This window comes from Stutzerimonas stutzeri (genome assembly GCF_019090095.1).
GTDB lineage: Bacteria > Pseudomonadota > Gammaproteobacteria > Pseudomonadales > Pseudomonadaceae > Stutzerimonas > Stutzerimonas stutzeri_AN.
The window spans coordinates 1-178860 of the sequence record NZ_JAGQFP010000004.1; the positions used below are offsets into that span (position 1 = coordinate 1).

Consider the following 178860-nt stretch of genomic DNA (forward strand, 5'->3'; position numbering starts at 1 on the left):
CCTGCGCACCGCCGCGCTTCCGACACCGCACACCGCCTCGCTTTTGTAGGAGCTGGCTCTGCCTGCGACCCGCCCCATCGAACGACATCGTCAGCACCTGGCTCGCCCATACGCCAATGCGCCGCACCAACCTGATCGACACCTGTTCCTGCGACAGCTCCGCGAAAGCTTCACGAACTAGGCTGTCGCGGTTTTCGCTGAGTGCGCTCGCGAAACCCGCGCAGGGTCACAAGCCGTGCGTCTGGCCTTCAATACGATGCGGAACAGCGGCCGGCCACAAGCCGGTGCGGCGGTTCCGCTTTTTTATTCCGATGCAAAGACCGCGCGCAGGGAAGGAAGAGGGGTAAAGGTCGCTGCAGGATGGTTGCGATTGTCGCCTCGTGCGGCCCATCCTCCCGTCGGGATCGAACCTCGGGGGCACTCTACCGGCCCAACCGTTGAGATCAACGACGGAACCGCCTATGCCTACCACCTCTGCCGCGCTAGAAGCGCTCCATACCGACGGCTTCGTGCTGCTGCCGGGCGTGCTGGATGCCGCTCAGGTCGACGCCGTACGCGCCGCGATCGACGCGATCGAGCCGATCCATTGGGATTACCAGGGTCTGGTGGATGATCATTACAAGTGCGTTTTCAATCGCGATCCCTTCTGGCTGCCCTACCTCGACCTGCCAGGCGTGATCGAGCTGGCTGAGGCCTGCCTGGGCGCCGATTGTCATGTGATCGGACAAACCGCCTGGCGCAGCCATCCGGGTTTCGTCGGTGGCGAGCTGCATGCCGATTATCTGGCCATGGAGCTGCCGGAGCGCTGGCTGGCCGAGCCCGGCTTCGAGCTGCCCATGCAGATCTGCACGGCGCATCTGTATCTCGACCGGATCGATGCGGACCTGTGCCCGACGCAGGTGATCCCCGGCAGCCACCGCGCCGGACGTAAACCGCGCCCCGGCGAAACCCACTGGCACGGTTGCGAGCCGGAGCCGGTGCTCTGCGAAGCCGGCGACGTACTGCTGTTTCGCAGCGATCTCTGGCACGCCGGCAGCCGCAACCGGACGTCTGACCGTAGCCGCTACCTGCTGCAGGTGCACTATGGGCGTCGGATGATTGCGCAGAAGTTCTCGCCATACCTGCAATGGCGCTTCAACCCGCACGTGCTTGCGGCCGCGACGGCCCGCCAGCGACGCCTGCTCGGCGACCACGAACCCTCCGAATACGATTGATTCCGAAACCGCGGTGCTGGCACAGCCCCTGCAGAGAGCTAGCCAACCAGCCTACCGCTGGCTGGCTCAGACTATCTCGACGAGGATCCGCCATGATTTCCTGCCGCAGCCAAGTGACCCAGATGATCGTTTCAACCAAGGTGCGTAAAGGCCTGACCTGGCGCCAGGTTGCCGAATCCATCGGCATGTCCAAGGAGTGGACGACCGCCGGCTGTCTCGGGCAGATGGCATTCGACAAGCCCCAGGCGGAAACCCTCGGCAAGCTGTTCGAACTGCCCGACGAAGCGGTCGCCTGGCTGCAGATCGTGCCCTATAAAGGGTCACTGCCGACGGCGGTGCCCACCGACCCGCTGGTCTATCGTTGGTACGAGCTGATCAACGTCTATGGCAGCACCATCAAGGAGCTGATCCACGAGGAGTTCGGGGACGGCATCATGAGCGCCATCGATTTTTCCATGGACATCCAGCGCCAGCCGGACCCGAAGGGTGACCGGGTCAATGTGGTGATGTCCGGCAAGTTCCTGCCCTATAAAAGCTACTGAGCGGAGCTCAATGCCGGTTTGGTTCCGAGCAATTGCGCGCTGGCCTGTAGTTCCTGCTGCTCGCTCAGGTGTAGCTGGGTCAGGTAGGCGACGACCGATTCGATATCTGCCTCGGACAGCTTGTCGGCGATCCCCATCATCACCGAGCCGGCGCGGCTGGGGTCGTGGGTACGAAACCGGTTCAACGCCTTGCTCAGGTATTCACTTGGCTGGCCGGCCAGGCGCGGCATGTTCTCCTTGCCCTGCGCGTGGCTACCATGGCAGCCGGTGCAGGTGTGCTGGAACAGCGTCTCGCCACGCTGGACCAGAGCCGCGTCACTGGCGACCGCCTTCGGCTCGACTTTCTGCTGGCTGAAGTACACGGCGATGTTCACCCGGTCCTCGAGCGTCAGGCTCTTGGCCAGCTTCGACATGACGAAGTCGATGCGCTCGCCCTTGGCGAACTTCTCGAACGAATGAAACAGATAGATGGGGTTCTGCGACGCCAGGTTGGGGATGTGCGGGCGTTTGCTGTTGCCATTTTCGCCATGACAGTAGCCACAGAACAGGGCGCGCTCCTGGCCTGCCGTGTAGGCCTGCGCGCGCCGCTCGGCATCGCCCATCAGGTAATGAAAGCGTTCGATCGCCTCCTCGCCCGCATGGGCGAATGGGACGAGGCAACTGAGCAGTACGAGGGTCATGAGGCGCATGGGCGAGTCCGGTACGGGCTGTTGTGAGTCTGAAAGCAGCCCTGGACTATAGGGAGAAAAACAGCCGGGACACTGGCGCAAGTCAATAAAGCCTCATCCCCGCGCCCGGTTTTTTGCCGGCTGCGCATCGATTCGCATAATGCCAACGCCAGTTCGGCCCAGAGCGACATGGAGCCGATGCCATCACCGGGCATACCGAACGGAGCGCACCGGCTATGCTGCACATAAGCCTGCGCGCTAATGCCACATTGACCCTCGAAAAATAAACTGAAGGCAGAGCGCGCCGAGCGCACACAGCCGCTTCGTATTCGACTAAAGTAGCGGCCCCTTTTTGCCAGCACGAGCCGCGCACCATGCTAGATGGACATGCCGAACTGACCATGACCGTACTGATGACCCCGGACAAGGCCAACTTTTCCGGCAACGTTCACGGCGGCACGCTGCTCAAATACCTCGACGAAGTCGCCTATGCCTGCGCCAGCCGCTACGCCGGCCAGTATGTGGTGACCCTGTCGGTGGACCAGGTCAACTTCCGCCAGCCGGTACACGTTGGTGAGCTGGTGACCTTTCTCGCCTCGGTCAACTACACCGGCAACACCTCGATGGAGATCGGCATCAAGGTGGTGACCGAGGACATCCGCCAGAAGACCGTCCGCCACACCAACAGTTGCTTCTTCACCATGGTGGCAGTTGGCGAGGATGGGCGTCCCACCACTGTCCCGACACTCCAGCCGCAGACGCCGGATCAGAAACGTCGCTTCGCCCAGGCCCAGCAGCGCCGGCAGATTCGCCGCGAACTGGAAGAGCGCTACCGGGCGATCAAGGACGATTATTGAGTCGAGGGCTGTCACCCGTTCGCGCAGCACCCTGACAGTCCGGCAGCCTGTATGAGGGGCGGGTCGGCACGCCGATCGCCCTTGGCCCGCTAAAACCCTATATAATTCGCGGCTTTTCTTTCGCCAACCGAGGATTTGCCGTGAGCGCTTTGCCAGCCTGCCCCCAATGCCACTCCGAATACACCTACGAGGACGGCCAGATGCTGGTCTGCCCCGAGTGCGCCCACGAGTGGTCTGCCACTGCAACCGTGACGGACGGCGACGATGAAAAGACGATCAAGGATTCGGTCGGCAATACGCTGCAAGACGGCGACACGGTCACGGTGATCAAGGACCTGAAGGTCAAGGGATCATCGCTGGTAGTCAAGGTCGGCACCAAGGTGAAGAACATCCGCTTGGTCGATGGCGACCACGACATCGATTGCAAGATCGACGGCATCGGCGCGATGAAGTTGAAGTCCGAGTTCGTCCGCAAGGTCTGAGCACGGCTCTGCGCTCGATGGATCGCTTCTACCGGTCCGCTGAGTCAAGTCACAGGAATGACAAAAGCCTATCGGTTCCGCGACCGGAGGGTGTGCCGGTGTGGTGGGCTGAAGCATCCCGGTGGGGTTCTGCCCGCCTTACACCTGCGCGGCGTAAAGCAGCTCGTGGGAGCGGTCTCGACCGCGAACAGCTCTGGCGCAGATCGAGTCGCGGTCAAGACGGCTCCCACACGCACCTCGTCTCTGGTTGAAGGGTCCGCCTCCAGCCGCGAATCACAGCCGGCGGAAAAGCGGTATCCACAAGCTCATCCTGTGAGAACTGGCTGGCTGACGATCAGATGCCAACGACTGGCACCTGATCGACGCGCCGCCCCGCTCAAGGCGTGAGATACGACGAACGAGTCAGCCCCAGCCGCAACGCATCGATATATTGCGTGCGTTCCTTGGCACTCAGGCGCGCGCTCGATACCTTGTCGCGGTAGTAGGTCATCAGCTCTTCAGGGGACAGGTGCACATAGCGCAGCATGTCCTCGATGGTGTCGTGGGTCTCGATGCCCGCGTGGTAGAAGCTGCCATCCTCGCGCTGATAGACGTTCACCGAATCGGTATCGCCGAACAGGTTGTGCATGTCACCAAGGATTTCCTGGTAGGCACCCACCAGGAACACACCGAGGAAGTATTCCTCGCCCGCCTGGATCTCATGCACCGGCATGCTGTTCTCGATGCTCTGCTCATCGACGTAATGCTTGATCTTGCCGTCGGAGTCGCAGGTCAGGTCCTGCAGTACGGCGCGCCGCACGGGCTCTTCGTTCAGCCGTTGCAGCGGCACGATCGGCAGGATCTGGTCGATGGCCCAGGTGTCCGGCAGGCTCTGGAACACCGAGAAGTTGCAGATGTATTTGTCAGCCAGCTTGTCGTTGAGCTCGTCCAGTACCGCCCGATGTGAGCGCTGACGCGCCTTGAGCTGGTTGTACAGGCGGCGGCAGATGGCGAAGTAGCTCTGCTCGGCGAGCGCTTTCTGCGCCAGCGACAACTTGCCCGAGGCATATTGAGCGGCCGCCTCGCTCATGTAGTGGGTGGCGCGCCAGTAGGTTTCGGTGACCATCTCCGGGTCGGTCGGGCCGAGCAGGTCGGCCAAGGCCTGGACGATCTCTGGCAGCTCATCGTAGTTCTCGATCACGGGCGCTTCGTCGTTGTGACGCTCGAAGTCGGTGACCTGCATGACCAGCACCGCATGGTGCGCAGTCATGGCCCGCCCGCTCTCGGAAAAGATGTGCGGGTGCGGCAGCTCCTGCCGATCGCAGAATTCCTTCAGCATGCCGACCACAGTGCCGGCATATTCGTCGATGTCGTAGTTTATCGAGCTGGCGTTGCGTGAATGCGTGCCGTCGTAGTCGACCCCGAGACCACCGCCCACGTCGATGTGGTCGACCGGCAGCCCCAGGGCGCGCAGCTCGGCGTAGTAGCGGATCGCTTCACGGAACCCGTCGCGGTAGTCAGCCAGGTTGGCGATCTGCGAGCCCATGTGAAAGTGCAGCAAACGTACGCCCTGCTCCACACCTGCCGCGCGGAAGCGCTCGATGACGGTAAGCAGCTGCGCGGCGGACAGGCCAAATTTAGACTTCTCGCCGCCAGTGTCCGCCCATTTGCTGGATGCCAGCGATGACAGGCGCACCCGCAAGCCAACCTGCGGCACGATCTTGAGCTCCGCCGCTTCCTCGATCACCAGCCCGACTTCGGACATCTTCTCGATGACGATGAACACGTTATGACCGAGCTTCTGGCCCATCAGCGCCAAGCGGATGAATTCGCGGTCCTTGTAACCATTGCAGACGATGGTGCCGCCTTTGGGCGCCAGGGCCAGAACGGCCATCAACTCAGGCTTGGAACCGGCCTCCAGACCAATCGCGACGTTCTGCGTAGCGATAATGTTCTCGACCACAGCTTCCTGCTGATTGACCTTGATCGGGTACAGCGCGGTGTACTTGCTCTGGTATTCGAGGCGCTCGATATTGGCATCGAATGCGCCCGTCAGGCGGCGCACCCGGTCCTGCAGGATCCCGGGGAAACGGACCAGCAGCGGCAGCGTCAGGCCGGCGTCGCGCAGCTGCTCGATCAATCCGGTGAATTCGACGGCTTCGCCAGTCGGTCCTTGGGGGCGGACTTCGACATGACCATCATCGTTGATCGAAAAGTAGCCAGCTCCCCAGTGGCGAATGCCGTAGACGCTACGGCTGTCCGCTGCGGTCCACTGGCTGCCGTCATCTTTACGTGTACGTCGTACGGGCATCTAAGCCTCCTGAGCGTGGGTGGGCCTGCCGAGCATAGCGCGACGACAGAAGGGCGACTCCGGTTGGACAGCCGGTACGCAGATAAATAAGCGCAAGCGCGCCATGGAATGGAACACGACCTCAGCCACCCGACTTCTTCGCCTTGAAACCGCGCTTGGTCAATTCCTCGAGCAGGAGCTGAACATGATCGCCTTGAATCTCGATCACACCGTCCTTGAGCGCGCCGCCGGTCCCGCAACGACGCTTGAGCGCACTGGCAAGCTCCTTGAGCTCGGCTTCGGCCAGCGGTACGCCGGTGATGGTCGTCACGGTCTTGCCACCGCGCCCCTTGCTCTCCCGGCGAACCCGGGCGATGCCGTCGCCTTCCGGGATAATCGACTGCTTGCAGACACAGGCGTCCAGGGGCTGGCTGCAATCGGGGCAGTGCCGCCCGGCATCGGTGGAAAACACCAGCCCGCCAAGGCCAGACAAGGAAGTGGTTTTCTTGGCCACACGAACCTCTTGAGCGAAGAAATCGGCGCCGCCAGAGCGAGCGCCACAAAGCCGGGCAATTTAACAGCAATTAGGCGCCGTACGTAGACCCGGGGATCGTCCAGGCCAGTAATAGAGCAATCGGTAGCCGGTGCGACCCGGCCATGGTGAGCGGCTTGCTGAGAACCTGTGCTTTGCACCGCGGGCGAAGCTGGTCTTGAGGCTGCACGCCCTGCACCTGTCATATCCCCGGCATACAGTCGCGAAACGAGGCCAGGCGGATGCGATCGCGCCTCGACAAGGTCGAGAACGAATCAGATCGACTCAGTTGCGGGCTCCGCGGCGGTCTACGTCAAAGCCGTCCGGCCGGCGCGTAAGGCTCGGGATCGATGCAAGGCGCCTGTCCAGTCATCAGATCGGCAAGCACCTGGCACGAAGCAGGCGCAAGCACCAGACCGTTACGGAAATGGCCGCAGTTGAGCCAAAGCCCTTCATGCCCGGGCACCGGTCCGATATAAGGCACGCCCTCGGGAGAAGCGGGACGCAAACCGGCCCAATGCTTGGCGACCTCGGCATCGGCCAACGCCGGCAGCAGCTCGATGGCAGTCGCCCTGAGGCTCTCCAGCGCATCTTCGGTCGGCGTCTTGTCGAACCCAACGTCCTCCAGCGTGCTGCCCACGAGGACATGCCCATCGCGTCGTGGAATGGCGTAGCGCCGCTTGGCCAGCACCATACTCGGCAGGAAATCCTCGGCGCATTTGAAGAGAATCATCTGCCCTTTCATGGGTTTGACCGGAAGCGTTAGCCCCAGCGTTGCAAGCAACTGTCCACTCCAGGCGCCCGCCGCTACTACAACCTGATCGGCACGCATCTCGCCTTTGGCCGTTTGCACGCCAACGATACGCGCCCCTTCATGGACGAAACCGCTCACGGGGCAGTGCTCGATGATCGTTACATTGGGCAACTTGGCTAAAGCGGCACGCAGCGCCTGTAGCAAGCGTGGGTTACGGACATTGGCTACACCCGGCATGTATATCGCCTTGGCGAAGCCCGCGCCAAGCGCAGGTACAGCCAGATGCACCTGGTCCATGCCGACCCGGCGCAGCGGGCGCCCTTCGCGCTCAGCCCAGGCCAACGCCTCATCCTCGTCATCCAGGTCCAGCCAATACAACCCCGTCTCGTGCACCTCGGGATCGATGCCGGCCTGCTGAAAAAGCGCGTCACCCAGCTGCGGATAATAGTCCTGCGACCAGTGCGCCAATGCCGTAACTGCGGGGCTGTAACGCCACGGATAGAGCGGCGAGACTATTCCGCCGCCAGCCCAGGAGGCTTCGGTGCCGGTTGCTTGCTGGTCGAGCAGCGTTACTGAAGCCCCCCGCTGCGCCAGTTGCAATGCCGAAAGCAGCCCTATGACACCCGCGCCCACTACACAAATCTTCACCCAAAATCTCCGGGGCCGAGAACGAACCGCTGGATCTTACCAGCAGCGTGCAGTGGAGTCCGCAGACGCTGACGTCGCAGCCGTACGTGCCCCCGTATTGGATAGCGTAAAGGTATTACAACCGGTATCGCCTACCTGGGTGCCAGCGGCGGTCGCAGTGAGAACGAAGGTGGTGGCGTTTATGACGCCAGTAAGCGCGTAATAGCCTTCCGGCGATGCGTAGGCGGCATCATATAAAGCCGCCTCGGCACAATCGTCGTGGTCGTATCGATTGAAACTGGTGAAGCAACGTGTCAGCTCCTGTGCGGAGCGGGTCAGCGCTGCCTTCGCATCGCTCCTGTTGCCCTTCATGACATATTCTCGATAGTTGGGGTAAGCGATAGCGGCCAGTACGCCGATCACCGCGACAACGATCATCAGTTCGATAAGCGTAAAGCCCGTGCTGCGTCCCGCATTTTTGAATTTCGTATAACGGGCCATTAGCGTAGTTGCCTCCAGGAAAGCCGTCCTTCGTTTGCACCGCCTTTCTCAACGGTCACATCGATCCCACCCGCGGTACCGCTGGCGAACTTGTATTCAATGTCACCCGCCGAAATAATTGCAGGGGTCTTGATGATGCCTTGTCTAGACTTCTTGCCGCTCATCGGATCGCCATTAACGAGATCGAGCTCATTGATCACACCATCACCGTTCACGTCGAACACAGGATACGCGAGACGGCCACCGCTCCAGGCATCAAGCTCCATCAACCAGCTTTCTCCTCCTGCAGAACAAACACTCTGGGATGGAATGACCGTCGGGAAAATAATTCGCCCGTTGCGCAATATCGGCGTGCTGACCACCCGTTCACCTTGTCGTCCCGAAGTACCGGTCATGTTTGGCTTTACCAAATCCAGATACCATCCTGACTTATTGCTGTAGTTAACCGTGGTGTTGGATATCTTGCGTAGCGATAGCGAACCGACGTCTGTTTCGGACAAAATGGTTTGGGCTACCAACGAACTCCTGGCATTGCTGCTAGTTTGGGGAACCGCTCCCCCGTCGTCGACGAGACCATAAAACGTCTCCACGCGCGATGTCGCCGGCGGAGTCGGGACGACAACATCGTCAGGCATGAAGTAGCTTCCGGTGCCAAAGAACACCATTAGCCGATTGCCATCCGGGTTATAACCCAACTCAGGCAACGAGGTAATCGGCTGTGTTTGCCCGGCCTCGTTCTTCGCTGCAAAGAGCGGCACGGGCGTATTGCCACTCTTATAAGCCACTTGCCAATTGGCTCGCGTTGTCGAGTTATTTCCGGTAAAAGCAAACTTCCACATATTCCCAGCTAAGTCGCCGGCATAAGCCTGAATTAGAGTGCGCTGCCCGTTAGCCAGCAGCGCCGGCCCGGACAGGCCGTTAGCCGTAGCGCTTGTCGCTGTTGAGATAGCTACCCGGTCAGCCACCGAAGCGAGATTGACCACTAGCAATTTCGCCTGCTCGTTTTGGCTGTTGTACCCATTGCCGAATACAGCGCCCCATGTGCCATCAGGAAGACGGCCGACCACACCGGGGCTCATGACGTGGCCTATATCCGACCAATTGACATCATCTAGCTCGAACAAGACGTCAGCGGGCCGAAATCCGGTCGCGCTACCTGCGTTGGTCAAGTCCAAGGCGAACACTCCACGGTAGCCTGCGCCGTAGCTCCCTATTGCAACCGTACGCCAAGATCCGTTGATATAGGCATCACCAATAAAAATCGGTCCATCGACAAAGTAGCGATGCGGGTTCGACAACTTTCCATAGTCAGGCGCGGTAATCCTACGAATATCTGCAAAGACTTTGCTCGGCATATACGCAAAGGCTTCCACGCCGGTCGAGGCGTTAAATGCATGCAGCATTCCATCATTCGCACCTACCAGCAGCAAAGGACTTTTGCTCGCCTTAGTTGCGACATAAGCTGCGTATGTATCGGCTCCTGGAGTGCCAGCGGGCAACCTGCCATAACCGTAATCCTGAGCACCGACGAACACCGGGTCAGAGTTAACGACATCACCCAGTAGATAATCCCTTTTACGAAGTTCTCCAGCTGGCTGCTCCTGATCGCGAGCGCCTTTTAGCCAGGCTAGCCGTCTCTGACCGAGCGTCGTCTGTTCCGTAGTCAAAGTTTGACTCGAGGCACCCGCCAGTGCCGCCTTCTGCGCCGCGGTCAGCGACGACCAGTCCAAACTAACGCCGGAACTGCCGGTCCAGGTCACGATATTCCGGCTGCCCGGAGAGGGAATCTTGCCCGATTGGTTGGTGTCCCACGCGACGACACTAATATCGCCTCCAGCCGCTACTTTGTATGCGAGAAGCTGACCGCTCCAGTCATTGCTATTGAACCGAGCTTGGTAGATCAGCGTTTCGGTGTCCAACCGGGTCGAGTTGGTTGCAACCGACGCAGACGAGGACGCACTCGCCGCAACCTGCTCGAACGCTTTCGCAAGCGAGGCCTCTAGCTGCGCGGGGTTGCTTGCAAAGAAATAGGTGTCGGGGATGCCGTCTCCGTCTGCATCCCACTCCTCTCGCGTGTTGGGCTTGCCATCGTTGTTGATGTCTTCAAAACCGCCCCATTTGGCTGCGTAATAAAGCGGCTGCTCGAGCGATTTGGCTGAGGTGCTACCGATAACATAGGTACGCGTGGTTGTGGTGGTACCGGCTAGGTTGCACGGCCCTTCCGTACCACTGCTGCGACATGAGCCAGCCTCACCGGTACCTGCACCCGGGTTGGGATCGGTCGGGAACGGGAAACCATTGATGCCGGAATGAACGTGGAAACCGTCCGACTCAGTACCGCCTATGACGTAGCCGAACCCCATTTTGTCGCCAGTCGACTGGGCCATGACCTGGCTAGTCACGCTGATGGTCGACCCTGAAATGGCGTAATCGATCACGCCCCACATATCTTGGTCGTAGTCGCCGCCCTGTTCGCTATCTTCCCAGTTGACGTAAAGCTTCCCTGCGGAGCTGGACGCATTGACGACCTTGAAGTCGACGATCGCGCAGTTGCCGCCGATAGAACTGTTCTTACAAGCTGGAAGGATGCTTATCTTCTTCCCGTTTGCGAGCGGGATCTCGACTTTAGGCACGGCGGGAGACAAGGCCACGCCATAGGTCTTGACTTTCTGGTTCCCCGAAAGCGCCGGGAGGAGGTCGTGGGTCCGGGCGTAATTGGCAAGCCCCGCGATCTTGTACGTTCCTTCCAGCCGGGGAGCGTCGGGGCAGGTTCCGGATGCATCGGACAGGTTAGCAATGGTCTTGGGCGTGCACAGGCCATCGGCGGAAGTGCCAGATTTCCCAATGAAGAACGACCCTCCGTTGATTGACTCTCCGGCTCCCACCGCATTCGTGCTGGAAGTAGGCGAACCTAACGAGGAGAGGTTGTCGCCGTCGTACGAGGTCGTACTAGCATTGAATTGAATGACGTTAAGCGGCGCACAAGAGTTCGCACTGGTGATCGGGGTACTCCAAGCGGGCGAGATCAAACCACTGATCTTGTCAGGGTTCGACACAGCAAAAGCAGGGGAGCCGCCAGATAGATAACTGAGCGATTCTTGAAAAATCTCAGCTTGCGGATTACCCCAATTGGTGCATTGCCCGTTATTGAAAGAAGATTTCCCCCAGCTACAGTTATCGCCACTGCTGTTATTGTACGTACCATCAGCAAAGTCGTAACCATAAATGGTCAGTTTATTGAGTGCACTGATGATCCCCCCCGTGGCAGGTGCAGACTGAAACACCCCCGTATCGGCAGCGATCTCATCATTCATGCTCGAGACGTTCTTGCGCAACACACCACCTGACTTGTTCTTGCTGTACGACCCTGTCATCAGACCGAACTTAATCAGATTGCTATCACCATATGTCTGCAACAAGCCAATTGGCTTGAGGGATGTGCCAGTTTCCGAGTTGTAGGCCTTGCACTTTTCGCCTCCAATCATGGACGCGGTAGTACATACCTTTACTCTAACGTTGAAGTCGCCGCCGCTTGACGAACTGCTGGGCTTCGAAGGGCTGTTTGAATACGCCTTGATTCCAGTCTTGCTCGCATCGTTGCCGTTGCTTTTATTTTGCTCGCCCGACCACCTACATTGCCAACGCTCATTCGCAGCCCAAAGCGAGTAATTGCCTTTTACCACTCGCATGAGGGGGGCACTGGTGGAGTTATGCGAAAAGCCGCTCGACTCGACCGTCGTATTGCAAATAGTCAAACCAGCAGTGGGCGAGTCGGTAAAATCCGTAACGGAAACGCCCGCCAGCTTAGGCAGATCGGAACCACGATAATACTTTGCAAAACTATGCGCGTCGTTGGGCAAAAAGGCGCGTTGTAGAACCGTTTCAGTTGCAGTATCGGTAGAGCGCAACCCGCCATAAAGTATCTTGCGGACAGCGTCGATGCGGGTCATGGTGGCCCAGTTCAAGAAATTTCCGGCCCACTGCCCTGTCGTGGTTCCACTGTTGCAATATTTATCTGTCGTCAAGCTGGCCGGCTCATAGCGCCCATTAGTGTATAAATAACACTTCTGGGAATCGAAATAGCCGTAGTAATCAATCTGATGATTATAAGTCGTATCAAGGAGGCCATCCTTGTTCACGTCCGAATAATCGTCGTACGCCTTGTAGAAGAGTTGATGATCCTTCGACATATTAAGCATGACGATAGGAGCGACCGGCGCATTCAGGAACAATGGCACGTTGCTGAGCGTGACGGCATTTGCGGACATTGCAACGGAGCCCACCAGTAACGCACTGAGGCATGCCTTGAGCGCAGACTTAAAAATCCAGTTTTTCATGCTTGTTCCTTGAGTCAGCGCTTGAAGGTCGACTGCAGCACAACGATGGAATTCCCAGAGCCGCCACCGGCACGGCTGGTCACGCGATAGACGCGGGATAACGTGTCCTCGCCAAACTTGGCGCTGTTTCCGGTTGTTGCCGCCGGCAACGCAGGGAGCAACTCGATAACGTATTGCGGGTTGGGAACGCCGTAGTTAAGGCTTGCCGTGACGGCCGGGCTTGCGCCCCAATTGAACACAGCTGCCGAGCCCCCGCATGACCACCAGAAGCAGGGATCGCCAGGGCGCGCCACGGGGGCAGAAACCGGTGCGGTGATAGTGGCTTTGCGAAGCTCGTTCTCCCCAGCCCTCAATCCCGCCTCGGCCACCTGAAAGGCAATGTTGCGGTCACGCATATTGCCCGCCATCGACTCCTGCAGATTCGCGTCCTGCATGCCAGCCAAACCGATAACGGTCAGCAGCAGCAACATGACCAACGCAACGATCAGCACGGCGCCGCGCTCTCTCCCGCCCATATCTTCCATTGAAAAAGCTCCTTAATCCAGGCGGCTGCGAACGCCGATGGTTGAAACGAAGACCTGCCGCAACCGACGATCCTGCGTGCCACCTGAAGGATTGACTGTACTGCCGTTGAACGTGATCTGCTGTGGCGTCTCGACGATATTGTCGTCATTGCTCTGCAACAGCATCCCGACTCGAACACTGGTTACTTTCGCCCAGTTAGCGACATGGGTAACGCGGTCTGCGTTGGAAATCGCGTTTGCTGCCACGTAGGAGTCAGGCGCGCCGTCGCCAGAGGTGTCGTAGCCATAGGTGATCTGCATGTCTTGAATGCCCTCGACCAACTCTACGGGCGCAGCCGATCCCACACGCTGATATAGAGCGCGTCGACCTGCCGGATTTACGCCGATGAAGTACGCCAAGCTGCTGATTCGAAGAAGTTCTGACTCAACGCCAAATACTTCTTCTGGTGGTGCCGACGATCCTCCCCAACTCGCCGGAGATGCGTTGCCCGGCGATCCAGATGCGGCGTGAACCACCAACGCCGCCGATGTTCCGTCAGCGTTTAGATTGGTCACCTGAAACACACGACTCTTCGAGCAGTCGGAAATCATGACGATGTCGTTTTCACAGAGAGAGCCATTGGCTGAGCACGCAGGTCCACCATCGGCTCCTGCAACGACTGGAGAATTGGTTTCGGCTCGGAGGTTGCCGCTGCTGTTGTTGGCCTTGATACCTACATCCCCAGCGAATGCACCGCGGATAAACATGACGTCTGTCCCAGCGACAGGCGCGACGCCCGAACCCCAACCGGGCACTGCCCCAACGTTATCCAGCCCTTCGATCGGCATTTCAAAGTCAAACAGCAGCTTGTCCCCGGCATTGCTCGGGGAGACGTTCAAGCCGTTGTGCAAATTGCTGTTAGCGCCGCTGGCGCAACCTGCGTAACCCGCCATGCGCGTATCGCGGCTGATGAAATCGATCGCCAGACGCCCGTTTTCCTGAATTCTGGAAAGTGCGTCCTGGGTCGTGTAGACGTGTTTGCTGCCGAGAAATATCTGCACGACACCGGTCATGAGAATCAGCCCGATGACCATCGCGATCATCAACTCGACCAGAGAAAGCCCTGCTTGGCCTCGTTTCATTAGCTAGATCCGTGTTTGGTAGTTGAACTCGTATGTAGCCCCGTCAGCTTCCTGCCAGGTCACTCGAACGCTGCAAAGCGTGACATCGCAGCTGACCTCGCCGTCTCCGGCGGGCAGAGTGTCGGCCAGCAAGCCAAGCCAGCCCGCGAGGTCCTGTGCCGCGAGGGTGCTTCCCGTCGGCGCAGAAGCAGAGAGCGAAAGGTCATAGTTGCCGGCCTGAGCCTTGTCCCGGTTGATACGCATGCGGTCGATCATGTCGTAAGCCAGAATATTGGCCTGTGAACGCAAATAAGAGCCCTGGTTGTATTGCAGTCCCCTGGCCTGCAACGCAGCAAGCCCTATCAAACCGACCGAGATGATCACCAGCGCGATCAATACTTCGATCAGGCTGAAACCGGCATCGTGCCTCTTGAATTTCATTCGCATACAGTTCCCTTGCATATGCTGGTACGACCCGCCAAACCAATCTGAACGGTTCGTGCCCGCTCGGTCGAAGCGTTCGACAGATCGACATCCCAACTGAAGACGTCGCTACTGGAGGATGCCCTGGCGAGGGTACCAATGCTCGAATAGCGTACCCACCCCCTCCCTGTGGCACCGTTACGCCCGGTGATCGTGCTGCCCGACGGTGGTACGTCGGAGATCCGAAGCAAATTGGCTGCGTTGTATACCGGCGTCGCCGTATCGGACTCTGCAGAATCAACGAAGATAAGCCAGCCTGCGGACCAGTTCCCGCTAGCGTAATCACAGTTATCGCGCGCAGCATTTGCTCGACAGATAACGACCCTGCGGCTTCGCTTGACCGCCTCCGAACGAGCGTATGTCACCGAAGTCGTCAGGTCGTTGATCAGCGAAGTGAGCCTGGTATTTCGGACGGACTGAGACAGCGCGGGGACAGCCGCGGCCAATAAAATCGCAAGTATCCCGATGGTGACCATCAGTTCGATGAGCGTGAAAGCTTGTTGAGGGCGTCGCATTTATGGATTCATCCCGCGCTTTTGATTTGCATCCTAGGAAGAGGCGAACTTAAAGTCTGCCCGGCACGGATGTGCGGCCAATCTAGGATGATGGTCGGTTGTATTAGGAAAATCACGCAAGGATGCATGCCATGAAACCCAGTGGATTCACATTATTCGAGCTTCTGATCACGCTTTCTGTCTTGTCTGTCACGTTATCAATCGCAGTGCCTCAGCTACGCGACTCGCTTGTTCAGGCAGAGGTAGACAGCACGACGCGTCTGCTCCTGGCGTCGATCAGCCAAGCCCGTCATGAGGCGATCAAACGAAATGCGTTTGTCGTCATGCGAGCCAACGGGCAATGGGAGGAAGGCTGGGCGATTTTTGTAGATAGCAACCAAAACGCTGAGCAGGATCCCGGCGAAGTCGTACTGTTCACCCATGCAGAGCAATCGAAGCTCCGGATACAGGGCAACAGCACACTGTCCGACTATATCGGTTACAGCGGCACGGGACGAAGCAGGCAGGCATCCGGCGCATTCCAGGCCGGCAGCCTGTTTATCTGCAGTGAGCAACGCACCAACAAGCTGATCGTTAGCGCGGGAGGCCGAACCCGCTCAGAAAGGATTGCCGGGAACAGCTGCCCAGGCTAATCACACCGCTTTGAGCCGCAGCTCCTTCGGCATCGAAAACGTGACATTCTCCGGCCGGCCATCCAGCTCGTCCATGCCCGTTGCGCCCCACTCGCGTAGCCGGTCGATCACACCGCGCACCAGCACTTCGGGTGCCGAGGCGCCGGCTGTAATACCGATTCGGTCGATTTTTTCGAACCATTCACGCTTGAGGTCTTGCGCACCATCGATCAGGTACGCCGGCGTAGCCATGCGCTCGGCCAGTTCGCGCAAGCGGTTGGAGTTCGAGCTATTCGGACTGCCGACCACCAGCACCACGTCGCACTCGCCGGCCAACTGTTTGACCGCATCCTGTCGATTCTGTGTGGCGTAGCAGATGTCGTCCTTGCGTGGCCCGCCGATGCTTGGAAAACGCGTACGCAGCGCATCGATCACGCGGCTGGTGTCATCCATGGACAGCGTCGTCTGGGTGACGAACGCCAGCGCTTCGGGGTGGCGGACCTGAAGGTTGGCGACATCTTTTTCGTCCTCGACGAGGTAGATCGAGCCGCCATTGGCAGTGTCGTACTGCCCCATGGTGCCCTCGACCTCCGGATGTCCCGCATGACCGATGAGGATGCATTCACGCCCCTCACGGCTGTACTTGGTCACTTCGAGATGGACCTTGGTCACCAGCGGGCAGGTCGCATCGAACACTTTAAGACCACGTTTTTCGGCCTCCATCCGCACCGCTTGGGAGACGCCGTGAGCGCTGAAGATGACGATAAAGTCATCTGGCACCTGATCCAGCTCGTCAACGAAGATGGCACCCCGCTCACGGAGGTCCTCGACCACGAACTTGTTATGCACGACCTCATGACGCACATAGATCGGCGGCCCGAAAACCTCGAGTGCGCGGTTGACGATTTCGATGGCGCGGTCGACACCGGCACAAAAGCCACGCGGATTGGCGAGTTTGATTTGCATAGGGGCTCTCGACGCTCTGGGCGGGTGAGTTGCGAAGTGTATGACTGTTCTTTCGTGCTGCTGGGCCAGAAGGCCGGTAGTGATGCGACACAATTGCCGACGAGCCATCAGCGCTTTCGTGCCTGAGCGGCCAGCCGACAAGCGGACTCAGACGGGTTTGACCTCGAATATTTCCACTTCGAAGTTCAACGCCTTGCCCGCCAGCGGATGGTTGAAGTCGACCGTGACCTGACGGTCGTCAAACTGTTTGACGATACCTGGCAGCTCGGTCTTGGCTGCATCATTGAATATCACCAGCAAGCCCTCGGACAACTCCATATCCTCGAACTGGCTCCGCGGCATGGTTTGCACGTTTTGCGGGTTGTGCTGGCCAAAGCCCTGTTCCGGCGCAATATGGAAGGTCCGCTTGTCCCCGGACTTGAGCCCGAACAGTTGCTGCTCGAATCCGGGCAACAGATTTCCATCTCCGACCTTGAACGTTGCCGGCTGCTTGTCGAAGGTTGTGTCGACCTGCTCGCCGTTTTCCAGGCTGAGCGCGAAATGCAGGGTAACCTGCGTGTCCGGACCGATACGCTGTTCAGTCATTTGCCATTTCTCTCGTTTTACTGCTACGGAACATGTCCAGTGCCAGCATCACCGCGCCAACGGTGATGGCGCTGTCGGCAATGTTGAAGGCAGGGAAATACCAGCGGTTCTGCCAGTGGACCAGAATGAAGTCGACCACGTGCCCAAGCACGACCCGGTCATACAGGTTGCCGAGCGCGCCACCCAACACCAAGGCTAGCGCGACGGCGAGCCAGCTCTCGCCTGGCTTGAGGCGCTTCAGCCAGACCACCAGAACTGCGCTGACGCCAATGGCAATCACTGCGAACAGCCATCGCTGCCAGCCGGAGTGATCGGCAAGGAAGCTGAACGCCGCTCCGGTGTTATAGGCCAGTGTCCAGGCGAAGTAGTCCGGGATCACCTCTACCTTCTGGTACAGGTGGAAGTTGGCCTCGACGTAGTGCTTGCTCGCCTGGTCCAACACGATGACCAGAACGCTCAACCAGAGCCACGCCAGCTTGCCGAAACGGGCGCTCATGCGAGTCGCCCTGTCGCTGAAATACCGCGGCCATCATGCATAGTGACGGACCTCTCCAGCACCTTCGATGTTCTCCACGCAGCGGCCACAGATTTCCGGGTGCTCAGCATGGGTTCCCACGTCTGGCAGGTGGTGCCAGCAACGTCCACACTTGGGGTTCTCGGTCTTACCGACCGACAATTTCAGGCCAGCCATTTCGCTCTCGACCGCATCGCCCGGCGCCTCGGCAAGCGGAGCGACTCGAACCGCCGACGTGATCAGAACGAAGCGCAACTCGTCGCCCAGCCTGGCCAGATCGGCGGCCAACGCCTCCTCGGCGTAGAGCACGACCTCGGCTTGCAGGTTGCCGCCGAGGGTCTTGGCCGCACGACGCGCCTCGAGCTCCTTGTTGACCGCCGCCTTGACGGCCATGACCTTCTCCCAGAACTCACGCCCCAACTCGACGTCGCCCGGCAACTCTGCAAGCCCTTCATACCAGGTGTTGAGCATCACCGACTCGTTGCGCTCGCCCGGCAGGTACTGCCAGATTTCGTCGGCGGTGAACGACAGGATCGGCGCGATCCAGCGCACCAGCGCTTCAGCGATGTGATACAGGGCCGTCTGGCAGGAGCGCCGCGGCAGGCTGTCGGCGCCGGTGGTGTACTGACGGTCCTTGATGATGTCCAGGTAGAAGCCGCCCAGCTCCTGCACACAGAAGTTGTGCACCTTCTGGTACACGTTCCAGAACTTGTAGGTGCCGTAGGCTTCCTCGATTTCCCGCTGCAACAGCAGGGTGCGGTCGATGGCCCAGCGGTCGAGCGCGATCAGGCGATCGGCCGGAACCAGATGCTGTGCCGGGTCGAACCCGTCGAGGTTGGAGAGCAGGAAGCGCGCAGTGTTGCGAATGCGGCGATAGGAATCGGCGCTGCGCTGCAGGATGACCTTGGAGACCGCCATCTCACCCGAATAGTCGGTAGAGGCCACCCACAGGCGCAGGATATCGGCGCCCAGGCTGTCGGTGACTTCCTGCGGCGCGACGACGTTACCCAGCGACTTGGACATCTTGCGTCCGTTCTCGTCGACGACGAAGCCGTGCGTCAGCAACCCCTTGTAGGGCGCATGGCCGTCGATCGCAGAGCCGGTCAACAGTGACGAATGGAACCATCCACGGTGCTGGTCGGATCCTTCCAGGTACAGGTCCGCACGGGGGCCATCTTCATGCCCCATCGGGTGCGAGCCGCGCATGACATGCCAGTGAGTGGTACCGGAATCGAACCAGACATCCAGGGTGTCGCTGATCTTCTCGTACTGCGCCGCTTCGTCACCGAGCAACTCGGCGGCATCCAGCTTCGACCACGCTTCAATGCCGCCCTGCTCCACACGCCGCGCGACCGCCTCCATCAACTCAACGGTGCGCGGATGCAGGTCGCCGCTTTCCTTGTGCAGGAAGAACGGGATCGGCACGCCCCAGGTGCGCTGACGCGAGATACACCAGTCCGGGCGCCCGGCGATCATGCCATGCAACCGCGCCTGGCCCCACGCCGGAACGAACTCGGTCTGCTCGATGGCGTCGAGCGCACGGCGACGCAGCGAGCTGCCATCGTGCGCAACCTTGTCCATGCCGACGAACCACTGTGCCGTGGCGCGGTAGATCAGCGGCGTCTTGTGTCGCCAGCAGTGCATGTAGCTGTGCTGGATCGACTCATGCTTGAGCAACGCCCCGACTTCTCGCAGCTTCTCGACAATCGCGGGATTGGCCTTCCAGATGAACTGGCCGCCGAAGAACGGCAGATCCGAGACGTAGACGCCATGGCTCTGCACCGGGCTGAGAATGTCGTCATTCTCCATGCCGTAGTGCTTGCAGGAGCGGAAGTCGTCTTCACCATAGGCCGGTGCGGAATGGACGATACCAGTGCCCGCGCCGGTTTCTACGTAATCGGCCAGATAGACCGGGGCAAACCGCTCGTAGAAGGGATGACGGAAACGAATGAGCTCCAGCGCCCTGCCCTCGCAGCGGGCGATGATTTCACCCTGCAGACCGTAGCGCTGCAGGCAGGATTCGACCAGCTCCTCGGCCAGCACCAGCAGCCTGTCGCCGGCATCGACCAGGGCATAGACAAAGTCGGGATGGACGTTCAGCGCCTGGTTGGCCGGAATGGTCCAGGGTGTAGTGGTCCAGATGACGATGCTGGCCGGTTTGACCAAAGACGCAACGCCGAAGGCCTCGGCCAGCTTGTCCGCATCCTCGACCTGAAAGGCCACATCGATCGCATCGGATTTCTTGTCCTGGTACTCGACTTCAGCCTCGGCCAACGCCGAGCCGCAATCGAAACACCAGTTCACCGGCTTCAGACCCTTGAAAACGAAACCGCCTTCGACCATTTTCGCCAGCGCGCGGATTTCGCCGGCTTCGTTGGCGAAGTCCATGGTGCGGTAGGGGTTGTCCCACTCACCGAGCACGCCGAGGCGGATGAAGTCGGCCTTCTGCCCTTCGATCTGCTCGGCGGCATAGGCGCGGCAGCGCTCGCGCGTCAGGTCGGCAGGCTGATTCTTGCCGTAAGTGATCTCGACCTTGTGCTCGATCGGCAGGCCATGGCAGTCCCAACCTGGGACATAAGGCGCATCGAAGCCGGCCAGGGTCTTGGAACGGACGATGAAGTCCTTGATGACCTTGTTCACCGCATGACCGATGTGAATGCTGCCGTTGGCATACGGCGGACCGTCGTGCAGGACGAACTTCGGACGACCTTCGCCGATCTGCCGCAGCTTCCCGTACAGGTCGATGCTGTTCCAGCGCTGCAGAATCTCCGGCTCGCGCTGTGGCAGACCGGCCTTCATCGGAAATGCCGTGGACGGCAGATTGAGGGTCGCTTTGTAATCGGTCATTTCAGTCCTGACTCGTGATAAAGGGTGAAGCCCGCCAGTATTCGCGAGCTGCGGCGATATCCGCTTCGATCGCCGCCTTGAGCGCCTCTAGCGAGGCAAAGCGCTGCTCATCCCGCAGCTTGTGGTGAAAGGTCACACGCAGCCGACGCCCATACAGGTCGCCCTGGAAGTCCAGCAAATGAACCTCCAGATGTGGATGCCCATCGCTTTGCACCGACGGGCGCACCCCGATATTGGCCACGCCCGGCTGCAGTTGTCCGTCGAGCTCCGTGCTGACCATAAACACACCGGTTAGCGGTGTGCTCCTGCGTTTGAGCTGGATATTCGCCGTGGGAGCACCAAGTTGGCGCCCCAGCGCCTGCCCGTGGAGGACCCTGCCGGTTATGCTGAACGGCCGGCCAAGCAGCTTCTGCGCCAGCGCCAAATCGCCATCGGCGAGCACCTGACGCAACCGAGTGCTGCTGACGCGCTCCCCGTCGACCTCGATGGTGGTGGCGGCCTCGACGGTAAAACCTTCGGCAGCGCCAGCCTGCAACAAAAAATTGAAGTCGCCAGCGCGGTCGCAGCCGAACCGGAAGTCATCGCCCACCTCAAGGTGCCGGACACCGAGGCCTTCGACCAGCGTTGCATGGACGAACTCGGCGGCGCTCAGCTCGCGCAAGCGGCGATTGAACGCCAGGCATAGCACCAGATCGACGCCCTGCTCGTCCAGCAACAGCAGCTTTTCACGAAGACGAGTCAGCCGCGCAGGCGCCTTGTCCGGAGCGAAATATTCACGCGGCTGCGGCTCGAAAATCACCACGCAACTGGGCACACCGAGGTCGGCGGCTCGCTCGCGCAGACGCGCCAGGATGGCTTGATGCCCCCGGTGAACGCCGTCGAAATTGCCGATGGTGGCGACGCAACCCCGATGTCGGGGCCGCAGGTTGTGTAGACCTCGAACCAGCTGCATACCGCACTTCTTGATTGAAAAGTCGTCGATTATACGCATGACCCGGCAATCACGGACAGGTTTGCCGCCTGCCCCAGCGCTGATCAGTGTCGAAGATGCCGCGGTCGCAAGCCAAGCGCTACCAGCCCTACCGCGAACGCCGCCAGCCCCGCCAGAATCAACAGGCTCAACTGCAGCGCCCGGGTCTGCCAGCTCCAGGCGAACCATTCGGCGGAAGGCACGTTGAGCCACCAGACCGCTCCCACCATGGCCGCACAACCGCCCGCCAGGCGCAGCAGGAACACACCCCAGCCCGGCGCGAACTGAAACACACCGATCCGGTACAGCCCCCAGAACAGCAGCCCCGCATTGAGCATCGACGACAACGATGTCGCCAGCGCCAGCCCGACATGCTGGAGCGGCCAAATCAGTATCAGGTTCATCACCATGTTGGCGATCATGCAGATGATCGCGACCCGCACGGGCGTCTTCAGGTCCTGACGCGCAAAGAAGCCGGGAGCCAGGACCTTGATCAGCATGAATGCCAACACGCCTAGCGAATACGCCTCGAGCGCGTTGGCCGACTGCACCACGGCCTCCTCGGTCATCGCGCCGTAGAAGAACAGACTGGCAATCAGCGGCTCGGCAAGGATGCCCAAAGCGAGCGCCGCGGGAACGCCGACCAGCAAGACCATGCGCAGCGCCCAGTTGAGCGTGCTGGAAAATGCCTGGGGATCATCGCCGGCATGCTGCCGCGACAGGCTTGGCAAGATCACCGTACCGATGGCGATACCGAAGGCGCCCAGGGGCAGCTCCGAGAGGCGATCAGCGTAGTAAAGCCAGGATACGCTACCGGTCTGCAGAAACGAGGCAAGCACAGTATCGAGCAGAAGGTTGATCTGACTCACCGAGACACCGAACAGCGCGGGGACCATCAGCAGCATGATCCGACGCACACCCTCGTCACCGAACCTCACGCGAGGTCGCGGCAAGAGCCCCAGCTTCGCCACATAAGGAAGCTGAAAGGCCAGCTGGGCGAATCCGGCGATGAACACCCCCCAGGCCAGCGCCATGATCGGCTGATCGAAATAAGGCGTCAGGAAGACGGCCGAGGTGATCATGCAGACATTCAACAACACCGGGGTGAAGCCCGGCACTGCAAAATGCCCATAGGTGTTGAGCACGCCCGAGGTGAAGGCCGTAAGCGAGATCAACAACAAATAAGGAAAGGTAATACGCAGCAGCTCGCCGGCCAGCTGCATCTTGGCCGGGTCATCATGGAAACCCGGCGCGAACAGCATCACCACATAAGGCGAGGCCAGCACCCCAAGGGCCGTGATCCCGGTCAGAATCAGCCCGAGCATCCCGGCCGTGCGGTCGACCAGCAACTTGACTTCGGCGAGCGTCCGCTTAGCCCGATATTCCGACAGCACCGGGACGAACGCCTGCGCGAAGGCCCCTTCGGCAAATAGGCGCCGCAGAAAGTTCGGGATCTTGAACGCGATGAAGAAGGCATCGGCCGAAGCACCCGAACCGAAGTAGCTGGCCACCACCATATCGCGTACCATGCCCAGCACCCGGGACAGCAGCGTCATCACGCTGACTACCGCACTGGACCGCAGCAAGCCGCCTTTGCCGGATGTATCGGACATTTGTCTTCCTAGAGTTGCAGCGGGATGATTCCGGCCAGGCACTGGCCGGCGAATTGACGGCCAGTTACGACAGTGAAAGAGGTCGCGAGTTTAGCGACACCCCATCTGTCCGACCAGTGCTTTGAGCCCATCACTCGGGCTTGACAAGACCTCGCCGCATCGGCATGATTCGCGGCCTTATTTGCTTTGTAATCCCACGTTTTCGAGGAGTTCGACGGTGGCCAACAGCCCTTCCGCCAAAAAACGCGCAATTCAGGCTGAGAAGCGTCGCAGCCACAACGCCAGCTTGCGCTCCATGGTTCGCACCTACATCAAGAATGTGGTCAAAGCCATCGACGCAAAAGATCTGGAAAAAGCTCGTACTGCTTACACTGCAGCCGTGCCTGTTATCGACCGCATGGCCGACAAAGGCATCATCCACAAGAACAAAGCCGCTCGTCACAAGAGCCGCCTGAACGGCCACATCAAGGCCCTTGGCGCTGCTGCTGCCTAAGCTGCTCGTTCTTGAAAAAAACCGGCCTTGAGCCGGTTTTTTTTATACCCCCACTCCGCCCGCCACGGTCACGCAAGATCACGCAAGATCACGCACGCAGCGCGCGACCTTATCGCGTCGCAGACCAGGGCAAGATCGGGATGGCAGTCACTGCGTTCTGCGGACTGCCTTCGATAACGCGGTCGCTGTAAACGAGATAGACCAGCGTATTGCGCGCCTCATCAAAGAAGCGCACCACCTGCATGGTCTTGAACACCAGCGAAGTCCGCTCCTTGAACACCACCTCGCCATCCTTGAGCTTGTCGCTCATACGGATCGGACCGACCTGGCGGCAGGCAATCGACGCCTCGGCTCGATCCTCCGCCAACCCAAGCCCACCCTTGATGCCGCCCGTCTTCGCCCTGGATAGGTAGCAGGTAACCCCCTCGACTTTGGGGTCATCGAAAGCCTCCACCACAATCTTGTGGTTCGGCCCCAACCACTTGAAGACCGTATCGACCTCACCCACCTCACGCGCCATGCCAGTCATCGGCACGGCCAGCAGAAGCATCAGCGCCTTAGCCAGTCGCATCGAACCCCTCATACCAGAATCATGTTGTCGCGATGAATGAGCTCAGGCTCGTCGACGTAACCAAGCAGTTTCTCGATCTCGTCAGACGGGTGCCCCAGGATCCGCTGGGTTTCAGCTGCGCTGTAATTCGCCAGGCCACGGGCCACCTCCTGCCCCTCAGGCCCCACACAGACAACCATCTCACCCCGACGGAAACCACCCTGCACGGCCTTGACACCCACCGGCAACAGGCTGCGGTTACCCTGCCTGAGCGCATACACCGCACCCGCATCCAGCGTAACCGAGCCACGGGTCTGCAAATGCCCAGCGAGCCATTGCTTACGCGCCGCATGACGACTGCGCTCGGGCGCCAGCAAGGTACCCAGCTGCTCACCCGTTTTCAGCCGCGCCAGCACCTGCTCGATACGCCCACCAGCAATGACCGTATGCGCACCCGAACGCGCCGCCAGGCGCGCCGCGCGCAACTTGGTTTGCATGCCGCCACGCCCCAGCGCACCACCCGTTGCGCCCGCCACCGCATCCAGCGCAGGATCGTCAGCACGCGCCTCGCTGATCAGGTTGGCACCGGGATTGTTCCGCGGATCCGCATCGAACATACCGTCGCGATCCGTGAGGATCACCAACAGGTCAGCCTCAACCAAGTTTGCGACCAGCGCCGCCAGGGTGTCGTTGTCACCGAAGCGGATCTCATCAGTGACGACGGTGTCGTTCTCATTGATAACCGGCACCACACCCAGATCGATCAATGTTCGCAGCGTACTCCGCGCATTGAGATAGCGCTTGCGATCAGACAGGTCGTCATGGGTCACCAGCACCTGCGCGGTCTGCTGATCGCAGCGGCCGAAACTGGCCTCCCAGGCACGGATGAGCCCCATCTGCCCCACCGCAGCGGCAGCCTGCAGCTCATGCACAGCCTTGGGGCGCACCGTCCAGCCGAGCCGACTCATACCCGCGGCCACCGCACCGGAAGATACCAACACCAGCTCAACGCCAGCCTGACGCAACGCCACCATCTGATCGACCCAGACAGCCATTGCCGCCTGATCGAGACCACGCCCATCAGCGGTCAGCAGCGCACTACCAATCTTCACCACCCAGCGCCGCGCGCCGCTTACCTTGTCCCGCATCGATCCCGCCTTCTATCCAATATCCGGCCAAACCATTCGATGAACTGCGGACGAAGCAGCCCAACGACCTGCCACCCATAGGCACCACTTATGCGAACAAACCTTTAGCGCACGTAGAAGATTTCTGCGCCACCCTCATCGTCATCATCATCATCGTCGAAGTCGTCGTCATCATCCGCATCGACCGCCGCCTTGACGCCAGCACGGCGCAACGCCCTCTGGTCGTCAAGCTCCTGCAGACGCGCACGCGCTTCATCTTCGATCTGCTGATCCAGCTCGGCAAGCGCCTCGGCATAGGCCGGCTCCTCGCTGATGCGCAACGTGCGCTCATCGAGGTAACGCATGATCGCCTGGCTGAGCTCCTCGGTACCCTCGCGCTCCAAGGCAGAAATGACGAAGACCGGCCCGTTCCAATCGAGACGTTCAACTACCCGACGCACGCGCTCGTCGCGATCTTCCTCGAGCAACTGGTCAGCCTTGTTCAGCACCAGCCAACGGTCACGCTGAGCTAGCGCCGGACTGAATTTCTCGAGCTCGTTGAGAATCACCTCTGCCGCATCGGCAGGGTCGCTCTCGTCGAGCGGCGCCATGTCCACCAGGTGCAACAACAAACGTGTACGCGCCAAATGCTTGAGGAAGCGAATCCCCAGACCAGCGCCTTCGGAGGCACCCTCGATCAAGCCGGGGATGTCGGCGATCACGAAGCTCTTGTAGCGCCCAACACTAACCACGCCAAGGTTTGGCACCAGCGTAGTGAACGGGTAATCGGCGACCTTCGGCTTCGCAGCCGACACCGAGCGGATAAAGGTGCTCTTGCCCGCATTGGGCAAGCCCAGCAGACCGACGTCCGCCAACACCTTCAGCTCAAGCTTCAGATCCCGCGCATCGCCTGGCTTGCCCGGCGTCGTCTGCCGCGGCGCGCGATTGGTGCTCGACTTGAAGCGGGTGTTGCCAAGACCGTGCCAGCCACCCTGAGCAACCAGCAGGCGCTGCCCCGCCTTGGTCAGATCCCCGATGACATCCTGGGTGGCGGCATCGATGACCGTGGTACCGACCGGCACCGGCAGGATCAGGTCCTCACCCTTGGCACCGGTGCACTCGGTGCTCCCACCCTTCTGGCCATTCGGCGCATTGAAACGGCGGGTGTAGCGGTAGTCGACCAACGTGTTGAGGTTCTCGTCGGCCTCCAGATAAACGGAGCCTCCATCACCACCATCACCCCCGTTAGGGCCGCCCTTCTCGATGAACTTCTCGCGACGAAAGCTCATCATGCCGTTACCGCCGTCGCCGGCCTTTACAAAAATCGATACTTCATCGACGAATTTCATGGGAACGCCTCCCGCCGCAGGGACGGGCTAGAAAACAGGAACATAAGGGTCTTGCGAAACCCGGCGAAAACTAGAGCAAAGCAGCGTTTTGCAAGAGCCCTATAGAGCATACAGAAACAAAAAAGCCCCGTCGCATGACAGGGCTTTTCCAGCAACGCCGCGATCAGGCCGCGACGACGCTCACGTAGCGACGGCCAAAAGCGCCCTTCACTTCGAACTTGATCACGCCTTCCACTTTCGCGAACAGGGTGTGATCCTTGCCCATGCCAACGCCGTAGCCGGCATGGAACTGGGTGCCGCGCTGACGCACGATGATGTTACCGGCCTTGATGGCCTGGCCGCCGTACATCTTCACGCCAAGACGTTTGGCTTCTGAGTCGCGACCGTTGCGGGTAGAACCGCCAGCTTTTTTGTGTGCCATGAGTTCAATACTCCTGTTAGGGGATTCAGGCCCGATTAGCCCTGAATACCGGTGATTTTGACCTCAGTGAACCACTGACGGTGGCCCTGACGCTTCATGTGGTGCTTACGACGGCGGAATTTGATGATGCTGACCTTGTCATGACGACCTTGGGCGATCACTTCAGCAGTGACCATGGCACCATCGACCACCGGAGCGCCGATCTTGACATCGTCGCCGTTGCCGATCAGCAGAACGCGGTCGAAAGTGACTGCTTCGCCAGTGGCAACTTCGAGTTTTTCAATCTTGAGGAATTCGCCTTCGGCGACCTTGTATTGCTTGCCGCCGGTAACGATAACTGCGTACATCTGTGTATCTCCGTTGATCCTGCTCACCCAGCGCTTAAGTGAAATAGTTGGTGGCTGGCATGGCTGCTTGGGGCCGGAAGGGACGCCCTTGCAATTGCGTAAGGCAGGGAAATGCCCAGGGGGAAAGTTCAGGGTCCGCGATTGTACGCATCCACCCATGCCGGCGCAATAGCCGCCTGGCCTTGCCTTGACAGTGTCTGACCCGCCCCATAGCATGCCGCGCAATCTCCGAGGAGTACTCGTCCCCGATGCAACCCCAGGCCTTTTACCAAGTAGTGGCTGACGATTTTGCCGCCGTTGACGGCATCATTCGCGACCAGCTGACGTCTCGCGTACCGCTGGTGGAAAAGATCGGGGATTACATCACCTCGGCCGGTGGCAAACGCCTGCGCCCCCTTCTTGTGTTGCTCAGCGGCAACGCCCTCGGTCTGCAGGGCGACCAACTACGGCTACTGGCGACCGTCATCGAGTTTCTGCATACCTCGACCCTGCTGCATGACGACGTCGTCGATATGTCGGGCATGCGCCGCGGCCGCTCTACTGCCAACGCCCTCTGGGGTAATGCACCCAGCGTTCTGGTCGGCGACTTTCTATATGCCCGCTCGTTCGAAATGATGGTCGAGCTGGGTTCGATGCCTGTCATGCGCATCATCTCCCAGGCCACCCGCGTCATTGCCGAGGGCGAGGTGTTGCAGCTTTCCAAGGTTCGCGATGCCAGCACTACCGAAGAGGTCTATATGGAGGTCATCCGCGGCAAGACCGCCATGCTCTTCGAGGCCTCCACGCACAGCGCCGCCACCCTGGCAGGCGCCAGCGAGCAGCAACGTGAGGCGCTGCGGACCTTCGGCGACAACCTGGGCACGGCCTTCCAACTAGTCGACGATCTGCTCGACTACCAGGGCGACGCCGAAACGCTGGGCAAAAATGTCGGCGACGACCTGGCCGAAGGCAAGCCGACGCTGCCACTGATCTACACCATGCGTGAAGGCACACCGGAACAAGCGGCACTGGTCCGCAAGGCTATCCAGAAAGGCGGCATCGAAGACCTGGAGAGCATCCGCAGTGCCGTCGAGGCCTCCGGCGCACTGGATTACACCGCCCGCCTGGCACGCGACTATGCCGATCGCGCGATCGCCTGCCTGGAGCTCATTCCGAGCAACCGCTATCGCGACGCCCTGGTGGAACTCAGCCGTTTCGCCGTTGCCCGCACGCACTGAGCCAACCCTTACCGAGGGATGCAGCTGCGCATCCTTCATCCCCCTTGCATCGAACCCTGGAGTAGCCACTCGCCCACCATTGATCGGCGTTGAGAATATTTGCGCTTGTATATTTGCAAATAACAATTATTCTCATTAACGAAATCAACTGGAGGCGAACATGACCTATCTTATCGATGCTTGGCTGGACCGCCCGCAGCCCTACCTGCGAATACTCGATCGTCATACCGGCGCGGTATGCATATCGCTGGAGGGAGCCGCCCTGGATGAACTTCGCGACCAGGGCGACCTGGACCTGCAGGAACTGAGCACCAGCGAACCCTGCGTGCTCAAGGAGCTGGTGCGCAACCTGTTCCTGTACTCCTACGCGCGGGCATTGCGCCCTTAGCAGTGGTTACAGAACGGCCAGCAGCTCGACGTCGAATACCAGCACGCTGTGCGGCGGAATGCTGCCGACGCCCTGGGCACCGTACGCCAGTTCGCTCGGCACGTAGAGCCGCCACTTACTGCCTACGCCCATCAATTGCAGCGCTTCGGTCCAGCCAGCGATGACACCACCGACCGGGAACTCGGCGGGCTGGCCGCGCTGATAGGAGCTGTCGAAGACGGTGCCATCGATCAGGGTGCCGTGATAATGGGTCCGCACCTGGTCGTCGACGCTCGGCTTGGCGCCCTCGCCGGCCGTCAATACTTCGTACTGCAGGCCCGACGCCAGCGTGGTCACGCCATCGCGCTTGGCATTCTCAGCCAGAAACGCCTTGCCCTCGCCTGCTGCAGCTTCCGCCTTGCGCTGCGCCTCAGCCTGCATGCGCTGGCGAATGACCGCAAAGCTGGCGTTCAGATCTTCCGGACTGACCTGGCTGGCCGCTCCGCCAAAGGCGTCACGAATCCCGGCAATCACGGCGTCAAGGCTGATGCCCGGCGGCGGATTCTCGCGCAGTTGATCGCCCAGCTGACGGCCGATGCCATAGCTCACGCGCGTTTCGTCGGTGGATAGGTTGGGATCGGTCATGTCTGGGCTCCGCTGAAAAAAGGGCGCACAGCCTAGCACAGCGATAAACGCTTCGATAAAGCGAGACCGACATGGAGCGATGCAGCCTGACGCCCTGCTACCAAGCGGACCGTAGGCTGATCGGAACCCGCAATGGCTGAAACGCCGCCGGCCAACCTGCACATCTCCTACCGGGCGGCTTCGGTGTGGCGCGACCGGTGTTGGGGCCCCGTAGGCTCGGTCGAGCGGACTGCTTGTGTAGGAGTGGCCTCTGGCCGCGACCTAGGCTTTCCGCGCGGCGGCGGGTCGCAAGCAGAGCTTGCTCCTACAAGGGAGGCTTCGGTGGGGCGCGACCGGTGTTGGGCCCCGCAGGCTCGGTCGAGCGGACCGCTTGTGCAGGAGTGGCCTCTGGCCGCGACCGAGCTTCCGCGCGCGGCGGCGGGTCGCAAGCAGAGCTTGCTCCTACAGAAAGCTTCGGCGTGGCGCGAGCTAAAGCGAACTGGTCACCGCGTAGGCTCGATCGAGCGAACTGCTTGTGTAGGAGTGACGCCTGGCCGCGACCGAGCTTCCGCGCGGCGGCGGGTCGCAAGCAGAGCTTGCTCCTACAGGGGCTTCGGCGTGGCGCGAGCTAAAGCGAACTGGTCACCGCGTAGGCTCGATCGAGCGAACTGCTTGTGTAGGAGTGGCCTCTGGCCGCGATCGAGCTTCCGCGCGCGCGGCGGCGGGTCGCAAGCAGAGCTTGCTCCTACAGGGGAGGCTTCGGTGTGGCGCGACCTGTGTTGGGCCCCGTAGGCTCGGTCGAGCGGACTGCTCGTGTAGGAGTGGCCTCTGGCCGCGACCGAGGCTTTCCGCGCGGCGGCGGGTCGCAAGCAGAGCTTGCGCCTACTGGGGGCTGCCGGTCAAAAGGTGCTGATCACGCAGCGCCCGAACCGCTGGCGCGTCAATGCTTGGTGAGCTTGTCCAGATAGCCCATCGCGAACGCGGAGAACACGAACGTCAGGTGAATGATCACGTACCACATCAGCTGCTCGCTCTCGAGCTGCTGGGCATCCATGAACATGCGCAACAGGTGAATGGACGAAATAGCGACGATCGAGGCCGCGACCTTCATCTTCAGCGAGCCGGAATCCATCTTGCCCAGCCAATCGAGCTTTTCCTTGCCTTCGTCGACGTTGAGTTGCGACACGAAGTTCTCGTAGCCGGACAACATCACCATGACCAGAAGGCCGCCCACCAGCGCCATGTCGATGAGAGAAAGCAATTTGAGGATCAGGTCGCCCTCGCTCAGCGAAAGCACCACAGGAAGAATGTGCCAGATTTCCTGGAAGAACTTGATCGCCAGCGCCAACAGCGCGAACGCCAAGCCAAAGTAGATAGGCGCCAGCAACCAGCGGGCGGCGTACATGCTGTTCTCGATGAAGCGTTCCATCTGTTCTCACTGCGTGGTGGGACTCGGCTGGCGAGTATACGCAGCGCAACAGCGTCTTCAACAACCGCTTGTTGCAATGTATTTAAGGCTGTGGATAAGAATTTCGCGACAAGGCTGGCCGAAACTGCACGCCAGCCTGCGTGCAGCCGCCGAAGCCCTCGATCAGGGCCTGGACTCCCAGCCGCCGAGGTAGCGGGCCTGATTGGCATTGACCTTGCGCAGCTCCGCCTGCATGTGCAGCTGCCAGATCGAAGGAGAATCGGATTCGCCGTAGCCCTGGCCGCAGAGATTGGTGGCAATGGCCTGCAACACCGACTCGGCCTCACGAGGCCCGTGGAATGGCCCCTGCGCCTTGATTGCGGTGGGCTGCCCAGCCTCGAGGCCCGCCGCACAAAGCAAGGTCCAAAGGCCATTACCGCCGGCCAGCGGACGGATCATGCATTCGATACGGGTAACCAGCCCCAAGCATTGACGATTCAGACACAGCGTGTGAGACATGACGGCGATCCTCGCGCTAGGTTGCGCACCGTCATTCGATGCGAATGCGGGGCAGCCTGTTTATCCACAAAACTTGTGGATAACCATGTGGACAGAGAGTGGGAACTCTCCTCCACTGCAGACCCGCCGCCGCTCACATCGTTCCGTCCGTTTATTGCTCGCTCGAGAGGGGCTAGTGTTGCTCGGCGCCCTTCGCGGGTACGGCTGCGGCCTCCGGCGTGGCCGTATCGCCTTTGCCATCATCTTCGAGCTCGATCTCAGCGATGTCACGCAAGCGCTCCACCACTCGCGCGTTGACGCTGCCCTTGGGGAACTGCCCATCCTGGTCTGCTGCGCCTACGGGTTCACCTACCAACAAGGATAGCGCTTCATCCACATGGCGCACGGCATAAATGTGGAAGCGCTCCTGACGCACCGCCTCCAGCACACGCTCATCGAGCATCAGTGTCGTAACGTTGGCGAAGGGAATGATCGCACCCTGCTCGCCCGTCAGACCGCGCGCTTCGCAGAGGCGGAAAAAGCCTTCGATCTTTTCGTTCACACCGCCGACCGCCTGAACCTCACCGAACTGGTTGATCGACCCGGTAATGGCGAAGCACTGCTTGAGCGGGGTTCGCGAGATGGCGGAGATCAGCGCGCAACACTCGCCCAGCGAAGCACTGTCGCCATCGACGTAACCGTAGGATTGTTCCAGCGCGATACTGGCAGAGATTTCCAGCGGGAATTCCTGCGCATAGCGGCTGCCCAGGAAGCCCGTCAGAATCATCACGCCCTTGGAGTGAATCGGCTGGCCGAGATTGACCTCGCGCTCGATATCGACGATCCCCGAGCCGCCCGGGTAAACGGTGGCAGAGATCCGCGCTGGCATGCCGAATGCCGAATCACCGACTTCCAGCACGGTAAGGCCGTTGCACTTGCCGATCGCAGCGCCTTCGCTGTCGATCAGGATGACGCCTGCAAGGATGTCCTCAAGGATGCGTGCCGAGACACGGCCGGTGCGGGTCGCCTTGGCTTTAAGGGCGCGCTCGATATGACCGACGTCGGTGACGTCATCCTTGGCCAGCTGGCGAATGAAGTCCGCCTCGCTGACCAACTGAAACAGATCGCCGATACGCGCCGACAGCCGCCCCTGGTGCTCGGCGAGCCGCGCGCTATAGGTCGCCAGGCGCGCCACCGCAGCCGCGGTCAGCGGCGCCATGCCTTCTTCCGACGTCCGCGTCTTCATCAGCTGCGCGAACTGCTCGAGGCTGTCCTCGGCCAGGGGGATCTCCTCATCGAAATCCACCAGAACCCGAAACATTTCCTGGAAGTCCGGATCGAGGTCCTGCAGCGTGTAGTACAGCTGGCGCGAGCCGATGATTACCACCTTGACGTTGAGCGGGATGACCTCCGGGTTCAGCGTCACCGTCGCCAGACGGCCCAGTTCGGCCAGCGGCGACTCCATTTTCAGGCGCCGCGACTGCAAGGCCCGCTTGAGCGCTTCCCAGACGAAAGGCTCGCTGAGCATCTTTTCGGCTTCGAGCATCAGGAAGCCGCCATTGGCGCGGTGCAGCGCGCCGGGGCGCAGTTGGCGATAACTGGTGTAGAGCGCGCCCTGATCGGTGCTGTATTCGATACGACCGAACAGGTTGTCATAGGTCGGATGCGGTTCGAACACCACCGGTGCCCCGCCATCCAGCGCATGCCCGACCACCAGGCTCGGGCTGTACTGCTCCTCGAGCAGCTGACGGGTCTGGGCGTCCGGACGGTTTTCATCCACCAGCTGCTCGACCACTGTCTTCAGCAGGTTGACCTGAACCGCCTGCAGATAGGCCTCGACCCCGGCGTTCTCGGCGTACTTGTCCGAGAGCGGTGCCAGCAGCGGCTGCAACGCCTGGCTGATGGTTTCGTCGTTGAGCTGTCGCAGCTGATTGCTCGACTCACGCTTCCACAGCGGCAGGCTGGCCAGCCCTTCGTTGAGGCTTACCTCCAGCGCCGAGATATCCTCGTGGTAGCGCTCGCGCTCGGCTTCCGGCAGTTGGGCGAACTCCGCTTCGTCCATCGACTTGCCGTCTTTCATCGGCGTGAAGGCGATGTTGCTGCTGTCGCGGTACAACGCAATGTCCTTTTCCAGCGCCAGCTTCTCGATGACGTCCAGCGCCTTGTCGTAGCGCTGGTTGAACGCACGGTCGATGGCACTTTTCTTCTGCTGGAAGCTGGGGTGTTCGAACACGGCCGGGAAGGTCGCCATCAGATTGTCGATCAGCTGACCGATGTCCGCGATGAATTCCGCGGCGCCGCCCTGCGGCAGCTCCACCACGCGCGGTTCGCGCGGCTCGTCGAAGTTGTTCACATAAACCCAATCCGACGGCGTAGCCAGGCGCTTGCCTTCGGCTTTCAGGTAACGCCGCACAAACGAGAAGCGCCCGGTACCCGGCTCGCCCATCACATAAACGTTATAACCGGGGCGTGGCATCGCCACACCGAATTGCAGCGCCTCTACGGCGCGCTCCTGGCCGAGCACACCGAGAAAAGGCTCCAGTTCGTCAGTGGTCTTGAAATCGAATTGACTGGGTTCGAAGGGACGGGTCAGCGCTTCGGGCGCCAGGCGCAAGCCGGCAGCGACGGTTTCGGGCATTGGGGATCCTTGCTGAGGTGGCCACGGGGCCACGAGTGATGCCGCCATTCTGGCGTTGCCCATGCCAGCCTGCAAGATTCAGGACGCGCCCCCGACGGCCATCGCCTTGCCCCGAGCCTGAAACGACCGCGCTGCAGGAGCGCCCTGCCCTTCGCCATGTTCAGGCACGCCGCGCGCCGATAGGCGCCGCTCGGCACCGGCGCGCCCAGCCGAGCACCGGCACCTCTCGCGCCACGCCCGATCAAACCTGAGACGGGAAAGCCCTCAAACGTCGTTGCGCGCGCGAAGCGCGTCGCGGATTTCGGTCAACAGCACTTCCTCCTTGCTGGGAGCCGGTGGCGCTGAGGGCGCTTCGGCTTCCTTGCGCTTGAGATGATTGATGCCTTTGACGGCGAGGAAGATGGCGAACGCCACGATGGTGAAATCGAACACCGTCTGGATGAAGCGCCCATAGCTGAGGGTGACCGCCGGCGTATCGCCGACCGCCTGCTTGAGCACGATAGCCAGGTCGGAGAAGTCGACGCCACCGATCAGCAAACCCAGTGGCGGTGTCACCACGTCGGCGACGAACGACGAGACGATTTTAGTGAAGGCGGCGCCGATGATGATACCGACGGCCATATCGATGACGTTGCCTCGAACGGCGAACGCCTTGAACTCATTGAGCATACCCATCTGTATGTTCCCTTTGGTCAGTGGAGGAATTCGGAGTCGGAAATTCGCCGTAGCGCTTCAACCCTGTGCAGCATAGGCGGGGTTCAAGCGGCGAGCCAGAGAGGTTGGTCGACGAGCGGGACGCACCAATGGCGCCGGCTTGATCGCCGTCAAAAGAGATCATGGGCGGCAGCGCTAACGTACGGCTCCCTATACTCATCTGGAGCGCCATCATGCACGTCGAACACCACCCTCTGACCAAGGATTTCCCTGAAAAGCGCGAACAGCTCCAGTTGCTGCGCCAGCAGGACCCCGCTTTCGCGCGCAAGGCCGAGCAATACGAAGCCCTGGACAAGCAGATCTGCCGCGTGGAAGACGGTGTCGAAACCCTCGATGACGATGCGTTGAGCGCCCTCAAGCTCGAGCGCGTCACACTCAAGGACGCCATCGCGCGTGATCTCAAGCGCGCCAGCGGTAGCTGCTGTGGCGGTTGCTGCGGCTAAGCGGCATCGCGCCGACATGACGGGCATCTGCAACAGGTGCCCATCGAGCGATCACCCCTTGTAGGCCAGGCTCGGCCAATGACATCACACCGACGAGCGATCGGACCTGGCCGCGCTCAAACCAGCCCACCAAAGCGGAAACCGGCGCCCACCCAGACAAAGGCCACCGCCGTCAGGGTGATCAATACGATATGCACACCGAGTTGCGTGAGTCGCTGCGCATCGAGCTTCGGGATGATCGCCAGCCGCGCATGCACGCCCAACACCGCGGTGAAGGCCAGCAGTACCAGCTTGGCCTGGACCAGGTGAGCGACGGGCGAGCCGCCGAACCATTGCGCATGCGGCAACCACTGCCCCGCCAGCCAGATGCCTGTCACGATCTGCAACAGTAACGCCGGGATCCCGACTCGCTCATAAAGCGCTTCGAATGCGCGCACCGGCTGCACGTCGCGGCGACGTAACGCGCCGGGCAATACGCTTAGCAGCAATACCAGATGGCCGCCGACCCAGACGCTGGCGCCGAGAAGGTGCAGAAACAACATGTAGCGCATGGGGCGACTCCTGTTCGATTTGTTTACAGTCTGGCGGCTCTGAAAGCGCTTGTGGCTGATGGCGATCAAGTCAGCCGCTATCATGCGACTCCACCTATCCGACGCGGAGTTCCCCATGGCCAAGGCCAAGCGTATGTATGGCTGCACCGAATGTGGCTCGACCTTTCCGAAATGGGCCGGTCAGTGCGGTGACTGCGGCGCCTGGAACACGCTGGTGGAAACCGTGATCGACGGCGCCGCGCCCCCGTCAGGGCGAGCCGGCTGGGCAGGCGATAAGGCCAACATCAAGACCCTGGCCGAAGTCAGCGTCGAAGAAGTGCCTCGCTTCTCCACCGCCTCCGGCGAGCTGGATCGCGTCCTCGGCGGCGGCCTGGTCGATGGCTCGGTCGTGCTGATAGGCGGCGATCCCGGCATCGGCAAATCGACCATCCTGCTGCAGACCCTTTGCAATGTGGCTCGCCAGTTTCCGGCACTCTACGTCACCGGCGAAGAATCGCAGCAACAGGTCGCCATGCGCGCACGACGCCTGGACCTGCCGCAGGACCGGCTCAAGGTCATGACCGAAACCTGCATCGAATCGATCATCGCCACGGCCCGCCTGGAAAAGCCCAAGGTGATGGTCATCGACTCGATACAAACGATCTTCACCGAACAATTGCAGTCGGCACCGGGCGGTGTCGCTCAGGTGCGCGAAAGCGCCGCATTACTGGTTCGTTTCGCCAAGCAGAGCGGCACGGCGATCTTCCTGGTCGGCCACGTCACCAAGGAAGGTGCACTGGCCGGACCGCGCGTGCTCGAACATATGGTCGATACGGTGCTCTACTTCGAGGGCGAATCGGATGGGCGCCTGCGTCTGCTGCGCGCCGTGAAGAATCGCTTCGGCGCGATCAACGAGCTGGGTGTATTCGGCATGACCGACAAAGGGCTCAAGGAGGTCACCAACCCCTCGGCGATCTTCCTGACCCGCGCGCAGGAAGCGGTGCCTGGCAGCGTGGTCATGGCCACGTGGGAAGGTACCCGGCCAATGCTGGTGGAAGTGCAGGCGCTGGTCGACACCAGCCACATGGCCAATCCGCGGCGCGTCACCCTGGGGCTCGATCAGAATCGCCTGGCCATGCTGCTGGCCGTGCTGCACCGCCACGGCGGCATCCCGACCTACGATCAGGACGTGTTCATCAACGTGGTCGGCGGCGTGAAGGTGCTGGAGACGGCCTCGGACCTGGCGCTGATGGCGGCGGTGATCTCCAGCCTGCGCAACCGACCGCTGGACACCGATCTGCTGGTCTTCGGAGAAGTCGGTCTGTCGGGGGAGATCCGCCCGGTGCCGAGCGGCCAGGAGCGGCTGAAGGAAGCCGCCAAACATGGCTTCAAGCGAGCCATCGTGCCCAAGGGCAATGCACCGAAGGAAGCACCCGCCGGGTTGCAGGTCATCGCCGTGACGCGCCTCGAGCAGGCGCTGGACGCGCTGTTCGAATAACGCGCTGCGCTCAGGGCTCGCCGAGCGCAGCCAGTTCGCGCTCGAGCAACGCCTCGTCACCGAGGTTGAGCTCGACCAGCCGCCGCAGGTGGCTGATGGAAACCACATCGATATGCCGGCACACCAGGCCGATCAACTCCCCTTCGCTATGGGACATCTCGACCTGCATGCGCACCTCGGCATCATCGGCCAGCCGTATGCGTGCCTCGAATGGCTGATTCGGATCGGCGTCCCAGTCGGTCGGGCGATGCACCAACAGCCCCTTCAGGGAAACATCGTGCAACTCGACCGGCCAGCGGCGCGCGCCCTGCTCCAGCTCGGTTTGCGCATCGAAGGCGATGCGCTGAAACCGTCGACGATCGCTGTTTGTTTCGCTCATCAAGATCACTCCGGGAGAATTTCCGTTAACTATAGGCCACCCAGGCGTGCGGCAGGCTCACAGCCAGCGCCGTACCCGCCGCCGGTAGGTCCGGTATTCATCGTCGAACAATCGCGTCAGCAGCTGTTCTTCATGCACGATCACGGTGCGCTGCATGCAGTAGATCAGCAGCGGTAGCAGCAACCAGGGCCAAAGGCTGTCCATCAGCACGCCTACGCCGCAGTAGATCAGCGTATCGGCCAGGTAGATCGGGTTGCGCGAGAAAGCGAACGGACCCGTCTGCAGCAGACTGCTCGGCTTTCCGTAAGGGTTGATGGTGGTGCGATGGCGAAACATCTCCCAAGCCGCCCAGACCATCAGCAGACCGCCAAGGGCGATCGCGCTCCAGCCGGTGTACGCCACGAGTTCATGGGGAGGCAGATCGAGCGGCACCCATCGGGCCAAGGCCCAGGCGCAGCCAATGAAAACCAGGTAGACCAGCGGCGGTGGCGGAATCGCTCCGACAGACTTAACAGGCATGACGCATCCAAAATGAAGAGATGAACAGCGCGCCCCGCGGCAGCGCGACGCTGCCCTCGGTGATCGACGTATCGAATCGCAGCCTGGTTCGAACCTAAAAGTCGGCGTTAGTGCTGGCCCGGCAGCCAGCCATGCACCATTGCGTGCTTCATCAGGTCCGCCGGTCGGTCGATGTCGAGCTTGCGGCGGATACTAAGCCGGTGGGTTTCCACGGTCCGCACGCTGATCTGCAGGGCGCGCGCCATGGTCTTGTTGTTGTGCCCCTGCGCGAGCATCAGCAGCACTTCCCGTTCACGGGGGGTCAGCTCGCGCTCTTCGGCGTTACGGCTGGCCAGCTTCTCGGCGACGCCCTCGCTGTAGTACGTGTCCCCGGCGGCGATGGCTTCGATGGCCACGATGATCTCGCGTGACGGTGCGTCCTTGAGTACGTAACCGCGGGCGCCAACCTTCACCGAGGTGTTCACGTACTCCTGGTTGTCATACATGCTCAGGATCAGCACGCGAATGTCCGGAAAGTCGCGGCGCAACGCCTGGGTCAGCTCGAGGCCGTTGATGTCCTTGAGCCCGATGTCCATCAGCACGACATCGACCGCTACGCGATTGAGCAGCTCCAGGGCTTCGGCGCCGCTGCTGGCCTCGCCGACCACATCCAGTTCGGGCACGGCCATCAACAATGCGCGGATACCGTCCCGAACCATGACATGGTCGTCGATCAATACCACCTTGATACGTGCTTGCGGGTTCATTGTGCGAGCCTCTTGTTGTTGTCGACGGAAGTCAGCCGGGGTGCGCCGGCAAGGTTACGTCCAGCTCGGTGCCACCGGCTTCGGAGGTCAGGCTGAAGCGCCCTCCAAAGTGCTCCACCCGCTCACGGATGTTGCGCAAACCGATGCCGCCGCCCTTGATGCTGTCGAGCTTGCGGGGATTGAAGCCGATCCCGTCGTCCCTGACCCTCAGGCGCACTGAAACGCCATCACCGTCCAGACTGATACGGACCTGCCGCGCGCCCGCGTGACGCTCGATGTTGGTCAGGGCCTCCTGCAGCACGCGAAACAGTGCGACCGCCACCGAGTCGTCAGGTGCTCCGTGGCCGAGGTTATTGGTATACCGCAGGGTCAGGCCACTGCGCTGCTCGAACTCGGCGACAAGCTGGCCAATGGCCGCCGACAGCCCAAGGGTATCAAGCAGCGAGGGATGCAGGTCATGGGAAATTCGTCGCACTTCCCCGATAGCCCCGGCCAGTCGTTCGACGCCGGTATCGAGGGTGGTCAAGGCTTTGGGACTGCCGCTGGCCAGTTCGTGACTGGCCAGCTCGAACTGAAACTTGATCGACACCAGCAATTGGCTGATGCCATCGTGCAGCTCTCTGGACACGCGAGAGCGCTCCTCCTCCTGCAGGCTGACGATACGCTGGGTCAGCAACTGCAACTTGCGGTCAGCCAAGCGCCGCTCGCTGACGTTCAGCGTCAGGCCGCTGGCGAACACCAGCAGCACCGCGACCAGCGCCACCCCGGCGATCGCCAGCATGGTGGTATGGATACCGCTGGACACCTCGTTGCGCACGTTCAGAATCGCCTGATCCACGTCCTCGAGATAGAGTCCGGTGCCAAGCATCCAGCCCCAGCGTTCAAGCATCACCACGTAGGCAAGCTTGGCCGCGAACTGCCCGGTAGAAGGCTTTTGCCAGGTATAGCGCTGGAAGCCGTCGCCGCGCTGCGCGCTGCGCATCAGTGCCTGGATCACCGGCAGGCCGTTCGGATCCGTCATGTTCCAGAGATCCTGCCCGACCAGTTCGCTCTGGCGCGGATGCATCAAGCTGCGCCCGCTACGGTCGTAGACGAAAAAATAGCCATCGCTGCCGAAGCTGAATCGGCTCAGCGCGGCCAGCACCTTCTGCTTGGTTTCGTCGTCATCCAAACCGCTGTCGTAGAGCGGTGCGATGATGCTGGTGGCCATTTCCACATAGTTCTTCAGCTCCGCCTGCTTGCTCGCCAGGATGCTGGCCTCGATCAGTTGTGCCTGCTGCTCGCCGAGCCGCTGGTTCTGCACGATCACCAGGGCACACACGACCGCCACGGCCAGCAGCAATGGCAGGATGCTGAGTGCGGCGATCTTGTGCTTGAGCTGCATCGAGCCTCTCCGAATCAGGCAAGCCTCAGGCGGCGCAACGGCAATGGTGCCTCGGACGGCGACCGCGTCCCGTCGCGCCCGCGCCTGGACAAACAAAAAAGCCCGGCAATGGCCGGGCTTTCGCTACTGCTGGTCGTGCTTAGTTACCGTAGACCGGGAACTTGGCGCAGATGGCCTCGACCTTGCCACGCACCGCCTCGATCACCGACTCGTCGCCCATGTTGTCGAGAATGTCGCAGATCCAGCCAGCCAGGTCGCGGCACTCGGTCTCACCGAAGCCACGCGTGGTGACCGCCGGCGTACCGATGCGCAGGCCGGAGGTGACGAACGGAGAACGCGGGTCGTTCGGCACGCTGTTTTTGTTCACGGTGATGTGAGCATTGCCCAGCGCCGCGTCGGCATCCTTCCCGGTGATGTCCTGCTTGATCAGGCTGAGCAGGAACAGATGGTTCTGCGTGCCGCCGGAGACGACATCGAAGCCGCGCTGGATGAACACGTCGGCCATGGCCTGGGCGTTCTTCACGACCTGCTGCTGGTAGGCCTTGAATTCAGGCTGCAGCGCTTCCTTGAAGCACACGGCCTTGGCCGCGATGACGTGCTCCAGCGGGCCGCCCTGGGCGCCGGGGAAGACCGCGGAGTTGAGCTTCTTCTCGATCTCCTCGTTCTTCCTGGCCAGGATCAGGCCGCCACGCGGGCCGCGCAGGGTCTTGTGGGTGGTGGTGGTGACGACGTCAGCGAACGGCACCGGGTTCGGGTAGACACCCGCGGCAACCAGACCGGCCACGTGCGCCATGTCGACGAACAGGTAGGCACCGACCTTGTCGGCAATGGCGCGGAAGCGCGGGAAGTCCAGTTGCTGCGAGTAGGCCGAGAAACCGGCGACGATCATCTTCGGCTTGTGCTCGACGGCCAGGCGCTCGACTTCGTCGTAATCGATCAGGCCCTGGTCGTTGATGCCGTACTGCACGGCGTTGTACAGCTTGCCCGAGGACGACACGCTGGCGCCGTGGGTCAGGTGGCCGCCGTGGGCCAGGCTCATGCCGAGGATGGTGTCACCGGCGTTGAGCAGCGCCAGGTAGACAGCGCTGTTGGCTTGCGAGCCGGCATGCGGCTGGACGTTGGCGTAGTCGGCGCCGAACAGCTCCTTGGCGCGATCGATGGCCAGCTGCTCGACCACGTCGACATACTCGCAACCACCGTAGTAACGCTTGCCCGGGTAGCCTTCGGCGTACTTGTTGGTGAGCACCGAACCCTGGGCTTCCATTACCGCCGGGCTGGTGTAGTTTTCCGAGGCGATCAGCTCGATGTGGTCTTCCTGGCGCTTGGCTTCCTGCTGCATGGCAGCGAAGAGATCGGCGTCGAAACGGGCGAGGGTCAAATCACGGCTGAACATGGCGGTCCTCAGAGTCAGCTGGCGGTAAAAAGCGAGCCGCAGAGTCTACCTCATCCGCAAAAATGCGGGTATGAGGACTGGTCATCTGCAACATGAGCGCCGCGCTAGGCGCCTGCGTGCAGCAGCCTGTCGCCGTTCCGCTCCGGTTGCACAGATCAGCTCGGCGCTCAGGCCCCGTAGCCAGCAACGACCTCGCCCAAGCATGCTGCCGGCATCGGGCGGCCAAGATAGAACCCCTGCACTTCATCGCAGCCATGCGCCTGGAGGAAATCCAGCTGCAACTGGTTTTCCACCCCTTCGGCAATCACCGCCAGCCCCAGGCTATGCGCCATGGCGATGATGGCACGGGCAATCTGGCCGTCCTGCTCGCCGGCGGGCAGCCCATCGACAAAACTGCGGTCGATCTTCAGCACGTCGATGGGAAACTGCTTGAGGTAATTGAGCGAGGAATAGCCGGTGCCGAAATCATCGATCGCAATTGATGGCCCGAGCCGCTTGAGCGACTCGAGCGTACGCAGCGCCTCCCCCACGTCCTGCATTAGGATGCTTTCGGTCAGCTCCAGCTCGAGGCGAGCCGGTTCGATGCCGCTCGAGGCGAGAATCTTAGCGATACGCTGACCGAGCTGGCCGTCGGCGAACTGCCGGGCCGACAGATTCACCGCAACCTTCGGCACCCTGAGCCCCGCTCGTTCCCACGCCAGGAGCTGCCGGCAGGCCTCGGCCAGCACCCAGTCACCGACCTCGACCACCAGCCCCAACTCCTCGAGCACCGGAATGAACGCCGCCGGCGACACCAGGCCACGGTCCGGATGCTGCCAGCGCAGCAATGCCTCGACGCCGGTCAGGGTCCGACCGTCGGCCAGCAGCTGCGGCTGATAATGCAGCACGAACTGCTGTTGCTCGAGGGCATGCCGCAGGTCGCTTTCGAGCTCCAGTCGCTCCAGTGCGCTGGCGTTCATCTCAGCCTGATAGAACTGGAAATTGTTCTTGCCGCGTTCCTTGGCGTGGTACATCGCCGTATCGGCATTCTTCATCAGCTGGCTGAGGTCGTCGCCATCCTGCGGGCTGAGGGCGATGCCGATGCTGGCGGTGACGAAGAATTCACGCCCGGACAGCACGAACGGCTCGCTCAGGCTGGCCAGGATGCGCTCGCCGACGTGAATGGCGCGCTTGAGCGCCTCCTCGCGATCATTGCCTGGATGCAACAGGAAGGTGAATTCGTCGCCGCCCATGCGCGCCACCGTATCGTCCGCATCGACACAGGAGGCCAGTCGCATCGCGACCTCCTTGAGCATCCGGTCGCCGGCGGCATGACCGAGCGAGTCGTTGATCGGCTTGAAGCGATCCAGGTCGAGGAACATCAACACCACCCAGCCCCCGCGTCGCGCCGCCAGCTGCAGACTGCTGTGCAGACGGTCCTGAAACAGCGTGCGATTGGGCAGTTGGGTCAGGCTGTCGTAGTAGGCCAGACGATGGATGCGCTTCTCGCTGGCCTTGCGCTCGCTCATGTCGCTGAAGAAGCAGACATAGCTGACCAGTTCATGCTCGGCGTCGCGCACCGCGGTAATGCCGACCCAGCACGGGTAGGTATCGCCGTCCTTGCGCTTGAGCCAGAACTCGCCCTCCCAGGTCCCGGCCTGCAGAATCTGGTCGCGAACGAAGGTCATGTGGTTGGCTTGCTGGCGATCGGCGCTCAGCGCCATCGGCAGCTTGCCCAGCATCTCCTCGCTGCCATAGCCGGTAATACGCTGGAATGCCGCGTTGACCTGGACGATCCGCCCGTCCGGGTCGGTGACGACGATGGCCGCCGTGGAATGGTCGAATACGGTCGCGGCGCGGCGCAGCTCCGTTTCGGCCTGGCGCTGCTGACTGACGTCACGACCGATGCACAGGGTTCCGTCGAACCGGTTGTGCTCGTCCCAGATCAAAGTGATGCGCAATTCGATAGCGACCGGGCGACCGTCCGCGGCGCGACAATCGAAATAGAGGGTCTCGCCTTGCAGGCTCTGGCCGAGTTCGGCCAGGGCAAGCGGGTTGGTCGAAGCCCTGCGCACGCGGCGCATCAGCTCGTAAAAACGCGCGGCCTGGCGGGGTTTCGTCACCACCCGGTCAAGGCCGTGACGCAGCGCCCAGTCCGGGCTGTAACCCAGCACAGCCTGGATGGACGGGCCGACGTAGTCGATCCGCACCGAGCTATCGGTGGTGAAGATGACATCTTGCAGGCTGTCAGCGAGCATGCGATAGCGGCGCTCGCTGTCGCGCAGCGAGTGGCTGTGCTCGATGTCCGCGGTGACATCGCGGGCGACGCCAATCAGCCGCCAGATCCGCCCTCGTGAATCGCGAGACAAGACCCGCTCGCAGAGGCTGAACCAGCGCCAACTGCCATCGCGGTGCCGCCAGCGCAGCAACGCCTCCTGCCCGACGCCTTCGCGCATCGAGCCGCGCAGCGCCAGCAGACGCCAGATGTATTCCTGATCGTCGGGGTGACTGATGCGCTGCCAGAAGGCATTGCCATCCTCGCCGCGCTCGGCCTCGCTGTAGCCCAGCCGCGAGGCCAGATTGCTGTTGCTGTAGACCAGCTTGCCGCTCTGCAGATCCTGCACATAGAGGGTGTCGGGCACCGCCCGGAGCACCTCGGACCAGAAGCGTTCGCGCTCGACCAGCGCCGTTTGCGCCTGCCGCTCACGGGTGATGTCGCGCATGACCCAGACGAAGCAGGAGGGCTGCGAATCGCGCCCCAGGCAAAGCGCACCGCGGGCGATGGAAAACAGGCGGAACTCGCCGCCCTGCAGCAAACGTACGGGCGGGAGGCAGACATCGCTTGCCTGATCGACATCGAAGGCCTGCGGATCGAGCGCCGGTAGCAGGTCCTGCAGCCGATAACGCGATACCTGCTGGCTGCCCAGGCCGAACATCTTCTCCGCCTGACGATTGAGGTGCTGCAGCCGGCCGGAGAAATCGCTGATCAGCACCCGCTCGTCAATGGCGTCCAGCGCGGCAAGCGAATAACGCAGCGCCTGCCAGCGAGCGTCGAAGCGTCTGGGCAACAGCCGAGCGCCTAGCCGAGCCACAAGCCGGACCAGCGGCGCGAAGCCTACGGAACGGGACGCCTGCAGTGGAGATGTGTTGTCGTCAGTCAAACTGTCGAACCTGTGCAAGAGGGCGACAATAGCCCTGCGGCGTATGCGTGAATGGCGCTAAGCATGCCCTGCACCAAGGCAAAACGCCACCATCGAATGCGGAGCGCCTGGTTTGCCCTGCCTGACGCATTCCGGTAGCTTTGCCGGATTGTCCCGATCGTCCGCCACGACGGGTTTTTCATCCTCTTTTTTCTTCGTCACGGGCATTCGTCTCCATGGCTCAATACGTCTATACCATGCACCGGCTGAGCAAAGTCGTTCCGCCGAAGCGTGAAATCCTCAAGAACATTTCCCTGTCCTTTTTTCCGGGTGCCAAGATCGGCGTGCTCGGCCTCAACGGCGCGGGCAAATCCACGCTGCTGAGGATCATGGCTGGTGTCGACAAGGAGTTCGACGGTGAAGCCCGCGCCATGCCCGACCTGAACGTCGGCTATCTGCCGCAGGAACCCGAGCTCGATCCGAGCAAGACCGTTCGCGACGTCGTCGAAGAAGCCGTCAGCAGCATCAAGGATGCCCAGGCGCGCCTGGACGAAGTCTATGCCGCCTACGCCGAACCCGACGCCGATTTCGACAAGCTGGCCGCCGAACAGGCCAAGCTCGAGGCCATCCTGCAGGCCAGCGATGGCCACAACCTCGAACGCCAGCTCGAAGTGGCCGCCGACGCCCTGCGTCTGCCGCCGTGGGAGGCCAAGGTCGAACATCTGTCCGGTGGCGAGAAGCGCCGGGTCGCGCTATGCCGTCTGCTGCTTTCGGCACCAGACATGCTGCTGCTGGACGAACCAACCAACCACCTGGACGCCGACTCGGTGGCCTGGCTGGAGCACTTCCTTCACGACTTCCCCGGCACCGTCGTGGCGATCACCCACGACCGCTACTTCCTCGACAACGTCGCCGGCTGGATTCTCGAACTCGACCGCGGCGCGGGCATCCCTTACGAGGGCAACTATTCGGGCTGGCTGGAAGCCAAGTCCGCGCGCCTGGCGCAGGAATCCAAACAGCAATCGGCCCATGAAAAGGCGATGAAGGAAGAGCTGGAGTGGGTGCGCAAGGGCGCCAAGGCCCGCCAGGCGAAATCCAAGGCACGCCTGCAGCGCTTCGAAGAGCTGCAATCGCAGGAATTCCAGAAGCGCAGCGAGACCAACGAAATCTACATCCCGGCCGGTCCGCGCCTGGGCGACAAGGTCATCGACTTCAAAAACGTGACCAAAGGCTACGGGGATCGCGTCCTCATCGACAACCTGTCGTTCAGCATGCCCAAAGGCGCCATCGTCGGTGTGATCGGCGGTAACGGTGCGGGCAAATCCACGCTGTTCCGCATGATCATGGGCAAGGAGCAACCGGATTCGGGCAGCATCGAGATCGGCGAAACCGTGCAGGTGGCCTGCGTCGACCAGAGCCGTGAAGACCTGGACGGCAGCAAGACCGTATGGGAAGCGGTGTCCGACGGCTCCGACATGATCCGTATCGGCAATTATGAAGTCCCTTCGCGCACCTACGTCGGACGCTTCAACTTCAAGGGCGGCGACCAGCAGAAGTTCGTCAAGGACCTGTCCGGTGGTGAGCGCGGTCGTCTGCACCTGGCGCTGACCTTGAAGGAAGGCGCCAACGTGCTGTTGCTCGACGAACCCTCGAACGACCTGGACGTGGAGACCCTGCGCTCGCTGGAAGAAGCGCTGCTGGACTTCCCCGGCGCCGCCATCGTGATCTCCCACGATCGCTGGTTCCTCGACCGCGTGGCCACGCACATCCTCTCCTACGAGGACAACGGCGACATCGTGTTCTTCGAGGGCAACTACACCGAGTACGAGGCCGATCGCAAGAAACGGCTGGGCGATGCGGCCTCTCAACCGCATCGGGTCAAGTACAAGAAGCTCGCCCAGTAGCTTCGATCTTCAACGGAGCCGCAAGGCTCCGTTTTTGCGTGACGAATCGCCTCTGGTGGCCAATTGCTAGATGCCGGATAATTGCGCGCCTCGAGAGCAGATTCACCCATGCGGAACGCCCGCAAGGCGTCGCGACAGGAAGGGATAGACACCGACATGGCAGCACTGGGCTTACGCGGGAAATCGTTGCTGGTGCTAATGCTGACCTTCCTGCTGGCCATCGGCGTGACGGTGCTGGTCGGGCAACAAGCCCTGCAAGGCGTACAACACCGTTTCGGTGAGGCCTACGCGCGCAACGTGGTGCAGCTCAACCGTGAGCGGCTGTTCGCACCGGTGACTCGCGAACTGGCCCTGGCCCAGCGACTGGCGGAATCGCAGATCACCCGCGCCTGGCTCCTCGACGAAGACGACGCCGCCCGCCGCGAGTTGTTCTTCCGCGAGGCCGCCGGCTACCAGCGGGCACTCGGTGACCATTCCTACTTCGCCGCGTCGGCCGCGACCCATCGCTACTACTCCAACGGCGATCAGCAGGCACCCAGCGAACAGCCTCGTTACGTAATGAAGCCCGACAACCCCGATGACGAGTGGTTCTATGTCACGCTGCGCTCGGATGCGCCCTACCACCTGAACGTGGACCGCTCGGTCGTCACCGGCGATCTGAAGATCTGGTTCAACATCGTCACCCGTGATGGCGACCGCCCCCTCGGTATCGTCGGTTCGGGCATCAGCCTGAAAGCCTTCGTTACCCAGTTCATCGAAGAGAACAAGACCGGCGTCGAGTCCATGGTGCTGGACAGCTTCGGCTCGATCCTGGTCCACCCCAACCCGAACCTGGTCACGCTCAACGCCGATACCTCGCAAGGGCGCTCGCTGTCCACCAACCTGCTGGGCCTGCTCGATGACATCGATCAGGCCCAGGCGCTGCGTCAGGCGATGGCTTACAGCCGGGAGCATCCCGCCGAGACGGTCACTCTGGAGACGAGCCTCGATGGCGAGCCACGTCTGCTGGCTCTGACCTGGATTCCGGAGCTGCAATGGTTCGTCGCCAGTGCCGTCGACCTGCGGACCGCCCAGGTAATCGAGCTCAAGCCATTGCTGCCCGCGCTCGGTGCCGTCCTGCTGCTGTTGGCGGTACTGATTCTGTTGGGTGCCTGGTTGGTCGACAAGCGCCTGCTGAGGCCCCTGCGGCAGTTGCGCAAAAGCGCTCAGGCGATCGCTGCCGGGCAGTACGAAACGCCGCTGCCGCTTCACCGCGACGATGAAATCGGCGAGCTGAGCGCCGCGTTCAGCAGCATGGCGCAGCAGGTGCGCAGCCACACCCACGAGCTGGAGAGCCGGGTTCAGGAGCGCACCCGCGCGCTGGAGCAGGCCAACCGGGAAATGGCCGCGGCGCACAAGAAGATCGACGACTCGATCGACTACGCCAGCCTCATCCAGCACGCCATCCTGCCCAAGCGGCAACTGGTCGCCGACCTCGATGATCGCCATGCCGTGCTCTGGCATCCGCGCGATGTGGTCGGCGGCGATTTCTACGTCTATCGCGCCACAGCCCAGGGCTGCCTGCTCGGTGTGGTCGACTGCGCTGGCCATGGCGTACCCGGCGCGCTGATGACCATGCTCGCCCATGCCGCCATCGAGCAGGCGATTTCAGATGCCGGCCTTGGCGACCCGGCCGCGATCCTTGCACGCACCGATGGCATCGTGCGCAGGATGCTGCGCGACGACAGCACCCAGCATGCCCTGGCCACCAACATGGACGTGGGCCTTGCCTATGTCGACGTCGAACGCCGTCGGGTGATCTATGCCGGCGCTAAGATCGCGCTGTATTACAGCGACGGCGAGCATCTCGATGAACTGCCAGCCGGGCGCCGCGCGGTGGGAGATCGCCGTGTCGGCGAATACCACAACGCCGAGGTCGAACTGAAGCCGGGGCGTACCTTCTATCTCGCCACCGACGGCTTCCTCGATCAGGCTGGCGGCGAGCTAGGCTATGGCTTCGGCAACAGCCGCTTCGCCGAGATGATCCTGCGTCACGCCCGCCTGCCGCTGGCCGAACAAGGCGCCGCGTTCAGCGCGACCCTGGCCGAATACCAGGGCGATTATCCCCAGCGTGACGACATCACCATGTTGTGTTTCCGTTTCGATTGAGCGCCATCCACCGGAGTCGAGTCGCCCCATGGAAAATCTTGACCTCTTCGCCATGCGCGAAAGCTACAACAGGCAGCAGATCATGCTGTGCTTCAACGGGCCGATCTCGCGCAGCCTGATCGAGGAAATCGGCAACGCCCTGCGCAACTACCTGGCCGCCGACCACGCCAATCCGTCGTCGGCCATGGACGTGTTCGCCGTCTATATCGAAATGACCCAGAACATCCGCCACTACGCGAAGGTCCGAAACTGGGCCGACCAGGAAGCCGGCGCCACCGTCGTGGTCGCCCGCAATGACAGCGACGGCCGTTATGTCGTCTCGGCCGGCAACCTGATCGAGACCGCAGATGGCGAAGCGTTGATCGCTGCCATCGAGGAGCTGGCGAGCCTGGACAAAGCCCAGCTCAAGGCCAGGTACAAAGAACAATTGCGCAAGCCGCGCGAAGACAACACCGTGAGCGGCGCCGGGCTGGGCCTGATCGACATCGCCCGTAAATCCAGCGAGCCACTCAAGGCCTCGTTGCAAAGCGTTGCCAACGGCCGCTCGTTCATCAGCCTGAGCGCGGTCATCTGACTTACAAGAGCCAAATGCACATGAATGATTTCTCCATTGCCGGCAGCCAGTCATCGCCTGCCATTCAATCCGATTGGGCCAACGGCGTGCTCTCCATGCAGGGCGATTCCTACCCGGAAAACTCCTACGAGCTGTTCCACCAGGTCATCGAGTGGATCGAGCGTTACCTGGCCGAAGCGGACCGCCCGCTGCGCCTGGAGTTGCACCTGCTGTACCTCAACACCAGCAGCATCAAGGCGGTGATGGACATCTTCGACCTGCTCGAAGCGGCGCACCAGCAAGGCAAGTCGGTGGCCGTCAACTGGCATTACGATCGGCGCAACGAGCGCGTGGTGGAACTGGCCGAGGAATTCAAGGAAGACTGCACCTTTCCATTCATGATCCTCAGCGACGAATAGAAGGTCTGTATGCGCGGCCAAAAGCCTCTGGAAAGCCAGGTCCTGGAGTCCTTGTCCGACCCCCGGAATCAGGACCATCCGCTGCACGAAGCGCTGAGCCAGCTGTGGGAAGCGCATCACGCCCTGCTCAACCGGATCGAGCGGATCGCCCGTGTCTCCGACGGCTATCAGAGCATCGTCCGGGACCGCGAGATGACGCTTTCGGCGCGCTTTGAGAAACAGCTGCGGCAGCTGGAAAAGGTCGCGCGCATCTCTGATCGCTACCAGATGATGATGCGCGACCTGAATATCGCGCTGAAAGAGGCCTCCACCCACGACGCGCTGACCGGGATCGCCAATCGCCGCCTGCTCACCGAGCGCCTGCGCGACGAAACCGAGCGGGCCAAGCGTTATTCGCGCCCGCTGTGCATCGTCATGATCGATATCGACCGCTTCAAGGTCATCAACGACCAATATGGCCATGAAGTCGGTGACCACGTGCTGATGGACGTGGTACGCGTGATGGAAGCGGAAATCCGCGAGCACGATCTGTGCGGCCGCTGGGGCGGCGAAGAATTCCTCGTCGTGATGCCGGAGACCACCAGCGCACAGGCCGTGACGGTCATGGAGCGGCTGCGTCATGCCGTTGCCAAGCTACGCATTCGGATCAACGACGATTCGCTGTCCGTCACGGTGAGCCTGGGCATGGCGGAACTGCGCGCTGGCGAGAACTACTCCACCGCCATCAACCGTGCCGACGTGGCCTTGCTACGCGCCAAGCGCAACGGCCGCGATCGCTACGAAATGGCGGACTGACCCTTCAGCGATTCGCCCCATCCAACGGCAGGCGCTCGACAATCGCCTCGACGATCTGCTCGGGCGCGGGCCGAATGTCCACCCGCATGGCCTCGCGCTCGTCGGGGCGTTCCAGCGTCTGCAGCTGGCTGCGCAGCAGGCGGGGGTCGAAGAAATGCCCGCCACGCCGGGACAGCCGCTCCAGCAGCAGCTGCTCCGAGCCGTCCAGATAGATCCAACACAGGTCCTCGTGATCAGCGCCGAGCAGCTGGCGGTAGCGGCGCTTGAGCGCCGAACAGGTGAAAACCCAGTCATGACCCTGCTCCCGTCGCGCCTCGATCGCCTCGTGCATCGCCTGGAGCCAGGGCTGGCGGTCTTCGTCATCGAGCGGGACGCCCTCGGCCATCTTCTGCTTGTTGGCGTCGCTGTGAAATTCATCGGCATCGGAGAAGCCCCACCCCAGGCGGGCGGCCAGCTTCTTGCCTATGGTGGTTTTGCCGCTGCCGGCAACACCCATGATGATCACGATCACTGACTGGCACCTTCTTTCGCGGTGGCGATTGGGCTGCGATCCCCGGCACCCACGCCGTCGAGGCGGGAGCACGACACTTCCAGCCTTCGGTCACGCAGGCGGTGCGAAGTTCCTCTTTGTAAGGGCTGGCAAACAGCGCGCCAGGCACCGGTTCAGGTGCAGGAGCAGGAGCAGGAGCAGCTTGTCGCCGCCATAAAAAAAAGCGGCGCACCTTCGCAGGTGCGCCGCCTGGCGTCGAACGACGAGCGATTAGTCGTTGATCTGCTTCAGGTAGCTTGCAGGCTCAGCGCCCAGGTTGTTCAGCATGCGCTCGCTGTACCAGTCGATGAAGTTCACCACACCGAACTCGTAGGTCTTCGAGTACGGGCCCGGCTGATAGGCCGTCGAGTTGATTCCGCGCTGGTTCTCTTCAGCCAGACGACGGTCCTGATCGTTGGTGGCGTCCCACACCTGGCGCAGACGCGCCACGTCGTAGTCGACCCCTTCGACGGCGTCCTTGTGGACGATCCACTTGGTGGTGACCATGGTCTCCTGAGCACTGATCGGCCACACGGTAAAGACGATGATGTGATCGCCCATGCAGTGGTTCCAGGAGTGCGGCAGGTGGAGGATACGCATCGAGCCGAGGTCCGGGTTCTGGATGCGGCCCATGAGCTTCTTGCAGCCTTGCTTGCCATCCATGGTCATGGAGACCGTGCCCTTGAGCAGCGGCATGCGCACGATACGGTTACGCAGGCCGAAGCTGGCGTGAGCGTAAGGAATCTTCTCGGCGTCCCACTTGGCGGCCGATTCGGCGACGTGATCCTTGAACGCCTGGCTGGCGCGGGGATCGGTGACGTCGTCCCACTCCAGCAGGGTGTTGAGCAATTCCGGGTGCGAGCCGTTGCAGTGGTAGCACTCGCGGTTGTTTTCCAACACCAGCTTCCAGTTGGCCTTTTCCACCAAGGTGCTCTGCACGGCCACCTTGGCGTTCTCCATGTCGTAGGGTTCCATGTAGTGCGACAGGGTAGCCAGGAAGTCATCGATCGCTGGCGGGTTTTCGGCCAGGGAGATGAAGATATAGCCGCCAGCCGTCTTGCAGTTCACCGGCTTGAGCCCGTAGTCATTCAAGTCGAAGTCGGCGCCCATTTCGGTGCCGGCGAATAGCAGACGACCGTCCAGTTCGTAGGTCCACTGGTGGTAAGGGCACACCAGCTTGGCCACCTTGCCCTTGTCACTGGTGCACAGCCGCGAGCCGCGATGGCGGCAGACGTTGTGGAAGGCATGTACCGCACCTTCCGCACCACGGATGACCAGGATCGGGTTGTCGCCGATCTGCAGGGTGAGGAAGTTGCCCTTCGCGGGGATTTCGCAGGTCATGCCGGCGATCAACCATTCCTTGTGGAAGATCTCCTGCATGTCGATCTGGAACAGACGTTCATCGCTATAGAACGGCTGTGCGAGGGAAAAATTCGGCTGGCGCGTCTGCAGCATCTCTGCCGTGGCCTTACGTGCGGCTTCGAGCGGATCGCCCAGGCTCAGGTTGGAAGTGACATCCATCGGTTGCTCCTCAAGCCGGCCGCGCCTTGCAGGCGTCTATGGCTGGCGACAATAAAGTGGCTATTCGGTTACTACGCAAGGCGGCGAGCCGGACGGCATTGGTGCCATCAACAAGAATGCGACCCCGGCGAGACCGCCTTCCCTTGCTCGGCTGCGACCGAGTGTGTCGCGGCCCAGCCGGGAAACCTTATCCATGGACGACAGGCACGCATCCGTTTCCGACGCGCGAATGCCCATGACATCTGGCTGGTCGCGATAAGCATGCCGATGTCGCGAACAGGTAAGTGACGCGGTATTGCGTTGCGCACAATTCTGAGCCATAGGGGCCATGCGTCGTGCAGTCGCAGCCCTGGAAAAGGTCTTAAACAAGGGCCGTCGTAGCCAGCGCGCAATCGAGGTGAGCATGTCCAGTAACTTCCTCAATCCGGTCAATACCCAGACATGGACCAACGGCCGCCATCTGGTGCGCTGCGTGAAGGTCATCCAGGAAACCTGGGACGTACGCACCTTTTGCTTCATGGCCGACCAGCCGATCATGTTCTTCTTCAAGCCGGGCCAGTTCGTCACCCTGGAATTGGAGATAGATGGGCAACAGGTGATGCGCTCGTACACCATCGCCAGCTCACCTTCGGTGCCCTACAGCTTCTCGCTGACGATCAAGCGCATCCCCGGCGGCAAGGTGTCCAACTGGTTGCACGACAACCTCAGCGAGGGTGATCAGATTCCGGTGCACGGCCCGGTCGGCCTGTTCAACGCCATCGATTTCCCCACCGAGCGAGCCCTGTTCCTGTCCGGCGGTGTCGGCATCACGCCGGTCATGTCGATGGCCCGCTGGTTCTTCGACACCAACGCCAACGTCGACATGGTGTTCGTCCACAGCGCTCGCTCGCCGAAGGACATCATCTTCCACCGTGAGCTGGAGCACATGGCCTCGCGGGTCAATAACTTCAGCCTGCACATAATTTGCGAAAAGCACGGCATGGGCGAGGCCTGGGCCGGCTATCGCGGCTACCTCGACCAGCGCATGCTGGAGCTGATTGCACCGGACTTCGCCGACCGGGAAATCTTCTGCTGCGGACCGACCCCGTACATGAACGCGGTCAAGCGGCTGCTGCAGACCAACGGCTTCGACATGCAGCACTATCACGAGGAGTCCTTCGGCGCGACCCCGGCAGACATTCGCGAGGAGGCCCAGGAGCTGGCCGAGCAGGCAGCCGAGGCACCCGACGTGCCGCTCGCCGACCTCCGGCAGGTGGAGTTCACCGCCACCGGCAAGAGCATCCGTGTCGGCCCGAACGACACCGTCCACTCGGCCGCCGCGCAGCTCGGCCTGCACATTCCCAAGGCCTGCGGCATGGGCATCTGCGGTACCTGCAAGGTCATGAAGACCTCTGGCGAGGTGGTCATGGAGCACAACGGCGGGATCACCGACGAAGATGTCGCAGAAGGCTACATCCTGTCCTGCTGCAGCGTCCCCAAGGGCGACGTGGTCATCGACTACTAAGCCACCCTTCCTCCTCCACTCGACACAGATCCGGCCGCGCGGCCGGGCCTGTGTCGAGCACCCTCGCACAGCCCTCCCCCGGCACCGCCTGAGCCCTGCGAGACAGCTTGCGCTCCCGCGCCGGACGCCATGGCACCGAGCCACCGCCCAGGCTCGAACACCCGACCCGACCGACCTCTCTGCTCACCTTTTCGGCGCTCTCCAAGCCACCGCTGGGCGGCTAACGGCGCGCCATTGAGCGCCTGCGTGACCGGCCGGTCGAGCGGAGACAGACGAGCCCCCATGAGAGTTTTCCGAGACCGCCCGGCTATGTCGCAAACGAACTCACACAAGACGCAGGCAGGCATCTTCCCACCAAGGCCCAGCCATACCATCGCATCCAGACAGACAAGGCCTTCACCGAGGCGAATGGCGCCGTTGCGCCTTTAGGAGATCCGCGATGTTCACCAAACAAGACAAAATCCAAGGCTACGATGACGAACTTTTGGCGGCGATGGATGCCGAGGAAGCGCGCCAGGAACATCACATCGAGCTGATCGCCTCGGAAAACTACACCAGCAAGCGGGTGATGCAGGCCCAGGGCAGCGGCCTGACCAACAAGTACGCCGAAGGCTATCCGGGCAAGCGCTACTACGGTGGCTGCGAGCACGTCGACAAGGTCGAGCAACTGGCCATCGACCGCGCCAAGCAGCTGTTCGGTGCCGACTACGCCAACGTCCAGCCGCATTCCGGCTCCTCGGCCAACAGCGCCGTCTACCTGGCCCTGCTCAACGCCGGCGACACCATCCTCGGCATGAGCCTGGCCCATGGCGGCCACCTGACCCACGGCGCCAAGGTCAGCAGCTCCGGCAAGCTGTACAACGCCGTTCAGTACGGGATCGACACCAACACCGGCCTGATCGATTACGACGAAGTCGAGCGCCTGGCGGTCGAGAACAAGCCGAAGATGATCGTTGCCGGCTTCTCCGCCTACTCGAAGACGCTGGACTTCCCGCGCTTCCGCGCCATCGCCGACAAGGTCGGTGCGCTGCTGTTCGTCGACATGGCCCACGTGGCTGGCCTGGTCGCAGCCGGCCTGTACCCCAACCCGATTCCGTTCGCCGACGTGGTCACCACCACCACACACAAGACCCTGCGCGGTCCGCGTGGCGGCCTGATCCTGGCCAAGAGCAACCCCGAGATCGAGAAGAAGCTCAATGCCGCGGTCTTCCCGGGCGCTCAAGGCGGTCCGCTGATGCACGTCATCGCCGCCAAGGCCGTCTGCTTCAAGGAAGCGCTGGAGCCTGGCTTCAAGGAATACCAGCAGCAGGTGATCACCAACGCCAAGGCCATGGCCAAGGTCTTCATCGACCGCGGCTTCGATGTGGTCTCCGGCGGCACCGATAACCACCTGTTCCTGGTCAGCCTGATCAAGCAGGGAATCACCGGCAAGGATGCGGACGCGGCCCTGGGTCGCGCCGGCATCACTGTCAACAAGAACGCTGTACCCAACGATCCCCAGTCGCCCTTCGTCACCTCCGGCCTGCGTATCGGCACGCCGGCCATCACGACGCGCGGTTTCAAGGTGGATCAGAGCGTCGAACTCGCGGGTTGGATCTGCGACATCCTCGATCACCTCGGTGATGACGATGTCGAGGCGCAGGTTGCCCGACAAGTCGCTGGGCTGTGCGCTGACTATCCGGTGTACCGCTGATTCGTAGGGTGCCAGGCGCTACTCACGTCACCGTCCGCCGGTGGATCACTGAGCAGCGCCACACCACGAGTCGCATCACCGCATTTGAGGCGGTCGTTTTTCAGGAGCATTCGAGATGCAACGTTATTCCGGCTTCGGCCTGCTCAAGCATTCCTTCAGCCACCACGAAAACTGGCAGCGCATGTGGCGCAACCCCAAGCCGAAGCCGGTTTACGACGTGGTTATCGTCGGCGGTGGTGGCCACGGCCTGGCCACTGCTTATTACCTGGCGAAAGAGTTCGGCGTGAAGAACGTCGCGGTGATCGAAAAAGGTTGGCTGGGCGGCGGTAACACCGCGCGCAACACCACCATCGTGCGTTCCAACTATCTGTGGGATGAGTCGGCGCGCCTCTACGAACACGCGATGAAGTTGTGGGAAGGCCTGTCTCAGGACATCAACTACAACGTGATGTTCTCCCAGCGCGGCGTGTTCAACCTCGGCCACACCCTGCAGGACATGCGCGACATCGAGCGCCGCGTCAGCGCCAACCGTCTCAACGGCATCGATGGCGAAGTGGTGGATGCCAAGCAGGTGGCGGAGATGATCCCCTACCTGGACTGCTCCAAGAACACCCGCTACCCGATTCTCGGCGCCTCGCTGCAGCGTCGCGGCGGCGTTGCTCGCCACGATGCGGTGGCCTGGGGTTATGCCCGCGCCGCCGATGCCCTGGGCGTGGACCTGATTCAACAGACCGAAGTGATCGGCTTCCGCAAGGAAAACGGCGTGTGCATCGGCGTGGAGACCACCAAGGGCTTCATCGGCGGCAAGCGTGTTGGCGTGGTCACCGCCGGTAACTCCGGACACATGGCCAAGCTGGCCGGCTTCCGTCTGCCGCTCGAATCCCACCCGCTGCAGGCGCTGGTCTCCGAGCCGATCAAGCCGATCATCGACACGGTGATCATGTCCAACGCCGTGCACGGCTACATCAGCCAGTCGGACAAGGGCGACCTGGTCATCGGCGCGGGCATCGACAGCTACGTCGGTTACGGTCAGCGCGGCTCCTATCCCACTATCGAACACACCCTGCAGGCGATCGTCGAGATGTTCCCGATCCTCTCGCGGGTGCGCATGAACCGCCAATGGGGCGGCATCGTCGATACCACCCCGGACGCCTGCCCGATCATTGCCAAAACCCCGGTGAAGAACCTGTTCTTCAACTGCGGTTGGGGCACCGGCGGCTTCAAGGCCACACCGGGTTCGGGCCACGTGTTCGCGGCCAGCCTGGCCAAGGGTGAGATGCACCCGCTGGCCAAGGCGTTCTCGATCGAACGTTTCCACAACGGCGCCTTGATCGACGAACACGGCGCGGCTGGGGTCGCACACTGATTTAGTGCCCCTCCGCCGACGGCGGAGGGGGAAGGTTTTCTGGAGGTACCGACCATGCTGCATATCTTCTGCCCTCACTGTGGCGAATTGCGCTCCGAAGAAGAGTTCCACGCGGGCGGCCAGGCGCACATCCCACGCCCGCTGGACCCGAACGCCTGCACCGACGAGGAATGGGGGGAGTACCTGTTTTTCCGTGACAACCCGCGTGGCATCCACCACGAGCTGTGGATTCACGCTGCAGGTTGCCGCCAGTACTTCAACGTCACCCGTCACACGGTGAGCTACGAAATTCTCGAGACCTACAAGATCGGCGAGCGCCCCAGCGTGACTGAGAAGGCCGTCGACCAAGGAGCTAAGGCATGAGCCAGGTCAATCGTCTTTCCCAGGGCGGCCGCATCGACCGCAGCCGGCCCTTGACCTTCACCTTCAACGGCGAAACCTATCAGGGCTACGCCGGTGACACCCTGGCCGCCGCGTTGCTGGCCAACGGCGTCGATGTGGTCGGTCGCAGCTTCAAGTACTCGCGTCCGCGCGGCATCGTTGGCGTCGGCGCCGAAGAGCCCAACGCCGTGCTGCAGATCGGCGGCACCGAAGCGAGCCAGATCCCCAACGTGCGCGCCACTCAACAAGCGCTGTACGCCGGCCTGACCGCCAACAGCGTGAACGGCTGGCCGAGCGTCAACACCGATCTGATGGGGATTCTCGGCAAGGTCGGCGGCGGCATGATGCCGCCCGGCTTCTACTACAAGACCTTCATGTATCCGCAGAATCTGTGGCTGACCTACGAGAAGTACATTCGTAAGGCCGCAGGTCTCGGTCGCGCGCCGACCGAAAACGATCCGGACAGCTACGACCACGTCAACCAGCATTGCGACGTGCTTGTGGTCGGTGCGGGCCCCGCGGGTCTGGCTGCCGCCCTGGCCGCCGGCCGCAGCGGCGCCCGGGTGATCCTGGCAGACGAACAGGAAGAGTTCGGCGGCAGCCTGCTCGGCACCCGCGAGAAGCTCGACGGCAAACCGGCCGCTGACTGGGCGGCGCGCGCCATCGCCGAGCTCGAGAAAATGCCGGAAGTGACGCTGCTGCCACGGGCTACCGTGAACGGCTATCACGACCACAATTTCCTCACCATCCACCAGCGCCTGGCCGACCACCTCGGCGAGGTAGCGCCCACGGGCGCGCTGGGACTGCGCATCGTACGTCAGCGCATGCACCGCGTGCGGGCCAAGCGCGTGGTCCTGGCCACCGGTGCCCACGAGCGCCCGCTGGTTTATTCGAACAACGACGTGCCCGGCAACATGCTGGCCGATGCGGTCTCCACCTACGTGCGCCGCTACGGCGTGGTACCTGGCCGTCAGCTGGTGTTGTCGACCAACAACGATTACGCCTACCGCGCCGTGCTCGATTGGCTGGACGCTGGCCATCAAGTGGTTGCAGTGGCCGATGCGCGTAGCAATCCGCGTGGGGCCTGGGTCGAAGAAGCACGCCGCCGTGGCGTTCGGATTCTGGCCGGCAGCGCGGTGATCGAAGCGCGCGGCAGCAAGCGCGTCACTGGCGCACGCATCTGCACCATCGACATCGCCAACCACAAGATCACCAACTCCGGTGAAGTGGTCGACTGCGACCTGATCGCCAGCTCCGGCGGTTACAGCCCGGTGGTTCACCTGGCCTCGCACCTCGGTGGCCGTCCGATCTGGCGTGAAGACCTGCTGGCCTTCGTGCCTGGCGAAGGCTTCCAGCAGCGCAGCTGTGCCGGTGCGGTCAATGGCGTGTTCGCCCTTGGCGACGCCCTGGCCGATGGCTTCGAAGCTGGCGCCAAAGCCGCCGCCGAGACGGGCTACAAGATCGTCAGCGGCAGCGTGCCGAAGGCCGAACAGCGCACTGAGGAAGCCAGCGTCGCACTGTTCCTCGTGCCGCACGACAAGCCCACCGAGCGTGCGCCCAAGCAGTTCGTCGACCAGCAGAACGACGTCACCGCGGCCGGCATCAAGCTGGCCACTCGCGAAGGCTTCGAGTCGGTCGAGCACGTCAAGCGTTACACCGCGCTGGGCTTCGGTACCGACCAGGGCAAGCTGGGCAACATCAACGGCCTGGCGATCGCCGCGCAATCGATGGGCATCAGCATTGCCGAAATGGGCACCACGATGTTCCGCCCGAACTACACGCCGGTCACCTTCGGCGCCATCGCCGGCCGTCACTGCGGCGAGCTGTTCGAGCCCAAGCGCTACACCGCCATGCAGGCCTGGCACGTCAAGAATGGCGCGGAGTTCGAGGACGTCGGCCAGTGGAAGCGTCCCTGGTACTTCCCCAAGAAGGGCGAGGATCTGCACGCCGCCGTGGCCCGTGAATGTCTGGCCGTGCGTAACGCGGTGGGCATCCTCGACGCCTCGACCCTCGGCAAGATCGACATCCAGGGCCCGGATGCGCGCGAGTTCCTCAACCGCGTCTACACCAACGCCTGGACCAAGCTGGACGTGGGCAAGGCCCGTTACGGCCTGATGTGCAAGGAAGACGGCATGGTCTTCGACGACGGTGTGACCGCCTGTCTGGCCGACAACCACTTCCTGATGACCACCACCACCGGCGGCGCCGCACGGGTGATGGAATGGCTGGAGATCTACCACCAGACCGAGTGGCCGGAGCTGAAGGTGTACTTCACCTCGGTAACCGATCACTGGGCCACCATGACGCTGTCGGGCCCCAACAGCCGCAAGCTGCTGGCCGAAGTCACCGACATCGACCTGGACAAGGACGCCTTCCCGTTCATGACCTGGAAGGAAGGCAAGGTTGGCGGCGTGCCCGCGCGGGTGTTCCGCATCTCCTTCACCGGTGAGCTTTCTTACGAAGTCAACGTCCAGGCCGACTACGCGCTGGGTGTGTGGGAGAAGATCATCGAGGCGGGCAAGAAGCACGGCCTGACCCCGTACGGTACCGAGACCATGCACGTACTGCGTGCCGAGAAGGGCTTCATCATCGTCGGTCAGGACACCGACGGTTCCGTGACGCCGGACGACCTGAACATGGGCTGGTGCGTGGGCCGGACCAAGCCCTTCTCCTGGATCGGCTGGCGTGGGATGAACCGTGAGGATTGCCTCAAGGAGAACCGCAAGCAGCTGGTCGGCCTCAAGCCGCTGGATCCGAAGAAGGTGCTGCCGGAGGGCGCGCAGCTGGTATTCGATCCCAAGCAGCCGATTCCGATGACCATGGTGGGTCACGTCACGTCCAGCTACATGAGCGCGGCCATGGGCTATTCGTTCGCCATGGCACTGGTCAAGGGCGGCCTCAAGCGTATCGGTGAGCGGGTCTATGCGCCGCTGGTCGATGGCAGCGTGATCGAGGCCGAGATTGTCAGCTCGGTGTTCTACGACCCGAAAGGCGAACGGCAGAACGTGTGAGGTGAGTGTGAGGCGGGCATGCCCGCCTCATCCTCGGTACACCCGGAATTCAACGGCGCCTAACGGCGCCAGGCAGGTAAAACCATGACCGCAGTGAACGTTTACAAACAACGCCCGGACAACCTCGACGCACAATCGCCGCTGCACCACGCCGGTCTCACCGAGCTGGTCGGCAAGGGCCGCCCCGGCGCCGGGATCACCCTGCGTGAAAAGAAGCTGCGCGGTCACCTGACCCTGCGTGGCGATGCCCACGACCCAGCCTTTGCCAGGGGCGTACAGGATGTGCTCGGCCTACCGTTGCCGGTGGCGCTGACGCTGGTGGCCAACGGCGAGACCTCCCTGCAGTGGATGGGCCCGGACGAGTGGCTCCTGATCGTGCCGCAGGGCGAGGAATTCGCCACCGAACAACGGTTGCGCGAGGCCCTGGCCGGGCAGCACATCCAGATCGTCAACGTCAGCGGCGGCCAGACCCTGCTGGAGCTCTCCGGCGAAAAGGTCCGCGAGCTGCTGATGAAGTCGACGCCCTATGACGTGCACCCGAGCAATTTCCCGGTGGGCAAGGCGGTGGGCACCCATTTCGCCAAGAGCCAGCTGATCATCCGTCACACCGCGGAAGATGTCTGGGAGCTGGTGGTACGCCGCAGCTTCGCCGACTACATCTGGCTCTGGCTGCAGGATGCCAGCGCCGAGTATGGGCTGGCGGTCAAGGCGTGAAGCCGTTGCGGTGGACGTGCCTCGCTCGCCCACCGCAACACACCAGAGACGGTTGCAAGCAGCGTGAGCGACGGGCCCGAGCCTACGCCCACACACCTGGGAGACGAACATGAGCCGCACGCCCGATACCTGGATTCTCACCGCCCACAGCCCGAGCCTGCTTGGCACGGTCGACGTGGTGACCCGCTATCTGTTCGAACAGGGCTGCTATGTCACCGAGCACCACAGCTTCGATGATCGCCTGGTCAACCGCTTCTTCATTCGGGTCGAGTTTCGCGCGCCGGACGGCTTCGACGAGGCCGACTTTCGCAGCGGACTGAACGAGCGTGTCACGCCCTTCCAGATGCACACCGAACTGACGCCACCGGGCTATCGGGCCAAGGTGGTGATCATGGTGTCCAAGTCCGATCACTGCCTGAACGACCTGCTGTACCGTCAGCGCATCGGCCAGCTGCCGATGGACATCGCCGCGGTGGTCTCCAACCATCCGGATCTGGAACCGCTGGCGCGCTGGCACGGCATTCCCTATCACCATTTCCCGCTCGATCCACGCGACAAGCCGGCGCAGGAGCGTCGGGTGTTGCAGGTGATCGAGGACAGCGGCGCGGAGCTGGTCGTCCTTGCGCGCTACATGCAGGTGCTCTCCCCCGAGCTCTGCCGCACGCTCGATGGCCGCGCCATCAACATTCACCACTCGCTGCTACCCGGTTTCAAGGGCGCCAAGCCCTACCACCAGGCGTACCAGAAAGGCGTCAAGCTGGTCGGCGCCACCGCGCACTTCATCAATAACGACCTCGACGAAGGGCCGATCATCGCCCAGGGCGTCGAGCCGGTGGACCACACCCACTACCCCGAAGACCTGATCGCCAAAGGCCGCGACATCGAATGCCTGACCCTGGCCAAGGCGGTCGGTTACTTCCTCGAACGACGCGTGTTCCTGCACGCCAACCGCACGGTCGTGCTGTAGGCCCAGGACACCGAGGGCTGCTGTCGCCAGGTGGCGCGCAGGCCCGTACTAGACAAACTGCCGGCTGACCCAGACGGCAACTGATGGCTCCACTACAAGACCGCGCGGCCTTCCGTCGCGCCTTGTATTCACAAAAACAAAGGAGAAAGGCAGATGGCTGAGAATCGTGGCGTCGTTTACCTCGGCGCAGGTAAGGTCGAAGTCCAGAAAATCGACTATCCGAAGATGCAGGACCCACGCGGACGCAAGATCGAGCACGGTGTGATCCTGCGCGTCGTTTCCACCAACATCTGCGGCTCGGACCAGCACATGGTGCGCGGCCGCACCACCGCTCAGGTCGGCCTGGTGCTCGGGCACGAGATCACCGGTGAAGTCATCGAGAAAGGCAGCGATGTCGAGCACCTGCAGATCGGCGATCTGGTCTCGGTACCCTTCAACGTCGCCTGCGGCCGTTGCCGTTCTTGTAAAGAACAACACACCGGCGTCTGCCTGACCGTCAACCCGGCGCGTGCCGGCGGTGCCTACGGCTACGTCGACATGGGCGACTGGACCGGCGGCCAGGCCGAATACGTGCTGGTGCCCTACGCCGACTTCAACCTGCTCAAGTTGCCGAACCGCGACAAGGCGATGGAGAAGATCCGCGACCTGACCTGCCTGTCGGACATTCTGCCCACCGGCTACCACGGTGCCGTCACCGCGGGCGTCGGCCCGGGCAGCTCGGTGTATATCGCTGGTGCCGGCCCGGTCGGTCTGGCGGCTGCTGCCTCGGCGCGCCTGTTGGGCGCTGCGGTGGTCATCGTCGGTGACCTTAACCCGGCCCGTTTGGCTCATGCCAAGGCCCAGGGTTTCGAGATCGCCGACCTGTCGCTGGACACCCCGCTGCACGAGCAGATCGCTGCCCTGCTGGGCGAGCCGGAAGTCGACTGTGCGGTTGACTGCGTGGGCTTCGAAGCGCGCGGTCATGGCCATGAAGGCGCCAAGCACGAGGCCCCGGCTACCGTGCTCAACTCGCTGATGGGCATCACCCGCGTGGCCGGCAAGATCGGCATCCCCGGCCTGTACGTGACCGAAGATCCGGGCGCAGTGGACGCGGCGGCGAAGATGGGCAGCCTGAGCATTCGCTTCGGTCTGGGCTGGGCCAAGTCGCACAGCTTCCACACCGGTCAGACGCCGGTCATGAAGTACAACCGCGCCCTGATGCAGGCCATCATGTGGGACCGCATCAACATTGCCGAAGTGGTGGGTGTGCAGGTGATCACCCTGGACCAAGCGCCTCAGGGCTACGGCGAGTTCGATGCCGGCGTGCCGAAGAAATTCGTCATCGACCCGCATGGGATGTTCAGCGCCGCCTGATCCGTCGCAAGGCGTTATGCCGTCCTGCGGATCCGTGCCCGTAGGACGCTGAAATCAAGCACTTTGGGGAGCCCTTGGGCTCCCCCTTTTTTTGCCGAGCCTTTATCGATTGGTGGCCGCACAGCCGCCCTTCACCGCCACCGGCCACGCCGCCGAAACCCAGGGGCAACGGCGCGCCCGATGCGAACGCCGCTCAGCCTGGCAGGCCAATGACCCGTCCGACGTGAATCGGCCTGGGCAAGTCCCGCTGCGCCTCATGCAACGCCTGCACCTGCGCCAGCACCGCCTCGTCGAACGGCGCCGAACGCCCGACACGGCGGTCGATGTTGCTCAGCATCTGCTCGTTGGCCGCCAGCAGGCGCTCGTCACTGCACCGATACAGCGCGTGGTAGACCTGCAGCCGTTTGTGGTCGTGGGCCAGCAGCTGCGTGCGCACCTCCACCTCGGCGCCAAGCTTGACCTCGGCCAGGTAGTTCAGGTGGCACTCGAGGGTGTACAGCGTATGTCCGCTGCGCTCGCGCCCGGCTTGATCGAGGCCTATTTGCGACATCAGCGCATCGGTGGCGTAGCTGAAGATCAGCAGGTAGAAGGCGTCACGCAGGTGGTCGTTGTAGTCGACCCACTCGGGGCTGATTGCGGTGCGATAGGTCGTGAGCATCGGGTGGTCGTCCTTTTTGGGTGCAGATGTCGTACGCGCCGTGCCTCGTCGCGCGCCAGCAGTATCGGCGGTTGTCGGCTATCGCGGCGAATGTCGCGTTACGGACTATGGCCGCCCGAAGCATCTGGTTATCCCGCCTTGACGTTTTGAGCAATACCCCAGTCGTTTTTACATCGGGACGACATCCCCCCCAGGGATAAGCTGCCGCAAAGCGTCGATGAACGTGTCGATGCGCCGCACCGGGAGTTACCTGATGAACCCAACCGAACTGCACGCTGACAGCATCGTCATTGACGGTCTGATCATCGCCAAATGGAACCGCGAACTGTTCGAGGACATGCGCAAAGGCGGCCTGACGGCTGCCAACTGCACCGTCTCGGTATGGGAAGGGTTCCAGGCCACTGTCAACAACATCGCGGCCAGCCAGAAGCTGATCCGCGAAAACAGCGACCTGGTGATGCCCGTGCGCACCACCGCTGACATCCGCAAAGCCAAGGAGCTGGGCAAGACCGGCATCCTGTTCGGCTTCCAGAACGCCCATGCCTTCGAAGACCAGATCGGCTACGTCGAGGTCTTCAAGCAGCTCGGCGTGGGCATCGTGCAGATGTGCTACAACACCCAGAACCTGGTCGGCACCGGCTGCTACGAGCGCGACGGCGGCCTGTCCGGCTTCGGTCGCGAGATCGTCGCCGAGATGAACCGCGTCGGCGTCATGTGCGACCTGTCCCACGTCGGCTCCAAGACCAGCGAGGAAGTCATCCTCGAGTCGAAGAAGCCGGTCTGCTACTCGCACTGCCTGCCGTCGGGCCTGAAAGAGCATCCGCGCAACAAGTCCGACGAAGAACTGAAGTTCATCGCCGATCACGGCGGCTTCGTCGGCGTGACCATGTTCGCGCCCTTCCTGGCCAAAGGCATCGACTCGACCATCGACGACTACGCCGAGGCCATCGAGTACGTGATGAACCTGGTCGGTGAAGACGCCATCGGCATCGGTACCGACTTCACCCAGGGCCATGGCCAGGACTTCTTCGAGTACCTGACCCATGACAAGGGCTACGCCCGACGCCTGACCAACTTCGGCAAGATCGTCAACCCGCTGGGCATCCGCACCGTGGGCGAGTTCCCCAACCTCACCGAGACCCTGCTCAAGCGCGGCATGCCCGAGCGCGTGGTGCGCAAGGTCATGGGCGAGAACTGGGTACGGGTCCTGAAGGACGTCTGGGGCGAATGATGAATACCTTCGGAGCCTACCGCGCACACCGATAGCCGCGTCGCGTCCTCGCGACGCGCTCGCTACGGCTCCACAGGCATCCATCCGTATTTTCTCAACCACGCAAGACAACGAATTCTGGAGCTACACACATGTCCACCCACGCCCCCGAAATGCCCATCCAGGTCGACGACGAAACCGGCGTCTGGACCACTGACGCCCTGCCGATGCTGTATGTGCCGCGTCACTTCTTCGTCAATAACCACATCGGTATCGAGGAAGTGCTCGGCGCCGAGAAGTACGCCGAGATCCTCTACAAGGCCGGGTACAAATCGGCCTGGCACTGGTGCGAGAAGGAAGCCGAGTGCCACGGTCTGGTTGGCGTGGAGGTCTTCGAGCACTACATGAAGCGCCTGTCGCAGCGCGGCTGGGGCCTGTTCAAGATCGAGTCGATCGACCTGGACGCCGGCACCTGCGAGGTCCGTCTGGACCACTCGGCCTTCGTCTACGTCTACGGCAAATGCGGACGCCCGGTGGATTACATGTTCACCGGCTGGTTCGCCGGTGCAATGGATCAGATTCTCCAGGCGCAGGGCAGCAACATCCGCACCGTCGCTGAACAGGTCTATGGCGCGTCCGAGGAAGGCCACGACCACGGTCTGTTCCGCGTCAAACCACTCTAAAAAAGGTATGTGAGAGAGGTTGGCGGCGAGCGCATCGCCGCCAAACCCTCCGCAAAGAAAAAACGCTAGGCTGCTTTTCCGTGAGGGTGCCGCAATGGCTTTCGAAGCAATGTTCCAGCCGATTCAGATCGGCAAACTGACCATCCGCAACCGCGTGATCAGCACCGCCCACGCTGAGGTCTACGCCACCGATGGCGGTATGACCACCGAGCGCTACGTGAAGTATTACGAAGAGAAGGCCAAGGGCGGCATCGGCCTGGCGATCTGCGGCGGCTCTTCGGTAGTCGCCATCGACAGCCCGCAGGAATGGTGGTCTTCGGTGAACCTGTCCACCGACCGGATCATTCCGCACTTCCAGAATCTGGCCGACGCCATGCACAAGCATGGCGCCAAGATCATGATTCAGATTACCCACATGGGTCGTCGCTCGCGCTGGGACGGTTTCAACTGGCCGACGCTGATGTCGCCGTCGGGTATTCGCGAACCCGTACACCGCGCCACCTGCAAGACCATCGAGCCGGAAGAGATCTGGCGCGTCATCGGCAACTACGCCCAGGCAGCACGCCGCGCCAAGGAAGGTGGCCTGGATGGCGTCGAGCTGTCCGCCGTGCACCAGCACCTGATCGACCAGTTCTGGTCGCCGCGGGTGAACAAGCGTACCGACGAATGGGGCGGCACCTTTGAGGGGCGCATGAAGTTCGGCCTGGAAGTGCTCAAGGCCGTGCGCGCCGAGGTCGGTGACGACTTCTGCGTCGGCATGCGCATCACCGGCGACGAGTTCCATCCAGACGGCCTCACCCACGAGGACATGAAAGAGATCGCCAAGTACTACGATGCCACCGGCATGGTCGACTTCTTCGGCGTGATCGGCTCGGGTTGCGATACCCACAACACCCTGGCCAACGTTATTCCGAACATGAGCTACCCGCCGGAGCCGTTCCTGCACCTGGCCGCCGGCATCAAGGAAGTGGTCAACGTCCCGGTTCTGCACGCGCAGAACATCAAGGACCCGAACCAGGCTCAGCGTATTCTCGAAGGCGGCTACGTGGACATGGTCGGCATGACCCGCGCCCACATCGCCGACCCGCACCTGATCGCCAAGATCAAGATGGGCCAGGTCGACCAGATCAAGCAGTGCGTCGGCGCCAACTACTGCATCGACCGCCAGTATCAAGGCCTGGACGTGCTCTGCATCCAGAACGCGGCCACCAGCCGCGAATACATGGGCCTGCCGCACATCATCGAAAAATCCACCGGGCCCAAGCGCAAGGTGGTGATCGTCGGCGGCGGACCGGCCGGTATGGAAGCGGCGCGCGTCGCGGCCGAGCGTGGCCATGACGTGACCCTGTTCGAGAAGAAGGACAGCCTCGGCGGGCAGATCAACCTGGCCGCCAAGGCGCCGCAGCGCGACCAGATGGCCGGCATCACCCGCTGGTTCCAGCTGGAGCTTGCGCGCCTGAACGTCGACCTTCGCCTGGGTACCGGTGCGGATCCGGAAACCATCCTCGACCTGCGTCCGGACATCGTGGTGCTGGCCAACGGCGGCCATCCGTTCATCGAGCAGAACGAGCACTGGGGCGCCGAAGAAGGCCTGGTGGTCAGCAGTTGGGATGTACTGGACGGCAAGGTGGCGCCCGGCAACAACGTGCTGGTCTACGACACCATCTGCGAGTTCACCGGCATGTCGGTGGCTGACTTCATGGCCGAGAAAGGCGCCAAGGTCGAGATCGTCACCGACGACATCAAGCCGGGCGTGGCCATCGGCGGCACCAGCTTCCCGACCTACTACCGCAGCCTGTACCCGAAGGAAGTGATCATGACCGGCGACCTGATGCTGGAAAAGGTCTACCGCGAGGGCGACAAGGTGGTGGCGGTCCTGGAGAACGAATACACCGGCGCGAAGGAAGAGCGGGTGGTCGACCAGGTGGTGGTGGAAAACGGCGTGCGTCCTGACGAGTCCCTCTACTACGCGCTCAAGGAAGGTTCGCGCAACAAGGGCCAGATCGACGTCGAGGCGCTGTTCGCCATCCAGCCGCAGCCTTGTCTCTCGCAGAACGGTGACGGCTATCTGCTGTTCCGCATCGGCGATTGCGTGGCCCAGCGCAATACCCACGCAGCGATCTACGACGCGCTGCGGCTGTGCAAAGACTTCTAAGAAAAGCGTGAAGCTGGAAGCCAGAAGCGAGAAGTAAAAAAGCGGCTCTAACCGTTTCCAGCTTCTTGCTTCTGCTTCCAGCTCCCCCACAGGGTGAGCTGCAATGCTGAATACACTTCTTCCCATCCTGCTGTTCGCCGCCCTCGGGCTTGCCGTACTCGGCGCAGGCAGGCGCTTCGCCATGTGGCGCCGCGGTCGCCCTTCCAAGGTCAACTGGCTCGGTGGTCTCATGGCCATGCCGCGACGCTACCTGGTGGATCTGCACCATGTGGTCGAGCGCGACAAATACATGTCCAAGACCCACGTCGCGACAGCGGGCGGCTTCGTCCTGGCGGCGTTGCTGGCCATCGTCGTGCATGGCTTCGGTCTGCAGAACCGGATTCTCGGCTTCGCCCTGCTGGCGGCCTGCGTGCTGATGTTCGTCGGTGCGTTGTTCGTCGCCAAGCGCCGCCGCAATCCGCCGGCACGGCTGTCGAAAGGCCCGTGGATGCGCCTTCCGAAAAGCCTGCTGATGTTCTCGTTCAGCTTCTTCATCGCCACTCTGCCGGTCGCAGGCATTCTACCGGAGAACTTCGGCGGCTGGATCCTGGCCGTCGTCCTGGCACTCGGTGTGGCTTGGGGCGTGTCTGAAATGTTCTTCGGCATGACCTGGGGCGGGCCGATGAAGCATGCCTTCGCCGGTGCCCTGCACCTGGCCTGGCACCGTCGTCCGGAGCGCTTCCGCACGCCGCACAACGCCAGTGCCGCTCGTTCCAGCGGCCTCAAGGCACTGGATCTGAGCGACCCGAACGCACCGCTGGGCGTGGAAAAACCCAAGGACTTCACCTGGAACCAGCTGCTCGGCTTCGACGCCTGCGTGCAGTGCGGTCGTTGCGAAGCAGCCTGCCCGGCCTTCGCCGCCGGCCAGCCGCTGAACCCGAAGAAGCTGATCCAGGACATGGTCGTCGGCCTCGCCGGTGGCAGTGACAAAGGCTACTTCGGCAGCCCCTACCCCGGCATTCCGGTCGGTGAGCATGGCGGCAACCCGCACCAGCCCATCGTCTTCGCCGAAGGCAAGGGCCTGGTCGAAGCGGAAACGCTGTGGTCCTGCACCACCTGCCGCGCCTGCGTCGAGGAGTGCCCGATGATGATCGAGCACGTCGATGCCATCGTCGACATGCGCCGCCACCTCACGCTGGAAAAGGGTGCGACGCCGAACAAGGGCGCCGAGGTGCTGGACAACCTGATCGCCACCGACAACCCGGGCGGCTTCGCCCCCGGTGGTCGCCTCAACTGGGCGGCCGACCTGAACCTGCCGCTGATGAGCGAGAAGAAACAGGCCGACGTACTGTTCTGGGTGGGTGACGGTGCCTTCGACATGCGTAACCAGCGCACCCTGCGCGCCTTCGTCAAGGTGCTCAAGGCCGCCGACGTCGACTTCGCCGTACTCGGCCTGGAAGAGCGTGACAGTGGTGACGTGGCACGCCGCCTCGGTGACGAAGCGACCTTCCAGGCTTTGGCCAAACGCAACATCGAGACCCTGGCCAAGTACCGCTTCAACAAGATCGTCAGCTGCGATCCGCACAGCTTCCACGTGCTGAAGAACGAATACGGCGCGCTGGGTGGCGAATACCTGGTGCTGCACCACAGCACCTACATGGAAGAGCTGATCAGCGGGCAGAAGCTCAGCCTGGGTCAGCACAAAGGTGGCAGTGTGACCTATCACGACCCTTGCTACCTGGGCCGCTACAACGGCGAGTACGAAGCCCCGCGCAGCGTGCTCAAGGCCATCGGCATCGAGGTCAAGGAAATGGAGCGTTCCGGCTTCCGTTCGCGCTGCTGCGGCGGTGGTGGCGGTGCCCCGATCACCGATATTCCCGGCAAGCAGCGGATCCCCGACATGCGCATGGGCGATATCAAGGAGACGGGTGCCGAACTGGTGGCCGTGGGCTGCCCACAGTGCACCGCGATGCTCGAAGGCGTGGTCGAACCGCGGCCGCAGATCAAGGACATCGCCGAGCTGGTCGCCGACGTATTGCTGGAGACACCCGCCCCGGCAAAAAGGGCCGCGGCCAAGCCTGAAGCCCTGGAGGTGCACTGATGAGCGACATTATCCGCCGCGACCCACGCGCCGAGTGGATCGCCCGCAACCGCTTGCATCCGTTGCACGCCGCCATGCAGAAGGCCGAAACCAGCTGGATGGGACCCAACGGCATCATCCGCAAGAACCCGCACGCGGTCGGCTTCATCGGCCCCAACGGTATCAAGCGCATCGACCGCAGCGGCGCCCAGCAAGGCGGCAGCGCCAAGCGCAGCGCCGCCAGCGTTGAGGTTCAACTACCGTTGCATGTGGTCGAGCAACCGGCCTTCTACATTGCCGTGGTGCCGGACATGGTCGGTGGCCGCCTGAGCAGCCACGACAAGGACCTGCTCGGCCTGGCCAACAAGCTGGCCGGTGACGCGGGCGCCGTGGTTGCCGTGGTCTTTGGCGAATACAAGGAAACCGCCTTCGACACCGCCGGTGTCGACCGCCTGGTGCATATCGAGGGCGAGGCCTTCGACGGCTACGCGCCGGAAGCGCGAGTGCTGGCCCTCAGCGCGGTGGAAAGCCAGCTGGCGCCACGTCACTGGTTGCTGCCGGACAGCCGCACCGGTGGTGGCGAGCTCGGCCGACGCCTCGGTGCCAAACTCGGCGAGCGCCCGGCTACCCGCGTCTGGCAGGTTGCCGACGGCCAGTGCATTGGCCGTGCCGGTGCCGGCCAGCAGGACCTGGTACGCAAGGCGCCGCGCCTGATTCTGGCTGCCGTCGAATGTGCCGATCCGGTCAGCGATACCCGCCACGAAGTACGCCCGCTGGCGCTCGACAACCCGATCACCCGCTGCCTGCCCCGTATCGAAGACCTCGGCGCGGTGGCGGTCGACCCGGCGCTTATCCCCATGGCCGAAGCCGAGTTCATTCTCTCCGGCGGTAACGGGGTCAAGGACTGGGCGCTGTTCCACCAGGCCGCCGAAGCACTCGGCGCGACCGAAGGCGCTTCGCGGGTAGCGGTGGACGACGGCTTCATGCCGCGCGATCGCCAGGTCGGTGCCACCGGCACCTGGGTCACTGCACGGGTATATCTGGCCGTCGGGATCTCCGGCGCCATCCAGCACCTGCAGGGCATCGGTGCCTGCGACAAGGTCGTGGCGGTGAACATGGATCCGGGCTGCGACATGATCAAGCGCGCCGACCTGGCGGTGATCGGCAACTCCACCGAGATCCTCGCTGCGCTGATCGAGCTGGCCAACCAATACCGCCAAGGAGGCGCGCGTGATGCGGCATGAACAGCGGGCTCACGACAAACCCGTAGGGTGGATGAAGTGTCATTCATCCACCGGGAAAGACTGCACATTGATGGCGGAAGAAAAGAGCGTCTTCCACCTTACGGAGTCGCGCCATGACTGACCTGAATATCATTGCCCTGGTCTCGGTCGGCGCCCACCCGACCTCGGGCCGTCCCCGTCGCGCCGAGCAGGATGCCCGCGCCGTCGAGCTCGGCTTGCGCCTGGCGGGCGACCGCTTGCAGCTGCTGCACGCCGGCGACCCGCAGGAAGAGGCCCTGCGCGGCTATCTGGGCATGGGCCTGAGCGAGATGACGGTGCTCGAGCAACCCAGCCACTGCGATGCGCTACCGCTGCTGAACAACTACCTGCACGATGCCGGCGCCCATCTGGTGCTGACCGGCAGCCAGGCGGAAACCGGTGAGGGATCCGGGCTGCTGCCCTACCTGTTGGCCGAGCGCCTGGGCTGGCCCCTGGTGGTCGGGCTGGCCGAGGTGGAGAAGGTCGAGAACGGCGTGGCCCAGGTACTGCAAGCCCTGCCCCGCGGCCAGCGTCGCCGGCTGAAGGTTCGGCTGCCGTTCGTCGCCAGTGTGGACAATGCGGCGCCGACGGCACGCCAAAGCGCCTTTGGCCCTGCCCGCCGTGGCGAGCTGCGCGCCGAGGATGTCGCCGTCATCGAGGATGTACTGCTGGATGAAGCACAACTGCAGCCGGCGCGACCACGTCCCAAGCGGCTCAAGGTGATCAAGGCCAAGACCGGTGCCGAACGGATGAAGGCGGCGACCGCCAAGGCCTCTGGCGGCGGTGGGCAAGTGCTTCAAGACGTCTCGCCGCAAGCCGGCGCCGAGGCTATCTTCAAACTACTGCGGGACGAAGGCGTGCTGCGCTGAGCGTAGCGCCGCCTCGTTCATCGAAGCCAAAGGGAGCTAACACGATGATGCATGCCGATCTGATCGACCAGGACGATTTCCGTGATCGCCTCGTCGCACTGGGCTTTGAGATCCCCATTGGCGCCACCGCCGAACAAGCCTGTGAACGCGCCGTCGTTGGCCTGTCGCAGGAACGCGCCCAGGCGCTACGCCGCCTGGTCGAGGAATTGCTCGGTGGCTCCGCTACCCTGCTGCCCGCCGTGCGCGAGGCCATCAGCCGGAACCTGCTTCCAGCCCTGGTACGCGCCAACTAAACCCCGCCGCTGCCTGTGATACCGCCCGGCGAGATCACAGGCAGCGTGCCCCCAGTCGAACCCACGCAACCCGAGTGGCTGTCGCAAACGCCGCAAAGCGCAAAAAAAAAAGGTGGATGACACCGTCATCCACCTTTTTCGAGCAGGCTGTGAGCGACGTCAGACGCGCACGCTGGCAAAGGTCGACTCACCCTGGGCACGCTGCAACGCCGCAACGGTGGCCGGATTCCTGCTGGCATCATCGGGACGCGGTATCAACGCAACCACCTGCGCCGATTGCTGGCCCGAGCGCTCATCACGCGGCGGGATACCGAAGAACTCGCGGTAGCACTTGGAGAAATGCGGAGTCGAAACGAAGCCGCAGACCGAAGCCACCTCGATGATCGACATTGGCGTCTGCTTGAGCAGCTGACGCGCACGGATCAACCGCAACTTGAGGTAATAGCGCGACGGCGAGCAATGCAGGTATTTCTGGAACAGCCGCTCGAGCTGGCGCCGGGACACGTTGACGTAGCAGGCCAGTTCGTCGAGGTCGATCAGCTCTTCGAGGTTGGCCTCCATCAGGGCGACGATTTCCAGCAGCTTCGGCTGGTTGGTGCCCAGCATGTGCTTGAGTGGCACGCGCTGCAGATCCTGCTCGCTGCGGATGCGCTCGTACATGAACATGTCGGAGATGGCCGCGGCCAGTTCACGCCCGTGTCGGGCGCCGATCAGCTGCAGCATCAGGTCCATGGGCGCAGTACCGCCGGACGCCGTGTGGCGATTGCGATCGATGGAGAACAACCGGGGGGTGACGGAGGTGCGCGGGAAGGCTTCCTGCATCGCGGCCAGGCACTCCCAATGCACGCTGCAGTCATAGCCGTCGAGCAGACCGGCCTTGGCCAGCGCCCAGCTGCCAGTGCATACCGCACCCAGCTGGCGCCCATGACGGGCTTGAACCTGCAACCAGTGCAGATGTTCGCGGGTGACGCTGCGCTGAATGTCCACGCCACCGCAAACGATCACGCTGTCCAGGCTGGGCGCATTGTCGAAGCCGGCATCCGGCGTGATCTGCAAGCCGTCGCTGGCGGTCACTGGCTGCCCCGTCTGGGTCACGGTGAACCAGCGGTAGAGCTCTTTGCCTGACAGCTGATTGGCCATCCGCAGTGGCTCCACGGCGGAGGCCAGGGAGATCAGGGTGAAATTATCCAACAGCAGAAAGCCGATGGTCTGTGGGAGCCGATTTGGGGGCTGCGACCCGGGATTGATCTGTGACAAAGGCGGACCCTCACGCTAGGCATTTCTCGTGAGCCTTCGACGAGGCTCTTTTTCTTGTGTATCCGACGCTCGGGGGCGCCGGCTCATGCGTATATCAAGGCAAACAACATGCCTATTTTGAATGCTCGTTCAATAAAACCTCCGTACAGACTGAAACGCCCGCAACATAAGGCTTTCAAGCAGCGGAACGAGCATTTGAACGCCGGGGAGTTACCCTGCGGTGGGCAGTTTCGTAGCAGTGTCAGCACTGCCTATCGGTGTAAACCACGCACTGTCACGCGAGGGTAACAAGGCTGGGTAACAGCCTGGGTAACGAACACCCAACAGGACCGCTTGCGTTCGGTGAAAACGCACCACGGACAAGCACCGTAACGGTCCTGCTGCACGACTTCGGCTCAGCACTCGATCGCGCTGACCGCCAGGCCACCGCGAGAGGTTTCCTTGTACTTGTCGTGCATATCGGCGCCGGTATCGCGCATCGTGCGGATGACCCTATCCAGCGAGATGAAATGCTCGCCGTCGCCACGCAGCGCCATCTGCGCCGCGTTGATCGCCTTCATGGCGGCAATGGCGTTACGTTCGATGCAGGGCACTTGCACCAGGCCGCCTACCGGGTCACAGGTCAGACCCAGGTTATGCTCCAGCCCGATTTCCGCCGCGTTTTCGACCTGTTCGGGGGTAGCACCGAGCAACTCCGCGAGCCCGGCGGCAGCCATGGCACAGGCGGAACCGACCTCGCCCTGGCAACCCACCTCGGCACCCGAGATCGAGGCGTTCTTCTTGCACAGGATGCCGATCGACGCGGCGGCGAGCAGGTAGTCGACTACGTCGTTGTCTGACGCTTCCGGGTGGAATTTCATGTAGTAGTGCAGCACCGCCGGGATGATCCCCGCCGCGCCATTGGTGGGCGCCGTGACCATGCGCCCGCCCGCTGCGTTTTCCTCGTTGACCGCCAGGGCGAACAGGTTCACCCACTCCATGGCGCTCATGGTCGAACCGATGACGTTCGGCTTGCCCATCTCCAGCAGGTTCTGATGCAGTTTGGCGGCGCGCCGCCGGACTTTCAGCCCACCGGGCAATATGCCTTCGTGGCGCAGTCCGTTTGCGACGCACAGCTTCATCGCCTCCCACAGGCGCAGCAGCCCCTGACGGATCTCCGCCTCGCTGCGCCAGGCCTTCTCATTGGCCATCATCAACTCGCTGACGCGCATACCGTGGCGCTTGCACAGCTCCAGCAGTTCGACGGCGTTGGAGAAGTCGTATGGCAGCTCCGTGTGATCCTGGTCCAACTGACCGGCCGCGGCCTGCTCGGCATTAACCACGAACCCACCCCCGACGGAGTAATAGGTATCTTGGTACAGCTCCTCCGAGTGCCCATAGGCAATGAAGGTGACGGCGTTGGGGTGATACGGCAGGCTCTCCTCGAGCAGCAGCAGGTCCCGCGTCCAATCGAACTCGACCGGCCAGTGGCCGTCGAGTCGAAGCTGTCCGCTGGCGCGAAGCGCCGCGATGCGCGGGGCGATCTGCTCAGGGTCGATCAGGTCCGGGCGCTCGCCCATCAGCCCCATGATCACGGCGTTGTCGGTGCCATGCCCGACGCCGGTGGCCGACAGTGAGCCATACAGGCGCACCTCGACACGCCAGACCCGCTCGAGCAGCTTGCGCTCGCGCAAGGCCTCGACGAATAGCACCCCGGCGAGCATGGGGCCAACCGTATGCGAGCTGGACGGCCCAATGCCGATTTTGAAAAGGTCGAATACGCTGATCGCCACGCTGAACACTCCACTGGATGCCCTGGAAACAGGCGCCATCATGGTGGTTTTGCGGAGCCATAGAAGTCTGGCACCGACGTAGCCATGCCCAAATCCGTCAGATTGCCCAACAAATGACCAATGAGTCGGCGGCCACCGCCAGCGCTCGAAACGGCTGCGCTCAGGGCGTTTGACCCGTCCAAAGATTGCCCGACGAGCTGGCAGTACCGGTATAGAGCCTGCCAAGGCCGAGACGCTCAGTCAGCACCCGGCAGATACCCGTAACTGGCGCGCGGCCAAAGCAGCTCACAGAACCTCGCCACAGCCGTCTTTCCATCACCTGCCTTCGTGTTCTTTCCGGCCAACGCCAGCGCGGCCGGCCGGACGCGACGAATAGATGCAGGCACGCGCCTGAACGCCACCCTGCATTCAGGGCGCGCCGCACACCCGTTGAATTTTTTTCATGAAGCGGTTAATGGCCACTCGCCATATTACTTAGCCAGCTCAGTAAAAACGCCAGGTCGTGGCCGAACAGCAAAAATGCACAGCGTGCAGATGATGAATTTTTTTCCGTCATGGCTTTTTAACGGCCCCATGTCGCCGTTCAGCATGTCAGCGTCGTAACTCGACAATTGCTGCCGACGCAGGGGGATATCGTTAATCCATCTTCCTCAGCCGCCAGGCAACGACGCTGGCCACTGGGAGCCTTGCGAGACTTAGCTGCAGCCGTCCCAAAACGACTGTACAAATAACAAGAACAGGTACCGGTTCCGCTCCGAAGAGAGCGACGACCACGATGAGCTTACTAGCACTGCCAAAGGATAGAAGCGGTTACGACGCTACGGTGATCAGCCTCGATGCCGAGCCGGCAAACGTGTGAGACGGGTATCGCTCTCGCTTGCACGCCTGCGGCCCGTCGAGCCACCGCGAAACCGCTTCCAGCCAAGAACATGCCAACCCCAAGCCATAACCGTTGGCATAAGCCGGCGAGCGTTGCGAGACGCTGGCGGCCTCCGTTTAGCTGATCTGGATGTCTACCGAGGGTAATAGTCCCATGCAGTCTGGAAAAATCGTCGTCGAGAACCTGTACAAGGTGTTCGGCCCGCAGGAACAAGAAGCCATCGCCTTGCTCAAGCAGGGCTGGAGCAAGGACAAGATTCTCGCCGAGCGCGGCGCGGTCATCGGCGTGAGTGATGTTTCGTTCAGTGTCGAAGAGGGTGAGATCTTCGTACTGATGGGCCTGTCCGGCTCCGGCAAATCCACCCTGATCCGCCTGATCAATCGCCTGATCGAGCCCAGCGCCGGAAACGTCTTCATCGACGGGCAGAACGTCGCGAAACTGCCCCAGTCACAGCTCATCGACCTGCGCCGTCGCGACATGAGCATGGTCTTCCAGTCGTTCGCCCTGATGCCGTCGCGCACAGTGCTCGACAACGCCGCCTTCGGCCTCGAAGTCGCCGGCGTCGGCCGCAAGGAGCGCGAGGAGCGCGCCATGGCGGTGCTCAAGCAGGTCGGGCTCGACACCTTCTCGCAAAAATTCCCACACGAACTGTCCGGCGGCATGCAACAGCGTGTCGGCCTCGCTCGCGCCCTGGCCGTGAACCCCTCGATGATCATCATGGACGAGGCCTTTTCCGCCCTCGACCCGCTCAAGCGCCGCGAAATGCAGGACGTCCTGCTGGAACTGCAGAAGACGCATCGACGCACCATCATCTTCGTCTCCCACGACATCGAGGAGGCCATGCGCATCGGCAACCGCATCGGCATCATGGAAGGCGGCAAACTGGTGCAGGTCGGCACACCGCAGGAGCTGATCGACAACCCCGCCAACAGCTACGTGCGCAACTTCTTCGAAACCGTCAACACCAGCCGCTACCTCACCGCCGGCCAGCTCAAGTCCGACAGCGTTCCGCTCTACGTGCACAACGGCAAGGCGCCGGACGCGCTGCAGGTCTGCCAGGAATTGCAGGCGATGGACAAGCACTACGCCTTCGTCATCGACGAGCAGCGGAAATTCCGCGGGTCGATCAGCCTGGAGCGCATCGCCCTGCTGGTGGAAAACGGCAAGACCTGCCCGCTCGAAGCGAATGTGTTGAAACAGATCGAGCCCCTCACCGAAGACCAGCCACTCGATCAGGTCATCGAGCGGCTGGTGGACAACGAGGGACCGATGCCCGTGGTGGACAGCCAGGGGTTCTATGCGGGCGCCATCAGTAAAGGCCGCCTTCTGACGCGCCTGCAGGAGGATTGATCATGAGCAAAGATCTCGATCTGGGGAGCTGGGTCAACGACGTCGTCCAGCACCTGCTGGAAAATTACAGCGGCGCCTTCGACAGCCTCGGCAGCCTGGTCAGCGGATTCTCCGAGGGCGTCGAAGCGCTGCTGATGCTGCCGCCGGCCTGGCTGCTCATCGCCATCTTCGTCGGCCTCGGCTTGTGGCGCATTGGCGCCCGGTTCGCCGCCTTCACCGCCGTGTCCTTCATTCTCATCGTGCTCACCGGTTTCTGGGAGCAGACGGTCGTTACCCTGGGCCTGACCTTCTCCGCCACGCTGATCAGTCTGCTGCTGGGCGTTCCGCTGGGTATCTGGTCGGCACGCAGCGAGCGCGTGGCGTTGATCACCCGCCCGATCCTGGACTTCATGCAGACCATGCCGGCGTTCGTCTACCTGATCCCGGCGGCGATGCTGTTCGGCCTCGGCCGCGTCCCCGGCATCATCGCCACGGTGATCTTCGCCATGCCGCCGGCGGTACGCCTGACCAACCTCGGCATCCGCCAGGTCAACAAGGAGATCGTCGAGGCCGGGCAATCGTTCGGCTGCAACGGGCGTCAGCTGCTGTTCAAGGTCCAGCTGCCCAACGCCATGCCGTCGATCATGGCGGGGGTCAACCAGACCATCATGATGGCGCTGTCGATGGTGATCATCGCCTCGATGGTCGGTGCCGGCGGCCTGGGCAACGACGTGCTGGCCAGTATCCAGCGGCTGGACATCGGCCTCGGCTTCGAAAGCGGCATGGCCGTGGTGCTGCTGGCGATCATCCTCGACCGCATCACCGAGAGCTTCGGCACCGCCAAACGCGCCACGCAGAAAGCCACCTGGTACACCTGGGTGACGACCAAGCTCAGGCCGCAGGGCCAGTAACCGCAACGATCCCATTCGGAAGAAGGAAATCAGAATGACCACGTTCAAGACGATAACGGGTATCGGCCTGCTTGCCTGCGCACTGCTGCAAAACGCCTGGGCGCAGGAACCCGCAAGTTGCCAGAAGGTACGTTTCGCCGAGATCGGTTGGGCCGACATCGCCGCGACCACGGGTGTTGCGATGGTCCTGACCGAAGGCCTGGGCTATGACCCGAGCAAGGTGATGGCCTCGGTACCGATCGCCTTCACTGGCGTGAAAAACAAGCAGATCGATGCCTTTCTCGGCTACTGGTCGCCGTCGATGGACCCGGTGATCGAACCCTTCACCAAGGACAATGGGGTCAAGGTGCTCGAGTCACCCAACCTCGAGGGCGCCAAGTACACCCTGGCGGTACCGACCTACGCGGCCGAAGCGGGACTGAAGAGTTTTCAGGACATCGCCAAGTTCAAGGATCAGCTGGGCGGCCGGATCTATGCGATCGAGCCAGGCAATGACGGCAACCTGCTGATCGAGAAGATGATCAAGAACGACCAGTTCGGCCTCGGCGGTTTCCGCATGGTCGAGTCCAGCGAGGCCGGCATGCTGGTCCAGGTGCAACGGGCCATTCGGAAGAAGGAGCCGGTGGTCTTTCTCGGCTGGGCACCGCACCCGATGAACACCCAGTACGACCTGACCTACCTGGCCGGGGGTGACGATGTGTTCGGGCCGGATTTCGGTGCCGCCAAGGTCTTCACCGTGGTGCCGCCGGACTACCTGGAGCGTTGCTCGAACGTCGGGAAGCTGCTGCAGAACCTGCAGTTCAGCGTCGCCATGGAAAGCGAGCTGATGCAGATGGCGCAGGATCGGGACGACCCGCAGACTGTCGCCAAGCAGTGGATCAAGGCGCACCCGGACGTCCTCGACAAATGGCTGGCAGGCGTGACCACGCAAGACGGCCAGGACGGCGTCGCTGCGGTCAAGAAGTTCGTCGGCCTCTGACCGCCGTCGCACGGGGCAGGCCCAGATGTAGATAACCAGCAGGCCGCCTCGGCCACGTGCCGAGACGCGCCGGCCCTGCAACCCCGACATCACACTCACTTTATCTCGCCGGTGCGCAAGCAGAACCAGCGCGCCGAACCGTGCACGGGATTTCGCCCAACGGCGGGAGCCCTGCGACAAACCGCAGTCCCCGCAGAACGGGACCACGGCTGGCATCACTGCCATTTCCTACATGGAGCTCACACGCATGAATCTGTTCAAGCACCTTCTTTGTGGCCTCGGCGCCGCCAGCATGGCCCTCGGCATGGCTAGCAGCATGGCGGCGGACAAGCCCGAGCTGAAGATCGGCTACGTCAACGGCTGGGACGACAGCGTCGCGGCCACGTACGTAGCCGGCGAAATCCTCGAAAGCAAACTGGGCTACCCAGTCAAACTGCAACCGGTCGAACCGGCCATCATGTGGCAGGGCGTCGCGCGCGGCGACCTCGATGCCACGCTCTCCGCCTGGCTGCCCGCCACCCACGGTGAATACTTCGCCAAGCTCAAGGACAAGGTCGTGGTGCTCGGCACCAACTACGAAGGCGCGAAGATCGGCTTGATCGTGCCGGATTACGTCGAGGCCAAGAGCATCGAGGACCTGAACCAGTACAGCAAGGCGTTCGACGGCAAGATCACCGGCATCGATGCCGGCGCCGGCGTCATGCGCCGGACCGAAGACGCCATCAAGCAATACAACCTGGACGTCCGCCTGATGCCCAGCTCGGGACCGGCAATGACCACCGCGCTGACCCGCGCCGAAAAAGCGCAGAAGCCGATTGTCGTCACCGGCTGGATCCCGCACTGGATGTTCGCCAAGTGGAAGCTGCGCTTCCTGGAAGATCCGAAGAAGGTGTTCGGTGACGACGAGCACGTCGACACGGTCGCCAACCCGGCACTGGCCAGCAAGGCACCCGAAGCCGAGGCGTTCCTGAAGAAATTCAGTTGGGGCGCCGAAGAAGTCGGCGAAGTCATGCTGGCGATCCGCGACGGCGCCAAGCCTGACGATGCCGCACGTGACTGGGTGAAGAACCACCCGGACCGCGTCGCCGGCTGGCTCGAATAACCGCACCACGCAATCCCCCTCTCCCCTGATCATCAACCCCGACCGGCGCCCTCAACGGGCGCCGCTCGTAGCAATGGAGTCGTGTGCATGCACGCAATCAAATGGAGCACCCTCGCGGTGGCCGTCACCGCCGCAGTCAGCCAGCTGGCCGTCGCCAGCGAACAGTCGGAAGCCACCGGTTTCGTCGAAGGCGGTAACCTGACGCTGCTGAACAAAAACTACTACTTCGCCCGCGACAACCACGCGCCAGGCGCAGCCCAGAGCCGCCGCGAAGAATGGGCGCACGGCCTGCTGCTCGCCTATCAATCCGGCTTCACCCAGGGCACCGTCGGCTTCGGCGTCGACCTGCATGCCGGTGGTGCGGTCAAGCTCGACAGCGGCCGCGGCACCAGCGGCACCGGCCTGCTGCCCGTCGACAGCGACGGCCGTGCCGCCGACAACTTCGGTTTCGCCGGTGGCGCGGTCAAGGTGCGCGTCTCCAACACGACGCTGAAGTACGGCGACCTGACGCCCACCGCACCGGTTTTCTCCCCGGGAACCGGGCGCATCTTCGCCAGCACCGCCACCGGCTTCCAGCTGACCTCCAACGAGATCGATCAGCTGACCGTCGATGCGGGCTACTTCACCTCGATTCGCGACCGCAACCGCTCGCTCAACCACGACGGCGAAATCACCCTGGTCTATGGCGGCGCCATCGATTCGGAAACCGTGAGCTACCTGGGCGGCACCTACCAGCTCGCCGACGGCCTCAGCGCCACCCTCTACGGGTCCAAGTACGAGGATGTCTGGACTCAGTACTACGGCAACCTGAACTATGCACTGCCGCTGTCGGAGGAGCAGGCACTGGCCTTCGACTTCAACGTCTACGACACCCGTGACGAAGGCTCCGCGCTGGCTGGCGACATCAATACCACCGCCTGGTCGCTGGCGGCCGGCTACACAATCGGCGCCCACACCTTCACCCTCGCCCACCAGCAGGTGAACGGCAACGCGCCGATGGACTACATCAGCATGGACGGCACCAACGCCGGCGACTCCATCTACCTGGCGAACTCGTCGCAGTGGTCGGACTTCAACGCGCCCGGCGAGAAGTCCGTGCAAGCCCGCTACGACCTGAACATGGAGGCCTACGGCGTGCCGGGTCTGAAACTGATGGCCCGTTACATCAAGGGCGATATCGACGGCGCCAGCGTCGACGCCGGCGGCGCCTACGCCTACTACGCAGGAGATGCCGGCAAGGGCAAGGAGTGGGAACGCGACCTCGAAGCCAAGTACGTGGTGCAGGAAGGCGACCTCAAAGACCTTTCCCTGCGGGTGCGTTACGCCACCGCGCGCGGCTTCGCCGGCGACATCGACGAAGTCCGCGTGATCACCGAGTACCCATTGGACATTCTGTAAACCTCACCACTGTGCGGGCGCCCGCCCGCACAGTCAGAACATTGCCGCGGCAGTGCCCGGCGGCCGTTGACGGGGTGCCGCGCGCCCCGGCATCGGCAAGGATCGGCGCCGTTTCAGCGCGCACGTACCTGGCCCCGACGGGCTCACGACCAGATCTTATCCATTCCCGACAAGCACTTTTTTATTGATTGATCGTTCAATCAATAAAATTTAGGGTGTGCAGCATTCACTTCTTTCGGAGCCTCCCATGCCCAAGGTTGGAATGCAGCCTATCCGGCGCAAACAGCTGATCCACGCCACCCTGGCGGCCGTGGACCAGGTCGGCATGAGCGATGCCAGCATCTCCATGATTGCCCGCCTGGCGGGCGTCTCGAACGGCATCATCGCCCATTACTTCCAGGACAAGAACGGCCTGCTCGAGGCCACGATGCGGCACCTGATGAAGGCATTGAATCAGGCCGTGCGCATACGCCGCGAGGCGCTGACCGACGACAGCCCGCGCGCGCACCTGAAGGCCATCATCGAAGGCAACTTCGACGACAGTCAGGTCAACGGACCCGCGATGAAAACCTGGCTGGCGTTCTGGGCCTTCAGCATGCACCAGCCGTCCCTGCACCGGCTGCAGCGGATCAACGACCACCGCCTGTACTCCAATCTTTGCTGTGAATTCCGCCGCGTCCTGCCGAAGGAACAGGCTCGCTCCGCCGCGCGCGGCATGTCGGCGCTGATCGACGGCCTGTGGCTGCGCGGCGCACTGGCCAGCAATGAATTCGATATCGAGCAGGCGCTGCAACTGGCCTACGACTACCTGGATCAGCTGCTCGCCCAGCAGGTTCACTGACCCTTTCACCCATACGCACCGCACGAGGATGACCATGCCCCGTTTCGAGCAACAGAAACTCTACATCGACGGCCGCTACGTCGACGCGACCAGCGGCGATACCTTCGAAACCGTCAATCCGGCGAACGGCGAAGTCCTTGCCGAACTGCAGCGCGCCTCGCGCGAAGACGTCGACGCGGCCGTGGCCAGCGCCGCCGCCGGGCAGAAAATCTGGGCCGCCATGACGGCCATGCAGCGCTCGCGCATCCTGCGTCGGGCGGTGGATATCCTGCGCGAGCGCAACGGCGAACTGGCCGAGCTGGAAACCCTCGACACCGGCAAGCCCTTGGCCGAAACCCGCGCCGTGGACATCGTCACCGGAGCCGATGTGCTCGAGTACTACGCCGGCCTGATCCCCGCCATCGAAGGCGAGCAGATCCCGCTGCGCGAGACCAGCTTCGTCTATACCCGCCGCGAGCCGCTGGGCGTGGTGGCGGGCATCGGTGCCTGGAACTACCCGATCCAGATCGCCCTGTGGAAATCCGCACCGGCCCTGGCGGCGGGCAACGCCATGATCTTCAAGCCCAGCGAGATGACTTCGCTGAGCGCGCTGAAGCTGGCCGAGATCTATACCGAGGCAGGCCTGCCGAACGGGGTGTTCAACGTGCTCACCGGCAGCGGCCGGGAAGTCGGCACCTGGCTCACCGAGCATCCGGGCATCGAGAAGATTTCTTTCACCGGCGGCACCAGCACCGGCAAGAAGGTCATGGCCAGCGCCTCCAGCTCCTCGCTCAAGGACGTGACCATGGAGCTGGGCGGCAAGTCGCCGCTGATCATCTTCGAGGACGCCAACCTCAACCGTGCCGCGGACATCGCGGTCATGGCCAACTTCTTCAGTTCCGGCCAGGTCTGCACCAACGGCACCCGCGTGTTCATCCACCGCTCGCTGCAGGCACGGTTCGAAGCCAAGGTGCTCGAGCGGGTCAAGCGCATCCGTCTGGGCGACCCGCTGAACGAGCAGACCAACTTCGGCCCGCTGGTGGGCTACGCGCACATGGACAGCGTGCTCGACTACATCGAGTCGGGTCGAGCCGAAGGCGCGCGCCTGCTCTGCGGTGGGGCGCGGGTCACCGAGGGCGCGTACGCCGAGGGCGCCTATGTCGCGCCGACGGTGTTCAGCGACTGCCGTGACGACATGCGCATCGTGCGCGAGGAAATCTTCGGCCCGGTGATGAGCATCCTGGTCTTCGACGACGAGGCAGAGGTGATCCGCCGCGCCAACGACACCGACTACGGCCTCGCCGCCGGCCTGGTGACCAACGACCTGGCCCGCGCCCACCGCGTGATTCACAGCCTGGAAGCGGGCATCTGCTGGATCAATACCTGGGGCGAATCGCCCGCCGAAATGCCGGTCGGCGGCTACAAGCAATCCGGCGTGGGCCGCGAGAACGGCCTGATGACCCTGACCCATTACACCCGCACCAAATCGATCCAGGTCGAACTGGGTGATTTCGCCTCGGTGTTCTGAACCGCTGCCAGCCACCCGCTTCGGGCCATACCGGACAGCGCGCGCAGCCGCCTGCGCCGTCCCGGCCTGAAGCGCCCATCCCAAAGGATGCTGCCATGGAATACGACTACATCATCATCGGCGCCGGCTCGGCCGGTAACGTGCTGGCGACTCGCCTGACCGAAGACGCGGACGTCAACGTGCTGCTGCTCGAAGCCGGTGGTCCCGACTACCGGATGGACTTCCGTACCCAGATGCCCGCCGCGCTCGCCTTCCCGCTGCAGGGCCGGCGCTACAACTGGGCCTACGAGACCGACCCCGAGCCGCACATGAACAACCGCCGCATGGAATGTGGCCGCGGCAAGGGCCTGGGTGGCTCCTCGCTGATCAACGGCATGTGCTACATCCGTGGCAACGCCATGGACTACGACGGCTGGGCCAAGGCGCCGGGCCTGGAGGACTGGACCTATCTCGACTGCCTGCCCTACTTCCGCAAGGCCGAGACCCGCGACATCGGGCCCAACGACTACCATGGCGGTGAGGGCCCGGTGAGCGTGACCACGCCCAAGCCCGGCAACAACCCGCTGTTCCGCGCCATGATCGAGGCCGGTGTGCAGGCCGGCTATCCGGAAACCGACGACCTCAACGGCTATCGCCAGGAAGGCTTCGGCCCGATGGATCGCACGGTCACCCCCAACGGCCGTCGCGCCAGTACCGCGCGCGGCTACCTGGACATGGCCCGTGGCCGGCCGAACCTGACCATCGTGACCCATGCGCTGACCGACCGCATCCTGTTCAGCGGCAAGCGGGCCATCGGCGTGGCCTACCTGCACGGCAACAGCGACACACCAGTGATCGTCAACGCCCGCCGCGAAGTGCTGCTGTGCAGCGGCGCCATCGCCTCGCCGCAGATCCTGCAACGCTCGGGCGTCGGCCCGCGTGCGCTGCTGCGCGAACTCGGCATCCCGATCGTCCACGATCTTCCGGGCGTCGGCGCCAATTTGCAGGATCACCTGGAGATGTACCTGCAATACGCCTGCAAGCAGCCGGTCTCGCTCTACCCCGCGCTGCAATTACACAACCAGCCGCTGATCGGCGCAGAGTGGCTGTTCCTCGGCAAGGGTATCGGCGCCAGCAACCAGTTCGAGGCCGGCGGTTTCATTCGCTCGCGTGCCGAGTTCGAATGGCCGAACATCCAGTACCACTTCCTGCCGGTAGCGATTAACTACAACGGCAGCAACGCGGTGAAGGAGCATGGCTTCCAGGCCCACGTCGGCTCCATGCGCTCGCCCAGTCGCGGCCGCGTGCATGCCCGTTCGCGGGACCCGCGCCAGCACCCGAGCATCCTGTTCAACTACATGTCCTGTGAGCAGGACTGGCAGGAGTTCCGCGACGGTATCCGGATCACCCGGGAAATCATGGCGCAATCGGCCCTCGACCCCTATCGCGGTCGCGAGCTGAGCCCCGGCGCTGACGTGCAGACCGATGCCGAACTGGATGAGTTTGTCCGCCAGCACGCCGAAACCGCGTTCCACCCCTCCTGCTCCTGCAAGATGGGTGAGGACGATATGGCAGTCGTCGATGGCCAGGGCCGCGTTCATGGAATGGAGGGGCTGCGGGTGATCGATGCCTCGATCATGCCGCTGATCACCACCGGCAACCTCAACGCACCGACCATCATGATGGCCGAGAAGCTCGCCGATCGGATTCGCGGCCGCACGCCATTGCCGCGCAGCACCGCGCCCTACTACGTCGCCGGAGACGCCCCGCCGCGCAATGTGGCACAGGCGCAGTCAGCGCCCACGAAGCAGGCTGAACGCGCTCAGGTCTAGGGCGCTGTGAGAGGGTGGATGACGTTCTTTTCATCCACCGTTGCCACCGCTCGGTGGTTCGTCACCCGATGGATCGCCCCCCGGTGGACCGCCACCCGGTGGATCGATAAAGCGTGATCCACCCTACGAGATGCCGGTGCGCACGCGCAGGATCAGGCAACGCACAAGCAAACGTCCGAGGTAGGGTGGATGACGCTTTTTTCATCCACCATTGCCACCGCTCGGTGATCGCCACCCGGAGAATCGCCCCCGGTGGATCGATAAAGCGTGATCCACCCTACGAGACGCCGGTGCGCACGCGCAGGATCAGGCGGCGCACAAGCAAGCGTCCGACGTAGGGTGGATGACGCTCTTTTCATCCACCATTGCCATCGCTCGGTGATCACCACCCGGAGAATCGCCCCGGTGGATCGCCACCCGGTGGATCGATAAAGCGTGATCTACCCTACGAAATGCCGGTGCATACGCACAGGATCAGGCGGCGCACAAGCAAACGTCCGACGTAGGGTGGATGACGCTCTTCTCATCCACCATTGCCGCCGCTCGGTGTTCACCAACCCCGGAGAGTCGCCCCCAGGTGGCTCGATAACACGTGATCCACCCGACCAAGCGGCCAGTGCCGCACACCTCAGAGCGAGGCTTTTACCGCGGCCAATCCGTCTTCGCCCTCTCGGGTCTTGACGCCTTGCAGCCAGCCCTCGAGCACCTCGGGGTGAGCCTTCACCCAGGCCTTGACCGCTGCGTCGTTGCTGGCGTTTCGGGCCAGCACCTCGTCCATGATGGCGTTCTCCATGTCCTGGGTGAATTTGAGGTTGCTCAGCAGCTTGCCGACGTTCGGGCATTGCGCGGCATAGCCCTTGCGCACCAGCGTGTTGACCGTCCCGCTCTCGCCGAAATAGGCCTCGCCACCCTTGAGGTACTTGATGTCGTACTGCACGTTCATCGGGTGCGGCGTCCAGCCGAGGAAGACCACGCCCTTGTCACGCTTCACCGCACGGCCGACCTGCACCAGCATCGCTTGCTCGCTGGACTCCACCAGCCGCCAGTCGCCCAGCCCGAACTCGTCCTGATCGATCATCTTCTGAATCGACAGATTCGCCGGCGCACCGGCGGCGATTCCGTAGATGGTCTTGTTGAACAGCTCGCCATGCGTGTCGAGGTCCTCGAAACGCTTCACGCCGGCATTCCACACCGAGGTGGGCACCGCCAGGGTGTATTCGGTACCCGTCAGGTTGACGCTGAGCTCATCGATCTCACCGGTCGCCACGAACTTGTCGTAGTTGTCCTGTTGCGCCGGCATCCAGTTGCCGAGGAAGACGTCCAGCTGATCCTTGGTCAGCCCGGCGAAGATGATCGGCACGCCAAGGGTCATGACCTGTGGCTTGTAGCCGAGCCCCTGCAGCAGCAGGCTGGCGATTCCGTTGGTAACCGCGATGTCGCTCCAGCCCGGATCACCCAGGCGCACCGTCGCGCACTGGCTGCTCTCGCTCTCGGCATGGAGCTGGGTGGCGGCCAGCAACACGCCGCTGGCCAGGATTGCACTCACTGTCTGTTTTTTCATGTCCGTCTGCCTTCGCTCTTGTTCGAATGATTTCCCTGTGCACGGTTTGGCCGGCCGCCATCGCTAGTCGGGTCTAGGGTAGCGGGCCTTGCGCTCCAGATCGTCGAGGTCGATGTGGTTGCGCATGTACTGCTGGCTGGCATCGACCCAGGGCTGGTGGTCCCAGCTGGTCAGTTTGCCCAGGCTCAGCGCTTCGCTGACCAGGCGCCGCCGGCGCTGGCTGGCGAGCACCTGGTTGTGAATGGTCGGGATGTCCCAGCGCTGCCGCGCCTCGGCCAGGAAGGCCGCGGCGAGTGCCTGGTGATCGGCGGAGTCCATCAGGTTCTCGCGCTCCTGCGGGTCGTTGACCAGGTCGAACAACAGGCAAGGATCCTGCTCCGAGTAGATGAATTTGTAAGCGCCACGCCGGATCATCATCAGCGGGCTGGTGGTGCCTTCGGCCATGTATTCGCCGATCACCTCGTCATGGCCTTCGCGACCGGTCAGGTGCGGCAGCAACGAGCGGCCATCGAGCGGCAGGTTGGCCTCCAGCGTGCCGCCGGCCAGTTCGACCAGGGTCGGCAACAGGTCGGCAGTGGACACCGACGCGCTGATCCGTGCGGCATCGATACCCGGCCCCTGGATGATCAGCGGCACGCGCGCCGCCATCTCGAACCAATGCATCTTGTACCAGAGGCCACGCTCACCCAGCTGGTCGCCATGGTCACCGGAGAACACCACGATGGTGTCCTCCGCCAGGCCGCACGCCTCGAGCGTCTTCAGCAGTTTGCCGACGTTATCGTCGATGTAACTGCAGGCACCGAAATAGGCGCGACGGGCATCGCGGATCTTCTCTTCGGGCAATGATTTGCCCCACAGGTCGATGACTTTGAGCAGGCGCTGCGAATGCGGATCCTGCTGGTCCTGGGCGATGTCCTGGCGCGGCAGCGGGATGTCCTCGTCGCGGTAGCGGTTCCAGTACTCCTCGGGAATCGTGTAGGGGTCGTGCGGGTGCGTCATCGAGACCGTCAGGCAGAACGGCTGGCCGTCATCTGCGCGAACGAAATCGTAGAGGTACTGCTGCGCCTTGAAGACCACCTCCTCGTCGAAATCCATCTGGTTGGTACGCACGCTGGGGCCGGCCTGCAGCACCGAAGACATGTTGTGGTACCAGCTCAGGCGCACCTCGGGCTCATCCCAGTTCACCGCCCAGCCATAGTCGGCCGGATAGATATCGCTGGTCAGCCGTTCCTCGTAACCATGCAGCTGATCGGGGCCGCAGAAATGCATCTTGCCGGAGAGCGCCGTGCGGTAGCCGAGCCGCCGCAGGTAGTGCGCGTAGGTCGGTACGTCGGCAGGAAAGTCGGCGGCATTGTCGTAAGCGCCGATCTTGCTGGGCAGCTGGCCGCTGACCAGGGTGAAGCGCGACGGCGCGCAGAGCGGACTGTTGCAATACGCCGACTCGAATACCGCACCCTGTGCAGCCAGGCGCGAGAGGTTCGGCAGTTTGATGGGCGACGCCGGGTCATGCATCGGCAGCAGCGGAGCGGCCATCTGGTCGGCCATGATGAACAGGATGTTGGGGCGTTTCATGATGCGATGGTCCATGCCTGGTTTTTATGCGAGATTGCCTGCAACACAGTCTGAACCCTGTGTTGCTGCGGTAAACCCGGCTGCGCCATATGCCTAGGATAAGAAAAACTAATGCCAAACCGACCCGATCAGATTCCCCTCGATGCGCTGCGGGTGTTCGAATCCGCGGCGCGTCAGCAGAGCTTCACCGCCGCTGCGCTGGAGCTGGGCAGCACACAGCCGGCGATCAGCCAGCAGATCAAGCGCCTGGAACAGCAGTTGGCGGTCCGCCTGTTCGATCGGGTCTATCGCGGCATCGTCCTCACCGAGGCCGGTGAGCTGCTCCTGGGTTACGTGCAACAAGGCCTGGGCACGCTGGACGCAGGCCTTGCCGCGGTCACCGCACAGCAGCAGCACGAGGTGCTCCAGGTCGCCACCGATTTCGCCTTCGCGGCCTACTGGCTGATGCCGCGCCTGGAGCGCTTTCACCAACGGCATCCCGAGGTGGATGTCAGTCTGGTGACCAGCGAGCGCGGGCTGGGCGTGCTGCCATCGGAAACTGACGTGGCCATTGTGTTCGGCGACGGCCGCTCCAAGCATGGCGAGACGCACCTGCTGTTTCACGAGGAGGTCTATCCGGTCTGCAGTCCGTCGCTGCTCCGAGGGCAGACCACGCCCTTGGCTCCGGCAGCGCTGGCGCGGCTGCCGCTGCTGCATCTGCGACCGGAAAGCCGGTCCCGCTGGCTCGACTGGGGCAGCCTGTTCCGCGCACTCGGCATCACGGAAGCGCCCAGCTCGGGGATGCTGCGTTTCGACAACTACACCCTGCTGATCCAGGCGGCGATTGCCGGCCAGGGCGTCGCCATCGGCTGGCGTCATCTGGTCGATGAGCTCCTGGCCCAAGGCCTGCTCTGCCGGGTCTGCAGTGAAAGCGTACAGACCCGGTTCGGCTATCACGTGGTGCTGCCCGAGCGTAAACGGCGCCAGCGCCTGGTCGGCAGTTTCGTGGCCTGGTTACAGCTCGAGCTGACCGAGGATGGCACCCGCGCCTGAACAGCATCACGGCCCACCGGACGGATCGGGCGCGGACGGCCACCGCACCAAGGATGTGCAAAGACCTCTGGAATGCCCTATCGCGGGGCAAAGCCGCTTTGCTAGAGTCGACGGCCTTATTTCTTTTTCGTGACCGTTAAACGCGGTCTTCCGAGGCCATTCGAATGACTGAGAGCGTCCACGGGTTTCTTGCCCGCCTGCAGCAGCGCGACCCGCACCAACCCGAATTCCATCAAGCCGTCGAAGAGGTGCTCGGCAGCCTCTGGCCCTTCCTGGAAGCGAACCCCAAGTATCGGCAGGCCGGCATCCTCGAGCGTATGGTCGAGCCAGAGCGGACCATCATTTTCCGCGTACCCTGGGTCGATGATCAGGGGCAGGTTCAGGTCAACCGTGGCTTTCGCGTTCAGATGAACAGCGCCATCGGGCCCTATAAAGGCGGCCTGCGCTTCCACCCGTCGGTCAACCTCGGTGTGCTGAAGTTTCTCGCCTTCGAGCAGGTGTTCAAGAACTCCCTCACCTCGTTGCCCATGGGCGGCGGCAAAGGCGGTTCGGACTTCAACCCCAAGGGCAAGAGCGACGGTGAAGTGATGCGCTTCTGCCAGTCGTTCATGAGCGAACTGTTCCGTCATGTCGGCGCGGACCTGGATGTCCCGGCCGGCGACATCGGTGTCGGCGCGCGTGAGATCGGCTACCTGTTCGGGCAGTACAAGCGCCTGTCCAACCAGTTCACCTCGGTGCTCACCGGCAAGAGCCTGTCCTACGGCGGCAGCCTGATCCGCCCGGAAGCCACCGGCTACGGCTGCGTCTATTTCGCCGAGGAAATGCTCAAGACCACCCACTCCAGTTTCGACGGCAAGCGCGTGGCGATTTCCGGATCGGGCAACGTCGCGCAGTTCGCCGCGCAGAAGGTCATGGAGCTGGGCGGCAAAGTGATTTCGTTGTCGGATTCAGGCGGCACCTTGCACTTCCCGGACGGGTTGACCGACGAGCAGTGGGAATACCTGATGGACCTGAAGAACGTCCGTCGCGGGCGGCTCGAGGAAATGGGCCGGCAGTTCACCGTCACCCACCTGCCCAACCAGCGTCCCTGGGGCCTGCCCTGCGAGATCGCCCTGCCATGCGCCACGCAGAACGAACTCGACGGTGAGGATGCGCGCAGCCTGCTGAACAACGGCTGCCTCTGCGTCGCCGAAGGCGCCAACATGCCCTCGACGCTCGAAGCGGTGGACCTGTTCCTCGAGGCGGGCATCCTGTTCGCGCCGGGCAAGGCGTCCAACGCCGGCGGGGTGGCCTGTAGCGGTCTGGAGATGAGCCAGAACGCCATGCGCCTGCACTGGACCGCCGGCGAGGTGGATACCAAGCTGCACGGCATCATGCAGTCGATCCATCACGCGTGCGTGGGCTATGGCGAGGAAAACGGCCGTACCAACTACGTCAAGGGCGCCAACATCGCCGGCTTCGTCAAGGTCGCTGATGCCATGCTGGCGCAGGGGGTGGTCTAGCGCCGCGCCGGTCGGCAAGCCGCGCCAGGGCAACGAATGCCGCCGGATCGTCCGGCGGTTTTCGTCCGGCCTGCACCTACCAGTAGTTTTCCACCGCCACCTGTCCCGGGCGCCGGGTCAGGCTGAGGTTCAGATCGCGGGCCTTGAGCATGGCACGGGTGTCCTCGATCATCTGCGGGTTGCCGCAGAGCATGATCCGCGAGTGCTCCGGCTCCAGCTTCAGATTGGCGGCTTGCTCCAGCTCGCCATTCTCGATCAGCGTGGTGATACGCCCATGCAAGGCGCCGGGCGCGTCTTCGCGGGTGATCACGGGCAGATACGTCAGCTTGCTGCCCAGCCCTTCCAGATAGTCGCGCTGTGGCAGCTCGCGAATCAGTTCCTGGTAGGCCAGCTCGGATACCGTACGGGCGCTATAGACGAGAATGATCCGTTCGAACCGCTGCCAGACCTCGAAGTCCTGAAGAATCGACAGAAACGGCGCGATACCGGTGCCGGTGCCCAGCAGCCAGAGGTCGCGGCCGTCGATGAAGCGATCCAGGGTGAGAAAGCCGAACGCCTGTTTGTCCACCAGTAACTCGTCGCCAACCTTCAGACGGCTCAGTTCGCTGGTAAATTCGCCGTCCGGCACCACGATGGAAAAGAAGTCGAGAAATTCGTCATGGGGCGCCGACACCATCGAATAAGCGCGCCAGACGATGCTGCCGCTGGGCTTGCGCACGCCCAGGCGAGCGAATTGCCCGGCGTTGAAACGAAAGCCGGGGTCGCGGGTGGTACGCAGCGTGAACAGACTGGGCGTCAGCGTCTGCACCTCGAGCAGACGCTGGCGGGTGAACTTCTCTTCGCTGACGGTCATACTTCACTCCCTTCGCGGACATCTGCGGATGAGGGCCTTCAAGCACCGAAAGCCGTGCCGAAACCAGCACATCGTCGCCCCGGCACCTGCCGCACCGCCCGGGCTGTAGTGGCTGGTTGTTGCACGCAGATCATTGCAACGCTTGTCCTCTTGATACTCCATTCCGACGCCGACAAACACCGCCAGTTCTTATGCCTATTCTCGAATCGCCCTACGCCCGCCTCGATCTGATCCGCCAGCCCGAGCAGCCCAACGAGCCGCTACAGGCCTTCGATGCGGCCGACGAATACCTGCTGACGCAGCTGCACGCGCAGCAACTGCCGGCCGGCAGCCGGGTGCTGGTCCTCAATGACAGCTTCGGTGCCCTGGCCTGTTCGCTGGCGCAGCAGGCCAGCGTCACCAGCAGCGGCGATTCGCACCTGGCGCACCTCGCCCTGGAGAAAAACCTTCAGCGCAACGGGCTAGCCGCCGACAGCGTGACCTTCGTCCCCGCCAGCGAAGTCGCCCAAGGCCCATTCGACTGCGTATTGATCCGCATACCCAAGACGCTGGCGCTGCTGGAAGAACAATTGATCCGCCTGCACGGCCAGCTGGCGCCGGGCGCGCAGGTGATCGCTGGGGCGATGATCAAGCATCTGCCGCGTGCGGCCGGCGACTTGCTGGAGAAATACATCGGCCCGGTACAGGCCTCGCTGGCGGTCAAGAAGGCGCGCCTGCTGACCGCAACGCCAATCGAAAAAGCGGCGCCCCAGTCGCCCTACCCGACGCGCTACCGCCTCGATCAGCCGCCCATCGAGCTGCTCAATCACGCCAACCTGTTCTGCCGCGACGGTCTGGACATCGGTACCCGTGCCTTTCTGCCGCATCTACCCAAGGCGCTCGGTAATCTGCGCGTCGCGGATCTCGGCTGCGGCAATGGCGTGCTCGGCATCGTCTACGCACTGGGCAATCCGCAGGCACAGCTGACGCTGGTCGACGAGAGCTACATGGCGGTGCAGTCGGCGCGGGAAAACTGGCAGGCGATCCTCGGCGAACGGCCCGCCGATATCCGTGCCGGTGATGGCCTGGCCGAGCAGCCGATGGATTCGCTGGACCTGGTGCTGTGCAACCCGCCGTTCCATCAGCAGCAGGTGGTCGGCGATTTCCTCGCCTGGCGCATGTTCACCCAGGCCAAGACGGCGCTGTGCAAAGGCGGCGAGCTGTGGATCGTCGGCAACCGCCACCTCGGTTATCACCTCAAGCTCAAGCGGCTGTTCGGCAAGGTCGAGCAGGTCGCGGCGACGCCCAAGTTCGTCATCCTCAGGGCGATCAAGCCGTGAGCGAGACGCCCGTTCGGCTGAGCATCCAGCAGTTCGCCGCACGCACCGGCCTGTCCGCCGACACGCTGCGCTATTACGAGAAGATCGGCCTGCTGCGCCACGTGGCCCGGGACGCCAGTGGCTTTCGCGTCTATGGCCCGCGTGATCTGGAGTGGGTGGCGTTCATCCTGCGCCTGAAGGACACCGGCATGGCGCTGGACGACATCACCCGTTACGCCGACCTGCGCGAACAGGGCGAGACGACGCTCGCGGCGCGCCAGGCCCTGCTCGAAGCCCATGCCGCCAAGCTGCAGGCGCGCCTGCAACGGGATCAGGAACACCTCGACGCGCTACGGGCGAAGATCGAGCTGTATCGCCAGCAAACAATCGCTTGACCTGGAGTCGACTCCAACCCGCAGGCTTTCCTCTCCCCCATCAGAGGAAGCCCTCATGCCTGCAACGACCCGCTACACCGAAGGCCTGGCCAAACTCGAGGAAATCGATGGCGAGGCCGGCCGCAAGGTCATCGACAACCTGCAAGCCATCGCCCCGGACCTGGCGCGCTACGTCATTGAGTTTCCTTTCGGCGATATCTACCAGCGGCCCGGCCTCGACCTGCCGCAACGCGAGCTGGCCACCGTCGCCGCGCTGACTGCGCTGGGTCACTGCCAGCCGCAGCTGGCGGTGCACATCCACGGCGCCCTGAATGTCGGCTGCACGCCGGAGCAGGTGGTCGAGGTGATCATCCAGATGGCTGTCTACGCCGGCTTTCCCGCCGCGCTGAACGGCATGACGACGGCCAAGGCGGTGTTTACCGAGCGCGGTGTATTGCCCGGTTTGGCAGCGGACGGCTGAGTGATCTGGGTAGGGCCGCCTTCCGCAGGGCAAATTCATTTACCTGAGCCACCAATAGCTCAGGACCCGTGTGTTGGCTGCAATAGCCGGATAATGCTCCGCTTTAGGTCGCGAGAACACAGCTCGCCGACGCTCTTCGGAAACAGCGTGCACTCCGCACGTCCTTGGGCTGAATCGGAGCGCCGCCCGCCCCCCCTTGTCTCTCGACTACCGCTGAAGCTGCTTTCGTAGGATGGGTGCAACCCATCTTGAGTCGGCGCAAGCACCCTGGCTGAACGGGCAGAAGCGACCAAATGAACGCAGTCGTTCGCTAGGGACTTGCAGATTCCCGTCCGCTCGGGTTGATGGGTTGCACCCATCCTACAGATGGAGCGGGGCGTTGCCCGAAGCAGGGCGCCTCCAGCATCGCAGGGTGGGCCTGGTGGTGTTCCGCTTCCGCCCACACACATACACCGCAACACTCAATCTTCGCCGGGCTACTCCGCTGCCCCCTACCCAGCCTACCCGGCCCGACATTAACGGTTCGAACAGCGAACACAGCCGTCGGGCGCAACCCGGCCAGCGCCAACGCCGCATGCTAATCTGGCGGACCCTGTTGTTTTGCGCCTGCCTGATGTCCACCCACGCCAAGCTGTTGTTACGTCACCAACGTCCCTTCATCAAGTTCTGGTTTGCCCGCGTCTTTACCGCGAGCGGCTTTCAGATGCTGGCCGTGGCCATTGGCTGGCATATGTACGCACTGACCGGCAGCGTGCTGGATCTTGGCCTGGTGGGCCTGGCCGAGTTCTTTCCGCGCCTGTTGTTCGTGCTCTGGACCGGGCAGGTCGCCGACCGCTTCGACCGACGTCGGGTCGCAGCCCTCTGTCAGGGGCTGCAGGGGCTGATCGCCCTGGCGTTGGTGCTGGGGGCCGGTGGGCTCGGGGTAACGCGCGAGATGATCTTCGTGCTGGCATTTCTGCTCGGCACCGCCCGCGCCTTCGAAGGGCCGGCCACTCAGGCACTGCTGCCGAGTCTGGTGCCTACACAGCTGTTTCCCGCCGCGGTCGCCGCCTCGTCATCGGCCATGCAGACGGCGACCATCGTCGCGCCGGCACTCGGTGGCCTGCTCTTCGCCATCGGCCCGCTGTGGGTCTATGGCCCGGTGGCGCTGCTATTCGCTCTGGCCTGCAGCTTGATGCTGAGCCTGCCGAAACGCCCCGCTCCGCCGAAGCAGACCGGTCCGGCGATGGACAATCTGCTGGCCGGCATGCGCTTCATTCGCAGCCGCCCGGATATCTTCGGCGCCATCTCGCTGGACATGTTCGCCGTGCTGCTCGGCGGTGCCACGGCCTTGTTACCGGTATTCGCCAAGGACATCCTGCTCACCGGCCCCTGGGGCCTCGGGCTGCTGCGCTCGGCGCCGGCGGTGGGCGCGCTGCTGATGTCGCTTTGGCTGGCGCGCTTTCCAATCAACAAGCGCGTCGGCCGGGTCATGTTCGCCGCGGTCGGTGTGTTCGGCCTGGCGACCATCGCCTTTGGCCTGTCCACCTCGTTCTGGCTGTCGCTGGGGGTACTGGCGGTACTGGGCGCGGCAGACATGATCAGCATGGTCATCCGCGGCGCCTTCGTGCAGCTGGAAACGCCCGATGCCATGCGCGGGCGGGTCAGCGCGGTCAATGGGCTGTTCATCGGCGCCTCGAACCAGCTCGGCGAATTCGAATCCGGCCTTACCGCGCATTGGTTCGGTACCGTACCGGCCGTGGTCCTCGGCGGCGTCGGCACGCTGCTCGTCACCGGCGTCTGGATGAAACTGTTCCCGACGCTGCGGGACCGCGACCAGCTGCACCGGGATCTGGATTAGCGGTTTCGGTGGAAGACGCTTCGCGGTCGTCCACCCTACGCCCGCACACGACAGTCGCGCGCCCGTAGGGTGGAAAACGGCAACGCCTTTTCCACGCGTTGTGCCGTTACAGCACCTTGTCCATGGTGATCGGCAAATCCCTCACCCGTTTGCCCGTCGCATGGAAGATCGCATTGGCCACCGCGGCTCCGACCCCGACGATGCCGATCTCGCCAACCCCCTTGGAGCCCAGCGCGTTGACGATCTCGTCATGCTCCTCGACGAAGAACACCTCGATGTCCTGGATATCGGCATTCACCGGCACGTGGTACTCGGACAGGTTGTGGTTCATGTAACGACCCAGGTTGTGGTCGATCATGGTTTCCTCCTGCAACGCCTGGCCGATGCCCCACACCACGCCGCCAGCGATCTGGTTGCCGGCGGTCTTCGGGTTGACCACCCGCCCGGCCGCCACCGCGCTGACCACGCGGCTGACCTTGACGGTGCCCAGCGATTCGTCCACCCGCACTTCCACGAAGATGGCCGAATGCGTGGCGGTGGCGTACTGGTCGCGCTTCTCGCCGGGTTTGAGGCTTACCTCCGCCTCCAGCACACCGCTCACGGCCACGATCTGATCGAGCGCAACGGCCGTATCGGGCGACGCTTTCAGCCGCATCTGACCGTCGGCGAACTCGACATCCTCGAGCTTCGCCCCGGTAAAGGGCGAAACCGGCGATTGCTGGGCCGCGTCGAGCAGCTTCTGGCAGAGGCCTTCACAGGCGTGTTGCACGGCGCTGCCGACGGACGAGACCGTGGCCGAGCCACCTTCGAGCGGCGCCTGGGACAGGCTGGAATCGCCCAGGCGAAACTCGACGCGATCCATCGGCATACCGGTGGCGGCCGCCGCGATCTGGGTCATGACCGTGTAGGTGCCAGTACCGATGTCGGACGTGGCGCTACTGACCACCAGCCGCCCGTCCGGACCCAAGCAGGCCTTGGCGCTGGCCGGCATCTGCATGGCCTCCCAGACGCCAGTCGCCATGCCCCAGCCGATCAGCTGATTGCCCTCGCGCATGGAACGCGGCTCCGTGGAACGGCGCGACCAGCCGAAACGTTCGGCACCCTGCTCGTAGCACTGGCGCAGCTCCTTGCTCGAGTAAGGCTTGTCCTGGTTGGCATTGCGTTCGGAGTAGTTGGTCAGGCGCAGCGTCAGCGGGTCGACGCCCGCGGCGTAGGCCAGTTCGTCCATGGCGCATTCCAGCGCGAAGACGCCGATGGTTGCGCCCGGTGCGCGCATATCCAGCGGTGTGTAGACGTCCAGCGGCACCAGCTGATAGTCCAGCTTCACGTTCGGGCATTTGTAGAGCATGCCCGACCACTCCACCTCGTGCTCGGTGAAGTCCTCGAACGAGGAGGTCTGGCCGATCGCCTGATGGTTGATGGCCTGCAGCTGACCGTTCGCCGCCGCGCCCAGCGAGAGGCGCTGGACGGTACGCGGCCGGTAGCCGAAGGTGAACATCTGCTGACGCTTGAGTGCGACCCGCACCGAGCGCTTGAGTTTGAGCGCCGCCATCACCGCCAGCGGCAGCTGGTACTGCGGGCGCAGGCCGGAACCGAAGGCACCGCCGACGAACGGCGAGAGGATCCGGATCCGGTCCTTCATGCCGAATACGCCCTCCAGGTAGCGCATGCAGTTCTGCACCCCCTGGGTCTTCTCATAGATTTCCAGCGTGCCGTCGGGCAGGTAGTGCACGGTCGAGGCGTGCGGCTCCATCGGGTTGTGGTGCTCGACCGGCGTTGAGTATTCCACCTCGACCTTCACCGCAGCGTCGCGCAGCGCCTGGTCGACATCGCCACGGGGTGGCGGCAGCTCGGCGGGCGCCTGGTGCATGCTGTCCAGCTCACGGAGCAGATCGGTGCGGTGGGGCTCGGTTTCATACTCGACCTTCACCAGGCTGCCGGCGTAGCGCGCCAACTCCAGATTCTCGGCCACCACCAGGGCGATAGGCTGGCCACTGTAGAGAATCCGGTCGTTGTAGAGCGGGCGGAACGGCGAGCCGTCGGCGGCATCGGCGTCTTCGTAGGGTTTGTCGTAGCTGGCCACGGGCGGGCGGTTCTGGTGGGTCAGCACCAGCGTGACGCCGGGAACGGCCTCGGCGGCGCTGGCATCGATCGACAGGATGCGCCCACGTGCGATGCTGCTGTTGACCACGCTGCCGTAGAGCAGACCGGGCATGTCGAATTCGGCGGCGTATCGGGCCTGGCCGGTGACCTTGAGCGGACCGTCGACGCGGTCGAGGGGCTGGCCGAACGGGGAAGTGGCTGGTTTCATCGGGCGGCTCCTTTGGCAGCGTCGGTCAGGGCGCGAACAACGGCGCGCCGGCCCAGTTCGATCTTGAAGGCGTTGTGCTCGAAGCCGCTGGCGCCGTCGAGCAGGATGTCCGCGGCGGCCTCGAACGCGTCTGCGTCGGGCGCCTTGCCGACCAGCGCCGCCTCCGCTTCGGCTCTGCGCCAGGGTTTGTGCGCGACCCCGCCCATGGCGATGCGGGCGCTGCGGATACCCGCTCCGTCCACATCCAGTGCGGCGGCGACCGAAACCAGGGCAAACGCATAGGAGGCGCGGTCGCGAACCTTGAGGTAGCTGCTGTGTGCGGAGAAGTCCTGCGGCGGCAGCTCGACAGCGGTGATCAGCTCGCCGTCGACCAGGGTGTTGTCCTGCTCGGGCGTTTGGCCCGGCAAGCGGTGGAAGTCAGCCATGGGGATGCGTCGCTCACCCCGCTGCCCTTGCACATGCACCACGGCGTCCAGCGCCGCCAGTGCGACGCACATGTCGGACGGATGCACGGCGATGCAGGCCTCGCTGTGACCGAGGATCGCGTGAATGCGGTTGAGCCCGTCACGCGCCGGGCAGCCGCTGCCGGGCTCGCGCTTGTTGCACGGCGTGGTGGCGTCGTAGAAGTAATAGCAACGGGTGCGCTGCAGCAGGTTGCCACCGGTGGTGGCCATGTTGCGCAACTGCGGCGAGGCGCCCGCCAGGATCGCCTGGGCTAGCAGTGGGTAGCGCGCCTCCACCAGCGGGTGCCAGGCCAGCTCCGCATTGCTGACCAGCGCGCCGATGCGCAGACCGCCATCGGGCGTCTCCTCGATATCCGCCAGGGGTAGTTGGGTGATGTCGATCAGTTGCGACGGACGGGTAACGTTTTCCTTCATCAGGTCGAGCAGGTTGGTGCCGCCGGCGATGTAGCGGCTGTCGGGCCGGAATCGCCCGATCGCTTCCTCAACGCTACTGGGACGGGCGTAGCTGAAGGGGTTCATGGCGTCACCTCCCGCGCACCGGCGAGGCGCTCGCGGGTTTCGTCCGCGGCGTCTTCGATGGCGGCGACGATGTTCGGATAGGCGCCGCAGCGACAGACATTGCCGCTCATCTGTTCGCGCAGGTCGTCGCGGGTGTGGGCGCGACCCTCGGCGAGCATGCCCACCGCCGAACAGATCTGCCCGGGTGTGCAGTAACCACACTGGAAGGCGTCGTGTTTGACGAAGGCGGCCTGCATCGGGTGCAGCGCCTCGCCCTGCGCCAGCCCTTCGATGGTGGTCAGCGCGGCGCCGTCGTGCATCACCGCCAGGGTCAGGCAGCTGTTGATCCGCTTGCCGTTGAGCAGCACCGTGCAGGCGCCGCACTGGCCGTGGTCACAGCCCTTCTTGGTGCCGGTCAGGTGCAGCTGTTCGCGCAGCAGATCGAGCAGTGTGGTCCAGGGATAGACCTCGACTTCGCGGCGCTGGCCATTCAGTTCGAGGGTGATGGAACAGGCGGCAATCCCACCTGCGGCGGTAGACGTTTCGCTCATGGCAGCCTCACGGTTGGGGGGCTCCGGCTGCCTGTTCTGTGCAGGTTCGCCGAAAACCTCAGGCATTCGATGCGCTTTCCGTGCGCCTACGGGGTACGACTGCCCAGGCGGAAAAATCGTTCAGCGGGATGTCGGTAGCCCGCCGGCCGCCGGGAGCTCAACCCGGCCGGCGATCATCCGGGCGGTCGATGTCCTGCAGCACGGCCGGATCGTCCACCTCGATCTCGAGCACCGCCGGGCCATCGAACAGCGCCTGCGCGCCCCGTTCGCCGGTCAGCACCCGCAGTAACGCACCGAAATCGGCACCAATGCCGCGCGGATGGCCGCGCTGGCCGCGGTACACCGGCACCACCAGCCGCTGCGGCTGAATGGCGGCGGCGATGCGCTCGAGGGTGTCACGTTGCAGGTACGGCATGTCACCCAGCGCCACCAGCCAGCCACGCCGGGTCGGGCAGCGCGACACCGCCTGCGCCAGGCTGTGGCCCAAGCCGTTGCTGTGCACTACCAGCGTCTGCGCGCCGAAGGCCTGGGCCTCGCGCTCGAGCCAGGCGACCAGGCTGGCGTTGTCCTGACGCGTGACCACCAGCAGGCGATCGCCGACACCGGCCAGCGCGCGCAGCGTCTCAGCCAGGATCGGCGGCGCATCGGGCGCCGGCGTGCAGCCTGCCAGCAGTTTGTCCTCGTCGCTGTATTGGCGATAACGGCTGCCCTGTCCCGCGGCGAGGACGATGGTGCACACGTGGTCAGGCACAGCGTCGCTCCGCCGCGACCTGCGCGCCGGCTGCCCCGTTCTTGAGCGCTACCACCTGGGCCATCAGCGACAGAGCGATCTCCGCCGGCGTGCGACTGCCGATCGGCAGGCCAATCGGCCCGTGCAGCCGGCTCACGTCGCGTTCACTGAGCCCCAGCGAGAGCAACCGCGACTTGCGCTTCTCGCTGTTGACCCGCGAGCCGAGCGCGCCGACGTAGAAGGCATCGGACTGCAGCGCGGTGAGCAGCGCCATGTCGTCCAGCCGCGGGTCGTGGGTCAGCGCGACGATGGCGGTGTGCGCGTCTGGCTCGATGGCCAGCACAGCGTCGTCCGGCATGCCCGCCACGAAGCGGACGGCGGTGCCGTCCCAGTCGTGCCCGTAGCCTTCTCGCGGGTCGCAGACCAGCACCTCGAAGCCGAGGCTGCTTGCCAACTCGGCGGTGTAGCGCGACAGCTGCCCGGCCCCGATCATCAACAGGCGCCAGGTCGGACCGAAGGGCGCGCGCAGGGTCGCACCATCGAACCACAGCCCCTCGTTGCGCCCCGCCGCGGCCAGGGTTACCGCGCCGGTGGCCAGGTCCAGACAACGCAACAGACGTTCGTGCGCGGCGCAGCGCTGCAGCAAATCGTCCAGCCAGCGCGCGTCGCTCAGGGGTTCTTCGAGCAGGCGCAAGGTACCGCCACAGGGCAGACCGAATCGCGCGGACTCCTCTTTGCTCACGCCATAGGTGATCAGCTCGCACGCCGTCCCGCGGTCTTTTACAGCCTGTCGGCGCGCCAGCAGATCATCCTCGACGCAGCCTCCGGAGACCGAACCTTCGACGCGCCCGTCATCACGCAGCGCCAGTAGCGCGCCCACCGGTCGCGGTGCACTGCCCCAGGTTTCCAGCACCGTGTAGAGCACCACCGCATGCCCCTCGCGCAGCCAGTCGCGGGCACGTCGCAGCACCCCCAGATCGACACTGTCCATCGTTATCCCCGTGAATTACAGACGATGCGCCGGCCATACCGACATACCTTCAATGACTGGCCGCACGCGGGGTTAGTTCGCCCGCACGCCAGCGGTCAGGAACCACCGCCCCCTTCAGGCATGTGCGCCCCGCAGGCGAAACCGGACGGTCACCGAATGAAATTCAACCCGCTGCAGGCTCGGTGTAAGATGCGCGGCTTTTGCGAGCAACGCCCGGATGGGCTTTGCTATAGCAACCAACTGCCCTGAGAGGCAGCCACTACGCCAACTGCCCGCCCTGACCGGCACTCACGAGGATTGACCATGCTGGAGAAGCTGTTCCAACTCAAGGCGCACCACACCACGCTGCGCACCGAGATCCTCGCCGGTCTCACCACCTTCCTGACGATGGCCTACATCCTCTTCGTCAACCCGAGCATACTCGCCGAGACCGGCATGGATCACGGCGCCGTGTTCGTCGCGACCTGCCTGGCCGCGGCGATCGGCTCGGCGGTCATGGGCCTGGTCGCCAACTACCCGATCGCCCTGGCGCCGGGCATGGGCCTCAATGCCTTCTTCACCTACACCGTGGTGCTGACCATGGGCTACACCTGGCAGACGGCGCTGGGCGCGGTATTCCTCTCGGGCGCGATCTTCTTCCTGCTGTCGATCTTCAAGATCCGCGAGTGGATCATTCACAGCATTCCGCTGGCGCTGCGTTCAGGTATCGCCGCGGGCATTGGCCTGTTCCTGGCGATCATCGCGCTGAAGAACGCCGGCATCGTCGTCGATAACCCGGCCACCCTGGTCGGTCTCGGCGACCTGACCGCCGGCGGCCCGCTGCTGGCCTGCCTGGGCTTCTTCCTGATCGCCGCGCTGGCCTATCGCAAGGTCACCGGAGCGGTAATGATCGGCATCCTGGCGGTCACCGTGCTGTCGATCATCCTCGGCCTGTCCGAGCTCAACAGCGTGGTGTCGATGCCGCCGTCGCTGATGCCCACCCTGCTGCAGCTGGACATCGCCGGCGCGCTGGACATCGGCCTGCTCTCCGTTATCTTCGCCTTCCTCTTCGTCGACCTGTTCGACACCTCCGGTACCCTGATCGGCGTCGCGCAAAAAGCCGATCTGCTGGACAAGGACGGCCGCATGCCGCGCCTAGGCCGCGCATTGCTGGCCGACAGCACCGCGACCATGGCTGGCGCCGCGTTGGGCACCTCGACCACCACCAGCTACATCGAGTCGGCCGCCGGCATCAGCGCCGGCGGCCGCACCGGCCTGACCGCCTGCGTGGTCGCCCTGCTGTTCCTGCTCAGCCTGTTCTTCGCGCCGTTGGCGGGCGCCGTCCCGGCCTATGCCACGGCGCCGGCGCTGCTGTTCGTCGCGGTATTGATGATGAGCAGCCTGGCCAACATCGACTGGGACGACCTGACCGTCGCCGCGCCGGTGGCCATCGCCGCGCTGGCCATGCCGCTGACCTTCTCCATCGCCAACGGCATCGCCTTCGGTTTTATCGCCTGGACCGCCATCAAGCTGCTCGCCGGCCGCTGGCGCGACCTGAGCCCGGCGATGTGGGTCCTGTCGATCCTGTTCGTGATCAAACTGGGCTTTTTCAACGGCTGACGGACCGCGACATCGGTGGGCTGAAGCCCACCCTACGGTCGAAGTAGGGTGGGCTTCAGCCCACCAACCCCCATGCAGCCTGACCGGCCGGGCCTGACAACAATTGCTGACGACCTTACAATCCGCGCCCTCCTGTTGCGTGGGGAGGATGACGCTTTTCGTCCACCTTTCCCGGTCTCTGCAAACGGTGGAGGGATGAAGCCTCAGTTACGCATCCCGGTCCACCCTGTGATTTCACTACCATTCCAAGAGTCTTCATGAGCGCACCGCACTTCGACCCCGCCACTTACGACGCCCAGCTCGCCGAGAAAGCCGCGCGGCTGGTCGAGCTGCTGGCGCCCTTCGACGCCCCTGCGCCAGAAATCTTCGACTCGCCGCGCGAGCACTACCGCCTGCGCACCGAGTTCCGCCTGTGGCGTGAGAATGGCCAGCGCCACTACGCCATGTTCGAGCAGGGCGACAAGCACACACCGATCCTGATCGACGATTTCCCCATTGCCAGCCGGCGCATCAACGAACTGATGCCGCAATTGGAAGCCGCTTGGCAGGCCAGCGAGACCTTGAGTTTCAAGCTGTTCCAGGTGGAATTCCTGACCACGCTGTCCGGCGATGCACTGATCACCCTCGCCTATCACTGTCCGCTGAACGAGGCCTGGCAGCAGGAGGCCGAAAAACTCGCCGAGACGCTGGGCGTCAGCGTCGTTGGTCGCTCGAAGGGCAAGCGCATCGTCATTGGCCGCGACTACGTCACCGAGCAGCTGACCGTCGCGGGGCGGACCTTCAGCTACCGTCAACCCGAGGGCGCCTTCACCCAGCCCAACGGCGAGGTCTGCCAGAAGATGCTGAGCTGGGCCTACGACGTGCTGGGCGAGCGCAGTGACGATCTGCTCGAGCTCTATTGCGGCAACGGCAACTTCACCCTGCCGCTGGCAACCCGGGTGCCCAAGGTGCTGGCCACCGAGATCAGCAAGTCATCGGTCAATGCGGCCCTGGCCAACCTCGATGACAACGGCATCGACAACGTCAGCCTGGTGCGCCTGTCGGCCGAAGAGCTGACCCAGGCGCTGAACGAGGTGCGGCCGTTTCGCCGGTTGGCCGCCATCGACCTCAAGAGTTACACCTTCGGCAGCGTGTTCGTCGATCCGCCACGCGCCGGCATGGACCCGGACACCTGCGAACTGACCCGCCGCTTCGAGCGCATCCTCTACATCTCCTGCAACCCGGACACCCTCGCCGCCAACATCGCCCAGCTGCACGACACCCACCGCATCGAGCGCTGCGCGCTGTTCGACCAGTTCCCCTACACCCACCACATGGAGTCGGGCGTGCTGCTGGTGCGCCGCTGAACGAACCGATCCATGACACTGCCCAGCGCCTGAGCGCTGCCGTGCCGCTAGCCGACTGCGGAGCGCGCCGCCGGCCAGCCCGCGTCAACCGTCGCTGACGAAGCGCTGGCCTCCGTCGGCCTTTGCCAGCCGGCGCGTCGCGCCAGGCGAGCGTTAGTTGGCGGAGTCGGCAACCGGTTCGTCCTTCACTGGATCCGTCCGCTCGCGATCACCGCTGGTGTTATCCAGCAGGCTGGCGGTCGCGGTCTGCAGGAAGGCCTGCAGTTGCTCGGCCATCAGCGGGTCGATCTGGTCCAGGTTGAGGCGTTGCGCCTGCGGCTGCGCACCGAGCTGGTAACGGTACAGCCGGGCGGTCTGGTCCTTGGGCTGAACCAGAATCTGGTCGCCCCGGATCATCGCGACAGTCTGTTCACCACCCGAGGGCTTGATGATGCCGAAGCCCGTATCATTCGGATCGAGCGCCAGCAGGTCTCGGCCCCAGCACTGGTGCCGGACCTCGCCACCCAGGCGACCCATGATGGTCGGCACCATGTCCACCTGCGTGCCGACCACGTCGCGCCGGCTGCCGAAGCGCTCGGTCACGCCCGGTCCGATCAGTAGCAACGGCACGTTGAAGCGATACAGGTCCATCTCGGTCAGCTGTTCGGTGGCGCCGAAACCGTGGTCGCCGACGATCACGAACAGGGTCTGGTCGAACCAGGGGGCCTGGCGCGCCTTGTCGAAGAATTGCCCGAGCGCCCAATCCGAATAGCGCATCGCCGTCAGGTGCTGATCCAGCGAGCCGTGACCGGTTACCGGCTCGACCGGCAGCGGGTCCGGAAGCGCGTAGGGCGTGTGGTTGGAGAGCGTCTGCAGCAGCGCATAGAAGGGTTCGCCGGTGTCCAGCTTGTCCAGCTCCTCGATGGCGCGGCCGAACATGTCCTGGTCGGACACGCCCCAGGTCGGGTCTTGCACCACCGGGTCGACGAATTCGTTGCGGCCGACGAAGCGGGTCATACCCTGGTTGCCGAAGAAGCCGGACTGGTTGTCCCAGGCAAAATCGCCGTTGTAGACATAAACGTCACTGAAGCCACGGCCGCCGAGCAGCTGCGGCAGCCCGGAGAAGCGGTGCCCACCCTCAGGCGTCTGCATCAGGTATTCGAAGCCCGGCAGGTTGGGGAAACAGGCCATGCTGGCGAACATGCCCTGGTGGGTATGGGTGCCGTTGGAGAAGAAACGGTCGAACAACAACCCAGCCTTGGCAAGCCGGTCGAAGTACGGCGTGATGCCGTCCTGGCTGCCCAGCGCGCCGACGAAATGACCGGCAAAGCTCTCCATCAGGATCACCACCACGTTCTTGATCGGCAGCTTGCCGTCCGCCGGTGGCAGGTAGTCACGGCGCACCGGGGCCAGGTCGGCGTCGACCAGCTGGTCGTGGTCGGTCAACAGCAGGTCACGGGTGACCGCCTCGGCCTGCTCGACCGGCAGGGTGGCCTTCCAGGCGTTGTCGCGGTGGCCCGAATAGCGGTTCTTCGCTGCATCGTAGAGCGACAGCGTCGCATTGAGGCCCAGATGGTTGGCGAACATCGAGTCGGTGGTATAGGCATCGCCCCAGCGCAGCGGCGACCCCTGGCGCAAGGTGCCCCGCGCGGCGACCACGCAGACCAGTACCACCAGGGTGAACACCGCGGTGCGGGTGTACCACGCCGAAGCATGGCGGCGCGGACCCGCCGAGCGCAGCGCCGGTGTACCGCGGGTGCGGCGCTCCAGCCAGCCGAACAGGGCGAACATGGCAAGGCTCGCCAGGCCCCACACCGCGAGCAGCTGCAGGACCGGGAAGCCGTTCCAGAGCATGCTCAGCACGGTGGCCGGGTCTTCCTGCAAGTACTGGAAGACCAGCCCGTTCAGCCGCTGGTGAAACTCCTGATAGAAGTTCAGCTCGATCAGCCCGAGCAGAATCGCCAAGCTGGCACAGAGGGTCAACCACACCCGGAACAGGCGCCGTGCGGCCATGGCGCGCAGGCTCAGGGTGCTCAGCAGCAGCGGCAGCAGCACGTAGACCACCACCCGCAGGTCGAAACGCAGGCCATTGCCGAAGGCCTCGACGAAGGTGGACGCCGGCGTGCTGCCGATCAGCTCGCGGTTGAACAGCAGCAGGCCCAGGCGCAACAGGGCGAACATGAGCAACAGCGCCAGCGTGCTGGCGAGGATGAAGCGCAGGTGCGCCGCCAGGCCGATGCTGCCGGGCACAAGGTGGTCTCGGCTGGACCGCCGCGGGGTGGAACGCATGAGAGGTTTCCTTTGTTCAGAAGGCAGGCGTTGAAAAGCAGGCTCAGGGGTCGGTCAGAGCAGGATCACCGCCCAGACCAGGCCAACCAGACACAGCGCCAGCAGTTGCGCGGCACTGCCCATGTCCTTGGCCTGTTTGGACAGCGGATGGATGTCGAAGGATATCCGGTCGACCGTCGCCTCGATCGCAGAGTTCAGCAACTCGATGATCAGTCCGAGAAAGACCACGCCGATCAGGATCGCGCGCTCTGCACGGCTGACGTCGAGCATCAGCGCGACCGGAATCAGCACCAGGTTGAGCAGCACCAGCTGGCGAAACGCCGCTTCGCCTCGATAGGCGGCCTTCAGGCCGGCAAACGAATAACCGGAGGCGTGCCAGATGCGGGCCAGGCCGCGACGTCCCTTCATGGCGGCACCATCGCTGATCAAAGGTGTGGATTCGGGTGCCGTCACCGCGCGTCTCCGTGCTGAGCAAAAGACGCTGCATGCGCGCCTTGTAACAATGTCCAATCCTGATCGGGCATCGCATCGCGATGACGCGCAAGCTGGCGCAAGTCATGTTTAGCGGCCGCACCGGGGTGCAGACGCCGGCGGCTCTTTTCCAGATCCAGCAGAGCGATCTCGATCAGGGTGCTATCCGCCTTGCCAGTGACCTTGACGAAAATGTGCTTGGGATAACAGCAGCCATGTTGCCAGCGAGCACGATGGTAGCGGCTCAGCGTAAGGCCGATGGTCTCAAGCATTCGCACGTGCACGCTGGACCCGTAGCGCTGGTCCAGCCTGTCCGCGTACCACTGTTCGAGACTCACGAAATCCTCCAGCTCTTCAGTGATCAGCAACGCCTGCCACTGGCCCGCTTGCCGTTGAGTACCGCAGTAAGCGATGGTCGGCACCCGCACGCCGAGCCGCGAGAACGCCTGCAGCGCATCGCGCTCACGCAACACCGTAGGGCGCCCGAATGGATGCCACACGGAGCGATACAGATGTCCGATCTGCCGCTTGCAGTAGAGCAAGCCGCCTTGGCGGTTCGGTAAGCGCTGCACTCCGCTCTCCCCATCGCGGCGACGGTTAGGGGGTTCGACCCACTCGCCCTGCCTGCTCCACCATTGTTCGAAATCATCGGCGGCCTCAACCGCACGCGGGAAAACAACAGCAGCAGCCATGCTCAGCTCCTTTTGCGCAACACGTAGACACGCCACATCGCGTATCCGGGGAGAAAATCCCGGTGGCCGACGATATCGAATCCGGCCTCGCCGAACTCCGCTTCGATCTTCGAGCGCGAAACCACAAACCTGTTTTTATTTTCTGGGTCCGAACGCCGACGCTCCAGGCGCTTGCGCTTCCAGGCCTTGTAATTGCCATCGACCCACAGCGAGAGGATAACCGTATCGCGGGTGACTCGGTGAAACTCGCGCAGCATCGCCAGCCGATGTGCCGGGTCGGCGATATGGTGCAGCAAGCGCATGCTGAAGATGCAGTCGACTGCGTTGGCGCCCATGTCGATGGCGAACGCCGAAGTTTGAAAGGTTTCGACCCGCTTGACCACCTCCGGCGGCTGAGCGGCCTCGGCGGTCGCCAGCATGTCCGGCGAATTGTCTGCTGCGAGGATCATCCGGCTGGGGTGCTCGGCCAGCATCGGCCAGAAACGCCCGGCGCCGCACGGCAGGTCGAGAACCAGATCCGGGTCGCCGGCCTGCTTCAGCGCATGGCGAGCCAGCTGCACGTCCCGCCAGTGCGACAGGCGTCTAGCCAGGCCGTCTTGGTGCTTGTGCAAATACTCGCGGGCGTGGTCGCGGTCGTACTTGCGCGAGAACTCGAGCTCGATCGGGCTGGATTTGGTCATGGCGGGCATCCGGTGATGTGTCAGACCCGCACGCTAACGAGACGGGTATCAAGTCACCGTCAACAGAATGTGAAAAAAACGTCAACCGACCGCCGGTTTGAAGCGCACCTGGAAGCAGCTGCCGGACGGTTGGTGCGGGTGCAGGCTGATCGACCAGCCCTGATGGGTGCAGATCCGCCGCACCAGCGACAGCCCCAGGCCAAGCCCTTCGCCGCGGCTCCCCTCACCGCGCACGAACGGCTGGAACATGCGCTCCTGCTGGTCCACCGGGATGCCGACTCCGGTATCTTCTACGCGAAAGCCCCCCGCCTCGAGCACCAGCCGCACCGACCCGGCGTCGGTGTAGTGCAGGGCGTTGCGCAGCAGGTTCGACATGACCGAGCCCAGCAACGTGGGGTTGTATTCGCCGCTGTCCTCGTCCTCCCGCTGGATGCTGAAGGCCAGGCCTTTTTCTTCGAACAACGGCTGCCAGCGCTCGGCCTGGTCACGGGCGATGCTCGCCAGGCTGGCCGTACCGAGGAAGGCGCTCTGCTCGGGGCGCGCCCGGGCCAGCATCAGGAAGGTCTCCACCAGTTCGTGCATCTCCTGCGCGGCGCGCTCGATGCGCTGGGCCTGGGTATGCGACTTGGCCGGCAGGTCGGCCTGGGTGAGCAGCTCGCAGGCGCCGAGGATGACCATCAGCGGCGTCCGCAACTCGTGGCTGACGTCGCTGGTGAACAGCCGCTCACGCTCCAGACTCTGGCGCAGCTGGCCGAGGGTACTGTCGAAGGCGGCGGCCAGATGGCCCACCTCGTCGTCCGGATACTGCAACGCCAGCGGCGGCGCCAGCGCATGCAGCTGATCGCGATGGCGCACCTGCTGGGCCAGCCGCGAGACCGGCGCCATCACCTTGTCGGCCATCAGCCGGCCCAGCACCCAGGCCCCCAAGATGCTCAGCAGGAAACCGGCCAGCACCACGCCGAACAGCGCCGTTTCGCGCGCCTCGAATTCTTGCTGCTCCTCGACCAGCATGTACTGCTCGCCGTCGATTTCACGCAGGTAGACGTAGTAGGCGTCGTCATGGCTGACCACCTCGGTGAACCCCGGCTCCACCCCGCGAAACGCCTCGGGGATCTCGTAGCCGGGCAGGTCCGAGGCGAACAGTCGGGTGGTGGCGTCCAGCCGCGGCCTGGCATTGAGCACCAGCACGTCGTTGAGCACGGTGTCGAGCTCGCCACTGAGTTCCTGGCTGACCAGTTGCTCCTCGATGAAGTGCACCACCGCAACGATGCCCAGGGAGAACACGCCACTGACGACCAGCGTCATCAGCGTGAAGGCAATGGCGATGCGGCGCGCGAACGGCTGCTTAGCCAGCATGATCGAGCTCCGCCAGGCGGAAGCCGACGCCATGCACCGTGTGCAGCAGCGGTTTATCGAAGGGCTTGTCCAGCACCTGGCGCAGCTGATGGATATGGCTGCGCAGGCTGTCGCTGTCGGGGATATCGTCGCCCCAGAGGGCTTCTTCCAGCTGCTCGCGGCGCACCACCGCCGGACTCTTCTGCATGAGGATGGCCAGCAGCTTGTGACCAATCGGGTTCAGCCGCAGCGGCTGCCCGGCCCGGATCGCCTGCAGGGTATCGAGGTCGTACTGCAGATCGCCGACCTGCAGCTTCTGCTTGCGCGTGCCCTGGCTGCGCCGCAGGACCGCCTCGATGCGCGCCACCAGCTCGGACAGCGCGAACGGCTTGACCAGATAATCGTCCGCGCCTGCGCCCAGCCCCTCGATACGGTCATTCAGCGCATCGCGCGCGGTGAGCATGATGATGGGCGTGTCGCGCCCCGCGTCGTCGCGCAAACGCTTGCACACCTGATACCCGTCGATTCCGGGCAGCATGATGTCCAGCACGATCAGATCGTAGTGTCCGGTCGCGGCCAGGTGCAGACCAGTGAGGCCGTCCTGGGCGCAATCGACCACGAAGCCCTTGAGCTCGAGGTAGTCCAGAACGTTGGCCAGGATGTCGCGATTGTCTTCGATCACCAGAATGCGCATATCGGCTCGCTAGCAATAACGGAATTTTCACGCCCCCTTTACGGGCAACTCACAGGCGGGTGCGCAGACTGCTGCACGTTCGGCCCTGCCCGTGGATCATACGATGTCCCTCCTGCGCCATGCTCAACTTCGTTACCTGTCGCTGCTGCTCGGGCTGTGGCTGGCGGTCTTCGTGTTGACCCGCAGCGCGTTGCTCGTCGGGCACTGGCAGGAAGCAGGCATCGGTTTCGGCGCATTGCCCAGGGTGTTCGGCCTGGGTCTGATCTACGACCTGGCCTACCTGGCTTTGGCCGGCGTGCCGCTGGCGACCTACCTGCTACTGTGCCCGCAACGCCTCTGGGCCAGCCGCTGGCACCGGCGCTGGCTGACACCGCTGCTTGGCCTGAGCCTCTACGCCATGCTGCTCACCGCCGTCGCCGAGTGGCTGTTCTGGGACGAATTCGCGGTGCGCTTCAACTTTATCGCGGTCGATAATCTGGTGTACTCGGACGAGGTGCTGAACAACGTCCTCGAGTCCTACCCGGTCTGCCGCCTGCTGGCGTTGCTGGCCGTGCTGGCGCTGGGCATCACCGCTGCGCTGCGGGCGCCGCTACGCCGCGCACTGGCGGCGCCGAGCCTGTCCTGGCGCGGCCGGGCGACCAGCCTGGCCGGCATGACGGTGGCGGCGTTGGCCATCGGGCTGATCGTCGACCAGGACTTCCCCCGCGGCACCGGTGGCAACCCCTACCCACGCGAACTGGCCAGCAACGGGCCGTTCCAGTTCTTCGCCGCGTTTCGCAACAACGAGCTGGACTACCCACAGTTCTACGCGACCCTGCCCGAGCGCGAGGTCGGTACTCGGCTGCGCACCGAAGTCAGCGAACCCAACGCGCGCTTTCTCGGCGACGACCCACAGGACATCCGCCGGCTGGTCGACAACCCGGGCACGCTGCGCAAGCTCAACATCGTGTTGATCACCGTGGAAAGCCTCAGCGCCAACTACCTCGGCAGCTTTGGCGACGCCCGTGGCCTGACCCCGAACCTCGACCGGCTGCGCCAGCAGAGCCTGGCGTTCAGCCGGTTCTACGCCACCGGCACCCGCACCGACCGCGGGCTGGAAGCGATCACCCTGTCGGTACCCCCGACGCCCGGCCGCTCGATCGTCAAGCGCATCGGCCGCGAAAGCGGCTTCGCCAGCCTCGGCCAGCAGCTGCGCGGGCACGGCTACGACAGCGTCTTCCTGTATGGCGGCCGCGGTTATTTCGACAACCTGAGCGCCTTCTTCAGCGGCAACGGCTACCGGGTAGTCGACCAGAGCAGCACGGACGAGGCGGACATCCATTTCAAGAACGCCTGGGGCATGGCCGACGAAGACCTCTATCGGTTGGCGCTTCGCGAAGCCGACGCCGACCACGCCTTAGGCAAGCCTTTCCTGCTGCAGCTGATGACCACTTCCAACCACCGGCCCTACACCTACCCCGCCGGGCACATCGACATCCCCTCCGGCGAGAGCCGCGACGGCGCGGTGAAGTACACCGACCTGGCCATCGGCCAGTTTCTCGAGCAGGCCCGCACCCGGCCCTGGTTCGCCCAGACGCTGTTCGTCATCGTTGCCGACCACGCCGCCGGCAGTGCCGGGGCCCAGGACCTGCCGGTGGCCAACTACCACATTCCGCTGCTCATCTACGGGCCGGGGCTGGTCGAGCCGCGCGAAATGAACACCGTTGCCAGTCAGATCGACATCGCGCCGACCCTGCTCGGCCTGCTGAACCTGGACTACGTGTCGACGTTCTTCGGCCGCAACCTGCTGCGCGACGATGCCCATCCGGGCCGGGCGTTGATCGGCAACTACCAGCATCTGGGCCTGTTCGACGGCAACGATCTGGCGATCCTCAGCCCGCGGCGTGAAGTGCGTCGGCACGACAACGCCTTGCGAACCAGCCAGGAGACCCCGGCTCGCCTGGACGACGCGCTGATCGACCGTGCCATCGCCTACTCCCAGGGCGCGAGCTACGACTACCGCCACGGGCTCTTGCGCTGGAACCGCCCGACTCCGAACGCCACCCAACTCGGCCACCGCTGAGCCCGACCACCCGGCGCCGCTGCGCCTCTGGAGCCTTCATGCCTGCAACCACCCACCCGGCCAACCATGAGAGCCGTCCCTTCAACTTCACCCTGGCCTTCGGCCTGCCGCTGTTGGTGATGCTGGTGTTGCTGATCGGTGACCCGAGCCAGCTCGACTTCGCCCTATCGCGGCTGTTCTACGAGCCGGGCGTGGGCTTTATCGGTCGCCACAGCTGGTTGCTCGAAGATGTCCTGCACGACCGCGTCAAGCAACTGGTCATTGTCCTCGCGGTGCTGGCCCTGGTCGGCTTCGTGCTCAGCCTGCTGCCGACCCGGCTGGCGTCCTGGCGACGCCCGCTGGGCTGCCTGGTGTTGTCGCTGGCGCTGTCGACCAGCATCGTCACGCCGCTCAAGGCGCTGACCGGCGTGCACTGCCCCTGGAGTCTCAGCGACTTCGGCGGCGGCGAGACCTACACGCCGCTGCTCAGCGAACGCGCACCGACGCTCAAGCCAGGGCGCTGCTGGCCGGGTGGCCATGCCTCGGCGGGCTTTTCCCTGCTGGCGCTGTTCTTCGTCCTGCGTGACCGGCGCCCGCGCGCGGCGCGCTACGCATTGGCCTTCGCCTTGGCGCTGGGCACCGTGCTGTCGGTCGGACGGGTGATGCAAGGTGCGCACTTCATGTCGCACAACCTCTGGACGCTGCTGTTCGACTGGCTGATCGGCGTGGCCTGCTACCGGCTGGTGCTGTACCGACGCACCCCAGCGCCGGCCCTGGCACCGGTCGCTGAAGTGGCTCGCTGAGGCGCGAAGCCACGCGCGCCGATCCACATTCTTCAGCAGTCGAACCGAACGCCGGGCCTCACCCGGCGTTGTGCTTTGCAGGTCAAGCCAGGCAACCGAACAGCGGCTACGGGGCGCCAACTGCAGCGCCCCGGCCATTCGCGTCAGAGGGGAGACATGGACTCAGGGGCGGTGGTACGCCTGTGCCTTGGCCTGATCGACGTGGTGGCGCCATTCGCGATCGCGCTCACGCTGCAGCGAGTCGTCGCGCCAGGCCGAGCCGCCGGCAGGCGCGGTCAGCATGGCCTGGCATTGGGCGTAGCCGTCCTCCCAACCATCGGCATACAGCGGCTGCGCACGAAAACGCGTCGGGTCCTTGCGATAGGACGCCAACATGCCCGCGGCCTGGCGACCGCTGCTGCACCCCGCATCGAAGCCCGCGGCGTAATCGGGTGGCGAACCGGCAGCGAGCAGGCCCTGGGCCGTGCTCTGGCAGCCAGCCAGTGTGGCCCCGACCAGCAGCCAGGCGAGTAACGCAGAAGGTGCGCGCGGACGCTGAAGAGGCCGGGCGGCGAAAGGGGCGAAACGCGGGAACTGCATGGCCATCGGGGAACCTCACCTGGGTGCTGGAGCATCAGCATCGCGGGCCAACAGGGTTGCCGCGATCATGACCGAAGTCTGCGCGGCAGCCCGTCAGTGTTCCGTCAAACCCGCGTGAAGGTCCCGTGAAAACCGCCCTCCGCCTACGGACGGCGGAAGCGGTAGAACAGGTTCGGCTCGCTGACCACGTAGAGGGCGCCGTCATTGTCCAGGGTCACGCCTTCGGGGTGCGGGGCGGTGTGCTGGAGATCGCTGGTGAACCGGTTGAAGCTGCGGTAGCTGAGCATCTCACCGCGGTCGCTGAGCTCCATGAGCAGGTGCGATTCATCGCTGAGCAGCAGCAGGTGGCCCGTGTCGGCATCGAAATGGATGTCCGACAGGTCGGTGGCGAAGACCTGATCGTCGATCCAGTCGGTGTGATCGATGATCTTCAGCTGCAGCGGGCCATCGAGGCTAGCCGCCACGCCCCGCACCTCGTAGAGCTGGCGCGGGTCGCGTTCCTTGACGATGAACAGGCGATCCCCGGCGGCATCGTAGCTCAGGCCCTCGAAGCCCTTGTTGCCGTTCAGGTGGATGCCCAGGGACAAGAACTGCGCCTCGGACACATCGATGCTGCGCGGCGCCGCCGGCAGGCTGAAGATGCTCACCTGCTGTGCACGTTCATCGGACACCGCCACGCGTCCGTTGCCCATGTAGGTCACCCCTTCGATATCGCCGAAGCCGGTCAACGGATAGTGCTCGAGCAGCTCGCCGGTCTTGCTCAGCACCAGCAATTCGGTAGGGCCGCCGTTGACCACTGCCAACAGCCGGTCGAGGTCGCGGTCATAGGTAATGGCCGACAGGTTGCGCTCGATGCCGGCGATGGGCTTGCCGTCGATATCGACCTGGTAGCCGGGCAGCCAACGGTCGGCCGAGACGTCGCGGGTAACGTCCATCTGCCGGGTCAGGTAGAAGTACAGCCGCTCGTTCCAGTGCAGCGCCAGCTCCGTCGCGAGAAAGACCGCCAGCGCGACGAGCAGTCCGACCGCCCGATACCGGCGCTTGAACAGCGCGCCCAGGCGTTGCGACGGGTGAGAGGCTGTGTGCAGCATCGTGGTTTCTTCCTTCTTATCGCCGGCACGCCGGCCTGGTCTGCTCGAGGAGCACTGGATGTTCGGCCTGTCTCGCTTCATCACACGCCTGCAAGGCTGGGCTCGCCAGCTCAAACGTGACGTCATGACCCTCTGGCTCTGTGCCCGCCACCCGGATACGCCCTGGTGGCTGCGTGCCCTGCTGGTCTGCGTCGTCGCCTATGCGCTCAGTCCGATCGACCTGATCCCGGATTTCATCCCGGTGCTCGGCTATCTCGACGATCTGCTGCTGTTGCCCCTGGGCATCTGGCTGGCGATACGTCTGATGCCGCCGGCCATCCTCAACGAGTGCCGCGCCCAGGCCCTCGCCTGGGAGCACACGCCGCGCCCGGTCAGCCGCGCCGGTGCGGTAGCGGTGGTGCTGATCTGGACGCTGGGCGTCGCTGCCCTGGCCTACTGGCTGATGCGGCGGTGAGCGACAGGGCCGACCATAAACAAGCGCATGTGAAAAAAATGTCGCGAGCGCAGCGGCCATGCAGCCCCCAGCTGGCCGTTGCGTGAGGCTTAAGACTGACTTAAGGCTGGCCCCCAACAATCGCCCCAGGCATCTAACCGAGGTTCCCCGATGGAACTGCCCTGGGTTGAAAACACTGACGTACTGGCACGCATTGGCCGCGAGTCGCCGCTGACCCTGCAACTGGCGCAACCGGGCCAAGGCACGCGCCGCGAGGCGCTGGAAGCATTCATCAGCCAGCGCTTTGCCGAGCACTACCAGGCGCGGGTGCGCCACTTCATGCCCTGCCTGCTGGGCCTGCATAGTGAGGACGGCCAGGTGCAGGGCGCGGTCGGCTTGCGCAGCGCGCAACGCCGGCCCCTGTTTCTCGAACGCTACCTGGACGATCCCATCGAAGCGGCCGTGAGCCGCTGCAGCGGTGCGCCGGTCCCGCGCGCCGAGATCGTCGAGGTCGGCAACCTGGCCGCCTTCGGCAACGCTTCGGCGCGGCTGCTGATCGTCGCACTGACCGATCTGCTGGTCGCCCAGGGCTTTCGCTGGGTGGTCTTCACCGGCACGCCCGGCTGCTCAACAGCTTCCAGCGCCTGGCGCTCGACCCGCTGCCGCTGGGCCTGGCCGATCCGGCACGAATGGGCGAGGAACTGGCCGACTGGGGCAGCTACTACGCCAGCCGGCCGCAGGTCATGGCCGGCGAGATCCTGCCCGGCCACCAGCGCCTGCAGCAGCTGGGCGTCTATCCGCGGCTGGGCTACGAGCCACTGTTCAATGCCGGAGAGGTGCCTTATGCAGCCTGCAGCTGAACGCTTCTGGACGATACTTGAGCGCCACGAGGGCGTCGCCCTGCGCGAAAGTGCGACTCAACTGAGCTACGCGCAACTGCGCGAGGAAGTGGCAAGGCGCGCCGAGCAGCTGGTTCGGCTGGACGTGCAGCGGGTCGCCCTAGCCCTGGACAACGGCCTGGAATGGGCGCTGTGGGATCTTGCGCTGCTGTGCGCCGAGCGCGTCTGCGTGCCGCTGCCGGGCTTCTTCTCGCCGGCGCAGCATGCCCATGTGCTGCAGCATGCCGGCATCGATTGCCTGATCGGACCGGCGAACGCGCTGACCGATGCAGCCGGCTTCACGGCGACCGCGCCCGGCCTTCTGCAGCGTTCCCTGCATGCGGTGACCGCCGTGCCTGCCGGCACGCTGAAAATCACCTACACCTCCGGCACCACCGGTCAGCCCAAGGGCGTCTGCCTGGATGCGGGCGCCCAGCTCGCCGTGGCCGAGAGCCTGTGGCAGGCCAGCCTGCCCTGCGCCGTGCAGCAGCACCTGTGCGTGTTGCCGCTGGCCACCCTGCTGGAAAACATCGCCGGGCTCTACGCACCGCTGCTGGCCGGTGCCTGCATCGAACTGCGGCCCTTGGCCGAGATCGGCTTCAGCGGCAGCACCGGCTTCGACCTGCCGCGCTTTCTCACCACCCTCAACGAGAGCCGCCCGCATAGCCTGATCTTGCTGCCGCAACTCCTGCTGGCGATGGTCAGCGCCGCGGAACAGGGTGTGCCGCTGCCCGATTCGCTGCGTTTCGTCGCCGTTGGCGGCGGCCGGGTCGCTCCGCAGCTGCTCGAGCGCGCCGACCGCCTCGGGCTGCCGGTATTCGAGGGCTACGGGCTGTCCGAGTGCGCCTCGGTGGTCTGCCTCAACACGCCCGCGGCGCGGCGCATCGGCACGGTCGGCCGGCCATTGCCACACGTCGAGGTGCGCCTGGCCGACGATGGCGAGGTGCAGGTCAAGGGCCCGCATATGCTCGGTTACCTTGGTGAGCCGGTGCAGCCGACTGACTGGCTGGCCACCGGCGACCTCGGCCACTTCGACGACGGTTTCCTGGTCCTGCATGGGCGCAAGAAGCACCAGTTCGTCACCGCCTACGGGCGCAACGTGAATCCCGAATGGGTGGAAGCCGAACTGGTCCAGCAGGCGCCCATCGCCCAGGCCTGGCTGCATGGCGAGGCGCTGCCGCAAAACGTCGCCGTGCTGGTACCGCGTCGCGGCGATTGCAGCGACGCCGAGCTGCAGGCCGCGGTGGACCGGGTCAACGCCGGCCTGCCTGACTACGCCCGCGCGCACCACTGGTTGCGCGCCACGGCGCCCTTCAACGCCGCTAACGACCTGGCGACGAGCAACGGCCGCCTGCGCCGCGCCGCCCTGCTGGACGCCTATGGCGCCCGCATCGACTCCCTTTTGCCCTCTGCCTGATGAGGTTTTCCATGGCGTTCTACGACGAACTGCAACAACAGACCAGCGAAGCCCGCGAGTCCCTGCTGGCCGCACCAATCATTCATGCCGCGCTGACTGGCGCCGCCACCCGCGAGCAATACATCGCCTTCCTGACCCAGGCCTACCATCACGTCAAGCACACCGTGCCGCTGCTGATGGCCTGCGGTGCACGGCTGCCGGAACGGCTGGAATGGCTGCGCGAGGCGATCGCCGAATACATCGAGGAAGAGACCGGCCATCAGGAATGGATCCTCAACGACATCCGCGCCTGCGGCGGCGATGCCGAAGCGGTGCGCCACGGCCAGCCGGCCTTGGCCACCGAACTGATGGTCGCCTATGTCTACGACCGCATCGCGCGGCATAACCCGGTGAGTTTCTTCGGCATGGTCAACGTGCTTGAAGGTACCAGCATCGCCCTGGCGACCCAGGCCGCCGGCGTGCTGCAAGACAGCCTGCAGCTGCCGGCCAAGGCCTTCAGCTACCTGACGTCCCACGGCAGCCTGGACATGGAGCACATCGAGTTCTTCAAGCGACTGATGAATCGCCTCGACGACGAGGACGACAAGGCAGCCGTGGTCCACACCGCTCGCGTGGTGTTCCGCCTCTACGGCGACATCTTCCGTGGCCTGAGCGCCTGAGGGATCCGCCATGCGACTGGAACAATGCCGTGCCCTGCTGACCGGGGCCAGTGGCGGAATCGGCCAGGCCCTGGTCGAACGACTCTGCGCCGGTGGCGCCCACCTGCTGCTGGTCGGCCGTGACGGCCTGGCGCTCGACAGCCTGGCGCGTCGCTACCCCGGCCAGGTCAACGTGATCTGTGCCGACCTGGCGCTACGCACCGGGCGGCAGACCGTGCTCGAAGCCGCCCGCCGTTTCGGCGGTCTCAATTGCGTGATCAACGCCGCCGGTGTCAACCAGTTCAGCCTACTCGAACACCAGGACGAGGACGCCATCGCGCGGCTGATCGGCGTCAACGTCACGGCCACGCTGCAGCTGACCCACCTGCTGCTGCCCTTGCTGCACACCCAGCCGCAGGCACTGCTGGTCAACCTCGGCTCGACCTTCGGTTCCATCGGCTACCCCGGCTTCGCCGCCTACTGCGCCAGCAAATTCGCCGTACGCGGGTTCTCCGAAGCACTGCGCCGCGAGCTCGCCGACAGCCACATCAAGGTGCTCTACATCGCGCCGCGTGCCACCCGCACGGCAATGAACAGCGCCGACGTGGTGGCGATGAACGACGCGCTCAAGGTCGGCCTGGACGATCCCCAGGCCGTGGCCCGACAGATCGTCCAGGCGATCAGCGTCGAACGCGAAGAGCTCTACCTCGGCTGGCCGGAAAAACTCTTCGTGCGCCTCAACGGCCTGCTGCCGCGCCTGGTCGACCAGTCCCTGCGCAAGCAGCTGCCGGTGATCAAGCGCTTCGCCCGGGCCGAACCGCCCGCACCGGCCACCCAACCCTCGACATCTTCCGGAGAACAGCATCCATGAAAAGCCTGATCGGCCTCTGCCTCGCCCTGCTGGCAATAGTCAGCACACCCTCCTTCGCCCTGACGCCAGCCGGCGATGCGGCCCTGCACCAATTGCAGACGCGCTGGGCCGAGATCAACTACCAGCTGCCCAAGGCGCAGCGCGAAACCGCCTTCGAACGACTCGCCGGCCGCGCCGAGCAAGCCGTGGCAAGCGAGCCCGACGCCGCCGAACTGCGTATCTGGCACGGCATCGTGCTCAGCACCTGGGCCGGCGCCAAAGGCGGGCTCGGCGCGCTCGGGCTGGTCAAGCAGGCCAAGGCCGAGCTGGAAAAAGCCATCGAAATCGACCCCAAGGCACTGGACGGCTCGGCCTACACCAGCCTCGCGACGCTCTATTACCAGGTGCCCGGCTGGCCGATCGGCTTCGGTGACGACGACAAGGCCCAGGCGCTGTTCCAGCAGGCCTTGAGCCTGAACCCGAACGGCATCGATCCCAACTATTTCCATGGTGATTTCCTGCAGCGCCAGAAGCGTTATGCCGAGGCCCGGACCGCCCTGCAGAAAGCCCTAGCCGCGCCTGCCCGCCCCGGTCGCGAGGTCGCCGACGCCGGCCGCCGAGAGGAAGCCCGGGCCCTGCTTACCCAGGTCGAGGAAAAGCTGGAATAAGCGCCCGCGACGGAGTTGAATGAACCGCACCGCCGCCCTGAGGAACCACATGCGCATTCTGCTGGTAGAAGACGATCACGCGCTGGGCGAAGGCATTCGCACGGCGCTCAAGCCGGAGCGCTACACCGTCGATTGGTTGCTCGACGGCGCCAGCGCGCTGCATGCACTGACCCACGAAAGCTTCGACCTGGCGATACTCGACCTCGGCCTGCCGCGCCTGGACGGCCTGGAGCTGCTCAAGCGCCTGCGCGCGGCGGGCAACCCGGTCCCGGTGCTGGTACTGACCGCGCGCGATGCCACCAGCGACCGGATCGCCGGGCTCGATGCCGGCGCCGACGATTACCTGGTCAAGCCCTTCGATGTCGCCGAGCTCAAGGCCCGCCTGCGCGCCTTGCTGCGCCGCAGCTTCAACCGCCCGGAGCCCACCCTGGAGTACCGCGGCATCCTCCTCGATCCGGTCAATCAACAGGTCAGCTACCAGGGCGCGCCGGTCAGCCTGCCGCGCAAGGAGTTCGTCCTGCTCCATGAACTGCTCTCCCAGCCCGGCCGCGTGCTGACGCGCGATCGCCTGCAGCAGGTGCTCTACGGCTGGGACGAGGACGTCGAAAGCAACGCGCTGGAGGTGCACATCCACCACCTGCGCAAGAAATTCTTCCCCGAGCTGATCCGCACCGTGCGCGGGGTCGGCTACCTGGTGGACAAATGCTGAAGCGCTCGATCCGCAACCGTACCCTGGCGCTGGTTCTGGGCACGCTGCTGCTATCGCTGAGCCTGATCTCCTGGCGCAGCTACCGCGATGCCCACCACGAAATCGAAGAACTGTTCGACGCGCAGCTGGCGCAAAGCGCGCGACTGGTTCAAGGCCTGGTGATGCGCGAGATGGATGCGCCAGCTCGCCAGGCGTTGCAGCAGGCGCTGGATGCCGCGGTGAACGCACAGCGCGGCGGGGGCGCACCGGGGCATGCCTATGAGACCAAGCTGGGCTTCCAGGTGTATGCGGCCGATGGCAGCATCGTGCTGCAATCGGCCGGCGCACCGAAAGGCGCCTTGCAGCAACTGACCAAGACCGGCGAGCCGTCGGCGGCAGCCTTCAGCCAGTTGCCGGTGGGCTTTCATGATGTGGCCCTCGACGGCCGCGACTGGCGGCTGTTTCTGTTGCGCGATCGCGAGGACGACTTGTGGGTGCTGGTCAGCGAACGCGGCGATGTACGCGGCGAGCTGGTCGGCAAGATCGCCCGCCGCAGCCTGATGCCCGACCTGATCGGCTTGCCGCTGCTGGCGCTGCTGATCTGGCTGGCGGTGGGCTGGGGCTTGCGGCCATTGGCAGACATGGCGCAATTGCTCAAGCGTCGCGATCCGGACAACCTCGCGCCGCTGTTGCTGGCACCACTGCCGCACGAGCTGGAACCGGTTGCGGCGTCACTGAACCGCCTGCTGCAACAGCTCAATCAGCTGGTAGAGCGGGAGAAACGCTTTATCGCCGACGCCGCGCACGAGTTGCGAACGCCCTTGGCCGTGCTGCGTATCCATGCCCAGAACGCCCAGCTGGCCGACAGCGAAGCCGACCGCGACGAAGCGCTGCGCCAGTTGCTCGCCGGGGTTGACCGCACCACGCGGGTGGTGACGCAACTGCTGACCCTGGCGCGGCTCGAGCCCAACGCGCAACAGCTGCGTCTGGCGCCGCTGGATCTGCGCGCCGTGGCGCGAGAGACGCTCGCCGAGCTGACCCCGCTGGCCCTGGCGCGCCAGCAGGACCTGGCGCTGGAAGCCGACGAGCAGGCCGACTTCAACCTCATCGGTGACGCGGCGAGCCTGGCCACCCTGCTGCAAAACCTGGTGAGCAATGCGCTGCAATACACGCCGCCCGGCGGGCGCATCGATGTCCAGCTGCAGGCCATGCCGGACCATCTGATTCTCGAGGTCGCTGACAGCGGGCCGGGGATCGCCAGCCAATTGCGTGGCCAGTTATTCCAGCGCTTCGTCCGCCTGGCGGATGGCCAGGGCGCCGGGCTTGGCCTGTCGATCGTCGCGCGTATTGCCGAGCTGCACCACGCCGACATTGAGCTGCTCGACTCGGCGCTCGGTGGCTTGCGCGTGGTCGTGCGCCTACCGCGCCACGAGCGGGGCATGGCGGCAGTGGCCAGCGCGGCGCAATCCCGCGAGATCGAGCCGTCGCCGCGGTAGATCGTCGCGGTGAGCAAGCGAATAAGCTTGGCTTAAGTTTCAGCGCTTAAACTTGCCGGCAATTATCCACACGCGGAGTAGGTGAAATGGACGACAAGCTGATGCCGGCGCGCTACGGACGGTTGTCCATCGCGTTGCACTGGTTGATGGTGCTGCTGATCGCGGCGGTCTACGCGACGATCGAACTGAAGGGCAACTTCCCCAAGGGCAGCGAGACACGGGAGCTGCTCAAGCAGTGGCACTTCATGCTGGGCCTGTCGGTATTCGCCCTGGTATGGCTGCGCTTGATCGCCCGCTGGCTGCGCCCGGCCCCCTTGGCCATCGCCAGCGTCGCCTGGGAGAAATGGCTGGCCAAGCTGGCGCACCTGGCGTTGTACGGGCTGATGATCGGCCTGCCGCTGCTGGGCTGGTTGACCTTGAGCGCAGCGGGCAAACCGATTCCCTTCTTCGGCCTGGAGCTGCCCGCGCTGCTGGCGCCGAACAAGGGCTTGGCCGGCGACATCAAGGAGGTTCATGAAACCATGGCCGTGCTCGGCTACTGGCTGATCGGCCTGCACGCGGCGGCCGCGCTGTTCCACCACTACATTCGGCGGGACGACGTACTGCGCCGGATGCTGCCGCAACGCCGTCAGGCGTGATGTCCCCGGCCATGCGCAAGCCAGGCGTCGTGGTCGGCTAGTGGCTCGGCGGATCGGTGCGCGTGGTCGTCGGTTCGACCGGCTCGCCCCGGCGGAACGGTTGCAGCTCGGGCTCGGGCTCGGCCTGCTCCACCGGCGCCGGGCCGTCACCCAGGCGAAACGGCTGCGGCGGGCCCTGATCCACTCGGCGCTGAGGGCGCTCGGGCTCGGCGACAGGCTCTTCGGTCTGTGGCTCTTTCAGTAACCAGAGCGCAGCCGCAGCGAGCATCGCGGCGCAGACCCGGTAGATCAACGAGGCCAGATCGAAGCCGATCAATTCGCCGCCATCGAGCCACAACGAGCCAAGCCGACCGGCGACCAACGCCAGCATGGTGATGACCAGCATAACCAGTGCGGCGCGGGCACGCTCCGGAACCTGCATCGCCCAGAGCAGAAACAGCGCCAGCCCCAGTTGCAGGCCTCCGTAATAAACACGCATATGGCTGACGGAGGCGGTCTCCATCAACAGCATCCCGTTCAGATTGGCCATTTCGTAAGGCCGCAGCCAGTAGGCAAGGCTGAAGCCGATCATGATCACTGCTTGAACAATCAGCACGAAACGGGCAAAACGCATCGAAAGCTCTCCTGATAGCGGCTGCGCAGCACGATAGACCTCTGACCGAAGCGGCGCCGGTTGGTTCGCGCGGCCACCCGCCGCCAGCGCTTTGCAAAACGCGATCGCGACGAGACCGAGGGGGAGCAGCCGGCGGCCACCGAGCATCAGGCAGCAAGGATGCCGACGAAACCCTCTCGCCGACTGAATTTGCGCGCCCAGGCACGGGTCTGAGCAGAGACCAAGAACAAGCGGAGGGATGCGGGCATGCGCTGGAAGAAGGCTCGTCGCAGCGACAACGTGGTGGATGCCCGCGGGCGTAGCGGCGGTATCGGTGGCGGACGCCTGAGCCTGGCCGGCGTGGCCATCGTCGTGGTGATCGGCCTGCTCTCCGGCCAGGATCCGCTGCAGATTCTCGGCCAGTTGGCCGATCAGGGCGGCTCGGCCCCCACCCAGCAAAGCACCACCCCGGCGCGCGGCGACGATCCGCAAGTGGCGTTCGTCCAGGCCATTCTGGGCGACACCGAAGATACCTGGCGCGCACTGTTCCAGCAGTCCGGCGAGCAGTACCGCGACCCGAAACTGGTGCTGTTTCGCGGCGGGGTCAATTCGGCGTGCGGTTTCGCCCGGTCGGCGGTCGGGCCCTTCTACTGTCCAGGTGATCAGCAGGTGTATCTCGACCTGCAATTCTTCGATGAAATGGCCTCGCGCTTTTCCGTCGCCGGCGATTTTGCCCAGGCCTATGTCATTGCGCACGAGGTCGGTCATCACGTTCAGACGCTGCTAGGGGTCTCGCAGCAGATGCAGGCGGCACGCCAGCGTGGCGCCAGGATGGAAGGCGATAACGGCTTGCTGGTCCGTCAGGAATTGCAGGCCGATTGCCTGGCCGGCGTCTGGGCCTACCACGCGCAACAGCGTCATGACTGGCTCGAGGAGGGCGACCTGGAAGAAGCACTGAACGCGGCCAACGCCATCGGCGATGATCGCCTGCAAAAGCAGAGTCAGGGCCGCGTGGTGCCCGATGCCTTCACCCATGGCACCTCGGCGCAGCGGGTGAAATGGTTTCGTACCGGCTTCGACAGCGGTGAACCGACACGCTGCGATACCTTTCAGGCGCAGCGTCTCTGATCCCGCTCAGCGCACCTAGCCGACCCAGCAATACACCGGCGCATCCGCCCCGCTGTCGACCTTGACCTGGGCGCTGTGGCGCAAGCGCACCAGCAAACGCTTGCCCGCCTGGGCACTGCCCGTCAGCGCCTCCAGCTCCGCCAACAGCTGCGGTCCTTCCATGCGTCCCGCCTGACGCAACAACTGCTGCGCCCCCTGCCAGTGAGGGTCGGCGCTCGCCTGGTCTGCGGCTTGCGCCGGCGGCTGAGCCGCCTGGACGGCCGGCAGCTGACGCACCAGCTGCGCCCAGTCGTGATCGTCCATTTCAATGCTGAGGTCGACTGGCAAATCGCCCACATGGCCACGAATTCGAATCATCGTCTCTCTCCCGCTGTCCGGACGACATGCTCCCATGCTCCGTTCAGGCTGGCCAGCTGCCGTCAATTTTTGTTATAACGTAACCATATCAGCCAACCCCTCTGGAGTTCGTTATGCGTCGTCTGCTGCTTGCCCTGCCCTTCGCCCTGCTGCCCGGTTTCGCTCTGGCCGCCGAACATCACGATCATGAGCACGACCACCATGACAGCCTAGGTGCTCATGAGCACGGCGCCGCCGAGCTGGACGCCGCGCTGGATGGATCGATGCTGGAGATCGAACTCCGTAGCCCGGCGATGAATCTGGTGGGTTTCGAACACGCACCGAGTAGCGAAGCGGACAAACGCCAGATCGCCGATGCCCGCCAGCAGCTGGAACAACCGGGCACTCTGTTTGGCCTGCCAGCAGCGGCAGGCTGCAAACTGGCCGAAACCGAGCTGGAGAGCCCATTGTTCGAAGGTGCTGATCATGACGATGAGCACGAACACAAGCACGACGGTGAGCACGACGGCCAGCACAGCGAGATCCACGCGCACTACCACTTCGACTGCGCCACCCCCCAAGCGCTTCAGGCGCTCGATCTGCAGGCGCTGTTCAAGGCATTCCCCGGCACTAAAAAAATCCAGGCACAGCTGATCGGCCCGAATGGTCAACGCGGTGCGCAACTCGATGCCGGGCAGCCGCGGGCCACCTTCTGATCCCGGCGCCTGCCGCCACTGGGCCCGACGCAGTAAACTCACCGGCTTGTCTGAAACGGATCATCTCGATGACCGCACCCCTGCTCAACCTCCACCAACTGGGGTTCGCCTGGCCCGGCCAGGCCGACCTGCTCGACATTCCCGCGTTCACGCTGGAACGCAACCAGAGCCTGTTTCTGAAGGGGCCGTCCGGTAGCGGCAAGACCACCTTGCTCGGCCTGATCGGCGGGGTGCAGAAAGCGCAGCGCGGAACCGTCCAGTTGCTCGGCACCGACCTCGCCGCGCTATCCGCTGGCGCGCGGGACCGTTTTCGCGTCGACCACACCGGCTACATCTTCCAGCAATTCAACCTGCTGCCCTTTCTCTCGGTGGCCGAGAATGTGGCGTTGCCCTGCCACTTCTCGACGGCACGCGCCGAGCGCGCCCGGCAGCGGCATGGCAGCGTGACGCAAGCAGCTGCAAGCCTGCTGCAGCATCTCGGGCTTTCCAGAAACCTGCTCGAGCGACGTGCCGAAGCCTTGTCGATCGGCCAGCAACAGCGCGTCGCCGCGGCACGTGCGCTGATCGGCCAACCAGAACTGGTGATTGCCGACGAGCCCACCTCAGCGCTCGACGCCGACAGCCGGGAGGCCTTCCTGCAATTGCTCTTCGCCGAATGCCGCGAAGCCGGCTCAAGCCTGCTGTTCGTCAGCCATGACCAGAGCCTGGCGCCGCTGTTCGACCGTAGTCTGTCCTTGGCGGACCTCAACCGCGCCGCTCGCGCCCCGGAGATATAGGCCATGTACCTGCTGCGCCTGGCCTTGGCGAGCCTGAACAATCGCCGCTTCACCGCCCTGCTCACCGTCTTCGCCATTGCCCTCTCGGTGTGCCTGTTGTTGGCCGTCGAGCGTGTGCGCACCGAAGCCCGCGCCAGTTTCGCCAGCACCATCAGCGGTACGGACCTCATCGTCGGCGCCCGTTCCGGCTCGGTGAATCTGTTGCTGTATTCGGTGTTCCGCATCGGCAACGCCACCAACAACATTCGCTGGGACAGCTTCGAGCACTTCGCCGCGCATCCTCGCGTCAGCTGGGCCATCCCGATCTCGCTGGGCGACTCCCATCGCGGCTATCGGGTCATGGGCACCAGCCGCGCCTATTTCGATCATTACCGTTACGGTCGCAAGCAGCCGCTGCAACTGGCACAAGGTCGCCCCTTTGCCGAAGACCCGTTCGAGGTGGTGCTGGGCGCCGAAGTGGCCGACGCGCTGCACTACAAGCTGGACGACCAGCTGGTGCTGGCGCACGGCGTGTCGACGGTCAGCCTGGTCAAGCATGACGACAAGCCCTTTCGCGTCGTCGGCATCCTCAAGCGTACCGGCACGCCGGTGGATCGCACCCTGCACATCAATCTGGCCGGCATGGAAGCCCTGCACATCGACTGGCAGAACGGCATGCCGGCCCGCGGCGCGGCGCGCATCGACGCCGAGCAGGCACGTCAGATGGATTTGCAGCCCAAGCAGATCACCGCCTTCATGCTCGGCCTCAACAGCAAGATCGCCACCTTCGCGCTGCAGCGCGAAATCAACCAGTATCGCGGCGAACCGCTGCTGGCCATTCTCCCGGGTGTGGCCTTGCAGGAGCTCTGGAGCCTGATGGGCACGGCGGAAAAGGCCCTGTTCGTGGTATCGCTGTTCGTCGTGCTGACCGGCTTGATCGGCATGCTGACGGCGATCCTGACCAGCCTCAACGAACGGCGTCGGGAGATGGCGATCCTGCGCTCGGTGGGTGCGCGGCCCTGGCATATCGCCAGCCTGTTGATACTCGAGGCGTTCAGCCTGGCGCTGGCCGGGGTCCTGTTCGGCCTGCTGTTGCTGTACGTCGCGATTGCGGCGGCGCAAGGACCGTTGCAGAGCCAGTACGGACTCGACCTGCCGTTGGCCTTGCCCAGCACCTATGAGTGGTCATTGCTTGCCGGCATACTGCTTGCCGGGCTGCTCATGGGTGGCGTGCCGGCCTGGCGCGCCTACCGGCAGTCCCTGGCCGACGGCCTGTCGATCAGACTATGAGGAACGCCATGTCTCGCCTGTTGCTCGCAACGCTGCTAGTTCTCGCGGCGCCCTTCACCATTGCCGATGTCCGAGAGCTGCAGTGGTCGGACCTGATACCCGCGGACGCTCCACCGCCTCCACCACCGGTGGCGATGCACGACCTGTCGCAGCTGGCCGACGCACTGGCCGCCGAAACGGGACCGGCAGCGGCGCAGCAATCGCCCGCCGAGCCGGTCGTCAAAGCGCTCGATGGCGTTCAAATCAAACTACCAGGCTATATCGTGCCGCTGGACATGAGCGAGGACGGCCGGGTAACCGAATTCCTCCTGGTGCCCTACTTCGGCGCCTGCATCCACGTGCCACCACCGCCATCCAACCAGATCGTGCATGCCACCAGCGAGCTGGGCGTCAAGGTCGACGAGCTGTATCAGCCGTTCTGGATCGAAGGGCCGTTGAAGGTCGAACACGCGACCAGCGAGCTGGCCGATGCGGGTTATCGCATGGAAGCGCAGAAAATCTATCTCTACGAGCTCGAATAAAGGCAGTCTTGTCGCGGCCTGAGCGGCTTGATCAGCGGGACGATCATCGCCGAAGTCCGCTTGCACAAGCTGATCGCCACGCCAGTAGCCGCGCGCCGAATCGCTCGCCGCGGCCAGCAACTGGCATCCAGACGCCTGGCAACCAGAGCGCATAGACGCGAAACCCCGCATCCTTGGCGGGGTTCCGTGCAAATCTGCTGGCAGGTGTAAAGTCGCCCAAAAGCCAGGCGCGGTGTCAGTTGCCGAGTCGCTCCGCCAACCTGTCAGCGAGTGCTGGCGACCTGACGCTGGCGCTCGAAGCTCAACTCGCCTTGGGCCCACTCGCGCCAGGAACGAACCTTGCGCCGCTCGGCACCCGCGCGCTCGGCCTGCTTCAGCGCTTCGAGGCCGGCCTGCCAGCGGGCCTGCTCCAACTCCAGCTGAGCGACATTCATCCAGAGCTTGGCGCTTCCGGACGTCTGGGCCAGATCACGGTAGATCCGTGCCGCTTCCGCGCGCTCGCGTGCCTGCCACCAGAGCATGCCCAAGCGCTCACGCCGCTGGGCATCGCCGGGCAGAAGGCGCGACTCCAGCATGCCTTGCAACAGCTTCGCGCCTTGCCAGGGCTGGCCGGCCGCGCCTGCCAGGAGCACCAGGTTGTCCAGCTCCGCCTCGCTGAAGCGCAGCCCTTTGGCATGCGCTGCACGGAGGGTCGCGAGCGCCTTGTCCTCGTCACCGCCCATCTGCTGCAAACTCGCCAACTGGCGCCAGCGTTTTACCTGATCAGGATGACGGGCTAGCAACTGTCTTTGCCAACGCTCGGCAGTCTCGTAGCGCTTCAGCTCGGCGTTGCCCGCGACCAGAAACTGCAACCAGGTGTCGGCCGCGTTGGGATTGGCCTGAACATAGCGCTCAGCCAATGGCAGCGCCTTCGCGTGTTGCCCGAGCCCCTGGTAAGCCTGCACCAGCATCTGCAGCACGTCCTCGCTGGCCTGGGCTGGCGAGCCCAGCAGGCTGACAACCTTGGCGTAGCGCCGCTCGATCAGATTGAGTTTCGCCAGGTTGAGCCGCTCTGTCGGCAACATCGCCTCGTCCAGCTTGCCGCTGGCGATCGCCTTGTCGAGCAAGTCGAGCGCTTGCCGACTGTTACCCTCGGCCCAGGCCAGATAGGCCTCACTGCGCCATAGCAAAGCCTGTTCTGCGCTACCTGGCTTGGCCTCGACCTGCTTCAAAGCACGATGTGCAGCAGCGTAGTCGCCTTTTTCCTGCGCACTCTGCGCACGCTCCAGTGCCTTGAAAATCGACGGGTCGATGCTTTGGGCAGCATGAGCCGATACAGCGAACAACAACGAGATCAGTAACAGCAAACGGGGCATGTCAGCGTTCTCCTTGCAGGCGGAAATGCAGGGTTTTAACGGCTTCGCGCGACACTGCCGAGCCGTTTTCGGTACGCGGCGCAAAGCGCCAGCGAGCAGCGGCACGGCGTGCTTCACGGTCGAAGACATTCGGCGGCGAGGCATCCAGTACGCGAATGTTTTCGACCTTGCCTGCAGCCGTGATGGTGAAGGCGAGCTTGATGTGGCCCTCGATGCCGCGCTGACGTGCGCGATAGGGATACTCCGGGCGCACATCGTTGAGCGGCATGACTTCCTGCTCGGGGCCGGACTGACCCGCCGTTTCGGCCGCCGACGGGGCCGCTGGCGCAGGCGGTGCTGCCGGGGCGGACGCTGCCGTCAGCCCGGCGAGACTAGGCGCGGGCGCGCTGGCCACTGAGACACCGATATCGAGTTTCGGCAGAGGCAGGTCGAGCTTGGGCAGGTTGGCAGTCGGGCTGGCCATGCTCGGTGTCGGCGGCGTGGGCGGCTGCGGTGTCTTCGGCTGAGGCGGTTGCGGTGCCTGCTGCCGCGAGCGTGTCGCGGCACTTTCGTCACGGCTATCCATCCGCACGAAATTGGCGATGGCCACCGGATCGTCCGTTACCTCGCTACGCGGCGGGTTGACCATGCTCAACATCAGCGCGAACAACAGCAACGCCACCACACAGGCGGCGACGAAGGACAACCCGACCCGGGCCAGTCCGCGCGCCATCATGGCGCTCCCGACGTGGCAGCAAGGGCTACGTCCTGAACCCCGGCCATTCGCGCCTGATCCATGACCTGAACCACCAGGCCGGTTCGGGCGTCCTGATCGGCCTGCACCACCACGGCGCCGTCGGGCTGGTCGACGCGCATGCGCTCGACATGTGCGCGTACGCTGCGCACATCCACGGCCTGCTTGTCGATCCAGACCTGGCCGTCGGCAGTCACCGCGATCAGGATATTGCCCTTGTCCTGGGCGCTGGCCGTGTCGGCCTGGGGCCGCTGAACCTCGACACCCGACTCCTTGATAAAGGAGCTGGTGACGATAAAGAAGATCAGCATGATGAAGACCACATCGAGCATCGGTGTCAGGTCGATGCCGGTGTCTTCTTCCTGCTGGTAGTGGTGACGACGCATGCGCATCCGGTAATCCTCAATCGTGACGCAGCTGGTCGGCCAGCCGGTCGAGAGCCTGGCGCGAAATACGTTCGAGACGCGCCAGGCTGAACAGTCCAGTGATGGCCAGCACCATGCCGGCCATGGTCGGCAGGGTCGCCTGCCAGACGCCAGCGGCCATGCCGCGGGGATTGCCGGTGCCGTTGAGCGCCAGCACATCGAAGACCGCGATCATGCCGCTGACCGTGCCCAGCAGGCCGAGCAACGGATACATGGCCACCAGGGTCTTGCTCATCCGCAAGGGGCCGGCGAGCTGCTGCTGGGCCTGGGCCAGCCAGGCGCTTCGCACGGCGCGCTGCCAGTTCCCAGACTGGTGACCCAGCTGAGCCCAGGCTCGGCGCCGGCTTTCAACCCAGCGTGGAAACACCCTGCGCATGAACCACAGGCGCTCGAACACCAGCGTCCAATAGAGCACGCACAAGGCTGCCAGCGCCCACATCACCGCGCCGCCTGCCGCCATGAAGTCGAGCAGCGAGTAAGCACTGTCGACCAGGCGCAGCCATTGGCCATGCAGATCAGTCACGGCGTGGAGTTCCCGACAGGTGCAGCGCGATCAACCCGGCGCTCTGCTGTTCGAGCAGCTGGATCAGTGCCTTGCTGCGGCTGGCCAGCAGGCTGTGCAGGAACAGCAGCGGGATCGCCACCACCAGCCCCAGCACGGTAGTCACCAGCGCCTGGGAGATACCATCGGCCATCAGCCGCGAATCGCCGCCGCCACTTTGGGTGATGGCCTGGAAGGTCACGATCATGCCGGTCACGGTACCCAGCAGGCCGAGCAGCGGGGCGACGGCGCTGAGCAATTTGAGCAGCGGCTGACCGCGTTCGAGAGGCGGCGTCTCTTGCAGAATGGCCTCGTCGAGCTTGAGCTCCAGGGTTTCCAGGTCGGACAGCTGTGGTTTGGGGCCCAGCACGCCGATGATCCGCCCCAGCGGGTTGTCATCACGCGGCTGGCTGAGCTCACGGGTCTGCCGGCTCACCGCGCGCCCGACACGGGCCAGGTAGACCATGCGCCAGATGGCCAGGCACAGGCCAATGGCACCCAGAACCAGAATCACCCAGCCCACCAGCCCTCCCTGTTGGACGCGGTCCCACAGCTGTGGTTGACGCTGCAGCTGGGCCAACAGCGAACCGCGCGTGGGATCGATCGGCAAGGTAGCCAGGGCCTGGTCACTGCTCAGGTAGTCATCCACCGTGCCCATACCGTCAGGTTGGCGGCTGGGGGTCAGCAGCTCGCGGGCGTCGCTGTCATAGCGCAGGAAGCTGTCTTCGGTGAACGCCGCGAAGTTACCGACGCGCAGAACCGATCGTTCGCTGCGCTGGCCGTCAGCATCGACCACCGGCAATGCGACACGCTCGACCTGGCCGCTGGCCGTGAGGTCTTCGAGCAGGGTCATCCAGAAGCCATCCAGATCGTCCGCCGACGGCAGCGTCCGGCTTTCGGCCAACGCCTTGAGCCGCTTGAGCCGCTCCGGGTATTGGGCGTTAAGCAAGCTGTCCTGCCACTGTCCGGCAATGTCGCCGGCACTCTGGCGAACCACGCCGAAGAGTTCGCCAAGATGGCCGACCCGCTGCGCCAGCAATTTTTCCTGCTCGGCCAGCTCCGCCTCCTGGCGATCGAACTCGGCCTTCAAGCGCTCGGCTTCGGCCTTCTGCTGTTCAAGTGCTGCATTGGCCCGCGCCAGCAGCTGCGCCTGCTCGCTGCGGTTCTGGATGAACGCCTGCTCACGCGCCTGCATGGCATCCACTTCCGCGGCGCGCTCACTGCGAATCCGTTGCAGCAACTGTTCCGGCGACAGTGGCTCAGCGGCCTGGACCATCGCAGGCAGCAGCCCCATGAGCAACAGGGTCAACAAACGATTCATTGCGCAGCCTCCGTGGCCAAGGTCTTCACTGGCAGCTCCAGCCAGGCCGGGGCCTGTTGCTGACGAGCGATGGCGATGGCTTTGGTGATTGGCCGACGGGCACTGCCATCCAGCACTTCCCAAGCACGAGTTTTCGGGTTCCACCAGCCGCTCTCGTGGGCATCCAGGGTCTGGTAATAGAGCATGGTGCGACCCAGGCGCAGGAATTCGACACTGCGACTGCCGCCCTCGACGGGCAGCTCGCCGCGCCAGGCCTCCAGCGTGCGGCCGTAGTCACTCTCGATCTGGTAGGCCTCGAGGATTCGGCGGTATTTCTCGGCAAGGCTGACGTCCGCCCGGGCCTGCATGTCCTGCAGGCCGGCCAGGCGATCAGCCCTTTCATCGGCCAGGAACGGCAGGTCAGCCGCGATGAATTCTTCGAGCACCTCGATCATCCGCCCCATCTGCGGCGCAACGGCTTGCTGGGTGCGCTCGATGCTGTCCAACTGGCGCTGGAAACCGGCAAGTTCCTTGCGCTGGCCAGCGGTCAGTTCGGTCAGCTGTTCGTTATAGGCCTTCAGCGCCTCTGCCTGCTGCACCGCACTGCGGTAGTCGTTGAGCATCTGCCGGCTGGCGTCGTCGAGCTGCTCGACACGCGCTTGCGAGGCTTTCGCCTCAGCCGCCAATCGCTGGCTTTCGTCCAGCGCGGCGTCCAGCGGAGCTGCGTGGAGCTGCACACAGCATGGCAACACGACGGCCGCCAGTAGGCGGGGAATAAAGGCTTGCATTCATGGATCCTTGCAGACGAAGGTCAAACTCGAAAGAGAAACATTATCATCTACATCCGCAAGCAAAGGCAACCCGGGCAATACGTCGCAGCCCAGGCGGCGCGGGGCGTTTCGTTGAGCTGGATCAAAATCGAGGCATCGCTGCGCCCTAACATGGCGCCAACCGCAACACACCTGTCTCGATGGAGTTCCATTATGCGCAAGACCCTGTTTACCGCTTCCGTGCTGGCCGTGGCCCTCGCCGCTCCCTTCGCCCAGGCCCATCAGGCGGGTGATGTCATCGTTCGCGCTGGTGCGATCACGGTTGATCCGCGCGAAGACAGCGGCGACATCTACGTGGGCGCGCTGGCAACAAGCGTTGCCGGAACCAAGGCCACCCTCGACAGCGACACACAACTGGGCCTTAACTTCGCTTATATGGTGACCGACAAGATCGGCATCGAACTGCTCGCCGCCAGCCCTTTCACTCACAACGTAGGCGTAGCGGGAATGCCTGGCGCTTTCGCAGGTTTAAACGGCAAGCTGGGCGAGCTCAAACACCTGCCTCCGACCCTTAGCGTTGTGTACTACCCGCTCGACAGCAAGTCAGCTTTTCAACCTTATGTCGGTGCGGGTATCAACTACACGTGGTTCTTCGATGACAAACTCAGTAGTGAAGCAGAGGGTAAAGGCTTCAGTGGTCTGGACATGAAAGACTCTTGGGGACTGGCTGCGCAAGTTGGCATGGATTACATGCTGACCGACAACGTGATGGTCAACGCCCAGGTCCGCTATATCGATATCGACACCACGGGCACTACAAACTTTGCCGGAGCCAAGGTGAAAGTCGACGTCGACGTCGACCCCTTCGTCTACATGGTCGGCCTCGGCTACAAGTTCTGACATCCTAGGCACAGCCGCGTCGCAGACAAACAAAAGGCGCCAATGGCGCCTTTTGTATTCACAGCACCGCTAGAGCCCCAGCAGCTTCGCCAGCCCGTCGCGCATGCTGGTCGGTGGCTCGGGCAAGCGATAACGCTCCAATAGCCGCCCGTTGTTGGCACGCGAGTGGCGAATATCGCCCGGTCGCGGGGCTTGATGACGTACCTCTGGCAATCCGCCAAGCACTTCGCCAACCGCCTCGAGCAGTTGATTCAGCGACGTGGCGCGATTGAGCCCCACGTTCACCGCGCCCTCCCGAACGTCCGTTGCGTCCAACGCCTGGACTAGCACGTCGACCAGATCGCCTACATACAGAAAGTCACGAGTCTGCTCGCCATCGCCAAAAACGGTGATCGGCAGGCCTTTGCGTGCGCACTCGGTAAAAATGCTGATAACGCCGGAATACGGAGAGGACGGATCCTGCCGCGGCCCGAAGATATTGAAAAACCGAAAGATCACCGGCTCCAGCCCATGCTGGCGCCGATAGAAGTCCAGGTAGTGCTCGCTGGCCAGCTTGTCCACCGCATAGGGCGTCAGCGGTGACTTGGGTGTGTCCTCGTCGATCGCCTGGCCTTCACCATTGTTGCCGTAGATCGCCGCACTGGAGGCGAACACCACCCGACGCACGCCTTCGGCGCGCATCGCCTCGCAAAGGTTGAGCGTGCCGATCAGGTTGCTTTGATGTGTCCCGACCGGGTCGTCGACCGACGCCTGCACCGAGGCCACGGCCGCCAAGTGCACCACGGCCCGACAGCCCTGAACCGCCCGCCGCACGGCGGCCGCATCGGCCACATCGCCGTCCAGCACCTCCAGGCGATCACCGCCCGCCAAATTGCTGCGCTTGCCGCTGGAAAAGTTATCGAGCACCCGCACCGCATAGCCTTTTGCCAGCAACGCATCGGCCAGGTTCGAGCCGATGAAACCCGCGCCGCCGGTAATCAGGATTGGGGAATCAGCCATGACGGTAATAGCGCTCCAGCAGACTCGGCAACCCGGCGCGCCAAGCGCGCGGCTTGATGCCGAAGGTATTGAATATCTTCTTGCAGGCCAGCACGCCATGCTGAGGCTCGTCCGCCGCGTCCGAACAGGCCGCATGCGCAACAGGTGTCAGGCGCTCTACCCGCAACGAGCGATACTGCGCTGCCTCGGCCTGCAGCGCCTGCCCCACCACCAGCGGCGTGGACGCCTCGTGACCACCATAATGGTAGGTCCCCCACAGCGGCGCCTGGCAATCCAGCTGTTTGAGCACAGCCAGAATGACCCGTGCGGCGTCTTCGACCGGTGTAGGGTTGCCCCGTCGGTCATCGGCGAGACACAGCTCCTCGTCCTGTTCGAGACGTTGCAAAAAGCGCCCGAGTAGCCCGTCCGCACTGTCGTCCAACAGCCAACCGAAACGCAGCAGGACATGGCGTGGGCAAAGCGCGCGAACGCTTTGCTCGAAGCGCCATAGCGCGTGGCTGCGGGCATCGAGCGGCGCTACGTCGTCCTTTTCGCTGTACGCGGTGGTACGAGCACCGTCGAAGACGCGATAGCTCGACGGCTGCAGCAAGATGAGTTGATGATGCTGGCACAACTCGGCCAGGCGCTCGACCGCTCGCGCCTGCTGGACCAACACGGTCTCGTCGACCTGGCTACTCTGGAACCAGTCGAAATAGTAGGCGAGGTTGATCACCAGATCCGGACGGTTTTCATCGAGCAAGTCGGTCAGGCTGGGAGCGTCCCAGCCCTGCTCGGGCGGGCGCGGCGCAATGAAGCCGATATCGTCTTCGGCTCCGAGGCGGATCAGCGCCTGACCCAGGGCATTGCCGCCGCCCAACAGCATCAGGCGCATTCGCATTGAGTGAACTCTAGAACGGAATGTCGTCGTCGAAGCTGTCGTAGTCCGGCGCGGGCTGCTGCGCTGGCTGCGGCTGGGACTGCGGACGAGACTGCTGCGGCTCGCGCTGGGGACGCGGCTGCGACTGACGTGGGGCGTCGTCCGAGCTGCCACCACGGCCGCCCAACAACTGCATGGTACCGCCCATGTCCACAACCACCTCGGTGGTGTAGCGCTTGACGCCGTCCTTTTCCCACTCGCGGGTCTGCAGACGCCCTTCGATGTAGCACTGCGAACCCTTGCGCAGGTACTCGCCAGCGATCTCGGCGACCTTGCCGAACAACACGACACGGTGCCACTCGGTGCGCTCCTGCTGCTGTCCGGTCTGCTTGTCCTTCCAGCTGTCGGTAGTGGCCAGGGTGATGTTGGTCACCGCATTGCCATTGGGCATGTAGCGGGTTTCCGGGTCGCCGCCGACATTGCCGATCAAGATGACTTTATTCACCCCTCTGGCCATGGGTAACTCCTTCGTAAAAGCATGAATGGGTTGGCTCACTGGAGAGAATTTCCCGCTCGGGGAAAAGCCAATGACCGCTAATCTTACCTTACCGCCCCTGGTCGGCCAACCGGCGCAACCTCACACAATGGAGCGGTAAAGGGTATCGCCAGCCCGTTACCGGGGCTCAGGCGACCAGACGATCGAGCGCGCCGCGATCGAGCACCTGCATGTCGACCTTGACGTAGGCTGCCGATTCCTCGGCGATCACCACGGCATCCGACACCCCCGGAACCGCCAGCATGCGCTCGACCAGCGCGGGGTTACGCGCGGCGTCGGCCGACAATGGCAGCCTCAGACCGGTCACGTAGGGCGGCTCGCGCATGCCCCAGGTCAGCAACAGCCATAGCCCGCACAGCACCGCACAACCGGCGAACACCAGCCCCAGCCCACCGACCTGATAGAACCAACCGCCGATCACGCCCCCCAGGCCGGAGCCGAGGAACTGACAAGTCGAATAGATGCCCATCGCCGTGCCTTTGCCGCCGGCCGGTGCCACCTTGCTGATCAACGACGGCAGCGACGCCTCCAGCAGATTGAACGCCACGAAGAACACGATCATGCCGCCCACCAGCGACCAGAGCCGGTTACCGAACAGCCAGAAGAACAGCTCGGCCGCTATCAATACGCCGACGGCACCGAGCACCACGCGCTTCATCTGGCGTTTCTTCTCGCCGTAGATGATGAAAGGCACCATGCCGAAGAAGCCCACGACCAAGGCCGTCAGGTAGACCCACCAGTGCTCGTCCTTCGGCAACCCGGCTTCATCGACCAGCGCCAGCGGCAACGCGACGAAGCTCGCCATCAGAATCGCATGCAGCGCGAAGATGCTGAAATCGAGCCGCAGCAGATCCGGGTGCCGCACCGTGGCGCCCAGCGCCTGTCTCGCCACGCCGGACTCACGATGCCGCAGATGCCGATGCGCACGAGGCAATAGCGCGATGATTACCATGCCCAGCAGCGCCATGCCGGCGGTGACCCAGAACAGGCCGGACAACCCGAATGCGCGCGTCAGCAGCGGCCCGACGACCATCGCCACAGCGAACGACACGCCGATGCTCATGCCGATCATCGCCATCGCCTTGGTGCGATGCTGCTCGCGAGTGAGGTCCGAAAGCAGGGCCATCACGGCCGCCGAGATGGCACCGCCGCCCTGCAGCACCCGCCCGGCAATGACGCCCCATATTGAATCGGCTGATGCCGCCAGCGCCGCACCCGCCGCAAAGATCAGCAAGCCGAAGTAGATCACCGGCAACCGGCCGATACGATCAGAGAGTATGCCGAACGGAATTTGTAGCACGGCCTGGGTCAAACCATAGGCACCGATAGCGAGACCAATCAGTGCCGGTGTCGCCCCTTTCAGCTCCAGGCCGTAGGTCGCCAGGACCGGCAGGACCATGAACATACCGAGCATGCGAAACGCGAAAACCAGCGCCAGTCCGGAGGCAGCACGGGTTTCTGCGGCGCTCATGCGCTCGCTGTAGGGATCATGCATGTGAGGTCTCGCTTGAATGAACCGGCGGCGATTCTACCAGTCATCCCCTGCTCGGCACAGGTTAGCCACTTTGCCGCAGTGACGCCCCTGGCCGTATAATTTCGGGTTTCCGCCCGCCACGCGAGGCTGCTTTGGACAAGATTCTTATTCGTGGAGCTCGTACCCACAACCTGAAGAACATCGACCTCACCCTGCCGCGCGACAAGCTGATCGTGATTACCGGTCTGTCGGGCTCGGGCAAATCCTCCTTGGCCTTCGACACGCTCTACGCCGAAGGTCAGCGCCGCTACGTCGAGTCCTTGTCAGCCTATGCGCGACAGTTTCTGTCGATGATGGAAAAGCCTGACGTCGACACCATCGAAGGTCTGTCCCCGGCCATTTCCATCGAGCAGAAGTCGACATCGCATAACCCCCGTTCGACGGTCGGCACCATTACCGAAATCTACGATTACCTGCGCCTTCTCTACGCACGGGTCGGGACGCCACGCTGCCCTGATCACGACGCGCCACTGGAAGCCCAGACGGTCAGCCAGATGGTCGATCAGGTGCTGGCGCTGCCGGAAGGCCGGAAACTGATGCTGCTGGCACCGGTTATCCGTGAGCGCAAGGGTGAACACCTGGCGGTGTTCGACGAACTGCGCGCCCAGGGCTTCGTCCGCGCACGCGTCAACGGGCGGCTTTACGAACTCGATGAGCTGCCGAAGCTGGACAAGCAAAAGAAGCACTCGATCGATGTGGTGGTGGATCGCTTCAAGGTGCGCAGCGACCTGCAACAGCGCCTGGCCGAATCGTTCGAAACAGCGCTCAAGCTCGCCGACGGCATCGCCCTGGTCGCCTCGATGGAAGAGGACGACGACAGCGACGAAATGATCTTCTCGGCGCGTTTCGCCTGTCCGATCTGCGGGCATTCGATCAGCGAGCTCGAGCCCAAGCTGTTTTCGTTCAACAACCCGGCAGGCGCCTGCCCGACCTGCGATGGCCTGGGGGTCAAACAGTTTTTCGATGCCAAGCGCCTGGTCAATGGTGAGCTGACGCTTGCCGAAGGCGCGATCCGCGGCTGGGATCGGCGCAACGTCTATTACTTTCAAATGCTCGGCTCGCTTGCCTCGCACTACGGCTTCAGCCTGGATGTGCCATTCGATGCTTTGCCCGCCGAACAGCAGAAGGTTGTACTGCGCGGCAGCGGCAAGGAAAACGTCGACTTCCGTTACTTGAACGACCGCGGCGACATCGTCAAGCGCTCGCACCCTTTCGAAGGCATCATCCCCAATCTCGAGCGCCGCTACCGTGAAACCGAATCGAACTCGGTACGCGAAGAGCTGGCCAAGTATTTGAGCACCCAACCCTGCCCGGAATGCCGAGGCACCCGACTGCGCCGTGAGGCCCGCCATGTCTGGGTCGGCGACAAGACCCTGCCGGCCGTCACCGGCCTGCCCATCGGCGACGCCACCGATTACTTCGGCGCGCTGACACTTACCGGGCGTCGCGGTGAGATTGCCGACAAGATCCTCAAGGAAATCTGCGAACGCCTGCAGTTCCTGGTCAACGTAGGCCTCGACTATCTGACGCTGGATCGCAGCGCCGACACCTTGTCCGGCGGTGAGGCGCAGCGCATTCGCCTCGCCAGCCAGATTGGCGCGGGCCTGGTCGGCGTCATGTACATCCTCGACGAGCCTTCGATCGGCCTCCACCAGCGCGATAACGAACGCCTGCTCGGCACCCTGCGCCACCTGCGTGACATCGGCAATACCGTGATCGTGGTCGAGCACGACGAAGACGCGATTCGCCTGGCCGATTACGTCGTCGACATCGGCCCTGGTGCTGGCGTACACGGCGGCCAGATCGTCGCGGAAGGTACGCCGGACGAGGTCATGAATAACCCCGCCTCCGTGACCGGCGGCTATCTCTCCGGGCGAGTGAAGATCCTCTATCCCGAACAGCGCACGCCGCGTGACGCGACCAAACTGCTCAAACTCAAGGGTGCGCGGGGCAACAACCTGCGTAACGTCGACCTAGAGATTCCCGTCGGACTGCTGACCTGCATCACCGGTGTGTCAGGCTCCGGCAAGTCGACCTTGATCAACAATACGCTGTTCCCGATCACCGCCACCGCCCTGAACGGCGCGACGACCCTGGAAGTGGCCGCCCACGACTCGTTCGACGGCTTGCAGCACCTGGACAAGGTCGTGGACATCGACCAGAGCCCGATCGGACGCACGCCCCGCTCCAATCCTGCCACCTACACCGGCCTGTTCACGCCGATCCGCGAGCTCTTCGCCGGCGTTCCGGAAGCGCGCTCGCGCGGCTACGGCCCGGGACGCTTTTCCTTCAACGTTAAGGGCGGGCGCTGCGAGGCCTGCCAGGGCGACGGCGTGATCAAGGTGGAGATGCATTTCCTGCCGGACATCTACGTGCCTTGCGACGTCTGCAAGGGCAAGCGCTACAACCGCGAAACGCTGGAAGTGAAGTACAAGGGCAAGAGCATTACCGAAGTGCTGGACATGACCATCGAGGAGGCACGTGACTTCTTCGACCCGGTACCGGCGGTGGCGCGCAAGCTGCAGACCCTGATGGACGTCGGACTGTCCTACATCAAGCTCGGCCAGAGCGCGACGACACTCTCGGGCGGCGAGGCCCAGCGGGTCAAGCTGTCGCGAGAGCTGTCCAAGCGTGATACCGGCAAAACCTTGTATATCCTCGACGAGCCGACCACCGGCCTGCACTTCGCGGATATACAGCAACTGCTCGATGTACTGCATCGGCTGCGCGACCATGGCAATACCGTGGTGGTCATTGAGCACAACCTCGATGTTATCAAGACCGCCGACTGGATCGTCGATCTTGGTCCAGAGGGCGGTTCCAAGGGCGGCCAGATCATCGCAACCGGCACACCTGAGCAAGTAGCAGCCGTGAAGCAATCGCACACCGGCCACTTCCTCAAGCCTTTATTGGAACGAGACCGCTCGGCGGTTTAGTCGCCGCTCCAGCAACGATCGCAAGCGCAGCGGGGTCAATAGCACATCCGCCGGGCAGTTGGGCGGAACGCCTAACCCCATAAGGAGAGATCCCGATGCGCATCGTGCTTGCTGCTTGCCTGACTGGTGTCGGCCTGCTGCCCGGCCTCGCCACCGCGGCACAACCCAACGGCCCATGGATCACCGACGAGCAAAACGTCTCCCTCGAAGCATTCATGAGCAACCAACACCTATACGACCAGCTCAGCAGCCTCTGGCGACGATTTCCAGACAAACTGCAGCTGGAACAAGCCGGCAGCAGCAACGAGGGCCGTCCGATCTGGCTAGCGCGATTGGGCAATGCTGAAAAACCCGCAGTAATGATCATCACCCAGCAGCACGGCAATGAGCCCCACGGCACCGAAGCGGCGGTCAACCTGATACAACGACTCGCATCAGGTGGAGCCCTGTCGCGTCAGGTGCTGGACAACCTGCAGGTCCTGATCGTACCGAGAGTCAACCCGGACGGAGCGGAGCGATTCAGCCGCGGCAACATGGACTTCACCGCGCCACAAACCAGCGCTGACTGCCTGCGCGCCGACGGAACACTGGATCCCGCCAAGCTCGATCAGCGTCTGGGCGCCAACGTGACCGCCTATACCGGCGCCGACGGGCAGCGCCAGTGGAGCTATGACATCAACCGCTATCACTGGACCGACTGGAGCCAGAGCACCCAGATACGCTGCAACCCTGGCCTGGCGGCTGAGCGCCACTTCAACCCAGGACAGAACCCGGTCCCCGAAGCCGTGGCGGTACGGGGTATCTACGACCGTTACCAACCGATCTGGATGGTGGACGTGCACAACCAAAACCCCGCAGTCGTGCTCGACGACGTCGACCCCGAGGTTAACCGCCCAGGACGCCAGGTCACCGGCTCAATCACCTGGCCGACTCACCCGGATGTAGCACCGGAAGCCGTCGCGCTTTCCAAGCAAATGGCCATCGTGATGAAACAGCGCTCACAACAGCTCGGTTTCATGGAGATCACCAACTACTATTACGAACGCCCCAACGGCGATATCCGCCGCGGCGGCGGTGATCCGGGAATCGCACGCAACGCCTACGGTCTGCTCGGAAGCGAGCGATTGGCTGCCGGCGAGGCAGGTCCTCTGGGAGGCAGCATCCTGGTAGAAATCACCGGTCTGAACAGTCGCGGCCAGAAATCAGTCGGCATGCTACGCAACAATGTCCGCGAAATGCTGGAGGCCGTGCTGCTGGCGACCGCTGACGGCAGCCTGACGACCATTGATCCCGCTGAGGCAGACCGTCTGCTGCCGCCTGGAAACGAAAGCGACGAGCCGCTGAACAATCCGCACGAGTAGCCCTGCTGCGAGGGAACTGCAGCGTCCGCAAGCAAAATCGCGGCGCAGGGTAAAGAGAGACGACAACTGGGGCAGATCGCCCCAGGGTGGCCGCGGCTGGGCGCCTGCCCCGGTGCGCCAGACGCGCCTTCAACGTCAATGGTGAACGCCGCACATATCACAAGCGACTTTGCAGACATAAAAAAACCGAGTCCTGAGACTCGGTTTTTTTCTACAGCTGCCGAAGTTACTCGGCGGCTTCCACTTCGCCAGTAACCGGACGGTCAACCAGCTCGACGTAAGCCATAGGGGCGTTGTCTCCAGCGCGGAAGCCGCACTTGAGAATGCGCAGGTAACCACCTTGACGAGTGGCATAGCGCGGGCCCAGATCATTGAACAGCTTGCCGACGATCGCCTTGGAGCGAGTGCGGTCAAAAGCCAGACGACGGTTAGCGACGCTGTCTTCCTTGGCCAGGGTGATCAGCGGCTCGGCAACGCGACGCAGTTCTTTGGCTTTCGGCAGGGTTGTCTTGATCAGTTCGTGCTCGAACAGCGACACCGCCATGTTCTGAAACATCGCCTTACGGTGAGCGCTTGTGCGGCTGAGATGACGGCCACTTTTACGATGACGCATGATTGAAATTCCTTACCAAACGATCAGTTCGGTGACTGTAGGCGATCAGGCCGTAGCCTTATCGTCCTTCTTGAGACTAGCCGGCGGCCAATTATCGAGGCGCATGCCAAGGGACAGACCACGGGAGGCAAGAACGTCTTTGATTTCAGTCAGAGACTTCTTACCCAGGTTCGGCGTTTTCAACAGCTCGACTTCGGTACGCTGAATCAGGTCACCGATGTAGTAGATGTTTTCTGCCTTGAGGCAGTTGGCCGAACGCACGGTCAGCTCCAGGTCATCAACCGGACGCAGCAGGATCGGATCGATCTCGTCTTCCTGCTCAACCACGACCGGCTCACTGTCACCCTTGAGGTCGACGAACGCGGCCAGCTGCTGCTGCAGAATGGTCGCGGCACGACGGATCGCCTCTTCAGGGTCCAGGGTTCCGTTGGTTTCCAGGTCGATGACCAGCTTGTCCAAGTTGGTACGCTGCTCAACACGAGCGTTTTCGACAACATAAGCGACGCGACGAACCGGGCTGAAGGTAGCGTCGAGCTGAAGACGGCCGATGCTACGGCTTTCATCTTCATCGCTCTGACGCGCGTCAGCCGGCTCGTAGCCACGGCCGCGAGCGACCTTCAGCTTCATGTTGATCGAGCCATTAGCCGCCAGATTGGCGATCAGGTGATCGCCATTGACGATTTCGACATCGTGATCCAGCTGGATATCGGCAGCGGTAACAGCGCCCGCGCCCTTCTTCACCAGGCTCAAGGTCACTTCATCACGGCCGTGCAGCTTGATGGCGATACCTTTGAGGTTCAGCAGGATTTCGATGACATCTTCCTGCACGCCCTCGATAGCGCTGTACTCGTGGAGCACACCGTCGATCTCAGCCTCGACCACAGCGCAGCCGGGCATGGAGGACAACAGAATACGACGCAGCGCGTTGCCCAGGGTATGACCGAAACCACGCTCGAGAGGCTCGAGGGTGATCTTGGCACGGGTCGGACTGACCACCTGCACATCGATATGGCGGGGGGTCAGGAACTCATTTACCGAAATCTGCATGGATACACCTATTTTCTAGCCCTTACTTGGAGTAGAGCTCGACAATCAGGTTTTCGTTGATGTCGGCGGACAGATCACTGCGAGCCGGAACACTCTTGAAAACACCGGATTTCTTGTCGGCATCTACTTCGACCCATTCAACGCGACCGCGCTGTGCGCACAGTTCCAGGGCTTGGGCGATACGCAGCTGGTTACGGCATTTTTCACGAACGGCAACGACGTCACCGGCCTTCACTTGGTAGGAAGGCACGTTCACGGTCTTGCCATTGACGCTGATTGCCTTGTGGGACACCAGCTGACGCGACTCGGCACGAGTAGAGCCGAAGCCCATGCGGTAAACCACGTTATCCAGACGGCATTCCAGCAGTTGCAGCAGGTTTTCGCCGGTAGCGCCCTTACGGCTGGCAGCTTCCTTGTAGTAACCGCTGAACTGGCGCTCAAGCACACCATAGATACGACGGACCTTCTGCTTTTCACGCAGTTGAGTACCGTAATCGGACAGACGTCCACGACGCTGACCATGCACACCTGGGGGGGTTTCGATGTTGCACTTCGATTCGAGCGCGCGTACACCACTCTTCAGAAAGAGATCGGTGCCTTCACGACGAGACAGTTTGCACTTGGGACCAATATAACGAGCCATTTCTCACTGTCTCCTGATTACACGCGGCGCTTCTTCGGCGGACGGCACCCGTTGTGCGGGATTGGCGTCACGTCGGTGATGCTGGCGATTTTATAACCACAGCCGTTCAAAGCACGAACAGCAGATTCACGACCCGGGCCTGGTCCCTTGACGTTGACGTCGAGGTTCTTCAGACCGTATTCCAGCGCAGCCTGGCCAGCGCGCTCGGCAGCGACCTGGGCAGCGAACGGCGTGCTCTTACGCGAGCCGCGGAAGCCGGAACCACCGGAAGTAGCCCAGGACAACGCGTTGCCCTGACGGTCGGTGATGGTGATGATGGTGTTGTTGAAAGACGCGTGGATGTGGGCGATGCCATCAACCACCGTCTTTTTGATTTTCTTACGAGGACGAGCAGCAGGTTTTGCCATGATTAGATTCCTGTCGATGCGCTAACGCGATTACTTGCGGATCGGCTTACGCGGACCCTTACGGGTGCGAGCGTTGGTCTTGGTGCGCTGACCGCGTACCGGCAGACCACGACGATGACGCAGGCCGCGGTAGCAACCCAGGTCCATCAAGCGCTTGATCTTCATGTTGACTTCGCGACGCAGGTCACCTTCAACGATGAACTTGGCCACTTCGCCACGCAGCAGTTCGACCTGCTCGTCGGAAAGATCCTTGATTTTTGCTGCCGGGTTTACACCGGTAGCTGCACAGATGGTCTGTGCACGAGTGCGACCGACACCATAGATGTAGGTCAGCGAGATAACAGTGTGCTTGTTATCCGGAATGTTTACGCCTGCAATACGGGCCATTCAGTGAAACTCCAATTGACAGCTACCCAACGCCCCGGAAGCCAAGAAAAGGGCGCGAGATACTAACGCTGTAATAACAAATAATCAACCCGGCAGCGCACTAGCTGCCGGGCCCGAGCCTTAGCCCAACAATCAGCCTTGGCGCTGTTTGTGACGCGGTTCTGCGCTGCAGATCACCCGAATAACGCCTTCGCGACGGACGATTTTGCAGTTGCGGCACAGTTTTTTGACCGATGCACGAACTTTCATGACCAACTCCTGGAACCTTATGGGCTGACTAGCGGAGCATTCCGCTGCCATAGCCCTTCAGATTGGCTTTTTTCATCAGGGAATCGTACTGATGAGACATGAGGTGCGATTGAACCTGGGACATGAAGTCCATAACAACCACAACCACGATCAGCAACGACGTCCCGCCAAGGTAGAACGGCACGTTTGCAGCCACCACAAGAAACTGCGGCAGCAAACATACAGCCGTCATGTACAGGGCGCCGAACATGGTCAAGCGAGTCAGCACACCATCGATGTAGCGCGCGGACTGCTCACCAGGACGAATCCCCGGGATAAACGCACCGGACTTCTTCAGGTTTTCCGCGACATCCTTCGGATTGAACATCAATGCCGTGTAGAAGAAGCAGAAGAAGATGATACCGGCGCTGAACAACAAGATATTCAGCGGCTGGCCAGGAGCGATGGCCTGAGAGATGTCAGCCAACCAGCTCATTTTCTCGGACTGCCCAAACCACTGCCCCAGCGATGCCGGAAACAGCAGAATGCTGCTAGCAAAAATCGCAGGGATGACCCCCGCCATATTCACTTTCAGCGGCAGGTGGCTCGTCTGCGCAGCAAAGACCTTCCGACCCTGCTGACGCTTCGCATAATGAACGGCTATTCGCCGCTGACCACGCTCGATGAATACCACGAACCCGATAATAGCGACCGCCAGCAGCCCGACAGCCAGCAGCGCGATGATATTGACATCGCCCTGCCGCGCAGACTCGAAGGATTGCCCCAGCGCACGCGGGATTCCTGCCACGATGCCGGCGAAGATCAACATGGAAATGCCGTTACCGACACCTCGCTCAGTGATCTGCTCACCCAACCACATCATGAACATGGCACCCGCCACGAACGTCGTGACCGCTACAAAGTAGAAGCCGAAGTCCGCACTGAACGCGACACCCTGACCAGCGAGCCCTACCGACATACCGATCGCCTGAACAAGCGCCAGCACCAGCGCACCGTAGCGCGTGTACTGGCTGATCTTGCGACGCCCGGCCTCGCCTTCCTTCTTCAACTGCTCCAGCTGGGGACTGACCGCAGTCATGAGCTGCATGATGATCGATGCCGAGATGTACGGCATGATCCCCAACGCAAAGATGCTCATGCGCTCCAGCGCACCACCGGAAAACATGTTGAACAGGCTAAGGATGGTCCCTTCGTTCTGACGGAACAGCTCGGCCAACCTGTCGGGATTGATACCCGGCACCGGGATGTGCGCGCCAACACGATAGACGATGATCGCCATCAGCAGAAAACGCAGACGAGCCCAGAGTTCAGACAGCCCGCCATTACTCAGAGCGGAGAGAGCACCTTGCTTAGCCATTTATTCCTCGAACTTGCCGCCAGCTGCTTCGATAGCCGCACGCGCACCTTTGGTGGCGGCGATGCCTTTCAGTGTTACAGCGCGACCAACCTCGCCCGACAGCATGATCTTCACCCGCTGAACGTTCTGGTTGATGACGTTGGCATCCTTGAGGCTCTGCACAGAAACGACGTCGCCTTCTACCTTGGCCAGCTCGGACGTACGCACTTCGGCGCGATCCATGGCTTTCAGCGAAACGAAGCCGAACTTTGGCAGACGGCGATGCAAGGGCTGCTGACCGCCTTCAAATCCGGGCGCGATCTTGCCGCCGGAGCGGGAAGTTTGACCCTTGTGACCACGACCACCGGTCTTGCCGAGGCCGCTACCGATGCCACGGCCCGGACGCAGCTTTTCGCGACGGGCGCCTGGCGCAGAACGCAAATCGTTCAGTTGCATGGCTTAGCCCTCCACACGGAGCATGTAATAAGCCTTGTTGATCATGCCGCGATTTTCAGGAGTGTCCTGAACTTCGACGGTGTGACCGATGCGACGCAGGCCGAGACCCTTGACGCACAGCTTGTGATTGGGGATACGACCGCTGACGCTTTTGATCAGCGTGACCTTGACGGTGTTAGCCATGATCAGGAAATCTCCTCAACGCTCTTGCCACGCTTGGCAGCGATCGACTCAGGCGACTGCATGGCCTTCAAGCCCTTGAAGGTGGCATGAACCACGTTCACAGGATTGGTAGAGCCGTAGCATTTCGCCAGGACGTTCTGCACGCCGGCCACTTCCAGGATGGCGCGCATCGCACCACCGGCGATGACACCGGTACCCTCGGAAGCAGGCTGCATGTACACCTTGGAAGCGCCATGCGCGGCCTTGGTGGCGTATTGCAGAGTGGTACCGTTCAGATCGACCTGAATCATGTTGCGGCGAGCCGCCTCCATGGCCTTCTGAATAGCAGCCGGCACTTCGCGGGACTTGCCACGACCGAAACCGACACGACCCTTACCATCACCCACCACGGTCAACGCGGTGAAAGTGAAGATACGGCCGCCTTTTACTGTTTTGGCGACGCGGTTAACTTGAACCAGCTTCTCAATGTAGCCTTCGTCGCGCTTTTGCTCGTTATATGCCATAACTTAGAACTCCAGCCCGCCTTCACGAGCAGCATCAGCCAGTGCCTTGACACGACCGTGGTACTTGAAGCCAGAACGGTCGAACGCCACCTGGGTGACACCTGCGGCCTTAGCACGCTCAGCGACCAGCTGACCAACTTTCTTGGCAGCGTCGACGTTGCCGGTGGCTCCGCCGCGCAGTTCTTTGTCGAGAGTCGAGGCGCAGGCCAGGACCTTGCCGCCGTCGGCCGAAAGGACCTGGGCGTAGATGTGCTGGGAAGAGCGGTACACACAAAGGCGTACGGTTTCCAGCTCGCGCATCTTCAGGCGTGCCTTGCGAGCGCGACGCAGACGAGTAACTTTCTTTACGCTCATTTGCTATGCCCTACTTCTTCTTAGCTTCTTTACGACGGACCACTTCGTCCGAGTAACGCACGCCTTTGCCTTTGTAAGGCTCAGGACGGCGGAAATCACGGATTTCAGCAGCCACCTGACCAACCAGTTGCTTGTCGACACCCTTGATCAGGATATCGGTCTGGCTGGGGGTCTCAGCGGTAACGCCTTGCGGCAGTTCATATTCCACCGGATGCGAGAAGCCGAGAGCCAGGGACAGCACTTGACCTTTGGCTTGCGCCTTGTAACCAACACCAACCAGCTGGAGCTTGCGCTCGAAGCCCTGGCTAACGCCGATCACCATGTTGTTAACCAGCGCACGGGTGGTACCGGCCATGGCACGGTTCTGCTGATCGCCATTACGCGCAGCAAAACGAAGCTCACCAGCCTCGTGAATAACTTCCACGGACGAGTGCACATTCAGCTCGAGAGTACCCTTGGCACCCTTTACCGAAAGCCGCTGACCAGACATGTTGAATTCAACACCGGCGGGCAGCTTGACGGGGTTCTTAGCAACGCGAGACATGCTTATCCCCCCTTAGAACACTGTGCAGAGCACTTCGCCGCCGACGCCAGCAGCGCGAGCAGCCCGATCAGTCATCACACCCTTGTTGGTGGACACGATCGAAACACCCAGACCGCCGCGAACCTTCGGCAACTGATCAACGGATTTGTACTGGCGAAGGCCAGGACGGCTTACGCGCTTGAGCTCCTCGATGACCGGACGGCCTTCGAAGTACTTAAGCTCGATAGACAGCTGCGGCTTGGCGTCGCTGCTGACGTTGTATCCTGCGATATAGCCTTCACCTTGAAGAACGTTGGCTACAGCCACCTTCAGGGTGGAAGACGGCATGCTTACGACGGACTTTTCGGCCATCTGGGCATTACGGATACGAGTTAGCATGTCCGCTAACGGGTCCTGCATACTCATGGGCTCTTGGCTCCTAAAACAAAAAAATAAGCCCGCTAGGGCTCGTGTCGCCAGACAGAACAGTCGACGCCTCGGGGCGTGACTCGGGCGAGCCGGACATTCTAGAGATAGTCCAGAAACGAATCAAGCCCCATAAGGGGCTTGATTGAAAACAGCGGGCCCGGCACATGGCCGGACCGCCATCTTACCAGCTGGCCTTGACCAGACCTGGTACATCACCGCGCATAGCGGCCTGACGCAGCATGTTACGTGCAAGACCGAACTTGCGATAAACACCATGCGGACGACCGGTCAATCGGCAGCGGTTACGCAGACGGGATGCGCTCGCATCACGCGGCTGCTTCTGCAGCGCAACCTGAGCTTCCCAACGCGCTTCCGGAGTGGACTCCGGGCTGGCGATGATCGCTTTGAGCGCGGCACGCTTCTGAGCGTACTTGGCAACCGTTTGCTGACGCTTCAGCTCGCGGTTCTTCATGCTTTGCTTAGCCATGCACCTACTCCAATCAGTTACGGAACGGGAAGTTGAAGGCACGTAGCAGCGCACGACCCTCATCATCCGTCCGAGCAGTAGTGGTCAGAGTGATATCCAGACCACGCAGGGCATCGATCTTGTCGTAATCGATTTCCGGGAAGATGATCTGCTCCTTCACGCCCATGCTGTAGTTGCCACGGCCGTCGAACGACTTGGCATTCAGGCCGCGGAAGTCGCGAACCCGAGGCAGGGAGATGGACAGCAGACGATCCAGGAATTCGTACATACGATCGCTGCGCAGGGTCACCTTGACGCCGATCGGCCAACCTTCGCGGACCTTGAAGCCAGCGATGGATTTGCGAGCGTGAGTCACGACGACCTTCTGGCCGGTGATCTTTTCAAGGTCAGCGACGGCGTTATCGATGATCTTTTTGTCACCGATCGCCTCGCCGAGCCCCATGTTAAGGGTGATCTTGGTGATGCGCGGAACTTCCATCACGTTGCCAAGCTGGAGCTCTTCCTTCAGCTTGGGAGCGATTTGCTTCCGATAAACTTCTTTTAGTCGTGCCATGGTTATCTACCTAGCAGTCTCAAGCTTCAACCGGCTTTTGGGTCGACTTGAAGACACGAATTTTCTTGCCGTCTTCAACCTTGAACCCAACGCGGTCAGCCTTGTTGGTTTCACCGTTGAAGATAGCGACGTTAGAGGCGTGCAATGGGGCCTCCTTCTCGACGATACCGCCCTGAACGCCCGACATCGGGTTCGGCTTGGTATGACGCTTGACCAGGTTGATACCACCGACGACCAGACGGTCGTCAGCGAGAACCCGAAGCACCTTACCGCGCTTGCCCTTGTCTTTGCCGGCGATGACGATGATCTCGTCGTTGCGACGAATCTTTTGCATGCGGCTTCTCCTTACAGCACTTCAGGCGCGAGCGAGACGATCTTCATGAACTTCTCGGAACGAAGTTCACGCGTCACCGGCCCGAAAATACGGGTGCCAATAGGCTCCTGCTTGTTGTTCAACAGAACAGCAGCATTGCCATCGAAGCGGATGATCGAGCCGTCCGGACGACGAACACCGTGACGGGTACGGACTACAACAGCAGTCATTACCTGGCCTTTCTTGACCTTGCCACGCGGAATCGCTTCCTTGACGGTAACCTTGATGATGTCGCCGATGCCGGCGTAACGGCGGTGCGAACCACCGAGCACCTTGATACACATGACGCGACGAGCGCCACTGTTATCCGCCACATCGAGCATTGATTGAGTCTGAATCATATAATTTCTCCGACCCCTAGCCCTTAGACTTCGACGGCACGTTCAACGACATCAACCAGCATCCAGCACTTGGTCTTCGCCAGCGGACGAGTCTCGCGGATAGTGACCTTGTCGCCAATACGGCACTGGTTGGTTTCGTCGTGGGCGTGCAGTTTGGTCGAACGCTTCACGTATTTACCGTAGATCGGGTGCTTGACGCGACGCTCGATCAGTACGGTGATGCTTTTGTCCATCTTGTCGCTGACGACGCGGCCAGTCAGCGTGCGGACAGTCTTTTCAACTTCAGCCATGATCACTTACCTGCCTGCTGGTTGAGCACAGTCTTGACACGAGCAATGTCGCGCTTGACCTGCGAGAGCAGGTGAGACTGCCCCAACTGGCCAGTTGCTTTCTGCATGCGCAGATTGAACTGGTCGCGCAGCAGCTCGAGCAGTTGCTCGTTCAGCTGCTGAGCGGATTTTTCACGAAGCTCATTCGCTTTCATCACATCACCGTCCGCTTAACAAAGGAGGTGGCGAGCGGCAGCTTTGCAGCAGCCAGGGCGAAAGCCTCACGCGCCAGCTCTTCGGAAACACCCTCGATCTCGTAGAGCACCTTGCCCGGTTGAATCTGGGCTACCCAGTACTCGACGTTACCCTTACCTTTACCCATCCGGACTTCCAGGGGCTTCTTGGTGACAGGCTTGTCGGGGAAGACGCGGATCCAGATCTTGCCGCCACGCTTCACGTGACGGGTCAACGCACGACGTGCGGACTCGATCTGACGCGCGGTGAGACGACCACGAGCGACAGACTTCAGAGCGAACTCGCCGAAGCTGACTTTGCTACCGCGCTGTGCCAGGCCACGGTTGTGACCGGTCATCTGCTTGCGGAATTTTGTACGCTTTGGTTGCAACATTTGGCGTACTCCTTACTTGGCAGCTTTTTTACGAGGCGCAGGCGCTTGCGGCTTGAGCTCTTCATGGCGACCACCAATTACTTCGCCTTTGAAGATCCAGACCTTAACGCCGATCACACCGTAGGTGGTGTGCGCTTCGTAGGTGTTGTAGTCGATATCGGCACGCAGGGTGTGCAGCGGCACACGACCTTCCCGATACCATTCTGTACGGGCGATTTCAGCCCCACCCAGACGACCGCTCACCTGGATCTTGATGCCCTTGGCACCAATGCGGATCGCGTTCTGTACGGCGCGCTTCATGGCGCGACGGAACATCACGCGACGCTCCAGCTGCTGAGCGACGTTCTGTGCTACCAACATTGCATCGAGTTCCGGCTTGCGGATTTCTTCGATGTTGATGTGCACCGGCACACCCATTTTCTTGGTCAGGTCCTGACGCAGCTTCTCGACATCCTCACCCTTCTTGCCGATCACGATGCCGGGACGAGCGGTGTGGATGGTGATGCGTGCTGTCTGAGCCGGACGATGGATATCGATACGGCTTACGGACGCGCTTTTTAGTTTGTCTTGGAGGTACTCACGTACGTTCAGATCTGCAAGCAGATAATCGGCGTACGTACGACCGTCTGCGTACCAGACGGAAGTGTGCTCCTTGACGATTCCCAGGCGAATGCCAGTGGGATGTACTTTCTGACCCATCTGATCGACTCCGTTACTTGTCCGCAACCTTGACAGTGATATGGCAAGACCGCTTGACGATGCGATCAGCGCGGCCTTTGGCACGCGGCATGATGCGCTTAAGCGAACGCCCTTCGTTGACGAAGACCGTGGAAACCTTCAGGTCGTCCACGTCAGCGCCTTCGTTGTGCTCGGCGTTGGCAACGGCCGACTCCAGCACTTTCTTCATGATCTCGGCGGCTTTCTTGCTGCTGAAAGCCAGCAGGTTGAGCGCTTCGCCCACCTTCTTCCCGCGGATCTGGTCGGCGACCAGGCGGGCTTTCTGGGCGGAGATGCGAGCGCCCGACAACTTAGCGGCTACTTCCATCTTTCCTTACCCCTTAGCGCTTGCCTTTCTTGTCCGCTACGTGCCCGCGATAAGTGCGGGTACCAGCGAACTCGCCGAGTTTGTGACCGACCATGTCTTCGCTCACGAGAACGGGAACATGTTGACGGCCGTTATGCACAGCGATGGTCAAACCGACCATTTGCGGCAGGATCATCGAACGACGCGACCAGGTCTTAACTGGCTTGCGATCATTCTTCTCCATCGCCACTTCGACCTTCTTCAATAGGTGAAGATCGATAAAAGGACCTTTTTTCAGAGAACGCGGCACTGTCGTATCCCTCTAGTTACTTGCGACGACGGACGATCATGTTATCGGTGCGCTTGTTAGAGCGAGTTTTCGCGCCCTTGGTTGGGAAGCCCCATGGCGACACCGGATGACGACCACCGGAGGTACGACCCTCACCACCACCGTGGGGGTGATCGACCGGGTTCATTGCCACACCGCGAACGGTCGGGCGAACGCCACGCCAGCGCTTGGCACCGGCCTTACCCAGCGAACGCAGGCTGTGCTCGGCATTCGAGACTTCGCCCAGGGTCGCACGGCATTCAGCCAGCACTTTACGCATCTCGCCGGAGCGAAGACGCAGGGTCACATAGGCACCTTCACGCGCAACCAGCTGAGCCGAAGCACCAGCGGAACGAGCGATCTGAGCACCCTTGCCCGGCTTGAGCTCGACACCGTGAACGGTGGAACCCAGCGGAATGTTGCGCAGCGGCAGGCTGTTGCCAGCCTTGATCGGCGCGTTGACGCCGGAAAGAAGCTGATCGCCAGCCGCCACGCCTTTCGGCGCGATGATATAGCGACGCTCACCGTCCGCGTACTTCAGCAGCGCGATATGAGCAGTACGGTTTGGATCGTATTCGACGCGCTCGACGATGGCAGGAATGCCATCCTTGTTGCGGCGAAAATCGACCAGACGGTAATGCTGCTTATGACCACCACCGATGTGGCGAGTGGTGATACGACCGTTGTTGTTACGACCGCCAGACTTCGACTTCTTCTCAAGCAGCGGAGCATAAGGAGCGCCTTTGTGCAGCTCCTGACCGACCACTTTGACCACAAAACGGCGGCCCGCGGAAGTCGGTTTGCATTTAACGATTGCCATGATGCACCCCTTCCTTACTCTGCGTTGCCGGAGAAATCGAGATCCTGGCCTGGCTGAAGCGCAATGTACGCTTTCTTCCAGTCGTTACGCTTGCCCAGCCCGCGAGCGGTGCGCTTGGTCTTGCCCTGAACATTCAGGGTGCTGACCTTGGCAACTTTCACGTTGAACAGGCTTTCGACGGCCTTCTTGATTTCCAGCTTGGTTGCATCAGTCGCAACCTTGAAAACGAACTGGCTCTTGCTGTCGGCCAGCATGGTTGCCTTCTCGGAGACGTGCGGACCAAGCAGGACTTTGAATACGCGTTCCTGGTTCATCCCAGCAGCTCCTCGAATTTCTTCACAGCCGACACGGTGATCAACACCTTGTCATAGGCGATCAGGCTGACAGGATCCGAACCCTGCACATCGCGTACATCGACGTGCGGCAGGTTGCGAGCTGCCAGATACAGGTTCTGGTCGACGGCGTCGGAAACGATCAGTACGTCGTTCAGACCCATGCCGGTCAGCTTGTTGGCCAGCAGTTTGGTCTTCGGGCTGTCGACAGCGAAGTCTTCAACCACGACCAGACGCTCGGAGCGAACCAGCTCGGAGAGGATGGAGCGCAGGGCTGCGCGATACATCTTCTTGTTGAGCTTCTGCTCGTGATTCTGAGGACGAGCTGCGAAGGTCACGCCACCGCCACGCCAGATCGGGCCACGCGAAGTACCAGCACGTGCACGGCCTGTGCCCTTCTGACGCCAGGGGCGCTTACCGCCACCGGATACATCGGAGCGAGTCTTCTGCTGCTTGCTACCCTGACGACCGCCAGCCATGTAGGCGACGACTGCCTGGTGCACCAGCGTCTCATTGAACTCACCACCAAAGGTTTGCTCGGAGACTTCGATGGCTTGTGCGCCATTAACATTCAATTGCATGTGAACTCCCCCTTACCCGCGAGCCTTGGCAGCCGGACGCACGACAACGTCACCGCCAGTGGCACCGGGCACTGCACCCTTGACCAACAGCAGATTACGCTCGGCATCGACACGCACGATTTCCAGGGACTGCACGGTTACGCGCTCGGCGCCCATGTGCCCGGACATCTTCTTGCCCTTGAAAACACGGCCTGGAGTCTGGCATTGGCCAATCGAACCCGGGACGCGGTGGGATACGGAGTTACCGTGGGTATTGTCCTGACCACGGAAGTTCCAGCGCTTGATGGTACCGGCAAAGCCTTTACCTTTGGACTGACCGGTGACATCCACCATTTGTCCAGCCTGGAAGATTTCAGCGCTGATCTGGTCACCAACCTGGAACTCCTCGCCTTCAAGGCGGAATTCCCAGACGCCACGACCAGCAGCAACGTTCGCCTTGGCGAAGTGACCAGCCTGAGCCTTGGTAACACGGGACGCGCGACGCTCACCCACTGTCACTTGAACAGCACGGTAGCCATCGCTTTCTTCATTCTTGAACTGAGTGACGCGATTCGGCTCGATCTCAATGACCGTAACCGGAATAGAGACACCATCTTCGGTGAAAACGCGGGTCATGCCGCATTTACGACCGACTACACCAATAGTCATGTTGTAACCTCTTGAGTGTACGGGGCTTTCACCCGCTATGGCCGCCCATTTCAGAGCGTTACACGACTAAAACTCGAAGTTTTAGCCGAGGCTGATCTGCACTTCCACGCCAGCCGCAAGATCAAGCTTCATCAGCGCATCGACAGTCTTGTCGGTCGGCTGGACGATATCCAGCACACGCTTATGAGTGCGGATCTCGTACTGGTCGCGCGCATCCTTGTTGACATGCGGAGAAACCAGAACAGTGAACCGCTCTTTGCGGGTCGGCAGTGGAATCGGACCACGCACCTGAGCACCAGTACGTTTCGCGGTTTCCACGATTTCCTGGGTTGATTGATCGATCAGGCGATGGTCAAAAGCCTTCAACCGAATACGGATTTGTTGGTTTTGCATTTTGACCTCAGACTCCAATTAGCCATCCCTACCAAACGCAATACGCCCGGTAAAAGGAGGCGCAATTGTACGGATGCGTCCAGGGGGTGTCAATAAATGATCAACAATAGAAAAAGGGCCCCAAGGGGCCCTTTCCGACATCGAATAATTTATTCGACGATCTTGGCAACCACGCCGGCACCAACGGTACGACCGCCTTCGCGAATCGCGAAGCGCAGACCGTCTTCCATGGCGATCGGCTTGATCAGGGTGACAACCATTTTCACGTTGTCGCCCGGCATGACCATCTCAACGCCTTCCGGCAGTTCGCACGAGCCGGTCACGTCAGTGGTACGGAAGTAGAACTGCGGACGGTAGCCCTTGAAGAACGGGGTGTGACGACCGCCTTCTTCCTTGGACAGAACGTACACTTCAGCTTCGAACTTGGTGTGCGGCTTGATGGTGCCCGGCTTGGCCAGAACCTGACCACGCTCGACGTCATCACGCTTGGTGCCACGCAACAGCACGCCACAGTTCTCACCTGCACGACCTTCGTCCAGCAGCTTGCGGAACATCTCGACACCGGTGCAGGTGGTCTTGGTGGTAGCACGCAGACCAACGATCTCGATTTCTTCCTGGACCTTGACGATGCCGCGCTCGACACGACCGGTCACAACGGTACCGCGACCGGAGATCGAGAACACGTCTTCGATCGGCATCAGGAACGGCTTGTCGATGGCACGAACCGGCTCAGGGATATAGGTATCCAGAGTCTCGACCAGCTTCTTGACCGCAGTGGTGCCCAGCTCGTTGTCGTCTTCGCCATTCAGCGCCATCAGCGCGGAGCCGATGATGATCGGCGTGTCGTCACCCGGGAAGTCATAGGTGGACAGCAGATCGCGAACTTCCATTTCGACCAGCTCGAGCAGCTCGGCGTCGTCGACCATGTCAGCCTTGTTCAGGAACACGACGATGTACGGAACACCTACCTGACGGGACAGCAGGATGTGCTCACGAGTCTGCGGCATGGGGCCGTCAGCAGCCGAGCAAACCAGGATCGCGCCGTCCATCTGGGCAGCACCGGTGATCATGTTCTTGACGTAGTCGGCGTGACCGGGGCAGTCAACGTGCGCGTAGTGACGGACGTTCGAGTCGTACTCTACGTGGGCAGTGTTGATGGTGATACCACGAGCCTTCTCTTCCGGCGCGCTGTCGATCTTGTCGAAATCGACACGAGCGGAGCCGAAAACTTCGGAGCACACACGGGTCAGAGCAGCAGTCAGAGTAGTCTTGCCATGGTCAACGTGACCAATGGTGCCAACGTTGACGTGCGGTTTGTTACGTTCGAATTTTTCTTTAGCCACGACAGTAAACCTCTTACTTAAAGGGCTGAATCAACCTTGTTTTTTAACGATGGCTTCGACGATGTTCGCCGGAGCCTCGGCGTATTTCGAGAATTCCATGGAGTAGCTGGCACGACCCTGGGACATGGAACGAACGTCGGTCGCATAACCGAACATTTCACCCAGCGGCACTTCAGCGCGGATAACCTTACCCGACACCGAATCTTCCATTCCCTGAATCAGGCCACGACGACGATTCAGGTCGCCCATCACGTCACCCATGTAGTCCTCAGGCGTTACAACTTCGACCTTCATGATCGGCTCAAGCACTACAGCACCGCCCTTCTGGGACAGCTGCTTGGTCGCCATGGAGGCAGCCACCTTGAACGCCATCTCGTTGGAGTCGACGTCGTGGTAAGAGCCATCGAAAACCGTGGCCTTCAGACCGATGAGCGGATAACCGGCAACGACGCCGTTCTTCATCTGCTCTTCGATGCCCTTTTGAATTGCCGGAATGTATTCCTTCGGAATGACACCACCGACGACTTCGTTAACGAACTGCAGCCCTTCCTGACCCTCGTCTGCAGGCGCAAAACGCACCCAGCAATGCCCGAACTGGCCACGACCGCCGGACTGGCGAACAAACTTGCCTTCGATTTCGCAAGACTTGGTGATCTTCTCGCGATAGGAGACCTGCGGCTTGCCGATGTTAGCGTCTACGTTGAACTCACGACGCATACGATCGACGAGAATATCCAGGTGCAACTCGCCCATACCGGAGATGATCGTCTGACCAGTCTCTTCGTCGGTCTTGACACGGAACGACGGGTCTTCCTGAGCCAGCTTGCCCAGTGCGATACCCATCTTTTCCTGGTCAGCCTTGGTTTTCGGCTCTACCGCTACCGAAATAACCGGCTCCGGGAAGTCCATGCGCTCAAGAATGATCGGCTTTTCGATCGAGCAGAGCGTGTCGCCCGTGGTGACATCCTTCATACCGATCAGCGCGGCGATGTCGCCCGCCCGGCACTCTTTGATCTCCTCACGCTGGTTGGCGTGCATCTGCACCATCCGCCCAACACGCTCTTTCTTGCCCTTGACCGAGTTCATCACCGAGTCACCGGAAGCAAGCACACCCGAGTAGACACGGGCGAACGTGAGCGTACCAACGAACGGATCGGTCGCGATCTTGAACGCCAGCGCCGAGAACGGCTCGGCGTCATCTGCATGACGCTCGTCGGTCTCTTCCTCGTTATCTGGATTGACACCCTGAATAGCCGGGATCTCAGTCGGAGCAGGCAGGAAATCGATAACCGCATCAAGAACCAGCGGCACGCCTTTGTTCTTGAACGACGAGCCACAGACGGCCGGAACGATTTCACAAGCAATGGTGCGCTGACGCAGACCTTCCTTGATCTCTTCGTTCGACAGCTCGCCGCCCTCGAGGTACTTGTTCATCAGCTCTTCGTTAGCCTCGGCAGCCGCCTCGACCATGTTGGAGCGATACTCTTCCGCCATGCTGAGCAGTTCGGCAGGGATCTCTTCCTCACGATAGGACGTACCCTTGTCCTCTTCGTTCCAGTAGATCGCCTTCATCTTGATCAGGTCGATCTGGCCTTGGAAGTTATCCTCGGCACCGATCGCCAACTGCACCGGCACCGGCGTATGACCGAGACGCTGCTTGATCTGCCCCACCACGCGCAGGAAGTTAGCGCCAGCGCGGTCCATCTTGTTGACGTACACGATGCGCGGAACGCCATACTTGTTGGCTTGGCGCCAGACGGTCTCGGACTGCGGTTCAACGCCGGAAGTACCACAGAACACCACGACCGCACCGTCAAGCACGCGCAGCGAGCGCTCAACCTCGATGGTGAAGTCAACGTGACCGGGGGTATCGATGACGTTTACGCGGTACTTGTCGTACTGACCACGCGAACCCTGCCAGAAGGTAGTCACAGCAGCGGAGGTAATGGTGATACCGCGCTCTTGCTCCTGCACCATCCAGTCAGTGGTCGCTGCACCGTCGTGCACTTCGCCCATCTTGTGGCTGAGGCCTGTGTAGAACAGAATCCGCTCCGTAGTGGTGGTCTTACCTGCGTCCACGTGGGCGCAGATACCAATATTACGGTAGCGGTTAATCGGAGTATTACGAGCCATAAAGCCCTCGCGAGTTGTTGACGCTGAATTTAGAAGCGGTAGTGCGAGAAGGCCTTGTTGGCTTCAGCCATGCGATGCACATCTTCACGCTTCTTGACAGCAGCGCCTTTACCTTCAAATGCATCCACCAGCTCACCAGCAAGACGCAGAGCCATGGACTTCTCGCCACGCTTGCGCGCGGCATCCACCAGCCAGCGCATAGCCAGGGCGTTACGACGGGACGGACGAACTTCGACCGGAACCTGGTAAGTCGCACCACCTACGCGGCGGGACTTCACTTCGACCAGCGGAGCGATGGCGTCGAGTGCTTTTTCGAAGATTTCCAGGGGATCGCTGTTCTTGCGCTCTTTGACCTTGTCCAGAGCCCCATAAACGATGCGCTCGGCAACGGCTTTCTTGCCGCTTTCCATCACGTGGTTCATGAACTTGGCAAGGATCAGACTTCCGTACTTCGGATCGTCAAGGATCTCGCGCTTGGCTGCTACACGACGTCTTGGCATTGATAAGCCCTCAAACGGTCTTCAGGTTAGCTCGGGACTATAACGACGAGGTTACGCCCGACCTTACTCTTATCGACTCAGATAAATAAAAATACGATTACTTCGGACGCTTGGCGCCGTACTTGGAACGGCCCTGCTTACGATCCTTGACACCGGAAGTATCCAGAGAACCGCGCACGGTGTGGTAGCGAACACCCGGAAGGTCTTTTACACGACCGCCGCGGATCAGCACGACACTGTGCTCTTGCAGGTTGTGACCTTCACCACCGATATAGGAGGCGACTTCAAAACCGTTGGTCAGGCGAACACGACATACTTTACGCAGTGCAGAGTTCGGTTTCTTTGGCGTGGTGGTGTACACACGAGTGCACACGCCACGGCGTTGCGGGCAGTTCTGCAGCGCAGGGACGTCGCTCTTCTCGACGACGCGCTTGCGCGGCTGGCGTACCAGCTGGTTAATCGTTGCCATCTACTAGCTCCACTGTTGTCTTTCGACACAAACGAAAAATGGCAGGGCGCAAAGCCCCGCCAAATTAGGGGTACAAGAGTCTAAAGAGCTTCTTGTACGCCGTCAAGGCGCGCCCCGACCCAAGCCGAGGCGACCTTAATCAGTTGCCGCTGGAATTGAGCGCCTCGGTCAGCGCTGCTTCCACTTCGTCCGCACTCACACGCACCGGCTTTTCAGCATCACGCTTGCGCTTGCGCTCGCTGTGATATTGCAGGCCGGTACCGGCCGGAATCAGGCGACCCACCACGACGTTCTCTTTCAGGCCACGCAGGTAGTCGCGCTTGCCGGTAACGGCGGCCTCGGTCAGCACGCGAGTAGTCTCCTGGAACGATGCCGCCGAAATGAACGACTCGGTCGACAGCGAGGCCTTGGTGATACCCAGCAGTACCCGCACGTACTTGGAACTGAACTTGTCGTCCCCGGAGAGGCGCTCGTTCTCTTCCAGCACCTGGGTGAGCTCCATCTGGTCGCCCTTGATGAAGCTGGAGTCACCGGACTCAGCCACCTCAACCTTGCGCAGCATCTGCCGCAGGATGGTCTCGATGTGCTTGTCGTTGATCTTCACACCCTGCAGGCGGTACACGTCCTGGATCTCGTTGACGATGTACTTGGCCAGCGCGCTGACACCCAGCAGACGCAGGATATCGTGCGGGTTGCTTGGACCGTCGGAGATGACCTCGCCCTTGTTCACCTGTTCGCCTTCGAAGACGTTCAGATGACGCCACTTCGGAATCAGCTCCTCGTACGGATCGGTTCCGTCCGTCGGTGTGATGACCAAGCGACGCTTGCCCTTGGTTTCCTTGCCGAAGGAAATCGTACCGCTGATTTCGGCCAGAATGGACGGCTCCTTCGGACGACGCGCTTCGAACAGATCCGCCACGCGCGGCAGACCACCGGTGATGTCGCGGGTCTTGGAGGTTTCCTGGGGGATACGTGCAATGACGTCACCCACGTTGATCTCCGCGCCATCCGCAACACCGACCAATGCGTTAGCCGGCAGGAAGTACTGGGCCGGAACGTCGGTACCCGGCAGCAACAGCTCCTTGCCATTGGCATCGACCATCTTGATCGCCGGACGAATATCCTTGCCGGAAGCAGGACGATCCTTCGGATCCATCACCTCGATGTTGGTCAGACCGGTGAGTTCGTCGGTCTGACGCTTGATGGTGATGTTCTCCTCCATGCCGGCGAAGGTCACGATACCCTTCATCTCGGTCACGATCGGGTGGGTGTGCGGATCCCACTTGGCCACCACGCTACCAGCATCGACCTTGTCACCTTCCTTGATGGAAATGACCGCACCGTACGGCAGCTTGTAGCGCTCGCGCTCACGACCGTAATCGTCCGCTACCGCCAGCTCGCCGGAACGCGATACCGCGATCAGCGCACCGTCGGCTCGCTCGACGTACTTGAGGTTATGCAGACGGATGGTACCGCCGTTCTTGACCATCACGTTGTCGACCGCGGAGGTCCGGCTCGCCGCACCACCGATGTGGAAGGTACGCATGGTCAGCTGGGTACCCGGCTCACCGATCGACTGGGCAGCGATGACACCGACCGCCTCGCCGATGTTGACCAGATGGCCACGCGCCAGGTCACGACCATAGCACTTGGCGCAGATGCCGTAGCGCGTCTCACAGCTGATCGGCGAGCGTACGATCACTTCGTCGATACTGTTCAGCTCGATGAAGTCGACCCACTGCTCGTCGATCAGGGTACCAGCCGGGACCAGTACATCGTCGCTGCCGGGCTTGAGTACGTCACGCGCGATGACACGACCCAGTACACGCTCGCCCAACGGCTCGACGACGTCACCGCCCTCGATGTGCGGGGTCATATGCAGGCCCTGCTCGGTGCCGCAGTCGATTTCCGTCACCACCAGATCCTGCGCGACGTCGACCAGGCGACGAGTCAGGTAACCGGAGTTCGCGGTTTTCAGCGCGGTATCCGCCAGACCCTTACGAGCGCCGTGGGTGGAGATGAAGTACTGCAGCACGTTCAGACCCTCACGGAAGTTCGCCGTAATCGGCGTCTCGATGATCGAGCCGTCCGGCTTGGCCATCAGGCCACGCATACCGGCCAGCTGGCGAATCTGGGCAGCGGAGCCCCGCGCACCGGAGTCAGCCATCATGTACATCGAGTTGAACGAGTCCTGTTCGGCTTCGTTGCCGTCGCGGTCGATGACCTTCTCTTTCGAGAGGTTGGCCATCATCGCCTTGGACACTTCGTCGTTGGCCTTGGACCAGAGGTCGATGACCTTGTTGTACTTCTCGCCCTGAGTCACCAGGCCGGAGGCGTACTGTGATTCGATTTCCTTCACTTCCTCGGTCGCGGCGTCGATGATGCGCGCCTTCTCTTCCGGGATAACGAAGTCATTGACGCCGATCGACACACCGGAGATCGTCGAATAGGCGAAACCGGTATACATCAGCTGGTCGGCGAAGATGACGGTGTCCTTCAGACCAACGGTGCGGTAGCACAGGTTGATCAGCTTGGAGATCGCCTTTTTCTTCATCGGCTGATTGACCACATCGAACGGCAGGCCAGCCGGAACCACCTGGAACAGCAGCGCACGGCCGACAGTGGTGTCGACGATGCGAGTGTTCTTGGTGATCGAGCCGTCGCGATCCTTGATGGTCTCATTGATCCGCACTTTGACGCGGGCGTGCAGCGACGCTTCGCCGGCGCGGAACACGCGGTCGACTTCCTGCAGGTCAGCGAACACACGACCTTCGCCCTTGGCATTGATGGCCTCACGGGTCATGTAATACAGACCCAGAACCACGTCCTGCGACGGCACGATGATCGGCTCGCCGTTGGCCGGCGACAGGATGTTGTTGGTCGACATCATCAGCGCGCGCGCTTCGAGCTGGGCTTCCAGCGTCAGCGGCACGTGAACGGCCATCTGGTCACCGTCGAAGTCGGCGTTGTACGCGGCGCAGACCAGCGGATGCAGCTGGATCGCCTTGCCTTCGATCAGGACCGGCTCGAACGCCTGGATACCCAGACGGTGGAGCGTCGGTGCGCGGTTGAGCAGCACGGGATGTTCGCGGATGACTTCAGCCAGAACGTCCCAGACTTCAGGCAGTTCGCGCTCGACCATCTTCTTGGCGGCTTTGATGGTGGTCGCCATGCCACGCATTTCCAGCTTGCCGAAAATGAACGGCTTGAACAGCTCGAGGGCCATCTTCTTCGGCAGACCGCACTGGTGCAAACGCAGGGTCGGGCCCACGGTAATAACCGAACGACCGGAATAGTCCACGCGCTTGCCGAGCAGGTTCTGACGGAAACGCCCCTGCTTGCCCTTGATCATGTCGGCCAGGGACTTCAGCGGGCGCTTGTTGGAACCGGTGATGGCGCGGCCACGACGACCGTTGTCGAGCAGTGCGTCGACGGCCTCCTGCAGCATGCGCTTTTCGTTGCGCACGATGATGTCCGGCGCCGACAGGTCGAGCAGGCGCTTGAGACGGTTGTTACGGTTGATCACGCGGCGATACAGATCGTTGAGATCCGATGTCGCGAAGCGGCCGCCGTCGAGCGGAACCAGCGGACGCAGATCCGGCGGCAGTACCGGCAGAACGGTGAGTACCATCCACTCCGGCAGGTTGCCCGAGCCATGGAAGGCTTCCATCAGCTTCAGACGCTTGGACAGCTTCTTGATCTTGGTTTCCGAGTTGGTCTGCGGAATCTCTTCGCGCAGCCGACCAATCTCGTGCTCCAGATCGATTTCGTGCAGCAGCTCGCGCACGGCTTCGGCGCCCATGCGCGCGTCGAAGTCGTCACCGAACTCTTCGAGGGCTTCGAAGTACTGCTCGTCATTGAGCAACTGGCCCTTTTCCAGAGTCGTCATGCCCGGATCGATGACCACGTAGCTCTCGAAATAGAGTACGCGCTCGATGTCACGCAGGGTCATGTCCAGCAGCAGGCCGATACGGCTCGGCAGCGACTTCAGGAACCAGATGTGAGCGACCGGCGAAGCCAGTTCGATATGCGCCATGCGCTCGCGACGAACCTTGGCCAGCGCGACTTCGACACCACACTTCTCACAGATCACGCCGCGGTGCTTGAGGCGCTTGTACTTGCCGCACAGGCACTCGTAGTCCTTGACCGGGCCAAAAATCTTGGCGCAGAACAGGCCGTCACGCTCGGGCTTGAACGTACGGTAGTTGATGGTCTCTGGCTTCTTGACCTCGCCAAAGGACCAGGAACGGATCATCTCGGGCGAAGCCAATGCAATCTTGATGGCATCGAACTCTTCGATTTGACCCTGGTTTTTCAACAGATTCAGCAAGTCTTTCAAGGCCTTTCCTCCTCACGGACCTGCGGTGAGCGGCTGATGCCGGTCACCGCATCGCGGTGCGTGGTTATTCGGTTTCCAGATCGATGTCGATACCGAGCGAGCGGATCTCTTTGATCAACACGTTGAAGGATTCCGGCATGCCGGGCTCCATACGGTGATCGCCGTCCACGATGTTCTTGTACATCTTGGTCCGCCCGTTCACGTCGTCCGACTTGACCGTGAGCATTTCCTGCAGGGTGTAGGCGGCGCCATAGGCTTCCAGCGCCCAGACCTCCATCTCCCCGAAACGCTGGCCACCGAACTGCGCCTTACCGCCCAGCGGCTGCTGGGTAACCAGGCTGTAGGAACCGGTGGAACGCGCATGCATCTTATCGTCGACCAGGTGGTTCAGCTTCAGCATGTACATGTAGCCGACAGTGGTGGTGCGCTCGAACTTGTTACCGGTGCGGCCGTCGTACAGCTGCATCTGACCACTTTCCGGCAAATCGGCCAGCTTCAGCATGGCCTTGATTTCGCGCTCCTTGGCGCCGTCGAATACCGGCGTCGCCATTGGCACACCGCCACGCAGGTTCTTCGCCAGATCCAGGATTTCCTGGTCGCTGAAGCTTTCCAGGTTCTCCTGGCGCCCACCGATCTCGTTGTAGATCTCGGTCAGGAACTTGCGCAGCTCGGCGACCTTGCGCTGCTCTTCGAGCATGCGGTTGATCTTCTCGCCCAAGCCCTTGGCCGCAAGGCCCAGGTGGGTTTCAAGGATCTGACCGACGTTCATACGCGAAGGTACACCCAGCGGGTTCAACACGATGTCGACCGGCGTGCCGTTGGCATCGTGCGGCATGTCTTCGACCGGCATGATCACCGAGACAACACCCTTGTTACCGTGACGACCGGCCATCTTGTCGCCCGGCTGGATACGCCGCTTGATGGCCAGATAGACCTTGACGATCTTCAGCACGCCCGGCGCCAGGTCATCGCCCTGCTGCAGCTTGCGCTTCTTGTCCTCGAACTTGTCGTCGAGCAGCTGACGGCGATCGGACAGGTAGGCCTGAGCCTTTTCCAACTGCTCGTTCAGCGCATCTTCGGCCATACGCAGCTTGAACCACTGACCATGCTCCAGACCGTCGAGCATCTCGTCGGTAATGACCGCGCCCTTCTTCAGACCGGCCCCACCCTCAACGGTCGCACCGACCAGGGCGGAACGCAGACGCTCGAACGTGGCGCCTTCGACAATGCGGAACTCCTCGTTGAGGTCCTTGCGGATCTCGTCGAGCTGCATCTTTTCGATGGCCAGTGCACGGGAGTCACGCTCGACGCCGTCACGGATGAACACCTGAACGTCGATGACCGTACCCTTGGTGCCGGTCGGCACGCGCAGGGACGTATCCTTCACGTCGGAAGCCTTCTCACCGAAGATCGCGCGCAGCAGCTTCTCTTCCGGAGTCAGTTGGGTTTCGCCTTTTGGCGTGACCTTGCCGACCAGGATGTCGCCCGCCCCGACCTCGGCACCGACATAGACGATACCCGCCTCGTCCAGCTTGTTCAGCGCAGCCTCACCCACGTTAGGGATGTCCGCGGTGATTTCTTCTGGGCCGAGCTTGGTATCACGAGATACGCAGGTCAGTTCCTGAATGTGAATGGTGGTGAAGCGGTCTTCCTGGACCACACGCTCGGACAGGAGGATGGAGTCTTCGAAGTTGTAGCCGTTCCACGGCATGAACGCGACGCGCATGTTTTGACCAAGCGCCAGTTCACCCATGTCGGTGGACGGGCCGTCCGCCATGATGTCGCCGCGCTCAACCACGTCGCCCTTGCTCACCAGCGGACGCTGGTTGATGCAGGTGTTCTGGTTGGAGCGGGTGTACTTGGTCAGGTTGTAGATGTCGACGCCGGCTTCACCGGTTTCGACTTCCGCATCATGCACACGCACAACCACACGGCTGGCATCGACCGAATCGATCACACCGCCACGACGAGCCACGACGCACACACCGGAATCGCGCGCGACGTTGCGCTCCATACCGGTACCGACCAGCGGCTTGTCCGAACGCAGGGTCGGCACCGCCTGACGCTGCATGTTCGAACCCATCAAGGCACGGTTGGCGTCGTCGTGCTCGAGGAACGGAATCAACGAAGCGGCAACGGAAACAACCTGCTTCGGCGATACGTCCATCAGCGTCACGTCTTCTGGCGCCTTGACCGTGAACTCGTTCTGATGGCGGACAGCAACCAGTTCGTCGACCAGCTTGCGGCCGTCCAGCTTGGCGCTGGCCTGCGCGATCACATGGTCCGCCTCTTCGATCGCCGAGAGGAACACGATCTCGTCGGTCACCTCGCCTTCCTTCACGACGCGGTACGGGCTTTCCAGGAAGCCGTACTGGTTGGTGCGGGCATAGGCGGCCAACGAGTTGATCAGACCGATGTTCGGACCTTCAGGGGTTTCGATCGGGCACACGCGGCCGTAATGGGTCGGGTGCACGTCGCGGACTTCGAAGCCGGCACGCTCACGAGTCAGACCGCCCGGGCCGAGCGCAGAGACACGACGCTTGTGGGTGATCTCGGAGAGCGGGTTGTTCTGGTCCATGAACTGCGACAGCTGGCTCGAGCCGAAGAATTCCTTGACCGCCGCCGCTACCGGCTTGGCGTTGATCAGGTCCTGCGGCATCAGGCCTTCGCTTTCGGCCATCGACAGACGTTCCTTGACCGCACGCTCGACGCGCACCAGGCCAACACGGAACTGGTTTTCGGCCATCTCGCCTACGCAGCGCACGCGGCGGTTACCCAGGTGATCGATGTCATCCACGACGCCTTTGCCGTTGCGGATGTCGACCAGGGTCTTCAGCACCGCAACGATGTCTTCACGGCTAAGCACGCCGGAACCTTCGATTTCGGTGCGACCGATACGACGGTTGAATTTCATCCGGCCGACGGCAGACAGGTCGTAACGCTCCGACGCGAAGAACAGGTTGTTGAACAGCGTCTCGGCGGCGTCCTTGGTTGGCGGCTCGCCAGGACGCATCATGCGATAGATTTCCACCAGGGCTTCGAGCTGGTTGGTGGTCGAATCGATCTTCAGCGTGTCGGAAATGAACGGACCGCAGTCGATGTCATTGGTGTACAGGGTTTCGAAACGTACGACCTGGGCCTTGACCAGCTTGGCCAGAACTTCGACGGTCAGCTCCGTGTTGCACTCTGCGATGATCTCGCCGGTCGCCGGATGCACGATGGCCTTGGCCGTGGTGCGACCCAGGACGTACTCCATCGGCATCTCAAGTGCCTTGATACCGGATTTGTCGAGCTGATTGATGTGGCGCGCGGTAATGCGGCGGCCTTGCTCGACGATCACTTTGCCGTTCTCGTCCTTGATATCGAAGGACGCGATCTCACCGCGCAGACGCTGCGGGACCAGCTCCAGGCTCAGGGTCTCGCCCTTCACATGGAAGACGTTGGTATCGTAGAACGCATCGAGGATTTCTTCGGTGCTGTAGTTCAACGCACGCAGCAGCACCGAAGCTGGCAGCTTACGGCGACGGTCGATACGCACGAACACCGCATCCTTGGGATCGAACTCGAAATCGAGCCAGGAGCCACGGTAAGGAATGATACGAGCGGAATACAGCAACTTGCCGGAACTGTGGGTCTTGCCACGATCGTGATCAAAGAAGACGCCCGGCGAGCGGTGCAGCTGAGACACGATGACGCGCTCGGTACCGTTGATGATGAAGGTACCGTTCTCGGTCATCAGGGGGATTTCCCCCATATAGACTTCTTGCTCTTTGATGTCCTTGATCGCTTTGCTCGACGATTCCTTATCGAAAATGATCAGGCGAACTTTCACTCGCAGCGGCACAGCAAAGGTTACGCCGCGTAGCACACATTCTTTAACGTCGAAAGCCGGGTCGCCCAGACGATAGCCGACGTATTCCAACGCTGCATTGCCGGAATAGCTGATTATCGGAAAAACGGATTTGAAGGCTGCATGCAAGCCAATATCGCGGAACTGATCCTTGGTCGCTCCCGCCTGCAGGAATTCGCGATACGAATCCAGCTGGATGGCCAAAAGATACGGCACGTCCATTACGTGCGGTAACTTGCTAAAGTCCTTGCGGATTCGTTTTTTCTCAGTGTATGAGTAAGCCATCAGCGTTCCCCAGCTTGGTCACCTGCTTGTTTGGCCTCTCCCGACGGGAGCAGCCAGAAAATCGTGCGAATCCCTTGATTCGCGCCGCCCATTGGGCGGTTTTCCGTTTCGACCGCTCGATAAACATCATGCGGCTATAACGGAAAAAGGCCGGTGGCAAAAGCCACCAGCCATCAGCCTTATGCGAGACGCTTCGGCTGCAGACGCAAGGTCGTGCTTACTTGAGCTCGACTTTGGCGCCAGCTTCTTCCAGAGCCTTCTTGGCGGCTTCGGCCTCTTCCTTGGAAACGCCTTCCTTCACGACGCCAGGAGCGCCGTCTACGACGGCCTTGGCTTCTTTCAGGCCCAAGCCGGTCAGCTCGCGAACAGCCTTGATCACGTTTACTTTCTTGTCGCCAGCTTCAGCCAGGACAACGGTGAACTCGGTCTGCTCTTCAGCAGCAGCGGCAGCCGGGCCAGCGGCCGCGACGGTAGCAGCAGCGGCAGTGACGCCGAACTTCTCTTCCATTGCCTTGATCAGTTCAACAACCTGCATCACGGACATTTCGGAAACGGCGTTGATGATGTCTTCGTTGGTCAGAGCCATGACTCTAGTTCCTGTATATAGGTGACGGCCTGCGGCCATCTAAATCAAAAGAAATTCGAAGTTGCCTCGCATGCCTTAGGCTGCGGCGGCTTCCTTCTGGTCGCGAACGGCCGCCAGAGTACGAGCCAGCTTGCTGGTAGCGCCTTGCATCACGCTCATCAGCTGCGAAATCGCCTCGTCGTAGGTCGGCAGGGTTGCCAAAGCGTCGATCTGGTTGGCTGCGATGAACTGACCCTCGAACGCAGCAGCCTTGATCTCGAACTTGTCCTGACCCTTGGCGAACTCCTTGAAGATGCGAGCGGCAGCGCCCGGATGTTCGTTGGAGAATGCAATAAGGGTCGGGCCCTTGAACACGTCGTTGAGCACATCATATTGAGTGCCTTCAACGGCGCGGCGCAGCAGGGTGTTACGTACGACACGCACGTAAACACCCGCGTCGCGGGCCTCTTTACGGAGTCCGGTCATGGCTCCCACGGTCACGCCACGGGCATCGGCCACGACAGCGGAAAGGGCAGCTTTGGCAGCCTCGTTGACTTCAGCGACGATGGCCTTCTTGTCTTCGAGTTTGATTGCCACGGGTTTTTACTCCTGGATGTTACCGGTTCGCCCAGTCAAGACCGGGCGGGTTTTGGTGTCTGATTCGGTACGAATCGGGAGCACCTCTGCGTAGGCTTAAAAACAGTGCTTTTTGGTTTAAGACTTGCGTCGCCTACGGTCTTGGATAGCCCCCGCCAGGCAGGGACCCCAATCTGTCGCGCCCTGACAAACAGGGCGCTTTTAATGCTTTACGCTTCCAGGGAAGCCTGATCGATGACCAGCCCCGGTCCCATCGTGGTGCTCAGGGTTACGCGCTTGACATAGATGCCTTTGGAGGTGGACGGCTTCAGACGCTTCAGGTCCGACAGCAGCGCCTCGACGTTCTGCTTCAGCTGTGCAGCCTCAAAGCCCACCTTGCCAACGGAGGTATGAATGATGCCGTTCTTATCGGTACGGAAACGCACCTGACCAGCTTTGGCATTCTTGACTGCAGTCGCAACGTCCGGCGTCACGGTGCCGACTTTCGGGTTCGGCATCAGTCCGCGCGGGCCAAGAATCTGACCCAACTGACCAACCACACGCATGGCGTCCGGAGAAGCAATGACCACGTCATAGTTCAGGTCACCGCCCTTCATCTCGGCAGCCAGTTCATCCATGCCAACGCGGTCGGCGCCGGCAGCCAAAGCGGCCTCAGCAGCCGGCCCCTGCGTGAATACAGCAACACGAACGGTTTTACCGGTGCCGTTCGGCAGAACGGTAGCACCACGTACAACCTGATCGGACTTGCGAGGATCCACGCCCAGGTTAATGGCGATGTCGAAGGACTCGGTAAACTTGACAGCGGACAGCTGAGACAACAGCGTCGCGGCGTCTTCGAACGAGTACTGCTTGCCAGCTTCAATCTTCTCGGCGAAAGCCTTCTGGCGCTTGGTCAACTTAGCCATTACACACCCTCCACGTTCAGGCCCATGCTGCGTGCGGAGCCGGCGATGGTGCGCACGGCTGCCTCAAGATCAGCAGCGGTAAGATCGGCGTTCTTGGTCTTCGCGATCTCTTCCAGCTGAGCACGAGTAACGGTGCCGACTTTCTGGGTGTTCGGACGAGCAGAACCGCTAGTGATGCCTGCGGCCTTCTTCAGCAGAACGGCGGCAGGCGTACTCTTGGTCTCGAAGGTAAAGCTGCGATCGCTGTAGACGGTGATGATCACCGGAGTCGGCAGACCGGGCTCTTGACCTTGAGTGCGGGCATTGAATGCCTTGCAGAATTCCATGATGTTAACACCATGCTGACCCAGGGCAGGGCCAACTGGCGGCGACGGGTTGGCCTGACCGGCCTTTACCTGAAGCTTGATATAAGCTTGAATCTTCTTAGCCATAACTACTCCGTTCTGGGTGCTAGCGCCTTGCGGCTCCCCTGTTTGCCTGAATATCCCAGTGACGACAAAACCCCGCAGCCAGCAGCAGCGGGGTGTGGGATGCTTGTTTCAGCTAGACCTTTTCGACCTGACTGAACTCCAACTCTACCGGTGTCGAGCGACCAAAAATAAGCACCGCAACTTGAATCCGGCTCTTCTCGTAGTTGACTTCTTCGACGACGCCATTGAAGTCCGCGAAAGGGCCATCAGCCACGCGAACAACCTCACCCGGCTCGAATAGCGTCTTGGGTTTCGGCTTGTCGCTTCCATCCGCCACACGACGGAGAATCGCCTCGGCTTCCTTATCGGTAATCGGCGCCGGCTTGTCAGCCGTGCCACCGATAAAGCCCATCACGCGAGGCGTATCCTTGACCAAGTGCCATGCGCCTTCGGCCATATCCATCTGCACGAGCACGTAGCCGGGGAAGAACTTGCGCTCACTTTTGCGCTTCTGCCCGTTACGCATCTCAACCACTTCTTCAGTGGGGACCAGGATTTCGCCGAAATGATCTTCCATACCGGCAAGCTTTATACGCTCGACCAGCGAGCGCATGACGTGCTTCTCGTAACCCGAGTAAGCATGAACCACATACCAGCGCTTAGCCACGGAACACCCTTAACCTACAACCATGGAAACCAGCCAACCGAGCAGGGAATCAAGCCCCCACAACAGCAGCGCCATAACCAGCACAACAGCCACGACAATCAATGTGGTCTGAGTGGTTTCTTGACGGGTCGGCCAAACGACCTTGCGAATCTCAACGCGCGCCTCTTTCAACAGCACAAAGAAGGAGCGACCTTTTGACGTCTGCAGCGCCACATAAGCAGCGACCACAGCAAGCGCGAGCAACGCGAGAACTCTATACAGAATCGGCTCTGCGGAGTAAAACTGATTACCCACCACCGCCACAACAACCAAAGCAGCCACAACAAGCCACTTCACCAGATCGAAGCGCGTGTCCTTGGCTTCTGCTTTGACATTCATCTGCTAGAACCCTGTAAATACTGCCAAATTCGATATTGAAGTTGGCAGGCCAGGAGGGAATCGAACCCCCAACCTGCGGTTTTGGAGACCGCCGCTCTGCCAATTGAGCTACTGGCCTAACAAGAGTCAGGCCGACTATTATGCCGGCCCGAATGAATCAGATCAATCGATTATTCGATGATCTTCGCAACAACACCAGCACCGACGGTACGACCACCTTCACGAATCGCGAAGCGCAGGCCATCTTCCATCGCGATCGGAGCGATCAGAGTGACAACCATCTTGATGTTGTCGCCCGGCATGACCATCTCGACGCCTTCTGGCAGCTCGCAGTTACCGGTCACGTCCGTGGTACGGAAGTAGAACTGAGGACGGTAGCCCTTGAAGAATGGCGTATGACGACCGCCTTCCTCTTTGCTCAGCACGTATACCTCGCCCTCGAACTTGGTATGAGGCTTGATGGTGCCCGGCTTGGCCAGAACCTGCCCACGCTCGACGTCGTCACGCTTGGTACCGCGCAACAACACACCAACGTTCTCGCCGGCACGACCTTCATCGAGCAGCTTACGGAACATCTCAACGCCGGTGCAGGTGGTCTTGGTCGTCGCACGAATACCGACGATTTCGATCTCTTCCTGAACCTTGACGATGCCACGCTCGACACGTCCAGTCACAACAGTACCGCGACCCGAGATCGAGAATACGTCTTCAATCGGCATCAGGAACGGTTTGTCAATGGCACGCTCAGGCTCCGGAATATAGCTATCCAGAGTTTCGACCAGCTTGCGCACAGCCGACACACCCATCTCGTTGTCATCCTGGCCGTTCAGCGCCATCAGCGCGGAGCCGATGATGATCGGCGTGTCGTCACCCGGGAAGTCATAGGTGGACAGCAGATCGCGAACTTCCATTTCGACCAACTCGAGCAGCTCGGCGTCGTCGACCATGTCAGCCTTGTTCAGGAACACGACGATGTACGGAACACCTACCTGACGGGACAGCAGGATGTGCTCACGAGTCTGCGGCATGGGGCCGTCAGCAGCCGAGCAAACAAGGATCGCGCCGTCCATCTGGGCAGCACCAGTGATCATGTTCTTGACGTAGTCGGCGTGACCGGGACAGTCAACGTGCGCGTAGTGGCGAATAGAGGAATCATATTCAACGTGGGAGGTGTTGATGGTGATACCGCGAGCCTTCTCTTCCGGCGCGTTATCGATCTGCGAGAAGTCGCGCGCAGACCCACCCCAAGTTTCAGCACAAACCTTGGTCAGCGCCGCAGTCAGAGTCGTCTTGCCATGGTCGACGTGACCAATGGTACCGACGTTCAGGTGCGGTTTGTTACGTTCGAATTTTTCTTTAGCCATCGAGACCGTCTCCCATCGTTGAATTGAGCTAGTCACGCCACCATTAAAACAAAGGCAGATATTTACATATCTGCCTTTGGGGTTGGAGCTCATGAGCGGATTTGAACCGCTGACCTCACCCTTACCAAGGGTGTGCTCTACCAACTGAGCTACATGAGCGTATCTTATTGCGCAGGCGCTTAGAACCTGGAGCGGGTAGCGGGAATCGAACCCGCATCATCAGCTTGGAAGGCTGAGGTTCTACCACTAAACTATACCCGCGAAACCTATCGCCTACGCTGAGAATCTGGTGGAGGGGGAAGGATTCGAACCTTCGAAGTCGATGACGTCAGATTTACAGTCTGATCCCTTTGGCCGCTCGGGAACCCCTCCAAAACGAGGCGGCATTTTCATCGCCAACCCCTTGTCTGTCAAGAATTTTCTCATTAAAACTCGAGATCCGCTCAGTGACAGCGCTCTGCAGCAACCATACAACCGCCTGCTGAGCGGGCGCCATTCTATGTAGATTGTTCTGAAGTTGCAATGCTTGAACAGGGTATTTGTTGGTGCTCGAGCCCTGGGAAGTCCCTGATAAGATCACCGAGCAGCGCATCGCTCAAAAGCCGCCGATCCGGCCCCGCTATTCGCACCCAATAGCGGCGATGAGTTCGAGGCAACTCACGGACCATAGCCGTGTAGTCCACGCCCTTCAGACGGCTCACAACACTTTCAGCCGAGTCCTTGCGCGAAAAAATCCCCAAAGAGATACCGTTCGCCAGATCACCGACGGTGATTATATAGCTGTCGATATTGCGAGACTGCAGCTCTCGCAGCTGCCGTAATGAGGCTTGACGCGAAACGAGCGGAGGCAGATAAACCCAGTAGTCGATGCCCGCAGCCTCATCGGCCGGCTCGACATGGGAGTCGATATCCAGGCTGAGTAACCGCTGCTCAAGCGCTTGCGCGAGCGACGCCTCATCGAAACCACCCAAAAAGAAACAGCCTTTATCGGCAGCCTCAGCTTTACCACGAGGAGCCAGGGGCTTTGCTTCACTCAACAGTTCGATCCCGCCCTCTTGAGCGTGCACTTCCAGCGAAGCAGCATCTGATTCAATCGGCACAGCGTCGTTGAACTGATATAGATAAAGAAGCAGGTTCAGCAATACCAGAAGCATTAAAAGCCAGCGCATCAATACCTCTTTATGGGCAGGCTATGGCCAAGCCTCTAAAAACAAGATCAGGCACGCAATTCACCGAGGGGAAATCTGCCACAAGCGCAACGTCGCCGCCGGTGACGTAGATGGCGAAATCATCTCCCAGATAATTCCGGGCGAGGGCAATTTGGCTAGAAACGTAACTACGAGCCATCAGGAGGCAGCCCCTCTCGACTCCCTCTGCAGTGTCTTTACCTGGAGCCAGATCGTCCAGCGCACTCTCTGTTTCTGAGCGATCGTACCGTATACGACGGGTATGAGCGAACAACTGGCCGCGCAGCAGAGCGATGCCAGGTGCGATATAGCCACCAAGGTGCGCCCCGTCGCGAGCGACCAAATCAACCGTAATGGCCGTGCCCAGGTCGACGACAAGGCAAGCTCGCTTACATAGCTCGTAAGCTGCAACGATGGCTAGCCATCGATCCAAACCTAACCGCCAGGGGTCGTTGTAACCATTCACTACTCCAGCAATGCTATTGGCTGGGCGGGCTATGGCCACGTCCACGCTCAAGGATGCAGAGAGCACACTCACTATCGCAGCGGTTTCCTCGTCACTCCTTACACTGACCAATCGGCAGCGCGAAATTCCGCCAACGTTTCGATCAGACAATTGTCGTGCAAGCTCGTCGGCCTGGGTCGAAACCCCCTCCGCAACTGGGGAGGCGCCAGGCTCGGTAATTACTCGCCATTTGACGAAGCTGTTCCCACAGTCGAGCTCAAGAATCATGATCAAGCCTCAAGCTTAGTTCTCCCCCGCTAAATCGCTGCTCACCATGACCGTCGACCTGCATACGCAATGCGCCTTGCTCATCGACACCAATCATTACGCCGCTAACCTGCTGGACTCCGGTACTTAGAACGCAGCGCTTGCCCTGCCAGAGGTTGCTCGCTTGCCATTCATCACGCAACGAAGAAAAGCCCTCAAGCGCATGCCGTTGGATGTAGTAATTCAGCGATTCACTAACAAGATTCACCAGCTCGCAACGGCTCGCCAACACTCCTGTCTGCTGCTTCACCGACGTCCAGGGCTGACCGATATCCATAGCGCTAGACGTCATGTTCACGTTTATGCCAATGCCGATGATAACGTGACAAACATCCGCCGGATCACCCGTCAGTTCCAATAAGATCCCGGCGATTTTCTTACCATCGGCATAAACGTCATTAGGCCATTTAAGCCCCGCCTCATTCACCCCCGCCTTACGCAATGCCGCTAATACGGCAAGGCCAACTACCAGGCTTAGACCAGAAAGCCCCTGAGGCCCGCTCGCCACCTTAAGCACTAACGAGTAGTAAAGATTCTGTGCTGGCGGACTTGACCAAGAGCGCCCCCTGCGCCCACGCCCGTTCGTCTGGCTCTCCGCCAACACGACAAAGGGAGCCGCAAGCTCGGGAATCAGCCGCAACGCCTCAGCGTTAGTGGAGTCAACGGTGTCTCTAAGCCAGAGCCGCCAACCGAGGCGAGCCATTACGCTGGAACAGTCGGCTTCGTCCAGTAGAGAAAGGGGCTCTGCCAAGCGGTAACCTTTTCCGGGCACCTTGAAGAGCCTAACGCCCCATTCGCTCTCAAGCCGTTGCAGAGATTTCCAAACCGCACTTCGACTTACACCGAGGGCAGCACCGAGCTCTTCGCCAGAGTGAAATCGCCCGTCACCAAGCAGCCTTAGCAAGTCATTCATAAGCCCCCCTAACTAGCAGGCAGGCATGATAGCGGCACCACCGCCTCCGAGCGACGTTTGGTTTTCTGCGCACGCAAAGACAAACCCCCGACCATCTGTTGATGATCGGGGGTTTGGTGTAGAAGCTTGACGATGACCTACTCTCACATGGGGAGACCCCACACTACCATCGGCGATGCGTCGTTTCACTTCTGAGTTC

Annotated in this window: 173 protein-coding genes, 4 tRNA genes, 1 rRNA gene and 2 pseudogenes; 65 read left to right on the plus strand and 115 right to left on the minus strand. The window is 62.4% G+C overall.

Annotated features, from left to right (window positions below; translation table 11 throughout):
- Positions 1 to 461: 461 nt before the first annotated feature.
- Both KVO92_RS21515 and cynS read left to right on the plus strand, forming a co-directional pair.
- Positions 462 to 1214 carry a phytanoyl-CoA dioxygenase family protein gene (locus KVO92_RS21515; RefSeq protein WP_217477632.1) on the plus strand — a complete coding sequence of 251 codons (753 nt, stop codon included), beginning with the start codon at positions 462 to 464 and terminating at the stop codon, positions 1212 to 1214.
- A gap of 92 nt (positions 1215 to 1306) precedes the next feature.
- Entirely contained in the window at positions 1307 to 1756 is a 450-nt protein-coding gene (gene cynS, locus KVO92_RS21520) for a cyanase (protein WP_217477633.1), read from the plus strand.
- Here cynS and KVO92_RS21525 read toward each other — a convergent pair.
- Positions 1750 to 2445, minus strand: coding sequence for a c-type cytochrome (locus tag KVO92_RS21525; protein ID WP_217477634.1), 696 nt, complete (start codon positions 2443 to 2445; stop codon positions 1750 to 1752). The genes cynS and KVO92_RS21525 overlap by 7 nt on opposite strands.
- Before the next feature lie 353 nt (positions 2446 to 2798).
- Here KVO92_RS21525 and KVO92_RS21530 point away from each other — a divergent pair, with 353 nt between their 5' ends.
- Positions 2799 to 3281: an acyl-CoA thioesterase gene (locus tag KVO92_RS21530; RefSeq protein WP_217477635.1), complete on the plus strand. Its 483-nt coding sequence runs from the start codon at positions 2799 to 2801 to the stop codon at positions 3279 to 3281.
- Between the two features lie 140 nt (positions 3282 to 3421).
- A complete protein-coding gene (locus tag KVO92_RS21535; RefSeq protein WP_217477636.1) occupies positions 3422 to 3763 on the plus strand; it encodes a zinc ribbon domain-containing protein YjdM in 342 nt (113 codons plus the stop codon).
- 376 nt (positions 3764 to 4139) lie between these two features.
- Here KVO92_RS21535 and speA read toward each other — a convergent pair whose 3' ends face one another.
- The 9 genes from speA to KVO92_RS22925 all read right to left on the minus strand — a co-directional run bounded on the left by speA (position 4140) and on the right by KVO92_RS22925 (position 15406).
- Entirely contained in the window at positions 4140 to 6053 is a 1914-nt protein-coding gene (gene speA, locus KVO92_RS21540; RefSeq protein WP_217477637.1) for an arginine decarboxylase, read from the minus strand.
- 121 nt (positions 6054 to 6174) lie between these two features.
- Positions 6175 to 6546, minus strand: coding sequence for a translation initiation factor Sui1 (locus KVO92_RS21545; protein WP_217477638.1), 372 nt, complete (start codon positions 6544 to 6546; stop codon positions 6175 to 6177).
- A gap of 331 nt (positions 6547 to 6877) precedes the next feature.
- Complete coding sequence (gene thiO / locus KVO92_RS21550; RefSeq protein WP_217477639.1) at positions 6878 to 7966, minus strand: glycine oxidase ThiO; 1089 nt, start codon at positions 7964 to 7966, stop codon at positions 6878 to 6880.
- 36 nt (positions 7967 to 8002) lie between these two features.
- Entirely contained in the window at positions 8003 to 8446 is a 444-nt protein-coding gene (locus KVO92_RS21555) for a type IV pilin protein (protein ID WP_217477640.1), read from the minus strand.
- Positions 8446 to 12783: a pilus assembly protein gene (locus tag KVO92_RS21560; protein ID WP_217477641.1), complete on the minus strand. Its 4338-nt coding sequence runs from the start codon at positions 12781 to 12783 to the stop codon at positions 8446 to 8448. Before KVO92_RS21560 ends, KVO92_RS21555 begins: the two co-directional genes overlap by 1 nt.
- 14 nt (positions 12784 to 12797) lie before the next feature.
- Positions 12798 to 13307 (minus strand): pilus assembly PilX family protein, encoded by a 510-nt coding sequence (locus tag KVO92_RS21565; RefSeq protein ID WP_217477642.1) that lies wholly within the window; start codon positions 13305 to 13307, stop codon positions 12798 to 12800.
- A gap of 12 nt (positions 13308 to 13319) precedes the next feature.
- Positions 13320 to 14429: a PilW family protein gene (locus KVO92_RS21570; protein ID WP_217477768.1), complete on the minus strand. Its 1110-nt coding sequence runs from the start codon at positions 14427 to 14429 to the stop codon at positions 13320 to 13322.
- A gap of 3 nt (positions 14430 to 14432) precedes the next feature.
- Positions 14433 to 14849, minus strand: coding sequence for a type IV pilus modification protein PilV (gene pilV, locus KVO92_RS21575; RefSeq protein WP_217477643.1), 417 nt, complete (start codon positions 14847 to 14849; stop codon positions 14433 to 14435).
- A complete protein-coding gene (locus tag KVO92_RS22925) occupies positions 14846 to 15406 on the minus strand; it encodes a GspH/FimT family pseudopilin (RefSeq protein WP_217477769.1) in 561 nt (186 codons plus the stop codon). The genes pilV and KVO92_RS22925 overlap by 4 nt, the downstream gene beginning before the upstream one ends.
- Positions 15407 to 15537: 131 nt before the next feature.
- Here KVO92_RS22925 and KVO92_RS21585 point away from each other — a divergent pair, with 131 nt between their 5' ends.
- Complete coding sequence (locus tag KVO92_RS21585; RefSeq protein WP_217477644.1) at positions 15538 to 16038, plus strand: GspH/FimT family pseudopilin; 501 nt, start codon at positions 15538 to 15540, stop codon at positions 16036 to 16038.
- On the opposite strand, the gene ispH is transcribed toward KVO92_RS21585, so the two are convergent.
- The 6 genes from ispH to murJ form a co-directional block, all read right to left on the minus strand.
- Positions 16039 to 16983, minus strand: coding sequence for a 4-hydroxy-3-methylbut-2-enyl diphosphate reductase (ispH, locus tag KVO92_RS21590; protein ID WP_217477645.1), 945 nt, complete (start codon positions 16981 to 16983; stop codon positions 16039 to 16041).
- A gap of 147 nt (positions 16984 to 17130) precedes the next feature.
- Complete coding sequence (gene fkpB, locus KVO92_RS21595) at positions 17131 to 17568, minus strand: FKBP-type peptidyl-prolyl cis-trans isomerase (protein WP_217477646.1); 438 nt, start codon at positions 17566 to 17568, stop codon at positions 17131 to 17133.
- Positions 17561 to 18064: a signal peptidase II gene (gene lspA / locus KVO92_RS21600; protein ID WP_217477647.1), complete on the minus strand. Its 504-nt coding sequence runs from the start codon at positions 18062 to 18064 to the stop codon at positions 17561 to 17563. The genes fkpB and lspA overlap by 8 nt, the downstream gene beginning before the upstream one ends.
- Before the next feature lie 33 nt (positions 18065 to 18097).
- The gene (gene ileS, locus KVO92_RS21605; RefSeq protein WP_217477648.1) at positions 18098 to 20929 is read right to left on the minus strand and encodes an isoleucine--tRNA ligase; all 2832 of its coding nucleotides are present in this window, start codon (positions 20927 to 20929) and stop codon (positions 18098 to 18100) included.
- A 1-nt stretch (position 20930) separates the two neighbouring features.
- Positions 20931 to 21881: a bifunctional riboflavin kinase/FAD synthetase gene (gene ribF, locus KVO92_RS21610; RefSeq protein WP_217477649.1), complete on the minus strand. Its 951-nt coding sequence runs from the start codon at positions 21879 to 21881 to the stop codon at positions 20931 to 20933.
- A gap of 83 nt (positions 21882 to 21964) precedes the next feature.
- Positions 21965 to 23512, minus strand: a complete 1548-nt coding sequence (gene murJ, locus KVO92_RS21615; RefSeq protein WP_217477650.1) for a murein biosynthesis integral membrane protein MurJ — start codon at positions 23510 to 23512, stop codon at positions 21965 to 21967.
- Positions 23513 to 23729: 217 nt separating this feature from the next.
- Between murJ and rpsT the strand changes: the two genes are divergently transcribed.
- Entirely contained in the window at positions 23730 to 24005 is a 276-nt protein-coding gene (gene rpsT, locus KVO92_RS21620; RefSeq protein ID WP_217477651.1) for a 30S ribosomal protein S20, read from the plus strand.
- A gap of 109 nt (positions 24006 to 24114) precedes the next feature.
- Here rpsT and KVO92_RS21625 read toward each other — a convergent pair whose 3' ends face one another.
- From KVO92_RS21625 to rplU, 5 genes are all read right to left on the minus strand, one after another.
- Positions 24115 to 24576 carry a CreA family protein gene (locus tag KVO92_RS21625; RefSeq protein ID WP_217477652.1) on the minus strand — a complete coding sequence of 154 codons (462 nt, stop codon included), beginning with the start codon at positions 24574 to 24576 and terminating at the stop codon, positions 24115 to 24117.
- Positions 24577 to 24584: 8 nt separating this feature from the next.
- A complete protein-coding gene (gene proB / locus KVO92_RS21630; RefSeq protein WP_217477653.1) occupies positions 24585 to 25703 on the minus strand; it encodes a glutamate 5-kinase in 1119 nt (372 codons plus the stop codon).
- A 104-nt stretch (positions 25704 to 25807) separates the two neighbouring features.
- Positions 25808 to 27031: an Obg family GTPase CgtA gene (cgtA, locus tag KVO92_RS21635; protein WP_217477654.1), complete on the minus strand. Its 1224-nt coding sequence runs from the start codon at positions 27029 to 27031 to the stop codon at positions 25808 to 25810.
- Between the two features lie 163 nt (positions 27032 to 27194).
- Positions 27195 to 27452 carry a 50S ribosomal protein L27 gene (gene rpmA, locus KVO92_RS21640; protein ID WP_003281574.1) on the minus strand — a complete coding sequence of 86 codons (258 nt, stop codon included), beginning with the start codon at positions 27450 to 27452 and terminating at the stop codon, positions 27195 to 27197.
- A gap of 35 nt (positions 27453 to 27487) precedes the next feature.
- On the minus strand, positions 27488 to 27799 hold the full coding sequence (gene rplU / locus KVO92_RS21645; protein ID WP_217477655.1) for a 50S ribosomal protein L21: 312 nt from the start codon (positions 27797 to 27799) through the stop codon (positions 27488 to 27490).
- Between the two features lie 248 nt (positions 27800 to 28047).
- Between rplU and KVO92_RS21650 the strand changes: the two genes are divergently transcribed.
- Positions 28048 to 29016, plus strand: coding sequence for a polyprenyl synthetase family protein (locus tag KVO92_RS21650; protein ID WP_217477656.1), 969 nt, complete (start codon positions 28048 to 28050; stop codon positions 29014 to 29016).
- Positions 29017 to 29176: 160 nt separating this feature from the next.
- Positions 29177 to 29404, plus strand: coding sequence for a hypothetical protein (locus tag KVO92_RS21655; RefSeq protein WP_217477657.1), 228 nt, complete (start codon positions 29177 to 29179; stop codon positions 29402 to 29404).
- Between the two features lie 6 nt (positions 29405 to 29410).
- On the opposite strand, the gene KVO92_RS21660 is transcribed toward KVO92_RS21655, so the two are convergent.
- The 5 genes from KVO92_RS21660 to mscL form a co-directional block, all read right to left on the minus strand.
- On the minus strand, positions 29411 to 30028 hold the full coding sequence (locus KVO92_RS21660) for an FKBP-type peptidyl-prolyl cis-trans isomerase (protein ID WP_217477658.1): 618 nt from the start codon (positions 30026 to 30028) through the stop codon (positions 29411 to 29413).
- A gap of 919 nt (positions 30029 to 30947) precedes the next feature.
- Positions 30948 to 31436, minus strand: coding sequence for a TIGR00645 family protein (locus KVO92_RS21665; protein WP_217477659.1), 489 nt, complete (start codon positions 31434 to 31436; stop codon positions 30948 to 30950).
- Between the two features lie 162 nt (positions 31437 to 31598).
- The gene (locus KVO92_RS21670; protein WP_217477660.1) at positions 31599 to 31934 is read right to left on the minus strand and encodes a hypothetical protein; all 336 of its coding nucleotides are present in this window, start codon (positions 31932 to 31934) and stop codon (positions 31599 to 31601) included.
- A 172-nt stretch (positions 31935 to 32106) separates the two neighbouring features.
- Positions 32107 to 34551, minus strand: a complete 2445-nt coding sequence (locus KVO92_RS21675) for a Lon protease family protein (RefSeq protein WP_217477661.1) — start codon at positions 34549 to 34551, stop codon at positions 32107 to 32109.
- Between the two features lie 264 nt (positions 34552 to 34815).
- On the minus strand, positions 34816 to 35226 hold the full coding sequence (mscL, locus tag KVO92_RS21680) for a large-conductance mechanosensitive channel protein MscL (RefSeq protein WP_217477662.1): 411 nt from the start codon (positions 35224 to 35226) through the stop codon (positions 34816 to 34818).
- A 212-nt stretch (positions 35227 to 35438) separates the two neighbouring features.
- Between mscL and KVO92_RS21685 the strand changes: the two genes are divergently transcribed.
- Positions 35439 to 35708: a YdcH family protein gene (locus tag KVO92_RS21685; protein WP_217477663.1), complete on the plus strand. Its 270-nt coding sequence runs from the start codon at positions 35439 to 35441 to the stop codon at positions 35706 to 35708.
- 116 nt (positions 35709 to 35824) lie between these two features.
- Here KVO92_RS21685 and KVO92_RS21690 read toward each other — a convergent pair whose 3' ends face one another.
- Positions 35825 to 36259, minus strand: a complete 435-nt coding sequence (locus KVO92_RS21690) for a CopD family protein (RefSeq protein ID WP_217477664.1) — start codon at positions 36257 to 36259, stop codon at positions 35825 to 35827.
- Between the two features lie 115 nt (positions 36260 to 36374).
- On the opposite strand from KVO92_RS21690, the gene radA reads away from it, so the two are divergent.
- Positions 36375 to 37736 carry a DNA repair protein RadA gene (gene radA, locus KVO92_RS21695; protein WP_217477665.1) on the plus strand — a complete coding sequence of 454 codons (1362 nt, stop codon included), beginning with the start codon at positions 36375 to 36377 and terminating at the stop codon, positions 37734 to 37736.
- Between the two features lie 10 nt (positions 37737 to 37746).
- On the opposite strand, the gene KVO92_RS21700 is transcribed toward radA, so the two are convergent.
- The 6 genes and pseudogenes from KVO92_RS21700 to KVO92_RS21725 form a co-directional block, all read right to left on the minus strand.
- Entirely contained in the window at positions 37747 to 38115 is a 369-nt protein-coding gene (locus tag KVO92_RS21700; protein ID WP_217477666.1) for a PilZ domain-containing protein, read from the minus strand.
- A gap of 57 nt (positions 38116 to 38172) precedes the next feature.
- Positions 38173 to 38634 carry a methyltransferase family protein gene (locus tag KVO92_RS21705; RefSeq protein WP_217477667.1) on the minus strand — a complete coding sequence of 154 codons (462 nt, stop codon included), beginning with the start codon at positions 38632 to 38634 and terminating at the stop codon, positions 38173 to 38175.
- A 107-nt stretch (positions 38635 to 38741) separates the two neighbouring features.
- Positions 38742 to 39380 carry a response regulator gene (locus tag KVO92_RS21710; RefSeq protein WP_217477668.1) on the minus strand — a complete coding sequence of 213 codons (639 nt, stop codon included), beginning with the start codon at positions 39378 to 39380 and terminating at the stop codon, positions 38742 to 38744.
- A 31-nt stretch (positions 39381 to 39411) separates the two neighbouring features.
- Positions 39412 to 40764, minus strand: coding sequence for a cache domain-containing protein (locus KVO92_RS21715; RefSeq protein ID WP_217477669.1), 1353 nt, complete (start codon positions 40762 to 40764; stop codon positions 39412 to 39414).
- Between the two features lie 139 nt (positions 40765 to 40903).
- Positions 40904 to 42157, minus strand: coding sequence for a serine hydroxymethyltransferase (gene glyA / locus KVO92_RS21720; protein WP_217477670.1), 1254 nt, complete (start codon positions 42155 to 42157; stop codon positions 40904 to 40906).
- Between the two features lie 167 nt (positions 42158 to 42324).
- Positions 42325 to 44943, minus strand: a pseudogene (locus tag KVO92_RS21725) (sensor domain-containing protein); the annotation flags it as partial.
- 569 nt (positions 44944 to 45512) lie between these two features.
- Between KVO92_RS21725 and ettA the strand changes: the two are divergent.
- The 5 genes from ettA to siaD all read left to right on the plus strand — a co-directional run bounded on the left by ettA (position 45513) and on the right by siaD (position 51095).
- On the plus strand, positions 45513 to 47180 hold the full coding sequence (gene ettA / locus KVO92_RS21730; protein ID WP_217477671.1) for an energy-dependent translational throttle protein EttA: 1668 nt from the start codon (positions 45513 to 45515) through the stop codon (positions 47178 to 47180).
- Between the two features lie 156 nt (positions 47181 to 47336).
- Complete coding sequence (siaA, locus tag KVO92_RS21735; protein ID WP_217477771.1) at positions 47337 to 49328, plus strand: biofilm regulation protein phosphatase SiaA; 1992 nt, start codon at positions 47337 to 47339, stop codon at positions 49326 to 49328.
- 28 nt (positions 49329 to 49356) lie between these two features.
- Entirely contained in the window at positions 49357 to 49902 is a 546-nt protein-coding gene (gene siaB, locus KVO92_RS21740) for a biofilm regulation protein kinase SiaB (protein ID WP_217477672.1), read from the plus strand.
- 20 nt (positions 49903 to 49922) lie between these two features.
- On the plus strand, positions 49923 to 50300 hold the full coding sequence (siaC, locus tag KVO92_RS21745) for a biofilm regulation phosphoprotein SiaC (RefSeq protein ID WP_217477673.1): 378 nt from the start codon (positions 49923 to 49925) through the stop codon (positions 50298 to 50300).
- A gap of 9 nt (positions 50301 to 50309) precedes the next feature.
- A complete protein-coding gene (gene siaD, locus KVO92_RS21750; protein ID WP_217477674.1) occupies positions 50310 to 51095 on the plus strand; it encodes a biofilm regulation diguanylate cyclase SiaD in 786 nt (261 codons plus the stop codon).
- 4 nt (positions 51096 to 51099) lie between these two features.
- Here siaD and KVO92_RS21755 read toward each other — a convergent pair whose 3' ends face one another.
- Both KVO92_RS21755 and gbcA read right to left on the minus strand, forming a co-directional pair.
- Positions 51100 to 51606: a gluconokinase gene (locus tag KVO92_RS21755; RefSeq protein WP_217477675.1), complete on the minus strand. Its 507-nt coding sequence runs from the start codon at positions 51604 to 51606 to the stop codon at positions 51100 to 51102.
- Positions 51607 to 51855: 249 nt separating this feature from the next.
- The gene (gene gbcA / locus KVO92_RS21760) at positions 51856 to 53145 is read right to left on the minus strand and encodes a glycine-betaine demethylase subunit GbcA (protein WP_217477676.1); all 1290 of its coding nucleotides are present in this window, start codon (positions 53143 to 53145) and stop codon (positions 51856 to 51858) included.
- Positions 53146 to 53548: 403 nt separating this feature from the next.
- Between gbcA and gbcB the strand changes: the two genes are divergently transcribed.
- The 8 genes from gbcB to fdhA all read left to right on the plus strand — a co-directional run bounded on the left by gbcB (position 53549) and on the right by fdhA (position 64134).
- Positions 53549 to 54649, plus strand: coding sequence for a glycine-betaine demethylase subunit GbcB (gene gbcB, locus KVO92_RS21765; RefSeq protein ID WP_217477677.1), 1101 nt, complete (start codon positions 53549 to 53551; stop codon positions 54647 to 54649).
- A 439-nt stretch (positions 54650 to 55088) separates the two neighbouring features.
- A complete protein-coding gene (gene glyA / locus KVO92_RS21770; RefSeq protein WP_217477678.1) occupies positions 55089 to 56342 on the plus strand; it encodes a serine hydroxymethyltransferase in 1254 nt (417 codons plus the stop codon).
- 115 nt (positions 56343 to 56457) lie between these two features.
- Complete coding sequence (locus KVO92_RS21775) at positions 56458 to 57708, plus strand: sarcosine oxidase subunit beta family protein (RefSeq protein WP_217477679.1); 1251 nt, start codon at positions 56458 to 56460, stop codon at positions 57706 to 57708.
- A 54-nt stretch (positions 57709 to 57762) separates the two neighbouring features.
- Positions 57763 to 58071, plus strand: a complete 309-nt coding sequence (locus KVO92_RS21780) for a sarcosine oxidase subunit delta (protein WP_217477680.1) — start codon at positions 57763 to 57765, stop codon at positions 58069 to 58071.
- On the plus strand, positions 58068 to 61100 hold the full coding sequence (locus KVO92_RS21785) for a sarcosine oxidase subunit alpha (protein WP_217477681.1): 3033 nt from the start codon (positions 58068 to 58070) through the stop codon (positions 61098 to 61100). Before KVO92_RS21780 ends, KVO92_RS21785 begins: the two co-directional genes overlap by 4 nt.
- 84 nt (positions 61101 to 61184) lie before the next feature.
- The gene (locus tag KVO92_RS21790) at positions 61185 to 61814 is read left to right on the plus strand and encodes a sarcosine oxidase subunit gamma (protein WP_217477682.1); all 630 of its coding nucleotides are present in this window, start codon (positions 61185 to 61187) and stop codon (positions 61812 to 61814) included.
- A 109-nt stretch (positions 61815 to 61923) separates the two neighbouring features.
- Positions 61924 to 62781 carry a formyltetrahydrofolate deformylase gene (gene purU, locus KVO92_RS21795; protein ID WP_217477683.1) on the plus strand — a complete coding sequence of 286 codons (858 nt, stop codon included), beginning with the start codon at positions 61924 to 61926 and terminating at the stop codon, positions 62779 to 62781.
- Between the two features lie 153 nt (positions 62782 to 62934).
- Positions 62935 to 64134 (plus strand): formaldehyde dehydrogenase, glutathione-independent, encoded by a 1200-nt coding sequence (fdhA, locus tag KVO92_RS21800; protein WP_217477684.1) that lies wholly within the window; start codon positions 62935 to 62937, stop codon positions 64132 to 64134.
- A gap of 193 nt (positions 64135 to 64327) precedes the next feature.
- Here fdhA and KVO92_RS21805 read toward each other — a convergent pair whose 3' ends face one another.
- A complete protein-coding gene (locus KVO92_RS21805; RefSeq protein ID WP_217477685.1) occupies positions 64328 to 64792 on the minus strand; it encodes a thioesterase family protein in 465 nt (154 codons plus the stop codon).
- A 253-nt stretch (positions 64793 to 65045) separates the two neighbouring features.
- Between KVO92_RS21805 and KVO92_RS21810 the strand changes: the two genes are divergently transcribed.
- The 7 genes from KVO92_RS21810 to KVO92_RS21840 all read left to right on the plus strand — a co-directional run bounded on the left by KVO92_RS21810 (position 65046) and on the right by KVO92_RS21840 (position 73323).
- Entirely contained in the window at positions 65046 to 66023 is a 978-nt protein-coding gene (locus tag KVO92_RS21810) for a dipeptidase (RefSeq protein ID WP_217477686.1), read from the plus strand.
- 131 nt (positions 66024 to 66154) lie between these two features.
- Entirely contained in the window at positions 66155 to 66685 is a 531-nt protein-coding gene (locus KVO92_RS21815; protein WP_217477687.1) for a 4-vinyl reductase, read from the plus strand.
- A 94-nt stretch (positions 66686 to 66779) separates the two neighbouring features.
- Positions 66780 to 68840, plus strand: coding sequence for a dimethylglycine demethylation protein DgcA (gene dgcA / locus KVO92_RS21820; protein ID WP_217477688.1), 2061 nt, complete (start codon positions 66780 to 66782; stop codon positions 68838 to 68840).
- 103 nt (positions 68841 to 68943) lie between these two features.
- A complete protein-coding gene (gene dgcB, locus KVO92_RS21825) occupies positions 68944 to 70920 on the plus strand; it encodes a dimethylglycine demethylation protein DgcB (protein WP_217477689.1) in 1977 nt (658 codons plus the stop codon).
- The gene (locus KVO92_RS21830; protein WP_217477690.1) at positions 70920 to 72143 is read left to right on the plus strand and encodes an electron transfer flavoprotein subunit alpha/FixB family protein; all 1224 of its coding nucleotides are present in this window, start codon (positions 70920 to 70922) and stop codon (positions 72141 to 72143) included. Before dgcB ends, KVO92_RS21830 begins: the two co-directional genes overlap by 1 nt.
- A 113-nt stretch (positions 72144 to 72256) precedes the next feature.
- Complete coding sequence (locus tag KVO92_RS21835; protein ID WP_217477691.1) at positions 72257 to 73030, plus strand: electron transfer flavoprotein subunit beta; 774 nt, start codon at positions 72257 to 72259, stop codon at positions 73028 to 73030.
- A 44-nt stretch (positions 73031 to 73074) separates the two neighbouring features.
- Positions 73075 to 73323: a hypothetical protein gene (locus tag KVO92_RS21840; RefSeq protein WP_217477692.1), complete on the plus strand. Its 249-nt coding sequence runs from the start codon at positions 73075 to 73077 to the stop codon at positions 73321 to 73323.
- A 159-nt stretch (positions 73324 to 73482) separates the two neighbouring features.
- On the opposite strand, the gene KVO92_RS21845 is transcribed toward KVO92_RS21840, so the two are convergent.
- Together KVO92_RS21845 and KVO92_RS21850 are read right to left on the minus strand one after the other, a co-directional pair.
- Positions 73483 to 74580, minus strand: a complete 1098-nt coding sequence (locus KVO92_RS21845; protein ID WP_217477693.1) for a GlxA family transcriptional regulator — start codon at positions 74578 to 74580, stop codon at positions 73483 to 73485.
- 395 nt (positions 74581 to 74975) lie between these two features.
- Positions 74976 to 76352, minus strand: coding sequence for an L-serine ammonia-lyase (locus tag KVO92_RS21850; RefSeq protein ID WP_217477694.1), 1377 nt, complete (start codon positions 76350 to 76352; stop codon positions 74976 to 74978).
- A gap of 1033 nt (positions 76353 to 77385) precedes the next feature.
- Between KVO92_RS21850 and KVO92_RS21855 the strand changes: the two genes are divergently transcribed.
- The 8 genes from KVO92_RS21855 to betA all read left to right on the plus strand — a co-directional run bounded on the left by KVO92_RS21855 (position 77386) and on the right by betA (position 87110).
- Positions 77386 to 78582, plus strand: a complete 1197-nt coding sequence (locus KVO92_RS21855) for a quaternary amine ABC transporter ATP-binding protein (RefSeq protein ID WP_217477695.1) — start codon at positions 77386 to 77388, stop codon at positions 78580 to 78582.
- A gap of 2 nt (positions 78583 to 78584) precedes the next feature.
- Positions 78585 to 79472, plus strand: a complete 888-nt coding sequence (locus KVO92_RS21860; RefSeq protein ID WP_254621632.1) for an ABC transporter permease — start codon at positions 78585 to 78587, stop codon at positions 79470 to 79472.
- Between the two features lie 34 nt (positions 79473 to 79506).
- On the plus strand, positions 79507 to 80451 hold the full coding sequence (locus tag KVO92_RS21865) for a choline ABC transporter substrate-binding protein (protein ID WP_217477696.1): 945 nt from the start codon (positions 79507 to 79509) through the stop codon (positions 80449 to 80451).
- A 247-nt stretch (positions 80452 to 80698) separates the two neighbouring features.
- The gene (locus KVO92_RS21870; RefSeq protein WP_217477697.1) at positions 80699 to 81553 is read left to right on the plus strand and encodes a glycine betaine ABC transporter substrate-binding protein; all 855 of its coding nucleotides are present in this window, start codon (positions 80699 to 80701) and stop codon (positions 81551 to 81553) included.
- Positions 81554 to 81640: 87 nt separating this feature from the next.
- Positions 81641 to 82951, plus strand: a complete 1311-nt coding sequence (locus tag KVO92_RS21875) for an OprD family porin (RefSeq protein WP_217477698.1) — start codon at positions 81641 to 81643, stop codon at positions 82949 to 82951.
- A gap of 247 nt (positions 82952 to 83198) precedes the next feature.
- Entirely contained in the window at positions 83199 to 83792 is a 594-nt protein-coding gene (gene betI / locus KVO92_RS21880; protein WP_217477699.1) for a transcriptional regulator BetI, read from the plus strand.
- Positions 83793 to 83826: 34 nt separating this feature from the next.
- Entirely contained in the window at positions 83827 to 85299 is a 1473-nt protein-coding gene (gene betB, locus KVO92_RS21885) for a betaine-aldehyde dehydrogenase (protein WP_217477700.1), read from the plus strand.
- A gap of 95 nt (positions 85300 to 85394) precedes the next feature.
- Positions 85395 to 87110, plus strand: a complete 1716-nt coding sequence (gene betA / locus KVO92_RS21890; protein WP_217477701.1) for a choline dehydrogenase — start codon at positions 85395 to 85397, stop codon at positions 87108 to 87110.
- Between the two features lie 628 nt (positions 87111 to 87738).
- Here the strand turns inward: betA and choX are convergent.
- Together choX and betC are read right to left on the minus strand one after the other, a co-directional pair.
- Complete coding sequence (choX, locus tag KVO92_RS21895) at positions 87739 to 88671, minus strand: choline ABC transporter substrate-binding protein (protein ID WP_217477702.1); 933 nt, start codon at positions 88669 to 88671, stop codon at positions 87739 to 87741.
- Positions 88672 to 88734: 63 nt separating this feature from the next.
- Positions 88735 to 90243, minus strand: coding sequence for a choline-sulfatase (gene betC / locus KVO92_RS21900; RefSeq protein WP_254621633.1), 1509 nt, complete (start codon positions 90241 to 90243; stop codon positions 88735 to 88737).
- Between the two features lie 111 nt (positions 90244 to 90354).
- Here betC and KVO92_RS21905 point away from each other — a divergent pair, with 111 nt between their 5' ends.
- Both KVO92_RS21905 and gdhA read left to right on the plus strand, forming a co-directional pair.
- On the plus strand, positions 90355 to 91275 hold the full coding sequence (locus KVO92_RS21905) for a choline sulfate utilization transcriptional regulator (RefSeq protein ID WP_217477703.1): 921 nt from the start codon (positions 90355 to 90357) through the stop codon (positions 91273 to 91275).
- Between the two features lie 164 nt (positions 91276 to 91439).
- Positions 91440 to 92777, plus strand: coding sequence for an NADP-specific glutamate dehydrogenase (gene gdhA, locus KVO92_RS21910; RefSeq protein ID WP_217477704.1), 1338 nt, complete (start codon positions 91440 to 91442; stop codon positions 92775 to 92777).
- Positions 92778 to 92853: 76 nt separating this feature from the next.
- Here the strand turns inward: gdhA and KVO92_RS21915 are convergent, their stop codons facing one another.
- Positions 92854 to 93630 carry a ferredoxin--NADP reductase gene (locus KVO92_RS21915; protein WP_217477705.1) on the minus strand — a complete coding sequence of 259 codons (777 nt, stop codon included), beginning with the start codon at positions 93628 to 93630 and terminating at the stop codon, positions 92854 to 92856.
- Between the two features lie 191 nt (positions 93631 to 93821).
- Here KVO92_RS21915 and KVO92_RS21920 point away from each other — a divergent pair, with 191 nt between their 5' ends.
- The 4 genes from KVO92_RS21920 (at position 93822) to KVO92_RS21935 (ending at position 97623) form a co-directional block, all read left to right on the plus strand.
- Entirely contained in the window at positions 93822 to 94949 is a 1128-nt protein-coding gene (locus tag KVO92_RS21920) for a methyltransferase (RefSeq protein WP_217477706.1), read from the plus strand.
- Positions 94946 to 95323 (plus strand): MerR family transcriptional regulator, encoded by a 378-nt coding sequence (locus KVO92_RS21925; protein WP_217477707.1) that lies wholly within the window; start codon positions 94946 to 94948, stop codon positions 95321 to 95323. Before KVO92_RS21920 ends, KVO92_RS21925 begins: the two co-directional genes overlap by 4 nt.
- Before the next feature lie 55 nt (positions 95324 to 95378).
- Positions 95379 to 95783: a carboxymuconolactone decarboxylase family protein gene (locus KVO92_RS21930; RefSeq protein WP_217477708.1), complete on the plus strand. Its 405-nt coding sequence runs from the start codon at positions 95379 to 95381 to the stop codon at positions 95781 to 95783.
- A 613-nt stretch (positions 95784 to 96396) separates the two neighbouring features.
- Positions 96397 to 97623 carry an MFS transporter gene (locus tag KVO92_RS21935; RefSeq protein WP_217477709.1) on the plus strand — a complete coding sequence of 409 codons (1227 nt, stop codon included), beginning with the start codon at positions 96397 to 96399 and terminating at the stop codon, positions 97621 to 97623.
- Between the two features lie 106 nt (positions 97624 to 97729).
- Here the strand turns inward: KVO92_RS21935 and KVO92_RS21940 are convergent, their stop codons facing one another.
- The 5 genes from KVO92_RS21940 to KVO92_RS21960 form a co-directional block, all read right to left on the minus strand.
- The gene (locus tag KVO92_RS21940) at positions 97730 to 99934 is read right to left on the minus strand and encodes a xanthine dehydrogenase family protein molybdopterin-binding subunit (protein WP_217477710.1); all 2205 of its coding nucleotides are present in this window, start codon (positions 99932 to 99934) and stop codon (positions 97730 to 97732) included.
- The gene (locus tag KVO92_RS21945; RefSeq protein ID WP_217477711.1) at positions 99931 to 100917 is read right to left on the minus strand and encodes an FAD binding domain-containing protein; all 987 of its coding nucleotides are present in this window, start codon (positions 100915 to 100917) and stop codon (positions 99931 to 99933) included. Before KVO92_RS21945 ends, KVO92_RS21940 begins: the two co-directional genes overlap by 4 nt.
- On the minus strand, positions 100914 to 101447 hold the full coding sequence (locus KVO92_RS21950; protein ID WP_217477712.1) for a (2Fe-2S)-binding protein: 534 nt from the start codon (positions 101445 to 101447) through the stop codon (positions 100914 to 100916). Before KVO92_RS21950 ends, KVO92_RS21945 begins: the two co-directional genes overlap by 4 nt.
- Before the next feature lie 157 nt (positions 101448 to 101604).
- A complete protein-coding gene (locus KVO92_RS21955; protein WP_217477713.1) occupies positions 101605 to 102198 on the minus strand; it encodes a nucleotidyltransferase family protein in 594 nt (197 codons plus the stop codon).
- Complete coding sequence (locus KVO92_RS21960; protein ID WP_217477714.1) at positions 102191 to 103168, minus strand: XdhC family protein; 978 nt, start codon at positions 103166 to 103168, stop codon at positions 102191 to 102193. Before KVO92_RS21960 ends, KVO92_RS21955 begins: the two co-directional genes overlap by 8 nt.
- A 303-nt stretch (positions 103169 to 103471) precedes the next feature.
- Between KVO92_RS21960 and KVO92_RS21965 the strand changes: the two genes are divergently transcribed.
- Together KVO92_RS21965 and trmA are read left to right on the plus strand one after the other, a co-directional pair.
- Positions 103472 to 104767 carry an NCS2 family permease gene (locus KVO92_RS21965; protein ID WP_217477715.1) on the plus strand — a complete coding sequence of 432 codons (1296 nt, stop codon included), beginning with the start codon at positions 103472 to 103474 and terminating at the stop codon, positions 104765 to 104767.
- Between the two features lie 257 nt (positions 104768 to 105024).
- Complete coding sequence (gene trmA, locus KVO92_RS21970) at positions 105025 to 106113, plus strand: tRNA (uridine(54)-C5)-methyltransferase TrmA (protein WP_217477716.1); 1089 nt, start codon at positions 105025 to 105027, stop codon at positions 106111 to 106113.
- A 153-nt stretch (positions 106114 to 106266) separates the two neighbouring features.
- On the opposite strand, the gene KVO92_RS21975 is transcribed toward trmA, so the two are convergent.
- From KVO92_RS21975 to KVO92_RS22000, 6 genes are all read right to left on the minus strand, one after another.
- Positions 106267 to 108381, minus strand: a complete 2115-nt coding sequence (locus KVO92_RS21975; RefSeq protein ID WP_217477717.1) for an LTA synthase family protein — start codon at positions 108379 to 108381, stop codon at positions 106267 to 106269.
- 54 nt (positions 108382 to 108435) lie between these two features.
- Complete coding sequence (locus tag KVO92_RS21980; protein ID WP_217477718.1) at positions 108436 to 108789, minus strand: diacylglycerol kinase; 354 nt, start codon at positions 108787 to 108789, stop codon at positions 108436 to 108438.
- Between the two features lie 41 nt (positions 108790 to 108830).
- Positions 108831 to 109544 carry a lipopolysaccharide kinase InaA family protein gene (locus KVO92_RS21985; protein WP_217477719.1) on the minus strand — a complete coding sequence of 238 codons (714 nt, stop codon included), beginning with the start codon at positions 109542 to 109544 and terminating at the stop codon, positions 108831 to 108833.
- 2 nt (positions 109545 to 109546) lie between these two features.
- Complete coding sequence (locus KVO92_RS21990; RefSeq protein ID WP_217477720.1) at positions 109547 to 110224, minus strand: class I SAM-dependent methyltransferase; 678 nt, start codon at positions 110222 to 110224, stop codon at positions 109547 to 109549.
- Positions 110225 to 110305: 81 nt separating this feature from the next.
- Positions 110306 to 111580 carry a sensor histidine kinase gene (locus KVO92_RS21995; RefSeq protein ID WP_217477721.1) on the minus strand — a complete coding sequence of 425 codons (1275 nt, stop codon included), beginning with the start codon at positions 111578 to 111580 and terminating at the stop codon, positions 110306 to 110308.
- On the minus strand, positions 111570 to 112253 hold the full coding sequence (locus KVO92_RS22000) for a response regulator transcription factor (RefSeq protein ID WP_217477722.1): 684 nt from the start codon (positions 112251 to 112253) through the stop codon (positions 111570 to 111572). The genes KVO92_RS21995 and KVO92_RS22000 overlap by 11 nt, the downstream gene beginning before the upstream one ends.
- A gap of 103 nt (positions 112254 to 112356) precedes the next feature.
- Between KVO92_RS22000 and KVO92_RS22005 the strand changes: the two genes are divergently transcribed.
- A complete protein-coding gene (locus tag KVO92_RS22005; protein WP_217477723.1) occupies positions 112357 to 114315 on the plus strand; it encodes an LTA synthase family protein in 1959 nt (652 codons plus the stop codon).
- Between the two features lie 38 nt (positions 114316 to 114353).
- A complete protein-coding gene (locus KVO92_RS22010) occupies positions 114354 to 115097 on the plus strand; it encodes a phosphatase PAP2 family protein (RefSeq protein WP_217477724.1) in 744 nt (247 codons plus the stop codon).
- A gap of 162 nt (positions 115098 to 115259) precedes the next feature.
- Here the strand turns inward: KVO92_RS22010 and KVO92_RS22015 are convergent, their stop codons facing one another.
- Both KVO92_RS22015 and KVO92_RS22020 read right to left on the minus strand, forming a co-directional pair.
- Positions 115260 to 115682 (minus strand): hypothetical protein, encoded by a 423-nt coding sequence (locus KVO92_RS22015; RefSeq protein WP_336512662.1) that lies wholly within the window; start codon positions 115680 to 115682, stop codon positions 115260 to 115262.
- Positions 115683 to 115819: 137 nt separating this feature from the next.
- On the minus strand, positions 115820 to 116767 hold the full coding sequence (locus tag KVO92_RS22020) for an SdiA-regulated domain-containing protein (protein ID WP_217477725.1): 948 nt from the start codon (positions 116765 to 116767) through the stop codon (positions 115820 to 115822).
- 58 nt (positions 116768 to 116825) lie between these two features.
- On the opposite strand from KVO92_RS22020, the gene KVO92_RS22025 reads away from it, so the two are divergent.
- From KVO92_RS22025 to KVO92_RS22065, 9 genes and pseudogenes are all read left to right on the plus strand, one after another.
- On the plus strand, positions 116826 to 117221 hold the full coding sequence (locus KVO92_RS22025) for a YkvA family protein (RefSeq protein ID WP_217477726.1): 396 nt from the start codon (positions 116826 to 116828) through the stop codon (positions 117219 to 117221).
- A 150-nt stretch (positions 117222 to 117371) separates the two neighbouring features.
- Positions 117372 to 118060 (plus strand): annotated as a pseudogene (locus tag KVO92_RS22030) (thermostable hemolysin).
- Entirely contained in the window at positions 118044 to 119495 is a 1452-nt protein-coding gene (locus KVO92_RS22035; protein WP_217477727.1) for an AMP-binding protein, read from the plus strand. The pseudogene KVO92_RS22030 and the gene KVO92_RS22035 overlap by 17 nt, the downstream one beginning before the upstream one ends.
- Before the next feature lie 11 nt (positions 119496 to 119506).
- Positions 119507 to 120154, plus strand: a complete 648-nt coding sequence (locus tag KVO92_RS22040; RefSeq protein ID WP_217477728.1) for a TenA family transcriptional regulator — start codon at positions 119507 to 119509, stop codon at positions 120152 to 120154.
- Between the two features lie 10 nt (positions 120155 to 120164).
- The gene (locus KVO92_RS22045) at positions 120165 to 121004 is read left to right on the plus strand and encodes an SDR family oxidoreductase (protein ID WP_217477729.1); all 840 of its coding nucleotides are present in this window, start codon (positions 120165 to 120167) and stop codon (positions 121002 to 121004) included.
- A complete protein-coding gene (locus tag KVO92_RS22050; RefSeq protein WP_217477730.1) occupies positions 121001 to 121651 on the plus strand; it encodes a hypothetical protein in 651 nt (216 codons plus the stop codon). Before KVO92_RS22045 ends, KVO92_RS22050 begins: the two co-directional genes overlap by 4 nt.
- A gap of 49 nt (positions 121652 to 121700) precedes the next feature.
- The gene (locus KVO92_RS22055; protein ID WP_217477775.1) at positions 121701 to 122360 is read left to right on the plus strand and encodes a response regulator; all 660 of its coding nucleotides are present in this window, start codon (positions 121701 to 121703) and stop codon (positions 122358 to 122360) included.
- On the plus strand, positions 122354 to 123835 hold the full coding sequence (locus tag KVO92_RS22060; RefSeq protein WP_217477731.1) for an ATP-binding protein: 1482 nt from the start codon (positions 122354 to 122356) through the stop codon (positions 123833 to 123835). The genes KVO92_RS22055 and KVO92_RS22060 overlap by 7 nt, the downstream gene beginning before the upstream one ends.
- An 86-nt stretch (positions 123836 to 123921) precedes the next feature.
- Positions 123922 to 124473: a cytochrome b gene (locus tag KVO92_RS22065; RefSeq protein WP_217477732.1), complete on the plus strand. Its 552-nt coding sequence runs from the start codon at positions 123922 to 123924 to the stop codon at positions 124471 to 124473.
- A gap of 37 nt (positions 124474 to 124510) precedes the next feature.
- Here the strand turns inward: KVO92_RS22065 and KVO92_RS22070 are convergent, their stop codons facing one another.
- Positions 124511 to 125086: a DUF4345 domain-containing protein gene (locus tag KVO92_RS22070; RefSeq protein WP_217477733.1), complete on the minus strand. Its 576-nt coding sequence runs from the start codon at positions 125084 to 125086 to the stop codon at positions 124511 to 124513.
- 246 nt (positions 125087 to 125332) lie between these two features.
- Between KVO92_RS22070 and ypfJ the strand changes: the two genes are divergently transcribed.
- Positions 125333 to 126193 (plus strand): KPN_02809 family neutral zinc metallopeptidase, encoded by an 861-nt coding sequence (ypfJ, locus tag KVO92_RS22075; RefSeq protein WP_217477734.1) that lies wholly within the window; start codon positions 125333 to 125335, stop codon positions 126191 to 126193.
- Between the two features lie 15 nt (positions 126194 to 126208).
- Here ypfJ and KVO92_RS22080 read toward each other — a convergent pair whose 3' ends face one another.
- The gene (locus tag KVO92_RS22080; protein WP_217477735.1) at positions 126209 to 126550 is read right to left on the minus strand and encodes a hypothetical protein; all 342 of its coding nucleotides are present in this window, start codon (positions 126548 to 126550) and stop codon (positions 126209 to 126211) included.
- 113 nt (positions 126551 to 126663) lie between these two features.
- Between KVO92_RS22080 and KVO92_RS22085 the strand changes: the two genes are divergently transcribed.
- The 4 genes from KVO92_RS22085 (at position 126664) to KVO92_RS22100 (ending at position 129811) form a co-directional block, all read left to right on the plus strand.
- Positions 126664 to 127245 carry a DUF2796 domain-containing protein gene (locus KVO92_RS22085; protein WP_217477736.1) on the plus strand — a complete coding sequence of 194 codons (582 nt, stop codon included), beginning with the start codon at positions 126664 to 126666 and terminating at the stop codon, positions 127243 to 127245.
- A gap of 68 nt (positions 127246 to 127313) precedes the next feature.
- Positions 127314 to 128021, plus strand: a complete 708-nt coding sequence (locus KVO92_RS22090) for an ABC transporter ATP-binding protein (protein ID WP_217477737.1) — start codon at positions 127314 to 127316, stop codon at positions 128019 to 128021.
- Positions 128022 to 128024: 3 nt separating this feature from the next.
- Entirely contained in the window at positions 128025 to 129290 is a 1266-nt protein-coding gene (locus tag KVO92_RS22095; protein WP_217477738.1) for an ABC transporter permease, read from the plus strand.
- A gap of 8 nt (positions 129291 to 129298) precedes the next feature.
- Positions 129299 to 129811, plus strand: a complete 513-nt coding sequence (locus tag KVO92_RS22100) for a DUF3299 domain-containing protein (RefSeq protein WP_217477739.1) — start codon at positions 129299 to 129301, stop codon at positions 129809 to 129811.
- A gap of 263 nt (positions 129812 to 130074) precedes the next feature.
- Here KVO92_RS22100 and KVO92_RS22105 read toward each other — a convergent pair whose 3' ends face one another.
- The 6 genes from KVO92_RS22105 to KVO92_RS22130 are packed head-to-tail and all read right to left on the minus strand — an operon-like array spanning position 130075 to position 134953.
- A complete protein-coding gene (locus KVO92_RS22105; protein ID WP_217477740.1) occupies positions 130075 to 131166 on the minus strand; it encodes a tetratricopeptide repeat protein in 1092 nt (363 codons plus the stop codon).
- A 1-nt stretch (position 131167) separates the two neighbouring features.
- Positions 131168 to 131878 (minus strand): energy transducer TonB, encoded by a 711-nt coding sequence (locus tag KVO92_RS22110; RefSeq protein WP_217477776.1) that lies wholly within the window; start codon positions 131876 to 131878, stop codon positions 131168 to 131170.
- Positions 131878 to 132291, minus strand: a complete 414-nt coding sequence (locus KVO92_RS22115) for an ExbD/TolR family protein (RefSeq protein WP_217477741.1) — start codon at positions 132289 to 132291, stop codon at positions 131878 to 131880. Before KVO92_RS22115 ends, KVO92_RS22110 begins: the two co-directional genes overlap by 1 nt.
- 10 nt (positions 132292 to 132301) lie before the next feature.
- On the minus strand, positions 132302 to 132847 hold the full coding sequence (locus KVO92_RS22120; protein WP_217477742.1) for a MotA/TolQ/ExbB proton channel family protein: 546 nt from the start codon (positions 132845 to 132847) through the stop codon (positions 132302 to 132304).
- Positions 132840 to 134186 (minus strand): MotA/TolQ/ExbB proton channel family protein, encoded by a 1347-nt coding sequence (locus tag KVO92_RS22125; RefSeq protein WP_217477743.1) that lies wholly within the window; start codon positions 134184 to 134186, stop codon positions 132840 to 132842. The genes KVO92_RS22120 and KVO92_RS22125 overlap by 8 nt, the downstream gene beginning before the upstream one ends.
- On the minus strand, positions 134183 to 134953 hold the full coding sequence (locus tag KVO92_RS22130) for a DUF3450 domain-containing protein (protein WP_217477744.1): 771 nt from the start codon (positions 134951 to 134953) through the stop codon (positions 134183 to 134185). Before KVO92_RS22130 ends, KVO92_RS22125 begins: the two co-directional genes overlap by 4 nt.
- Before the next feature lie 195 nt (positions 134954 to 135148).
- Between KVO92_RS22130 and KVO92_RS22135 the strand changes: the two genes are divergently transcribed.
- Positions 135149 to 135835, plus strand: coding sequence for an OmpW/AlkL family protein (locus tag KVO92_RS22135; RefSeq protein ID WP_217477745.1), 687 nt, complete (start codon positions 135149 to 135151; stop codon positions 135833 to 135835).
- Positions 135836 to 135904: 69 nt separating this feature from the next.
- Here the strand turns inward: KVO92_RS22135 and KVO92_RS22140 are convergent, their stop codons facing one another.
- The 4 genes from KVO92_RS22140 to KVO92_RS22155 all read right to left on the minus strand — a co-directional run bounded on the left by KVO92_RS22140 (position 135905) and on the right by KVO92_RS22155 (position 139741).
- On the minus strand, positions 135905 to 136834 hold the full coding sequence (locus tag KVO92_RS22140) for an NAD-dependent epimerase/dehydratase family protein (RefSeq protein WP_217477746.1): 930 nt from the start codon (positions 136832 to 136834) through the stop codon (positions 135905 to 135907).
- Positions 136827 to 137711 (minus strand): sugar nucleotide-binding protein, encoded by an 885-nt coding sequence (locus KVO92_RS22145; RefSeq protein ID WP_217477747.1) that lies wholly within the window; start codon positions 137709 to 137711, stop codon positions 136827 to 136829. Before KVO92_RS22145 ends, KVO92_RS22140 begins: the two co-directional genes overlap by 8 nt.
- 10 nt (positions 137712 to 137721) lie before the next feature.
- Complete coding sequence (locus KVO92_RS22150; protein WP_102852785.1) at positions 137722 to 138207, minus strand: single-stranded DNA-binding protein; 486 nt, start codon at positions 138205 to 138207, stop codon at positions 137722 to 137724.
- Positions 138208 to 138373: 166 nt separating this feature from the next.
- A complete protein-coding gene (locus KVO92_RS22155) occupies positions 138374 to 139741 on the minus strand; it encodes an MFS transporter (protein WP_217477748.1) in 1368 nt (455 codons plus the stop codon).
- A gap of 131 nt (positions 139742 to 139872) precedes the next feature.
- On the opposite strand from KVO92_RS22155, the gene uvrA reads away from it, so the two are divergent.
- Both uvrA and KVO92_RS22165 read left to right on the plus strand, forming a co-directional pair.
- Entirely contained in the window at positions 139873 to 142716 is a 2844-nt protein-coding gene (gene uvrA / locus KVO92_RS22160; RefSeq protein ID WP_217477749.1) for an excinuclease ABC subunit UvrA, read from the plus strand.
- Positions 142717 to 142811: 95 nt separating this feature from the next.
- Complete coding sequence (locus KVO92_RS22165) at positions 142812 to 144077, plus strand: M14 family zinc carboxypeptidase (RefSeq protein WP_217477750.1); 1266 nt, start codon at positions 142812 to 142814, stop codon at positions 144075 to 144077.
- Between the two features lie 226 nt (positions 144078 to 144303).
- On the opposite strand, the gene rplQ is transcribed toward KVO92_RS22165, so the two are convergent.
- The 49 genes from rplQ to rrf form a co-directional block, all read right to left on the minus strand.
- Positions 144304 to 144690 carry a 50S ribosomal protein L17 gene (rplQ, locus tag KVO92_RS22170; RefSeq protein WP_019339959.1) on the minus strand — a complete coding sequence of 129 codons (387 nt, stop codon included), beginning with the start codon at positions 144688 to 144690 and terminating at the stop codon, positions 144304 to 144306.
- 45 nt (positions 144691 to 144735) lie between these two features.
- Positions 144736 to 145737, minus strand: coding sequence for a DNA-directed RNA polymerase subunit alpha (locus tag KVO92_RS22175; RefSeq protein ID WP_019339960.1), 1002 nt, complete (start codon positions 145735 to 145737; stop codon positions 144736 to 144738).
- Between the two features lie 22 nt (positions 145738 to 145759).
- Positions 145760 to 146380: a 30S ribosomal protein S4 gene (gene rpsD / locus KVO92_RS22180; RefSeq protein ID WP_217477751.1), complete on the minus strand. Its 621-nt coding sequence runs from the start codon at positions 146378 to 146380 to the stop codon at positions 145760 to 145762.
- A gap of 17 nt (positions 146381 to 146397) precedes the next feature.
- Entirely contained in the window at positions 146398 to 146787 is a 390-nt protein-coding gene (rpsK, locus tag KVO92_RS22185; protein ID WP_019339962.1) for a 30S ribosomal protein S11, read from the minus strand.
- Positions 146788 to 146817: 30 nt separating this feature from the next.
- Positions 146818 to 147174 carry a 30S ribosomal protein S13 gene (rpsM, locus tag KVO92_RS22190; protein ID WP_014854208.1) on the minus strand — a complete coding sequence of 119 codons (357 nt, stop codon included), beginning with the start codon at positions 147172 to 147174 and terminating at the stop codon, positions 146818 to 146820.
- A 132-nt stretch (positions 147175 to 147306) separates the two neighbouring features.
- Complete coding sequence (rpmJ, locus tag KVO92_RS22195) at positions 147307 to 147423, minus strand: 50S ribosomal protein L36 (protein ID WP_021209367.1); 117 nt, start codon at positions 147421 to 147423, stop codon at positions 147307 to 147309.
- 28 nt (positions 147424 to 147451) lie between these two features.
- On the minus strand, positions 147452 to 148780 hold the full coding sequence (gene secY / locus KVO92_RS22200; protein WP_217477752.1) for a preprotein translocase subunit SecY: 1329 nt from the start codon (positions 148778 to 148780) through the stop codon (positions 147452 to 147454).
- Positions 148781 to 149215: a 50S ribosomal protein L15 gene (gene rplO, locus KVO92_RS22205; RefSeq protein ID WP_159969087.1), complete on the minus strand. Its 435-nt coding sequence runs from the start codon at positions 149213 to 149215 to the stop codon at positions 148781 to 148783.
- Positions 149216 to 149218: 3 nt separating this feature from the next.
- A complete protein-coding gene (gene rpmD, locus KVO92_RS22210; protein ID WP_003281818.1) occupies positions 149219 to 149398 on the minus strand; it encodes a 50S ribosomal protein L30 in 180 nt (59 codons plus the stop codon).
- A 2-nt stretch (positions 149399 to 149400) separates the two neighbouring features.
- On the minus strand, positions 149401 to 149901 hold the full coding sequence (gene rpsE / locus KVO92_RS22215; RefSeq protein WP_019339966.1) for a 30S ribosomal protein S5: 501 nt from the start codon (positions 149899 to 149901) through the stop codon (positions 149401 to 149403).
- A gap of 3 nt (positions 149902 to 149904) precedes the next feature.
- Positions 149905 to 150255 (minus strand): 50S ribosomal protein L18, encoded by a 351-nt coding sequence (rplR, locus tag KVO92_RS22220; protein ID WP_217477753.1) that lies wholly within the window; start codon positions 150253 to 150255, stop codon positions 149905 to 149907.
- Positions 150256 to 150265: 10 nt separating this feature from the next.
- Entirely contained in the window at positions 150266 to 150799 is a 534-nt protein-coding gene (gene rplF, locus KVO92_RS22225) for a 50S ribosomal protein L6 (protein WP_217477754.1), read from the minus strand.
- Positions 150800 to 150811: 12 nt separating this feature from the next.
- Positions 150812 to 151204: a 30S ribosomal protein S8 gene (gene rpsH, locus KVO92_RS22230; protein WP_003281824.1), complete on the minus strand. Its 393-nt coding sequence runs from the start codon at positions 151202 to 151204 to the stop codon at positions 150812 to 150814.
- Between the two features lie 184 nt (positions 151205 to 151388).
- Positions 151389 to 151694: a 30S ribosomal protein S14 gene (rpsN, locus tag KVO92_RS22235; RefSeq protein WP_217477755.1), complete on the minus strand. Its 306-nt coding sequence runs from the start codon at positions 151692 to 151694 to the stop codon at positions 151389 to 151391.
- Between the two features lie 13 nt (positions 151695 to 151707).
- Entirely contained in the window at positions 151708 to 152247 is a 540-nt protein-coding gene (gene rplE / locus KVO92_RS22240) for a 50S ribosomal protein L5 (protein WP_217477756.1), read from the minus strand.
- Between the two features lie 19 nt (positions 152248 to 152266).
- Positions 152267 to 152581 (minus strand): 50S ribosomal protein L24, encoded by a 315-nt coding sequence (gene rplX, locus KVO92_RS22245; RefSeq protein WP_019339971.1) that lies wholly within the window; start codon positions 152579 to 152581, stop codon positions 152267 to 152269.
- Between the two features lie 11 nt (positions 152582 to 152592).
- Complete coding sequence (gene rplN, locus KVO92_RS22250; RefSeq protein WP_003289207.1) at positions 152593 to 152961, minus strand: 50S ribosomal protein L14; 369 nt, start codon at positions 152959 to 152961, stop codon at positions 152593 to 152595.
- Positions 152962 to 152984: 23 nt separating this feature from the next.
- Positions 152985 to 153251 carry a 30S ribosomal protein S17 gene (rpsQ, locus tag KVO92_RS22255; RefSeq protein WP_029404618.1) on the minus strand — a complete coding sequence of 89 codons (267 nt, stop codon included), beginning with the start codon at positions 153249 to 153251 and terminating at the stop codon, positions 152985 to 152987.
- Positions 153252 to 153253: 2 nt separating this feature from the next.
- Positions 153254 to 153445 (minus strand): 50S ribosomal protein L29, encoded by a 192-nt coding sequence (gene rpmC, locus KVO92_RS22260; protein ID WP_003289209.1) that lies wholly within the window; start codon positions 153443 to 153445, stop codon positions 153254 to 153256.
- On the minus strand, positions 153445 to 153858 hold the full coding sequence (gene rplP / locus KVO92_RS22265) for a 50S ribosomal protein L16 (RefSeq protein WP_021209374.1): 414 nt from the start codon (positions 153856 to 153858) through the stop codon (positions 153445 to 153447). The genes rpmC and rplP overlap by 1 nt, the downstream gene beginning before the upstream one ends.
- Positions 153859 to 153870: 12 nt before the next feature.
- Complete coding sequence (gene rpsC, locus KVO92_RS22270; RefSeq protein ID WP_021209375.1) at positions 153871 to 154557, minus strand: 30S ribosomal protein S3; 687 nt, start codon at positions 154555 to 154557, stop codon at positions 153871 to 153873.
- A 13-nt stretch (positions 154558 to 154570) separates the two neighbouring features.
- Positions 154571 to 154903 carry a 50S ribosomal protein L22 gene (gene rplV, locus KVO92_RS22275; protein ID WP_003103908.1) on the minus strand — a complete coding sequence of 111 codons (333 nt, stop codon included), beginning with the start codon at positions 154901 to 154903 and terminating at the stop codon, positions 154571 to 154573.
- A 13-nt stretch (positions 154904 to 154916) separates the two neighbouring features.
- Positions 154917 to 155192 carry a 30S ribosomal protein S19 gene (gene rpsS, locus KVO92_RS22280; protein ID WP_021209376.1) on the minus strand — a complete coding sequence of 92 codons (276 nt, stop codon included), beginning with the start codon at positions 155190 to 155192 and terminating at the stop codon, positions 154917 to 154919.
- A 16-nt stretch (positions 155193 to 155208) separates the two neighbouring features.
- Complete coding sequence (gene rplB, locus KVO92_RS22285; RefSeq protein ID WP_217477757.1) at positions 155209 to 156030, minus strand: 50S ribosomal protein L2; 822 nt, start codon at positions 156028 to 156030, stop codon at positions 155209 to 155211.
- Positions 156031 to 156044: 14 nt separating this feature from the next.
- Positions 156045 to 156344 carry a 50S ribosomal protein L23 gene (rplW, locus tag KVO92_RS22290; RefSeq protein ID WP_021209378.1) on the minus strand — a complete coding sequence of 100 codons (300 nt, stop codon included), beginning with the start codon at positions 156342 to 156344 and terminating at the stop codon, positions 156045 to 156047.
- Positions 156341 to 156943, minus strand: coding sequence for a 50S ribosomal protein L4 (gene rplD / locus KVO92_RS22295; RefSeq protein ID WP_019339977.1), 603 nt, complete (start codon positions 156941 to 156943; stop codon positions 156341 to 156343). Before rplD ends, rplW begins: the two co-directional genes overlap by 4 nt.
- Before the next feature lie 12 nt (positions 156944 to 156955).
- Positions 156956 to 157591, minus strand: coding sequence for a 50S ribosomal protein L3 (rplC, locus tag KVO92_RS22300; protein WP_217477758.1), 636 nt, complete (start codon positions 157589 to 157591; stop codon positions 156956 to 156958).
- An 81-nt stretch (positions 157592 to 157672) separates the two neighbouring features.
- Positions 157673 to 157984, minus strand: a complete 312-nt coding sequence (gene rpsJ, locus KVO92_RS22305; RefSeq protein WP_003186070.1) for a 30S ribosomal protein S10 — start codon at positions 157982 to 157984, stop codon at positions 157673 to 157675.
- A gap of 149 nt (positions 157985 to 158133) precedes the next feature.
- Positions 158134 to 159327 carry an elongation factor Tu gene (tuf, locus tag KVO92_RS22310; RefSeq protein ID WP_021209380.1) on the minus strand — a complete coding sequence of 398 codons (1194 nt, stop codon included), beginning with the start codon at positions 159325 to 159327 and terminating at the stop codon, positions 158134 to 158136.
- 30 nt (positions 159328 to 159357) lie between these two features.
- The gene (fusA, locus tag KVO92_RS22315; protein WP_217477759.1) at positions 159358 to 161460 is read right to left on the minus strand and encodes an elongation factor G; all 2103 of its coding nucleotides are present in this window, start codon (positions 161458 to 161460) and stop codon (positions 159358 to 159360) included.
- 29 nt (positions 161461 to 161489) lie between these two features.
- A complete protein-coding gene (gene rpsG / locus KVO92_RS22320) occupies positions 161490 to 161960 on the minus strand; it encodes a 30S ribosomal protein S7 (protein WP_021209382.1) in 471 nt (156 codons plus the stop codon).
- A gap of 97 nt (positions 161961 to 162057) precedes the next feature.
- Entirely contained in the window at positions 162058 to 162429 is a 372-nt protein-coding gene (rpsL, locus tag KVO92_RS22325; protein WP_003291416.1) for a 30S ribosomal protein S12, read from the minus strand.
- 139 nt (positions 162430 to 162568) lie between these two features.
- Positions 162569 to 166768 (minus strand): DNA-directed RNA polymerase subunit beta', encoded by a 4200-nt coding sequence (gene rpoC, locus KVO92_RS22330; protein ID WP_217477760.1) that lies wholly within the window; start codon positions 166766 to 166768, stop codon positions 162569 to 162571.
- Between the two features lie 64 nt (positions 166769 to 166832).
- On the minus strand, positions 166833 to 170903 hold the full coding sequence (gene rpoB, locus KVO92_RS22335) for a DNA-directed RNA polymerase subunit beta (protein ID WP_217477761.1): 4071 nt from the start codon (positions 170901 to 170903) through the stop codon (positions 166833 to 166835).
- 217 nt (positions 170904 to 171120) lie between these two features.
- On the minus strand, positions 171121 to 171489 hold the full coding sequence (rplL, locus tag KVO92_RS22340) for a 50S ribosomal protein L7/L12 (RefSeq protein WP_102852776.1): 369 nt from the start codon (positions 171487 to 171489) through the stop codon (positions 171121 to 171123).
- A 75-nt stretch (positions 171490 to 171564) separates the two neighbouring features.
- Positions 171565 to 172065: a 50S ribosomal protein L10 gene (gene rplJ, locus KVO92_RS22345; protein WP_217477762.1), complete on the minus strand. Its 501-nt coding sequence runs from the start codon at positions 172063 to 172065 to the stop codon at positions 171565 to 171567.
- A 209-nt stretch (positions 172066 to 172274) separates the two neighbouring features.
- Positions 172275 to 172970 (minus strand): 50S ribosomal protein L1, encoded by a 696-nt coding sequence (gene rplA / locus KVO92_RS22350; RefSeq protein ID WP_217477763.1) that lies wholly within the window; start codon positions 172968 to 172970, stop codon positions 172275 to 172277.
- Positions 172970 to 173401, minus strand: coding sequence for a 50S ribosomal protein L11 (gene rplK, locus KVO92_RS22355; RefSeq protein ID WP_041110223.1), 432 nt, complete (start codon positions 173399 to 173401; stop codon positions 172970 to 172972). Before rplK ends, rplA begins: the two co-directional genes overlap by 1 nt.
- A gap of 112 nt (positions 173402 to 173513) precedes the next feature.
- Positions 173514 to 174047: a transcription termination/antitermination protein NusG gene (nusG, locus tag KVO92_RS22360; protein WP_168426162.1), complete on the minus strand. Its 534-nt coding sequence runs from the start codon at positions 174045 to 174047 to the stop codon at positions 173514 to 173516.
- 9 nt (positions 174048 to 174056) lie between these two features.
- Complete coding sequence (gene secE, locus KVO92_RS22365; protein ID WP_217477764.1) at positions 174057 to 174425, minus strand: preprotein translocase subunit SecE; 369 nt, start codon at positions 174423 to 174425, stop codon at positions 174057 to 174059.
- Between the two features lie 42 nt (positions 174426 to 174467).
- Positions 174468 to 174543: transfer RNA gene (locus tag KVO92_RS22370), tRNA-Trp, on the minus strand.
- 52 nt (positions 174544 to 174595) lie between these two features.
- A complete protein-coding gene (gene tuf / locus KVO92_RS22375) occupies positions 174596 to 175789 on the minus strand; it encodes an elongation factor Tu (protein WP_025240334.1) in 1194 nt (397 codons plus the stop codon).
- An 83-nt stretch (positions 175790 to 175872) separates the two neighbouring features.
- A tRNA-Thr gene (locus KVO92_RS22380) sits at positions 175873 to 175948 on the minus strand.
- Between the two features lie 28 nt (positions 175949 to 175976).
- Positions 175977 to 176050 (minus strand) — tRNA-Gly (locus KVO92_RS22385).
- Between the two features lie 26 nt (positions 176051 to 176076).
- A tRNA-Tyr gene (locus tag KVO92_RS22390) sits at positions 176077 to 176161 on the minus strand.
- Positions 176162 to 176286: 125 nt separating this feature from the next.
- Positions 176287 to 176958 carry an SPOR domain-containing protein gene (locus tag KVO92_RS22395; RefSeq protein WP_217477765.1) on the minus strand — a complete coding sequence of 224 codons (672 nt, stop codon included), beginning with the start codon at positions 176956 to 176958 and terminating at the stop codon, positions 176287 to 176289.
- 10 nt (positions 176959 to 176968) lie between these two features.
- Positions 176969 to 177709: a type III pantothenate kinase gene (locus KVO92_RS22400; RefSeq protein WP_217477766.1), complete on the minus strand. Its 741-nt coding sequence runs from the start codon at positions 177707 to 177709 to the stop codon at positions 176969 to 176971.
- Positions 177699 to 178661 carry a bifunctional biotin--[acetyl-CoA-carboxylase] ligase/biotin operon repressor BirA gene (birA, locus tag KVO92_RS22405; protein WP_217477767.1) on the minus strand — a complete coding sequence of 321 codons (963 nt, stop codon included), beginning with the start codon at positions 178659 to 178661 and terminating at the stop codon, positions 177699 to 177701. Before birA ends, KVO92_RS22400 begins: the two co-directional genes overlap by 11 nt.
- A gap of 124 nt (positions 178662 to 178785) precedes the next feature.
- Positions 178786 to 178860: ribosomal RNA gene (rrf, locus tag KVO92_RS22930) — 5S ribosomal RNA — on the minus strand; the annotation flags it as partial.

Excerpts from the sequence above, each read along its gene's own strand:
- KVO92_RS21515 (WP_217477632.1), top strand. The coding sequence starts at position 462 with ATGCCTACCACCTCTGCCGCGCTAGAAGCGCTCCATACCGACGGCTTC.
- cynS (WP_217477633.1), top strand. The coding sequence starts at position 1,307 with ATGATTTCCTGCCGCAGCCAAGTGACCCAGATGATCGTTTCAACCAAG.
- KVO92_RS21525 (WP_217477634.1), bottom strand. The coding sequence starts at position 2,445 with ATGCGCCTCATGACCCTCGTACTGCTCAGTTGCCTCGTCCCATTCGCC.
- KVO92_RS21530 (WP_217477635.1), top strand. The coding sequence starts at position 2,799 with ATGCTAGATGGACATGCCGAACTGACCATGACCGTACTGATGACCCCG.
- speA (WP_217477637.1), bottom strand. The coding sequence starts at position 6,053 with ATGCCCGTACGACGTACACGTAAAGATGACGGCAGCCAGTGGACCGCA.
- KVO92_RS21555 (WP_217477640.1), bottom strand. The coding sequence starts at position 8,446 with ATGGCCCGTTATACGAAATTCAAAAATGCGGGACGCAGCACGGGCTTT.
- KVO92_RS21560 (WP_217477641.1), bottom strand. The coding sequence starts at position 12,783 with ATGAAAAACTGGATTTTTAAGTCTGCGCTCAAGGCATGCCTCAGTGCG.
- KVO92_RS21565 (WP_217477642.1), bottom strand. The coding sequence starts at position 13,307 with ATGGAAGATATGGGCGGGAGAGAGCGCGGCGCCGTGCTGATCGTTGCG.
- KVO92_RS21570 (WP_217477768.1), bottom strand. The coding sequence starts at position 14,429 with ATGAAACGAGGCCAAGCAGGGCTTTCTCTGGTCGAGTTGATGATCGCG.
- pilV (WP_217477643.1), bottom strand. The coding sequence starts at position 14,849 with ATGAAATTCAAGAGGCACGATGCCGGTTTCAGCCTGATCGAAGTATTG.
- KVO92_RS22925 (WP_217477769.1), bottom strand. The coding sequence starts at position 15,406 with ATGCGACGCCCTCAACAAGCTTTCACGCTCATCGAACTGATGGTCACC.
- KVO92_RS21585 (WP_217477644.1), top strand. The coding sequence starts at position 15,538 with ATGAAACCCAGTGGATTCACATTATTCGAGCTTCTGATCACGCTTTCT.
- ispH (WP_217477645.1), bottom strand. The coding sequence starts at position 16,983 with ATGCAAATCAAACTCGCCAATCCGCGTGGCTTTTGTGCCGGTGTCGAC.
- fkpB (WP_217477646.1), bottom strand. The coding sequence starts at position 17,568 with ATGACTGAACAGCGTATCGGTCCGGACACGCAGGTTACCCTGCATTTC.
- lspA (WP_217477647.1), bottom strand. The coding sequence starts at position 18,064 with ATGAGCGCCCGTTTCGGCAAGCTGGCGTGGCTCTGGTTGAGCGTTCTG.
- ileS (WP_217477648.1), bottom strand. The coding sequence starts at position 20,929 with ATGACCGATTACAAAGCGACCCTCAATCTGCCGTCCACGGCATTTCCG.
- ribF (WP_217477649.1), bottom strand. The coding sequence starts at position 21,881 with ATGCAGCTGGTTCGAGGTCTACACAACCTGCGGCCCCGACATCGGGGT.
- murJ (WP_217477650.1), bottom strand. The coding sequence starts at position 23,512 with ATGTCCGATACATCCGGCAAAGGCGGCTTGCTGCGGTCCAGTGCGGTA.
- KVO92_RS21625 (WP_217477652.1), bottom strand. The coding sequence starts at position 24,576 with ATGCGACTGGCTAAGGCGCTGATGCTTCTGCTGGCCGTGCCGATGACT.
- proB (WP_217477653.1), bottom strand. The coding sequence starts at position 25,703 with ATGCGGGACAAGGTAAGCGGCGCGCGGCGCTGGGTGGTGAAGATTGGT.
- cgtA (WP_217477654.1), bottom strand. The coding sequence starts at position 27,031 with ATGAAATTCGTCGATGAAGTATCGATTTTTGTAAAGGCCGGCGACGGC.
- rpmA (WP_003281574.1), bottom strand. The coding sequence starts at position 27,452 with ATGGCACACAAAAAAGCTGGCGGTTCTACCCGCAACGGTCGCGACTCA.
- rplU (WP_217477655.1), bottom strand. The coding sequence starts at position 27,799 with ATGTACGCAGTTATCGTTACCGGCGGCAAGCAATACAAGGTCGCCGAA.
- KVO92_RS21650 (WP_217477656.1), top strand. The coding sequence starts at position 28,048 with ATGCAACCCCAGGCCTTTTACCAAGTAGTGGCTGACGATTTTGCCGCC.
- KVO92_RS21655 (WP_217477657.1), top strand. The coding sequence starts at position 29,177 with ATGACCTATCTTATCGATGCTTGGCTGGACCGCCCGCAGCCCTACCTG.
- KVO92_RS21660 (WP_217477658.1), bottom strand. The coding sequence starts at position 30,028 with ATGACCGATCCCAACCTATCCACCGACGAAACGCGCGTGAGCTATGGC.
- KVO92_RS21665 (WP_217477659.1), bottom strand. The coding sequence starts at position 31,436 with ATGGAACGCTTCATCGAGAACAGCATGTACGCCGCCCGCTGGTTGCTG.
- KVO92_RS21670 (WP_217477660.1), bottom strand. The coding sequence starts at position 31,934 with ATGTCTCACACGCTGTGTCTGAATCGTCAATGCTTGGGGCTGGTTACC.
- KVO92_RS21675 (WP_217477661.1), bottom strand. The coding sequence starts at position 34,551 with ATGCCCGAAACCGTCGCTGCCGGCTTGCGCCTGGCGCCCGAAGCGCTG.
- mscL (WP_217477662.1), bottom strand. The coding sequence starts at position 35,226 with ATGGGTATGCTCAATGAGTTCAAGGCGTTCGCCGTTCGAGGCAACGTC.
- KVO92_RS21685 (WP_217477663.1), top strand. The coding sequence starts at position 35,439 with ATGCACGTCGAACACCACCCTCTGACCAAGGATTTCCCTGAAAAGCGC.
- KVO92_RS21690 (WP_217477664.1), bottom strand. The coding sequence starts at position 36,259 with ATGCGCTACATGTTGTTTCTGCACCTTCTCGGCGCCAGCGTCTGGGTC.
- radA (WP_217477665.1), top strand. The coding sequence starts at position 36,375 with ATGGCCAAGGCCAAGCGTATGTATGGCTGCACCGAATGTGGCTCGACC.
- KVO92_RS21700 (WP_217477666.1), bottom strand. The coding sequence starts at position 38,115 with ATGAGCGAAACAAACAGCGATCGTCGACGGTTTCAGCGCATCGCCTTC.
- KVO92_RS21705 (WP_217477667.1), bottom strand. The coding sequence starts at position 38,634 with ATGCCTGTTAAGTCTGTCGGAGCGATTCCGCCACCGCCGCTGGTCTAC.
- KVO92_RS21710 (WP_217477668.1), bottom strand. The coding sequence starts at position 39,380 with ATGAACCCGCAAGCACGTATCAAGGTGGTATTGATCGACGACCATGTC.
- KVO92_RS21715 (WP_217477669.1), bottom strand. The coding sequence starts at position 40,764 with ATGCAGCTCAAGCACAAGATCGCCGCACTCAGCATCCTGCCATTGCTG.
- glyA (WP_217477670.1), bottom strand. The coding sequence starts at position 42,157 with ATGTTCAGCCGTGATTTGACCCTCGCCCGTTTCGACGCCGATCTCTTC.
- ettA (WP_217477671.1), top strand. The coding sequence starts at position 45,513 with ATGGCTCAATACGTCTATACCATGCACCGGCTGAGCAAAGTCGTTCCG.
- siaA (WP_217477771.1), top strand. The coding sequence starts at position 47,337 with ATGGCAGCACTGGGCTTACGCGGGAAATCGTTGCTGGTGCTAATGCTG.
- siaB (WP_217477672.1), top strand. The coding sequence starts at position 49,357 with ATGGAAAATCTTGACCTCTTCGCCATGCGCGAAAGCTACAACAGGCAG.
- siaC (WP_217477673.1), top strand. The coding sequence starts at position 49,923 with ATGAATGATTTCTCCATTGCCGGCAGCCAGTCATCGCCTGCCATTCAA.
- siaD (WP_217477674.1), top strand. The coding sequence starts at position 50,310 with ATGCGCGGCCAAAAGCCTCTGGAAAGCCAGGTCCTGGAGTCCTTGTCC.
- gbcA (WP_217477676.1), bottom strand. The coding sequence starts at position 53,145 with ATGGATGTCACTTCCAACCTGAGCCTGGGCGATCCGCTCGAAGCCGCA.
- gbcB (WP_217477677.1), top strand. The coding sequence starts at position 53,549 with ATGTCCAGTAACTTCCTCAATCCGGTCAATACCCAGACATGGACCAAC.
- glyA (WP_217477678.1), top strand. The coding sequence starts at position 55,089 with ATGTTCACCAAACAAGACAAAATCCAAGGCTACGATGACGAACTTTTG.
- KVO92_RS21775 (WP_217477679.1), top strand. The coding sequence starts at position 56,458 with ATGCAACGTTATTCCGGCTTCGGCCTGCTCAAGCATTCCTTCAGCCAC.
- KVO92_RS21780 (WP_217477680.1), top strand. The coding sequence starts at position 57,763 with ATGCTGCATATCTTCTGCCCTCACTGTGGCGAATTGCGCTCCGAAGAA.
- KVO92_RS21785 (WP_217477681.1), top strand. The coding sequence starts at position 58,068 with ATGAGCCAGGTCAATCGTCTTTCCCAGGGCGGCCGCATCGACCGCAGC.
- KVO92_RS21790 (WP_217477682.1), top strand. The coding sequence starts at position 61,185 with ATGACCGCAGTGAACGTTTACAAACAACGCCCGGACAACCTCGACGCA.
- purU (WP_217477683.1), top strand. The coding sequence starts at position 61,924 with ATGAGCCGCACGCCCGATACCTGGATTCTCACCGCCCACAGCCCGAGC.
- fdhA (WP_217477684.1), top strand. The coding sequence starts at position 62,935 with ATGGCTGAGAATCGTGGCGTCGTTTACCTCGGCGCAGGTAAGGTCGAA.
- KVO92_RS21805 (WP_217477685.1), bottom strand. The coding sequence starts at position 64,792 with ATGCTCACGACCTATCGCACCGCAATCAGCCCCGAGTGGGTCGACTAC.
- KVO92_RS21810 (WP_217477686.1), top strand. The coding sequence starts at position 65,046 with ATGAACCCAACCGAACTGCACGCTGACAGCATCGTCATTGACGGTCTG.
- KVO92_RS21815 (WP_217477687.1), top strand. The coding sequence starts at position 66,155 with ATGTCCACCCACGCCCCCGAAATGCCCATCCAGGTCGACGACGAAACC.
- dgcA (WP_217477688.1), top strand. The coding sequence starts at position 66,780 with ATGGCTTTCGAAGCAATGTTCCAGCCGATTCAGATCGGCAAACTGACC.
- dgcB (WP_217477689.1), top strand. The coding sequence starts at position 68,944 with ATGCTGAATACACTTCTTCCCATCCTGCTGTTCGCCGCCCTCGGGCTT.
- KVO92_RS21830 (WP_217477690.1), top strand. The coding sequence starts at position 70,920 with ATGAGCGACATTATCCGCCGCGACCCACGCGCCGAGTGGATCGCCCGC.
- KVO92_RS21835 (WP_217477691.1), top strand. The coding sequence starts at position 72,257 with ATGACTGACCTGAATATCATTGCCCTGGTCTCGGTCGGCGCCCACCCG.
- KVO92_RS21840 (WP_217477692.1), top strand. The coding sequence starts at position 73,075 with ATGATGCATGCCGATCTGATCGACCAGGACGATTTCCGTGATCGCCTC.
- KVO92_RS21855 (WP_217477695.1), top strand. The coding sequence starts at position 77,386 with ATGCAGTCTGGAAAAATCGTCGTCGAGAACCTGTACAAGGTGTTCGGC.
- KVO92_RS21860 (WP_254621632.1), top strand. The coding sequence starts at position 78,585 with ATGAGCAAAGATCTCGATCTGGGGAGCTGGGTCAACGACGTCGTCCAG.
- KVO92_RS21865 (WP_217477696.1), top strand. The coding sequence starts at position 79,507 with ATGACCACGTTCAAGACGATAACGGGTATCGGCCTGCTTGCCTGCGCA.
- KVO92_RS21870 (WP_217477697.1), top strand. The coding sequence starts at position 80,699 with ATGAATCTGTTCAAGCACCTTCTTTGTGGCCTCGGCGCCGCCAGCATG.
- KVO92_RS21875 (WP_217477698.1), top strand. The coding sequence starts at position 81,641 with ATGCACGCAATCAAATGGAGCACCCTCGCGGTGGCCGTCACCGCCGCA.
- betI (WP_217477699.1), top strand. The coding sequence starts at position 83,199 with ATGCCCAAGGTTGGAATGCAGCCTATCCGGCGCAAACAGCTGATCCAC.
- betB (WP_217477700.1), top strand. The coding sequence starts at position 83,827 with ATGCCCCGTTTCGAGCAACAGAAACTCTACATCGACGGCCGCTACGTC.
- betA (WP_217477701.1), top strand. The coding sequence starts at position 85,395 with ATGGAATACGACTACATCATCATCGGCGCCGGCTCGGCCGGTAACGTG.
- choX (WP_217477702.1), bottom strand. The coding sequence starts at position 88,671 with ATGAAAAAACAGACAGTGAGTGCAATCCTGGCCAGCGGCGTGTTGCTG.
- betC (WP_254621633.1), bottom strand. The coding sequence starts at position 90,243 with ATGAAACGCCCCAACATCCTGTTCATCATGGCCGACCAGATGGCCGCT.
- KVO92_RS21905 (WP_217477703.1), top strand. The coding sequence starts at position 90,355 with ATGCCAAACCGACCCGATCAGATTCCCCTCGATGCGCTGCGGGTGTTC.
- gdhA (WP_217477704.1), top strand. The coding sequence starts at position 91,440 with ATGACTGAGAGCGTCCACGGGTTTCTTGCCCGCCTGCAGCAGCGCGAC.
- KVO92_RS21915 (WP_217477705.1), bottom strand. The coding sequence starts at position 93,630 with ATGACCGTCAGCGAAGAGAAGTTCACCCGCCAGCGTCTGCTCGAGGTG.
- KVO92_RS21920 (WP_217477706.1), top strand. The coding sequence starts at position 93,822 with ATGCCTATTCTCGAATCGCCCTACGCCCGCCTCGATCTGATCCGCCAG.
- KVO92_RS21930 (WP_217477708.1), top strand. The coding sequence starts at position 95,379 with ATGCCTGCAACGACCCGCTACACCGAAGGCCTGGCCAAACTCGAGGAA.
- KVO92_RS21935 (WP_217477709.1), top strand. The coding sequence starts at position 96,397 with ATGTCCACCCACGCCAAGCTGTTGTTACGTCACCAACGTCCCTTCATC.
- KVO92_RS21940 (WP_217477710.1), bottom strand. The coding sequence starts at position 99,934 with ATGAAACCAGCCACTTCCCCGTTCGGCCAGCCCCTCGACCGCGTCGAC.
- KVO92_RS21945 (WP_217477711.1), bottom strand. The coding sequence starts at position 100,917 with ATGAACCCCTTCAGCTACGCCCGTCCCAGTAGCGTTGAGGAAGCGATC.
- KVO92_RS21950 (WP_217477712.1), bottom strand. The coding sequence starts at position 101,447 with ATGAGCGAAACGTCTACCGCCGCAGGTGGGATTGCCGCCTGTTCCATC.
- KVO92_RS21960 (WP_217477714.1), bottom strand. The coding sequence starts at position 103,168 with ATGGACAGTGTCGATCTGGGGGTGCTGCGACGTGCCCGCGACTGGCTG.
- KVO92_RS21965 (WP_217477715.1), top strand. The coding sequence starts at position 103,472 with ATGCTGGAGAAGCTGTTCCAACTCAAGGCGCACCACACCACGCTGCGC.
- trmA (WP_217477716.1), top strand. The coding sequence starts at position 105,025 with ATGAGCGCACCGCACTTCGACCCCGCCACTTACGACGCCCAGCTCGCC.
- KVO92_RS21975 (WP_217477717.1), bottom strand. The coding sequence starts at position 108,381 with ATGCGTTCCACCCCGCGGCGGTCCAGCCGAGACCACCTTGTGCCCGGC.
- KVO92_RS21980 (WP_217477718.1), bottom strand. The coding sequence starts at position 108,789 with ATGAAGGGACGTCGCGGCCTGGCCCGCATCTGGCACGCCTCCGGTTAT.
- KVO92_RS21985 (WP_217477719.1), bottom strand. The coding sequence starts at position 109,544 with ATGGCTGCTGCTGTTGTTTTCCCGCGTGCGGTTGAGGCCGCCGATGAT.
- KVO92_RS21990 (WP_217477720.1), bottom strand. The coding sequence starts at position 110,224 with ATGACCAAATCCAGCCCGATCGAGCTCGAGTTCTCGCGCAAGTACGAC.
- KVO92_RS21995 (WP_217477721.1), bottom strand. The coding sequence starts at position 111,580 with ATGCTGGCTAAGCAGCCGTTCGCGCGCCGCATCGCCATTGCCTTCACG.
- KVO92_RS22000 (WP_217477722.1), bottom strand. The coding sequence starts at position 112,253 with ATGCGCATTCTGGTGATCGAAGACAATCGCGACATCCTGGCCAACGTT.
- KVO92_RS22005 (WP_217477723.1), top strand. The coding sequence starts at position 112,357 with ATGTCCCTCCTGCGCCATGCTCAACTTCGTTACCTGTCGCTGCTGCTC.
- KVO92_RS22010 (WP_217477724.1), top strand. The coding sequence starts at position 114,354 with ATGCCTGCAACCACCCACCCGGCCAACCATGAGAGCCGTCCCTTCAAC.
- KVO92_RS22015 (WP_336512662.1), bottom strand. The coding sequence starts at position 115,682 with ATGGCCATGCAGTTCCCGCGTTTCGCCCCTTTCGCCGCCCGGCCTCTT.
- KVO92_RS22020 (WP_217477725.1), bottom strand. The coding sequence starts at position 116,767 with ATGCTGCACACAGCCTCTCACCCGTCGCAACGCCTGGGCGCGCTGTTC.
- KVO92_RS22025 (WP_217477726.1), top strand. The coding sequence starts at position 116,826 with ATGTTCGGCCTGTCTCGCTTCATCACACGCCTGCAAGGCTGGGCTCGC.
- KVO92_RS22035 (WP_217477727.1), top strand. The coding sequence starts at position 118,044 with ATGCAGCCTGCAGCTGAACGCTTCTGGACGATACTTGAGCGCCACGAG.
- KVO92_RS22040 (WP_217477728.1), top strand. The coding sequence starts at position 119,507 with ATGGCGTTCTACGACGAACTGCAACAACAGACCAGCGAAGCCCGCGAG.
- KVO92_RS22045 (WP_217477729.1), top strand. The coding sequence starts at position 120,165 with ATGCGACTGGAACAATGCCGTGCCCTGCTGACCGGGGCCAGTGGCGGA.
- KVO92_RS22050 (WP_217477730.1), top strand. The coding sequence starts at position 121,001 with ATGAAAAGCCTGATCGGCCTCTGCCTCGCCCTGCTGGCAATAGTCAGC.
- KVO92_RS22055 (WP_217477775.1), top strand. The coding sequence starts at position 121,701 with ATGCGCATTCTGCTGGTAGAAGACGATCACGCGCTGGGCGAAGGCATT.
- KVO92_RS22060 (WP_217477731.1), top strand. The coding sequence starts at position 122,354 with ATGCTGAAGCGCTCGATCCGCAACCGTACCCTGGCGCTGGTTCTGGGC.
- KVO92_RS22065 (WP_217477732.1), top strand. The coding sequence starts at position 123,922 with ATGGACGACAAGCTGATGCCGGCGCGCTACGGACGGTTGTCCATCGCG.
- KVO92_RS22070 (WP_217477733.1), bottom strand. The coding sequence starts at position 125,086 with ATGCGTTTTGCCCGTTTCGTGCTGATTGTTCAAGCAGTGATCATGATC.
- ypfJ (WP_217477734.1), top strand. The coding sequence starts at position 125,333 with ATGCGCTGGAAGAAGGCTCGTCGCAGCGACAACGTGGTGGATGCCCGC.
- KVO92_RS22080 (WP_217477735.1), bottom strand. The coding sequence starts at position 126,550 with ATGATTCGAATTCGTGGCCATGTGGGCGATTTGCCAGTCGACCTCAGC.
- KVO92_RS22085 (WP_217477736.1), top strand. The coding sequence starts at position 126,664 with ATGCGTCGTCTGCTGCTTGCCCTGCCCTTCGCCCTGCTGCCCGGTTTC.
- KVO92_RS22090 (WP_217477737.1), top strand. The coding sequence starts at position 127,314 with ATGACCGCACCCCTGCTCAACCTCCACCAACTGGGGTTCGCCTGGCCC.
- KVO92_RS22095 (WP_217477738.1), top strand. The coding sequence starts at position 128,025 with ATGTACCTGCTGCGCCTGGCCTTGGCGAGCCTGAACAATCGCCGCTTC.
- KVO92_RS22100 (WP_217477739.1), top strand. The coding sequence starts at position 129,299 with ATGTCTCGCCTGTTGCTCGCAACGCTGCTAGTTCTCGCGGCGCCCTTC.
- KVO92_RS22105 (WP_217477740.1), bottom strand. The coding sequence starts at position 131,166 with ATGCCCCGTTTGCTGTTACTGATCTCGTTGTTGTTCGCTGTATCGGCT.
- KVO92_RS22110 (WP_217477776.1), bottom strand. The coding sequence starts at position 131,878 with ATGGCGCGCGGACTGGCCCGGGTCGGGTTGTCCTTCGTCGCCGCCTGT.
- KVO92_RS22115 (WP_217477741.1), bottom strand. The coding sequence starts at position 132,291 with ATGCGCATGCGTCGTCACCACTACCAGCAGGAAGAAGACACCGGCATC.
- KVO92_RS22125 (WP_217477743.1), bottom strand. The coding sequence starts at position 134,186 with ATGAATCGTTTGTTGACCCTGTTGCTCATGGGGCTGCTGCCTGCGATG.
- KVO92_RS22130 (WP_217477744.1), bottom strand. The coding sequence starts at position 134,953 with ATGCAAGCCTTTATTCCCCGCCTACTGGCGGCCGTCGTGTTGCCATGC.
- KVO92_RS22135 (WP_217477745.1), top strand. The coding sequence starts at position 135,149 with ATGCGCAAGACCCTGTTTACCGCTTCCGTGCTGGCCGTGGCCCTCGCC.
- KVO92_RS22140 (WP_217477746.1), bottom strand. The coding sequence starts at position 136,834 with ATGGCTGATTCCCCAATCCTGATTACCGGCGGCGCGGGTTTCATCGGC.
- KVO92_RS22145 (WP_217477747.1), bottom strand. The coding sequence starts at position 137,711 with ATGCGAATGCGCCTGATGCTGTTGGGCGGCGGCAATGCCCTGGGTCAG.
- KVO92_RS22150 (WP_102852785.1), bottom strand. The coding sequence starts at position 138,207 with ATGGCCAGAGGGGTGAATAAAGTCATCTTGATCGGCAATGTCGGCGGC.
- KVO92_RS22155 (WP_217477748.1), bottom strand. The coding sequence starts at position 139,741 with ATGCATGATCCCTACAGCGAGCGCATGAGCGCCGCAGAAACCCGTGCT.
- KVO92_RS22165 (WP_217477750.1), top strand. The coding sequence starts at position 142,812 with ATGCGCATCGTGCTTGCTGCTTGCCTGACTGGTGTCGGCCTGCTGCCC.
- rplQ (WP_019339959.1), bottom strand. The coding sequence starts at position 144,690 with ATGCGTCATCGTAAAAGTGGCCGTCATCTCAGCCGCACAAGCGCTCAC.
- KVO92_RS22175 (WP_019339960.1), bottom strand. The coding sequence starts at position 145,737 with ATGCAGATTTCGGTAAATGAGTTCCTGACCCCCCGCCATATCGATGTG.
- rpsD (WP_217477751.1), bottom strand. The coding sequence starts at position 146,380 with ATGGCTCGTTATATTGGTCCCAAGTGCAAACTGTCTCGTCGTGAAGGC.
- rpsK (WP_019339962.1), bottom strand. The coding sequence starts at position 146,787 with ATGGCAAAACCTGCTGCTCGTCCTCGTAAGAAAATCAAAAAGACGGTG.
- rpsM (WP_014854208.1), bottom strand. The coding sequence starts at position 147,174 with ATGGCCCGTATTGCAGGCGTAAACATTCCGGATAACAAGCACACTGTT.
- rpmJ (WP_021209367.1), bottom strand. The coding sequence starts at position 147,423 with ATGAAAGTTCGTGCATCGGTCAAAAAACTGTGCCGCAACTGCAAAATC.
- secY (WP_217477752.1), bottom strand. The coding sequence starts at position 148,780 with ATGGCTAAGCAAGGTGCTCTCTCCGCTCTGAGTAATGGCGGGCTGTCT.
- rplO (WP_159969087.1), bottom strand. The coding sequence starts at position 149,215 with ATGCAACTGAACGATTTGCGTTCTGCGCCAGGCGCCCGTCGCGAAAAG.
- rpmD (WP_003281818.1), bottom strand. The coding sequence starts at position 149,398 with ATGGCTAACACCGTCAAGGTCACGCTGATCAAAAGCGTCAGCGGTCGT.
- rpsE (WP_019339966.1), bottom strand. The coding sequence starts at position 149,901 with ATGGCATATAACGAGCAAAAGCGCGACGAAGGCTACATTGAGAAGCTG.
- rplR (WP_217477753.1), bottom strand. The coding sequence starts at position 150,255 with ATGAGCGTAAAGAAAGTTACTCGTCTGCGTCGCGCTCGCAAGGCACGC.
- rplF (WP_217477754.1), bottom strand. The coding sequence starts at position 150,799 with ATGTCTCGCGTTGCTAAGAACCCCGTCAAGCTGCCCGCCGGTGTTGAA.
- rpsH (WP_003281824.1), bottom strand. The coding sequence starts at position 151,204 with ATGAGTATGCAGGACCCGTTAGCGGACATGCTAACTCGTATCCGTAAT.
- rpsN (WP_217477755.1), bottom strand. The coding sequence starts at position 151,694 with ATGGCTAAGCAAAGCATGAAGAACCGCGAGCTGAAGCGTCAGCAAACG.
- rplE (WP_217477756.1), bottom strand. The coding sequence starts at position 152,247 with ATGGCACGACTAAAAGAAGTTTATCGGAAGCAAATCGCTCCCAAGCTG.
- rplX (WP_019339971.1), bottom strand. The coding sequence starts at position 152,581 with ATGCAAAAGATTCGTCGCAACGACGAGATCATCGTCATCGCCGGCAAA.
- rplN (WP_003289207.1), bottom strand. The coding sequence starts at position 152,961 with ATGATTCAGACTCAATCAATGCTCGATGTGGCGGATAACAGTGGCGCT.
- rpsQ (WP_029404618.1), bottom strand. The coding sequence starts at position 153,251 with ATGGCTGAAGTTGAAAAGACTGTCCGCACGCTGACTGGCCGCGTCGTC.
- rpmC (WP_003289209.1), bottom strand. The coding sequence starts at position 153,445 with ATGAAAGCGAATGAGCTTCGTGAAAAATCCGCTCAGCAGCTGAACGAG.
- rplP (WP_021209374.1), bottom strand. The coding sequence starts at position 153,858 with ATGTTGCAACCAAAGCGTACAAAATTCCGCAAGCAGATGACCGGTCAC.
- rpsC (WP_021209375.1), bottom strand. The coding sequence starts at position 154,557 with ATGGGTCAGAAAGTACATCCCACTGGCATTCGCCTGGGAATCGTCAAG.
- rplV (WP_003103908.1), bottom strand. The coding sequence starts at position 154,903 with ATGGAAGTAGCCGCTAAGTTGTCGGGCGCTCGCATCTCCGCCCAGAAA.
- rplB (WP_217477757.1), bottom strand. The coding sequence starts at position 156,030 with ATGGCAATCGTTAAATGCAAACCGACTTCCGCGGGCCGCCGTTTTGTG.
- rplW (WP_021209378.1), bottom strand. The coding sequence starts at position 156,344 with ATGAACCAGGAACGCGTATTCAAAGTCCTGCTTGGTCCGCACGTCTCC.
- rplD (WP_019339977.1), bottom strand. The coding sequence starts at position 156,943 with ATGCAATTGAATGTTAATGGCGCACAAGCCATCGAAGTCTCCGAGCAA.
- rplC (WP_217477758.1), bottom strand. The coding sequence starts at position 157,591 with ATGACTATTGGTGTAGTCGGTCGTAAATGCGGCATGACCCGCGTTTTC.
- rpsJ (WP_003186070.1), bottom strand. The coding sequence starts at position 157,984 with ATGCAAAACCAACAAATCCGTATTCGGTTGAAGGCTTTTGACCATCGC.
- fusA (WP_217477759.1), bottom strand. The coding sequence starts at position 161,460 with ATGGCTCGTAATACTCCGATTAACCGCTACCGTAATATTGGTATCTGC.
- rpsG (WP_021209382.1), bottom strand. The coding sequence starts at position 161,960 with ATGCCAAGACGTCGTGTAGCAGCCAAGCGCGAGATCCTTGACGATCCG.
- rpsL (WP_003291416.1), bottom strand. The coding sequence starts at position 162,429 with ATGGCAACGATTAACCAGCTGGTACGCCAGCCGCGCAAGCGCGTCGTC.
- rpoB (WP_217477761.1), bottom strand. The coding sequence starts at position 170,903 with ATGGCTTACTCATACACTGAGAAAAAACGAATCCGCAAGGACTTTAGC.
- rplL (WP_102852776.1), bottom strand. The coding sequence starts at position 171,489 with ATGGCTCTGACCAACGAAGACATCATCAACGCCGTTTCCGAAATGTCC.
- rplA (WP_217477763.1), bottom strand. The coding sequence starts at position 172,970 with ATGGCTAAGTTGACCAAGCGCCAGAAGGCTTTCGCCGAGAAGATTGAA.
- rplK (WP_041110223.1), bottom strand. The coding sequence starts at position 173,401 with ATGGCTAAGAAGATTCAAGCTTATATCAAGCTTCAGGTAAAGGCCGGT.
- secE (WP_217477764.1), bottom strand. The coding sequence starts at position 174,425 with ATGAATGTCAAAGCAGAAGCCAAGGACACGCGCTTCGATCTGGTGAAG.
- tuf (WP_025240334.1), bottom strand. The coding sequence starts at position 175,789 with ATGGCTAAAGAAAAATTCGAACGTAACAAACCGCACCTGAACGTCGGT.
- KVO92_RS22395 (WP_217477765.1), bottom strand. The coding sequence starts at position 176,958 with ATGCGCTGGCTTTTAATGCTTCTGGTATTGCTGAACCTGCTTCTTTAT.
- KVO92_RS22400 (WP_217477766.1), bottom strand. The coding sequence starts at position 177,709 with ATGATTCTTGAGCTCGACTGTGGGAACAGCTTCGTCAAATGGCGAGTA.
- birA (WP_217477767.1), bottom strand. The coding sequence starts at position 178,661 with ATGAATGACTTGCTAAGGCTGCTTGGTGACGGGCGATTTCACTCTGGC.